Genomic DNA, 230686 nt, shown 5'->3' on the forward strand with positions numbered 1-230686 from the left:
TCAACAACTCCCAGAGTTCATCCATGTTTCTCGATTTAGGATAACGTCCGGACAGACCGATGATCGCAATATCATGCTGATCACGGTCATCGGCGGCGACCTGACTGGCGACAGGTACTGCTTCAATTTGCTTGTTGATCGACGGTGCCGGTGCGGCAGCCGCCTCTTCAGCGACCTGTTTGTCTTTAGAGGGCGTGTCTGTATGAGCTGCGACCTCGACGACAGGCGCTCTGCCCTCCAGGTACAGGCTCTTTAGTTTATCGCTGTATTCATCCATCAGATAATCGGCCACTTCATTGATCGTGAAGTATTCGAAGAACAGCGTTTTTGATAACTGACCGAATTGCCCCTCGAGTTGACGGATCATTTCTACCGCCATAATCGAGTCAAAGCCGTACTCTTCGATTTTCTGATCGCCTCGGATCGTCTTGGCGTCGCGTTCAATGACGATAGCCAACTTGCCCTTCAGATAGTCCTGGGCATATTGAAACAGGGCCTCATTATCGACGTCATCACCGCTCTTCGAGGGATCAGGACTCTCCTGACTGCCCCCCTCAGGCACAACGCTGCGCTGGTTAAGGCCTGCGATGTAAGCGTGGATTTTCTCCTGGTTGCCGTACGTGACGAGGATCGGAAAATCATCGGTGGTGGTCAGCGCATAACGCAACGCGTGCATCGCTTCATGGGTGGGAAGCGGCTCCATGCCGGTTGTTTCATGCACCGATGCTAAAGTGGCGGCGTCCATTTTCATGCCACCTTCTTGCCAAAGCGGCCAATTAATGGCGATCGTCTGCCCGGTCCCCTCCCCCTCGCGCACCCGTTGATTGCGATCAATCGCGAAGGCATCCAAAAAGGCGTTGGCTGCGGCATAGTCACTTTGGCCAGCATTGCCAAACGTGCTCGCCACCGAAGAGAACAGCACGAACTTGCCTAATGGCAGACGCTTGATCGCCTGATCAATAGCCAGCGTCCCATCGAGCTTTGGCGACAGCACTGGCAGCGAATCCTTGACCTCTTTACGCAAGATGAAGTTATCGGCAATGTGGCCAGCGGCATGGAATATGACATCAACGCTGTGATGAGTATGCTTCAGTGCAGCGACAAAATTCTCGACCTCAACGACATCGGTAATATCGAGTGGCTGATAATCGACCTTGCCACCCCGTGCTTGTATTTCACTTTTCAAGGCAGAGAAAACAGCCTGCTGCTCGGCGGCGGTTTTGCGCCCGGTCAAGTAGAGCGTGCACCCCGGAAAATCCGCTGCGAGCTGCCTGGAAATCAGTTGACCAATACCACCCAGCCCGCCGGTTATCCAGAACACCGGCTGTTCATTAAGCACCGGAATTTTTCCCTGAACAGGCCTTACGGGTTGCGCTGTAATCCGTTCTATCCGACGCAGGCCTTGCGCATCATGACGTACGCTAAATGCTCCGTCGGCGATGAGAAACTCACGGGCGATGATCGATCCGGAATCGACCAGCGGTGAGTTTTCTATCGATACAAAGCGGCCCTGGATCCGTGGGTTTTCATTGTGCGCGACCCGCAGCAGCGCAGTCAGGCTGGAGCGGATCACATCCGGCAGTGTCGAGGAGGCGCAGACCAAAAGGTGTTGAATAGTTTTAGGCTTGGTTTCCAGGAGTTTCTTAATGTATGAAAACACGTGGGAGTACGCTTCAATCGTCGGTGCGCTGCTCACTGCCTCAGGGGAAGACAGCGCCATCGACTGGAACGTGCAGGACGTTTGCGCAGACACCTGATTACGATAATTGGCGATCCAGCGATCATCCTGAATCGTACTGCCCACATAAAGGGCAAGCACGTGATTAGCACGATCTGCGGGCGCTGTTGAGCTTATTGGCGGCTGTTGATGGTCTGTACTGTCAACAACCCACTGTTTCGAAAAATAAAGATTCTGGCTACTCGGTTCATTCGAGCCACTGTTATTCTTGCTGGTCATTTGCTCACCCACGGGACTGCGCAATAAGCACATCGTAAAGTTTTTCGCCGACGCTACCTGTTCGCCTTGTTCGGTAAAAATATTCAGGTCAAAGGTCAACGAGGCTTTAGTGCCGGCAAATCGATTTTTCTCACTGATACGAGCCCAGACGGTCGTGGGGCAAATCTGATAGACCGATAAACTGTCGAGTGAAAAAGGAACATAGGGGTAACGTGAGGCGTTATTGGACAACGCCGTCGCAATACCGGCCTGCAATACCGAGTCGAGAATTGCCGGGTGGGCAGAGAATGATTGTTGACTCCCAGCGATTGAAACCTTTACCCAGACTTCATCCACGCCGACATGGATTTGCTCGACACCCTGCAGCCTCGGGCCATGGTAAATACCTGTGCTCTGAAGGTATTGATAGCATTGATCGCGGTGAATTTTCTTGAATGGCGACATGTCCGGCAGGTCAATACGATCGGCTACCGTTGAACCCGGCTGATACTCGCCTTGCACATGAACACGAATTTTATCTTTAGCCTGCCCTTCGATATTTTTGGGATGGGTATAAAAACGAAAGCCTTTGCCTGGCTGCCCAGAGGCAGCGTTTGCATCAGCCTGCTTACTGTCGAAGTCGAGGTAAATCGACTTTCTGATATCGACGTCGTCGTCGGACAGTTCGATGGCAAATGGCGATAACCAAAATACGTTTGAGAAGTCGACATTGATCATTTTATCGGCACGGGGAATCGTCGATAAAATCATTTCCAGATAGTGCACACCCGGCAATATAGATTGGTTATTAACCGTGTGATCTTCCAGGAAGAAGGCTTTACTCGACAGCGTAAATTCGACTGTACCCGGCTGTTTTGGCTTGGCCACATCAGCGTTCTTTTTGGGGAACCAGTAAGCCGTGCGCTCAAATGAATAAAGCGGCAAGCGGACTTTCGCGGGGATCAGGCCAGCGTCGAGATAAAGGTCATTCCAATCGACGGCAACCCCAAAAACCCAGTACTGGGCCAGGCTGAGCATATCGTGATTGGACATCCAGTTTTCAGTCAGTGACGCTCGATTTTCTTCGGCGTAACTCCTAAGTTTCTTGCCTTCTCCGGCATCGTAAGAGTTACCTACAAATGTGTGCTCGGCAGCAGCGCGTGTATCTATAAAGCTCCGAATCGCCAGTTTCAGTTCGTCGATAGACTCAACCACAAAGCACACGCGTTCTGTGAGCGCGTCGCGCTGGCACTGTAATGCATGGGCAATGCCGGGCAGGTTAGGAGGGTTGTCCTCCAGAAACGCCAGCAGGCGCTGGGCATACGCCACCAACGACTCACTTGACTTGGCCGACACAGGGATCGCAAACACGGGATGGTTATCAGCGACTGCACGGGCTGACAACTGCGCGGTTTCAGGAATGAACTCCTGGATCACCGCATGGGCATTGCTGCCACCAAATCCAAATGAACTGATACCGGCGATGCGCCCTGTCGAGCCATCCGCAGGACTCGCCCAAGGCTGATGCTTGTCGACAATATAAAAAGGCGTATCTGTCAGTTCTATCTTGGGGTTGATGCTTTTAAAGTTCAGGTTTCCGGGCAGTTCTTTATTTTTTAACGCGGCTAAAATCTTGATAATCCCGGCAACACCCGCTGCACCTTCCAGGTGTCCAATATTTGTTTTAACCGAGCCAATACCGCAGTAGTTTTTCCTGGACTGCGGGTCATCGACAGCGTGGCTCGCCTGAGCGAAGGCTTTCTTAAGCCCGTGGATCTCGATAGGGTCACCCAACGGCGTGCCGGTGCCATGGGTTTCGATATAGCTAACATCGCGAACATCAATATGACTGCGTCGATAAAGCTCTGCGATCAGGTCCGCTTGCGCCTGAGGGTTGGTCACGGTCAGTGAGCCGGTTTTACCCCCATGGTTGTTGGCAATACCTCGCACCACGGCGTAGATGTTGTCCCCGTCCTCAATGGCCTTGTCCAACGCTTTGAGCAGCAAAAGCCCGCCGCCCTCACCGCGTACATAACCATTGGCGCGGTCATCGAAGGTATAGCTCTTGCCATCTTTAGAGAGCATTCCATTTTTGGTAAAGGCGATAAAATGCTGCGGACTCCAGATTAAATTCACCCCCCCGGCCAAGGCCAGCTCACACTCGCCGGACTTGATGGCATTGACCGCTAACGCCAACGACACCAGCGAGCTTGAACAGGCGGTATCAATGCTGATACTGGGGCCTTTGAGGTCAAAGTAATAAGAGATCCGGTTGGATAAAATCGAGTACGCCGTTCCCGTCGGAAAGTAAGGATCAATCGGCGTGTGATTCAGCGCCAACAGCTCAGCGTAATCCCAGTGACACACCCCCATAAAAACGCCGGTGTTCGTCCCCTTCACGCTGGATGGGCATATCCCTGCGTCTTCAAAGGCATGCCAGGCCATTTCCATGGCAATACGTTGCTGGGGGTCCATGAACTTGCTTTCACGGGGCGAAATCCCGAAGAAATTGGCATCGAAGCACTCGATATCATCGACGAACCCGCCCCAAATACTCGATGTTTTATCGCCGCCGGTTTTAGGATCACCGTAAAGCTCAGCCTTCGACCAACGCTTTTCATTCACCTCACTAATCAGGGACTTTCCAGCTTTAAGCTTGCCCCAGAAGGCATCAATAGAGTCTGCTTCAGGCAGGCGAAGGCCAACCCCGACAATAGCGACCTGGGTGCTATCTAGGTCAGTTTTTGTGCTTGACATAAACGTTGTCCCTTAGGTTTCTAGTGCCTTGCGTCTACGGCTTGCACCAACAACTTATCCACCCGGCAAGGATTGATATAAGCCGCGCCCTGACGTTTGACAAACCATTTATCCAGCTCGATCAAGGACATCAGATAGACAAACGCCTGGTTGTCTCTGACTGTTATGTCTTCACCGCCGGCAAGGGTTCGTTCGACCACTTTTTTGATCAGTGCTTTTGCAAACACCGGATTAATCAGCTCGATGGCGTCCAGCGCATTTGACTCGCAAAGATGATTGAGATAATCGAGGGCGTGTTCGACAAACGGCCCGCTGTCCGGCGCACGATACGGTGTTTTGGCTTTATGAATGATACGACCCGGCAGAATTCCATCGTAGGCCATGCGCAGCATGTACTTTTCAGTAAAGCCATCGTCAAAACGCAAATTGATGGAGGAGGCGAGTTTCTGCACATTGATGTCGAGGAATGGACAGCGGTTTTCAATACCATGAGCAAGGCCCATACGCTCGCCCTGGCTACTGAGGAGATACCCGGAAAGCAAGGTATTGAACTCCAGCCACTGGGCTTTTTGCGTTGGGCTTAACGCGCTGTACACCGGGTCTTTCGCCACCCATGCCTGAATGCCAGCAAATGGATCATTCTTGGTTTTCAGCAACCGACTGGCAAAGCGCCCATTTTGAAAACGTATTTCGTGGGAGAACAACCCAGGGATTTTTTCTTTCGCATAAGCGTTATAGAAACCCATCAAGTTCGAGTCATTGTCTTCACTGAAGCTTTTCATGTAAGGATACAACTTGGCCAGCAAGCGTTTCTTCTCATCGTGATCAGTGGTGTCCCACTGGGAGCGCAACAGAGTCTCTTTAAAGATGTTGTAGCCCAGAAATACTTCATCCGCTCCCTCTCCGCTCAGAATCGCTTTGATACCGGTCGAGCGAACATGCTTGGACAACATGTACATCGGCACGGGCGCGGTACGAAACAACGGCATTTCAGCATGGAAAACCGTCGCCGAGAAATTATCAACAATGTCTTTATGGTTAATAATCAGCCGTTCATGCTTGGTCGAGAACAACGCAGAGACGAGTTGTTGATCACTCGACTCATCCAGGTTCTTATCTTCAAACTCCACAGAAAACGTGCGCAGCGGCTTTTGCTTGATGATCCTTGCCGCAATACTGGTCAACACGGAGGAGTCAACACCACCACTGAGGTACAGCCCCATAGGCACGTCACTGCGCAGTCTGAGCTTGACCGCCTGCTCGAGGGTGTTGCGGATTTCTTCCTTGGCTTCATTTTCAGTGCCATCAAAATCCACAGCGCGAAAATCCAGGGCGTAGTAGGGCCGGATCTCACACTGAGCCCCTCGCAAGGTCATGATGGACCCAGGTGGCAGCTGACGAATGCCCTGAAACGGGGTTTGCGATGGCAGGGGTGTCCAATGGGCGAGGATTGAGGACAAGGACATTTCGTCAAACTTGAACTCAAACCCTGGAAAGCCAAAAAAGCACTTCATCTCTGAAGCAAAAAGATAACCACCGTCGGTTTGCGTATAAAACAGCGGGCGCTTGCCAAAGCGATCGCGCGCTATAAATACTTCATCTTTAACCGTGTCATAAATGGCGAAGGCGAAAGCGCCATTAAATTTTTCCAAGGCCTCATCACCCCACTCCATCCAGCTGCGCAACACCACCTCGGTGTCGGACTCAGTGGAAAAATGGTGTCCCAAGACCTGCAATCGACGCCTTAGCTCGATGTAGTTATACAGTTCACCGTTGTATGAAATCCAATACTGACCTGTGCCATCGCTGAGGGGTTGAATACCTGCCGCAAGGTCAATAATACTTAAACGCATGGTGCCGAGACCCATGGAATTATTGACATAATACCCTGCCTGGTCGGGGCCTCGATGTTCAATCATTGAAAGCATATTTTTTATGACGGTGGTTTCATCGAGATTTTTATTTTTAACACCAAAGAAGCCAGTTATCCCACACATAAAAATAAACCCACCAAAGTTTAAGTTGGCACCCCACACAGAACTGTAGCGCCCTACCGCCTTAGCGAAGGTCGAAAGTCCCAATCACGGCTTGGAGTTTTTTTGCCAAGGCCAACGCGCACGCGCCACAAACACCGAATAATATTACGGAGAAAAGCATCGACAAACTTTAGCTGTCCTGCCTGACTGACAACAGTATCTGATGGACTGGTGGGCCTCTCAACCGCACCTCGGAACTACCGGGTGGCCGTTGCCCGCTTCTCGACAAACTCTACCATATTCTGGATAGAAACCAGCACATTGCCCATCATATCTTCCTGGGTGAACACAATACCAAACTCCTTCTTCAAGAAAGAAATAAGTTGAATATAACCTACCGAATCGATCAAGCCGAGTTTGATGAGATCATCTTGTTCTGTTATATCCTCGTCGAACTCAAATAAGAAATTTTGAGTCAGATAGGATTTGATTTTTTCTTTCATGTATTCACTCTTTCATAGCCATTGCACATTCCACCGCAACGGAGGGACTTTTAAACGCACCCTCAACGAATAGATCAAGCCGACCCGGCCGACTCCAATTCTGCGCGTTCAAAAGGATATGGATGCCAGTCTTCATTATCATGACTGGTCACTGCCAGGCTTTTATCCCGTTCGTAGTAACTGGTAAACTCCGGAATAATAGCTTGAGTCCGACGCATGATCCTGTTGTGGTTCGAGACCAGCGCACCACGCTTGTGCATGGTGCCATTGCAATTCCAGATCAGAAAATCGTCCTGCTTCCAAAAGTGCTCATAAACGTATTGATCTTTAATTTGATGATCAAACAGAAACTTTAAGAGCCTGTAGCTCTCTGACTTACTCAGCCCTTCAACACGCTCCATAGTGTTGTAGTTCAGATAAAGATATTTTTGCCGGGTGATCGGATTGGTTTTAACTAATGGTTGGTTGACCGGTTCAGTACGCTGAGGATCGACAAAGTAGTGAAGCACTCGAAGATTATCAATACGCTTTTTCAGGCTGTCTTCCAAGTCATTATAGGCGGCAACGGTGTCGCAAAATAACGTTGCTCCGCCTTGTGCGGCAGCCAGCTCTGCATATAAGCAATTAATCGTTTCAACGTTTATGGCTTCCGAGTCACCAGTGTGCCAACACGAAGTTCCCTTACCCTTGGTATGATTGTCTTTCTCATCCCATATCGCATGCTCATCCTGAGTTTTGTCGCAAAAATCCGGGCCATTCACAAAATACAAAATCTCCCCATGATTAATGAGCGGCAGCCCATTAGGAATCACCTCGTCATCACCAAAAGTAGTTGTCTCTATCTGCGGCGCCCAAGAGTGTAACTTTAGGTTCGGATTGCCCAGCAGTCGCGTGACTGCGACTTGCTCTCTTCGTGTAAGATTTTGATTCCTGAATAACACAAACCCGCGATATGCCAAGCATTTTTTTATCGCTGCGATTGTGTCAAACGACAGATTTTTGTGTAGTTTTAAATTCTCGATTTCGACGCCAAAACTCTGAGCCGGGTATGATATTTCAAAAGGAACACTTGATAATTTTAAACCCATGACACCCCCCCAGAATTTTAATCTACACTGATTGAGTTAACGCTTATAAATACCTTGAAGCTCGGGTCTGTAAGAATCACCTCACCGCCCTCCTATTCAGATTTCTTTCAGCATGGAGTCAAGAACATCGCCTTGGCCGAACCCAGGGTTTTCGACTGGCTTAACGCTTCAGCAAAAACTATCACTGAATGAAAACACCAAAAAATTATATAAATTCATCCTTGATGTATTTTATTCATTCCGCTTGATCTATTCCTTGATGGCTTCTTGCTCGCCGTTTGCGGGCCACACATAGATAGCCAATCAATATCACTTCATTCAGCTCTTTAATCAGTCCTCTATCCCAGCCATCAATCGTATTCCCCATAGGAAAATCGGCGCCCTTATTGGCACTGTCGGTGGTGCCACCCAAGGGGTCACCTGGGCAATAGCCTTCTAAGGTGACGTCCTGCTCAGAAACCACGATCACCCCACCATCACCCAGTTATCTTGCCGCTGATAGCCTGGAGACGGAGCTTGGACCTCACCCATGCGCCCAGTGTTGGTCGCAGCGGAGAACGGTGCATCGCCCTGAAATAGACAAATTCATCGGCACACTGACCCGCCAGCGAGCACGCAAGGGTGTGTTCATTACCACTTCGGATTTTTACATGGGCGCGAGAGACGGCACTCGGCCTGGATATCAAGGCTGTATTAATCGATGGTGTCGAGCTCGCCCGGCTTATGGCCCGGGCACAACCTGGGCGTGAGCGTTAAGCAGAGAGACGAAATAAAGCAACTCAAAAGCGATTATTTTACTCAGGAGTGACGCGCGGGCTAAAAAGCTAACCACAAGCCGGCTTTTTATTTGTCCGAAGTAATCGTAACGCGTTCGAGAATCCTGCCGGTAGCCTAGCTATTCCGGGGTTTCAGGCATTTCCCTGTCCGATGGTGTTCAATACCATTCGACCTCATCCGACGATGAAGTGGAGGGACAGGTGGGGGGACAAAAGGGTCGACAAGGGAAACCCGCGGCTAAGATAGACCGAGTACCAGAGCGTGAAGTTGCTCGGCATCCAACCGGTAACCACCCCAGTTCGCAGCCCGCAGAACAACGGCATGGCCAAGAGCTTCATGAAGACGATCAAGGGTGGCTGCGTGGCGTAAGCGTCCAAGCCAGATCGAGAAATTGGCTCTGTATAACCTGGCAATGCCTTCGAATACTACAATGAACAGCATCCGCACAGCGCCTTGAACTATCGCTCACCGAGAAAGCTCAGGCGCTTGGAGCCGTATCAATTTGGCAGGGATTGGTGTACGGCTTTACGGGGACAAGTCCACGGCAAGATTGACATACCAAAATAACCGGATAAACACTATAGCCCATGTAGTCGCCCAAACAATGGAGTGCTGGCTAATATGTTTTCAAAAATCCCCTTAACGTCTCTACGATCGTTCGAGTCAGCGGCTCGACTAAGCAGCTTCAAAGCGGCTGCCATTGAACTTTTTGTTACTCCTTCAGCGATTTCACATCAAGTAAAATCACTAGAACACTGGCTCGGCTTATTGCTTTTTGAGCGAGTAGCCAAGGGAGTCACCCTAACGACTGAAGGGCTTGATTTATACAAGAATATCCATCAGCATTTTTCAAGCATAAACCAAAGTCTTAGTCAACTACGCTCACAGACCGACGAGAACGCAATCACCGTCACAACCACCCATGCATTTGCCTCATTGTGGCTCATTCCCAGATTAGGAGATTTCTACCGCCGCCATCCAACGATGCAAGTCAACATCATCACCAGCAAAACACAGGCAGACCTGCACAGAGATGCCAGTATCGACGTGGCTATTAGCAGCGTTTTCAAAGAGGTCCCTGATACCTATCAGCTACATCTAATGGACGAAAGCTTTCTGGCCTATATGCCCTGCAGGACGCCCTTATCTGGAGACACAAGGTCCCCACTCATCAACGTTCGTTGGGAGGCTGATGGCCATAACCCATTCGACTGGACGACTTGGTGCCAAGCGGCGGGACACGACGATTGGCTGGCCAACGCCACGTTCAGGGAGTACGACGATGAACATCATGCTTTGCAAGCTGCAACTTCTGGCTATGGGATGGTGCTCGCCAGCGACGTCTTAGCCGTCGACAGTGTTACCCGAGGCTTTTTAACGCCATACAAGCCCGAGGTTAAACTAACGGGGACCCATTATATCTCGGCCTGTGTACCTGGCAGAGAACGAAATCCGCCCGTCAGGTACTTCCTTGACTGGCTCAGTAAAGAAGCCTCTAAACATCTTGTACTGCAACGCCTCCTCACAGAGTCCATAGACTTTAGCGCACACAAAAATCCATTGAGGAACGACCGGAATCAAAGCATGCTCAAGCTCCAGATATACTAACAATGAGACTGGGAGTTCGATGCTCTGCCCCCCCATCGATGGCAATGGAGACCACGTAGATAGGCATAAATCGCCATTTGCCATCAGGCAGTGACAAGTCACTGAGCTACAGTTGCGACACCGCAAACCATTCAACATCACCTGTACACTAAAACCGCGCAGCCGTACACACACGTTTCTCCAATCGTCGCACACATCAATATCCATCCGTATGCGTCCGACCAAGTCATCTACCCAGCCCCACAAAGCCAGGGCATGGTGTGCACTTAAATTTAAGTGGACACCCGTTCTAGCTTTTTAAGCGGGTATTTCATGCAGCCAACACGCCGCTCCTATTCCAAGCCCTTCAAAGCCCAGGTCATTCAGGAATGTGCCCAACCCGGCGCTTCGATTGCCAGCGTCGCACTCAGCCATAGTCTCAACGCAAACCTCGTCCACAAATGGATTCGGCTGCAAGCGCAGAAAAGCCCGGCGCTCCCACCTGCATTTATTCCGTTAGCCATGCCGCCGGCCGGTGCAAACTCCCATGGAGATGCAGTACATCCACAGATCCCGCTCGTTCATGCAAGTCATCAATGTTTTGAGTGATAACGGAGACGTTATACCCTGATTTGGCCAGTCGGCTCACCGCGAGGTGTGCATCATTGGGAGCTGCTTTAGAGACCTGTTGGCGCCGCCACAGGTACCATCCCCATACCAACGGAGGATTTTCACGAAAGGCCTTGGCTGTTTCCATATTGCGCGGATCGTATGAAGCCCAAGTACCGGTCAATGGATCGTTGTACGTGGGGATGCCACTTTCAGCTGAGATTCCCGCACCCGTGAAAATGACGATCTCGGGGGCTTGGGACAGGGCCTTCGCGGCGCTTCCAAATTCAGGCACAGAACATCCAGTCCATAAGGTTTAACCAGTATTTTGCCCTCTAAGTCCCCCTCGGCTTCACCCGCGCCGTAGCCTCCGCCACCAATGGATCATCCGGCCAATAATGCTTCGGATAGCGCCCCTTCAAATCCTTCTTCACCTCAATGTAGGTCGACCGCCAGAAGTTAGCCAGATCCTGCGTCACCTGTACCGGGCGGCGTGCCGGGGACAGCAAGTGCAGTTTCAGCACCTGCCGCCCATTGGCAATGCGCGGGGTATCGGACAGTCCAAACAATTCCTGTAACCGCACCGACAGAATCGGCGGATGTTCGCTGTAGTCGATACGAATATTCGAGCCAGAGGGCACTTGCAGAGTCTGGGGTGCCTGCGCCTCCAACTGTTGCGGCAATGGCCATGGCAGGAGGTTGCGCAGGATTGATGACAGGTCGAGCTGGCTGAAATGGCTGAGTCGGGTGACTTTGCCCAGGTAGGGCATCAGCCAGTTTTCGAGTGTTGCCAACAGTTGCGCGTCACTCAGATCAGGCCACTCGCTTGCTGAGCTTTTCTCGATATCCAGGCCGCGCAACAGTGCGACACGCGCCTGCCACTGACGCAGTTCCGCCGTCCAGGGCAGCAGTTCCAGGCCTTTGCGACGCACCAACGCCAGCAGCGCGTGACTGCGGGTTGCGTCGTCGAGGCCGGTCAGTGGTTCGCGACTGATGATCAACTCACCGACTTTGCGCTGTCGCTCGGCGCGGAATACGCCTTCGCGTTCGTCCCAGTCGATCTGGTCCACGCTGATGACTTGCTCGGCCAACACCGAATCGAACAGTGCCGGATCAAACTCGGCGGCGAGGTAAATGCGTTCTTCGCGCTGGCCCTGACGACTGCCCAAATCCGCGATGACCAGCCATGGCTGTTTCATCAGCGCATCCGCCTCGGCGAACAGTGCCGCGCGACCATTGGCCAGTCGGTATTCGGCTCCGCCCGCTCGGCGTTGCTGTGCGACGCGATCCGGGTAGGCCAGCGCCAGCAAGGCGCCCAGCCAGCGGGAGTGGTCCGGATCGCTGACCGGGCTGTTCGCTGCGCCGCGCAGATAGCCGCGATATTGCCGCGACAGTTGTCTGGCCCGTTGTATCCCGCCTTGTGCGCCGCGCGCCGCGCGTTCGGTGCCGGCCAGCAGAGTCAGGCGGCTGTGCAAGTCCGCCCCAGCTCCGCGCAAGATATCGCGCTCGCCCAGCAAGGCCGCCACGTCGCACGCCAGTTCTCCCAGCCCAAGCGTATGGCCGCGCAACAGCAGATGGGCGATGCGCGGATGAGCAGGCAGCTCAGCCATCGCCTGACCGTGTGGCGTCAGGGCTGGCGGCTGGCCCGGCTGATTGTTCAACGCCTCCAGACGCACCAGCAAATCCTGCGCCTGTGCATAAGCCGCGGCTGGCGGCACGTCGAGCCAGACAAGTTGCGCAGGCGTAACGCCCCAGCGGGCCAGTTGCAGCGCGAGCCCGGCGAGGTCCGCCTGAAGAATTTCTGCTGCCCCGTAGGCGGCCAGTTGATCGTGCTGCGCTTCAGACCACAGCCGGTAACACACGCCCGGCTCCAGCCGCCCTGCCCGCCCGGCACGCTGGGTGGCGCTGGCACGAGAGATGCGCTGAGTCTCCAGACGCGTCATGCCGCTGCCCGGATCGAAACGCGGCACCCGCGCCAACCCTGCATCGATCACCACACGCACGCCGTCGATGGTCAGGCTGGTTTCCGCAATATTGGTCGCCAGCACCACCTTGCGCGTGCCCTTGGGAGCCGGTTCGATAGCCGCGCGTTGCGCATTCAGATCAAGCTCGCCATGCAAAGGACACAGCAGAATGTCAGCACGCTCGCCCAGTGCTTCCGCCAGTTGCTGGTTGACCCGACGAATCTCGGCCTGCCCTGGCAGAAACACCAGCAGGCTGCCGGACTCGCTGCCCAGCGCATCCAGTACCGTCTGCACGACACGCGGCTCGACAAACTCACCGGGCTGAAAAGGACGCCCCCATTGCATGCTCACCGGAAACATCCGCCCATCGCTGCGCACCACTGGCGCATCGTCCAGCAGCGCCGCCAAGCGCTCGCCTTCCAGGGTGGCCGACATGAGCAGAATCTTCAGCGGTTGATCGTCCCGAAACAGCTCCCGGCCGTTGAGGCTCAGGGCCAGGGCCAGATCGGCATCCAGGCTGCGTTCGTGAAACTCATCGAAAATCAGCAGCCCCACGCCTTCCAGCGCCGGATCGTCCTGCAAACGCCGCGTGAGAATCCCCTCGGTGACCACTTCAATACGCGTCTTCGGGCCGACCCGGCTTTCCAGACGAATCCGATAGCCCACCGTCTCGCCGACCTTCTCGCCCAGCTCGCTGGCCAAGCGCTCCGCCGCCGCCCGTGCTGCAAGGCGACGCGGCTCCAGCATCAGAATGGTCTGCCCAGCCAGCCAGGTTTCCTCAAGTAGCGCGAGCGGCACGCGCGTAGTCTTGCCCGCACCGGGAGGGGCTTCGAGCACGGCTTCATGGCGTGTGGACAAGGCCTGGCGCAGGGCTGGCAGTACGGAATCTATGGGTAACGAGGTCATGGGGGCTCCCGGAGAGATGCGGGAGAGTATACCGGGGTGGGGTTGGGGAATCAGGGAGAGTATTGGCATAACGCTTTAGAAAGCCCTCTCTCTACTCACCCTTCTTAAAAATTTGACACCCCATAACCCTAGACGATTTTCTAGCCTTACATAAACGTCACTAAGCTGCACTTAATGCCACTGACCTTTGTAAATCCTGATACCAGAGCCCGTTGTCATAAGCGATTGTCACCAACGTGGTCTCTGCGTATTCCGGAAGGCAGGCAAGACGCTGAGCGACTGCCAGACATGCCGCTGCGGTATTGCCGACAAAAGTACCGCTCTGAATATAGAATCCGCGTTGCGCTGCCAGCATCTCGCCATGTTCGACTTGATAGCATCTGTTTACCAAGGACCAGTCCAGAAAGGGTGGGCAGACGCCAACCGCCATCCCTTCAAAACGATGGTCTGAAAAAACACCATTCTTGGAGTCGCAACCCGAGGGGTCGACCAAGACAGTAGATACATCGAAACCATTGTCCTTCAAGCCCAAGGTAATACCGGTAAAGCTCGCCCCCGTCCCTGCGCAGCCTATAAACAAAAGCTCTTTGTCGGCCTCAGCTTCTTCTAATTGGCAGGCAAGCTCAAATGCAGTCTGGTAGCGATATGCCTCGATCCCGATTTGGTTATTAAACTGATCGGTATAGTAGTAACACTTGTCCATTTCGACCTGATGCTCCAAATGATGGGCAACGACATCCCTCGGCGATGCGCCTGCGATCAACATATCCTTACCAATCAATTTGGCACCAAAGCATTCCAACAAATCTCTTTTGGTCTGACTAAAACCGAGGCCAACTGCCAGTTCAACCGGAATACCATACGCGTGGCAGGCAGATAACAGACCAAAACCAAAATTGCCACCCGTCTTTTCAATTACAGTAGTTATACCAGGAATAATTTTCCCATTGCGTAGCGCATTTTTTACAATTAAATTAGCTGCGCGATATTTGTGACTACCTCCTGGGTTATTCATTTCCAGCTTGGTTAAAACTCGATCATGAGTTCTGATAAGCACACTCATTTAATGCCTCCCTCCATGGCGTGGCCCGTTTTTTTTGATCCAACAGCGCAACAATTACAGCTAACAAAAAGATGCATAGCCCAATACAAATAGCGTTGGTACCAAACCAGCCTACCGTGCTGAGCAACAGCGAAGGAGTAAACGCACCGATCGTTGCGAAAACAGCGATAGCAAGGTCGTTTTTTCCCTGCATGCGCAAGGCTTGCGAGCTGCTCTGAAGGGCTTGAGCCAACAGAGCTCCGCCTCCCACATAGGTTAGATTCCAGCCTGAGCCAAGGATGATCAGAGCGAAGACCATGGCGCCGTAAGAGCTTGATCCCATGTTTATGGCTGAGCAGCCGGCCAGCATGAGGACGCCCAAGCAGAGGGTGGTTTTGATCCCTAGTTTCTGGATAATTGCCCCCGTAAAAAAAGACGGAGCAAACATCGCTATCACATGCCACTGGATCGCCAAGCGCACATCCGAAAAATCCTCGTGCATGTGCTTCATGTGCATTGAAGCCTGAATCATCAGCACGTTCATGATTGCGTAGCCTATTGCGGCAACAGACATAGCGATCAACATCGTCGACGTCATCACTTGCGGCGGCTTGGTCTCTGGGCTTCCTCTGGAAACTAATGGCATCACCGGATCGTCAGGCAGGCAAACGGTGACCAGAAAAGATAGTACAGCCAGACCGATGAACGAGGCGTAGCACAATGAAAATAGAGAGTAGCCGCCCAAGTCCCTGAGCACCTCAGTCAGTGTCGGTCCCACCACGGCGGCGATAACCCCACCGGCTACAACCAGAGAGATGGCTTTGGGCTTTAACTTTTGATCAAGGTTGTCGGTTGCAGCAAATCGGTTGAAGTTGGCAAAAGCGATATAAACCCCGAGTGCCGAATGGCTAAACATCAGCATCGGAAAATGCTGGTGCTCGACTGCCCAGAAGCCACTCAAGCCGGATGCCACCAGAGGTATGGCGCCAAACATGAAGGCTTTTTTCCGACCGATCCGGCTCATCAGCCTGGAAGCGGGATATGTGGCCAGCATCAGGAACAGGAACTGTAAACCATACGGCACCGTTGAAAAACGGGCTTCAGGTGCCAGTGCGGAGCCGACAATAGCGGCCATGGTCACGGACATTACAGCGGTGGTCAGGTTAATGGATTGCGCGATGAAATACAGATAGGTGCGTCGCGGAAGCGTACTCATCGTAGGGCGCGCTCATGATAGGGGGACAAATCAATTTCAGCGTTGGGAAAGTCACAGATCAGTCGTTCTTTACCTTTACCCAACCTTTTTCGACGTACGTTCAGGCGGCCTATGGCACTAGGATTAACGAGATGAGTGCCACCGCAGGGAATCTCGATGCCTTGGTAACTCCACATGCGCGCATCCTCAACATCAAAGACCGTATAGCTCTTGATCACGTCGTCGTGGGCGATCAACTCATTTGCGAGTCGTTCTATTTCACTGATGTCATCGCTGCTAAAGGACTCTTCAACAAGAAAATCAAAGCGTGCCGAGTTTTCTTTAATGTGACAGCCGATGGTCCACTGCTTTAGTTCCTCGCTCAGGCTGGTGGCAGCGGCATACAGAAAATGGCTAGCGCTGTGAGATAGACTCAATCGTTCGCGACGCAAAATATCAATTCTAATCAGAGCAGCCATGCCTTCACTTATTGAGTCAAGGAGGTGAAGATCCTCAGGATGTATCATATGGAGGATAACTCCGCCTAACTTTCCGCCCTTGAAGCCTTCCAGGTGAATGGGGGTGCCGTAGAGCTTTTTTACCCAGACAAATCGCACGGTACCAATGGGTAATTCTATAGTACCGAAGTCAGCTTCCTGCCCACCTCCCTCGGGGTAGGCAACCGTACAATCAAGCTCAATAGCGTCTGGGTACAACCGCGTCACTTTGGTATTTGTAGACCCCAAGTACCGATCCTTGTAATACAGTTTTTCCGTGTTACGCAACACATCGTGAGTCGTGGCGATCATTGCTCAATTACCACCTGCAGTGATGTTTTCACTTGCACTCGAGCACCCGAGGGAACGTCTTGGGTGATGATACAGCGCGGTCCAATGAATGCATCGTCACCTATGTTCACCGGACCCAATACGCTTGAAAAAGCGCCTATCTGCACGCGACTGCCTACTTTAGGATGACGCGGTATCGAAGGATTACTGCTGATACCTCTGGCTCCCAGTGTTACACCTCCGAGAATATAACAGTCGTCGCCAATTATGGCGGTCTCGCCAATTACAGTACCGAACCCATGATCGATGATAAGTCGAGCACCTATGCTGCAGCGGAAATGGATTTCTGCGCCAGAGAGCATTTTTCCTCGCCTGGAAATGATGGCTGCCAGAGACTGTTCGTGGGAGTTACAGCTTCTTTTTGCATTTTGGTATACACAGTGGGCCAGGCGGTAATGCATTACCGCTGCGAAGGACGTGTAAGTCCTTGCAATGACCAAAGGATCGCCGCAAGAGGCCGGGTCCTTGCGCGCGAACATCAATAGATCCTCGTGCGACTGCTCGGTAACGTACTCAATGAGAAGGGTTTCTTTTAATTCATTGAACTCCTCTACAGAACAGCATTCCAGCAATGCTGCGATGACAAGGTTCTTGACCAGTTGAAACGATTCCTGACCACCTGCGACGGCGAGTCGGGAAGAAGGTACTGATCGTATGTCCATATTTGGCATTATCTCGATATCCAGTCTCTGATTTCAGGGGCTTCTGCGCAGCTGACGCCCTGCTGGCTCAAATGCCAGCAAGCGCATAATCGCACTCACCCACCCCACAAGCGCGCACAGTCGACAAGCTTTACAGTTAACTGTTAGGGTGTTTTTCCTATCAGTTTGCCGGGTGCTTATGAGCGTTGATGCCCTTTATGACTCGCTGAAACAGCGCCTTGAGTCAGGCGAGTGGCTGGCTGGACAACGTATGCCGTCGATAAGGAAGCTGGCCTTGACTGCCGAAGCGAGCTACCACGATGCCGTCTCGGCCTATGCTCGCCTGGTGAGTGAAGGTGTGCTGTCGGCTTCTCCCGGACGCGGTTACTTTGTGAGCAGTCATGTCACCCATGTGGATAACGTGCGGGAAATAGAGTGCATGAGCGCCGACCCACTGTTCAGGCTGCTACAGGCAGGGCCGCACTACACCAAGCTGGGATGTGGCTGGCTGCCACCGGCATGGCGAGATACCGAATTGCTGGCCAAGGCCATTCGACGCACGGCGCGGCTGGAGCAAAGTTCGCTGGCCGAATACGGCGACATTTCCGGCTATCTCCCGATGCGTAAACAGCTTTGCGTTCACCTGAAGCGTCTCACCCGTATCGACATCAGACCCAGTCAGATCCTCACCACCCTGGGAGCAACGCAGGGCCTGGATCTGGTTGCCCGCCTATTGATCAAGCCCGGTGACCATGTATTCGTGGACGAGCCGGGCAATGGCAACCTGATCAGGTTGATTCAGTTGGCGGGCGGACATGTTGTGGGTATAAAGCGGACTCAGGACGGGACGGACATTGCCGAGATGGAGAGTTATCTGGCGAAGCACACGGTCAAAGCGTTCTTCTGCAATAGCACCTTCCACAATCCGACCGGCAGCAACATCAGCCCGCACAATGCTTTCAAGGTTCTGCGTCTTGCTGTAGAGCACGAGTTCTTTGTGGTCGAAGATGATGTCTATGGTGACTTCAGCCCCACTGTCCGCCAGACGTTTGCCGAACTGGATAATCTGGATCGTGTGATCTACGTCGGCAGTTTTTCCAAATGCCTTTCTGCTTCGCTGCGCGTGGGTTATATCGCCTGCTCGCAAGAGCTCATCGAGCCGCCGACACGCTTGAAACTCCTGACATGCGTTGCCGTTCCAGCGTTCTGCGAGCGGTTCGTCAACACCATTCTTGCGGACGGTACTTATGCCCGGCACATGCAGGATGTTCAACAGAGGCTTATCAGCCAGCAGGTCCAGACTCAACGCGCCCTGCGAGCAAGAGGCTGGCAATTCGATATAGCACCGCAGGGCGGCATGTTCATCTGGGCCTATCACTCGGACATCCCTAACCTGGAGCCCTTCATAAAGAAACTTGAACAACACAAGATCCTGCTGATGCCGGGCTCGGCGTTCTCGGTGTCGCGCGACTACCAGCGTTTTGCGCGAATAAACTGCACGCATTTTTCCGAGGCAATAGAAGAACGCTTTTCAGTGTGATCAACGAAGAGCAGCGTTTAGTTATCGGGGCTACTTGCGCGTGGAGCCCACTGCTCAATAACACTGCCGCCAGCACGCCTCACGCCGAAAACTCAGGTCTTGAACTCGTTACCGTTCTCATCAATAAGGCCATTGTCGTATTTCTTGCGCAATTCTGGATCGGACAAAATCCTGAACGCATTTGAAATTTTTTTGAAACGCTCATTCGCCTCGGCCACGTTGCCGGCGTTTTTATCAGGGTGGTACTTCAACGCGGCCTTCTTGTAAGCCTTTTTGACTGCGGAGAGGTCCGCCGTCATGTCCGAGAGGCCCAAGTGCTCGTACAACTGTTTGACGGGTGGTTTGGCGGGGGCGGAATCGTCCACCTTCGCGGACGCGCCAGCGGGGGTTGTGTTGTGGGGCCGCTCTGTTGATGGCCGCTGAGCGCCCGCATCGGGCTGTGCTTTCGGCGGTGGCGGCGCGCTATTGGCTTGGGGGCGAGTGCGTGGAGGCGTTTGTGGGCGTGCTTGCTGTTGAGTACTTTCAGGTCTCCAGGATGGGCCCGGTATGGGTCGTCGCACGCGATCGGTGTTCTGCTGACGAATCTCGTTGATCACCTGGTCAGCGATGTCATTCATCAGTTTGTTGAGCTTCAAGTTGCTGGAGAAGAACGCATAGTTCGCCTCACTGTTGTGCTTGCCATGCTCAGGTTCGGGTTTGACCATCGCCTCGGCCAGCGTCTTGCCCAGAGAGAACAGCAGGTTGCCCTTGCTATCATTGATGCCCAAAAAGCTCATCACGTTGCGCATCGACTGGTCGCGCTCCCAGACAACGCTGGCCACGTCGAAGGCAGCTCGCGCCAGATTGAATCGGCCTCCCCCTTCGTGCGTCTCGACATTAGTCACCGGTTCCTTGCCGAGCAATGCGTCGAGGATCACCTCGAGGCCTTTCTGCTGGCGCTCGTTGAGCCGGCCTTTCTGCTCCAGCAATGAGCTGTTGACCTGCAACGCCACTTTGCCAGCGATATGGCTGACGACGTTCATCGCGCGGTCTATCGTTGGCTTTGTCGAATCGCTGAGCGCCACTCGCGCCAACGAAGATGCAAGGTTGGTGAGGTTGATCATCTGCTTCTCCGGAAACTCATACCGCCTTGGTGGCAAGCAACGAGATCCGGTTCCACGGGATGTGCAACTCTGCACAGGTGCAAAGCGCTGACGCGAGCATCAGTCAGGCGTGTGCATTACGGTCAGCCCGCCCTGGCCGCCATCGCCGTCACTTCCACCCGCATCCCTTCAACCGCCAACGCCGCCACGCCCACCGCTGCGCGCACGGGCCACGGTTTTTTGAAGAAGCGTTTGTACACTTCGTTGAAGGCTGCGCGATCGGCCATGTCGGTGAGGTAGATGGTCAGGTGCATGACCCGGTCCATCGAGCTGCCGGCGCGTTCGAGGGCGTCTTTCAGGGCTCGCAGGGTGCACTCGCTCTGCTCGGTGATGCCGCCCAGTTCCAGGCTGCCGTCGGGGTGGGTGGGGATTTGGGTGCTGACCAGCACGCCGTTGAAGTCGGCGACGTCCGAGGAGATGGACTCCGGGTCGGGATCGGGGGTGAAGGTGATGTCTGCGTTTGCCATGGGTTCTCTGCTTTGCAAAGGATGGAAAACGCCAAGCCTACGCGAGCGAAAGATGGGGGTCGAGCCGTGGGCTTTGGCGTGGAAAGTTGAAATGCGCCGCGTTGCTCTACAGAATCGCGCCCGGACCCGGCCATGCTGTCGGGCGTTTGGGGTGGAAGGGGTTGCCGTTGAACGAACAGAGATTGTCCATGCGCCTTGAGCGTGTGGCGACGCATGTGCCAGCCGGTGCACGACTGGCCGATATCGGCTCGGATCACGGCTATCTGCCGGTGGCGCTGCTGAACCGTGGCGTCATTGCGGCAGCGGTGGCTGGCGAGGTGGCGTTGACGCCGTTCTGCGCAGCCGAGCGTACCGTGCGCGATAACGATCTGCAGGATCAGGTCAGTGTGCGCCTGGCCGATGGTCTGGCGGCGATCGAAGCGGAAGACGCGATCACGGCGATCAGTCTCTGCGGCATGGGCGGCGAGACGATTCGCGACATACTTGAAGCGGGCAAGGCGCGCCTGAGCGGTCAGGAACGCTTGATCCTGCAACCCAACGGCGGCGAGCAACCGTTGCGTGTCTGGCTGATGGAGCATGACTACCGCATCGTCAGCGAAGAGGTGCTGCAGGAAAACCGTTTCGACTACGAAATCATCGTCGCCGAACGCACAGGCCCCGTTAAGTACACGGCTGAGGAGTTGTATTTCGGCCCGCTGCAGATGCAGGCGCGCAGCCCGGCGTTTCTGCTCAAGTGGCAGCGTTTGCTGGGCAAGAAACACAAGACGCTGCACAACTTCGAACGCGCCCAGCAAGCCGTGAACGAAGAGAAGCTGCAGGACGTTGCGCAACAGGTCCGCTGGATTACCGCGTTGCTGGCGTGAAAATCGAACTCATGCCCGAACCGGCTCTCCAACCCGCATGATCCGCAGTTCAGGCTTTAAGGGTGTCTACATCTGGTGCAGCCTGAACCAGGCGTCAACGCTGCAATGTGTGACGCGGAGCGTCACCAACTGCATTCCCACGCGGAGCGTGAGGAACGAGAAGTGTTCGGGAGAACACTTCCAGTGCCTACGCGCAGCGCGCCTTGTGTACAACCTTCGACGGGAGTAAAACGACCATGCATTCAGACGCACTTTCCTGGGGCCACGGGCCTCGTCTGTTCGAAGTCTTCCTTGAGCCGACCTGCCCTTTTTCGGTCAAGGCCTTCTTCAAACTTGATGAGCTGCTGGCTCAGGCCGGAGAAGACAGGGTCACGGTCAAAATCCGCCTGCAATCGCAGCCCTGGCACATGTTTTCGGGTGTCATCGTGCGTTGCATTCTGGCGGCTGCGACCCTTGAAGGCGGCAAGCAAAGCGCCAAGGCGGTCATGACGGCGGTTGCGTCGCACCGTGAAGAATTCGAGTTCGAACACCACGCCAGCGGCCCGAACATGGACGCAACGCCCAACGACATCATCGCGCGCATCGAGCGTTACAGCGGCCTGGCGCTGGCGGAGGCATTCGCCAATCCCGAGCTTGAACAGGCCGTGAAATGGCATGCCAAATACGCTCGCCAGAACGGCATACACGTCTCGCCGACCTTCATGATCGACGGTCTTGTGCAGCCGGGCTTGAGCAGTGGCGACCCGGTATCGAAGTGGGTCGCGGAAATAGGTTGAGCGGCGGGCTCAACCCAGCGCATCGATCCGCTCATTGATCCACTCGCGGCTGCGCGCCAGCGCCTTGCGCGCCAACGTGGTCGGGAAGTGGATGAAGCCGTGCGGCGACTCGGGCATGAGGTGCATTTCGACCTCTGCCGAGTTGGCCCAGCGCTCGGCCATCTGCAGTGTGTCATCCAGCAGCGGGTCGATCTCTCCGACGAACATCAGTGCGGGCGGAAGGCCGGTCAAATCGCCATACAGCGGTGACAATGGCGGCTCGCGGCGTTTATCGTCGCTTCGGTCGGGGGTGAGCGCGCGCATGGCGCCGACCATGCCCGGACCGTCCAGCACCAGCGTCTCGGGCCCTGCGGTACGCACGCTCATGGTGCCCGTCAGGTCGTAGACGCCGTAGTACAGCACCGTACCCACTATGCGCTCGAGCAGATCAGGTCGGTTTTTCAATTTCAGGAGGGTGGCTGCGGCAAGATGCCCGCCAGCGGATTCGCCGACCACGATAACCGGCAGGCCGGCAAACTCTTCGCAGTCTTTGCCCAACAGCCAGCAGGCGGCAGAAAAACAGTCCTCCATCAGGCCCTCGATGGGGGTTGTCACAGCGAGTCGATAATCAACCGAAACAATGGCCACGTCGCAGGCGTTGACCATGGCGACGTTGAGATCATCGTTCATCTGCGCGTTGCCGATCACCCACCCGCCGCCGTGGATGTCGAACACCACGCCTCGGGGTTTGCCTTTGGGGCGGATGATGCGCACGGGCACCGGTACGTTATCCGAGCTGACCGTTCTTTTCTCAATGCGCAGGTCATGCCCTCCCGGTTTCAGGGCGCTGCCGATCTGAGCTGCACGTAACAGCGCCTGAATCAGCCGGGGCGTGACGCGATTGCGAATCTGGAAACGCGGCATCCGCGAGAGGGTTTTATTGAACCGTCGTACTTCTACCAACTCCTGTTCACTGCAAGGCCAAAGCTGTTTTGTGTCCAATTTCTGCTCTCTTGTCAGGCTGACGTATGCGGGGGCGCGTAATTCGGTTTGCCCCCACCTGTAGCTGAGAGGCTTTTAGTCGTAGAACGGTTCAACGGATGCCCGACCGCCCACGAAAAAACTGTCCGCGACCAGCCGCAACGGTTGCAGGTCCAGGTCACTGGCTTTATCGCCGATCAGCTGTTGGAAGTGTCGATACACCGCTGCGTACTCGCCCTCCTCCGAAACAGCCTGGCGCACGCCATCGATACTCAACAGCGCACCGCCGTTGTCCAGGCGCAACGTGCCTTCGGCGCAGCAAATCTCGATGCTCCAGAGTTCGTCGTGACCATGATCGAAATCGAACTCGGCGCGAATATCGAGATGGCGCGTGTCGGACATCTTGATGGACGCGGCGATAGGCGACTGGCAATTGCTCGGCACGCGCAGTTCGGCAGATTCGACGAACAAGGGCAGTGGCAGCAGGTGGGTCACGATCGACAGGGCATTGATGCCCGGATCGAACACGCCCAGGCCACCGGGCTGCCAGATCCACGCCTGACCGGGGTGCCATTTGCGCACGTCTTCTTTCCAGTCGATCTGCACGCTCTGCAGGGTGCGGCTGCACAACCACTCACGCGCCGCTTCGATACCCTGCGCGTAACGCGAATGCCAGGCGAACAGACCGCTGACGCCCTGCTCTTGCACCTGGGCCACCAACGCCATCGCCTCACCCAGGGTCGCGCACGGCGGCTTCTCGACCAGCACGTGTTTGCCGGCCGCCAACGCCTCTTGCACCAGGGCAAAGCGACCTTGCGGGGGCGTACAGAACGCAATCGCGTCAACCTGCAGCCCGCTCGCAAGCAGTTCGCCCAGGGATTTGAAATTCTCTACCCCGGCGCACGGCTGGCCTTGCGTGGCCACGGCCACCAGCTCAAACGCAGGGTTGGCGTGGATCGCAGGGACGTGTTGATCCTGCGCAATCTTGCCGTAGCCCACCAGACCGAGACGAATCGGTTGCATACATGACTCCTGGGTTTTTGTAATTATCGTGCGACACAGTAAACCAGATGTTAATCGTGGTCGGTAAGAGGCATGGCGATGGAACTGTTTTCCTGGCCGGTCTCACATTCGATAATCTTCAGCGCCCGCTCAGGGCCCTGCGATTCTGCAGCTCAGAATGCTCCGCGTCCCATTGGGTTTAACTTCACGAGCGCAGAACCACGCCATCACTCAATAGTCTTAGCCTTGCAGTCATTGCCTTGTATAGTTGCCGTCTTCATCTCAGGAGCTTTCCATGCGCATTCCTTCTCGCTTGATCGGTGGCGTTCTGGTCGCCACGTTGCTGACTCAGATTTCCGCCTGCGGCAGTATTTTCTATCCTGATCGTCGTGGTCAGATCGATGGCAAGGTTGACCCGGCCATTGCGGCGCTGGATGCTTTTGCGCTGCTGTTCTATATCGTTCCGGGCGTGATTGCGTTTGCGGTGGACTTCGCCACTGGCGCGATCTATTACGGGCCCGGCGAGCACGCGCAGATCGATCCGCAGAAGCTGCAAAAAGCGCTCAAGGCTGACGGCAGCGTCGATAACACCAAGCTGCAAGCCATCATTGAAACCGAGCTGGGCCGTTCCCTGCCGTTGAACGATCCACGCCTGATCCAGCATAAAGGCAGCGTGGAACAACTGGCAGCACTGGGCCTGGTCCCTGCCGCCTGATATCGATCCCGTTCAAGGAAGCGTCATGAGCACCACTGCCGAACATTCCCGACTGCTGCGTCTGGCGACACGGGCCTCGCTGGCGGTTGCCACGACGCTGATCCTGGCCAAGGGCGTTGCCTGGTGGCTGAGCGGCTCGGTGAGCCTGCTGGCCGGCCTCACCGACTCGCTGCTCGATGGCGCAGCCTCGTTCCTCAACCTGCTGGCGGTGCACTACGCACTCAGGCCTGCCGATGACGATCATCGCTATGGTCACGGCAAGGCGGAAGCGCTGTCGGGCATGGCGCAGGCGTTGTTCATTACCGTCAGTGGTGTGCTGATTGCCGTTCAGGCGGTCGAGCGCATTCAGAACCCGGAACCGCTGGGCGCGCCGCTGCTGGGCATGGTCGTGATGGTGATTTCCATCGCGCTGACGATCGCACTGCTCACCCTGCAATACCGGGTGATCAAGGCGACCGGCTCGGCAGCGATCCGCGCTGATTCGCTGCACTACCGTTCAGACCTGCTGCTTAACGCCAGCATCCTGGTGGCGCTGACGCTGGCGTATTTCGGCTGGCAGCAGCTGGACGCGTATTTTGGTCTGGGCATCGCGCTGTATATTTTGTGGAGCGCCTTTCAAATCGCCCGCGAAACCATATCGGTGCTCATGGATGCGGAGTTGCCCGCCGATGTCAGCACTCAAATGCTGGCATTGGCATGCGAAGTGCCGGGCGTGCTCGGTGCGCATGATCTGCGTACACGAATCTCCGGCAATCACTGGTTTGTGCAGTTGCACCTGGAGCTGCCGGGCAGCCTGACGCTGTCGGTCGCCCACGCCATTTGTGATCAGGTGGCTGACGCCATTCACAAGCAATTCCCGAAGGCCGAGGTGCTGGTACACGCCGACCCTCAGGAAGTCGTCAAACAGGCCAGTGCCTGACCGATATCAGTTGACGGTGTAGCCCCGCCCCGCCAAGCACGCGCCCATCGAGCGACGATACAGATCGACCACGTCAGGCGGTGGCTGGCTGGTGACATTGGCCGGGTCGAAACCGCTTTGCTCCGCAGCCCAGCGGTAGCACTGATATTTATCCAGCTCAACCTGCTGCGGGCTCTGCCCGTTGGCAGGGTAGGCCACCGGATCGTAGCCATTGCCCTGTTGTTCGGCCGGCGGAGCCTGATACACGGCTTCGTTCTGCGGCGGATTGACCACCACGTAGTCCTGGCTGTCCGGCTGGTAGGCGTAATAGGTCCCGGCAGCCAGAAACAGCAGGCTGCTGCCGATCCATACTTCCTGAGAGTAGGACGGTAGTCTGCTGACACGCACGCCGTAGGGCGGTGTCACCACGACATAACGCGGGCCTTGCGGGCGATACCAGTAGCCACCCGAGTAGTAATAGTCCTGACCACGATAGGGAATACGCGAGTAGCCACCCGGTACGCGATCTATCGCATAGCCAGGCCGATATTGCGGACCTGGCCCCCAGCCATTGCCGTGCCCGTCGGGACGCCCTTCCCAACGGTCATTCGGGCGACCGTTGCCGGCCTGCCAGTTGCGGTTGTTGCCGCGTGGAATGTCTTGGTAATAGCCCTGCCGCGGCGGCTGGGTTTGCCAAGCCTCTTTCGGGCCGCTCTGGATCGGCAGGTTGTCCTGAGCCTGGCGCAACTGCTGACGCTGCTGGTTTTGCTGCTGCTGAATCTGGCGCTGCTGATCGCGCTGTTGCTGCTCGATCTGCTGTTGCTGCTGGCGTTCGATGTTGCGCTGCTGAAGCTGCTGTTGCTGGATCTGCTGCTGTTGCTGACGCTCGACCTGACGCTGCTGATTCTGCTGCTCCTGAATCTGGCGTTGCTGATTGGTCTGCTGCTGGTTGATCTGCTGTTGCTGCTGACGCTCGACCTGGCGCAGCTGGTTTTGCTGCTGTTGGATCTGCCGCTGCTGGTTGTTCTGCTCTTGAGCACGCTGCTGTTGCTGCTGACGCTGCTGCGCGTTTTCACCAGGGCTGCCGTAAAGCGGATTGCGCGGTGGTTCATCACGTTCGTCGGCCAGCGCCTGAGCACCGATGCTCAGACACAACAGACTTACACCCGCAAACTGCCAGATGCCAGATTTCATGCTTTCCTCACTAGAGCGCGGGTTGACGTCATTAAGACTGTTTAAGCGTAGCGCCGTTCTGCACACTTTATCAGCAGACAAAGAAAAGGGGACCAAATGGCCCCCTTGAGATACTTCGTCCTGGCGCAACGCTTTTGACGCTGGCTCACCTCATGCCGTCTTCTGGACAGTATGTAGCCCGGGGGCCTGACACACCCTGTCGGGTGGGAGGCCGCGACTGGCCTGATTCGGCGGGTCGCGCTGGACGCTGTGTCCGGGCAGTGATTCTGTTTAAAAGAATAGGCCTGAGGCTAAGGCAGAAGATTGCTAATATTGCGGATTAAAACATTACTTGCGCAATTTTTGACTTCAGATGAATAATCCAGCGCAATTGAATTGATAATGGGGTGCATCGTGAGCAAGCTCGACAGATACGACCTGAGCATTTTGGCTGAATTGCAACGGGACGCACGCATATCCAACCAGGAATTGGCCGAACGCATTGGTCTGTCGCCGTCACCCTGCTCGCGCCGGGTCAAGCAACTGGAAGACGACGGTTATATCGTGCGCCAGGTCGCCCTGCTGGATCGCAAGAAACTGGGTCTGAACCTGACCGCCTACGTGCTGATCGGCATGGACCGGCACACGCCCGAGCGCTTCGAGAATTTCGAGCAGCAGATCCGCAACCTGCCTCAGGTTCTGGAATGCAGCCTGGTGACCGGCATGGACGCGGACTATCAACTGAAAGTGGTGGTGCCGGACATGGATCACTATCAGAAACTGCTGTTGGGCCATCTGACCCGCATCGAAGGCGTGACCAGCGTCAAATCGAGCTTTGTGCTCAATCAAGTGCTGGCCAGCACCGAAATGCCGCTGACTCACCTGCGCAACTGAGCCAGCACCGGCTTCACAGTTTTGCGGCGACTTCCCTGTACTGGCCCTGATCCAGGCCCTCCAGCGTCCAGTCGCCAATCCTGACCCGCACCAGCCGCAGGGTCGGCAAGCCGACGGCAGCGGTCATGCGCCGCACCTGCCGATTACGCCCTTCCTTGATCACCAGCTCCAGCCAGCTTGTCGGCACGCTCTTGCGAAAGCGCACGGGCGGGTTGCGCGGCCAGAGTTGCGGTCCATCAAGCTGCCGCGCTTCGGCGGGCAAGGTCGGCCCGTCGTTGAGCTGAACACCGTCGCGCAGCTGCTGCAACTGCTCATCGCTCGGCTCGCCTTCGACCTGCACCCAGTAGGTCTTGGCCAGCTTGTGTTTCGGATCGGCAATGCGCGCCTGCAACTGGCCGTCGTTGGTCAGTAACAGCAATCCTTCGCTGCCGCGGTCCAGACGCCCGGCCGGATAGATGCCAGGGATCTTGATGAAGTCCTTGAGCGTGGCCCGCCCTTCCTCATCGCTGAACTGGGTCAGCACGTCGAAAGGCTTGTTGAACAGGATCAGCCTGGGCTCGGCCGGTGGTGCTTTGGCGACACGCCGGGCAGCACCTGCCGGTTTGGAGGCAGGACGGCGGGAAACGGGGCGTTGGGTGCGGGACATGAGAATTCGGCAATCGGCAAACAGAAAGGGCCACTTTAGTGGCCCTTCGTGCAAATACCAATCTATTAACGGCAAGCCATCAACGGAATGGCGGCTCGTCGAAGCTGCGCAATTTGCGTGAGTGCAGCGAGTTCAGCTCGGTGCGCAGCAGGTCCAGCGCAGCGATGCCGATCTTCAAGTGCTGGCTCACCGCACGTTCGTAGAACGCATTCGCCGAACCCGGCAGCTTGATTTCGCTGTGCAACGGCTTGTCGGATACGCACAGCAAGGTGCCGTAAGGCACACGCAGGCGATAACCCTGAGCGGCGATGGTGCCGCTTTCCATGTCGACCGCCACTGCGCGCGACAGGTTGATCAGCGGACGTTCCTGCGCCCAGCGCAGTTCCCAGTTACGGTCGTCATAGGTCAACACCGTGCCGGTGCGCAGGCGCTTCTTGAGCTCTTCGCCGCGTTCGCCGGTAATCTGCGCAGCCGACTCCTGCAGGGCCAGCTGCACTTCGGCCAGGGCCGGAATCGGGATATGCGGCGGCAGCACACGGTCGAGAATCCCGTCGCGACGCATGTAGGCGTGGGCCAGCACGTAATCGCCGATGGTCTGCGACTGACGCAGGCCACCGCAGTGACCGATCATCAGCCAGCAATGCGGACGCAGTACAGCGAGGTGATCGGTGATGTTCTTGGCATTGGACGGGCCGACGCCGATGTTGACCAGCGTCACGCCATGACCGTCTTCGGCGATCAGGTGGTAGGCCGGCATCTGATAGCGGTGCCAGACCACGCTGGCGACGATGGCCTGGGCTTCGTCCTGGCCCATGCTCTTGTCGACTACCACGTTACCCGGCAGGACCATGCGCACGAAACGCGGGTCTTCGCGAAGCTTTTCCAGGCCGTGCAGAATGAACTGGTCGACATAGCGGTGATAGTTGGTCAGCAGAATCCACGGCTGTACGTGGCGCCAGTCGCTGCCGGTGTAATGCACCAGACGGCGCAGCGAGAAATCCACCCGCGCAGCGTCGAACAGCGCCAGTGGCAGCGGGTCGACGTTGGCCCAGTCATACAGGCCGTCGGCAATGCCATCGGTGGCGGCCGACAGGTCGGTACTCGGGAACACCCGCGCCAGCGCCGCAGCGGTGACACCCGTGCCGGCCAGTTCATCGCCCTGCTCGACCACGTAAGGATAAGGAATGCTCTGCTCGCTCATGCCGACTTCGACCGTCACGGTGAAATCGTTCATCAGCGGAACGAGCTGTTCGAGCAGGTACTTTTTGAAGGCTTTGGGCTGCGTGACGGTAACGCTGTAGGTGCCCGGCAGCTGCACCTTGGCGTAGGCACGGGTGGTCACCGGCACTTCGCCCTGGCATTTGTAGATCAGGCGCAGTTCCGGGTAGCTGAATTGCGCGCGCTCTTCGGCGGTGGGTTCGACGCGGTCTTTCAGGTAGCGCTTGAGCGCCTGACTCAACGCACTGGTAGCGCGTTCATGCAGCTCGGCGAGCCGTTCTACAGCCTGCTCGGCGGTGTCGACAACAACAAAGGCTTGGGTCACGATTCATGTCCTGTCTGATCTTGCAGACGTGCATCGTAACGGGTTCGCGTGCTCATGCCACCTGCGGCGAGGACCTTTGCAGCAATGTTTCTACGTCAACGCCCGTGGGCAATGCGCCATACACCCGCCCGCCGGACGCTATCCGACCGGCAATGAAGCCGTCACTGACCGCCGCGTTACCCGCTTCCAGCAGCAGCTTGCCCTGCAAGGCGATGGCGATGTCTTCGGTCAACTGGCGGGCGCGATACTGAATGTCGCCGGTGTCCTGAAACGCGGCCTTGAGCGTGCCGATGTGCGCCGCCAGATGCCGGTCGCCATGCCCGTCGCCCAGCTCGTCGAACAGCGCATCGAGTGCGCCGGGCTCCTTGGACAGGGTTCGCAGCACGTCCAGGCATTGCACGTTGCCGGAGCCTTCCCATGTCGAGTTGACCGGCGCTTCGCGGTACAAGCGGGGCAGAATGCTGTCCTCGACATAACCGGCGCCGCCCAGGCACTCGGCGGCTTCGTTGATCATGGCCGGGGCGCGCTTGCAGACCCAGTATTTGCCCACTGCGGTGACCAGGCGCACAAACCGCTTTTCGTGATCATCATTCAAGTGGTCAAGCGCGCGCCCCACCCGCAGGGTCAGGGCCAGCGCGGCCTCGCTTTCCAGTGCCAGGTCAGCCAGCACGTTCTGCATCAACGGCTGCTCGGCGAGCAACCGGCCACTGACCGCACGGTGCGCGCAATGATGAGTCGCCTGAGTCAGCGCCTGACGCATCAGGGCACTGGAGCCGATCATGCAGTCGAAACGGGTCATGGCGACCATTTCGATGATGGTCGGCACGCCGCGCCCTTCTTCGCCGATCATCCACGCCAGCGCGCCGCGAAACTCAACCTCGCTGGAGGCGTTGGACCAGTTGCCGAGCTTGTTTTTCAGGCGCTGAATGTAGAACTCGTTACGCGTATCGTCAGGCCGGTGGCGTGGCAGCAGAAAACAGCTGAGACCCTTGTCGGTCTGCGCCAGGGTCAGGAAGGCATCGCACATGGGTGCCGAGCAGAACCATTTGTGCCCGACCAGTTCGTAGGCCTGGCCGGGGCCGCCGGCCCCCACCGGGAACGCACGCGTGGTATTGGCCCGCACGTCGGTGCCGCCCTGCTTCTCGGTCATGGCCATGCCGATGGTCGCGCCGTTCTTGTGCGCAATGCCCACATTGCGCGGATCGTACTCAGTCGACAGCACCTTGGGCAGCCAGATTTCAGCCAGATCCGGCTGCAGCCTGAGCGCAGGCACGCTGGCAAAGGTCATGGTCAGCGGACAGCCGCTGCCGGGCTCAGCCTGGGTGTGCAGATAGCTCATGGCCGCACGCGCCACGTGAGCACCGGGCTGCGGCTCGGTCCAGGGCAACGACGGGATGCCATGCGCGATGGCCGTGCTCATCAACTGGTGATACGCCGGGTGGAATTCGACCAGGTCAATGCGATGCCCGTAGCGGTCATGGCTGGCAAACTCGGGCTTGTGCTGGTTGGCCAGAAAGCCCGCCGCCATCAGCGGGCCACCTGCCAGCGCACCATAGGCGTCGATACGCGGCTGCGCCCAGCCCGCACCGAATCGGCTGCTCCACTCCTGAAGCGGCACGTCGATACGGTAAAGGTTTGCCCCGTCCAGCGGCGGCGGTTGATTGGTGACTTCGTGGGTTTCGGCGAATTGATTCAGGTTCATGAGTCATCTCCTGCCTGCATACACACGCAATATGCACACAGTGAATCACGCACCCGGCCCTCGCAAAAGTGCCGTAGCCGCCTAACGGTCGGCGCTTTAAGCTGATGGCGCTATAAGGCCGCTTATATGCCCCATTGAGCCTTGAGTTCAGGCGCCCTGCGCACTGCGCCCGGTACGACCATCAGCATCGGGACACTCAGCGTAAAACAGCTGCCTTTGCCGGGTTCGGAACGATGACTCAGCTCGCCGCCCTGCAACTCGATCAGTTTCCGGCAGATCGCCAGACCGATGCCCAGCCCACCGTACTCACGGGTCATGGAGCCGTCGACCTGAAAGAAATGCTGATACAGCCCGGCTTCGTCAAGGCAGCTCAAACCGATACCGCTGTCCATCACTTCGACCCGCAGGTACAGGCGCTCCAGGTCTTGCGGATGGCCACTGAAACGCACCTGCACTGCGCCTTTTCGGGTGAATTTGATCGCGTTGTCCACCAGGCACTCGATGCACTGGTAGAGCTTGCCCGCGTCGCCACGAAGGCTCGGCGGCAGTTTATCGTCCAGATCAAGTGTCAATATCAGGCCCTTGGACTGAGCCGCACCGCTGAAGCGTTCACGCAGCCTGTCGGCCAGATCCTTGGGCGAAAACGCCTCGCAGTCGGCATACAGCACCCCGGCCTGCAGCTCGGTGAGGGTCAGGATGCCGTTGATCATGCTCATCATGTCGCGTGCCGAACTGGCGGCGGTTTGCTGATACATCTCGACTTCGTCGTCCATGTCGAGCGTCTGCATGACTTCCAGCGACCCGATCACGCCGTTCATCGGCGTGCGCAGCTCATGGGTGAGCGTGGCCAGGAACTCATCCTTAAGCCGGTTGCTGTTGGCCAGTTGCTGGTTGAGACGCTCCAGATCCTGACCGGCAGCCAGTAAGGTTTGCGCCTGCTGCCTGCGGGCGTGGTTGATACGGTCGGCCAACGCCATCGACAGGAACGCCATTTCCAGCACCGTGCCGATGTGCGAGGCGTACATGGTCAGGAAGGTATTAGGCAGATAGCCAAGCAGCATCAAGCCGAAGATCAGTCCGCTGACCATGAACACCGACCAGGCGAGCACAAAATAGCGCCCGACCCGCTCGCCTTTGATGACCGCAACGATACCCGCCAGATAGATCGTCAGGGCGCCTGCCATGACCAGTTGAGCGGCGCCGCGCAAGGCTGGCCCGTAGCTGAGGAACAAGGCCATACCCATGACCAGAACGGCAGCGCCGATGACCGCCAGCAACAGCCGGTCCAGCCAGCGGCTCAGTTGTGCCGTGCCCAGGAAGCTGCGCGAAAACTGGCACGCAAATAACGTCGCCAGCGATATCAGGAAGGGGGTCGACGCATTCGCCCACCACGGGCTGTCAGGCCACAGGTATTCGATCGCAACGCCGTTGATCGACATCTGGTAAAGCCCGAACGAGGCGACGTACAGCAGGTAATACAGGTAATCCACCTCACGAACGCTGAGGTAGATGAACAGGTTGTAGACCAGCATGCCCAGCAGCACGCCGTAGATCAGACCGAAGACGTAAATCTTGGTGGGCTGCGCATCCATATAGGCGTGGGTGGACCAGAGGTAGAGCGGTGCCTGAACAGCGCCTTCGCTGCGAATACGCATGTACAGGGTTCGCGTCTGGCCAGGCGGCAGGTCCAGCTGGAAGAGGTAGTTGTTCTGGGCGAACTGACGGCTGGAGAACGGCAGCATATCGCCGGTATGCCAGGCGCGAGTGGGCTGCCCGTCGGCATCCGGGCCGTAGAAGTCAATGTGGTCCATCGGCGGATAGGCCAGTTCCAGCAGCCAGTCGTTATGGATGCTGGCATCTGTGGGGCGATAGGTCAGCTCGACCTTCAGCCAGAAGGCAGAACGCGAATAGCCGGCGTTGAAGGTTCCGGGAGGCACGGGCTTAAAGGCACTGGCATGAGCGGCAGCGCTGACGCTTTCGATGGTCGCCTCGCCGGTGGGGTCCTCGAATACCTGAATGGCACGGCCCAGCGGCAGAAAACGAGTGTTTTCATCAAACTCGACTGCATGACTCTGCAACGGCAGCCAAAGAGCCAGAATGATCAACAGATAGCGCATTGAAGCCCCAAGGTAGGTCGTCGCGTTCAATCCATCCATTGATTACGACGTCCCGCAAATTTCTATCCTTGAAACAGGCTAATGATTCAAACACACCATTGAACGTGCACATATACCGGCAGACATCAGTAAACACCCGAACCGTCACTCGTCAGCCTTGCCAACCAAGCATAGCCGCTAATAGCTGAAAGACAGTATCGCGATCAAAATCAAGGTAATAGCTCTATATCGGTGACTGCAGAGCAAACATGAGTACTTTTTAAGGTTTTGTCGAGCCTGCCGTCGTCGCCGACTGACCTCGATCCGCAAGAAAAAACCGGCCCCCCGAGCGGCCCGCGAAAGGTTTAGTGATAAGCTCGCGCACCATGAATATCTATAGCTCCCGCCCCGTAGTCCTTTGCCTGTCCGGCCACGACCCTAGTGGCGGTGCCGGCATGCAGGCCGATATAGAAGCCCTGCTCGCCCAAGGCTGCCATGCCGCTCCGGTGATTACCGCGCTTACGGTGCAAGACACCGTCAATGTCAGTGATTTCCGCGTGCTGGATCGCGAATGGGTGATGGCGCAAGCCAATGCAGTCCTCAACGATTCGAGCGTAGCAGCTGTCAAGCTGGGCATGCTCGGCTCACTGGAAATGGTCGATACGGTCGTCGATCTGCTTCTGGCTCACCCGCACTTGCCCATGGTCTGTGATCCGGTGTTACGCGCTGGCGGCGGCGGCAGACTGGGCAAGGACGACGTCGGCTACGCCATGCGCGAACGCCTGTTGCCACTGTCGACCATCGCCACGCCGAACCTTCCGGAAGCCCGCATTCTTGCCGAGCTGCCCGAAGGTACTGCGGATGAGTGCGCTGACAAACTACTGCCGTTTTGTGAATATCTGTTGATCACTGGCGGTCATGGTGATGAACAGCAAATCCATAACCGCCTGTACCTGCGCGGCGGCCAGACCCACACCTTCGTCTGCGAGCGTCTGCCCGGTAGCTATCACGGTTCCGGCTGCACCCTGGCCAGCGCACTGGCCGGGCGGATCGCCCAGGGGCAGGAGCTGGTCAGCGCGGTGAAGTCGGCACTCGACTACACCTGGCGAACGCTGAGGGATGCCGAACAGTTGGGCCGGGGGCAATTCGTGCCACGTCGGCTGCCGCTGGATTTTTGCTCGTAACACATCGCCATGAGGGTCGATTCATGAAACTGCGTGGCCTGTACGCCATCACCGACAGCCAGTTGCTGTCCGGAAAATTTCTGTCGTACGTCGAAGCGGCGCTGGACGGCGGCGTGACGCTGCTGCAATACCGCGACAAGAACAGTGACGAGTCCCGCCGTTTGCGCGAAGCGACCGAACTGCTCAAGCTCTGCGAACGCTACAAGACCCGGCTGATCATCAACGATGACGCTGAACTGGCTGCGCGGCTGGGGGTGGGAGTGCATTTGGGACAGTCCGACGGCTCGCTGCCCGATGCCCGCGCCCTGCTCGGGCACAAGGCGATTGTCGGGGCTACTTGTCATGGCCGCGTGGAACTGGCCGAGCAAGCCAAGGCTGACGGCGCGACGTACGTGGCATTTGGCAGGTTCTTCAACTCCCTGACCAAACCCGGCGCCCCGGCCGTGCCGCTGGACCTGATCGCTCAGGTGCGTGCCAGGGTCCACCTGCCGATTGCGGTGATTGGCGGCATTACCCTGGAGAACGCACCGCAACTGGTCGAACACGGGGCCGACCTGCTCGCCGTGGTGCACGGCCTGTTCGGCGCTGAAAATACTCAGGAAGTGACGCGCCGGGCACGTGCATTCACGGCGCTGCTGTAGAGCGCAATCACTGTGGGCGCGAGCCGGGCGACGCTTCGCTTGCTCGCGAAGGCGATGGTTTAGACGCTATTTTCGGGGCCTGCATTGCCCCCTTCGCGAGCAAGCTCGCTCCCACAAGTCATTCGCAGCCGCGCTTCATTTGATATAGTGCGCGTTCCTGCGCCTTCTCTGGCTCATGCCACCCAATAAAGCAGCCCACCCTGAAGCTGCCCGCCTCGGCTGACCCCAGCGTAGACACGAATTCCCCGCTTCAAAGCAGAGACCCGATCATGTCCCGTTCCGAAACACTGTTCGCCAACGCCCAAAAACACATCCCCGGTGGCGTCAATTCGCCGGTTCGCGCCTTCAAGAGCGTGGGTGGCACGCCGCTGTTCTTCAAGCACGCTGCGGGCGCCTACGTGACCGACGAAGACGACAAGCGTTATGTGGATTACGTCGGCTCCTGGGGCCCGATGATTCTTGGCCATAGCCATCCCGACGTGCTCGACGCCGTGCGCAGCCAGTTGGAACACGGCTTGTCCTACGGCGCACCGACGGCCATGGAAACCGAAATGGCCGACCTGGTCTGCGAACTGGTGCCGTCCATGGAAATGGTGCGCATGGTCAGCTCGGGCACTGAAGCAACCATGAGCGCGATCCGCCTCGCGCGCGGCTTCACCGGCCGCGACAGCATCCTCAAGTTCGAAGGCTGCTACCACGGTCACTCCGACAGCCTGCTGGTCAAGGCCGGCTCCGGCGCACTGACCCTGGGCGTTCCCAGCTCGCCTGGCGTACCTGCAGCATTCGCGAAACACACCCTGACCGTGCCCTTCAACAACCTTGACGCCGTGCGTGACCTGCTGGCCGAAGTGGGTCAGGAAGTAGCGTGCATCATCGTCGAACCCGTGGCCGGCAACATGAACTGTGTGCCGCCCGCGCCTGGCTACCTGCAAGGGCTGCGCGAGCTGTGCGACGAGCACGGCGTGGTGCTGATTTTCGATGAAGTGATGACCGGTTTTCGCGTAGCCCTCGGCGGCGCACAGGCTTATTACGGCGTGACGCCCGACCTGAGCACCTTCGGCAAGATCATCGGTGGCGGCATGCCGGTCGGCTGCTTTGGCGGCAAACGCGAAATCATGTCGCACATCGCACCGCTCGGCCCGGTCTATCAGGCCGGCACCCTGTCGGGCAACCCGCTGGCGATGGCAGCCGGCCTCACCACGCTGCGCCTGATCAGCCGTCCAGGCTTTCACGATGAACTGAGCGACTACACCCGCCGCCTGCTCGAAGGTCTGCAACAGCGCGCCGATGCAGCCGGTATTCCGTTCGTGACGACCCAGGCCGGCGGCATGTTCGGCCTGTATTTCAGCGAAGCCGACGAAATCGTCACGTTTGAAGACGTGATGACCAGTGACTCCGAGCGCTTCAAGCGTTTCTTCCACCTGATGCTGGACGGCGGCGTGTACCTCGCGCCAAGCGCCTTCGAAGCGGGTTTCACCTCAATCGCCCATGGTGATGCCGAGTTGAAACTGACCCTGGATGCCGCAGAAAAGGCATTCGCTGCGCTGAAATAAGCTCCTCAGGCATCACTCGCGCAGGGTGTCAGTGAACCGGCGCGAGTGATGACTGCAAATGAAACTGAACGTTAAGTATGCATTTTGCTTCTACAATGCACTGCGAACGCTGCATATACACGCCGACAACAACCCTGTTTCAGGTAATCCGCCCGTAAAGAAGGGTGTTTTCAGGCCGTGCAGCAGAAAATCCGTAAAGACTTTGTAAGGTTGGCTCTGCTTATTTCATAATGCGCAGCCAGCACGTTTAGCTGGTCGGGCATGCCCGCACCTTTTTCAGAGGTAAGTCGACTCCCATGAACCGCACCGGCCGCACCCTTGTATTGGGCTGCCTGTTGCTTGTCTATCCCCTGCTGGCAACTGCCGGCGGCAACTCGTTGTTAGTACCGGCGATGGGTCGTTGCACCCTCAATACCCAGCCAGAGAACCTGCCTGCAGCGCTCGAAGCCTGCCAGCAGGCCGCCAAGGGTGGGGACGCGCAGGCACAGTACGAGTTGGGTGAGTTCTATTACGAGGGCAAAAATGCACCTCGCGATTTGCCGCAGGCGCTGAATTATTTCGAGCAGGCTTCACTGCAGGGCCATGCCCAGGCGCAGTACCAGCTGGGCTTGATGTTCAGCCGTGGCGAAGGTGTGCAGGCCAACAACATTCAGGCGTACATCGTGCTGAAGATGGCCGCGGTCAACGGTTCGGAAGAGGCGCTGGACGCTGCCGACGAAGTGTCGGCGAAGATGCCGCGTGACGAGCTCGAAGTGGCCACTCAGGTACTGGGGCAGATTTTCCGCAAATACCTGCTTGAACTGCAGACCGCCGAAGGGCGCAGTCCTTTCTCTCCGTTGCCCTGATCAGGAATCTTTCAGGGCAGTCGCGATGCAAACCTGCAACGCTTACTTTTCCGGCATCGGCATGGGGAACGGCATTACATTGCTGGTACCGCGCGCCTCGCTGATCTTCGGCGTGCCCATGCGTTCGACTTCATCGATGCGCACAATCGAGTGCATCGGCACAAAACTGCGCACCACGCCTTCGAACTGGGCCTTGAGCTTCTCTTCGCTGGGGTCCACCACCACGGTCGTGCGCTCGCCGAAGACGAATTCTTCAACTTCCAGAAAGCCCCACAGATCACTTTGGTAGATCTGCTTGGCGTACATCTCGAACACCTGTCCCTGGTTGAGGAAAATCACCTTGTAGATTGGAGCTTCGCGTTTGGTCATAACGGGCGGGTAACGATCAGAGATGAAAAAGGGGCACGGACTATAGCATGTCCGCCCGCCTCGTCGGACAGCCGACGCTAGGAACCCGAGCCCTTCATCCTTATAATGCGCGGTTCACTGACACGGTTGATCATCACGCATGGCCAAAAAGCTTTATATCGAAACCCACGGTTGCCAGATGAACGAGTACGACAGCTCGCGCATGGTCGACCTGCTGGGCGAACATCAGGCCCTGGAAGTCACCGCTCGCGCGGAAGACGCCGACGTGATCCTGCTCAATACCTGCTCGATTCGTGAGCGCGCCCAGGACCGGGTGTATTCCCAGCTCGGCCGCTGGCGCGAGCTGAAGCTGGCCAATCCGGAAATGGTCATCGCCGTCGGTGGCTGCGTGGCCAGCCAGGAAGGCGCAGCCATTCGCGATCGCGCACCCTATGTGGACGTGGTGTTCGGCCCGCAGACCCTGCACCGCCTGCCGGAAATGATCGACGCCGCACGCGTGACCCGCTTGCCGCAGGTCGACGTTTCGTTCCCGGAAATCGAAAAATTCGACCATTTGCCCGAGCCACGCGTCGATGGCCCGAGTGCTTATGTGTCGGTGATGGAAGGCTGCAGCAAATACTGCACCTTCTGCGTGGTGCCCTACACCCGTGGCGAGGAAGTCAGTCGTCCGTTCGACGACGTGCTGAGTGAAGTCATCCACCTGGCCGAAAACGGCGTGCGTGAAGTCACTCTGCTGGGGCAGAACGTCAACGGTTATCGCGGCACCACCCACGACGGCCGCGTTGCAGACCTGGCGGACCTGATCCGCGTGGTCGCCGCCGTCGATGGCATCGACCGCATTCGCTACACCACCTCGCACCCGCTGGAATTTTCCGACAGCCTGATCCAGGCCCACGCGGAAGTGCCGGAGCTGGTCAAACACCTGCATTTGCCTGTGCAATCGGGTTCCGACCGCATCCTGGCGGCGATGAAGCGCAACCACACCACGCTGGAATACAAGTCCCGCTTGCGCAAGCTCAGGGCCGCAGTGCCGGGCATCAGTATCAGTTCCGACTTCATCGTCGGCTTCCCCGGCGAGACCGAAAAGGATTTCGACAACACCATGAAGTTGATCGAGGACGTGGGTTTCGACTTCTCGTTCTCGTTCGTCTACAGCCCGCGTCCGGGCACGCCCGCCGCGGACCTCAAGGACGACACGCCGGAAGCACTGAAAAAAGAGCGACTGGCCGCGCTGCAACATCGTCTGAACCAGCAGGGTTTCGAGATCAGCCGACAGATGGTCGGCAGCATCCAGCGCATTCTGGTAACCGACTACTCGAAGAAAGACCCGGGCGAACTGCAGGGGCGCACCGAGAACAACCGGATTGTCAATTTTCGCTGCGACAACCCCAAATTGATCGGGCAGTTTGCCGATGTACACATCGATGATGCACAGCCTCACTCGTTGCGCGGCTCGCTGCTACAGTAAAGCCTGAGTGTCGGCGCAGAAACGAATCGCCGAATGAATTCGTTTCTGCGCGGTCCCTACCATTGAGCACGGTGAATCCCTGGCGCGGCCTTTAACAAGGCAAAGCTTTCGCACAATCAGCGCTAGGGTTATTCTTCAATACATCTCAATTGCCGCCGGACGGCCATTAAACGACCTTGAACGCACCCATAGAACCTCATCGCTTCACCCTCGAGCCTTTCGAGGCCCATCGTTTCGCCAACTTGTGCGGGCAACTCGACGAGCACTTGCGCCTGATCGAGCAACGCCTGGACATCGAGATCCGCAATCGCGGCAATCAATTCGAGCTCATTGGCGACCCCAAACAAAGTCATTCCGCCGAGAACCTTCTGCGCCGTCTGTACCGGGAAACCAAAGGTACCGAACTGACGCCGGACATGGTCCACCTGTTTCTCCAGGAATCGGGTGTGGACGGCCTCGACAACCACCCTGCCGCCGAAGTCGGCGTCTCGCTGCGCACCAAAAAGGGCATGATTCGCCCGCGCGGCCTGAACCAGCAGCGTTACGTCAAGGAAGTCCTCAGCAACGATATCAACTTCGGCATCGGCCCGGCGGGTACCGGCAAGACCTACCTGGCGGTGGCCTGCGCGGTGGATGCACTGGAGCGCGAGCAGATCCGACGCATCCTGCTGGTGCGCCCGGCGGTCGAGGCTGGCGAGAAGCTGGGCTTCCTGCCCGGCGATCTGGCGCAGAAGATCGACCCGTACCTGCGCCCGCTGTATGACGCGCTTTACGAAATGCTCGGTTTCGAATACGTCGCCAAGCTGATCGAGAAGCAGGTCATTGAAGTGGCACCGCTGGCTTACATGCGCGGACGCACCCTTAATAACAGCTTCATCATTCTCGACGAAAGTCAGAACACCACCGTCGAGCAGATGAAGATGTTCCTGACCCGTATCGGCTTCGGCTCCACGGCCGTGATCACCGGCGACATCACCCAGGTCGACCTGCCCAAAGGCACTCGCTCCGGGCTGACGCATGTCATCGATGTGCTCAAGGACGTGCCGGGCATCAGCTTCACGCACTTCAAACCCAAGGATGTGGTTCGCCACCCGCTGGTACAGCGCATCGTCGAAGCCTACGAGCGTTTCGACGACCGCCTCAGCGATGGTCCGTCGGGCAACAACAGTTACCCACGGGACAAACACCGCGATGCTTGAGCTGGACCTGCAGGTTGCAAGCGAGACAAGCGCCCCTGACGAAGCCCGATTGCGCCTCTGGTGTGAAATGGGCTTGCGTCAGCGCAGTGCCGACTCCGAGCTGACCATCCGCCTGGTTGACGAAACCGAAGGCCGTGAGCTCAATAACACCTGGCGACACAAAAATTACGCAACAAACGTGCTTTCATTCCCGGCGGACGTTCCGGACGACATGCTGGACATCCCGTTGCTGGGCGATCTGGTCATCTGCGTTCCGGTCGTCAACCGTGAAGCCGTTGAACAGGGCAAGTCCGTCGACGCGCACTGGGCGCACATGGTCATTCATGGCTGCCTGCATCTGTTGGGTTACGACCACATCGATGATGAAGAAGCCGAAGAAATGGAAGCACTGGAACGAACGTTGCTTGAGGAGCTGGGCTATCCCGATCCTTACGCCGACGACGAAAGTGCCGACCCTCCCCATTCAGACACACCAAGCAAGGACCACGAGTAAGGGCTATGAGCGAAGACCGATCGAGCAACGGGCAAAAGTCATGGTTGGGTAAACTGACCCAGGCCTTTGTCCATGAGCCGAAAAACCGCCAGGAGCTGCTTGAGCTGCTGCGCGAAGCCCACCAGAACAAACTGCTGGACAGCGAAGCGCTGGCCATCGTCGAGGGCGCCATTCAAGTGGCTGACCTGCAAGTGCGCGACATCATGGTGCCGCGCTCGCAGATGATCAGCATCAAGGCGACCCAGACACCCCGTGAATTTCTGCCGGCGGTCATCGATGCTGCGCACTCGCGCTATCCGGTGATCGGCGAGAGCCACGATGACGTGCTCGGTGTGCTGCTGGCCAAGGATCTGCTGCCGCTGATCCTCAAGGCCGACGGCGACAGTGATGACGTCAAGAAGCTGCTGCGTCCGGCCACCTTCGTGCCCGAATCCAAGCGTCTCAACGTGCTGCTGCGCGAGTTTCGCGCCAACCACAACCACATGGCCATCGTCATTGACGAATACGGCGGCGTGGCAGGTCTGGTGACCATCGAAGACGTGCTGGAACAGATCGTCGGCGATATCGAAGACGAGCATGACGTCGAGGAAGACAGCTACATCAAACCGCTGCCCAGCGGCGACTTCCTGGTCAAGGCCCTTACCCCGGTCGAGAATTTCAACGAATTCTTCGACAGCACGTTCTCGGACGACGAGTTCGACACCGTGGGCGGTCTGGTGATGAATGCCTTCGGCCATCTGCCCAAGCGCAACGAAATCACTGAAATCGGTGCTTATCGTTTCCGCATCCTGAGCGCTGACAGCCGTCGCATTCATTTGCTGCGCGTGACGCCCATTTCACGTCCGTAAACACCTGATGCTGCTTTAAGGAATCTACATGCGCTGGATAACCCGCCCCGGCTGGCCCGGTAACCTGCTGGCCCTGGCGGCTGGCGGGCTCACGACTCTGGCCCTGGCGCCTTTCGACCTCTGGCCTCTGGTGCTGGTGGCAGTGGCGATGTTCTATCTGGGCCTGCGCGACCTGAACCCGCGCCAGGCACTGGCCCGTGGCTGGTGCTACGGCTTCGGTCTGTACGGCGCCGGCACCAGCTGGATCTACGTCAGCATTCACACCTACGGCGGCGCGTCTGTACTGCTGGCCGGGCTGCTGATGCTGCTGTTCATCGCCGCCATTGCCCTGTTCTTTGCCCTGCCCGCCTGGGTCTGGGCGCGCTGGCTGCGTCGCAATGAGGCACCGCTGGCTGATGCGCTGGCCTTCGCAGCCCTGTGGCTGTGGCAGGAAGCGTTTCGCGGCTGGTTTCTCACCGGTTTCCCGTGGCTCTATTCCGGCTACAGTCAGCTCGACGGTCCACTGGCCGGGCTCGCCCCCGTCGGCGGCGTATGGCTGATTTCGTTCTCGCTGGCGATGACTGCTGCACTGTTGTGCAACCTGCACCGCCTGCGTGAACGCAAATCGTTTCTGGCCATGGGCGTGGTGCTGTTGCTGGCCCCGTGGGTGACAGGCCTGGCCCTCAAGGGGCACGCCTGGACATCGCCGTCCGGCGCGCCACTGAAAGTCGCGGCGATGCAGGGCAACGTCGAACAAAGCATGAAGTGGGACCCGCAAAAGCTCAACGATCAGCTGGCCCTGTACCGCGACATGACTTTCCGTTCGCAGCAGGCAGACCTGATCGTCTGGCCGGAAACCGCCGTGCCGGTGCTCAAGGAAAGCGCAGAAGGCTATCTGTCGATGATGGGCAAGTTCGCTTCGGACCGCGGCGCGGCACTGATCACCGGCGTACCGGTGCGCGAACCGACCGGGCGCGGTGAGTACCGCTATTACAACGGCATCACGGTCACAGGTCAGGGTGACGGCACCTACTACAAGCAGAAACTTGTGCCGTTCGGTGAGTACGTGCCGCTGCAGGACCTGCTGCGCGGGCTGATTTCCTTCTTCGATCTGCCAATGTCGGACTTCGCGCGCGGCCCGAACGATCAGGCGTTATTGCAGGCCAAGGGTTATCACATCGCGCCGTTCATCTGCTACGAAGTGGTCTATCCGGAGTTCGCCGCAAGCCTGTCGGCGCAAAGCGACCTGCTGCTGACGGTCAGCAACGACACCTGGTTCGGCACCTCGATAGGCCCTCTGCAACACTTGCAAATGGCCCAGATGCGCGCCCTTGAAGCGGGTCGCTGGATGATCCGCGCCACCAACAACGGCGTGACCGCGCTGATCGACCCGTTCGGCCAAATCACCGAGCAGATTCCGCAGTTCGAACGCGGCGTGCTGTACGGCGAAGTAGTGCCGATGCATGAACTCACGCCCTATCTGCACTGGCGCTCGTGGCCGCTAGCGATTGTCTGCCTGCTGCTGTTTGGCTGGGCATTGATGGCGGCACGGATTTCCAAGACCGTCTGACTGCACGAAGCCGGTTTCATCTGCCTGCAGGCGGAATCGGCTTCAAATGATCACTGCTCCAGATGATCATTGCCCCTTCCGATAGACCCACGGATACACCAGCAAGCCTGCGGCTTCATTGAGCAGCATCCCGCTCTGCGTGAACACGCGACTTTCAGGCAGCCAGCCACCAAAAGGCCGAGCGTTGTCGACCCCCAGAAAGCCGACCGACGCACCCACCACCGTGAAACCCGCCTGCTCGAAGCTCCAGCGTGCCCGCGGCATGTGCCAGGCCTGAGTCACCAATACCACGCGCTTGATGCCTTGCGGCTGCAGAATCGCGGCGCTCATGGTCGCGTTTTCCCACGTGGTGCGACTCAGACCCTCCTGCCAGCGCACCGCCACAGCAAAATCATCCTGCAGCGACTGCGCCATGATCGACGCTTCACTGGGCGGCTGGTCAAAATGCAGGCCGCCAGAGGTCAGTATCGGCAGTCCGGATTCTTTCGCCAATCGAGCCGCCAAACGCAAGCGCTCGAGTCCAAGACCGGTGGGCGTGTCTGTGCCCCAGGTCGGCGAGTTGCGCTCGCGCCCGTTGCCCAGGACCACAATGGCATCCGCCTGCTGCGCCAGCATCGCCCACCGCTGTTGCGGCAAGGGCGGGATCTGCTCCAGTCTACGAGCGGCGAACTCTACGGCGACCGGCAGACTCATCAGCCACAATCCGCCAAGGCCGACCGCAAAGAACGCCGTCGCCAGACGTGGCCGGGAGCGACGCAACCACCAGCCGAGGATCAGCAGGACAAACAGAATGCCGGGCGGCAAAAGGAGGGTTTTGAGCAGGTAACGCAAGGGCATCGGGACATCTCCATGAGTGCCCGCAGCCTAGAATGTTTGCAGGCACGCGACAATGCCTGGAGCAGGAAGCCGATGATAGCCAGGCCATTGGCCTGCGCGCGCAGGCAGGCGTGCAATTGCCTAAGTGTTACGGCCCAGCCGTACTGACGCCTTGGCTCGTCGCCGATCCTTCAGCCACACGATCGTGGCTGACGCTCGGGGCGACCGGCCATGCTCCGCAGCAACCACACCGCTGCCCGTAGACGTGTCCACGACAGCTGCGCCTGCGTCCCCGCTACCTTTTTCGAGATAGGCCTCGATCAACTGGAACTCGGCGCGGCTCAACCCCTTGAGCTCAAGCTCGGCAGGCGACTCGTTTCGGAGCCGGACCGAGGTACTCGCCGTCTCGAGTGCAAGTCCGAGACGGTCGATCAGGCGCCCATACAGCCTGGATAGACTTACAACATGCTGCAACTCTGTCATCCGCTCACCTCATCGAAGATAAATCATCACCCTCGCGTTTGAGCTTAGCGCTGCTGCAAGAACCGGCATGGAACTACGACCAACGGCCAGATAAGGTTGTCGGCCGGGCGTTGAGCCCACACGGGGACGCAATCAGGGTTTCCCTCGATAGACGGCCCTCATGTATGCTACTGCGCTTCCTGTAATTCCACTTCCGCGCTCTTGAGCCCGAACGCACCGCACAGACAGTTGCAATTGTCCGCCACGCGGTGCCGACCTGACTCGGCGAAGCAATGAAGAGGTCAAGGGTCACTAATCCTTAGTAAAAAGTAGCCATGCACGAACTCTATCAGCCCCGTGAAATCGAAGCCGCCGCCCAAACGTTCTGGGATGAGCAAAAGTCTTTTGAAGTCAGTGAACAGCCAGGCAAGGACACCTTCTATTGCCTGTCGATGTTTCCTTACCCGAGCGGCAAGCTGCACATGGGTCATGTGCGCAACTACACCATTGGTGACGTGATCTCCCGCTATCAGCGCATGCTCGGCAAGAATGTTCTGCAGCCACTGGGCTGGGACGCTTTCGGCATGCCGGCTGAAAACGCCGCCATCGACAACAACGTCGCGCCGGCCAAGTGGACCTACGAAAACATCGACTACATGAAGACCCAGCTCAAGAGCCTGGGTCTGGCGGTTGACTGGTCGCGCGAAGTCACCACCTGCAAGCCTGATTACTACCGCTGGGAACAATGGCTGTTCACTCGCCTGTTCGAAAAAGGCGTGATCTACCGCAAGAACGGCACCGTGAACTGGGACCCGATCGACCAGACCGTACTGGCCAACGAGCAGGTCATCGACGGCCGCGGCTGGCGTTCCGGCGCGCTGATCGAAAAGCGCGAAATCCCGATGTACTACTTCAAGATCACCGCGTACGCCGATGAGCTGCTGGAAAGCCTCGACGAACTGCCGGGCTGGCCTGAACAGGTCAAGACCATGCAGCGCAACTGGATCGGCCGTTCGCGCGGCATGGAAGTGCAGTTTCCGTACGACCAGGCGTCGATCGGCGAAGCCGGTGCCCTGAAAGTCTTCACCACCCGCCCTGACACCCTGATGGGGGCGACCTACGTCGCCGTGGCGGCTGAACACCCGCTGGCAACCCTGGCCGCTCAAGGCAACCCCGCCCTGCAGGCGTTCATCGATGAATGCAAGGGCGGCAGCGTTGCCGAAGCCGACGTTGCCACACAGGAAAAGAAAGGCCAGGCGACCTCGTTGTTCGTCGAGCATCCACTGACTGGCGAGAAACTGCCGGTGTGGGTCGCCAACTACGTGCTGATGCACTACGGCGATGGCGCGGTCATGGCCGTACCGGCACACGACGAGCGTGATTTCGAGTTCGCCACCCAGTACGGTCTGCCGATCAAGCCCGTGGTACGCACCAGCGCCGGCGACCAAACGCCGGCCCCATGGCAACCGGCCTACGGTGAGCATGGCGAGCTGATCAACTCCGGCGAGTTCACCGGCCTGACCTTCCAGGACGCGTTTGACGCCATTGAAGCCGCGCTGGTCAAGAAATCCCTGGGCCAGTCCCGTACCCAGTTCCGCCTGCGCGACTGGGGCATCAGCCGCCAGCGCTACTGGGGCTGCCCGATCCCTATCGTGCATTGCGACACCTGCGGCGACGTGCCGGTCCCGGAAGACCAGTTGCCGGTTGTCCTGCCTGAGGATGTCGTGCCCGACGGCGCTGGCTCGCCACTGGCGCGCATGCCCGAGTTCTACGAATGCAGCTGCCCGAAATGCGGCGCACCGGCCAAGCGTGAAACCGACACCATGGACACCTTCGTCGAGTCCTCGTGGTACTACGCGCGCTATGCGTCGCCGCATTACGAGGGCGGCCTGGTCGAGCCGAACGCTGCCAACCACTGGCTGCCGGTGGATCAGTACATCGGCGGTATCGAACACGCGATCCTGCACCTGCTCTACGCCCGCTTCTTCCACAAGCTGATGCGCGACGAAGGCCTGGTAACCTCGAACGAACCGTTCAAGAACCTGCTCACCCAGGGCATGGTCAACGCCGAAACCTACTTCCGCATGGAAACCAGCGGCAAGAAAACCTGGATCAACCCGGCCGACGTGACCCTCGAAAGAGACGCCAAGGCCAAGGTGATCAGCGCCAGACTGACCAGCGACGGCTTGCCGGTGGAAATCGGCGGCACTGAAAAGATGTCGAAGTCGAAGAAAAACGGCATCGACCCACAGACCATGATCGACCAGTACGGTGCCGACACCTGCCGTCTGTTCATGATGTTCGCCTCCCCGCCCGACATGAGCCTGGAATGGTCCGACTCGGGCGTCGAAGGTTCGCATCGTTTCCTGCGCCGCGTATGGCGTCTGGCTCAGGCGCATGTAGCTCAAGGGCCATCGACCGGCCTGGACGTTGCGGCGTTGACCGATGAGCAGAAAGCCATCCGCCGCGCGATTCATCAGGCGATCAGACAGGCGAGCCAGGATATTGGCCAGAACCAGAAATTCAACACCGCTGTCGCGCAAGTGATGACGCTGATGAACGTGCTGGAAAAGGCCCCGCAGGACACACCGCAGGATCGCGCCCTGATGCAGGAAGGCGTGGAAACCGTCGCCCTGCTGCTGGCTCCGATCACACCGCACATCAGCCACGAACTGTGGAAGCAACTGGGCCACAATGAGCCGGTGATCGACGCGGGCTGGCCTGCATTCGATGCAAGCGCGCTGGTACAGGACAGTCTGCAACTGGTGATTCAGGTCAACGGCAAGCTGCGTGGTCACATCGAGATGCCCGCCAGCGCCAGCCGCGAAGAGGTCGAAGCGGCCGCACGCGTCAACGAGAACGTATTGCGCTTCACTGATGGCCTGACCATTCGCAAGGTGATCGTCGTGCCTGGCAAGCTGGTCAACATCGTCGCAAGCTGATTGGATCGGGCGCCCGGCAAATGCAGGGCGCCGAACATATTTCCAGGGCACGCACTGGCGGCCCAAACGGATTCAAGGGGAGCATCAAGATGATCAAACGCAATTTGCTGGTGATGGGCCTGGCTGTTCTGTTGAGTGCCTGTGGCTTCCAGCTGCGTGGCACCGGTACCACCGAGCTGGCGATCAAGGAGCTGGATGTCAGCGCCCGCAACGCCTATGGCGAAACCGTGACGCAACTCACTCGCCTGCTGACCAGCTCTGGCGTCAAGGTCTATACCGGCGCGCCTTACAAGCTGATGCTGACCAACGAAGCCGAGACTCAGCGCGCCATCAGCTACTCGGGCTCGGGTCGCTCGGCTGAATACCAGCTGACCACCACCCTGACCTATGAAGTGCATGGCGACAAGGATCGCTTCCTGCTTGGCGATAAAGTCACCGCAGACCGTTCCTACGTGCACGACGGCAACAACCTGACCGGTTCCGACCAGGAAGCCGCCCAGGTTCGTCAGGAAATGCGCAACGACCTGATCCAGAAAATGATGGCTCGCTTGCAGCAACTGACCCCTTCGCGTCTGGACGAGCTACAGGCCAAGGCCGATGCGGTTGCCAAGGCCGAAGCCGACGCACTGGAGGCTGCCCAGCGAATCCGCGACGAGACGCCTCAGCAGTCGCCTGTCGAAGTTCCAGCCAGATAAGTGTCTGGGGCCGGTTCTCCGGCCCCGACATGCTCTGACTCATGAAACTCGCCCCCGCCCAACTCGGCAAGCACTTGCAAGGCACACTTGCGCCCGTCTATGTGATCAGCGGTGACGATCCGCTGCTCTGCCAGGAAGCAGCTGACGCCATTCGCGCAGCCGCACGCCAGCAAGGCTTCGATGAGCGGCAGGTATTCAGCGCCGACGCCAGCTTCGACTGGGGCACATTGCTCCAGGCGGGTGCCAGCATGTCGCTGTTTGCCGAACGCCGTCTCCTGGAGCTGCGTCTGCCCTCCGGCAAGCCCGGCGACAAGGGTGCTGCGGCACTCATGGAATACTGCGCCAGACCTGCCGAAGACACCCTGCTGCTGATCAGCCTGCCCAAGCTCGATGGCAGTGCGCAGAAAACCAAATGGGGCAAGGCTCTGGTCGAGGGTGCGCAAACCCAGTTCGTGCAAATCTGGCCCGTGGACATCGGCCAGCTGCCGCAATGGATCCGCCAGCGCCTGTCGCAGGCAGGTCTGGCAGCGACTCAGGACGCTGTCGAACTGATCGCGGCCCGAGTCGAAGGCAACCTGTTGGCCGCCGCGCAGGAAATCGAAAAGCTCAAATTGATGGCCGAAGAAGGCCAGATCACCGTCGAGACCGTGCAGGCGGCCGTAGCCGACAGTGCGCGCTTCGACGTATTTGGCCTGACCGATGCAGTGCTCAATGGCGAAGCTGCCCACGCGTTGCGCATGCTCGAAGGACTGCGTGGCGAAGGGGTCGAAACGCCAGTGATTCTCTGGGCATTGACCCGCGAACTGCGCGCCCTGGCCAACATGTCGCAACAGTTCAGCCAGGGCGTACCGCTGGACAAGGTGTTCAGCTCGGCACGCCCGCCGATCTGGGACAAGCGCAAGCCGTTGATGAGCAAAGCCCTGCAACGCCACTCGGCCAAACGCTGGAGCCAGCTGCTCATGGATGCGCAACGCATCGATGCGCAGATCAAAGGCCAGGCAGCAGGCTCGCCCTGGAGCAGCCTGAGCCGGCTGGCACTGCTGATGGCGGGGCAACGATTGGCATTGCCTGCGGAGTAGGCAGGTGTTGTCGACTCTCGTTCCCACGCTCTGCGTGGTAATGCCCTTCAGGACGCTCTGCGTCCTCCTGTGACGCGGAGCGTCACGAACTGCATGCCGACGCAGAGCATCGGCACGATAATCAAAGCGACGGGCCTGCACCGGCCCCTTCGCGAGCAAGCTCGCTCCTACAGGTCTTCATTCACTCGGCCAATTACGCGCTCAGCGCCATAGCATACGACTATTGGACACACGCGCCGCTCTGCCCGATGATTCGCAGCGTTTTACAATACCCATCAGGAGCACCTGCCATGAGCAAGCCAAAGCGGCCGAACAAGGCCAAATCCATCATCGCCCAGCCCTTGTTCCGCAGTCGTCAGGAACAACCGGCCAAAGGCAAAGGCAGCTACCGCCGCGAAGCCTTCCAGTCTAAAAGCTGGGAGGCTTCCTGCTTTATGGCAGCCTGATATCGAGCAACATTTCCGGGGCGCTTTCAACCGCTTAGCCGTGTTATGGTCTGCACCTAACGGTAATACCCTTGGACTCAAGCATGCCTTCTCGTTTTACCCATCGCCCGCAGCTGCGCCAACTCATCGCTGCCTCCAGTCTTGTTGCCCTGGTAGCCTGCGCAGAAAAACCCACTGCAGCCGATGCCACACCTCTTCAATCCAGCAAGGTGCAGACAAACGCTCCTGCCGTAGCGCCTACGCCAGCACTGGTCGTTGATGACAACCTCACGATTCAGCCCGCCGTCAGCTTCAGCGAATGGCAGGCCGGCTTCCGTGCCCAGGCGTTGAAGGCAGGCATTCGCGCGGACGTATTCGATCTGGCATTTGCCGGCGTCACCCCCGACATGAGCGTGGTCAAGGCCGACCGCAGTCAGCCTGAATTCAGCCGCCCGGTCTGGGAATACCTTGACGGTGCCATCTCTGCCGCACGCGTACGCAAGGGTCAGGCGCTGCTGTCGCAGTATGCCGACGACCTGCAGAAGATCGAGCAGCAGTACGGCGTCGATCGTCAGACGCTGGTCGCGGTGTGGGGCATGGAAAGTAATTTCGGGTCGTTACAGGGTACGCAATCCGTCATTCGCTCACTCGCCACACTGGCCTATGAAGGTCGCCGTCCCGGCTTTGCACAGAGCCAGTTGCTCGCCGCGCTGGAAATCATCCAGCATGGCGACATAACCCCGGACAAAATGCTGGGTTCGTGGGCCGGTGCGATGGGCCAGACGCAGTTCATCCCTACCACCTACAACACCCACGCCGTGGATTTTGACGGCGATGGCCGCCGTGATATCTGGAATACCCCGGCCGATGCCCTGGCCTCCACCGCACACTACCTGCAAAGTTCCGGCTGGCAGCGTGGTCAGCCCTGGGGCTTTGAAGTGGTGCTCGGCTCGGGGTTCGATTACTCGCTGGCCGACTCGACGACCCGCAAGAGTCTTGCTGAATGGCAGCAACTGGGTCTGAAACAGCCCGACGGCTCAGCCATTCCGGTCGCCGCCAGCCAGCAGCAAGCCGCCTTGCTGTTGCCAGCCGGTTATCGCGGGCCGGCCTTTCTGGTGCTGGACAACTTCCGCGCGATTCTCAAGTACAACAACTCGACCTCCTACGCGTTGGCGATCAGCCTGCTCTCCGATCGCTTCAAGGGCGCGGGCTATGTCGTGGGCAGCTGGCCACGCGGAGACCTGCCGCTGAGCCGCTCAGAGCGCATTGAGCTGCAAACCCTGCTCTCGGCACGCCAGTACGACGCAGGCGCGCCAGACGGCATTATCGGCGCCAATACACGCAAGGCCATCCGCAGTGCGCAGCAATCGCTCGGCTGGCCAGCCGATGGCTACCCGACGCATGAATTGCTGGAGAACCTGCGCAAGCCTGTCGGGCAGTAATCGGGAGGACGCAGAGCGTCCAGAACGGCATGCCAACGCGGAGCATTGGCACGATAGCGTTCTTACGGACGCCTATCGCTCCTCACGCTCCAGCGTGGGAATGCATTTCCGGACGCTCCGCGTCCAATCTCGACTTACGATGCGGTGAAGAGTGTGACGCAGAGCGTCCAGAACGGCATGCCAACTCGGAGCGTTGGCATGATAGTCCGCAGAGAATCGGCACGATAATCCACCGCAAAAAAGAAGGGCCAGGTATCGCTACCTGGCCCTTCCTGTTTTTGCGGCGTGCTGTCAGAGCATCGCCTTGGCGATCTTGGCCTGCTCGTCGGCGTGGTACGAAGAGCGTACCAGCGGCCCTGAAGCGACGTTCTTGAAGCCCATCTTGTAGCCTTCTTCGGCGAACCAGGCAAAGGTGTCCGGGTGGACAAAGCGCTGCACGGGCAAGTGATTGCGTGAAGGCTGCAGGTATTGACCCAGGGTCAGCATGTCGATGTCGTGTTCGCGCATGCGCTGCATGACTTCGATGACTTCTTCGTCGGTCTCGCCCAGTCCCAGCATCAGCCCGGATTTGGTCGGTACGTGCGGGACCATCTGCTTGAAGCGCTGCAGCAGGGTCAGCGACCACTGGTAGTCCGACCCCGGACGCGCAGCCTTGTACAGACGCGGTACGGTTTCCAGGTTGTGGTTGAACACATCCGGCGGCTCGGCGGCGGTGATTTCCAGCGCCACGTCCATCCGCCCACGGTAATCGGGCACCAGCGTTTCGAGCTGCACGCCCGGCGACAGCAGGCGGATTTCACGGATGCAGTCGGCGAAGTGCTGAGCACCACCGTCACGCAGGTCGTCGCGGTCCACCGAGGTGATCACCACGTACTTCAGGCGCAGGTCGGCAATCGCGATGGCGAGGCTCTTCGGTTCGTTGACGTCGAGCGGCTTCGGACGACCATGGCCCACGTCACAGAACGGGCAGCGACGGGTGCAGATGTCGCCCATGATCATGAACGTTGCAGTACCACCGGAGAAGCATTCGCCCAGGTTGGGGCAGGACGCCTCTTCGCAGACGCTGTGCAGCTTGTGCTTGCGCAGCAATTGCTTGATGCGGTCGACTTCCGGAGAAACCGGGATGCGCACGCGAATCCAGTCGGGTTTCTTCGGCAGGTCTACCGTCGGGATGATCTTGACCGGGATGCGCGCAACCTTTTCCGCTCCGCGCAGCTTGACGCCCGCTTCGACTTTCGGACGGGCCACTCGCTCGGAAACATCCAGCGTCGGGATCAGGGTTTGCACGGTGTCAGTCATAATGGTTTATTCCGCCCGTAAGGGTCGCCTGCTCAGCGTAGTCGAGGTGTTTGACGAGCTGCGCACGCAGTCGGGCACTTACCTCGGAAAATTCTATCTGCCCTGCCTGATCGCTCAGTTGGGTCATGGCCAGCCCGGCGTATCCGCACGGGTTGATGCGGCGGAACGGCTCAAGGTCCATGTCGACGTTCAACGCCAGACCATGAAACGAGCAGCCGTTGCGAATGCGCAGACCGAGCGACGCTATCTTCGCGCCGGCAACGTATACGCCGGGGGCATCAGCCTTGGCTGCTGCCTTGACGCCGTAGTCGGCGAGCAAGGCGATGAGGGTGTTCTCGATCCGGGTGACCAGATCGCGAACGCCGAAACCAAGGCGCCTGACATCCAGCATCAGATAAGCCACCAGTTGGCCCGGACCATGATAAGTCACTTGGCCGCCACGATCGACCTGTACGACAGGAATATTACCCGGCAGCAGCAAATGCTCGGCCTTGCCGGACTGTCCCTGAGTGAAAACCGGCGGATGCTGAACCAGCCAGACCTCATCGGCAGCCTCGCGGCCACGCTCGTCGGTAAAGCGCTTCATGGCGTGCCAGGCGGTTTCGTAATCGATCAGGCCCAGATCACGAAAACCCAGCGTACCCGCCATCAGAGCACCATGTGCACGAAACCCGTAGCGCGCAAGGCACTATTGATATCGCGCAACTGGTCTTCGCCGGTAGCGACAATGTGCAGTTGCACAGTGGTGTATTTGCCGTTGCTGCTCTGACGCTCGGCGAGCGTCTTGAGGTCGACCGTGGCATGCTTTTCAAGCACTTCCATCACGGCCGCCGTAAAGCCCACACTGGTGTCACCGATCACCTTGATCGGGTAGTCATTGCAGGGAAATTCTATTTTGTGCGACTTGATGTCGGTATCAGTCATGGCAGTAAAGGTCTCACAAGCCGTGACGACGGACACGCGGCCCGCTCAGATCATGAGCAGGCCGCGAGAAGGTCGGCATTGGTTACTGGATCAGTTGAACAAGCCGTAGAAGAACAGGCGGATGCTATCCCACACGCGGCGGAAAATACCACCTTCCTCAACCCCATCGAGCGCAATCAGATTGGCGGTGTGAACCACCTGATCGTCTTTCTTGACCTCGACCTTGCCGATCACGTCGCCCTTGGCGATTGGCGCAACCAGTTGCGGGTTCATGGTCATGCTGGCAGACAGCTTCTTCATGTCGCCTTTTGGCATGGTCATGCTCAGATCTTCAGCCAGACCGGCCTTGACCTGACGCTCGGTGCCTTTCCAGACCGTGGCCTGGGCCAGCTCGGTGCCCTTCTGATAGAAGTTCTGGGTTTCGAAGAAACGGAAGCCATAGGTCAGCAGCTTCTGGGTTTCAGCCGCACGGGCCTGTTCGCTGTTGGTGCCGAACACTACGGCGATCAGACGCATGCCGTCACGTACTGCCGAGGACACCATGCAGTAGCCGGCTTCATCGGTGTGACCGGTTTTCAGACCGTCAACGGTCTTGTCTCGCCACAGCAGCAGGTTACGGTTAGGCTGTTTGATGCCGTTCCAGAAGAACTCCTTCTGCGAGTAGATCGCATAGTGGGCCGGGTCCTCGTGAATGATCGCGCGTGCCAGGATCGCCATGTCGTGAGCCGACGAGTAGTGCTCAGGGTTCGGCAGACCGGTCGGGTTCATGAAGTGGCTGTTGGTCATGCCCAGGTCGCCGGCAGTCTTGTTCATCATGTCGGCGAAGGCGTCTTCGCTGCCGGCGATGTGCTCGGAAATCGCGACACTGGCGTCGTTACCCGACTGGATGATGATGCCGTGCAACAGGTCGCTGACCGTGACCTGGCTGCCGACCTTGATGAACATCCGCGAACCGCCCGTGCGCCAGGCGTTTTCACTGATCGTCACCGGATCGTTTTCGCCGATCTGGCCGCGACGGATTTCCAGGGTCGCGATGTAGGCGGTCATCAGCTTGGTCAGGCTGGCAGGAGCCAGACGCTGATCACCATTGTTCTCGACCAGGACGTTGCCACTGGTGGCATCCATCAGCACGTAGGCCTTGGCCGCCAGTTGCGGTGCAGCAGGCGTCATCTGCTCTGCCGCCCACACAGTCGGGGTGATAATCAGTGGAACAAGCAGGCACAAACGTTTTGCAAAGGTGGTGATGTTCATCCGTCTCTCGAGAATCCTAATGGGCAAACATGCCCTTGCGGGCAAAACTGAACAGACCGGCGAAGCGAAAACGCTTCGGTACGGCTCGTGGCGCCAGGCTGTAACCCTGGCTGACAAAGTCGCCTGTTCGACACACGACCTTGTGGGCAGTTACCTGCAACGCTTGCCCTGAAAGCAAATCTGCGCCGCGTGCGACTGCATATCGTCCCCCATTATTGCCGGGGAACGATTGTCGAAGAACTTACTGATCCGATGTCACTACGCTCGGCTGACCCAGATTGGCCGACCTGACGCTGTTTTGCAGCTGCTGGGCTTCACCCTGCGTGTCGATCGGTCCCATCCGCACTCGATAGAGTGTTTGCTGATTGCGCGCTATCGAGCTGACGAACACCGGCGCTCGAACCATCCCGCTCAATTTCGACCTCAGGAGTTCCGCAGCGTCCGGGTTGGCGAAGGCTCCCACCTGGAGAAACAGCCCAGCGGCTTGTCCTGAAGCGTTTTTTTTTGCGTCAACCTGCATCGGCACGACGGGTGCAGCGTGCTGCTGAGGCGGCGGTGTGTACTGCTCGACGGTGCCGGTCGAAGTGGACAGCGCAGGCGGCGTCGCCTGGGCAACGACCTGCGGCTGATTGAGCAACAGCGGCGCCGGACGACCCCGTTGCGCCCACCATTCCTGCGGGTCGATACCCTCGACCTTGACCCGAGCCGTGCCGCTTTCGGCATAGCCGAGCTTTTTGGCGGCCGCGTAGGACAGGTCGATGATGCGGTCGGAATAGAACGGCCCGCGATCGTTGACGCGCAGGATCACCGTGCGATTGTTGTCCAGATTGGTCACTTTGACGTAGCTGGGCAGCGGCAGGGTCTTGTGCGCGGCGCTCATGCCGTACAGGTCATACACTTCGCCGTTGGCAGTGTTCTGGCCATGAAACTTGGTGCCATACCAGGAGGCGGTGCCCGAAGCGACGTAACGCTTGGCATCGCTCATCGGGAAGTAGGTCTTGCCCAGCACGGTGTACGGGTTGGCCTTGTAGGCCCCGGTGTGCAGGGTCGGCGTTGCGTCAGGGATACGCGAGACATCCACATCCCACCACGGCGCGCCGTCCTTGTGGGCTCGGTTGATGTCCAGGCCCGGCATCGAGCGCACGACTGCACCGCCTTTTGGCGGCTGCGACGACGTTGTGCGTGACGGCGACGAGCAACTGGCAACCAGCACTGCCAGGCCGGTCAGCGCCAGAAGCTTGAATGATTGAAGAATCGGCGATGCCCGCATTACTTGACGCCTCGAGCTTGAACCAACGATTCAGACAGCTGATATACGGCCATGGCGTACATCACACTGCGGTTATAACGGGTGATTGCATAAAAATTGTTCAAACCCAGCCAGTATTCAGGACCATTGTCGCCTTCCAGACGAAATGCCGTCACCGGCATATCGTCGCGCAGCGCATCATGACTCGCCCAGCCCAGCTGTCGCAACTCCCCGACCGACATTACCGGATCAAGCGCAGGACTCAAGCCCTCGTCAACCCGTTCGCCGCGGGCCGTGGCGCGACTGACCACCGGCTGACCGGCCACCCAGCCATGGCGTTTGAAATAGCTGGCGACACTGCCGATGGCATCGTCCGGGTCGGTCCAGATATTGATGTGACCGTCACCGTCGAAATCCACCGCGTAGGCGCGGAAGCTGCTCGGCATGAACTGCGGCAGCCCCATCGCCCCGGCGTAAGACCCCTTGAGGGTCAGGGGATCGACCTGTTGCTCGCGCGCCAGCAGCAGAAACTCGCGCAGTTCCTTGCGGAAGAACTGGGCACGTGGCGGGTAATCGAAGCCAAGCGTCGACAGGGCATCGATCACCCGGTAATTACCGGTATTGCGGCCGAAGAAGGTTTCTACACCAATGATCGACACGATAATCTGCGCCGGCACGCCATATTCCTGCTCGGCACGCGCCAAGGCGGCCTCATGCTGACGCCAGAAGTCGACACCGCGAGCGATGCGCGTATCGGTGATGAACATCGGCCGATACTCTTTCCACTGCTTGACCCGTTCGGCCGGGCGGGAAATGGCATCGAGAATGGCCTGCTTGCGCTCGACCTCGCGGAACAGGCTCATCAACTGCTCACCGGCAAAGCCATGATCGCGGGTCAGCTCACCAACGAATTCCGCTACCTGGGGCGACCCTTCATAGTCGCCCGCCAGCGCCTCTTGCACCGAGCCAAGGATGCCCACCAGACCGACCACCGGAGCATATCGAGCCCAGTTACGCATTGCTTGCATTGAATAGTTCACCTTAATCAAACTTGAGCGATCCATTTACGATGTGTATGGATCGACATCAAAACCCCAAACGCTGACAGTAGGGTCACGAGCGAAGTTCCGCCGTAGCTAATGAAGGGCAACGGCACCCCCACCACTGGCAGTAGGCCACTGACCATACCGATGTTGACGAAAACGTAAACAAAAAACGTCATGGTCAACGCGCCGGCCAGCAGTTTGCCGAATAATGTCTGCGCCTGCGCAGTGATCACAAGCCCGCGGCCGATCAGCAGCATATAGATGATCAGCAGCGCACAGATGCCTACCAGGCCGAACTCTTCACCCAATACTGCAATGATGAAGTCGGTATGGCTTTCCGGCAGAAAGTCGAGGTGCGACTGGGTACCGAGCAACCAGCCTTTGCCGAACACGCCGCCCGAACCGATCGCAGCCTTTGACTGAATGATGTTCCAGCCGGTCCCCAGCGGATCGCTTTCGGGGTCCAGAAAGGTCAGTACGCGCTGCTTCTGGTAGTCGTGCATGAAGAAGAACCACATGGCCACCGCGGCCGGTATGGCCGCCGCCAGTACACTGATAATCCAGCGCCAGCGCAAACCGGCCATGAACAGCACGAAGGCACCCGACGCCAGAATCAGCAGTGACGTTCCCAGGTCGGGCTGGCGCACGATCAGAATGAACGGCACACCAATCAGGGCGAGACTGACCGCCACATGCTTCAAATGCGGCGGCAGCGTGCGCTTGGACAGGTACCAGGCGATGGTCGCCGGCATGATGATCTTGAGAAACTCCGAAGGCTGGAAGCGGATCACCCCGGGAATGTTGATCCAGCGCGTTGCGCCCATGGCGTTGTGACCCATGACATCCACCACCACCAGCAGCAGCACGCCGATGACATACAGCACCGGCACCCAGCGCGCCATGAAGCGCGGCTCCAGCTGGGCGATCACCACCATTGCCACCAGACCGATGCCGAACGAACTGGCCTGTTTGATCAGCAGGTCCCAGTTCTTGCCGCTGGCCGAATACAGCACGAACAGGCTGCCCGCCGCCAGCGTCAGCAGCAGGATCAGCAATGGGCCATCGATATGAATGCGCTGCAGAAACGTGGCGCGGCGACGCATCACGTCTTCACTGGACAGGATGCGGTCGAAATTACTCTTCACGGGCCGCAGCCTCCAGATTCAGGGAACCGGCGTACTCGGGTTTGAGATGGCCGTTTTCGTCGAGCAGCCAGGCGTCCAGGACCTGACGCACGACGGGGGCAGCAACGCCGGAACCGGACTCGCCGTTCTCGACCATCACTGCAACAACGATTTTCGGGTTATCAGCCGGGGCGAAGCCGACGAACAAGGCGTGGTCGCGGTGGCGTTCCTGCACCTTGGTGCGGTCGTATTTCTCGCCCTGCTTGATGGCCACCACCTGGGCAGTACCGCTCTTGCCGGCAATCCGGTACTGCGCACCAATGGCGGCCTTGCGCGCCGTACCGCGCGCGCCGTGCATCACTTCCTGCATGCCATGGTTGACGCGTCCCCAGTTGGCCGGGTCGCGCAGCACGATGTCCGGCATCGGATTTTCATCAACAGGCGCCTTGCCTTCGATGGTTCTGGCCAGATGCGGCCGATTCCATACACCCTTGTTGGCCACCAGCGCGGTCGCCTGGGCCAGTTGCAAAGGCGTCGCCTGCATGTAGCCCTGACCAATCCCGAGAATCAGGGTTTCGCCAGGGAACCAGGCCTGACGGCGCGTGGCGCGCTTCCACTCGCGGGACGGCATCAGGCCGGGAGATTCTTCGAACATGTCCAGCGAGACCTTCTGCCCGATACCGAACTTGTTCATGTAGGTAGCCAGTCGATCAATGCCCACCTTGTGTGCCAGATCGTAGAAGTACGTGTCATTTGAACGCATGATCGCCGTATCCAGATCGACCCAGCCATCGCCGGTGCGGTTCCAGTTGCGGTACTTGTGATCATAATTGGGCAGTTGGTAATAGCCCGGATCGAATACCCGCGAGCCAGGCGTCACCGCACCGGTATCCAGCCCGGCAATCGCCACTGCAGGCTTGATGGTCGAGCCCGGCGGGTACAGCCCTCGCAGGATGCGGTTGAACAGCGGCCGGTCGATGGAATCGCGCAGCTCGGCATAGGCCTTGAAGCTGATGCCGGTGACAAACAGATTCGGATCGAAGCTCGGCGCACTGACCATCGCCAGCACTTCCCCGGTGGCCGGGTCCAGCGCGACGACCGCACCACGACGCCCGCCCAGTGCCGCTTCGGCGGCTTCCTGAAGCTTGATGTCCAGGCTCAGGACGATGTCCTTGCCGGGGATCGGGTCGGTGCGCTTGAGCACACGCAATACGCGACCACGGGCGTTGGTCTCGACCTCTTCGTAGCCGACCTGACCATGCAGCTCGGGCTCGTAAAAGCGCTCGATGCCGGTCTTGCCGATATGGTGCGTGCCGCTGTAATTGATCGGGTCGAGGCTCTTGAGCTCTTTCTCGTTGATGCGCCCCATGTAGCCGACCGAGTGGGCGAAGTGCGGCCCTTGCGGGTAATGCCTGACCAGTTGCGCAACCACTTCGACGCCCGGCAGGCGGAACTGGTTGACGGCGATCAGGGCGATCTGTTCCTCGCTCAGCTCGAACAGGATGGGCACCGGCTCGAATGGCCGACGCCCCTGCTTCATGCGCTTTTCGAAGATGATGCGGTCGTCGGGGGTGAGCTGCAGGATCTCGACAATGGTGTCGAGCACGCTGGACCACTCGCCGGCGCGCTCACGGGTCATGCTGAGACTGAAACTGGGCCGGTTATCGGCGACCACAACGCCGTTACGGTCGTAGATCAACCCGCGGCTGGGCGGAATCGGCTGAACGTGAACGCGGTTATTTTCCGAAAGCGTGGAGTGATACTCGTACTGGATGACCTGCAGGTAATACAACCGGGCAATCAGCACGCACACCAGCAACACCACCGCCACAGCACCGAACACGACCCTGCCGCGCACCAGGCGTGCGTCCTTTTCGTGGTCTTTGAGGCGGATCGGTTGAGACATTTAGGCCGTATTCACAGTAAAGACGATGCTACTTGTGATAAGGGTGCCCGGACAGGACCGTCCAGGCGCGATACATCTGCTCGCCGATCAGGATGCGCACCAGCGGGTGCGGCAGGGTCAGCGGCGACAGAGACCAGCGTTGTTCACTGCGGGCACAGACTTCAGGCGCCAGCCCCTCGGGGCCGCCGACCATCAGGTTGACCGTGCGCGCATCGAGACGCCAGCGATCGAGCTCGACCGCCAACTGTTCGGTGCTCCACGGTTTGCCATGCACTTCCAGCGTGACAATCCGCTCGCCCGGCTGCACTTTCGCCAGCATCGCCTCGCCTTCCTGACGGATAAAGCGCGCGACGTCGGCGTTTTTGCCTCGGGTATTGAGCGGGATTTCCACCAGTTCAAGCGCAAGCTCGGAGGGCATCCGCTTGGCATATTCGTGCCAACCTTCTTCCACCCACTTGGGCATGCGCGAACCCACAGCGATCAGACGCAGACGCACATCAAGACCTTATTCGTTGCCCGGTGTGTGGTGCGCAGCGCTGGCAGCACGGCTTTGTTCAGCCCCCTGCCACAAGCGCTCGAGGTCATAGAACTGGCGTGCCGCAGCGGTCATCACATGGACGATCACATCACCCAGGTCCAGCAGGACCCAGTCGCTGTCGCCCTTGCCTTCTTCGCTCAGGGACTTCAGGCCGGCAGCCTTGACCTTGTCACGGACGTTATCGACCAGTGCGTTCAACTGACGGTTGGACGTACCGGTGCAGATCAGCATGTAGTCAGCGATGCTGGTCTTGTCGCGCACGTCGATGGTCAGGATGTCGGCACCCTTGACCTCTTCGAGGGCTGCAATCGCAACATTGATGACTTCTTCACTGCTCATTTTTTGCTTGGTCATATAAAACTCATTCAGCTCGTATGTGTGGGACCGTCCAGACGCTTGTCGATCAAAGCAGTTTCAGGACGACCCATCAGTGTTCGGCGCGCGGTAAAGTCCGCGCGCATCGATATAGGCCAGTACCGCGTCTGGCACCAGAAAACGTACCGACTTACCGCTGGCCAGCAGTTGACGGATCTGGGTGGCAGATACCGATAAAGGCGTCTGCCAGACGAATGTAATCTGTCCACCCGGCCCTTTCAGGGCCTTGGGATCGCTGACTGCGCGGGCCGCCAGCAGATTGCGCATGGCATCCGGCGACTCGCTGTCCGCGTCCGGGCGTTGCAGCACCACGATATGGCAGTGCTCCAGCAGTTCTTCCCATCTGTGCCAGGTCGGCAGCCCGCAAAAGGCATCCCAACCCAGCAACAGGAACAACTGGTCGCGAGGCGCCAGTTCGGCGCGCATCGATTCCAGTGTGTCGAGGGTGTACGACGGTTTGTCACGTTTCAGTTCACGGTCATCCACCGTCAGGGGCGACACACCCGCGACGGCGCTCTGAACCATCGCCAGACGATCCTCGGCGGTGACGCTCGGCATGTCACGATGCGGAGGCCTGGCGCTGGGCGTCAGGCGCAACTCATCGAGTTCCAGCAGTTCGGCCACTTCGAGCGCACCGCGCAAATGACCGATATGAACCGGGTCGAACGTGCCCCCAAGCATGCCGATACGTCTGGGCAGCGCGGTCATGGGGCTATTCAAGTCAGGCTTGTCCGCGCAATTGGCCGTCACCGATCACGATGTACTTCTCGCAGGTCAGCCCTTCAAGACCGACAGGACCGCGGGCGTGCAGCTTATCAGTAGAAATGCCGATCTCGGCACCCAGGCCGTATTCGAACCCGTCAGCGAAGCAGGTCGGCGCGTTGACCATGACTGAACTGGAATCGACCTCGGCCATGAACCGGCGCACCTGACTCTGGTGGTCCGAAACGATGGCATCGCTGTGATGCGAGCCGTAATGGTTGATGTGCTCGATGGCTTCATCCAGCCCGGACACGACGCGAATAGACAGAATCGCGTCCAGGTACTCGGTATGCCAGTCGTCCTCGGTGGCCGGGATCACGTCGATCAGCTCACGGGTACGCTCGCAACCGCGCAACTCGACGCCCTTCTCGCGAAACTGTGCGGCCATCGACGGCAAAAAGTCGGCGGCAATGGTCTGATCGACCAGCAGGGTTTCCATCGCGCCGCAGATCCCGTAACGGTAGGTCTTGGCGTTGAAGGCGATCTTCTGCGCCTTGGCCAGATCGGCGTGGGCACTGACATACACATGGCAGATGCCGTCCAGATGCTTGATGACCGGCACCCGCGCATCGCGGCTGACGCGCTCGATCAGGCCCTTGCCGCCACGCGGAACGATGACGTCCACGTACTCGGGCATGCTGATCAGCGCGCCAACCGCTGCACGGTCGGTGGTTTCAACCACTTGCACGACAGCAGCGGGCAGCCCGGCCTCGGCCAGACCGCGTTCAATGCAGGCCGCGATGGCGCGATTGGAATGAATGGCTTCGGAACCACCGCGCAGGATGGTTGCGTTTCCGGACTTCAGACACAGACTGGCCGCATCGATGGTCACGTTCGGACGTGACTCGTAGATGATTCCGACAACCCCCAGCGGCACGCGCATCTTGCCGACCTGAATACCCGACGGCCGATAGCTCATGTCGCGGATCGCACCGACCGGGTCTGCCAGCGCTGCAACCTGACGCAACCCGACGATCATGCCGTCGATCCGTGCGGGGGTCAGGGCCAGACGCTCGAGCATGGCCGGCTCAAGCCCGTTCGCCTGACCATTGGCCAGGTCCAGCGCATTGGCGGCAGACAGCTCGGCGCGGGCTTCGTCCAGAGCGGCGGCAGTGGCCTGCAGGGCGCGGTTCTTCTGCGCAGTGCTGGCACGACCGATCACTCGCGAAGCTTCGCGGGCGGCGCGACCCAGGCGGGTCATGTAGTCAAGAACGGACTCAGTCATTGGTCTCAGAGGTCTTGGCAAAGAGGAAAGCGGCTGATTATAGCTGTCGTGCCGCCCGAACGACAGCGCAGACAGGCGGATGGTCGATATCAGTGCGCAGATTTTTCGTCACCGTGGCAGGCGTTGCCAGCGGCCATGCACAGGCAGGCATCACGCATGGGCTTAACGGCCTGTCATGATTCGGTCATGTTCAGAAACAACAAAGCGCCTAATCCGGACACATTCAGCTGCAATTAAACTTGCGCTTGTTATTATCGGGCTCTTTCTCAATGTACCCGTCCGATTATGCCCACAGCCCTTCCCGACCACTTCTTTCATCGCGATGCCCAGGTGCTGGCGCGCGACCTGCTGGGCAAAGTCATTCGCCACAAGGCAGGCGACCTGTGGCTGGCCGCGCGGATTATCGAAACCGAAGCGTACTACTGCGCCGAAAAGGGCAGCCATGCCTCGCTGGGCTACACCGAGAAACGCAAGGCGCTGTTTCTCGACGGCGGCCACATCTATATGTACTACGCGCGTGGCGGCGATTCGTTGAATTTCAGCGCCGAAGGGCCGGGCAATGCCGTGCTGATCAAATCGGCGTTTGCCTGGACCGACGCAACCAGCGACGAAAACGCGCTGGCGCAGATGCAACTGAACAACCCCGACGCCAGCGGCGCGATGCGCCCGGCGCAACGGCTTTGCGCTGGCCAGACGCTGCTGTGCAAGGCGCTCGGCCTGAAAGTCCCGGTGTGGGACGCCAAGCGCTTCGACCCGCAGAAATTGCTGGTCGAGGACGTCGGCCAGACACCCGAACGTATCATCCAGACCACCCGACTGGGCATTCCTGCCGGGCGCGATGAGCACCTGATGTACCGCTTCGTGGATGCCGGGTACGCCCGTTTCTGCACACGGAACCCTCTCAGACGCGGTCAGGTCGAAGGCCGCGACTACTTATTTCTCGATCAAGGAAACTGACCGATGGGCGATCTGCTCAATGGAATGACTGGCTGGCTGACCGCAAACCCTTCCTGGGTGGCTGTCGCGATCTTTTTGGTGGCCTTCATTGAATGCGTCGCGATCGTCGGGATCGTCGTGCCGGGCACGGTCATCATGTTTGCCATCGCCGCCCTGGCGGGCAGCGGGATACTGCCGTTGAGTGAAGTGCTGTTGCTGGGTTTTCTCGGTGGGCTGCTGGGTGACGCGGTGTCGTACTTCGTAGGCCGGCGCTTTCATCAGAATATCCGTCAATTGCCCGGCTTGCGCACGCACCCGGAGTGGATGGAAGGTGCGGAAAAATACTTCCACCGTTACGGCATTGCCAGTTTGCTGGTAGGACGCTTCATCGGTCCGTTGCGCCCGATGCTGCCGATGATCGCCGGGATGTGCGACATGCCGCTGCCGCGCTTCGTGGCGGTCAGTGTGCTGGCGGCGGCAGGCTGGTCGATTGCCTACCTGATGCCGGGCTGGGCGGCAGGTGCAGCGATTCGCCTGCCACTGCCGGAAGGCTTCTGGCCCGAGGCGGCCGTGGTCGGCGGCGGCCTGGCCGTCCTGTTCGGGCTGAGCATCCAGAGCAGTATTCGCCAGAAACGCTACGCAACCCGACTGATTTCCGCGCTCAGCCTGACGCTGGTCGCGGCGCTGTTCTTCGGCTTCCCCTTGTTGGCCGACTTCGACAACGGCCTGATGACGCTCATCCAGGAACACCGCAGCGAAGCCACGCAGCACATTGTGGTCTTCGTCACCAGCATCGGCGATTTCAGGGCGCAGTTGCTGGCCGCCAGTCTGCTGATCATCGTGCTGGCGGTTGCCAGGCAATGGCGCCACGCAGCCTTTGCCCTGACCGCCACACTGGGCACCGCGATCGCCAACGGCATCCTGAAAACGTTTTTCGCCCGCGCTCGCCCGGAGGTGCTGTTAGAACCGCTGACCACGTACAGCATGCCCAGCGGGCATAGCTCGGCGGCCTTTGCGCTGTTCATGACCCTGGCAGTGCTGGCCGGACGTGGCCAGCCCGTGCGGCTGCGCGTGACCTGGATGTTCGTCGCCGGTATTCCGGCCCTGGCAATCGCGCTGTCGAGGGTATATCTGGGTGTCCATTGGCCCACCGATATTCTCGCCGGCATGCTTCTGGCGTTCTGTGTCTGCGCCGCCAGCCTGGCGCTCATTCAACGCAAGGACCCTTTGCCGGCCATGTCGGTGCGCGTCTGGTGGCTCGTCGTGCCAGCCATGACCGCGTTGCTGGGTATTTTTGCCGTTCGCGCCCTGTCGCACGGTGTGCTGCGTTACCAGTATTGATCGGCAGAACTGATCGCACCCGCGCGCAACGGGTGCGACACTTCTCAAATCTGGCACCTTGCCAGTGCTCTTTCGAGGCGTTGACTACACTCCCCAGCGACAAATGAGTGTGCGATGGCGTGATCGAAGGAGTGTTGATGTCTGCACTGGATGGTTATACGGCGCTGCCCTCCCGGCAGCGCGGCGCGATCGGCCTGATGGCGGCGCTGACCATGGGTCTGGCGCTGCTGTGCACGCTGACCGTTATCGACAGCGGCAGGCTGTACCTGGAAAAGCGCTCGTTGCAGCGGGTTGCGGACATTGCCGCCCTGGAAGCGGCAGGCCGCAGAGGAACGTGCAGCGGCACGGCGGCCTCGGCGCCCGATTTCGCCAGTCAGAGTGCTACGCGCAACGGTTTCACCCCGAATACCGATGGCCGCACCCTGGTGACTCGCTGCGGAACACTTGCGGTGGACGTCGCGGGACCTCGCGTATTTGTCGCCGACTCGACGCAAGCGCTGGCTATTCAGGTGGTTGCGGCGCATCCGGTGCCGCGCAGCATTGCAGCCGGCATTGGCGCCCTGTTCGAAAAAACGCCCTCCCCACCGAATGTGACGATCAGCGCCACCGCCGTGGCCGCCAGCGCCTCGCCGCTGGCGGCACTGACCATCCGCAGTGCGGCAGTCACTGTGGACAGCACCGGCGCCGCCCTCCTCAACCCGGTGGTCGGCAGCCTGCTGGGCGGTACGCTGAACCTGAGTGTTGCCAACTGGCAAGGCATCGCAGACACCAACCTGAGCCTGCTGAGCTACCTGAACAGGCTGAAAACCGACCTCAGCCTTACGGCGATTGGCTACAACGATGTACTCAACACCTCGGTATCGGTCAGTCAGTTGCTGCAGAGCGCAATCAACGTCATCAGCCCCAACGCGACGCTGGGCGGTGCCGCCGCCATTCAGGGCCTGCAAGCCTTGAAGCTGGCGGCTGGAACGACCACCGTGCTGCTGGGTGATCTGCTCTCAGTGCAGAGCGGCACGGACCTCGCCGCGCTGAACACCAATCTGCGCCTGATGGATCTGGTCCAGGGCCTCGCGCAACTGGCCAACGAAAAGACCGGCGTTCTGACCGCCACCCAGATCAATGTCGCCGGGCTGGCGCAGGTCACCACACGCATTCAGGTGATCGAGCCGCCTCAGCTGTCGGCGATCGGCGACCCGAGCAAAATCGACCCGCTCAACCCGCGAGACGGTGCCAACCGGATTTACGTACGCACGGCACAGATGCGCGCGCTGGTGTCGATCAACCTGCCGGTGCTCGGCACAATCACTTCGCTGGCCAATACCGCAGGTTCGGTGATCGGCAGCCTCACGCCGATCCTCAACAGCGCATTGGGCCTGAACCTCGCCGGGCTGGGGACCTCGGCCTCCTGCGCGCTGGGACTGAGCAGTTGCATGGTGAGCGACTTCAAGTTTCTGACCGACAGCTCATCAAGCGCAGGCCCGAGAATCGACATGAGCCTGTCAATGGCCAGCGCCGACAGCTACGTCACCGGTTTTACCTGTACCAGCAACGCCAGCAAAACCCTCAACGTCAAGACCGACGCAGCACTGCTCAGCGTCAGGATCGGCTCGATCGACAGCTCGTCGGCCTTCCCCGCCAGCACTGATCCGGCGGCCATCACCGCCCTGCCGGTGCCGGTCATCGATATCGGCACCATGACCTGTCAGAAAATCGCCGGGCTGCTGGGTAACTGCACCGCCCGCAAGCCTTTCGGGGGTGGCGGTATCGGCCTTACCTTCGACAACGTCAGCCAGTCGGCACTGGGCAGCTCGACGGTGACCAGCACGACGTTCAGCTCGCCCAACCTGCCGGAGATCAACAGTGCCCCGTTTTACCTGACACGCGTTGCACACACCAAACCGAGCACCTTGCTCAACGGCACGGCTTCAAGCGTGAAAGTGAATGTGTATAAACCGGCGACCAGCAATGTGCTGGGCAACGTCATCACCGGTGCGGCCACCACACTGAACAGCCTGACCCTGGCGCTGGATGCGATTGTCGACGACACCCTGACACGCTTGCTGACGTCGGTCGTCGACCCGTTGTTCGAATCACTGGGTGTGAGCATGGGGGCTACCGATGTCGGCACCAACCTGAGCTGCAACCTGGGTCAGGCGACGCTGGTGATTTAGCTGCCGGGCTGATCGGCGTTGAATATCGGCAGCTCGATCTGGAAGCGAGCGCCCTCGCCGATGTTGGCGACGCTGAGCTGGCCGCCCATCTGGTCGACGATGCCGTAACTGACGGACAAGCCCAGCCCGGTGCCGACACCTACCGGTTTAGTGGTGAAAAACGGCTCGAAAATGCGCTCCAGCAACCGCGGATCAATGCCTCCACCGTTGTCCTGGACCGCCAGGCGGATGATATTTTCATCGCGCTCGGCCTCGACACTGATCCATGGCTCGAAATCCCGGTCCTTTTCCCGGCGCGACAACAAGGCATCCCGGGCGTTGACCATCAGGTTGATCAGCACCTGCTCAAGCTGATCGACATGACCACGAACCCGCACCGCGTCGATCATCCCGCCGACCCGCAGCTGCACGCCCTTGCCTTTCATGCCTTCAGCCAGCATCGAGATCGTGCCTTCGACCGCCTGGGCCGGATCGAACAGCTGCTCTTCTACTTCAGAGCGGCGACCGAATACCCGCATATGATCGACCACCCGGGCGGCGCGCTGCACCTGGGTGTCGATGCGATTGAGCTTTTCAGTGAGGTATTCGATGTCCACATCACCCCGACCCAGACGCTTGAGGACGTTGACCACGGCCATGCGCATGACGTTGAGCGGCTGATTGATCTCGTGGGCCAGACCGGTGGACATCTCGCCAAGCGTTGCCATCTTCGCGCTCTGATTCAACTGCATGCGCGAGCGGCGTACATCGGTGTTGTCACGGCCCACCGCCTGCACTTCGACCAGTTTGCCGTGTTCATCGAATACCCCCCGGTCGGCCCATATCCACCAGGCATACTCGCGTCCCGGCAGCTCGATACAGATTTCTTCGGTACTCACCGGCGCTTCCGGAGTCAGCTGGCCGATACGCTTGATGAATGCCTCGCGCTGCTCGTCCGACAGCCAGTCTCCCAGGTTGATCCCGGTCAGTTGCTCGGGTGTGCACTCCATATACCTGGCCAGCGGCCGGTTGCCGAAACTCAACACCAGGTCCGGCGTGTAGCGGCAGATCATGGCCGGCGAATCCTCGACCAGAATGCGGTAACGCTCCTCGCTACGCCGTATATGCTCGGCGGCCAGGGTGGCCTCGGTCACATCCAGCCACAGACCCACCGCCTCCACCGGCATGCCGAGGTCGTCACGCAGCAGTCGCGCCTCGTCCAGCAGCCAGTGGTATTGGCCGTTCCTGTTGCGCAACCTGAAACGGCGGCTGACGAATCCTTCGCGCAGCAGTTGGCGATTACGCTCGAACCAGATGTCGTGGTCGTCGGGATGGATGTACCCCGCCAGTTGCCCGTCGACGCAATCGGCCAGCGTCCAGCCCAGCAAAGGCGTGAGGCTGTCACTGAAAAAGGTGGGTTCCAGATTGCCGTGATCATAACGCTGCACGTAAATCACGGCGGGCGAACTGGCAATCAGGTTATCCAGCCGGGCATGGGCGGCGGCGGCCTCGGTTTCCTGATTCTTGATATCGCTGACGTCCAGCATGAAGCCCAATACCCGCTGCACCTGCCCCCTGTGCAACGCTTGCCCCTGAATACGAAACCAGAGGGTTTCCTGAGCGGGGTCGTTTTGTGCCAGACGTACACAGAGCAACAGCGGCGTGCCCTTGTCGCGCAACTGGGCGAGGCGACTGGACAGCTCCTGTCGATCGGCGGGATGAATCAGTGCCAGCCAGTCCTGACGCGACAGGCTCTCGACCCGGTCGCCCAGACGCAGACTGCGAGCCAGCTGCGGTGCCAGCAGAACCTCGTCACGATCCGGCAGCAATTCCCACCACCCGGTGCCCAGCAGGTCCTGAAGCACCGCCAGGCGTTCGACATGGTGACGGTTATGTTGCTCGGACATTCGAAAAAGCACCGGCCCGGCCAGCGCCGAGCACAGGTTGAGCCACTCGCGCTCGCCCAGGTCCGGCGCCTGCTGCTGCGCGTTATAAAAACCGAACATCAGCCAGGCCTTGGCAACGTTATCGCGGCTGTGGGGGATGAGAAAACCGTCAGCGTTGCCGAAAACACTTTGCAGCGCTCCCGCATCGACACTGCCGCCAAACCTCAACTGCTGCGTGGCATCGACGTTGAATCGATCCAGCGCAGTGCCCAGCCGCTGCCCGACCTGCCACAACTCGGGCGCCGTATGAGCGCTGTACTGACAATAAACACGCCAGCCGACACCGCCAACCTCCGGCAACACCAGCGCCACACAGGGAATGCGCCACAGCTGCGCGAGTTCCTCCAGTTGCTCGCTCACCACGGCAGTCAGGCGGTCGACATTGCACCCTCGCACACGCTCGGCCATCTGCCCGGCAAACCGCAGGCACTGCTGGCGGCTGCGCGCGGCACTGGCTTCCTCCATCAGGTCGCTGATATCCAGCAATTGCAAGAGCCAGCCCTTGCCATGCGCCTGCACCCAGCCTCGGGCGTGCAAGGTATGTGCATCGTCGCCCTTGAAGTCCAGGTCGAGCATGTGCCCCAGCCAGTCACGCGGCACACCTTCGATAACCAGTGCACTGTTGGGCAGCAGCAGACTCATCAATCGCTGGGCAGCCGGCAGTGGCGCAGCGATGTCCAGACGAGAGAGCAAGTGCGGGCTGATACTTTGTATACGGCCTTCGTCATCCAGCAGCAGATAAAGGTCCGCACCGATCGGACCGGGCTCGCTCGATATCGGCAAGGGCTGCGGCACCTGCGTTGCTTCACCACGGCCCAGCCAACGGCTCAAACGATTCTTTTCAAGGGACAAGTTGCAGACTCGCTTGTGCAGTCAGGTTGCTGGGCAAGCGCGGAACCTCGCCAATGCCTGGAAGAGTCAACAAGGGCAGTACCTGAGCCAGTCGGGTCTTGGGGTACTGGATGGTCACGGTCAAAATGCCTGCGCTATAGGTCACGCTGGTATGGTTGATATTGAATCCCAGCGCAGGGGGTATCCACGACAACTGGTTCATGACCACACTCTGAGCCTGACTCTTTAACAAATCGTTATAGCCGGTAACTGTTGGACTGAGGGCCACACTTCTGCGCACCGCTTCACTGGCGGCGGCATTGAATGACTGAACCATGAGCAACGGCAGGCTATAACTCACCATGCCGTAGAACACCGCAAAGAAAATAACGAACACCGCAGAGAATTCAATAGCGGCGGCCCCCTGTTGACGACGGGGCAAGGTGTGGTGCAGAACAGTTTTCATATCGACGTCTACCCTGACATGTAATGCATCAACACAGCATAGATCTTTCCCGATAACAGGATGTCTTCGGCGTGATGAAATTATTTTTCCTGCTGATCTGGTTTGCAATTTGCGCCGAACAGGATGCGCGTTGCAAGCAGATTTCCAACGGACTGACACTCGGCGCAGCAGCGCTGGCGATTATCTACCTGGCGTTGACCGGTATGACCTGGCTCGGCTCGCCTGCGCTGGAGGCCCTGCTGGCCGTGACCCTGGCATTGGCGCTGACATTGCCCGGTTACGCACTCGGCAAGTTGGGCGCCGCAGACGTCAAACTGATGACGGCGTTGGCGCTGGCCTCGAACAGTGCCTATCTGCTGTGTACGTTTATTGGCGCGGGTGTTGCCATGGCGACCTGGCTTCTCGTCGGAAAGAGTGCCTGGCCGCTTGCACAGCAATGGGTTGCGCAACGCTATCGGTATATGAACCCTGCGGCGCCAGATAAACATCCTTTTTCACCTTTTTTATTCGCCGGTTTACTCCTGAGCACGGCACTGCTCCACTAGTCGAATAACAGCGCGGGAAATTTTAATGCTATGTACATAGTCAGAAAGTACGACTACGGTTAAGTCATGGCCATGACGTACTGTCACCAATACCCACACTGATCGAATAACGCCGAGTCATGTTTTGCTGAATGGATCGGGGCGCCGTCGGCGGCCCCCTAACAGCATGGAGTTGCCTGTGGATAACTACCCGCTCACGAAAGTTCTAGTGGTCGATGACCAGCCCCTTATCGTTGAAGAACTCTGCGAGTTTCTGGAGAGCAGCGGCTATGAGTGTGTGCGTTGCCATTCAAGCCTTGAGGCCATCGAGCATTTCAGCGCCGACAGCACCATCGGCATCGTACTCTGCGATCTGGAAATGCCCGGCATGAACGGCATCGAGATGGTCGAAGCGATGAAGATGGCTGGCGGCAAGACGCACCTGTTCGAGGCCATCATGCTGACCGGCCAGGCCGAGAAAAAAGACGTCATCAAGGCGCTTCGGGCCGGCATCGCCGATTATTATCAGAAGCCGGTCGATCTGGAAGAATTGCTCGAGGCTGTGCAGTTGCAAGTCCAGGCGCTGCACGAGCGGCAGAAAACCCGCCAGCAACTGGGCCTGCTCAACGAAAAGCTCCAGTTTCTGGCCGCCTCCATCGACGATCTTTATCAGAACCTGGACAGCGTCCAGAACAGGCCTCAAACCGAGCGCAAAATGCGTAACCGCCAAGAACGTGATGGGCAGCAACGTGACGGGCAAATGCCGGTGGCACTGGCCAAGTTGTCACCCCGCCAGCTGGATGTGGCGCGCCTGGTCAGCACCGGACTGACCAATTACCAGATCGCCTGCGAACTGGGCATTACTGAAAACACTGTAAAACTCTATGTGTCGCAAGTGCTGCGCCTGACTCACATGCATAACCGCACACAACTGGCATTGGCATTTTCACCGGGCAAATCGGCAGAGCGGCAAAGGCAGAGCGAAAGCCAGGGCTGAACGGAAGTCAGGCTTCGATCCCGTTCAATACGACGTGATAAGGCACATCGACCAGCACCGAATGCACCCGATTGCGGCCGGCGTGCTTGGCGCAGTACAACGCCGTATCCGCCTGGGAGGCAAGGCTCAGGCTGTCGTCATGGGCACCGAGAGAAACCACCCCGGCACTGAAGGTGCAGAACAGATCGGCGGGCTGCGCCGGGTAATGGATCTCTGCAAAGCGATGGCGGATGTCATCCAGCACCCTGTGGGCGCTCTGGATGTCGGTGTCCGGCATGACAATGGCAAATTCCTCACCGCCGTAACGCCCGATGAAGTCGGTTTTGCGCAAGCGTTGCTTGAGAAACAGCGCAAGGCTCTTGATGACGCGGTCCCCCATCGGGTGGCCGTGGCTGTCGTTGACCTTCTTGAAGTGGTCGATATCGAGCATGGCAAAGCACAGCGGCTTGTCCTCACGTCGCGAACGAAAGCTGCAATCTTCCAGCAGTTGCAAAATATGCGTGTGATTGTAAAGCCCGGTCAGGCTGTCGCGGACCATGCGTGCCTTGAGGCTTCGCGCCCTGGCAGCACGGTTGCGCACCGTGGTGATCAGATGACGGGGTTTGATCGGTTTGGTCAGAAAATCGTCGCCGCCTTCGCTCATGGCATCGAGTTGCTTGTCCTGATCGTCTTCGGCCGACAGATAAATGATCGGCACGCTGACATAACGGTCGTTATGGCGAATGACCTTGGCCAGCTCCGTACCGGTACACCCCGGCATGTACATGTCGAGAATGATCAGGTCGGGCTGAAACTCGGCCAGTTCGGACATCGCCTGAATCGGGTCGAGCAACACCCGCGTGACGATTCCGGCGGCGTTGAGAACACGCTCGGTGTGCAGCGCCTGCGCGCGGGAATCGTCGATGATCAGCACTTTATAAGGCTCGTATTGAGCCACGCAGGTCAGCACTTCGATTTTTTCCAGCAGACTCGACGCTTCCAGCGCGCCGGTCAGAAACTCTTCGCCACCGGCCCTGACGGCGGCCAGGCGGGTGGGCGTATCGGTTTCATTGAGGCTGAAAAACAACAGCGGAAGCTTCTGTTCCAGCCCTTCCTGAGCCTGAGAGGCCAGTTCAAGCCCCTTGCCCGGCCCGCTGAAATCGACATCCATGACAATCGCTGCCGGGTGCCGCTGTGCCATCGCCCGCTGAAACTCGGCGACATTGTGCAGCGACAGCGCCGCCAGCCCGAAAAACTCCAGCTGCTTGGCCAGGCGCTCGGCCCGCTCGTGATCCTGAAGCACTATATAGACGGGCTTGCGCAACGGTGGCAGCGCCGTCTGCTCGAAACGATCGCCGTGCCGCAGTCCGGTTCGGGAAAGGCGCTGCATCAGACGATTGAGATCCGTGATGACACGGCTGTTGAGACGACCGCGATTGGCTTTCACCGCATCGAGGGCCTGGCTGATCTCATGCGCCAGAGCGCTGTGTTCTGCCTGCTCGAAACGCTCGGCGAAGCGCGAAAGACGCTGCGTGGACTCCTTGAGCTCGGCCATATCGCCGACCGACCATTCGGCCTTTTGCAGACGCTGCCACGTCTCCAGAATCTGGCGCGCCTGGTGAATGACCCGTTGGGCAAAGTGATGCTTCAGGCGATCTCGGCTAGGGTCTTCGTGGTCGGTCATGGTCAGACTACTGTGGTTTTGCTGAGCGATACGGCTGATGGCGCTATGCTAGCACCTCCGTTACAACAGAACAGCGTCGTAAGTCACTTATTTGACAACAATTTGATGGCGCATAGCCAGTATGCAAAATCAATCGATGCATAGACTGCGCCTATGATCGTTACAGTTCAAATATCAAGATAATGTCTGTCAGCCGCACCTTGAGGTAAGGTTGCGGTCGAACGCCTCGTGAAGCATTCAACTCAAGATCGAAAGGACCCTACCATGCTGGATTGGAAGAACCGCGCAGGCAGCGCGGGTGCGCGCAGCGCTGACACTTCATCGACCAAACGCCGCGGTTACCTGGGTAACCTGTTCTATAGCCGTGCGCTGGGCGCCCTGATCTTGATCTACCTGCTCGTCGCACTGGCAGTCGGCTGGTACTGGAGCAAGGAACCTGCGCTGTTCCCGGTACAACAGAATGCGCAAGCCGCCGCCGAGCGCGAAGGCAAACAGATGGTCATCGGCTACACAACGGTTGAAACGCTCAAGACCGTGGCGGGCACGTTGCTTAACAAGCCCGGTGGATACCTGTCCAACGACCGCATGCCACCAGGCCTGTGGCTGGACAACATCCCGAGCTGGGAATACGGCGTGCTGGTGCAGGTGCGTGATCTGAGTCGTGCGCTGCGCAAGGATTTCGCCCGCTCCCAGTCGCAATCGGCTGAAGATGGCGATCTGGCCCGCGCCGAGCCGTTGTTCAACTTCAACAATCGCAGCTGGTTGCTGCCTTCCAGCGAGTCGCAGTACGCCGAGGGGATCAACTCCCTGAGCCGCTACCAGGCACGCCTGTCCGATCCCAACCAGAAAGGCGCGCTGTTTTATGCCCGCGCCGACAACCTGAACAACTGGCTGGGCGATGTCGGCACCCGCCTGGGTTCGCTGTCGCAACGCCTGTCGGCCAGCGTTGGCCGGGTCAAACTCAACAGCACGCTGAAAACCGAAGCCGCTGTGTCGGTCAAACCCGGTGAAGTACCGCAGGTCGACGAGGAAATCGTCGAAACGCCATGGCTGGAAATCGACAACGTGTTCTACGAAGCACGCGGTCAGGCCTGGGCCCTGTCGCACCTGCTGCGCGCCATCGAGGTTGATTTTGCCGATGTACTGGCGAAGAAGAACGCGACGGTCAGCGTGCGCCAGATCATTCGTGAGCTGGAAGCCTCGCAAGAGCCGATGTGGAGCCCGATGATTCTCAACGGCAGCCCGTTCGGCGTGTTCGCCAACCACTCGCTGGTCATGGCCAACTACATCTCGCGTGCCAACGCTGCGGTCATCGACCTGCGCCAGCTGCTGAATCAGGGCTGATGTCCATACCTGCCAACGAGGCCGCGCACCGCGCCGCCTCGGATGCCGAGCAGATCGCCTGGGTCGACGAACAGGATCGACTGCTCGGTTCGCTGGTCCGCGCTGACCTGCGTGAACGCGGACTGATCGGACGCGGCACTTATATCCTGCTGTTCAACAGTCTCGGTGAGCTGTGCGTGCATCGGCGCACCTTGAGCAAGGCGATTTATCCCGGCTACTGGGACGTAGCCGCAGGCGGGATGGTCCAGGCCGATGAAAGCTACGCAGCCTCTGCCGCGCGCGAGCTGGAAGAAGAGCTAGGCGTCAGTGGCGTACCGCTGCAGGCCCACGAACAGTTTTTCTTCGATCAGCCGGGCAACCGGCTCTGGTGTGCAGTGTTTTCAGCCGTATGGGACGGACCTTTGAAACTGCAACCTGAAGAGGTCCTGGAGGCGCGCTTCATGCCCATCGCCGAAGTTCTGCAACAGGCTGAGCATAATCCCTGGTGCCCCGACTCCCTGGCGGCACTGAAACGCTACCTTAAGCAGATAGAGAACGAGCAGTAAGCGAGTGTTCAGCAATTGGCACATCCAGCCCCTTAGCAACCGGCCGGTTTGCCGTTACACTGCGCGACCTTTTCAAACTGGACCGGCCCTGCCGTTTCAGTAGCGCTGCCCCTGCCAGAGTGGGGCTTCGCGGTCGATGGCTCGTACGAGTCCGACCCATCTTCAGTCCTCAACAAGAGGATGTTTGCGTGGCTAAAAAAGCCGCTTCTCTCGCCGCCCTGGGTGGCCTGGTATTTTCAACCGACGCTGGGCGCCACTGCCCCGATTGTCGTCAACCCGTTGCCGAGTGCACCTGCAAACAGACGGCCATCCCCGAAGGTGACGGCATTGCCCGTGTACGTCGTGAAAGCAAGGGCCGGGGCGGCAAGACCGTCACCACCATTAGCGGCGTCCCGCTGGCCGAAGAACCGCTCAAAGAGTTGGCCAAGGCTCTCAAGCAACGCTGCGGCACAGGCGGATCGCTCAAGGAAGGCGTGATCGAGATTCAGGGCGATCACGTCGAACTGCTGTTGGCAGAGCTGATCAAAAAAGGCTTCAAGGCTAAAAAGTCCGGCGGCTGAACCCGCGAATCAAATCGTCATTTCCACCCATTACAATGCGCGCAGTCAGCTTCAGGCTGGCGCAACGACTTATTTATAGGGGACTTCGATGTCCGTAAGACGCACACGTAAAGACGATGGCAGCCAATGGACCGTTGCGGACAGCCGCAGCGTTTACGGCATTCGCCATTGGGGCGCGGGTTATTTTGCTATCAACGAAGCGGGACGCGTTGAAGTCCGTCCCAACGGGCCGGACAGCTCGCCCATCGATCTTTACGAACAGGTCGACAATTTGCGCAAGAGCGGCCTGTCGCTGCCCTTGCTGGTGCGCTTCCCCGACATTCTGCAGGACCGTGTGCGTCAGCTGACCGGCGCGTTCGACAGCAACATCGCGCGCCTGGAATACCAGAGCAAGTACACCGCGCTGTACCCGATCAAGGTCAACCAGCAGGAAGCGGTGGTGGAAAACATCATCGCCACGCAGAACGTCTCCATCGGCCTGGAAGCGGGCTCCAAGCCTGAGCTGATGGCGGTGCTGGCACTGGCGCCCAAAGGCGGCACCATCGTCTGCAACGGTTACAAGGACCGTGAGTTCATCCGTCTGGCGCTGATGGGCCAGAAGCTGGGCCACAACGTGTTCATCGTCATCGAGAAAGAGTCCGAAGTCGAACTGGTGATCGAAGAAGCCGCCGAGCTGAAGGTCGCCCCACAGGTCGGTCTGCGCGTGCGCCTGTCTTCCCTGGCGTCGAGCAAATGGGCGGATACCGGTGGCGAGAAATCCAAGTTCGGTCTGTCGGCCGCGCAATTGCTGTCGGTGGTCGAGCGTTTCCGCAAGGCCGGCCTGGATCAGGGCATCCGCCTGCTGCACTTCCACATGGGCTCGCAGATCGCCAACCTGGCCGACTATCAGCACGGTTTCAAGGAGGCGATCCGTTACTACGGCGAACTGCGCAAGCTCGGCCTGCCGGTGGATTACATCGATGTCGGGGGTGGTCTGGGGGTCGATTACGACGGTACGCACTCGCGCAACGCCAGCTCGATCAACTACGACATGGACGACTATGCAGGCGTCGTGGTCGGCATGCTCAAGGAATTCTGCGACGCGCAAAGCCTGCCGCACCCGCATATCTTCTCGGAAAGCGGCCGCTCGCTGACCGCCCACCACGCCATGCTGGTGGTGCAGGTGACCGACGTCGAAAAACACAACGACGAAGTGCCGGAAATCGCCGACAAGGCCAGCCTGCCGGAAACCGTGCAATGGCTGGTCGACCTGCTGGGCCCGACCGACATCGAGATGGTCACCGAAACCTACTGGCGCGCCACGCACTACATGAGCGACATCGCGGCACAGTACGCCGATGGCAAGATCAGCCTGTCGGAAAAGGCGCTGGGCGAGCAATGCTACTTCGCCGTCTGCCGTCGCCTGTACAACTCGCTGAAAGCCCGTCAACGCTCGCATCGTCAGGTGCTGGACGAGCTCAACGACAAGCTGGCCGACAAGTACATCTGCAACTTCTCGGTGTTCCAGAGCCTGCCGGACACCTGGGCCATTGGCCAGGTGCTGCCGATTCTGCCCCTGCACCGCCTGAATGAAGAGCCGGTGCGCCGCGCCGTGCTGCAGGACCTGACCTGCGATTCGGACGGCAAGATCAAGCAGTACGTCGACGAGCAGAGCATCGAGACCAGCATGCCGGTGCATTCGCTGAACGAAGGCGAAGACTATCTGCTGGGGATCTTCCTGGTGGGTGCCTACCAGGAAATTCTCGGCGACATGCACAACCTGTTCGGTGATACCGATTCGGTGAACATCTACCAGAACCCGGACGGCAGCGTTTACCACGCAGGCATCGAAACCCACGACACCATCGAAGACATGCTGCGCTACGTGCACCTGTCGCCGGAAGAACTGATGACCCATTACCGGGACAAAGTCGCCAGCGCCAAGATCACCCCACGCGAGCGCACCTACTTCCTCGATGCCTTGCGCCTGGGGCTGACCCGCTCGTCGTACCTGTCGTCCTGATCGTTGCGCGGAGCCAGATCTAACTGCTTATCGTGCCAATGCTGCGCATTGGCATGCAGTTCGTGACGCGGAGCGTGAGGAACGAGAGGTGCCCGTAACCACCGCCCCCCATGCTCCGCACTCATACAGCCCCCACTCGATGTAATCCCCCGCCAACACTTGCTGTAGGCAACGTCCTGTTCTACCTGCAGACCTCTACCCTGCCCGGCTTCTGCGCGAGAATCCGCGGTCGCACTCCCGGTAGAGAAGCCCTCCATGTCCGACCCCGCCAGCGCGCCATTCCTTCATCTGGAGATTGCCCGCCTGCAGCGCCGTTTCAGCGTCGTATCGTTCAGCGCAACCGAAGCGATCAGCCAGCCGTATGCCATCGAGCTGGAAATCCTCGGCGACGGCTTCGATCTGGACCTGACCAGCCTGATGTACAAACCTGCCTGGCTGAGCTGCGGCAGCGAGCCCGGATTTCATGGGCAAGGCTTTCACGGTCAGATTCACGGCGCGACCCGCAAGCATTACCACCCCGGCCCGGCCTGCTACACGCTGCTGATGGGACCTCGACTGGCCTGCCTCGGGCTACGCCACCACTCACGTATCTTTCAGCACATGACCGCCACGCGGATCATCGCCCAGGTGCTGGAAGAACATGGTTTGCAGCACTGCTTCCGCTTTGCCCAGCAGACGCAATGCAGCGAGCGCGAAAGCTGCGTGCAGTACCAGGAATCCGACCTGCAACTGGTCCAGCGGCTGTGCGCAGAAGAAGGCATTCACTACCATTTCGTCCACTCGCGTCGCCGCCACGAGTTGGTCTTTGGTGCCATCCCCCGGGAAGCCGGATTCAAAACACCTGTCCCGGCACCGCGCCCCGCCATTGCGCCACTGCAGCGTGGCTGGATCAGCGGTCGCGACGGCGAACCGGCCAGGACCGATGCGTCAGGCCGGGTGCATGTTCGCCTCGAATGGGAGTGGCAACGCCCCGAGGGCCCCGACGCCGGCTGTTGGCTGCATCTGGCTGCGGGGCTGGACATCGAATGTCGGGGTGGCATGGCAGTGATTGTGAGCTTTTGCGCAGACGATACCCGCCCGCCGCAGATTACCGGCTGTTTGTCAGCGCTGGCAGACAAAGATGGTCGCAGGAATGATCAAGCACGTGCCGATAATGTTGAGATGCACCTCGACTGGCAGGTGATCACCGGGCCAGACCGACAACTGCAACTGGCGGACGGGACCCGCCTGGAACTGGCTGAAGGCAGCACACTGACAGTCGATGCCGGAGCGAGTACGGTACAGATCGACGACAGTGGCCTCACGTTGAGCAGCCCGCGCGTCAGCTTTGCCAGCCCATCGAGTGATCCGCGCAGCAGTGAATGACGTAGCAGCAACTGTGCGGCACTGGGACGAAGCGTGACGGTCTCAGGCATATCCGACTTACCTTCCAGAGCCTCTCCGCTATGATCCGAGTGATTTTCCTGACACTGATGACCGGTGCCGTACTGGCAGTGCTGTCCGGTTGCTCGCCTTTGAAGCTGCTCAATACGTTGAACCCGAGCGGCCCTGTCGATCATGTCTATAACCTGGCGTACGGGCCGGATCCACGTAATACGCTGGATGTCTACACGCCCAAGGCGAAACCGGCCAAGGCACCGGTCGTGGTGTTTTTCTACGGCGGCAGCTGGAACAGCGGCTCGAAGGCCGATTACGCGTTCGTCGGCGAAGCGCTGGCCGCACGAGGTATGGTGGTGGTTATCGCCGACTACAGGCTGTATCCACAGGTACGTTACCCCAGCTTTCTGGAAGACTCGGCCAAGGCGCTGGCCTGGGCGCACAAGCATGCAAACACCTACGGGGGCGACCCGAGCCGCCTGTACGTGATGGGCCACAGCGCCGGGGCCTACAACGCCGCAATGCTCGCGCTCGACCCGCGCTGGCTGGCGCGCGAAGGCTTGTCGCCCTCCATCCTCAGCGGCTGGATCGGGCTGGCCGGGCCTTATGACTTCCTGCCCATCGAGAACCCGGACGTGAAGCCAGTGTTCTTCTTCCCCAATTCCCCGCTGGATTCGCAACCCATCAATCACGTCACGTCCAGCGCGCCACCGGCACTGCTGATGGCCTCGCACACCGACTCGCTGGTCAACCCCAAGCGCAACACCGGCGGCCTGGCCAGGGCGTTGCGTGAAGCTGGCGTGCCGGTGCGCGACCTGTATTTCTCACGCACCAATCACGGCACGCTGGTCGGCGCATTCGCCAGATTGCTGAGCGGTCTGGCCCCTGTGGTCGACGAGGTGGACATGTTCGTCAGGCACACGCCGCAAACGGCATCCGAAAAGAACGCAACCGGGCCAAAGGCTCAGTGAACGAACCAGCCGTCCCTGCGTGTCAGCCGCCAGGCAATGGTCCCCAGGCTCAGGCCGCGCAACAGTGTAAAAGCCAGGAACGTCAGCCATAAGGCGTGGTTGCCGTGGCTGGAAGCCAGATAAGCCAATGGCGCGATGCCCGCTGCGCTGAACAGCATCGCGTTACGCATTTCCCGCGCACGGGTGGCACCGATGAACAGGCCGTCCAGCAGGTAGCTCCACACGGCCAGCAACGGCATCAGCGCGAGATACGGCAGATACGTCATCGCGGTGGCGCGCACTTCCGGAATATCGGTCTGCAGGCTGACGAAGCCCTGCCCGGCCACCAGAAAGAACAGCGCAAACACTACGCTGGAAATCAGTGACCAGCCCCCCGCGACCACCAGAGAGCGTCGCAACGTATCCCGGTCCCGCGCGCCGATGGCATGCCCGCACAGCGCTTCGACCGCATGCGCCAGCCCATCCAGGGCATGGGCAGTCAACAGCAGGCCATTGAGCAGCAAGGCATTGGCGGCAACCGTCGCATCCCCCAGGCGAGCGCCCTGCACGGTGATCAGGAACATCACCGATTGCAGCGCCAGCGTGCGCAGAAAGATGTCCCGGTTGACGGCCAGCAAGGGCCGCCAGTTGCTCCACAGCCGCAAGGCCGACCAGACAATCCGGCCCGGCCAGGCGCGCAAGGTGTTACGTGCCAGCAGCAGACCGAGCACCACGCCGGTCCACTCCGCGAGTACCGAAGCACGCGCCGAGCCGACCACGCCCCAGTCCAGCCCCATGACGAACCACAGATTGAGCACGATGTTGACGGCATTGGTCACCAGCAGAATCGCCAGTGGCGCCCGAGCGTTCTGCGCACCCAGAAACCAGCCGACCAGTGCATAACTGGCCAGCGCCGCAGGCAGGCCGAACAGTCGGGTATGGAAGAAATCCAGGGTCATTTGCTGCAGATCGGCAGACGGCTGCATCATCGTCAGCGCCAGATGGCTGAACGGCAAGGCGATCACACCCAGCAACAACGCCAGCCCGACAGCCAGCAGCAGCCCCTGCAACAGAATCCGCCGCAACGCAGCGCTGTCACTGCGCCCTGCCGCCTGCGCGGCAAACCCGGTGGTGCCCATGCGCAGAAAGCCCATGGCCCAGGCGAGAAAGGTATACAGCGTCGCGCCCACCGCCACGGCGCCCAGCTGATGGGCGTGGGGCAAATGACCGATCACCGCACTGTCGACCAGCGCCACCAGCGGAACGGAAATATTCGACAGAATCATCGGCGTCGCCAGCGCCCAGACACGACGATGGGTTGAGCGATGACGCCAGTCAGTGAGCAACGTAGACATGAGAACTCCCGGCAAGGCGGGCATTGTAGCCAGATCAAACGCGGGGTGTCCCAGCGTTTCGATACGTCCGGAAAGGGTACTCATGCCTCGAAAGCTGCGGCGTTATCGTTGCGCACGCTCCAGCCTGGGAATGCATTTCGTGACGCTCTGCGTCACCCACTGCATGCCAACGCGGAGCATAGGCACGATAGTCAGTCCGTTCGATAGATGACCTTACTGGTCAATCTGACAGTAATACTTGTCATCACGACTGTTATATAGTCGCCCCCTCTCTACCGTTGCCGATGAGTGCCCCCATGCTAAACAAAGGATTGTTTCTGGCTTGCGCGCTTGCGCTGCTGAGCGCCTGTGATTCTTCGTCCACAGATAAACCCGCGCCCGCCACGGCCCCCACGACCCAGGCAACGGTCACCGACACAAAGCCCAAACCCGCAGTCGACCTCGCCGCGCTGAGCAAGCGCTACGCAGGCCGTGAACTGACGGTCATCGATGTCTCGGAAATCCAGGTCGACGGCGCAAGCACGCTGTCGGTAAGCCTCTCGGAACCGCTCGACCCCGAGCAGAAATTCGACGAAAAACTCCATCTGGTGGACAGCAAGAGCGGCAAGGTCGACGGTGCCTGGGAGCTCTCGGACAACCTCATGGAATTGCGCCTGCGCCACCTGGAGCCGCAGCGCAAACTGGTCCTGACCGTCGATGCCGGGTTGCTGGCCGTCAACAAGGCCAAACTCGCCGCCGAATACATCAGCCGCCTGGAAACCCGCGACCTGCAGCCCTCTGTCGGTTTCGCCAGCCGTGGCAGCCTGCTGCCGACCCGTCTGGCCGAGGGCCTGCCGGTGATCGCGCTGAACGTCGACAAGGTGGATGTCGAGTTCTTCCGCATCAAACCCGATTCGATGCCGAACTTCCTCGCCCAGTGGGACGGCGCGTCGAGCCTGTCCAGCTACAGTTCCGAAGAACTGCTGCCCATGGCCGATCTGATCTACAGCGGCCGCTTCGACCTCAAGCCCGCGCGCAACACCCGCGAAACCCTGTTGCTGCCGATTGCCGGTATCAAGCCCCTGCAACAGCCAGGCGTTTATCTGGCGGTGATGCGCGCCTCGGGCACCTACAGCTACTCGCAGCCAGCCACCCTGTTGACGCTCAGTGACATCGGCCTGTCGGTGCACCGTTACAGCAACCGTCTGGACGTCTTCACGCAAGCGCTCGAGGGTGGCAAGGCGCTGAGTGATATCAGCGTCGATGTGTATGACGACAACGGCAAGGTCGTCGCCCAGGGCAAGACCGACAGCGACGGCCACGCGCAACTGCCATTGCCGGCCAAGGCTGCCGTGGTACTGGCGCACAAGGACGAACAGACCAGCATGCTGCGCCTCAACAGCTCGGCGCTGGACCTGGCCGAATTCGATATCTCCGGCCCGCAGGCTCACCCCCTGCAATTCTTCATCTTCGGCCCGCGCGACCTGTATCGCCCCGGCGAAACCGTGCTGCTCAACGGCCTGCTGCGCGACAGCGACGGCAACACCGTCAAGCCGCAGCCCATCACCGTCGAAGTGCGCCGTCCCGATGATCAGGTCAGCCGCAAATTCGTCTGGGAAGCCGACAGCAACGGTTTCTACCAGTATCAATTGCCGCTTGCCGACGAGGCCCCCACCGGACGCTGGCAACTGGTGTTCGACCTGGGCGACGGCAAACCGCAGCTCTACGAGTTCAAGGTCGAGGACTTCCTGCCTGAGCGTCTGGCGCTGGAGCTCAAGGGCAGCAACACGCCGGTGGCGCCTGCTGACAACCCGCAATTCGATATCACTGGCCGCTACCTGTACGGCGCCCCGGCTTCGGGCAATACGCTGACCGGCCAGGTCTATGTCCGCCCGCTGCGCGAGGCGGTGCCGAAGCTGCCGGGCTATCAGTTCGGCTCGATCACCGAGGAAGACCTCAAGCATGATCTGGAGCTTGAACCCGTCACCCTCGATGCCGAAGGTCATTCAACGCTCGCCGTACAGAGCGAGTGGGCGCAGGCCAAATCGCCGCTGCAACTGATTCTGCAAGCCAGCCTGCAAGAGTCCGGCGGGCGGCCGATCACCCGTCGTCTGGTGCAGCCCATCTGGCCGGCCGAACAGCTGCCCGGCGTACGTGCCCTGTTCGGCAGCAGCGCAGGCAATGACGACTACGACGACGAAGCCAAGGGCGAGGCGCAGACCAACGGCGACGGCCCGGCCGATTTTGAAATTGTCATGGCCGACGCGGCGGGCAACAAGCTGGCGGCTGACAACGTGAAAGTCCGGCTGATCCGCGAGCGCCGCGATTACTACTGGAACTACTCGGCCGACGACGGCTGGAGTTACCACTTCAACGAGAAATTCCTCAACCTCAACGAAGAAACCGTCAGCATCACCAAGGACGCCACCGCCAGGGTCAGCTTCCCGGTCGAATGGGGTCCTTACCGTGTCGAGGTGGAAGATCCGTCCACCGGAATGGTCAGCAGCCTGCGCTTTTGGGCCGGTTACCGCTGGCAGGACAACACTGACGGCGGCGCGGTCAGGCCGGATCAGGTCAAGCTGGCGCTGGACAAGCCGGCCTACAACGACGGCGACACCGCGAAAGTCACTGTCACTCCTCCGGCTGCGGGCAAGGGTTATCTGCTGATCGAGTCCAGTGAAGGCCCGCTGTGGTGGCAGGAAATCGACGTGCCTGCCGAAGGCAAATCGTATGACATCCCGCTGGACAAAAAATGGGCGCGCCACGACCTGTACGTCACCGCTCTGGTGATACGCCCCGGTGAACGCAAGGCCAATGTCACACCCAAGCGCGCCGTGGGTGTGCTGCACCTGCCGCTGGACCGGGCGCAGCGCAAGCTGGCGCTGACGCTCACCGCGCCGGAGAAAATGCGCCCCAGACAACCGCTGACCCTCAAGGTCGCCGCCAAAAATGCTGACGGCAGCGTACCCAAACAGGTCCATGTGCTGGTGTCGGCGGTGGACGTCGGCATCCTCAATATCACCAGCTACGCGACGCCCGATCCGTTTGCCAGCCTGTTTGGCCGCAAGCAGTACGGCGCAGACCAACTGGACATCTACGGTCAGTTGATCGAAGCCGGTCAGGGGCGCCTGGCAAGCATGGCGTTCGGTGGCGATGCACTGGCGAAGGGCGGCAAACGTCCGGACACCAGCGTCACCATCGTGGCGCTGCAAAGTGCGCCGGTGACGCTCAATGACGCCGGTGAAGGTGAAGTCAGCGTCGATATCCCGGACTTCAACGGCGAGCTGCGCGTCATGGCTCAAGCCTGGACCGACGACCGCTACGGCATGGCCGAGGCGAAAACCGTGGTTGCTGCGCCGATCATCGCCGAACTGTCGACGCCGCGCTTTCTTGCCGGCGGCGACCAGACCAGCGTGGCGCTGGACGTCTCCAACCTGTCGGGCAAGGCACAGAAGCTGGACGTGAACATCAGCGCTGAGGGCCAGTTGAGCCTTCCGGGCGGCGAGCAGAGCAAGCCCCTGCAGCTCAAGGACGGCCAGCGCGTCACCCTGAAGATTCCGGTGCTGGCGCAGGGCGGCCTGGGTCAGGGCAAGATCAAGGTACTGGTCGAAGGTCTGGAACTGCCGGGCGAAAACCTGCCGGCCTTCACCCGCGAATGGACCGTCGGTGTGCGCCCGGCCTACCCGGCGATGCTCAAGCATTACCGCGCCACCCTCAATGATCAGCCCTGGAGCCTGCCGGAGGGCGCGCTGGAAGCGTTCGAACCGGCCGGTCGTGAGGCGCTGCTGTCGTTGTCGAGCCGTCCGCCCTTGAACCTCGGCGAACAGATTCGCGCATTGAAAGCCTACCCCTACGGCTGCCTGGAACAGACCGCCAGTGGCCTGTACCCGTCGCTGTATGCCGATGCTGCAACCCTCAAGCGCCTGGGCCTGACCGGCGAAACGGATGCCGAACGCAAGCGCAAGGTCGAGATTGGCATCGAGCGGCTGCTGGGCATGCAACGTTACAACGGCAGTTTTGGCCTGTGGGGCTCGGACAGCGATGAGGAATACTGGCTGACGGCGTATGTCACCGATTTTCTGCTGCGCGCCCGCGATCAGGGCTTTGCCGTGCCGCCGGATGCGCTGAAGAAAGCCAGTGAACGCCTACTGCGTTATCTGCAGGATGCCGGCCAGATTCAGGTCAATTACAGCCAGAACGCCGAACATACGCGCTTCGCTGTGCAAGCCTATGCCGGGCAGGTGCTGTCACGCAGTCAGCAGGCACCGCTCGCGGCCTTGCGCAGCCTGTTCGACCGCCGCAGTGACGCACGCTCCGGCCTGCCGCTGGTGCAACTGGCAGTCGCGCTGGAAAAAATGGGCGACAAACCCCGCGCCGACCAGGCCCTGCTGGCGGGCCTGGCCGCCAGCCGCAAGAATGAATGGCTGGCTGACTACGGCAGTTCGCTGCGTGATCAGGCGCTGATACTGGCATTGCTGGAAGAAAACGACCTCGGCAAAGACAAGCGTGATGAGCGCCTGTTTGCCTTGGCCGATGAGGTGGCCGCCAATCGTTACCTGTCCACGCAGGAAAGCAATTCACTGTTCATGGCTGGCCGCAACCTGCTGGGCAAAGCGGAAAAGGACTGGACCGCCAGCATCGCCAGCGGCACTCAAACCCGCGAGCTGAGCAACCGGCAGCCGGGCCTCAAGCTGGACGGTTCGCTGCTGGCCTCGCCGCTTTCGGTACACAACCAGAGCAGCGAAGCGCTTTACCAGCAACTGACCGTCTCCGGTTATCCCACCCAGGCGCCTGCGGCGGGTGGCGAAAACCTGAGCATTCGCCGCGAGTACCTGAACCTGAGCGGCGCACCACTGAACATTGGCGCCTTGAAAACCGGGCAACTGGTGCTGGTGCACCTGGAGATCGGTGCCAAACAGCGCGTGCCGGATGCGTTGGCGGTGGACCTGCTGCCTGCGGGCCTGGAGCTGGAAAACCAGAACCTGGCGCAAAGCGCGGCCAGCCTGGAAGACGCCAGCGAGGAGGTGAAAACCATCCGTGAGTCGATGGAAAACGCCGGGATCAAGCATCAGGAATATCGCGGCGATCGTTACGTGGCAGCCCTGGACATCGACGGCAGCAGCACCGTGCACCTGCTCTACCTTGCGCGAGCCGTCACCCCGGGCACCTACCGCGTACCGCCGCCACAGGTCGAATCCATGTACCGCCCGAACTGGCAAGCCCTGGGCGAAGCGCCAGCGCAGATGGTGGTGAAGGGGAAATGATCGATTACTGACTGGAAGGCGTGACAGTTAGGGCAAGCTCGCTCGCAAATGGCCCGACACACCACAGCTCCAGTAGGAGCGACCGGGGCGGCGATCCGCATTGTTCGCGAAAGGGCCGGTACATCCGCTGAAGATGTATCGCCCGTACCAGAGCCTTCGCGAACAAGTTCGCTCCTACAAAAGTAAAAAGTGTCTCAGATGTGCGCCACAGAAACGATCGAGGCACCATACACAACTGCCCCGACACACCGCAGATCCAGTGGGAGCGAGCTTGCTCGCGAAGGCGTCGCCCCGTTCACCCGCCATGGCGGCGGGTTAGCCTTCAACGCATCAATGAATGATCCAGCTCAGCAACCAGAGGCCCAGCGCCAGCCAGATGATGCCAAGGATGATCGAAGCGCGCATGAAGGCGCGAACCGCCGAGTACAGCAGCATCAGGCCGATGACCAGTGCGATGATGCTGATCAGCGAGGTGTCCATGCCCAGCGTGCGAGACAAGCCATCGACAAAATTTCCCCCGGCATGGGTAAACCCGTTGAACAACCACGCCAGACCGTCGACAAAGAAGCGAATGATCGCGCCGATGGCCTGCCCGAGCCATTCAAAAAAGCCTTCTACCTGCATATGTACGTCCTGATTGGGGTCGTGAAGAAAATGGTCTGTCCGCTTTGGCTGTCGCAATGCGTGTCAGGTTCCGTGGATCATAAAGGCTCTTTGCGTTGAAACCTGAATTTCTTCTGCGCCTGCCACGAACATTCAAGTGGCTGGCGGGCGCGATCATGCTGCTGATCGCCCTCCTCTGGCTGGCCGACCGACTCTGGCCGCTGCCACTGCCCAGGGACGATCTGGCTCGCGTCGTCCTGGCCGAGGACGGCACGCCACTGTGGCGCTTTGCCGACGCCAATGGCGTGTGGCGCTACCCGGTCAGCAACGAGCAGGTCTCGCCCTACTACCTCGAAGCCCTGCTGACCTACGAAGACCGCTGGTTCTACAGCCATCCCGGGGTGAATCCGCTGGCGCTGTTACGCGCCACCTGGCAAAACCTCAGCGGTGCCCGTGTAGTCTCGGGCGGCAGCACACTGTCGATGCAAGTGGCGCGGTTGCTCGATCCGCATTCACGCACACTATCCGGCAAGTTCCGCCAGCTGTGGCGCACGCTGCAACTTGAGTGGCACCTGTCCAAGGATCAGATCCTCAGTCTGTACCTCAATCGCGCCCCGTTCGGCGGCACACTGCAAGGCGTCGCAGCCGCCAGTTGGGCCTATCTGGGCAAGTCGCCGCAAAACCTGACCCGCGCCGAGGCGGCATTGCTGGCGGTGCTGCCACAGGCGCCAAGCCGCCTGCGTCCTGATCGTCACCCGCAGCGCGCGCAACAGGCCCGCGACAAGGTGCTGAGGCGTCTGGCAGAGTTTCAGGTGTGGCCGCAAGCAAGCGTGAACGAAGCACTGGAAGAGCCATTGTGGCTGGCACCGCGACAGGAACCGAGCCTGGCGCCGCTGCTGGCCCGACGCCTGAATCGCCCCAACAGCCCGCCACTGATCCGCACCACGCTGGACGCGTCACTGCAACGGCGCATGGAAGACCTGCTGATGGGCTGGCGCGCACGCCTCCCGGAGCGAACGTCGGCAGCGATTCTGGTGGTCGAGGCTGAGAACATGGCCGTGCGCGCGTACGTCGGCTCGGTGGACATCAATGACGCCAAGCGTTTCGGCCATGTGGACATGGTCACCGCCTTGCGTTCGCCGGGCTCGACGCTCAAGCCGTTCCTGTACGGCATGGCCATGGACGCCGGGCTGATCCACTCCGAATCCCTGATGCAGGACGTGCCGCGGCGCTATGGCGACTATCGACCGGGCAACTTTTCGAGCGGCTTCGGCGGACCGGTGGCAGCCAGTTCGGCGCTGTCGATGTCCCTCAACCTGCCTGCCGTGCAATTGCTGGAAGTCTACGGGCCGAAGCGCTTCGCCGCCGAACTGCGCAATGGCGGCGTCCCCCTGAGCCTGCCGCCGCTGGCCGAGCCCAGTCTGGCACTGATTCTTGGTGGCGCGAGCAGTCGGTTAGAGGACTTGGTGACAGGCTACAGCGCCTTCGCGCGCGGCGGGCGCAGTGCCGATGTTCGACTGCAACCGCAGGACCGACTGCGCGAGCGGCGCATGATGTCACCGGGCGCTGCGTGGATCATTCGCCGCATTCTCAGTGGTCAGTCGCGACCGGACATCGACCCGCGCGCCGAGCTGGTACAGCGCCCGCAGCTGGCCTGGAAAACCGGCACCAGCTATGGCTTCCGCGATGCCTGGGCGATTGGCGTCGGGCCGCGTTTCCTGGTCGGTGTCTGGATCGGCCGGCCGGATGGCACACCGGTGCCAGGGCAGTTCGGGCTGGCTTCGGCGGCGCCGCTGATGCTTCAGGTGCACGATGTGCTGGTCAATCGCGACAGCCAGCGCGGGATCGCCGCACCGGTGCAACCCGTGCCGCAGAACGTCGGTGTGGCTGCCATCTGCTGGCCGCTGGGTCAACCGATGAGCAAAAGCGACCCCAATTGCCGGCGCCAACGCTTCGCCTGGACGCTGGACGGCACCGCGCCGCCCACCCTGCAAGCGGCCGACCAACCGCTCGGGTTGGGTTTGCAGGAGCGCGTCTGGATCAATGCCAGGGGGTTGCGCGTCGCGGCCAATTGCCCGGACGCCCGAGCGCAGGACATCGCGCTGTGGCCTGCGCCTCTGGAGCCCTGGCTGCCCAAGGCAGAGCGGCGTGATGCACGCCTGCCACCCGCTGACCCGGATTGCCCGCCACAGAACCTGAACCTGGCGCCCCCGCTGAGCATTGTCGGTGTGCGCGAAGGCGACAACCTGCGCCTGCCTGCCGCCAGTCGTCAGGCTTTACGCCTCACGCTCTCGGCACTCGGCGGCAGCGGCCATCGCTGGTGGTTTATCGATGGCAAACCTCTGTCAGACACCGACACCCGGCAAGACTTCACCCCCACCCTGAGCAAACCGGGGCGTTATCAGTTAAGCGTGCTGGACGAGAGCGGCCAGACGGCGCGGGTTGAATTCAGCGTGGTGGAGTGAACGCAGACGGGTGTCGCAGAGCGTTACGAAAGGCATTCCCACTGGAGCGTGAGGAACGACAGGCCTTTGACTTCGTGCCCATACTCCGGCGTGAGCATGCTGCTGGGCGCGAGCCTGCCGTCACTGAACCTGAAAAACCTTCGGCTCGGGAAACAGGTTGTTGAGGGTTTCCAGCAAACGGACGTGATAGATCGGCTTGCGAAACAGGTCAAGCACGTGCAAACGCAGCAGGTCGCTGACGTCATCCATGTCGGCATGGCCGGAGGTGACGATAACGGGCAAATGCTGACGTGAGGTGTGATCGCGCAGGTGACGAATCAACTGGATGCCGCTTTCCTCCGGCATCCGCAGGTCAGTGATCACCAACGCGATATCCGGATGGAGGGTCAACTGGTGCAAGGCCATCTTGACGGAAGACGCCGTGAAACAGCAGAACCCCTCACCTTCGAGCAGTTCTGCCAATTCCTCGTTTGCGTCCTCTTCGTCATCAACCAGAAGCAGTTGTTGGCGGATGGGGTGGACAGCCATGTGGTTCTCTCAACAGGGTGAACTCATGTCGCAATCATAGACTACCCCGCAGCAGGTGTGGAGGCCCCTGTCGTAGTACCCGTCAAGGCAGTCTGAATCTTTGTGAAAATCGCCCCCACACTTGCGCTGATCGTTGGAACAAAAGCAATCAACGCCACGGCAACCATCGCCGCTACCAAAGCGTATTCAATACCTGACGCCGCCTCACGATCCCTCAAAAAACAACTGATCCGGGTATAAGCGCCTACATAAATCTTGGTCAGGAACATCTCATTTCTCCTTGCGCCTCCGAGACGCGAACATGCATGACACATGCGAAACTGTGTGCCCCTCCAGCATTGTCTGCAATCCATAAACCCACAATCGCAACAAAGTATTAACCGGAAAGTTATAGTCCCTACACTCCCCAAAAAAACAAAGGACTCAAACGGCGTCTCGTCAGTAAAAAACCCTTATATACCAAAGCACAATGGCGCTTTTGAATGAATGCGCTAATGTCATTAAAAGCCGTTATGCCGTTCACCGTTGCTGTGTTTAAAGTTGATGCACCGGTTCGAGAATATCCTGCGATGACAAAGGGAAACTTGCCATGAGCAGTCGTGTCACCATGGTGCTCGCTGTACTGTTTTTGCTGGGTGCGTTAATCGCTGGATATCTGGGAATTGTTGTCGGCAGACCAACTGAGGTGCCTGTTGAACCCCCACCATCGGCGCCACCTGTAACCACCGAACAAACCATCCCGCCTGCGCCGACTCCTCCCGTCGAGGACGCTCTGCGTCACAACGTCGTGGTGTTGGCCAGGGATATCCCTGCCTACACCGCAATCACGGCCGATGACCTGACCATCGAGCGCCTCAAGGTCGCCCCACCCGGGAGCTTTGAAGCGATCGACAAGATCGTCGGGCGCAGCAGCTGGCGCACGCTGACCGCCGGAAGCTGGCTCACCGAGAGCAACTTCGAAGCAGGCGGCACCTTGGCGCGAATGATTCGGCCACACGAGCGGGCCCTGGCGTTACAGGTCGATGAAGTGACGGGCGCCTCCGGGCAACTCAGCCCCGGCGACTACGTGGATGTGCTGCTTTACCTGCCTGAGGACGTGAGCAATCCGAATCGGTCGAGCCAGGTCGTGGTGCCTGCCCTGCGCATTCTCGGCGTTGGCGCGCTGCTCGGTCCGGACCGCAACGGCAAACCGGTGCAGGACCTCAACGCTGACGAACGCCTCAAACAGGAGCAGCAGCGAATCAACGCGCGAACCGTCACGGTCGCGGTGCCGCAGGCCCTGGTGGCGCGCCTGATGCTGGCGTCGCAAACCGGTGTCCTGCGTCTGGCCGTGCGCAGCGCCGACGAGGGCAACCTGCAGGATTACTGGGCCAACGAAGCCAGCGGCCCTGACGCTGCCGAGCGACTCGATTCAGCCAACCGCCAACTGGTCAGCTTCAGACAACTGAGCCTGGGGCCGGCCAGCGCGCCAACAGCAGGCGCAACCCCGCGTACGTCTCGCGCTGTCGAGGTCATACGCGGTAACCAGATCACGCAACAAACTCCCTGATTGAGCAAGGATTGCATTTGATGAGCTGTTGTTCCGTGCCAGTTATAAAACCCCGTTTGCTGGCGTTAGCCATCGCGACATTGTGCGCGCCAGGCGCGTGGGCCGCTTCGGGCAGTTGTGCCGGCCTTGCCGCGATGCCGGCGGCCGTGGAAATCGACCAGGGCATTCAACAGGAGGTCCGCTCTGCGGTACCCATCACCCGCATCGCCGTGGGTGATCCGAAAATCGCCGACGTGCACGTCAACGGCACCGACGGTTTTCTGTTGACCGGCGTCGCACAGGGGACGACCAGTCTGATGGTCTGGACGGCCTGCGCAAGCGCGCCGCGCCAGAGCATGGTCTTCGTGCGTGGCCGGGCGACGACCGCCATGGTCGAGAGTGTCACCGCGCCGTCTGCCGATGCGCAGTTACCCAGCCAGGTGCAGACCGACATCCGTTTTATCGAAGTCAGCCGCACCAAGCTCAAGGAAGCCAGTACCTCGATCTTCGGCAAGGGCTCGAGCAACTTTCTGTTCGGCGCGCCCGGCACGGTACCGGGCGTCAACGTCACACCTGGCGCTGTGGGCGGCATAACGCCGAGCATTCCGCTGAACAACAGCAATTTCAATATCGTCTGGGGCGGTGGCAGCAGCAAGGTGCTGGGCATGATCAACGCCATGGAAAACAGCGGCTACGCCTACACCCTGGCACGCCCCAGCCTGGTCGCCCTCAACGGGCAAAGCGCGAGCTTTCTGGCCGGCGGCGAATTCCCGGTGCCGGTGCCCAATGGTGAAGGCAACGGTATCTCCATCGAGTACAAGGAGTTTGGCGTGCGCCTGACCCTGACCCCGACTGTCGTGGGCCGGGATCGGATTCTGCTGAAGGTCGCGCCGGAAGTCAGCGAGCTGGACTTCTCGGCCGGTATCACCATCGCCGGGACCACCGTGCCAGCACTCAACATCCGCCGTACCGATACCAGCATTGCGCTTGCCGACGGCGAGAGCTTCGTGGTCAGCGGCCTGATCAGTTCCAGCAACAGCGGTTCGGTGGACAAGTTTCCCGGCCTCGGCGACATCCCGATTCTCGGTGCCTTTTTCCGCAGCTCGCAAATCCAGCGCGACGAGCGCGAACTGCTGATGATCGTCACTCCGCATCTGGTCCAGCCACTGGCCGCCAACGCCCGGCTGCCGTCGCTGCCGGGTGAGGCACTGCGCACCTATGACCCGAGCTTCCCGCGCCTGTATTTTCTGGAAAACGGCGATTTCGACCGCCGCGACGGGTTATCCAAATGAGCCAGAGCCTGAGCCAGACCTTCCTGGCAATCACCCGTAACAATACCGACCTGGAGTGGCTGCAAAGTGCCCTGGGTTCGTTGGGCCAGGTGGTCAGTGCCGGTACGGGCAGCCTCGACGACCTGCTGGCGCTGGTGGACGTGACGTTCGCCAGCGTGGTGTTCGTCGGCCTGGACCGTGAGCATTTGATGACCCAGAGCGCCCTGATCGAAAGTGCGCTGGAAGCCAAACCGATGCTGGCCATCGTTGCGCTCGGCGATGGCATGGATAACCAGCTGGTGCTCAATGCCATGCGCGCAGGGGCAAGGGACTTCGTTGCCTATGGCTCTCGCTCCAGTGAGGTCGCCGGTCTGGTCAGACGCCTGAGCAAGCGCCTGCCCGCCGTGACGCCCAACCCGAACATGAGCGGCCTGTCGGTGCTGTACGGCGTACAAAGCGATGACGACGGGGCCTTGATCGCGACGCACCTGGCGATGGTCGTGCACAAGAGCGGGCAGCGTACGCTGCTGCTGGACCTCGGCCTGCCACGCGGCGACAGCCTGTTGATGCTCGGTCTTGAGTCGACCTTCAGCTTCGGTGACGCCCTGCGCCACTTGCGCAGGCTCGATGCAACGCTGATCGACAGTGCTTTCACCACCAGCGAAAGCGGCCTGCGCATTCTGGCTTACAGCGAAGCCGACGATCATCTGGAACAGTCCAGTGCCGCCGAGCTTTATATGCTGCTCAGCGCGCTGCGCCAGCATTTTCAGCATGTGGTGGTGAACCTGGTAGGTCAGCCGGACAGCGAGGCCTTGCGCTCGCTGGTCAGCCATTGCGATCAGTTGCTGTGGTACACCGACCAGAGCGTGCTGGGCTGTCGACGCAACCTGACGGTACTCAACAACTGGCGCGAAAAAGGCATGAAAATGCAGCACGCCGGCCTGCTGGTCGATCGTTATCAGCGCTCGGTCGCGCCCAATTCCGAAACCGTGAGCAAAACCTTCGGCCTGCCGGTGCTGGCGGTACTGCCGCTTGCGCCGGAGTTGCGCCTGAACGCCAAGAATCAGGGCGTGACACTGTTCGAACTGGCGTCACGCGACGCGCTGTGCTCCGGGCTGCGGCGGCTTGGCGAGCATCTGGCACGGCATACCGAGGCTCGCGAGAAAGCCGATCAGGGCTGGCTCGCTCGACTGTGGGGGAACCGGTAATGGCGGAGAAACTGTTTGGCGTCTCATCGCGTACGCAAGGCAAGCCTGACGACGGGCAAGGCCTGAAACTGGTGCTGCACCGTTACATCATCGACGGCATGGAAGAAAGCGGCAAAAGCCTGCTCGAAGGCTCACGACCGGCCCTGGCGCAGTTCGTCATCGACAAGGTGGCCGAATACGTCGCACGGCTGCGGCTGGCCATCTCACGTTACGAAATGGAGCGCCTCGCTGAAGAACTGGTCGACGAACTGACCGGCTTCGGCCCGCTGGAAGTGCTGCTGCGCGACACCTCGGTGACGGAAATTCTGGTCAACGGGCCAGGCAAGGTCTTTGTCGAGCGCGATGGCGTGCTGCACCACACCGACCTGCGCTTTATCGATTCGCACCACGTCGAGCGCGTGATGCAACGCATCCTGGCACCCCTTGGGCGGCGTCTGGACGAGTCTTCACCGATGGTCGACGCACGCCTGCCCGATGGCAGCCGGGTCAACGCCATCATTCCGCCCATTGCGCTGGACGGCCCTTGCCTGTCGATCCGGAAATTCCGCAAGGACATGCTCAAGAGCGCCGACCTGGTGGCCATGCAGACCATCGATCAGTCGATTTTCGAGTTCTTCCAGGAGGCCGTTGGCAAACGCTGCAACATTCTGGTCAGCGGCGGCACCGGCACGGGCAAGACCACCATGCTCAACGTGCTGAGCCAGTTGATCGACAGCCATCAGCGTCTGGTGACCATCGAGGACGTCGCCGAGCTGCAGCTCAGCCACCCGCATGTGGTGCGCCTGGAAACCCGCCCGCCCAACGCCGAAGGGCATGGCGAGGTGCGCGCCAGCGACCTGATCCGCAACTCGCTGCGGATGCGCCCGGACCGCATCATCCTCGGTGAGATTCGCGGCGTCGAAGTGCTGGACGTATTGACGGCGATGAACACCGGCCACGACGGCTCGATGAGTACCGTGCACGCCAACAATGCACAGGATGCCCTGCTGCGTCTGGAAACGCTGGTGGGCCTGACCGGGCGGCTGATCCCGGAAAAGACCCTGCGCCAGATGGTCTGCGCGGCACTGGATGTGATTATCCAGCTGACGCGCCTGCCTGACGGGCGCCGCTGTGTCAGTGAAGTGGTGGAAGTGGTCGGCATCCGCGATGACATCTATGTCACCAATACCCTGTTTCGCGTTGATCGCCGCACCGGGGTCGGTTTCATGCGCGAAGCGGCCCACGCTGCTGGCGACAAGCTGCGGCCTGGCTACTGACATGCTCAAGGAGTCGGCATGAGTGCGTCTCTGGTACTGGGCCTGATCTCCTTGCTGCTGTTTATTGCGTCCATTCGCATGTTCTACCTGGCGCTCAATCAGGGAGCCAGTGAACGGGTCCGGCAGCGGCTGATGGCCGGACAAGTGCAGCCCGTGGCTGAAAAGACCGGTTGGAGCTACCTGGATCGGGCCTTTTTGCGCGCCGGGCTGGGACAGCCGACCAAACGCATGGGCCTGACCTTGTCGCTGTATGCGCTGCTGATACTGATCGGCTACGCAACGACCGGCGTCGTCGGTGCGCTCAGCGTGCTGCTGGCGGTACCTCTGACACTGCGAGTGTTCGTGTCGTGGCGCTATGAGGTGCGCGTGCGCCGCATGATCCAGCAACTGCCGCAATTGCTCGACCATACCGTGCGCAGCCTCAAGTCCGGCAGAACCCTGGCCGACGCAGTGCTGCACGGCATCGACGCCACCGACCAGCCGCTCAAGGACGGCATGAGCCGGATCGAGCGTAACGTACAACTGGGGGTCAGCCTGCCGGATGCGGCAAGGGACTTTGCCGAACTGTATGAGCGCGATGAGTTTCACCTGTTCGCCATCGGCTTGCGGGTCAATCACCGCTACGGCGGCAATGCCAGCGAGCTGATGGAAAACCTGATCAAGCTGATTCGTGATCGGGAACAGGCCGGTCGCCAATTGCGCGCCATGACCGGCGAAACCCGAATGACTGCCGTGGTGCTGGCGCTGCTGCCGATCAGCATGGCCGGTTACTTTCTGGCGGTGAACCCCAGCTATCTGCTGCATATGTGGGACGACGAAAGCGGCAAGATCATGCTGAGCGTGGCCTTCGCCCTGCAGGTCACGGGGTGCGTGGTGTTGTGGCGCATGTTGAGGAGCATTTGAGATGGAACTGTTATTCGCCGCCATGATGCTTGCCGCTGCCGCATTTTTGCTGTTGTCAGGCATAGCCCGTCAACGTAGCAATGAACGCCTGGTGGCCAGACGCTTGAGGGGCCAGGTGATCCGCGAGAGCCGCATCGGCAGCCTGTTGCGGTTGCTCGGCGATACGCGCATTGGGCAGCGCAGTATCAGCCTGGATTCGGAAACCCAGATACTGCTCAACCGCATCGGCTGGCGGCGCGCCAGCAAACGCTCGTTGTTCGCAGCCTGCCAGGTCGGCGTTCCGGTCGGCCTGATGGTCGTGGCCATCCTCGGCCAGATGCTGTTTTTCAAAGGCGTCCAGCAACCGCTCATCGCGCCTATCTTTGCCCTGGGCGCCGGCTATCTGCTGCCCAAGCGGATTCTGGCGAGCGTGGCTCGGCGCCGTCAGAAACAAGTGGTGGTGGAAATCTCTACCTTTATCCCGTTGCTGCGCATCCTGTTCGAGTCCGGCATGGCGGTCGAGCAGGCGCTTCGGGTGCTCAGCAACGAAGGTAAAGACCTGTTGCCGGTACTGTCCGAGGAAATCCGCGTGGTGCTGACGCGCGTCGATTCCGGTCTGGAACTGGGTGAAGAACTGAGAAAAACCGCCGCTGTACTGGACGTCGACGAGTTGAGCGACACCTGTGTGATCCTCAATCAACTGATTCATCAGGGCGGTGGCGCATTGAAGTCCCTGCTCACGCTCAAGCAACTGATCGACGACCGACGCCTGACCCGCCTGCAGGAATACATTTCCAAACTCTCGGCAAAAATGTCGGTGGTCATGATGGTGTTTCTGTTCCCCGCCCTGCTGATTGTGCTGGCCGGGCCCGGATTTATGGCAATAAGCCGCGCACTGGGCAGTTGACCCGGTATTATCTGTGCACGAAAGGACGCATTGCAATGAAACCAGTGATCGTACTACTCGGGCTGCTGTTGCTGGGCGGATGCGCCAGTGATGGTCGCCCCCTCTGGACGCAGACCACGGCTCAGGCGGGTCAGTGCCCCAAGCTGACCTCGGATCAGGAGTTCTCCCTGAATCTGGCTCAGAACATGGCCGATGAAGGCCGGCTGCATGCCAGCCTTGCCAACCTGGAAGGCTTGCCCGACAGCCTGGGCGAAGTCCGCTTGCGCAAGGCCCGGGTGTTGCGGCTATTAGGCAGCAACGAGGCAGAGCCTCTGTACCGCAGCCTGCTGGGCACCTGCCGGGCAGCCGAGGGTGAGCATGGCCTCGGGCAACTGGCTGCGGCGCGTGGTGACAACGCGCTGGCACAGCAACACCTGCTGATGGCCAGCAAGCTGCAACCGACCGATGAAAAGATCCGTAATGACCTGGGCGTCGTCTACCTCAATCAGCTGAAACTGGAACAGGCACGCTTTCAGTTCCTGACGGCCATGGAGCTCAAACAATCGGACTCGCTGGCAGCGGTGAACCTTGCCACGCTGCTGATCTATCAGAACAACTGGACGCAGGCCGCCGAACTGGCGTCGCGGGCCGGGCTGACGCCTGAACAGGTGACCGATGCCCAGGCGCGCGCCGAGCAATTGAGAAAGCCCCTTGCCGCTCCGCGAGCATCTGCACGGCCCATTGCGAGCCTGACAGGGGAAAATGATCGTCAGCCCCAGGAGGTACGACCATGAAGCGCATGATACTCACCGGGTGTGTACTGCTGTTGAGCGCAGGAGATGCCTGGGCGGACAACCATGAAACTTCGCCTTCTGAAACCCGGCAGACCGAGACCTGGCTGCAGCTTCAGGCCAGCGGCAAGGCGGCTTCGCCGACGCCGCAGGTCAATACCGCTGCAGAACGCGACCTCAGTCTGCAACGCTGGCTGGACACCTATAAGTACAAGATCCCGGATTTTTACGATCAGGAGGCTGGCGGCAGCTTTTCCTCGGGCAAGAAATAATTCCGAACCGATAGTGGGCCTGCTGACACCCACTCTTACAACCTGCGCTCGGCAGGCCGCCGGGCACTCCGTTATCATGCGCGGACTTTCGATCTTCGAGACTGCCATGCGCCGTTTGTTATGCCTGCTGCTATTGATCCTGGCCCTGCCCGCCTCCGGCGCCGGTCTGCTGGACAGCCGTCCCTCATCCACCCTGGGCGGTGGCTCGCTGGATAACAGCAAGGACTTCCTGCCTGTGCGTCAGGCCTTTCAGTTGAGCCTGATCGAGACGACGCCGGAGTCGATCAAACTGAGGCTGGTCGCTACCGACGGCTACTACCTGTATCGCCACCGCTTCCAGTTCCGCACCGAGCCTGCCGACATCGGCCTTGGCCAAGCGCAACTGCCCAAGGGCGAGCAGAAACACGACGAGTACTTTGGTGATGTCGAGGTCTATCATGGCATTCTCGATATCGACCTGCCACGCAAACCCGGTGAACAGCGCCCCTTCACCCTCGCCGTCACGTACCAGGGCTGCGCCGACAAGGGCTTGTGCTATCCACCTGAAACCGAGCGCTTGAGCATTGGTGATGTGGCCGCCAGCCCGGCCGAGCAAGCCTCTGCCACCCCACCCGCCGCCACAGCAGCCTGGAGCTGGAAAGAACTGGCGCTGTTTTTTCTCGCCGGCGTAGGCCTGACCTTTACCCCGTGTGTACTGCCGATGCTGCCGATTCTGTCCGGCGTGGTACTGCGCGGTCAGGTAGGCGGATTGCGCGGGCTGAGCCTGTCTCTCGCTTATGTACTGCCGATGGCGGCGTGCTTTGCCCTGCTGGGCGCGCTGATGGGCGTGTTCGGTGCAGGCCTTAACCTGCAGGCGCGCTTGCAATCGGCCTGGGTACTGGTGCCGTTCTCGGCATTCTTCGTGATCTTCGCCATTGCCATGTTCGGCGCTTTCGAACTGCGCCTGCCGCAGTCCATCAGCTCTCGCCTGGACCGTATCGCCGGCAAGACCCAGGGCGGTTCCTTGTGGGGGGCAGCGGTCTTGGGCGTGGTCTCCAGCCTGTTGGTGTCACCTTGCGTATCGGCGCCTCTGGCCGGTGCGCTGTTGTACATCAGCGCCAGCGGCGATGCGCTCGGCGGCGCTCTGAAACTGTTTGCGCTGGGGCTGGGCATGGGCGCGCCGCTGTTGCTGATCGCAACCGGTGGTGCCACATGGCTGCCGAAAAGCGGCCCTTGGCTGGTGACGGTCAAAAATGCCATCGGTGTGCTGCTGCTGGGACTGGCAATCGGCCTGCTGAGCCGCGTGCTGCCAGGACAGGTCACGTTGTTGCTGGTGGGTCTGCTGTCGGCCGGTGTCGCGCTGTTTCTCGGTGCGCTGGAATTCAACATCAAAACCACACGGCAAAAACTCGCCCAGTTGCTGGGGCTGGCGCTGCTGGTCTATGCGCTGGCGTGCTGGTACGGCGCGCTGTCCGGGCAGACCGACCCCATGCGCCCGCTGGGTCGCGAATACGTCACGGCAAATAACGGGGCAGCAGCTCCGGTCGCGTCACAGTGGCAGACGATCACCACCTCCGCCGAACTGGACCGTGTGATGCAGGAAGCCCAGCGCGAGGGCAAACCGCTGGTGCTGGACTGGTATGCCGACTGGTGCATCAGTTGCAAGGTCATCGAACACGAAGTCCTGCCTGACCCGGGTGTGGTCGCCCGCTTGTCGGGTTACAAACAGGTGCGTTTCGACATGACCGACAGCAACGCAGAGCAACGCGCTCTGCTCGACCGGTACAAGCTGTTTGGCCCGCCAGCGCTGCTTTTCTTCGATAAAAACGGCGAAGAACGGCAAACTGTGCGGGTTATCGGCGAAATCGACGCAGCAGGCCTGATTGAGCGTCTGAACAGCACCAATGACCAAAACTGACACCTGAGTCACAAACTTTGCGCGAATATCGCTCATTGTGCTGGCTACTGTTGTTAACTGGACAGTCCATTGCCCTTCCGGCATAGTCGCCGGGCGTAAACCGCTCGCAGACAATAAAAGGAACACGCAATGGCGACCATCCTGGTCCTTCACGGACCCAACCTGAACCTGCTGGGCACTCGGGAACCCGGGGTCTACGGCACTATCACCCTGCCTCAGATCAATCAGGACCTGGAGCAGCGCGCTCGCGATGCCGGTCACCATCTGATGTATCTGCAAAGCAACGCCGAGTACGAACTGATCGACCGCATTCACGCTGCCCGCGGCGAGGGTGTGGATTTTATTTTGATCAATCCGGCCGCTTTTACGCACACCAGCGTTGCAATACGTGACGCGCTGATGGGAGTGAGCATCCCATTCATCGAAGTGCATTTATCAAACGTGCACAAACGCGAACCTTTCCGCCATCACTCCTACTTTTCAGATGTCGCTGTAGGAGTGATCTGTGGCCTGGGTGCCAGTGGATACCGACTGGCCCTGGAAGCCGCCCTGGAACAACTGGCCGCCAGTGCCAAGCCATGACGAGTCCAGCCTGAAGCTGACCATATGGCTTGAGCCGGCCGACACATTGCCCTTACAGAACCTTGGGAGTTGATTAATGGATATTCGCAAAGTCAAGAAACTGATCGAATTGCTGGAAGAGTCCGGCATCGACGAGCTGGAAATCCGTGAAGGCGAAGAATCCGTACGGATCAGCCGTCACAGCAAGACGCCGGCACAGCCTTACTACGCACCGGCTCCGGTTGCTGCGCCTGCAGCGGCTCCGGCTCCTGCAGCAGCACCGGTTGCGGCCGCTCCAGAAGCGCCATCGGCTCCGAAACTGAACGGCTTTGTGGTCCAGTCGCCAATGGTCGGTACGTTCTACCGTACCCCGGCGCCTACTTCGCCTGCATTCGTCGAAGTCGGCCAGACCGTCAAGCAAGGCGACACCATCTGCATCGTCGAAGCGATGAAAATGATGAACCACATCACGGCAGAAACCAGCGGTGTGATCGAATCCATCCTGGTAGAAAACGGTCAGCCGGTTGAGTTTGACCAGCCGCTGTTCACAATCGTTTGACCCGGGGAGAGCCTGCGATGTTGGAAAAAGTTCTGATCGCCAACCGCGGCGAAATTGCCTTGCGCATCTTGCGTGCCTGTAAAGAACTGGGCATCAAGACCGTCGCTGTACACTCCACCGCAGATCGCGAGCTGATGCACCTGGGCCTGGCAGACGAAACCGTCTGCATCGGTCCGGCACCGGCCAATCTGTCCTACCTGAACATTCCGGCGATCATTTCGGCTGCCGAAGTGACCGGCGCCACCGCGATCCACCCGGGTTACGGGTTTCTCGCCGAGAACGCCGACTTCGCCGAACAGGTCGAAAAATCCGGCTTTGCCTTCATCGGTCCAAAAGCAGACACCATTCGCCTGATGGGTGACAAGGTTTCCGCCAAGGACGCCATGAAGCTGGCCAACGTGCCGACCGTTCCCGGTTCCGACGGCCCGCTGCCGGAAGACGAAGCCACCGCTCTGCGCATTGGTCGTGAAGTCGGTTACCCGGTGATCATCAAGGCCGCCGGTGGCGGTGGTGGTCGCGGCATGCGTGTGGTTCATCGCGAAGAAGACCTGATCGAAGCCGCTTCCCAGACCCGCGCCGAAGCAGCCGCCTGGTTCAGCAACCCGATGGTCTACCTGGAAAAATACCTGACCAACCCACGTCACGTGGAAGTTCAGGTGATTTCCGACGGTCAGGGCCAGGCCATCCACCTGGGCGATCGTGACTGCTCGCTGCAGCGCCGCCATCAGAAGGTTCTGGAAGAAGCGCCGGCACCGTTCATCGATGAAAAGGCGCGCGAGGATGTTCTGGCTGCCTGCGTCAAGGCGTGTATCGATATCGGCTATCGCGGTGCGGGTACGTTCGAGTTCCTGTACGAGAACGGTCGTTTCTACTTCATCGAAATGAACACCCGTGTTCAGGTGGAGCATCCGGTTTCGGAAATGGTCACCGGCATCGACATCGTCAAGGAGATGCTCAGCATCGCCGCCGGCAACAAACTGTCGTATACCCAGGATGACGTGGTCATCAAGGGCCATGCGCTGGAATGCCGGATCAACGCCGAAGACCCGAAGACCTTCGTGCCAAGCCCAGGTCTGGTCAAGCATTTCCACGCACCGGGCGGCAACGGTGTACGGGTCGATTCGCACCTGTACAGCGGCTACAAGGTACCGTCCAACTATGACTCGCTGATCGGTAAAGTGATCACCTGGGGCGCGACCCGCGAAGAAGCCATGGCACGCATGCGCAATGCCCTGGACGAAATCGTGGTCGACGGGATCAAGACCAACATCCCGCTGCACCGCGACCTGACCCGCGATGAAGGCTTCTGCGAAGGCGGAGTCAACATCCACTACCTGGAGCACAAACTGGCCAATCAATAAGCCAGTCTGCTTCACAACGACAAAGCCGCAGTGATGCGGCTTTGTTGTTTGCAGCGCATAGCAGTAAACTTGCCCGCTTCCTGCGGCCGCACTGGCCTTACTAGCCACACTTATTTCCAAATCGAAGGTAATCCGCCATGCCTTGGCTGCAAGTCCGTCTCGCCATCAGCCCGGAACAAGCCGAAACCTACGAAGACGCCCTTCTTGAAGTCGGCGCCGTGTCCGTGACATTCATGGACGCCGAAGACCAGCCGATTTTCGAGCCCGAACTCAATACCACGCCGCTGTGGGCACACACCCACCTGCTGGCGCTGTTCGAAGCCGACACCAATGCCGAGATGGCCCTGGCGCACCTGAGCCTGCTGACCGGCGAAGAATTGCCCGAGCACAGCGCCGAAGTCATCGAAGATCAGGACTGGGAACGCAGCTGGATGGATAACTTCCAGCCGATGTGTTTCGGCAAGCGCCTGTGGATCGTGCCGAGCTGGCATGCCGCACCGCAACCGGACGCCGTGAACCTGCTGCTCGATCCGGGCCTGGCGTTCGGCACCGGGACCCACCCGACCACCGCGCTGTGCCTCGAGTGGCTGGATGGCCAGGACCTCGACGGCTGCAACGTGCTGGATTTCGGCTGCGGCTCGGGCATTCTGGCCATCGCCGCACTGCTGCTGGGTGCCGAACAGGCTGTCGGCACCGATATCGACGTACAGGCACTGGAAGCGTCTCGTGACAATGCCGGACGCAACAATATCGCGGCCGAACGCTTCCCACTGTACCTGCCCGAGGATCTGCCACACCAGCAGGCCGACGTGCTGGTCGCCAACATTCTGGCTGGCCCGCTGGTTTCCCTGGCGCCGCAACTGGCGACCCTGATCAGGACCGGCGGACGCCTGGCGCTGTCAGGCATCCTCGCCGAACAGGGTGAGGAAGTCGCGGCAGCCTATGCTGACAGTTTTGAGCTGGACCCGATCGCAAACCGAGATGGCTGGGTACGCATCACGGGTCGCCGCCGTTAACCGCCGCTTCAACCGGACAGCCGCATGACCGACAGTTTCGTCACCCAGTGCCCGCACTGCCAGACCAGTTTCAGAGTCAGTCACGCTCAACTGAGCGTGGCCCGTGGCGTGGTGCGTTGCGGAGCCTGCCTGCAGGTGTTCAACGCAGCACGGCAGTTGCTCGAGCAACGCGCCAGCGATGACGCCGAGAAAGAGGCCCTGCCCGCCTCGCCGGTGGTCGCAGCCCTGCCCGAACCGGAGTTTCTGCCGACGCCAGTTCCCGAGCCCGAGCTGAAGCCTCAGCCGGAGCCGGAAAAGGCGCCCGAAGAGGACGACCCCTGGCAGGTCAGCGAACTGGATCTGGACAATCTCAATCTGGACGAAGAACTGGCTCGCCTCGAACAACGCGAGACCCGCAGGCCTGACACCTTTGCCCGCCCCGTCAGCGATATCGGCAACGACGATGTGAGCCTGACTGCGAAGCGTGACAGTCGTCAGAGCGACGAAGCGGCATGGGTCGATACGCTGCATAACGATGATGTCGAGCAACTGCCCGAGCTGCATGCCGAGGTTATCGCGGATACCGACCCTGCAGAAGCTGCGGAGCCGCCGGAGGACGACAAACGCACCGAGCCGTCGCTGTCACTGGACAAGGATCTGGACGATGACGAGCCGCCGATGCCGGTCATCATTCAGCGCAAAGCCCCGCCTGCCGAGAAGGTCGAGCGCTGGTCAGCGGTGGATGACGATGATGAAGACCACGACCATGAGCCGGAGCCTGAAACCCGGGGCAAGCGCAGCCGCAACGAACCGGCAGTGCGCGACCAGACACTTCTTGATCTGACCGACGATCCTTTACAGCTGGACTGGCAACGGCCCAAACCACGCTGGGGCAGACGCCTGGCCTGGGGCCTGTTGATCGTACTGGCGCTGGCGGGCCTGGCAGGACAGTACGTCTGGTACCACTTCGATCAGTTGGCACGCCAGGATCAATATCGCCCGTTGTTTCAGCAGATTTGCCCGCAGGTTGGCTGCAAGGTGCCGAGCAAGGTCGACATTTCCCAGCTCAAGAGCAGCAACCTGGTCGTGCGCAGCCACCCGGAGTTTCAGGGGGCGCTGGTGGTCGATGCGATCATCTACAACCGCGCCTCGTTTTCCCAGCCGTTTCCGCTGCTGGAGCTGCGCTTTTCCGATACCGGCGGTCAGTTGATTGCCAGTCGTCGGTTCAAGCCCAGCGAATACCTGAGCGGCGAAATGGCCGGCAAGGAAGAGATGCCACCCCAGACGCCGATCCATATTGCGCTGGATATCCTTGATCCTGGCGCCAAGGCCGTGAACTACAGCCTGAACTTCCGCTCGCCGGAATGACACACCCGACGCCCAGGCGTCGGTCAAGACTGCATCTTTACACGCTGTTTTCAGCAAATAACACTGCACGATCGCAGAAATTTCGCTACAAAACACCCTCTGACCAGCCTCGTCGAGCACGGGTACGAGCTGTTCAGATTTTATCCAATTCAGCCTTTATCCAGTCATCGAGAGCGGGTATCATGCCAACCCTTTTTCAAACTCTCGGTTCGTTCTGACGGTGGCGCATGCGGCTGGCGGGATGAGCCGTTGCAGACCGGGTGAAACGGTTTTTACACGGCCTGCAGATGATTTGGCCTCCACAACAGGTAAGGCTATGTCGGCAGTACGCATCGGCCCATATACAGTGCAAAACGGCTTGATCCTCGCCCCGATGGCGGGCGTCACCGACCAGCCTTTCCGTCAGCTGTGCCGAAGACTCGGTGCCGGCCTGGTGGTTTCGGAGATGGTCACCAGTGACATGAGCCTGTGGAACAGCCGCAAATCGCGTCTGCGCATGATCCACGAAGGTGATCCCGAGCCGCGCTCGGTACAGATCGCCGGTGGTGATCCGCAAATGCTGGCAGACGCAGCACGTGCCAATGTCGAACTGGGTGCCCAGATCATCGACATCAACATGGGTTGCCCGGCCAAGAAAGTCTGTAACAAGGCGGCTGGCTCGGCGCTGTTGAAAGACGAACAATTGGTCAACGACATCCTGCAGGCCGTCGTGGCTGCGGTCGATGTACCGGTCACGCTGAAGATCCGCACCGGATGGGATCGCGACAACCGAAATGGCCTGACAGTGGCGAAAATCGCCGAGCAGGCAGGTATTCAGGCACTGGCGGTACACGGGCGAACCCGTGCCGACCTGTACACCGGCGAGGCCGAGTACGACACCATCGCCCAGATCAAACAGGCCGTGTCGATACCGGTCTTTGCCAATGGCGACATCGATTCACCGGAAAAGGCCCGGCACGTGCTGAAGGCTACCGGTGCAGACGGATTACTGATTGGCAGGGCCGCACAGGGGCGTCCCTGGATTTTTCGCGAGATAGAACACTTCCTGCGCACCGGAGAAACACTCCCGGCGCCGCAGTCGAGTGAAGTGGAACGCATTCTGCTTGAGCATCTGGCAGCGCTCCACGTTTTCTATGGAGACGTGATGGGCGTGCGCATTGCACGCAAACACGTCAGTTGGTATCTCGCAACGCTGCCGGGCGCCAGAGAGTTTCGCGCCCACTTCAATCGTTTGGAAGATACGGAAGCACAGTGCGCCAACGTCCGGGAGTTCTTCAGCCAAGGCTGCAAGGGCCCGGATAACGAGAATGATAAAGAGGTGGCCGCATGACGATGATGACCGAGACTTTAGTGAGTGGAACAACACCCGTGAGCGACAACGTCAATTTGAAACAGCACCTCAACACGCCGAGCGAAGAGGGTCAGACCCTGCGCGGAAGTGTCGAGAAGGCGCTGCACAATTATTTCGCCCACCTCGAAGGCGCATCCGTCACTGACGTCTACAACCTGGTGTTGTCGGAAGTCGAGGCTCCGCTTCTGGAAAGCGTGATGAACTACGTCAAGGGCAACCAGACGAAGGCCTCCGAGCTGCTGGGGCTCAATCGCGGCACGCTGCGCAAGAAACTCAAACAGTACGATCTGCTTTAAAGCATTCAAAACAGAAAAGGCGACCTTGCACCGCGGTCGCTTTTTTTTGCTGACTTCTTTTGCTTTTGATGGAAATCGAGATGACCGACCAGACTACCCGCCTGCCGATCCGCCGCGCTCTGATCAGCGTATCCGACAAGACAGGAATCCTTGAGTTTGCCCGCGAGCTTGAAGCGCTGGGCGTCGAGATTCTTTCCACTGGCGGTACGTTCAAGCTGCTCAAGGACAACGGCGTCGCGGCAGTCGAAGTGGCCGACTACACCGGCTTCGCCGAAATGATGGACGGCCGGGTCAAGACCCTGCACCCCATGATCCATGGCGGGATTCTGGGTCGTCGCGGCATAGACGACGCCATCATGACCGAGCACGGCATCAAGCCGATCGATCTGGTTGCGGTCAATCTGTACCCGTTTGAAGCCACTGTCTCCAAGCCGGGCTGCGACCTGCCCACCGCTATCGAAAACATCGACATCGGCGGCCCGACCATGGTCCGCTCCGCGGCGAAGAACCACAAGGACGTCGCCATCGTGGTCAATGCCGGCGATTACGGCCAGGTCCTGGAAAGCCTCAAGGCCGGTGGCCTGACCTACGCCCAGCGCTTCGACCTGATGCTCAAGGCGTTCGAGCATACCGCCGCCTACGACGGCATGATCGCCAACTACCTGGGCGGCGTCGACCAGACCGCCGAAACCCTGAGTACCGAAGGCCGCAGCCAGTTCCCGCGCACCTTCAACACCCAGTTCGTCAAGGCTCAGGAAATGCGCTACGGCGAGAACCCGCACCAGAGTGCCGCGTTCTACGTCGAAGCCAAACCTGCCGAGGTCGGCATCGCCACCGCCACCCAGTTGCAAGGCAAGGAGCTGTCGTTCAACAACGTAGCCGATACCGATGCCGCACTGGAATGCGTCAAGAGCTTCGTCAAACCGGCCTGCGTGATCGTCAAGCACGCCAACCCCTGCGGTGTGGCGGTCTGCCCGGATGATGAAGGCGGCATTCGTCAGGCTTACGAACTGGCCTACGCCACCGACTCCGAGTCGGCATTTGGCGGCATCATCGCCTTCAACCGCGAGCTGGACGCTGCAACCGCCAAGGCCATCGTCGAGCGTCAGTTCGTCGAAGTGATCATCGCACCGAGCGTCAGCGCCGAAGCCCGCGCCATCGTCGCCAGCAAAGCCAACGTACGCCTGCTGACCAGCGGCCAGTGGAGCGAGCGCCTGCCTGCGTGGGACTACAAGCGTGTCAATGGCGGCCTGCTGGTACAGAGCCGTGACATCGGCATGATCACCGAAGCCGACCTCAAGGTCGTCACCCGGCGTGCGCCGACCGAACAGGAAATGCATGACCTGATCTTCGCCTGGAAAGTCGCCAAGTACGTCAAGTCCAACGCCATCGTCTACGCCCGCAACCGCCAGACCGTCGGCGTCGGTGCAGGCCAGATGAGCCGCGTGAACTCGGCACGTATCGCTGCCATCAAGGCTGAACACGCCGGGCTGCAGGTTCAGGGCGCGGTCATGGCCTCCGATGCCTTCTTCCCGTTCCGTGACGGCATCGACAACGCGGCCAAGGTCGGCATCACCGCTGTCATACAGCCAGGCGGCTCGATGCGTGACAATGAAGTGATCGCTGCGGCCGACGAAGCCGGCATCGCGATGGTGTTTACCGGCATGCGCCATTTCAGGCACTAAAGGCAGCTTCAAGCTTCAAGCTTCAAGCTAAAGCCTAGCGTATTAACCATTCAAAGCCATGAGCTGCAAGCAAGCTGACCACCCGCGTTTACTTGCAGCTTGTAGCTAACAGCTTGTAGCTACTCCAAAGGAGTCTGTTTTTGAATATTTTGATCATTGGCAGCGGCGGTCGTGAACACGCCCTGGCATGGAAAGTCGCCCAGGACCCGCGCGTGCAGAAGGTGTTTGTCGCACCGGGCAATGCGGGCACGGCGATCGAGGCCAAATGCGAGAACGTGGCCATCGACGTTCTGGCACTGGAACAACTGGCGGATTTCGCTGAAAAGAACGTTGCGCTGACCATCGTCGGCCCTGAAGTACCGCTGGTTGCAGGCGTCGTCGACCTGTTCCGCAGCCGTGGCCTGGACTGCTTCGGCCCGACTGCCGGCGCTGCGCAGCTCGAAGGTTCCAAGGCGTTTACCAAGGACTTCCTGGCGCGCCACAAGATTCCTACTGCCGACTATCAGAACTTCACCGAGATCGAGCCTGCCCTGGCCTATCTGCGTGAAAAGGGCGCGCCTATTGTCATCAAGGCCGACGGCCTGGCCGCAGGCAAGGGCGTGATCGTCGCCATGACCCTGGCAGAAGCCGAAGACGCCGTACGTGACATGCTGGCTGGCAACGCCTTTGGCGACGCCGGTTCGCGCGTTGTCATCGAAGAGTTTCTCGATGGCGAAGAAGCCAGTTTCATTGTCATGGTCGACGGCAAGAATGTATTGCCCATGGCCACCAGCCAGGACCACAAGCGCGTCGGCGACGGCGACAGCGGGCCGAACACCGGCGGCATGGGTGCCTACTCCCCTGCCCCGGTGGTCACCGCCGAGGTTCATCAACGTGTCATGGACCTGGTTATCTGGCCGACCGTCAGGGGCATGGCCGATGAAGGCAACGTTTACACCGGCTTCCTCTATGCTGGTCTGATGATCGATAAAGCGGGTAACCCGAAAGTCATCGAGTTCAATTGCCGCTTCGGCGACCCGGAAACCCAGCCGGTCATGCTGCGTCTGCAATCGAGCCTGGTACTGCTGGTCGAAGCTGCACTGGCGCAGGCGCTGGACAAGATCGAAGCACAGTGGGACCCGCGCCCGAGTCTGGGTATCGTGCTGGCCGCCGGGGGTTATCCTGGCGACTACGCCAAAGGCGCGGTCATCGAAGGTCTGGACGCAGCGGCACAGCTCGAAGGCAAGATCTTCCATGCAGGCACAGCCTTGCAGGATGAGCGTGTCGTGACCAGCGGTGGTCGTGTACTGTGTGCCACAGCACTGGGTGACAGCGTGGGCAACGCGCAGGAAAATGCCTACGCGCTGGCCGCAAAAGTCGACTGGCAAGGGTGTTTCTACCGCAAGGACATTGGCTACCGAGCCATTGCCCGTGAGCGTGGCGAAGACCAGGAATAATCGATCGGACCAGCCTCTTCAAACAGAGGCTGGCCGGTTGCTCCGGTATTCGCGGTTTTTACCAGGCATTCACTCACGAAGGGATTTCATTGTGCGCTGGCTCAGGATTGCCATAGCCTCAACCGTCGGACTGCTGACTCTGCTGTTCATGCTTTCGGCACAGGCCGAGCATGGTGCAGGCTGGTCGACGCTGCTCGACGAAAAGGCCCACCTGACGCTGGATGAAATCCGCTCGGCGCGCTATCAGAATCAATTCAGCCCCATCGAGCTGGAACGTGTCACGGCTGCGGATCGCGACAGCGCATTATGGCTGCACTACCGCCTGCAACCGACCCAGCACGAGCAATTGCTGCGCATCTTCGCCCCGGATCTTTCCAGCGCCGACATGTATGTCATGGACGGCGATCGACAGATTGATCATGTACGCACGGGCAATGACGTACCGATTGAAGATCAGCGACTGCCGTCCAACGACTTCCTGCTGCCGGTTCCGCAAAGCTCGGCCCCGCTGGATATCTACCTGAGGCTGGTCTCCGCGCAGAAAATGCGCCCCAGCATTACCCTTGAACCGGCCATCGCAAGCGCCGCCAATGAGACTCAGCCATTGCTGTTCGGGCTGCTGTTTGGCGCACTGTCCATGCTGATCGTGCAGAACCTGACGCGTTACGGGCACACCCGGTCGCGCAGCAATCTGTGGCTGGCCGCCTGCGAATCGTTACTCGGGCTCAGTGCCCTGTTGCTCCTCAACCTGCTGCGCCCGATCGACCCGTGGAATATCGCGCAAACCCCGAGCGCGCACCTGGCACTGTTGCTGGCCGCTGTCGCAGGCCTGATCTACACCTACTGTTTCTTCGTCCACCGCAATGCCCGCAAGCTCGATCGCCTGTTGCTGGGCAACGCGGTGCTCATGGGGATCGGCGCCCTGCTGGTGCTGTTCGACGAAAAGCTGCCGATCAATTTCCTGACGTTCGGCCTGGTCTCGTTGACGACATTGAGCATTCTGGCGGTGTCGATGTGGCACTGGCAGAAGGGCTATCGCTCGGCGCGCCTGTTTGTCCTGGGGATGATCACCTTCAATATCGGCTACATGGTGGTCCTGCCCGGCCTGCTGTGGCTGAGCCTGGTGCCGCCGCAATGGCTGATACTGGCGCTGCTCAGCGTGTTCTGCATCAGCGGTGTGCTGATGAGCCTGGCGCTCAGCGAGCGCCATCGCAGCATCACCGAAGACCGTTTCAGCATCAGCCGCGATCAGGCGGCCAGCACCGCCGAAATCAACGCCAAAGCCGAGTTTCTGGCCAAGATCAGCCACGAGATTCGCACCCCGATGAATGGCGTGCTGGGCATGACCGAGCTGCTGCTCGGCACCCCGCTGTCGGTCAAGCAGCGCGATTACGTGCAGACCATCCACAGTGCCGGTAACGAACTGCTGACGCTGATCAACGAGATTCTCGACATCACCAAGCTCGAGTCAGGGCAGATCGAACTGGACGACGTGCAGTTCGACATCGGCGCGCTGGTCGAGGACTGCCTGAATATCTTCCGCGCCAAGGCCGAGCAGCAACAGGTCGAACTGATCAGCCAGATCCAGCCGCAGGTGCCACGTGTCATCAATGGTGATCCGACTCGCCTGCGCCAGACATTGCTGAGCCTGCTGGAAAATGCCCTGAAGAAGACCGACGAAGGGGAAATTCTGCTGGCCGTATCCCTTGAGTCATCGAAAAGCGGCAATACGCGGCTGCGTATTTCGGTGCAGGACAGCGGCGAATCGCTTTCCGACGAAGAGCGTGAAGAGCTGCTGCACGCCGAACTGCACAGCCGTAACTTCCTGGCCAGCAGCCGGCTCGGCGGCCACCTCGGGCTGGTGATCGCTCGTCAGTTGATCGTACTGATGGATGGCGAGTTCGGCATTCAGAACACGGGTGCGCAAGGTAATACGCTGTGGCTGAACCTGCCGCTGGACGCAAAGCTGCTTGAACAGCCGACCATCGATCTGGACAGCCCGCTCAAAGACGCCAGGGTGCTGGTGGTCGACGACAACGACACGTGCCGCAAAGTGCTGGTCCAGCAATGCAGCGCCTGGGGCCTGAATGTCAGCGCAGTGGCGTCCGGCAAGGAGGCACTGGCCCTGCTCAGAACCAAGGCGCACCTGCGCGACTATTTCGATGTGGTCCTGCTCGATCAGAACATGCCAGGCATGACCGGCATGCAACTGGCCGCCAAGATCAAGGAAGATCCAAGCCTGAATCACGACATTCTGTTGATCATGCTGACCGGCATCAGCAATGCGCCCAGCAAGATCATCGCGCGCAACTCCGGCATCAAGCGCATTCTGGCCAAACCGGTGGCAGGCTACACGCTCAAGACCACGCTGGCCGATGAACTGACTCAGTTGAACAAGGGTGTCGTGTCGAACAAGCCTGGCCCGGTCGTGACTCCGCCGGTCAACGTCCCTGGCGACTTCCGGATTCTGGTGGCCGAAGACAACAGCATTTCGACCAAGGTCATCCGCGGCATGCTCGGCAAGCTCAACCTCAACCCCGATACCGCGAGTAATGGCGAAGAGGCGTTACGTGCCATGAAGGCGCAGCGTTATGACCTGGTGTTGATGGACTGCGAGATGCCGATACTCGACGGCTTCTCGGCCACCGAGCAATTGCGCGCCTGGGAAGTCGGCAATCAGCGTGTACGTACCCCGGTCGTTGCACTGACCGCGCATATTCTCACCGAGCACAAGGACCGCGCGCGCCAGGCCGGCATGGACGGCCACATGGCCAAGCCCATCGAATTGTCCCAGTTGCGCGAGCTGGTGGAGCACTGGGTGGCGCACCGTGACAAGGCCCGCGGGCTGACGTCGGACGGCGAGCACTATCGGCAAAACTGACAGCGACGGGAAAGGCCTGTGGCCTGATAGACTGGCGATGCCATCCACCTGCTGCTGTGAGTCGAAGCCATGCTTCACGTGTTGTTCAGCGTCTATCTGAAAATGCTGGTGCTTTACAGCCCGTTTTTCGTTCTTTCCTGCTTCATCAGCCTCACGCGTGGTCACTCGCGCAAGGAACAGCGACGCCTGGCCTGGAAGGTGGCACTGGCGACACTGGTTTCCAGCGTATTGCTCTATCTGTTCGGACGCGTGATTTTCGATGTATTCGGCATCACCGTGGATGCGTTCCGGATTGGTGCCGGCAGCGTGCTGTTCATATCGGCACTGGGCATGGCCCAGGGCAAGTCGGCGGTGCAGACCGACAATATCCAGCAGGATGTGACCATCGTTCCTTTGACCATCCCGCTTACCGTCGGCCCCGGCACGATCGGTGCGCTGCTGGTCATGGGCGTCAGTCAGCCCCACTGGGACGACAAACTCACCGCCATCCTGAGTATTGCGCTGGCCAGCCTGACCGTAGGCGTCGTGCTTTACCTCTCCAACCGTATCGAACGAATCCTCGGCGATCAGGGTTTGCAGATTGTCAGCCGCTTGATGGGGTTGTTCGTCTGTGCGCTGGCCGCGCAAATCATCTTCACCGGCATCCGGGGCTACCTGCTGCCCTGACCGGATTCAGATACTTGCAGCGCGCACCAGCCCCTGCGCCCTGCCGTCCAGATAATCCATCACCTCGTCACGGTGTGCTGCATACGCCTTACTGTCAAACGTGTAACTGCCACCTTTGAAGTGAAACAGCAGCCGTCGGCTACCTGCCGCATACTCGTCCACGCTGAGATGCAGACTGCACAACAACAGAAGGACTCGATCAGGTTCATACTTTTCGCAGGGCACGACCTGAAAACTGCCCAGACGTCCCTGATCGAAGCCGTTTTGAAAGTACGACTCTGCTGCCTGATTCACTCCCAACGCTGCGACAGCGCGCTGCACCAGGCCGCCAAGACGTTTGCGGTCCGCAGGATGGCTGACCTTGAACGTCGCGTCCAACAAATCGTCGGCACTGCTCACCACCAGTGAGTCACCCAGGACCACACCCTTTTGCTGTATACCGCGCGCCTTGAGGCGGCTGCGGTAGTAATGCATCCAGCTGCCCCATTGGGCCTTGAAATCAAACTGCCTGTCTGCGAACAACTGGGCGTCCAGAAGCACGTTCTGAATATCCGTGCGCTCCTCGCTCGCAAGCCCGGGCAGGAACGCCACCATACTGGGGATAGTGCCCAGATAGGCCGCATTGCCTGTGTCTGCACTCATTTGCGTTACTCCCTTCCATGGGCTTGTCCAGATTGCTAAAGACTGATGATTTCGGCTGCGGCACGATCAGCCAGGGTGTCCTGCACAACCTGGCGAAAAGGCTCGAAGCTCTGGCGACTGAAGCGGAATGCAGTACCAACGACATGCACCTGCATTTCTCCGCCAAGAACCTGCCAAAAATAAAGCGCGGGTCTCAACGCTATGGTCGTCATCTGCAGGCTGCACAACAGGATCGTTACCTCGTCTTCGCTGTGCATTGAACACGGTATGAGTTGAAAGCTTTCAGAACGTCCGGACGTAAACCAACTGCTGAAAAACGTCTTCGCATGATCACTGCTCAGTAGCCTGTCGAGCGAACTGCGATATAGCTGGCGAAGCTCGCCAGCATTATCGAACACTGGAAGCTGCAAGCTGCCAATGTCACTGAAACTGTGAATCTTCAAACGCGCATCGTTGATCCCGGCGCCATGCGAACCGCCCGTGGCGGCAATCGAGCGCTGGTAAACATCCAGCCATGCACGCCAGTTTCCCCTGAAAGAATGGCGATCATCTGCGACCAGTTTGGCATGGTGCAGACAATCGATTATGTCCTGGCGCAAATCAGGTTCGACATTGTCGGCGAAGGACAGCAGGCTGGCACCGGTCAACAGGGCTTCATTCGGATCAGACATCAGGACTGCCCCCAAGCGACATGATCAGACCAGCGCGCTTGCTCGACAGCGCGGTATCGATGCCATCGCGAAACTGTGAATAGACCTGTTCGAACAGTTGCATCGCATAGACGGTCACAGCGATGTTGCCGTAGATATTCTTTGGCTCGATGACCTCGAAAAGAAAAGCGGATGGCAACGGCTGACGCGTGGCGAACTGAAACTGCGCCAGCTTCAGGTTCTGCCGGGTGTCGACGAACGCCATTTGCAGAACCACGCTGACCTGCAATCTTCCTGCGTGATTCAAACCGCTCTGTACGGTCTGACTGCGCAGCAGATCAAGCGCTTCGCTGCCGACGGACTGATTGCCCACCCTGCGCATGAACGACTCTGCCTGCAGCAGAGTGTCGGCTGACACGAAGGGTGCAAGCGCGCGCGCCATGCAACTCCATACCGTTTCGGCAGACTCTGCCGGCAAAGGCTGGCTGACATGTTCGTTGGCACTCGGCAACCAGCCGAAACGCTGCGCTGCGGCGAGACGGGTTTCATTCCATTTTTCGGGTTCGGCAAACTTTGAGTGTTGCTTCGATGCGGCCAACTGCACGTACAGCATCGAGTCCAGCACATCGTTTTTCAGGGAGACCGGCTGCGGCTCGGGGAAAAACATCAAACAACCCGCATTGACGACTACGGCATCCAATTCCTGCTTCATGGGAAAATTCCTTTTATCCCGGAAGCGGAGGTAGCACGTACCTCCGCCAACACTCCGATCAGATGTCGAACTCTGCGATCGCACGACTGGCGTTATCATCCAGCCGTTGCTCGATCAGGTCGCGATGGCGCGCATACAGAGCCGTGTTGAGCAACAGGCTGTCCTCGCCTTTCCAGGTCTGGACACTGGTGTCCTGCCACTCCCAGAACAGCACGTTGGTGACGTCGCTGTCAGCCTGAAAACTGACTGCTGCCATAGCCAGACTCACAATGTTGTCCTCGGATTCGATACAGGAGGCGATACGGAAGCTGCCGCCACGGTGTGACTTGGTCTGGTTCTCGAACAGGCGCAGGGGTTCTTTTTTGGCTTTCAACGCGGCGATGGCATCTGCAGCCACCTTGAGCATCAGCAGCGATGCAGGTCCGGGCAACGCGGCAGCTGTAATGGCCGAACCGAGGATTTCCAGACCGACTTCGTCCATGGTGAAACGCTGCTGGGTAGCACGATAGCGCGCATAGCTCCACTGGGTGGAAAGCCAGCCCACCTTCGAGAGCACTTCGTTGAATTTGTCATACCACTGATCGCCCTGGGTTTCAGAGCTGAACGCCTTGTTGGCCACGAGGGTGGCGAACAGAAAGGAATTCATGACGTCCTGCTTGCTCTGCGCCGAGATACCGCTGGCAAATGCCAGCAGACTGCCTGCGACCACCGCGCCTTCATTGCCGGAGTTTGCGTCAGTGACGTCACGTGCCTCAAGTAACCCGGGGGTTGCTGCGGCCGCATAGGCGGCCAACAAAGGAGGGCATTCAGCCAGCTCGCAGGCGGCGATGTAATCGAGGTTGTCAGTGCTGTTCATGGTTTTTTCCTGTGTCATTTCATTAGTCCTTTAATTCATGAGTCCTGATGGACTGAATCGAGACTAACGAAATAACTCAGGCCGTTTTTTCGGCGCTTTCCGGTTGTCCTCTGATGGCTTCCAGGCACCTGGCGGTTGCGCTCGATACGCAGAACAAAATTCGACCCGCCGCCTGCCTCCCGGTATACCGCAGGTGAGCGAACATTCCCGGGAGGTTTCTGGAATCGGACTACGGCCGACGCAGGTTGGAGAGCGCCGATTCGCTCAGGCCTGTGAGCCGATACACAGGCCCACAGGCTTGAAGTGACATCGACACTTCAGCACTTTCCCGCGATAGAGAGCTGCAGGTATGACACGCGGGCGCGGTCACGCTGTAGGCTTGTTGCCGTACCAACGCGGCGTATAGACCCAGTTGCCGCCTTCGTGGCGAGGAAAGGTGCACGTCAGGGAAGAGCCGATCAACACCATGGTGCGCATGTCCACCTGTTCCGGGGTCAATTCGCCCAGCGTGATAACCCTCAATGTCTGCCCGGGACGGCCGATATCGCGCCCCAGCGTCACGGGGGTTTCAGGGATGCGATGCTGGCGGACAATCTCCAGCGCACGCCCCAGTTGCCAGGGCCGGGAGCGGGATATCGGGTTGTAGAATGCCAACGCCAGATCGGCCTGGCAGGCAAGGTCCAGACGCTTTTCGATGATGTCCCAGGGCTTGAGGTTGTCGGACAGCGACAGCACACAGAAATCATGCCCCAACGGCGCACCGGCCTGGGCTGCGGTGGCCAGAGAGGCCGAGACACCGGGCAGAATTTCCAGCTCGACCGCATGCCAGTGAGGATTATCCGACGCATGCAACGCTTCAAGCACCGCTGAAGCCATAGCGAAAACCCCCGGATCACCGGACGACACCACGACCACCGAGCGGCCTTGAGCAGCCAGTTCGAAGGCATGTCGGGCACGCTGCATTTCTTCACGATTGTCAGTGCAGTGCAGTACCTGATCAGAGTGAAACGGCCCCGCCATGCGCACGTAGGTTTCATAGCCCAGCACATCATTGGCACGTGCCAGTTCGGCCTTGACCGCAGGCACCATCAGGTCTGCTGCGCCAGGACCCAGGCCAATGACTGCGAGTCGGCCACGCCCGCGGCCGATGCTCGGCACATCCAGCGGATGCGCTGCGACAGCGATCGCTGTGTGGGCATCGACGCAGAGCGGTGGCAACAGCTGAGGGACTGCATTGAGGGCCATCTCGCTGGCCGGCGCGGCACTGACAAATCGCACCGCAACGTCCAGCTCGGCGGCAGCCTTGTGCAGGTGCGGATTGGCCATCTGCTCCTCGGCAGCCAACAGGCACGCCAGAGACTGCCCGGCGATACGAGCCTCACGCAGGGCCGAGCGCACGTGCTCAGCCAGTTCGTCGGTGAGCTCAGTCACCGCCACCAGCACGTTACGTGGGTAGATCAGCAATTCATGGGGCGAAGGATCGCGCAGGGCACTGCCGACATGAATGGCCAGCGCCGCCTGTGGATCTTCGGGCAGTTGCGCCTGAGCCAGCCAGGGGGCTTCACCCTCGATGCGCACGGGTTCGCCGGACAGCAGGTCGGAAACGAAACGCTTGCCCAGCTCCAGATCGCCCAGTGCATAGCCGCTTGGCGGGTTGAGCAGGCAGGTGCCGAAACGCAGCTCGCCGCTGGTGGTGATCGCCGGCGCAACGCCAAGCCCGCTGGCGATGCTGCGCGCCAGGACATTCACCCCGCCCAGACCGCCAAGCAGCGGCACCACCGCGCTGCCGTCTTCGGCCACGGCGAGCACCGGCGGTTCGGCGCCCTTCTCCAGCAGCACGGCGGCCAGGGTGCGGATAACGATACCGGCTGCGCAAAGGGCGATGATCGGCGTGTTCTGTTGATACAACTGGCGCAGCGTCGCGCCGAAGTCGCTGTAAGTGCGGTCGGCCCCCTGCACGCGCTCGGCCAGGCCATGAATCAGCGCATCGGGAAACAGTTGTTGAATACGCCGCGCGGTAGCAAAGCTGCCATTGCCGAGAATGACGATGGCCGGAGTCATGGAGGTCATCAGCCTTGCCACCTGTCGCCCGGGACGATAATCAGCGAAAAATACGGCGAAGACATCGGGTCGACCTGATCCAGCGGGACGATTTTCTGGTTGCTCATCGTGGCGCGCTCGACATACAGCGCGCGCCCGGCCATCCCCAGTTCGGTCAGCACCTCGCGGACCTTGTGGAAGTTGCGCCCCAGTTTCATGATCACCGCCGCGTCGGCATCGGCCAGCTTGCGTTTCAGGTCATCGTGGGGCAGCACACCGGACAGCACCGACAGGCTCTGATTGCGATACACCAGCGGTGCGCCCAGCACCGAAGCACCGCCAAGCATCGAGCACACGCCCGGAATCACTTCAGCGTCGTAGTGCTCGGCCAGACGATCGTGCAGGTACATGTAGGAGCCATAGAAAAACGGATCGCCTTCGCAGATCACCGCCACATCACGTCCGGCGTCCAGGTGTGCGGCGATGTGCCGGCTGGATTCGTCGTAGAAGTCGCTAATGAGCTTTTCGTAGGACAGTGTCGCCGGCAATGCCTCGGTGGTGACCGGGTAGACCAGCGGCATCAGGGTCTGAACGTCCTGCAGATGCGCTTCGATGATGCCGAATGCGTTGCCCTTTTTACCCTTGGCCACGAAGTACGCCACCACCGGCGACTCGCGCAGCAGGCGCAGGGCCTTGACAGTGATCAGCTCCGGGTCGCCGGGACCGACGCCCAGGCCAATCAATCGACCGCGTGCCTGCATCATTCGATCTCCGTGGCCAGTGCGTTGACAGCGGCCACGGCCATGGCGCTGCCGCCACGACGGCCATGCATGATCACGAACGGCACGCCGCGGCTATCGGCGGCGAGCATCGCCTTGGACTCGGCGGCGCCGACAAAGCCGACCGGAAAGCCGAGAATCAGTGCAGGTTTGGGCGCACCGGCATCGAGCATTTCCAACAGATAGAACAGCGCGGTCGGCGCGTTGCCGATGACCACCACGCTGCCTTCCAGGTGCGGACGCCACAGCTCAAGCGCCACCGCAGAACGCGTATTGCCCAGCTCCAGGGCCATTTCCCGCACGCCTTCGTCATGCAGGGTGCAGATGATCGGGTTATTGGCGGGCAGCCGGGTGCGGGTGATGCCTTCGGAAACCATGCGCGCATCACACAGGATCGGCGCTCCGGCGGCCAGAGCGTTGCGCCCGGCGGTACCGGCACCCGGCGAGAAGCGCAGGTCTTCGATGACTTCGACCATCCCGCAGGCATGGATCACGCGCACGGCGAGTTTTTCCAAGTCGGCAGGGATCGTGTCAAGACGCGCTTCGGCGCGAATGATCGAGAAAGAGTTGCGATATATCTCCTGACCATCGCGGATGTAATCAATCATGCATGTTGCTCCGTGAGCCGGCGTTCAACTGCGCGCCGACTGCTTCAATAGTAAGGTTGCGCGCGCGCAGCACGCCGAAACCGGCATGCGCTGCATCGCGAAAATAAAGATCGTAACGGCCCGGCGCGACAGCCAGCAAGGTCACTGGCGCTACGTGGGCGGCGGCGCAGGAACGCGTGCAGCCGCTCAAGTGCACAGCCTGGCCGGTAGCCAGTCCGGCAGCCAGTTGCAGGGCGTCGGCCTTGGTGTCGGCCAGCCCCTTGGCGCATCCGGCAGAACCGGTACAGGCGAGCATCTGCGCCAGCGGTTGCTCGGCAGAACCTGCGAAGCCGGATGCCTGCAACTCGTCCAGCACCGCTGCCGCGCGCTCGACCGGCACGTTGGGCAGCAACAGGCTTTGCCAGGGCGTCAGGCGCAGCGTGCCGTCGCCCTGATCCGCCGCCAGTTGCGCCACGCTGCAAAGCATCGCCGCATCGAGACGCCCCAACGGTACTGCAGCGCCCACCGCCACCTGATTCGACTGGGCCTGTGGATAAATACCGATATGCCGAGTGCCTTGAATGGCCGGACGCTGCCAATCGGTGATCGCCTTATCGGTCCGCACTGTGCAGCCGGACCGGGTCGACAGCTCGCGCAGCATATCGTCGGTCGATACCTCGGCCAGCACGTGCCGCATCCGGGTGTGCTCGGGACGGGCCAGGTCGAGAAACAGCTCCAGCAGTGCGACAACCAGCATCTTCCCTTCGGCTAGAGGGACAGCGGCCAGCGGTCGGTCATGGGCCGGGCAGCCGGCCAGGCCGAACGCCAGCAGCACTTCGTCGTCGCGTTTCAGCGCCGACAGCCACACGTCGTGCGGGTGTTCGAGCATGACCAGCGCTTCACCAGCATCCAGCGACAAGGCGAACTTGGGGGACAGCTCATGAAAACGCGGGTGATATTCCAGCGCGTCGAGAATCTGCGCCGCCAGCGGCCGGGCATCGAAGAGCATCTGCGGGTCCAGCCCGGCCGTCGGGCTGAGCATCAGGTTGCGCACATCGTCGCTGGCCGGGTTGGCGGGGCCGAGCCCTGCCGCCATCAAGGCGCCGATCAACCCGTCATGATCGGCACCAATGCCGCGAATCTGCAGGTTGGCGCGGTTGGTGGCTTCGATAATGCCCTGTGCATAAGTGCGCGCGGCCTCGGCAACGGCCATGGCCTGCACACTGCTGATCACCCCGCCCGCCAGCTTGATCCGGCAGATCCCGCCGTCCAGTGCCGGGACGATACGCAGCAACCCCGGACAGGCCGAGGGGCGTAGCGTTGCAGAGGATGTGCGAGCGGACTGCTGCTCGTTCAATGGGTCACCCGATGTGAACTGGCTGGAAACGGACGTTGATTAGAGCACTTGTACCCCGTCGGGCGCGGTATTATGCCTGCTTTGTCCGCAGCCATGAAAAGGCGCTCTGTCGGAAGTTCGGATTGAGGTAGGTACATGTCGCCGTGGCTGACAGTCGTGGGAATCGGAGAAGACGGTTACAAGGGGCTCGGCAAGAACGCCAGACACGCGCTGCTGCATGCTGATCAGGTGTTCGGCGGCCCGCGCCAACTGGCGTTGCTGCCGCCGTGCATTCGCGCCGAGCGACGTGCGTGGCCCAGCCCTTTCTCGTTGAACCCTGTGCTCGAGCAGCGCGGTGCCGAGATCTGCGTGCTGGCCAGTGGCGACCCGATGATGTTCGGCGTCGGCGCCAGTCTTGCACGCGTGGTCAGCATTGACGAAATGCGTATTCTGCCTGCGCCCTCCTCTTATTCTCTGGCCGCCGCCCGCCTCGGCTGGCCCCTGCAGGACGTCGTCACCCTGTCGGTGGTTGCCCGGCCGGTGGCCGCGCTGAACGCGCATTTCCACCATGGCATGCGCCTGCTGGTGTTGAGCAACGACGGCAGCAGCCCCGCCGTGATTGCCGGCTTGTTGCGCGAGCGCGGCTTTGGTCCAAGCCGCATGACCGTTCTGGAGCATCTGGGTGGCGAAGCCGAACGGCGCGTCGAAGGGCTGGCCAGCGAGTGGGGCAACCCCGAGATCGCCGCGCTGAACCTGGTTGCCATCGATTGTCGCGCCGATGCCAGCGCCATCCGTCTGAGCCCCGTTTCAGGTCTGCCGGACAGCGCCTTCGAACATGACGGCCAGCTCACCAAGCGCGACGTACGCGCCATCACCCTCGCCCGCCTTGCACCGCTGCCGGGCGAACTGTTGTGGGATGTCGGCGCGGGCTGCGGCTCCATCGGCATCGAATGGATGCGCGCGCACCCGACCTGTCGGGCGATGGCCATCGAAGCCGACGAAGGCCGCCAGCAACTGATCGAATTCAACCGCGACGCACTCGGCGTGCCCGGCCTGCAACTGGTGCGGGGCAGTGCGCCTCAGGCATTGAGCGGTCTGGAGCGCCCGGATGCGATTTTCATCGGCGGTGGCGTGACGCGTATCGGCGTGCTGGAAACCTGCTGGGAACAACTGCGTCCGGGTGGCCGACTGGTCGCCAATGCGGTCACCCTGCAAAGCGAAACGGCCTTGATGGCCTGGCGCGAACGGCATGGCGGCGAACTGACCCGTATCCACGTCGCCCACGCGCAGCCCCTTGGCGAATTCGACACGTGGCGTCAGGCGTTGCCGATCACCCTGCTGGACGTAGTCAAACCCTGATGCGCGAAGAAACCGCCGAACAGCCTGCGCCACTACGCAGTGGCCTGACCACTGGCAGCTGTGCGACCGCGACCAGCCTCGCGGCGGCGCGGTTGTTGCTCTGCGGGCAAGTCAGCGATGCGGTGGACATCGTCCTGCCCAAGGGTAAGCAGGTGCAGATGCGTCTGGAGTTCTGCCGGCTTGTGGATAACTTCGCGGAAGCCGCCACCCTCAAGGATGCCGGCGACGATCCGGATGTCACCCACGGCGCGCTGGTGTTTGCCCGCGTCAGGCTGCAAGCGGCAGCGGGCGTACGCTTCGTGGCGGGCGCAGGTGTCGGCACCGTGACCCGCCCCGGGCTAGTGCTGGCAGTGGGTGAGCCGGCCATCAACCCGGTACCCCGGCGCATGATGACCGAGCATTTGCTGCAGTTGGCCGAAGAACAAGGCTACAGCGGCGGATTCGAAGTAACGATCGGCGTCGAGGGCGGCGAGGCGCTGGCGCTCAAGACCATGAACCCGCGCCTGGGCATTCTCGGCGGACTGTCGATTCTCGGCACCAGCGGGATTGTCCGGCCGTTCTCCTGCGCGGCTTATATCGCCTCGATCCACCAAGGTATCGATGTTGCTACCACCAACGGCTATCGGCATATCGCCGCCTGCACCGGCAATGCCAGCGAAGACACCATGCGCCGCGTGTACAAAATCCCCGATATCGCCCTGATCGAGATGGGCGACTTCGTCGGTGCCGTGCTCAAGCACTTGCGCAAGGTGTCTGTGGATAAGTTGAGCGTGTGCGGCGGCTTCGGCAAGATCAGCAAGCTGGCCGCCGGCCATATGGACCTGCACAGCCGCCATTCCAGCATCGACCTGCCACAGCTGGCGCACTGGGCTGCGGATGTCGGCGCGGATGCAGGTCTGCAACAGCAGATCCTTGCAGCCAACACCAGTCAGCAAGCGCTGGCGATGAGTGCTGCGGCGGGTGTGCCACTGGGTGACGAAGTGTGTCGCCACGCGCTGAATTTCGCGCGCAGCATCGTGCCTGCGAGCGTTCAGGTGGAGGTTTTCGCAATTGATCGTCAAGGCGGGCTGGTGGGTCAGGCTGGCGTTGACTCACAGAGAGAAATCACATGAAACGCATCCTGCTGCTGGGCGGCATTACCGAGGCGCTGGCCATTGCGCGAAGGCTCGGGCCTGAGCACATCTACAGCCTGGCGGGCATGGGCCGGGTGCCATCGGATCTGGCCTGCCAATTGAAGGTCGGCGGTTATGGCGGCGCCGAGGGCATGGCGCAGTACATGGGCGAACAGGGCGTCGACCTGCTGCTGGACGCCACCCATCCCTACGCCGCGCAGATCAGCCACAACGCAGCGCGTGCGGCCAGGCTGGCGGGCATTCCCTGCTGGGCCTTGCGCCGCACCGCGTGGCAGGCAGGTCCAGAGGACGACTGGCGCGAAGTGGCTGACTGGTCAGAACTGGCCTCTGCCTTGCTCCCCTTCAAGCGCCCGCTGTTCACGCTGGGTCGTGAGCCCTTGCAGCACCTGAACGAAATCCCCCCGCACCAGTTCTGGACACTCCGGGCACTGGACGACTACCCCGGCAACGAACGCTGCGAAGTGATCGGCGCACGCGGCCCCTTCATGCTGGAAGACGAACGCCAGTTGTTCGAACAGCGCCGCATCGACGTACTGATCAGCAAAAACAGCGGCAGCAGCTCCACCGAACCCAAACTGGATGTCGCCCGCGAACGCGGCCTGCCCGTCCTGATCCTCAAACGCCCGCAGTTGCCTGACGTCGACCGGCTGTTCTGGGGCGTGGATGAGGTGCTGGAGGCCTTGGGGCTGGATTAATGAGCCGTCAGTCCTCATGAAAATTCTGAAAACACCCCGCCCCTGTGGGAGTGAGCTTGCTCACGAAGAGGCCGGGACAGTCGCTGAAAATCTATATATCCGTGACTACGCCTTCGCGAGCAAGCTCGCTCCCACAAGATCAGCGCTGCTGCAGAACATTTACGTGGCTCGAAAACACCACCGACCTGCGGGAGTGATCAACATGGCTTGAAACACCCCGGCCCTGTGGGAGTGAGCTTGCTCACGAAGAGGCCGGGGCAGTCGCTGAAAATCTATATATCCGTGACTCCCCCTTCGCGAGCAAGCTCGCTCCCACAAGATCAGCGCTGCTGCAGAACATTTACGTGGCTCGAAAACACCACCGACCTGCGGGAGTGACCCACAGGGCTTGAAAACACGCCGGACCTGTGGGAGTGAGCTTGCTCATGAAAAGGCCGGTGCAGTCGCTGAAAATCTGTTGATCTGCTAATCCGCCTTCGCGAGCAAGCTCCCACAAGATCAACGCTGCTGCAGAACATTTACGTGGCTCGAAAACACCCCCGACCTGCGGGAGTGATCCACAGGGCTTGAAAACACGCCGGACCTGTGGGAGTGAGCTTGCTCACGAAGAGGCCGGGGCAGTCGCTGAAAATCTATATATCCGTGACTACGCCTTCGTGAGCAAGCTCGCTCCCACAAGGTCAGCGATGCCGCATGAACATCTACATGACTTGAAACACACCAGCCCTGTGGGAGTTATCCACATTCCTCGAAAAAACTCTGGACCTGTGGGAGTGAGCTTGCTCACGAAGAGGCCGGGGCAGTCGCTGAAAATCTATATATCCGTGACTACGCCTTCGCGAGCAAGCTCGCTCCCACAAGATCAGCGCTGCTGCAGAACATTTACGTGGCTCGAAAACACCACCGACCTGCGGGAGTGATCCACAGGGCTTGAAAACACGCCGGACCTGTGGGAGTGAGCTTGCTCACGAAGAGGCCGGGGCAGTCGCTGAAAATCTATATATCCGTGACTACGCCTTCGCGAGCAAGCTCGCTCCCACAAGATCAGCGCTGCTGCAGAACATCTACGTGGCTCGAAAACACCACCGACCTGCGGGAGTGATCCACAGGGCTTGAAAACACGCCGGACCTGTGGGAGTGAGCTTGCTCACGAAGAGGCCGGGGCAGTCGCTGAAAATCTATATATCCGTGACTACGCCTTCGCGAGCAAGCTCGCTCCCAAAAGATCAGCGCTGCTGCAGAACATCTACGTGGCTCGAAAACACCACCGACCTGCGGGAGTGATCCACAGGGCTTGAAACACCCCGGCCCTGTGGGAGTGAGCTTGCTCACGAAGAGGCCGGGGCAGTCGCTGAAAATCTGTTGATCTGCTAATCCGCCTTCGCGAGCAAGCTCGCTCCCACAAGGTCAGCGATGCCGCATGAACATCTACATGACTTGAAACACACCAGCCCTGTGGGAGTTATCCACATTCCTCGAAAAAACTCTGGACCTGTGGGAGTGAGCTTGCTCACGAAGAGGCCGGTTTTTCACAGCCAAATTGCGTCCCATAAGGGATAATCGCGTACGCTTTTGACCAGGTTGGCTCGAACAGGATTGGCAACGATATAACGGGCAAAATCCAAAAGGCTTTCTTCAGTGCGGATGCTGACGTCGTGGAATCCGCTTTGCCAAAAAGGTCCACTGCAGCCTCTGGCTCTGTTGATGGCGATCGCGCTTTTCGATTTAACGCGCTGTACAACGCTGGATAATGAGTGGCTATTCAACTGCAGTAGCCAGTGAATGTGGTCGGGCATTACAACCCAGGCTAATGAATCGGCCAGTTGCTGCGCCTGAACATGTCGAAGCTCATCCACCAACAGACGCCCCATGCGCCAATCGGAAAAGACAGGAGTTCTCTGGAATGTTTTTGCGGTGACCAAATAAATCTGGCCGGTACCGGAGAATCGCCCCAAGCGTAAACGATGTGATTGTGATCTCTGATTCATCCTCATCACCTTATGGCTGCGTGCCGGGGAACGACTCTACGAAACGGGCTCACTCAGCGGCGCTCAAAGGTTTGCCCAAGTGTTTCGGACTTCCAGTTGAGCTACCTTTCACTCCTTCATCGAATCCCCCGGAGAATCCCCCATGCTCAAACAAGCACTGCTGCTGGCCGCACTGCTGCTGCCAGCCGGCCTCGTCCACGCCCATGAGTACAAGGCAGGGTCATTGCTGATCGGCCATCCATGGTCAATGGAGCTACCGCCCAATGCACCAACCGTGGCGGCCTATTTCACCCTCGAGAACAAGGGTGACAGCGCCGACCGCTTGATCGGCGTCGACACGCCCATCGCCGGACAGGCGCAGTTGCATGAGCATGTACACGCCGACGGGCTGATGAAGATGCAGCACGTGCAGGCGGTCGACATACCGCCTGGCGCGAAGGTGGTTTTCGCACCCATGGCCTGGCACGTGATGCTGCTGGACATCAAGGACCGTTCGAAGCTGGTGGTCGGCCAGCGCTTCCCGATGACCCTGCATTTCGAAAAGGCGGGGGATATCGAGGTGCAGGTCGTGGTACAAAAGCAGGCTTCGGAGCACCAGCACTGAGTAGCCTTCCCGAGTGAGCAGCGCATGCCGTCGCGACAGATCAGCCCCTCGTAATAACCGGGGAGCCTGGCTGAGTCTGTTTGCCATGTTGATGATCTTTATCGGTCCACTGGTTTCCCAGTCGATGCCGATGGATCATCACGCCGGCATGTCGATGTCCATGCCAGCCGGGATGGACATGCCGGCCGATGGTCACGCCCAGCATGGCAGCGAGCATGCGATGCCTGCCGACGCAGGCATGAGCGATCACGCGCTGTGGGCAAAATGTGGCTATTGCACACTGCTGTTCAGTTGCCCGGCATTGCCCCATGTCCTTCAACTGGTCGCCGCCCCGCCACCCGGACCCGCTGACTTTTTCGCCCTGCTGCCCTTGCCGGGGCATGCCCGCAACGCCATCTTCCCCAATGCTCGAAGCCGGGCACCGCCAGCGCTCATCACCGCATAAGCCGAAAAAAAGATTTCACGAGGGCGCGCGGCTCACTGCTGCGCGCCGTTCGTGCTGTGTTGTCCCTATTGGGGAGCGTTTGACGTGTCCAAACCTGATGTCTCTTTTTACAACCTTGCCTGGCGATGGCATTTCTACGCGGGACTGTTCGTCGCGCCGTTCATGATCCTGTTGTCGCTGACCGGCATCATTTACCTGTTCAAGCCGCAACTGGATAACCTGATGTACAGCGATCTGCTGAACGTCGCGCCGGCCGAGCACCGCCTGACTGCCGACGTGTTGCAACAGCGCGTGCTGAGTACTTATCCACACGCCACGGTCGGCAAGTATTTCCCGCCGACCAGCACCGAGGGCAGTGCGCAGTTTGTCGTCAGCGAGCAGGGACGGGAGCTGAATGTCTTCATCGACCCCTATCGCGGCGACATTCTTGGCACCCAGGACGCCACAAAGAACCTGCAGGCGGTTGCCCGCGCACTGCACGGCGAGCTGATGATCGGCACGCTGGGCGACCGGCTTGTCGAGCTGGCGGCAGGCTGGGGCGTTGTGCTGGTGATTTCCGGCCTTTATCTATGGTGGCCACGCGGTCGCTCCGCGGCTGGGGTTTTCTGGCCGCGCCTGACGGCCAAAGGGCGCGTGCTGTGGCGTGATCTGCACGCGGTTACCGGCTTCTGGGGCGCTTTGCTGTTGCTGTTCATGCTGTTGAGCGGCATGACCTGGACCGGTCTGTGGGGCAAGCAATACGCGGCGGTGTGGAACACCTTCCCGGCCGCCATGTGGACCGACGTCCCCAAGTCCGACAGGCAGGCTGGCGAGCTGAACAATGCCAGCGTGCAGACCGTGCCGTGGGCAATGGAGAACACACCGATGCCGGTTTCGACCGGCGAACACGCCGAGCACATGGACCACATGCACATGTCCAGCGCACCGGCAGCGCCAACAGTGTCCTTGCAGAAAGTGGTCGACATCGCGCGGGCCAGAGACATCGTGCCGGGCTACAGCATCACCCGGCCCAAGACAGCTGACGGCGTGTTTACCGTGTCGGTGTTCGCCGACGACCCCCGTGATGATGCGACGCTGCATATCGACCAATACACCGGCAAGGTGCTGGCTGATGTGCGCTACGTCGATTACAGCACGGTGTCCAAGGCTACCGAGTTGGGCGTCATGCTGCATGAGGGCAAGTTTTTCGGCTGGATCAACCAGCTGCTTATCTTGCTGGTTTGCCTGATGGTGTTGCTCAGTTCGGTCAGCGGCCTGGTGATCTGGTGGAAACGTCGACCTCAGCGCGGGCTCGGTGTACCGCCCTTGCGCCACGACCTGCCACGCTGGAAAACAGCGACAGTGGTGATGATTGCCTTGGGCGCAGTGTTCCCTCTGGTGGGCATTTCGATGCTCATTGTCTGGGTGCTTGATCGAATAGTGCTTTCGCGCTTTGCCAAACAGGCGACAACAGCTTAGATTGCTCCCTGCGGGGCCTGAAACCACTGAGTGGCGTTGTGATGAATTCCTCCTCATACCCGGTTTCAGGCCTCGCCCTGCCTGAATTGCTCTTGCTCCCCCCTATACGTCCTACCCACCGGATAGCCGATGCCGCAGCCATCGACCATCGCTGGCTGATATCCCCGCAGCACCGACCGTGACTACATGACATGAACCGCCAGGCCATTGCCTCGAGCGGATCATCCATCATGCAGACGAATCGGCACCATGAACTTACCGCTCACGACATCACCCCCACCTCTACCCGCCTCGCTTGCCAGCGATAGCTATCCACCCGGTTTCAGCAAGACGACGCAAGAGCTCGCCCGTAGCCTGCTGCACCCGCTCAAACCCGACCTGGATGTCGAGACCACATGGCTGACCTACCGCGACAGCAAGGTCGCAGCGGACGACGGCGCCAACATACACAGCGTTCCGTTGATCTCCAGCCTGGTCGAGCATTTCACCGGCCTTTTGAACTGGACCGACAATGATGTGCAGGGTCTTTACCCGACCCCGTCGTCCACTTCGCAGACACCGGCCATCCAGCCGCTGGGTCGAGCGGCTATCGTGGATTTCTACACTCGGGTCAGCCAGCAGCTGGAGCAATTCTATAGCCAGAAACTTGCAGACTATTGGGCCATCGCAACGCCGGACGGTGAAACCCGGAGCAACCGGTATCTGGCCGAGCAGATCGAGTGTCTGAAATCCGAATGCGCGGTGCTGATCGCCTCGGGAAAAATGGCGACCGGGCACTACAGTCTGCTATCGGCAGCACTGGGGCCATGTGCCACACGCCCGGCCGGAAACATCGCGCAAATTCAACCCCACAGCATTTTCAGCCTCTCGACCCGTATCGGTGATGGCCCTGCAATTGCGATCTCCGGTGCGTTTGCCATCGCTCGACGTCTTCGTAAAGAACCGCTGTTACAGCTTGACGAAGAGGAGCTTGAGGACGTCCTGCTGTTCACTCCTTATGACGGGCTGGAGGCATTTGCATCCCTGACACACATGAATGAGCGCCTTGCTCAACGCGCAACAGAGCCTGACTACAGGCGACGCCTGGGGATTGAGCCTGCGGCTGAACAGGCAAGCCAGGCCGCCTCCGGTTTCATCGCGCTGCAATGGCAGTACACCTTGCTGGAAGGCAATTTTCTGAGCCTGTTGCACACCCGCCAGATCGCCCGACAGCAATCAATGTTCGCTCAGGCCGTACAGCTTGCTCGTGCTCAACGGATGGACGAGGTTTGTTTCGAGCAATTGATAACGCATTTGCTGAAGCCAGAGCTTTACTTTGACAACCATTGGCGCCTGGACAGGCTCGATAACGACCTGGTTCAGAGCCAGATGCCTGACTGGTGGAAAACCATGCAGGCGTCGCAACGCGAGGAATGGCTTGCGCAGGCACAACAGTTTGGTGAGTCGGTTGTCAGCATCCGGCAAGTCAGCAAGGCTAACTTCGACCCGCCGGACAATGATAGCCGTACCTATCTCACGCGCTATATCGACAAGCATCTGGATGAAGTATTGAAACAGGCATCTGTCGAAATAGCCGCGCAGCAGATTACCGTTTCGATTAATTACAGGCTTGGCACCGAAGTGCTGGAGATCCCCGGCGCACCTGTGCTGCCGACAACCGAAACTGAAAACATTTCGCTCTGGCAACTGGCGCATACCCATGCCCACCGTGCCAGGGCCGCAGATGCAGTGCTGATCCACGCTGTCGATGAGGCAGGCGCCGTCATCCAGAAACTGGACATGGCCACTATAAAGAGGCTGGTCACAGCCATAGAGAACCCTCAGCACCTTAGCGACTACCTCGATCTCAATCTGAAGACATCAGCGTATGCGCGACAACTCAAGCAGTTGCAGAAAGCCATGCTGGAAGCCCGGATGAAGATGGCCCTGCTGGAGATCGAACAGCAGGCTTTTGCACCGGCCGGTCTTGAGTGGATCGAGGCAGTGCTTGATTCGCCGGCACCGCAAGGGCGTCGGACCATCAAAGGGGAAGCCATCGAGGTCCGGTTTTTCAGCGTCAATCAATTCATGATGACCAATGTCATGCTGATTGCTCCAGCCGACAAATTCGAGCGGGGGCCACTGGTGCTGTGCACGCTGGATGCTGCCGACGGCGTCGTTTTCCGCTGGTTCAACAGCATGTATCACCTGACCACCGGTTTTTTGGAAAAAGCGCCATTCCAGCAGTATCTGATTGAGCAAATACCGGTTTCCAGGCGCCTGGAAACGTTGCGTGCCATGCAGTACGAAAAGCAGGCCAGGCACTGGCGCATGCCAGAGGTTTTTACCCAACTGTCGCTGATACCGATCCCGGCGAGGCTGCTGCACCCGGTGGTATTTGTCAGCCAAAGCAAAGACCTTTATGTGGAAATCCACGAGACCAGGATCAATCAGTTGATCAGCGAAGCCAAACGGCAAATGAGCCTGGCCAACGGCATGGGGCGATCAGGCCGAACCTTCGATCTGATCGCCAACATCGGAATTCTGTTTTTGCCTGACCCGATCATGATGCCTGTCGCACTGGGCGTGGGCCTGTACAAGACCTGGAGCGCCTTCTCGAAACTCGACGAAGGCGACCTCGAAGGTGCAGCCGAGGAATTTCTGAGCGCCGTAGGCTATCTTGCTACCGCTTTCATTGGCCGCCTGGCGCTCGCCCTGAAGCCGGCAATGCATGCCTCGAAGGTGGTAAGACGCCCGCACCTGATCCGCAGGGTCGGCCGCGACGGGCAGATCCAGATCGGCTACCTCCTGTCGCACTCCAGAGCCCCCCGCTTTGCAGACCCCAAATTGATCGTCGCTATGGACTCCCAACGGTTCATCGCCATCGATATAGAGGGCCAGACCTTTTTCGTAAGCCGACGTACCAATATGTTTGGTCACTCGCGCCTTTATCGGCGATCCCCGACTGACGCAACGCTACTGGTGCATGAGCAGGAATACGCATTGCGCACCACCAGCGGGGCCTGGAAAACCGTGGGCAAACAGATACCACGCATCAGTCAGTCCGCCATCCGTAATGCCCGATCACAACTGGCCAGCCTGACCACTGCCTGGCCTGTGTCCCTGGAAGAGACAGGTAGCGCCGAACGCTTGAAGTTCGAGGCCGACTACCTCGCCCTGGGCGCAGCGTCCAACGCCGAAAACCTTTCCGAAATAGCGGCTTATGCGGAAGGTGGCTCGACGGACATCAACCCTCTGTTACGAAGCGGTGTGCGCAATGCCACAACACGCAACTTTCTAAGCCAGTTCTATCAGCTCAAAGCATGGGATGGCACTGCTTTTCGCTCGACGTACGTATCAAGCGAAGGGATGGCCTGTCTGGAGCACGAAGCAGGTGCGGTGTTTACCGACAGTGGCGTGCAGTCCGCCTCGATATCGCGAGCCAATGCCTTCCTGTGGAGCCGGGATGGATTTGTGAGCAGTAACGCCAATGCAGAAAATCACCCGGTCTTTTTCATCTTTGCCCCGGGCATACCGAAAAAAAACATGTTTACCGGCTTCCTCGGTGATCACGTCGCCATCGCACCGGGCACGCGCATGCAACTGGGGGCGACAACGCGAATCAACGGTCAGCTGTTTGCGTGGTTCGACGCTCCCGAGCAACTCACTGATCAGACGTTTGACCTGTACACCGGAGCAAAGGAGCTATGGGTCTGAAACACCTGGAAAATTGACCGCTCGCTAGCCTGAACACCCCTTTCGCACCATCGCAGAGCTTCATACGCACCAACGGCAGAACGTTGTTCCACCTTGGTGCGACTCCTCGACTCAACGCGACAAAATCATTCCGTTTCGCGACGTTGCTGCGTTGGCCCAGACCTTGCTAAAGCTTGAAAGAGCAACGAAATGCACCGCCGCCAAACCTCAAACAATGTACTAAGGGAGCCAGTCAATGAAGCGTCGCAGCCTGATCAAAGCCTTTACCCTGTCCGCATCCATCGCCGCCATGGGGCTGACCTGGACCGTTCAGGCTGCCGAGACCATCAAGGTCGGCATTCTGCATTCGTTGTCCGGCACCATGGCCATCTCCGAGACGTCGCTCAAGGACATGGCCTTGATGACCATCGACGAGATCAACGCCAAAGGCGGCGTCAACGGCAAGATGCTGGAGCCGGTCGTTGTGGACCCGGCGTCCAACTGGCCGCTGTTCGCGGAAAAAGGCCGTCAGTTGCTGACCCAGGACAAGGTCGCCGTGGTGTTCGGCTGCTGGACATCGGTGTCGCGCAAATCGGTACTGCCGGTCTTCGAAGAACTCAACGGCCTGCTGTTCTACCCGGTGCAGTACGAAGGCGAAGAAATGTCGCCCAATGTTTTCTACACCGGCGCCGCGCCTAACCAGCAGGCTATCCCGGCCGTCGACTATGTCATGAGTGAAGATGGCGGCGCTGCCAAGCGCTTCTTCCTGCTTGGCACCGACTATGTCTACCCGCGCACCACCAACAAGATTCTGCGCGCGTTCCTGCATTCCAAAGGCGTGAAAGACACCGATATCGAAGAGGTCTACACCCCGTTCGGTCACTCCGATTATCAAACCATCGTGGCCAACATCAAGAAGTTCTCCGCGGGTGGCAAGACGGCCGTTATCTCCACCGTCAACGGCGACTCCAACGTGCCGTTCTACAAGGAACTGGCCAACCAGGGCCTGAACGCTACCGACGTACCGGTTGTGGCCTTCTCGGTAGGCGAAGAAGAACTGCGCGGCATCGACACCAAGCCACTGGTAGGCCATCTGGCCGCCTGGAACTACTTCCAGTCGGTGGAAAACCCGGTCAACAAGAAGTTCGTGGCTGACTGGAAAGCCTACGCCAAAAAGAAAAACCTGCCAGGCGCTGACAAGGCCGTGACCAACGACCCGATGGAAGCCACCTACGTCGGCATTCACATGTGGGCGCAGGCGGTCGAGAAAGCCAAATCCACCGACGTGGACAAGGTCCGTGAAGCCATGGCCGGACAGACGTTCGCAGCGCCGTCGGGCTTTACCCTGACCATGGACAAGACCAACCATCACTTGCACAAGCCAGTGATGATCGGCGAAATCCAGGACGACGGTCAGTTCAACGTCGTCTGGCAGACCAAAGAGCCGATCCGCGCCCAGCCATGGAGCCCGTACATCCCTGGCAACGACAAGAAGCCGGACGCCCCGGCGAAGAGCAACTGACGGATCAACGCTGCTTGATCGTTCCCACGCTCCAGCGCCAAGCGTTATAGACAGGTCCTGAAGCCCGCGAAGTCCGGGGTTTCAAAGCTTCTGCCCACAGGGCGTAGGAGCGACCGGGGCGGCGATCCGCCTTGTTCGCGAAGACGGTAGTTCGAACGATACATTTTCGGAGAATGTACCGGCCCTTTCGCGAACAAGTTCGCTCCTACGGCCTTCGGCCAGAATCAAAAACAGCCCCCGCATGTGACGCTTGGCGAAGGGCGTGAAGGACCGTCTCAAGAGTAGACGACGCCATACTGAATCAAGGCCATATTGATATGCCTTCTTATTTTTACCGTTTGATCCTCGCCATCTGCCTGCTGCTGCCTTTGGCTGCCCAGGCCGGTGATGCCAGCGACTTTGTCGCAGCCAGTTCTTCGCAACAGGCAGAACTGCTGGAGGCCTGGGCCGCCAAGCCTGTGCCGGAACGCGTCGAGCTGCTTGAAGCCTTACGCGATGGCCGTGTGGGTGCCGACAGCAGCAAGCGCGCCTGGATCGAAAACAACGATCAATACGTGGCCGTCGATGCACAGGCACCAGCCGCCGCCGATGCGCCAACGCCTGACGAACCGCGTAAATTGCGCTTGAACAACCGGCTGCGCGGCCTGGTTGAAACCGCGCTGGCCAGCCACCAGTTGCTGGCAGCCGATACACGACTGCGCATGGCCGCCGCTCTGCAATTGCAAAAAAGCGCCCGCCCTGCACAACTGGAGTTGCTGACCGAACGCGTGGCCGGCGAAACAGATTCCAGCGTCAAAAGCGCACTGACCCTGGCGCTGGCCAACCTGCAAATGGTCGATTCCAGCCCGACAGTACGCCTGGCTGCCGTGCGACTGCTGGGCGAAACCGGTGATCCGCTGGCGCGTACCCGTCTTGAATCATTGCTGGCGCCCGGCGTGGAAACCGACGCTTCGGTACGCGTGGCGGCTGAAACCAGCCTGGCGCAGGTCAAGCGCAAGCTGATGATCGGGGAGATCCTCGGCCAGGCGTTCAGCGGCATGTCGCTGGGCTCTATCCTGTTGCTGGCGGCGCTGGGTCTGGCGATCACCTTCGGCCTGCTGGGCGTGATCAACATGGCCCATGGCGAGATGCTGATGCTGGGGGCCTACTCCACCTACGTCGTGCAACTGATGCTGCAGCGCTACGCACCGGGGGCCATCGAGTACTACCCGCTGATCGCGTTGCCGGTGGCGTTCTTTGTCACCGCCGCGATCGGCATGGCCCTGGAGCGTACGGTCATTCGTCATCTGTATGGCCGCCCACTGGAAACCCTGCTGGCGACCTGGGGCATCAGCCTGATGCTGATTCAGGCCGTGCGTCTGGCCTTCGGCGCGCAGAACGTCGAAGTCGCCAACCCGCAATGGCTGTCTGGCGGCATCCAGGTGCTGCCTAATCTGGTGCTGCCTTACAACCGCATCGTGATCATCGCGTTCGCGCTGTTCGTGGTGGTGCTGACCTGGCTGCTGCTGAACAAGACCCGCCTGGGCCTGAACGTGCGCGCCGTCACCCAGAACCGCAACATGGCCGCCTGCTGCGGCGTACCGACCGGGCGCATCGACATGATGGCCTTCGGTCTGGGCTCAGGTATCGCTGGTCTGGGGGGTGTTGCCCTGAGCCAGATCGGCAACGTGGGCCCTGATCTTGGCCAAAGCTACATCATCGATTCGTTCCTGGTGGTCGTGCTCGGCGGTGTCGGGCAACTGGCCGGTAGCGTCATGGCGGCCTTCGGGCTGGGCATCGCCAACAAGATTCTCGAACCGCAAATCGGCGCCGTGTTGGGCAAGATCCTGATCCTGGCGCTGATCATTCTGTTTATCCAGAAACGTCCGCAAGGCCTCTTCGCATTGAAAGGACGGGTGATCGACTGATGAGCCAGCCATTGATAGTAACTGCCGCGCAAAAAGTCGGGCCCAGAGGCACGCTGACCGCAGGCTGCGTAATCCTTGCAGTGCTGCTGGCACTGCCGCTGCTGTCGCTGCTGCCTGCCGATAACAGCTTTCAGGTCTCGGCCTACACCCTGACCCTGGTGGGCAAGATCCTCTGCTACGCCATTGTCGCGCTGGCGCTGGACCTGGTCTGGGGCTACGCCGGGTTGCTGTCGCTGGGCCACGGCCTGTTCTTCGCCCTAGGCGGTTATGCCATGGGCATGTACCTGATGCGCCAGGCCGCTGGGGATGGGTTGCCGGCCTTCATGACCTTCCTGTCGTGGACCGAGCTGCCATGGTACTGGGCGGGCACCGACCATTTCCTCTGGGCGATGTGCCTGGTGGTATTGGCACCGGGACTGCTGGCGCTGATCTTCGGCTTCTTCGCCTTCCGCTCGCGGATCAAGGGCGTGTACTTCTCGATCATGACCCAGGCGCTGACCTTCGCCGGCATGCTGCTGTTCTTTCGCAACGAGACCGGCTTTGGCGGCAACAACGGCTTCACCAACTTCCGCAGCATTCTGGGCTTCAGCATCAGTGCACAAGGGACCAGAGCCGCGCTGTTTCTGGCCACGGTCGCACTGCTGGTGGCCAGTCTGTACATCGGCTGGCGCCTGGCGCAGAGCAAGTTCGGCCGCGTGCTGACCGCGCTGCGCGATGCGGAAAACCGCCTGATGTTCTGCGGTTACGATCCGCGCGGCTTCAAACTGTTCGTCTGGGTGCTGAGCGCCGTGCTGTGCGGTCTGGCTGGCGCCTTGTATGTGCCGCAGGTCGGCATTATCAACCCCAGCGAAATGTCGCCGACCAACTCCATTGAAGCCGCTGTCTGGGTAGCCCTGGGTGGCCGTGGCACGCTGATCGGCCCGCTGCTGGGCGCAGGTCTGGTGAACGGCATGAAAAGCTGGTTCACCATGGCCTTCCCGGAATACTGGCTGTTCTTTCTCGGCGCGCTGTTCATCATCGTCACGCTGTATCTGCCCAAGGGCGTGATCGGCATGCTGAAGAAAAGGAGCGAGCAATGAAAACCACTCCGACCCCGTCTTTCATGCTCGAACCGATTCTGGCCCCGAACTCCGACGCAGGCACCAGCCGCGACGCGGTGGGGCTCGGCAAGAGCGCAGGCAAAGGCCTCAATACTCGCCACGGCACGATCCTGACGCTGGAAGACATCAGCGTCAGCTTCGACGGCTTCAAGGCCCTGAACGATCTGAATCTGTACATCGGCGTAGGCGAACTGCGCTGCATCATCGGCCCCAACGGCGCGGGCAAGACCACGCTGATGGACGTCATCACCGGCAAGACCCGCCCCAGCCACGGCAAGGCCTGGTTCGGTGAAACGCTGGACCTGACGAAGCTGACCGAAGTGCAGATCGCTCAGGCCGGCATCGGCCGCAAGTTCCAGAAACCCACGGTATTCGAGGCCTTGAGCGTGTTCGAAAACCTCGAGCTGGCACAGAAGACCGACAAATCGGTGTGGGCCAGTCTGCGTGCGCGGTTGAGCGGCGAGCAACAGGACCGGATCGCTGAGGTGCTGGAAACGATCCGCCTGACCAGCTCGATGCACCGTCCTGCGGGCTTGCTGTCCCACGGCCAGAAGCAGTTTCTGGAGATCGGCATGCTGCTGGTTCAGGACCCGCAATTACTGCTGCTCGACGAGCCCGTCGCGGGCATGACCGATGCCGAAACCGAATTCACCGCCGAGCTGTTCAAAAGCCTGGCCGGCAAGCATTCGCTGATGGTGGTTGAACACGACATGGGTTTCGTCGGCTCGATTGCCGACCATGTCACCGTGCTGCACCAGGGCAGCGTGCTGGCTGAAGGCTCGCTGAACGACGTACAGGCCGACGAACGCGTGATCGAAGTTTACTTGGGGCGCTAGCGCGACCAGCTGCAAGCTTTTAGCTGCAAGCTGCAAGCTGCAAGCTGCAAGCTAGAAGCAAAAACAACGTGCTGCTCTTTACTTGCAGCTTGAAGCTTGAAGCTTATAACTCATGAGGCCCTCATGCTCACTGTTAGCCAGCTCCACCAATATTACGGCGGCAGCCACATTCTTCGCGGTCTGTCGTTTGATGTGAAGGTCGGAGAGGTCACCTGCCTGCTGGGCCGCAACGGCGTGGGCAAGACCACGCTCCTGCGTGTACTGATGGGCCTGCTGCCATCGAAGGAAGGTTCGGTGCAATGGGAAGGCAAGGCCATCACCCAGTTCAAGACACACCAACGGGTACATGCCGGGATTGCTTACGTGCCGCAGGGCCGGGAAATATTCGGCCGGCTGACGGTCGAGGAAAATCTGCTCATGGGCCTGTCGCGTTTTCCGGGCTCCGAGGCCAAGGAAGTGCCGGCCTTCATCTACGAGTTGTTCCCGGTGCTGCTGCAAATGAAGCACCGTCGCGGCGGCGATCTGTCCGGTGGTCAGCAGCAGCAACTGGCGATAGGCCGGGCGCTGGCGAGCCGTCCACGCCTGCTGATTCTCGACGAGCCCACCGAAGGTATTCAGCCCTCGGTGATCAAGGAAATCGGCGCGGTCATCAAAAAGCTCGCCGAGCGTGGCGACATGGCGATTCTGCTGGTCGAGCAGTTCTACGACTTCGCCGCGGAACTGGCCGATCAGTACCTGGTGATGTCGCGGGGCGAGATCGTCCAGCAGGGCCGTGGCGAGAACATGGAGAGCGACGGCGTTCGTGGTCTGGTGACCATTTGATGCGTCAATCCGTTATCGTGCAGCACTCGACAAGCCAATGAAGACATCATGAACCTGCCTGCCAACACCGCCCTCTTCACCCCCAGCTGGCACGCCGAGCTGGAATTGGGTTACGGCCGTTTTGATGACAGCACACGCCCGACACTGCGGCGCCACAAAGGACCGCTGCGCGTGCAAAAGCATCTGTACGCCGAAGGCCCGGAGGTGTGCCAGCACATCATCGTTCATCCACCGGGCGGTATCGCCGGGGGAGACCGGCTGGATATCTCGGCCACCGTGGGTGCCGATGCCTGGGCACAGTTGACCAGCCCCGGCGCGGCCAAATGGTATCGCGCCGCCAGCCCGGCCTTTCAGCAACTGGAACTGCACGTCCAGCCCGGCGCGACACTGGAATGGCTGCCGCAGGAAAGCATCGTCTTCAGCAACGCCCAGGCAGAACTGAGCACCCGCATAGAGCTGCACGGTGATGCGAAGCTATGCTACTGGGATGTGGTGGCGCTGGGCCGGCCGGCCAGTGGCGAGCGGTTCGAGCACGGGCAGTTTCAATCGCATCTGGATATCCGTCGCGACGGCACATTGCTCTGGCATGAGCGACAACGCATTATCGGTGGCGACGGGCTGCTGGACTCGCCCATCGGCCTGGACGGCAGAACGGTGTTCGCCACCCTGCTGATGACCGGCGAAGTCGACAGCGAGCTGCTCGAGGCCTGCCGTTCGCTGTCGATGCCCAACCCGGTACGCGGCGATCTGACGCAACTGCCCGGCCTGCTGGTCGCTCGCTGCCTGGCAGACGAAGCACTGCACGCACGGGCCTGGCTGATACAAATCTGGAAATACCTGCGCCCTGCCCTGCTGGGACGCGAGGCGGTAACGCCAAGAATCTGGAACACCTGATTGATGACTGGACGCTCTGCATTCCATGCTACACCCTCGGCGCTGATGCACTCAGCGTGATACATAAGTCCTGAAAAGCCCGAAAATCGGGGCTTTTAGCGCTTCTGCCCGCAGGGCGTGGGAGCGAACCTGTTCGCGAAGACAATGTTTTAGGCGCTGCATTTTCGGCGACTACACCGGCCCCTTCGCGAACAAGTTCGCTCCCACGGCCTTCGGCCAGAACCCAAAACAGACTTATACATAACGATGAGGGCTCAAGCCTGGGAACGATCAACCAACGAATTTGAACAAACGGAAGCCCCATGGACCTGACACCACGCGAAAAAGACAAGCTGCTGATCTTCACCGCCGGACTGGTCGCCGAACGGCGTCTGGCGCGCGGCGTGAAGCTCAACTACCCGGAAGCCATGGCCTATATTTCTGCGGCGCTGCTCGAAGGTGCGCGTGACGGGCAGACCGTCGCTGAGCTCATGCATTACGGCACGACCCTGCTGAGCCGCGATCAGGTCATGGAAGGTATCGCGGAAATGATCCCGGAGATCCAGGTGGAAGCCACCTTCCCGGACGGCACCAAACTCGTCACCGTGCATCAGCCGATTGCCTGAAGGAGTGATCATGCAGGACGTGATTCGCGATGCCCTGCCGGACGATCTGCCGGGCATTCTGGACATCTACAACGATGCAGTGCTCAACACCACGGCTATCTGGAACGAGCAGCCGGTTGATCTGGCCAACCGCCAGGCCTGGTACGCAGCTCGCCAGAGTCAGGGTTATCCGATTCTGGTGGCGGTCGACAACGCCGGCGAAGTGCTCGGCTATTCGTCGTTTGGCGACTGGCGGCCGTTCGAAGGCTTTCGCCATACGGTCGAGCATTCGGTCTACGTGCGCGCCGACCAGCGCGGCAAAGGCCTGGGCCCGCGGCTGATGGCCGCGTTGATTGAGCGCGCCCGCGACTGTGACAAGCACATGATGGTCGCGGCCATCGAAAGCGGTAACGCTGCGTCCATCGCCCTGCATGATCGCCTGGGCTTCAAGATTACCGGGCAAATGCCGCAGGTCGGCACCAAGTTCGGCCGCTGGCTGGACCTGACGTTCATGCAGCTCGACCTGTCGCCCGGTGCGCCTGCGCCCGCTTCACAGGCACCCAAGCCCCTCTCACCCAAGCCCCTCTAGAGAGCACGCCATGAACCATGCACAACTGCGACGTGTTACCGCTGAAAGCTTCGCGCATTATCGCCATGGCCTGGCGCAACTGCTGTTCGACACGGTTCACGGCGGCGCATCGGTCGGGTTCATGGCGGATCTGGATATGCAGCAGGCGTATGCCTGGTGCGATAGCCTGAAGGCCGATATCGCCGCAGGCGATCTGCTGCTGTGGGTGGTGGCCGAGGACAGTCATGTGCTGGCCAGCGCGCAGTTGTCGCTGTGTCAGAAGCCCAACGGCCTGAACCGCGCCGAAGTGCAAAAACTGATGGTACTGCCGCAAGCCCGAGGTCGCGGCCTGGGCAGGCAACTGATGGAGGAGATCGAACAGACTGCGGTGAAACACAAGCGTGGGCTGCTGCACCTGGACACCGAAGCAGGCTCGACGGCTGAAGCCTTCTACAGCGCGCTGGCCTACAACCGTGTCGGTGAGCTGCCGGATTATTGCGCGACACCGGACGGTCGCTATCGGCCGACCGCCATTTATTTCAAAACCTTGGGGCAACCGACATGATCCCTGGTCAATACCAGATCCAGCCCGGCGACATCGAACTCAACGCCGGACGCCGCACCCTCAGCCTGACCGTCGCCAACAGCGGCGACCGGCCGATTCAGGTGGGCTCGCATTTCCACTTTTTCGAAACCAACGACGCACTGACCTTCGACCGCGCCGCCAGCCGGGGCATGCGCCTGAACATTCCGGCAGGCACCGCCGTGCGCTTCGAACCGGGCCAGTCCCGCGAAGTCGAGCTGGTCGACCTGGCCGGCTTGCGCAAGGTTTACGGGTTTGCCGGGCGAGTGATGGGGGAGCTTTAGCTTCAAGCTTCAAGCTTCAAGCTTCAAGAGAAAAGCATGTGACGACTAAAGACTTGCAGCTTGCATCTTTCAGCTTGTCGCTTTGAACACATTACAGTGTGCGGCCTGCAGCTTGCCGCTCTGAATCCGAGGTACGAGAGATGAAGATAAGCCGACAGGCCTACGCAGACATGTTCGGCCCCACCGTCGGCGACAAGGTTCGCCTGGCCGACACCGAGCTGTGGATCGAGGTCGAGAAGGACTTCACCACCTATGGCGAAGAAGTGAAGTTCGGCGGTGGCAAGGTCATTCGTGACGGCATGGGCCAGGGCCAGCTGCTGGCCGCCGAGGTGGTCGACACGCTGATCACCAATGCCCTGATCATCGATCACTGGGGCATCGTCAAGGCCGACGTCGGCATCAAGAACGGGCGTATCGCGGCCATTGGCAAGGCGGGCAACCCGGACATCCAGCCGGACGTGACCATTGCCGTCGGCGCTGCCACCGAGGTCATTGCCGGCGAAGGCATGATCCTCACCGCGGGTGGCGTCGACACGCACATCCACTTCATCTGCCCGCAACAGATCGAAGAGGCCCTGATGAGCGGCGTGACAACGATGATCGGCGGCGGCACCGGCCCGGCCACGGGCACCAACGCCACCACCGTCACACCCGGCCCGTGGCACATGGCGCGCATGCTCCAGGCCTCGGACTCGTTCCCGATGAACATCGGCTTCACCGGCAAGGGCAACGTCAGCCTGCCCGGCCCGCTGATCGAACAGGTCAAGGCGGGGGCCATCGGTCTGAAGCTGCACGAAGACTGGGGTACCACGCCTGCGGCCATCGACAATTGCCTGAGCGTGGCCGACGAATACGACGTGCAGGTCGCGATCCACACCGACACCCTCAACGAGTCGGGTTTTGTCGAGACCACCCTGGCCGCGTTCAAGAACCGCACGATTCACACTTATCACACCGAAGGTGCCGGTGGCGGTCATGCGCCAGACATCATCAAGGCCTGTGGTTCGCCGAACGTGCTGCCGAGCTCGACCAACCCGACGCGCCCGTTCACCCGCAACACCATCGACGAGCACCTGGACATGCTCATGGTCTGCCACCACCTGGACCCGAGCATCGCCGAAGACGTGGCTTTCGCGGAAAGCCGCATCCGCCGCGAGACCATCGCCGCCGAGGATATCCTTCACGACCTGGGCGCCTTTTCCATGCTCAGTTCCGACAGCCAGGCCATGGGCCGGGTTGGCGAAGTGATCATGCGCACCTGGCAAACCGCCGACAAGATGAAGAAACAGCGCGGCCCACTGCCGCAGGACGGCCCGGGCAACGACAACTTCCGCGCCAAGCGTTACATCGCCAAATACACCATCAATCCGGCGATCACCCACGGCATCAGCCATGAAGTGGGCTCCATCGAAGTCGGTAAATGGGCAGACCTGGTGCTGTGGCGGCCGGCGTTCTTTGGCGTCAAACCGACCCTGATCCTCAAGGGCGGGGCCATCGCTGCCAGCCTGATGGGCGACGCCAATGCTTCAATCCCGACCCCGCAACCGGTTCATTACCGCCCGATGTTCGCAAGCTTCGGCAGTTCACTGCACGCCACCAGCCTGACGTTCATCAGCCAGGCAGCGTTCGACGCCGGCGTACCGGAGTCACTGGGCCTGAAAAAGCAGATCGGTGTCGTCAAAGGCTGCCGTACCGTGCAGAAAAAAGACCTGATCCACAACGATTACCTGCCGGACATCGAAGTCGACCCGCAGACCTATCAGGTCAAGGCCGACGGCGTGCTGCTATGGTGCGAACCTGCCGATGTGCTGCCGATGGCGCAGCGGTATTTTCTGTTTTGAATCAGCAAGGGCCTTCGCTTTCAGAAGGCCCTTCAATATTTATTGCTCGGTTTATTCTTTGAGGCTAAGCAACTCGTTGAGTTTGGCTCTGAACCAGGACTTCAGATGAAAATCAGCGGTTTCCTCAATCTTTTTACCGCTCTTGAAAAAGATGACGGTTGGTGTAACGGTGACATTGTAGTTTTGGGCGGTCGCTGGGCTAGTGTCCACAGGCACACGAAGCATGACGACCCTCCCGGCAAACTCAGGCGCTAGCTCATCGAGAATTGCCCCAGTCCGTGTACTGTTGTTCGCTTCACCGTGGTCATTAACGCCGGGGTTGCTGAATTCCAACACCACCAACGGGCTGATTGCAGTCCATTGGGAACTGAAGTCCGCATCGTTCTTGACGACCCGGACCCGGGCTGCTTTGTTCTGGTAATTCAGAAGTGTTTCTTTAGATTCCAATATTTTCAGCGACTGCAGCGTATCGTTGATAGCGTCCAGTACCCCCAGATCCTTGGGGGTGCCGGTGCCCTGCAATGCTCGCTGCAATGGGAGAAAAACGCTCAGTTTTCCTGTCGCTACGTCGTCGAGCTTGCTGACTTTTCCATCGGCCAGTGTCTGCTGGGCACGCGTTACACGCTCTTCGACAAAAGCTGTGAGTTCTGTGTTCGACATGGTCATTCTCCCATTACGAAGCGGGTAGCAATTCATCCAGGATTTGCGTCATCCGTTCTTTGGTTTGCTGGCCGACAAGGTCTTCCCTTGCTCTTGCGCCAGCCTTGAAGAAAACCATCGTCGGACCATGATTTATCTGATATTGAGTCGAAGTCACCGGGTTGAGATGCGAATCCAGTTCGATCTCGACCCTGACCAAGCTGACCTTTCCGGCATATTTCTCTTCCAGCGCATTAAAAATGGTATCCATTCTGGCGCTGGCGTTATCCTCGCCTCGCTTGTTTACCTTCACTTTCGTCGAGAATTCCACCACCACGAGCTTTTGGTTGCTCGCCTCAATGACATCCTTCTGAAAGGTCGAATCAGTAACTGTCATGACACTCATGCTCAGGGCCTCCATTCGATTAACCTGCCGAATGAACATAGGCCCCATAGAAATCAGCGTCTACTGACAGAAATGACAGTAAACACTCTGTTTGTCGTGCTCTGTAAAGGCGATAATATGCGCCATCTTTCGTCACGCCTCTCCAGCAAGGTACTCGGCCATGCGCCTTTCCGAATTCATCGCTATTCATGTGGATCGCATCGTCGATGAATGGGAAGCCTTCGCCAGAACCCTGAAACCTGCGGCAGAAACGATGACCAAGGCCGAGTTGCGGGATCATGCCAGGTCGATTTTGCTCGCCGCCGCGCGGGACATGAAGACCGCGCAGAGCAAAAGCGAAGAAATTGCCAAGGCCAGGGGCGAAGAGCTGAACAAGACGCCAAGCCTGGACGAAGCAGCCAGCAGCCATGGCGAGTTGCGCCATGAGGTCGGTTTTGATCTGGTGCAGATGACGTCGGAGTTTCGCCATCTGCGCGCCAGCGTCATCCGCCTCTGGGTAGAAAGCCTGGCAGCGCCGCAACTGGCTGATTTTCAGGACGTGATTCGCTTCAACGAAGCCATCGACGAGGCGCTTGCCGAATCCACCGCGGCCTATGCGGAACGGGTTGGCCGCTCACGGGATATCTTTCTTGCCATTCTCGGTCACGATCTGCGCGCACCGCTGCAGGCCGTCAGCATGTCCACCGAGTTGCTGGCACGCAAAATAACGCTGGACGAAAAAACCCAGTCCTATGTTTCACGTATCCAGACCAGCACCCGCCATATGGGCTCGATGGTCAGCGATCTGCTGGAGTTCGTACGCAGTCGTCTGGGCGCCGGGCTGCCGGTGGAACGCAAATACATGGACCTGGCCAGCGCCTGCCGCGAGGCGATCGAAGAAGCCTGTGCAGGGCGACCGGACTCTGCTCCGGTGCTGAACGTAGAAGGCAACACCAAGGGCCACTGGGACGCCGGGCGGATCAGCCAGATGCTGCAAAACCTGATCGGCAATGCCCTGCAGCATGGTGCGGCCAGCCACGAGATAACGGTGACAGTCACGGGCGCCGAGAAAGCCGTGATATTGGTGGTACACAACGAAGGCAAACCGATTGCCGAAGACGCTATCGGGACGATTTTCGATCCGCTGGTGCGCAGCACCGAGGAAAACAGCGAAACACGCGGCACGTCGACCAGCCTGGGCCTGGGCCTGTTCATCGTCAAGGAAGTGGTCAACGCCCACGGCGGCAGCATCACTGTGACCTCGACCATTGGTGAGGGCACGACCTTCAATGTGGTGCTGCCGAAAAACTGACCGGGGCTGACTGCCCGCAGATACGGGTGCCGCATCAGCCCAGGCAGAAAAGACCGAGTCGCAAGACTGCTCCGCTCAACCCTTCCACTGCGCACGGGGATCGAACGAAGAACTGTCGGCCAGTTTCTGCCAGAGCGCCCGCGTAGCCTCGTCGGTGTGCTTGGGCACGACGATTTTCAACTGCGCATAAAGATCGCCGCGTTCGCCACTCTTGTTCATCAAGCCGTTACCCTTGATCCGCAGACGCTGACCGTTCTGACTGTCCGGGCGGATGGTCAGGTTGAGCCTGCTGGTCAGCGTCGGCACGGCGACCTTGGTGCCCAGCACGGCTTCCCAGGGAGCCAGCGGCACGGTGATGACCAGATCATGGCCTTCGACCTCGAACAGCGGGTGCGGGGCCAGGCGAATGATCAGGTACAAATCGCCATTGGCACCACCGCCTACGCCCGGCGCGCCCTGCCCCTTCAGGCGAATACGCTCGCCATCGACGACGCCCGCCGGAATCTTCACGTTCAGGGTCTTGGTGATATCACTCATGCGCTGCCCGTTGGGGCTGTGCTGCGGCACCTTGAAGCTGACCTGCTTGGATTCCCCCGACAGGGTTTCTTCGAGAAACACCGCCAGTTCCATCTCCACGTCCTGCCCGGTACGCCCCGCGTTGCGGGTACGCCCGCCCTGCTGTGGCCGGCCACCGAAAATGGAGCTGAAAAACTCCGAGAAGTCTGCCGTTTCCTCGAACCCGCCTGCCCCGGCACCTGCGCGGCTTTGCCAGCCCGGCGGAGTCTGGAACGGGCGGCCCTGACGACCGTATTTGCGCAGCTCATCATACTCGGCGCGCTTTTCAGGGCTGCTGAGTACCTCATAGGCTTCGGAAGCTTCCTTGAACTTGTCTTCGGCGCCTGCCTCCTTGCTGACGTCCGGGTGATACTTGCGCGCGAGTTTGCGATAGGCGGTCTTGATCGCCTTGTCGTCCGCAGTCGGCTCCACGGCAAGTATCTTGTAGTAGTCTTTGAAATCCATGTAACGATCACCCATCCGAATTATCCGGCAAAGCCAGATACGCTGGCGTCACGCGCCCAGCTCCCTCTGTCACGAGGCATCTGGATTACCTAACGTCGAAAAATATACAGATAGACCAGCCGCCTTTGCCGGCGGGTCGATAGCTCGACAACATAGTGTCCGACAACAGGGTCTACCGGGAATCCCTACAAGATTGGGGGTAACGGGTCTCAGTTCAAGCCTTGGCCGCAAATACAGCCAGGTAAATATAAGCGACGTGTCGCGCTACGCAATTTGCCCGCGCTGACATAAACTGCGCGGCCGTTTTTTGACTGGAACGTAAAAGACATGAATGACCAATCCCCGGCCCGTGCCTGCGGTATCGATTTCGGCACGTCCAACTCCACTGTCGGCTGGCAACGACCCGGCATGGAATCGTTGATCGCGCTGGAGGACGACAAGATTACCCTGCCTTCGGTGGTGTTCTTCAATATGGAAGAGCGCCGCCCGGTGTATGGCCGCCTGGCGCTGCACGAGTATCTGGAAGGCTATGAAGGCCGCCTGATGCGCTCGCTCAAAAGCCTGCTGGGCTCCAAGCTGATCAAGCATGACACCAGCGTGCTGGGCACAGCGATGCCGTTCAAGGATTTGCTGGCCCTGTTTATCGGCGAGCTGAAAAAGCGCGCGGAGCAAACGGCCGGCCGCGAATTCGAGCAGGTCGTGCTGGGCCGTCCGGTGCATTTTGTCGATGACGACGCACAGGCCGATCAGGAAGCCGAAGACACGCTGGCTGAAGTGGCGCGCAAGATCGGCTTCAAGGACGTGTCCTTCCAGTTCGAGCCCATCGCGGCGGCCTTCGACTACGAGTCCACCATCCAGGACGAAGAACTGGTGCTGATCGTCGACATTGGCGGCGGTACCTCGGACTTTTCGCTGGTGCGTCTGTCGCCCGAGCGACGCCAGCACGATGATCGCCAGCAGGACATCCTCGCCACCGGTGGCGTGCACATCGGCGGGACCGACTTCGACAAGCAGTTGAGCCTGCAAGGCGTGATGCCGCTGTTCGGTTATGGCAGCCGCATGAAAAGCGGTGCGTACATGCCGACCAGCCACCATATGAACCTGGCGACCTGGCACACCATCAACGCCGTGTACTCGCAAAAGTCGCAACTGGCCCTGGGCAGCATGCGCTACGACATCGAAGACACCGGCGGCATCGATCGCCTGTTCAAACTGATCGAACAGCGCGCCGGGCACTGGCTGGCCATGGAAGTGGAAGAAACCAAGATCCAGCTGACCCACGCCGACAGCCGTCACCTGCTCATGGATCGAGTGGAAGCCGGACTGAGCGTGGACCTTAGCCGGGTGATGTTCGAAGCAGCGATCGACGCCCAGCTTGAGCGCGTGCGCAACAGCGTGACGAACTTGCTGAACGATGCGGGAGTGAGTGTCGAACAGGTCAGCACGGTGTTCTTCACCGGCGGTTCAAGCGGCATCCCGGCCCTGCGCAACAGCGTCTCGGACATGCTGCCCAACGCACGCCACGTCGAAGGCAACATCTTCGGCAGCATCGGCAGCGGCCTGGCCATCGAAGCGAAGAAGCGTTACGGCTAGTCATGTGCCTATCGTGGGAATGCCCTTCGTGATGCTCCGCGTCACAGATCGCTGATCTTGTGGGAGCGAGCTTGCTCGCGAAGACGGATTACCTGATCAATGGATGTCCAGCGGCTGCACGGGCCTCTTCGTGAGCAAGCTCACTCCCACGGGCGGGAGTGTTTCGAGCCATGTGGATGCTCTGCAGCACCGCAGACGTAGAGCGTCCAGAAATGCATGCCAACACGGTGAACTGGCACGATAGGCGTTCTTTCGGACGCCTATCTATGCAAGCGCCCTAGACCAACCCTTCCTTCTGCAACTCGCTCTTCAGGTACGCATAGTAAATCGGCCCTGCGACCACACCCGGCAGGCCGAATGCGGCTTCGAACAGCAGCATCGCCAGCAGCAACTCCCACGACTTGGCATTGATCTGCCCGCCCACGATGCGCGCATTGAGGAAGTACTCGACCTTGTGGATCACGATCAGGTAGCCCAGCGCAGCCAGTGCGACCCAGATCGAGATGGACATGCCGACGATGAAGATCAGGGTGTTGGACATCAGGTTACCCACCACCGGCAACAGTCCGAGCAGGAAGGTCATGATGATCAGGGTCTTGGTCAGCGGCAGGTGAATCCCGCACAGCGGCAGCACGACGGCCAGAAATACCGACGTAAACGCGGTGTTGAGCAGGGAAATCTTGATCTGGGCGAAAACGATGTTGCGAAACGCCCGGCTGACCAGGTACAGCCGATCGAACAGCGCGGCTGCCAGCGGCTTGCGCGCATGCACATCGGAGATACGCTGCAAGGCAATGATCGCGCCCAGCACCATGCCGATCAGCATGGTGACGAACATGTGCGCCGCGCCCTTGCCGATCAATTGCAACTCGCCGACGTGTTTCTGCAGCCACTGCCCGAGCGAAACCTGAAACTCCGCGGCGCTGGCAGGCAGATAGGCATCGATGAACGGTGGCAACTGACCACGCGCGCGATCGACCAAGGTCATGAACTTGTCGAGCGAGGCTCCGGGGTTTTCGGCTTCATGCAGCACAAAACTGATGGCCCCGGCAAAAATCAGCGTCAGCAGGCTGACCACCAGCGTGCCCAGCAGCGCGACAGCCAGCCAGCGCGCCCGTTCGCCGGAGATCAGACGTTGCAGCTTGGGGGTCAACATGTTGACCAGCTCGAACACCAACAGTCCGGCCAGCAGGCTGGGCAATAACTTGAATGGCAACACCAATAACAGACCGCCAAATACAAGAATCCAGCTGGCTATTAACACCTGACGCGCAGAAAACGTTGGCATAGACCCTCAACGGGCAACACAAGGAAGGTGGGCAGTCTGCCAGCCTTCGCAGCCCAGAACCAGTGATCCGAAAGCGCTAAAAAACAAGCCGCAACCATCTGCCCGATGATCGGCTCGAGAACGGCGCGAAAGTGCAGTGTTTACTGCACCCGCGCCGGTTACCTGCAGCAAGGAGGCCGACTGAAAAATTATTTCTTCTTGAGACAATCGCTCATGAAACTCTTGCGCGCGTCACCCTTGAGCGCCTGAGTGCTGGCGGTCGCGTTGCAGGTTTTCATCTTCTCCTGCTGGGTGGCCGCCGGCGGCGGTGCCGCTTTCAGGCAAGTGCTCATGAACGTCTTGCGCTCATCACCCTTCAGCGACTTCGCGCTGGCGTCGGCATTGCAGGTGGTCATTTTGTTCTGCTGCGCGGTCGCAGCGAAACCCTGGGCAGACAACATCAAGCCTACGAGCAACACAGGAATACCGAGCTTGTTCATCGATCCACTCTCCAGATCCACTGCACCGGGCGGCACAGGCTGAGAGTCAGTGTAGTCAGCGTCTGCGCTCTGTGACGGGACACCGGACATCGCCGCTGGCATTCTCGACAAACAGGCGGATAATTACGCCTCGCTTTAACGATGATCCCCTCATGCAATACGCTTTCCCGCTGATTACCGTCCTTATCTGGGCGATCAACACAGCTGTCACCAAGGCGTCTGCCGGGGTGATCTTTCCGGCTGAAATAGGCTTTTATCGCTGGGCGCTGGCCGGCTTGCTGTTCACGCCGTTCATGCTCGGGCCGGTGTGGGCGAACCGCGCGGCGATCAAACCGGTACTGGGCAAGATCTTCATTCTGGCCGTGCTTGGCACAGCGCTGTATCAGAGCCTGGCGTACTTCGCGGCCAGCCTGACGACGGCCACCAACATGGGGATCATTCAGTCGATGGTGCCGATGATGGCGCTGGGGCTGTCGATAGCCTGCCTCGGCACTCGCCTGACCTCGGGCGCGCTGCTGGGGGCAGTGCTGTCATTCACGGGGGTGCTGGTTGTGGTCTCGGCGGGCAATCCGGCCGGTCTGATCGAGCAGGGTGTCAATCGGGGCGATGCGATGGTGCTGGTGGCCGCCGCGTCGTATGCGGTCTATAGCACGCTGCTGAAGAAGTGGCAGTTGCGCCTGCCGCCCCTGCAGCTGCTTTACGTACAGATCCTGCTGGCGATTATGGTTTTGCTGCCGCCGTTCATGCTGTCGGCGAAAACCGGCCTGAATGCGAGCAACCTCCCGATGGTGCTGTATGCAGCGATTCCAACGTCGATGCTCGCGCCGTGGTTGTGGATGACCTCGATCATGCGCCTGGGTCCCAGCCGCACAACATTGTTCTTCAACCTGATGCCCATCGCCACGGCCTTGATTGCCGCGGCGACACTGGGCGAGCAACTGGCGCTCTATCACCTGTTCGGCGGAGCGCTGACCCTGTGCGGCGTCATCCTCGCGGAACGCTGGACGACGCCGCTGCGGTCAGGTGCGGATTAGACAGTCGCGCTGCCTTCGCTGCCCTCCAGGCTGTGAATCGACACGTCGGTGATGCCGGCGGCAAGCGGCAGGCCGGCTTCACCCATTGGAAGCTCGTCCAGTTCTACGTGATGCTTGAGCGCCAGTTCGTGCACCACTTCAATGATAGGCACGTCCAGATTCTCGATAATGTCTACGTGGTGCTCGCCGAGCAGGGTGTACTCGATCTCATACAGTTCTTTATCGCTCATCGCATCTTCCTGGCCGTCACAGAGGAGCGGCTGATTAACGAACTACGGTCCGACAACCGATGACCGAGCCCAAGGCTGAGCAAAACGCTCAACCATGCCATCAGATTGACCTCGGCCTTTGGGGAACGTGCGAGGAATATTCAAAGCGCTTTTCATGCCCGAGCGTCATGGCGTTCGGGCGTTCAGCAGCGGCATCAGGGTGGATGCAAGGTACTGCCTCATCGCCATCTTTTTTTCGAACTCTTGGACCCCTCCCGGCTCCAAGGCATACCGGGCCAAAACCGGCTCTGACATGTGGAGCAACAACGATGTACAAAAAACTCTTCGCGGCGACCTTTGTATTGGCGACGATGGCTGGCTGCAGCAACACAACCGTGCAGAACCCGGTGGACTACGTCACTTATCGCAACGAGCCGCTGGTCAAGCAGGTCGAGAACGGCATGACGCGCCAGCAGGTCCTGACCATCGGCGGTGAACCGTCGAGCACCATCGAGCGCAAGGTCAACCCGGGCACTTGCAACAACTACGTCATGAACAAGGACGGCCACAAACAGGTTTACCACGTCAGCTTCAACAGCGACGGGCGTGTGACCAACAAAGGTTTCATGACTTGCGAACAACGCGAGAAGAACGAAAAAGCGATGTAATCAAAACGCAGGCACAAACAAAAAGCCCGAGGCATGAATGCCTCGGGCTTTTTGTTGAATGCTTTTTTAGGATCTGTACGAAAAGTGGCTGCGCTCGGTGATGCTTCGTTAAAAACAGGCTCGGAATGCTCATTTACAACACGTAGACTCCGCTTCCTCGCCTGTTTTTGCCTCGCCTGACCTTCGCTCGCCGACTTTTCGTACAGAGCCTAGAAAACCAGCTTGAACAGGGCGATAACCACGACCAGGCCGATCAGAAAGATGATGCCAACGGTGCTTCCCAGGAACTTGAGCATTGTGTATCTCCACGATTTATTTGGGTCTCAAGGTTGGGACCGCGAGGCTCAGCACTCGTTTCTTATATTTTTACATTCAGTCACAACCTTGCGCACCTGCGAAAATCCGATAAAACTTTTTCCCTTCTCCAGCACTCACAACCCTTGCTGATCCTGCCGGGCAATACACAGAGCGAGACAGCAAAACCTGATGAGTCCTGGAGATAAACGATGAATTCTGCACCGCAATCACAGCTTTCCGATGTAAATACTCTGCGCCAGCGCGCACGCCAGAACGTTGAGGATGGTGCTGTGACTCAAGGCTACAGCGCTGACCGCGAAACGGTCCTGCGCCTGCTCAATGAATCGCTGGCTACCGAGCTGGTCTGTGTGCTGCGCTACAAGCGCCACTACTACATGGCGTCGGGCCTCAAAGCGAGCGTCGCGGCAGCCGAGTTTCTGGAGCACGCAGAACAGGAAGCGCAGCACGCTGACAAACTGGCCGAGCGTATCGTGCAACTGGGCGGTGAACCGGAGTTCAACCCGGACACGCTGTCGAAAAACTCCCACGCGCAGTACGTGGCTGGCAACACGCTGAAGGAAATGGTCTACGAAGATCTGGTTGCCGAGCGCATCGCCGTCGACAGCTACCGCGAAATCATTCAATACCTCGGCGACAACGATCCGACAACCCGCCGCATCTTCGAAGAAATCCTTGCTCAGGAAGAAGAGCACGCCGATGACATGGCAGACATTCTGAACGATCTGTAACGCGCGGCAGCAAATGAAAAGCCAGGACCTGTGTCCTGGCTTTTTTGTGGGAGATATTGTCTCAAGCCAGATGCGTGAACATCGTTGCGCACGCTCCAGCATGGAAATGCATTTCTGGACGCTCTGCGTCCCACTAAGTGCGCGCCAACGCGGAGCGCTGGCACGAAAGATGGAGGGTTACTTCACCGTCTTCGGCGCCTTGCCGGTGCGCATCTGCTCCAGCAGCGGGCCACACTGATTGGGCTCGCTGTCACCAGTGGCGACCAGCGCCAGCAAACCGGCAACAGGACCTACGGTTGCACCGAGCAGGACCATGCCGGCTCCGCGCAGCAATAACGGGCCAGACTGCACGCCTGCGTTGGGCTTGGCGAACGGGCCGTTGACGTACAGCGGCGAACGCAGCGAGAACACGCGAAAGCCCTTGGATTCCGGATTGATCTGCAGGTCCAGTTGCTCGGTCCTCAGGTTCGCGGTGCCATTGATGTAGATAATGGCGTTCTCGGTATCGAAGACAAACAGCCGGCTGGTCGCCAGCCCGTCCTTGATGCCGAAGTTCGAGGCCGCGCAATTGATCTTCACGTCCTTGTCGCCGAACAGCTTGCCGACCACGTAATTGCCCACGTTGAGCCCGGCAATTTCCATCAGGCCGCGACTGATCGCGCCGTCGTTCACCAGCATCTTCATTTCGCCGTTGGCAGTCCCCAGCAAGGCTGCGACCGAGTTGCCGCGCCCACTGATGTCGGCATCGCCGTTCAGCTCACCGAAGCTGGTTTTCATCGGTTCGAAGGTCGGGAACAGCTGCTTGAGCTTGAAATTGCGCGCCGACAGTTTTGCCCGGCCCTGCATAGGTTTGTTTTGCCCGTTCAGGCGAATATCCGCGTCCAGCTTGCCGCCTGCCACACCAAAACGCAGCGGCTCGAGGCTCAACTGACCATCGTCGAGAACCAGATGGGTGTAGAGGTCGGTGAACGGCAGGTCCGGGCTCTGCACGATGCGCTTGCCGGTGAACTCCACGTCGGCGTCCATCGCCCGCCAGCGATCAGTCTGAAACTCTTCTACCGGCAGAACCTTGCCCGAAGGCTGCTTGCTCTCGCCACCGCGCTTTTTCTGCGCAGCATTGGAGTCCGCACCGATCAACGGCGCGAGGTCACTGAACAGCAATTGGTTGGAGACCAGCACGCCACTCAGCTTGGGCCGGGGCTGACTGGCGACGAAGCCCAGGTCGCCGTGGATATCGCTGTTGCCGATCTTGCCGTTGAAGCCTTCGTAACGAAAGTTGGCACCGGCCGCATCGTGCAGTTTGGCGATCAGGCGGCCATCGGTGGAGTACGCCGGAGAATCCGGCAGGGTCACACCCGTCAGCGGGTACAGATTGCTCAGGCTCGCGCCGGAAAGCTTGAGGCGTAGATCCAGCGCGCCCAGGTTCTGTGGATCGGTCAGGGTCCCGGCGATCACCGCATGGGTGTCACCGACTTTCACGTCAGCCTGTACCGGAAACGGCTGACTGGCGTCCTTGAGCGCGAGCAGACCGCCCACCTTGCCGGTGCCGCTCAGTTTCTGACCGTGGTACTGGCCCGTGACCGCCAGACCGAATGCGTAGTCCTGCGGCACTGCGCCCTTTTCCTGAGCCTTTTGCGCTTCCTTGCTGCCGACGATTTCACTGAACGGGACCGGCTTGCCGAGCAGGTCGATCACGACGTCCAGATTGGCGTTGAGTTTCTGGTCGTTGAAGCTCACCAGCCCCTTGTCGAACTTGATCGCACCGATGTCCATCACCCATTTGGAGGGCTCGGCATTCGGGTCGGACTTGGGCAGTTCGAACACCCAGTTGGCGCGACCATCGGCCAGGCGCTCCAGCCGGGCCTCGGGGCCGGTCAGGTCGATGCGCGGGATAACCACTTGCTGCGCCAGCAGCGGCAGCAGCGAGAGACGAAATTCGACGTGCTTGAGGGTCACCATCTGCGGGGTCTTCGACCACTCGGGGTTACCCAGGCTCAGGTCGTCGGCGACAAAATGCGGCGACGGCACCCAGGCGCGCCAGCCACCGAGTTCGGGCTCGCGCGTCCAGCGCACATCCAGATCACCATTGATGGCGAACGGACGATGCAGCGCTTCGCTGACTTTCGCGTTGAGGGTGGGTTTGATGCGGTTCCAGTCGAAAGTGACAATCACAATGACCAATATAGCCAGCACCACCAGCAACGTGGCACCTGTCCAGGCGAAAATCTTGCGGCTGCGCGTCATGCGTGACTCTCCAGAAAACAGCGCCCCGACCCTGGCGCGCTGAATACGACATGAATATTCGACTGACAAACGCGCCGAGGGTTTGATTTGAATACGAAAATGCATCGAAGGCCAGCACTCATGCACTATTACTGGTCAAGGAGCCTGACTGAAAACCCTTTCGACGCAGGTAAAGCGCATTTGCTAAAGTGCATCCCAGCCTAATCCAAGAATCGTTTGAGCCATGCTGCCCCGCGCCGAACAGAAACAACAGACCCGAAGAGCCCTGCTCGATGCTGCCCATCAACTGATGGAGAGCGGGCGCGGCTTCGGCAGCCTGAGCCTGCGCGAAGTGGCGCGCACGGCGGGCATCGTGCCGACCGGGTTCTACCGGCACTTTGAAGACATGGACCAGCTGGGGCTGGCGCTGGTCAGCGAGGTCGGCCAGACCTTTCGCGAGACCATCCGGCTGGTGCGCCACAACGAATTCGCCATGGGCGGGCTGATTCGTGCATCGGTGAAGATATTCCTCGAACGCGTGGCAGCCAACCGCTCGCAGTTCCTGTTTCTGGCGCGCGAACAATACGGCGGCTCCTTGAAGGTGCGTCAGGCGCTCGGAGCACTGCGCGAAGGCATCAGCGCCGACCTTACGGCCGATCTGGCAAAGATGCCCAAATGGCAGCACCTGAATGCCGATGCACTGTCGATCATCGCCGACCTGGTGGTGAAAAGCGTGTTTGCGATGCTGCCGGAACTGATCGACCCGCCCCCCGCCTCACTTGCCCCGCACCTGACACCTCAGGCGAAGATCACCCAGCAACTGCGCTTCATCTTCATCGGCGCACGGCACTGGCGGGGCCTGGGCAGTCATGATTGAGCGTCAGCACGCTGAACTCCGTCCTGCGGCGTTAACCGTCTCACTATTAACGTTATCTTGACCACCACACTACGCACCAACTTAAAGCACGAACTTGATTGCGCACCATAAAAGATCACTGATAAGCCCGCCAATGCTCGCATCACCTGCCTCTGTCAGCCTTTTCCCTACAAGCTGCACTGTTGGCAAGCCCCTTGCTCTGATTTGAAGCATCGCAATTGGCTGGAAGCTATCTGATGCTGGTGATTCACGACCGAATCGAACCTCAGGCCGAATGGGCCGCCGAGCTGCATTTGAATTTCGAGGCACGCAGCAAAAGTCGACTGCGCTGCTTCAGTGCGGAAAACGAAGACGTTGGCCTGTTTCTGCAACGCGGCCAGTCGCCCCTGCGCGATGGCGAGTTTCTGCAGGCCAAGGACGGCCGTGTCGTGCGTGTCTGCGCACGTCCTGAAAAACTCATTCATGTCACGTGCAGCAGCACCTTCGAACTGACCCGCGCGGCCTATCACCTTGGCAATCGTCACGTGGCCCTGCAAGTCGGCGACGGCTGGTTGCGCCTGCTCGACGATTACGTGCTCAAGGCGATGCTCGACCAACTGGGCGCTACTGTCGACACCATCGAAGCGCCGTTCCAGCCGGAACATGGCGCCTACGGCGGCGGGCATCATCACTCGCGTGCAGGCGAGGAGGATTTCAACTATCCGCCGCGCATGCACCAGTTCGGCGTGCGCAAGTGAACAGCGCCTGGGCGCTGTTGCGCCTGGCCAGTCCGCAGTTGCCTATCGGTGGCTACAGCTATTCGCAAGGGCTGGAAATGGCAGTGGAGCAATCCATTGTGGTGGACCCGCAGACTGCGGGCCGCTGGATCGGCGATCAACTGCTGCTCAACCTCGCGCGTTTCGAGGCCCCGCTGCTGCTGGCTCATTGCGATGCAGCGGCAGCCGGTGACTGGGGCCAGTTGCTGCAAGTCAGCGAGCAGCATCGCGCCAGCCGCGAGACTCGCGAGCTGCATCTGGAAAGCCGGCAGATGGGCTACTCGCTGAAGCAGTTGCTCAATGGCCTGCCTGAACTGGATCGTGATGCACGGCATTTTCTGCAGCAGACTGCCGAGCCGCACCTGGCCCTTGGCTGGGCGCTGGCCGCACGCGCCTGGCAGATCAGCCCGCAGGATGCGCTGGCCGCCTGGCTATGGAGCTGGCTTGAAAACCAGCTGGCCGTGCTGATGAAAACCCTGCCGCTGGGCCAGCAAGCCGCCCAGCGCCTGACCAGCGAGCTGTTGCCGTTATTGCAGCAGGCGCAGGTCAGTGCCAGCGCACAAGATCCCTGCCATGCCGGCAGCGCAGCCTTCGGTCTGTCCCTGGCGAGCATGGCGCACGAACGTCAATACAGCCGGTTATTCCGGTCCTGATCAGTCCTTATGGAGAACTCAATGAACAGCCAACCTCTGCGTGTCGGAATCGGTGGCCCGGTCGGATCCGGCAAGACGGCGCTGACCCTGGCGCTGTGCCTGGCATTGCGCGACCGCTATAACCTGGCCGTCGTGACCAACGATATCTATACCCGTGAAGACGCCGATTTTCTGGTGCGTAACGAGGCACTGGCACCAGAGCGCATCATCGGCGTTGAAACCGGCGGCTGCCCGCATACCGCCATTCGTGAGGATGCTTCGATCAACCTGGAAGCGGTCGACCAACTCAATCGCCGCTTCGAAGGCCTGGACCTGATCATCGTCGAGTCCGGTGGCGACAACCTTTCCGCGACCTTCAGCCCGGAGCTTTCCGACCTGACCATCTACGTAATCGACGTGTCGGCCGGCGACAAGCTGCCGCGCAAGGGCGGTCCGGGCATCTGCAAGTCCGACCTGCTGGTGATCAACAAGATCGACCTCGCCCCTTTGGTGGGCGCGTCACTGGAGATGATGGACAGCGACACGCGCAGGATGCGTGGCGAAAAGCCGTTCGTGTTCAGCAATCAGAAAACCGGTCAGGGTCTGGAACAGATCATTGCCTTCATTGAGCGCCAGGGCCTGCTGACTGCGGCCGCCTGAATTCACAACCAAAAGGAACCCGTCGATGAATTACAAAAAAGCCCTTGGCGCCCTCGCGCTGTTGCTGGTCCCGACTCTGGCGCTGGCTCACCCCGGTCATGGCGATAACGGCCTGATCGCCGGTATCAGCCACCCGATCGGCGGGCTGGATCATTTGCTGGCAATGCTTGCCGTCGGCTTGTGGGCTGCGCAGCAACAAGGTTCGGCACGCTGGGCGCTGCCGTGCACCTTCGTCGGCACCATGCTGATCGGCGGCATGCTGGGCTTTGAAGGTCTGAACCTGCCAGCGCTGGAAAGCGGCATTGCCGCATCGGTACTGGCTCTGGGCCTGGCCGTGGCATTGGCAGTACGTCCGCCACTGGCATTGGCGGTAGCCGCAACAGCCCTGTTCGCCTTGTTCCACGGCGTGGCGCATGGCCTTGAACTGCCGGAAATGTCCAGCCCATGGGCCTACGCAGCAGGTTTCGTTGCAGCGACCGCGGCCTTGCATGCGCTGGGTTATGCAGTGGTTCGCGTGTTGCCGCAGGCGGCAGCACCGCTGGTGCGTATCGCCGGTGCAGCTTCTGCGGCAGCGGGAGTATGGTTGCTGGCAGCCTGAGGGAGTTTCGCGCTGCTCGTGTCCGCTTCAGCTGGGCATGATCAGCGTGAAAGCACAGGAATGCGGTACAGGTAGAGCAGCACTGCGCTGGCAAACGCCAGCAGGCAGACCGGCAACGGATGCAGACCGAACAGCACCGCGATGGCGGCGATCCAGGCAGGCAACCCGGCGGCCAGAAAGGCCAGGCGGCGGATGGCAGCGAGTTTCAGCCATGCTGCCGGCTCCTCGGGGGTATCGAGTGCAGCCTGGGTGACGGCCAACGCGCGCTTGTACGCGCCGAAGGGTTTCAGGCTGACGAACATCGAGCCTATCCCGGCGATGAACAGCGGGAGCGCCAACACCGGAATGAGCGGCTCGCTGGCACCGAAAAAGACACAGACCACCAGCAATGGCGCCAGGGTCAGGCCCAGTTGACGCCACCATTGCATCTCCAGCTTTTGACGAACCTCGCTGCGTGTCACGCGGGACCGACCTCGCTTTGATGTTCGTTACCCATCATGTGCCCCAGCTTGCCCGCCTTGGTCGCCAGATAAAGGCGGTTGTGCGGGTTTTGCCCGGTGTGCAGAGGCACGCGCTCAGCGACCCTGATGCCCATCTCGGTCAAGGCTTTGACCTTGCGCGGGTTGTTGGTCATAAGCCGTAGCGACTGCACGCCCAGATGCTGAAGCATCGGCAGGCAGATCGCGTAGTCACGCTGATCGGCAGCAAAGCCCAGACGCTCGTTGGCTTCAACCGTATCGGCACCGCCATCCTGCAGCTCGTAGGCGCGGATCTTGTTCATCAGACCAATACCGCGCCCTTCCTGGCGCAAATACAACAGTACGCCCCGCCCTTCGGTGGCGATGGCGCGCAGGGCAGCCTCCAGTTGAGAGCCGCAATCGCAACGCTGACTGAACAGGGCGTCGCCGGTCAGGCATTCGGAATGTACGCGACCCAGAACCGGCTCACCGTCCGCCACATCGCCCAGACTCAGGACGACATGTTCACGGCCGGTTGCCGACTCGATAAAGCCGTGCATGGCAAACTCTGCAAAGGGAGTGGGCAGTTTGGAAGCGGCGACAAAGACGACGGGCACCGTGTGCTCCTGATCAGTATGAAGACTGGAAATTCGCAAGATTTGCATTGTAACAGCAGGTTCCTGCAGACGCTCAGGGTGAATTCTCGGGCATTTAGATCATAAAGTTCGATAGATAGAAGTGCTCATCCGCTCACTGCTCACCGCCAAAATGCTGGTAGCCACGCGTGTCGGGTGTGACGTCTTGCCCGGTGTCGTCGACAAGCACGACGCCTTGCCCCTGCTCTACCCGGCCAATGACGTGCACCGGCCAGCCTTCTTTCAGCAACGCCGACAAGTGTTCGGAAGGCAGGGTGAAGGCCAGGATGTAATCATCACCACCGCTCAGCGCGGCCTGTCGGGCTGAGGGCAGATCGAACAAGGCCAGCAATGGGTCGGACATCGGCAGGCGGTCCCGCTCGACAACCAGACGCACACCCGACGCACGGGCGATGTGTCCGCAGTCGGCCAGCAGCCCGTCGGAGATGTCCAGCGCCGACGTCGCCCTGCCGCGCAAGGCCTGGCCCAGCGCCAGTTGCGGTTGCGGCGACCAGTAGCGGGCCAGCAATGCTTCGGCGATCGAGGGTTCGGCGCTGCGCTGCTTCAATACCAGCGGTAACGCACCTGCGCCATCACCCAGCGTACCGCCGACACACAGCAGGTCACCCGCCTGGGCACCCGCGCGGGTCAGGGCTGATCCGGCCGGCACAGCGCCGAACACTGTCAGGGTCAGGCTCAAGGGACCGCGCGTGGTATCACCACCGATCAGACGCAGCGAACAACCCTGCGCCATCTGGTTCAGGCCGCTAGCGAAGGTCTCCAGCCAGTCGGCATCGACCTGCGGCAGGGTCAGGGCAAGGGTGAACGCGACAGGCCTGGCGCCCATGGCCGCCAGGTCACTGGCAGACACTGCCAGCGCACGCTGGCCAAGCAGAAAGGGGTCGCAGACATCAGGAAAATGCACCCCGGCAACCAGGGTGTCGGTCGAGATCGCCAACTGCTCGCCGGGCGTCAACGCCAGCAGCGCGCAGTCATCGCCGATCCCCAGGGCAACTTCCTCGCCCGCCTGCGCACAGGGCGCGGCGGCGAAGTAATTGCGGATCAGCTCGAACTCTCCCATGAAGGTCAGGCGCGAATCAGCGCTTGTGGGCCTTCACTTCGACTTCACGCAGGCGCGGCGCCAGCTTGTCCAGCACGCCATTGACGAACTTGTGGCCGTCAGTGGAGCCGTAGACTTTCGCCAGCTCGATGCCTTCGTTGATCACCACGCGATAAGGCACGTCGATGCGCTTGAGCAGTTCGAAGGTGGACAGGCGCAATATCGCCAGCTCAATCGGATCGAGTTCTTCGATGGTCAGGTCAAGGCAAGGCTTCAGAGCGGTGTCGATCTCGGTCTGGTTGGTTGCCACGCCGTGTAACAACTCACGGAAGTAGGTGCCGTCAACGTTACTGAAGTCATTATCGACACGGAACTGGGCTTCGATTTCGTTCAGCGCGTGGCCAGCCATGTGCCGTTGGTACAGGGCCTGAGTTGCCATCTGACGCGCTTCGCGACGTTTGGCGCTCTTGCCCTTGGCGATTTCCGGCGATTTGGCGTCGCGCGGGTTGAACTGGTCGGTATCGTCGGAAATCACTTGGCCTCCAGCTGCGACAGCAGGCTGACCATTTCGATGGCGGACAGGGCAGCTTCAGCGCCCTTGTTGCCGGCCTTGGTGCCGGAGCGCTCGATGGCCTGCTCGATGGAATCGACAGTCAATACGCCGAAAGCGACCGGCACGCCGAACTCCATGGACACCTGGGACAAGCCCTTGACGCACTCGCCTGCCACGTATTCGAAGTGCGGAGTACCGCCACGGATCACTGCACCCAGTGCGACGATGGCCGCGAACTCGCTGCGCTGGGCAACTTTCTGCACAACCAGTGGAATCTCGAACGCACCCGGCGCACGGATGATGGTGATGTCGCTTTCACTCACACCATGGCGTACCAGCGCATCAATGGCACCGCTAACCAGGCTTTCCACGACGAAGCTGTTGAAACGGCCAACTACCAAGGCATAGCGGCCTTGGGGGGCGATGAAGGTACCTTCGATGGTCTTCAAGGTCATTCGGTGAGTCTCGTATTAAAGAGCAAGCCCGCCTTGGGGCGGACTTTGAGGGATATTAGGCCACGAATCATGCCTGTCAGGCCAAAACCTGCGAAAAACCATCTTTCACACGCCCCGACCTGCCAGTATTTATTCGGAGGGCACGTATTCTACAACTTCCAGATCGAAACCGGATATCGCATTGAACTTCATCGGCGAACTCATCAGGCGCATTTTGCGCACGCCAAGGTCACGAAGGATCTGCGAACCGGCACCGACCGTGCTGTACGTAGTCGGCGTCTTGATCGGTTGCTGACCGGCGGTTTCGCGAATATGAGCCAGCAAGACATCGCCATCCAGCGGGTGACCGAGCAGCAGCACCACACCGCTGCCCGCCTCGTTAACCGCGCGCATGGCGGCGCGCAGGCTCCAGCGGCCGGGCTGGTTGACCATCAACAGGTCACGCAGCGGGTCCATGTTATGCACGCGAACCAGCGTGGGCTCTTCGGCACAGATGGTGCCCAGGGTCAGCGCCAGATGCACGTCGCCCTCGACCGAATCGCGGTAGGTCACCAGGTTGAAACTGCCCAGTTCGCTGTCCATCGGCTGCTCGGCAATCCGCTGAACGGTACGTTCGTGGATCATCCGGTAGTGAATCAGGTCGGCGATGGTGCCGATCTTGATGTCATGTTGCAGGGCAAATGCTTCGAGTTCGGCGCGACGCGACATGGTGCCGTCGTCGTTCATGACTTCGCAGATCAGGCCCGTCGGCTCGAAACCGGCCATGCGCGCCAGGTCGCAGGCCGCTTCGGTATGACCGGCGCGCGCCAGGGTGCCGCCCGCCTGAGCCATGAGCGGGAAGATATGCCCAGGGCTGACGATGTCTTCGGCCTTGGCGTCCTTGGCAGCGGCGGCCTGCACCGTGCGTGCACGGTCGGCTGCCGAGATGCCGGTGGTCACGCCTTCGGCGGCTTCGATGGAAACGGTGAACTTGGTGCCGAAACCCGAGCCGTTGCGCGCTGCCATCAGCGGCAGCTTGAGGGTTTCGCAGCGCTCGCGAGTCATCGGCATGCAGATCAGACCACGGGCGAAACGCGCCATGAAGTTGATGTGCTCGGGCTTCACGCATTCGGCGGCCATAATCAGGTCGCCTTCGTTTTCGCGGTCTTCGTCATCCATGAGGATGACCATCTTGCCCTGGCGAATGTCTTCGACCAGTTCTTCGATACTGTTGAGCGCCACGCGGCACCCCCTTCAATCAATTCAGGATTTGAGGTAGCCGTTCTCGGCCAGGAAGCTTTCGGTGATCGTGCCGTGGCCCGGCTCGGCGGCCTTGTCACCCAGCAGCAGGCGCTCCAGATAACGCGCCAGCAGATCGACTTCCAGGTTGACCTTACGGCCGGGCTGGTAGTCGGCCATGATCGTTTCGCTCCAGGTATGAGGCACGATGGTCAGTTCAAACTCCGCGCCGTTGACCGAATTGACGGTCAGGCTGGTGCCGTCGACCGTGATCGAGCCTTTGTGGGCGATGTATTTGGCCAGTTCACGTGGCGCACGCACCGTGAACTGAATGGCACGGGCGTTATCCGCGCGGGCAACGATTTCGCCGACGCCGTCGACATGGCCGCTGACCAGATGGCCGCCCAGACGCGTGGTCGGGGTCAGGGCCTTTTCCAGGTTGACCCGGCTGCCGCTCTTCAGGTCGACAAAGGCGGTGACGGTCAGGGTCTCCCGGCTGACGTCAGCCCAGAAGCCATCACCGGGCAATTCGACGGCGGTCAGGCATACGCCATTCACGGCAATGCTGTCGCCGAGTTTGACGTCGGTCAGGTCAAGCTTGCCGGTTTCCACGTAAACGCGGACGTCGCCGCCTTTGGGAGTCAGGGCGCGGATGCTGCCAATGGATTCGATAATGCCGGTAAACATGGGTCCTCCGGGAGAACAAGGGCTGCGCGCAAGGCGAAAGCCGGGAATTATACGCCGGGTGTGCGCACAGGGAGAGCGATGACTCGCCAGTCATTACCGACAGCACGCATTTCCACAATGTTCAGTTCCAGTGCCTCGCTCATCTGCGCCAGTGGCAGATCGAGCAGCGGACGGGCCGATGAGCCGAGGAACTTGCCGGCAATGAAGAGCTGAAACTCGTCGACCAGCCCGAGCCGCGCAAAAGCCCCCGCCAGTCGCGGACCGGCCTCGACCAGCACTTCATTGACGCCCCGCGCTGCGAGTTCGCCCATCAACCTGCGCAGGTCCACATGACCGGCGCTGTCGGCCAGCGCGAGCATTTCGTGGCCCTCCTCCTGATAGCGGCCTCGCGCCGACGCAGCAGCGCAGGTCACGACCAGCGCACTGCCTGCCTGGAAGAACGGTGCATCGAGCGGCACACGCAAACGGCCGTCGATCAACACGCGCAACGGCGCGCGTGCCGCGGCCAGCGCGGTCAATTCGGCATCGAGCCCCAGTTCATCAGGGCGTACGGTGAGACGAGCCTTGTCGGCCAGCACCGTGTCGGCACCGCTGAGCACCACGCTCGACTGGGCGCGCAGGCGCTGTACGGCAGAGCGCGCCTCGGGGCCGGTGATCCACTGGCTTTCCCCGCCGGCCATCGCCGTTCGGCCATCCAGGCTCATGGCCATTTTGACCCGCACATACGGCAGGCCGGTCTCCATGCGCTTGAGAAAGCCTTTGTTCAGCGCTCGCGCTTCGCTTTCCAGCACACCACACTGAACGCCGATGCCGGCATTCATGAGGCGCAACAGGCCGCGACCGGAAACGTCGGGGTTGGGGTCCTGCATCGCTGCGACAACCCGCGTCAGCCCGGCTTCGATCAGTGCATCGGCACAGGGCGGTGTGCGCCCCTGGTGACTGCACGGCTCGAGGGTGACGTAGGCGGTCGCGCCTCTGGCCAGCTCGCCGGCCTGGCGCAAGGCATGCACTTCGGCATGCGGCTCACCGGCGCGCGCATGCCAGCCTTCGCCAACGATCCGGCCTTCACGCACGATCACGCAGCCGACTCGCGGGTTGGGATGCGTGGAGTACAGCCCCTTGCGCGCCAGCTCGAGTGCTCGCGCCATGTAATGAACGTCGAGAGCCGCCTGTTCAGTCAGCAATGCATTTATTCCTTGCCCGGCTCGCGGGCCAGACGATCGATTTCTTCACGGAATTCGTTGAGGTCCTGAAAGCGGCGGTACACCGAAGCGAAGCGGATATAGGCCACTTCGTCGAGCTTCTGCAGCTCGGTCATCACCAGCTCACCCACCACCAGCGATTTGACTTCGCGTTCGCCGGTTGCGCGCAGCTTGTGTTTGATGTGAACCAGGGCCGCTTCCAGGCGCTCGACACTCACCGGACGCTTTTCGAGCGCCCGCTGCATACCGGCGCGCAGTTTTTCTTCATCGAAAGGCTGGCGGCTGCCGTCCTGCTTGATCAGACGCGGCAAGACCAGCTCGGCCGTTTCGAACGTGGTGAAGCGCTCGCCGCAGGCCAGGCACTCGCGTCGGCGGCGTACTTGCTCGCCTTCGGCGACGAGGCGGGAGTCGATGACTTTGGTGTCATTGGCACCGCAGAAGGGACAGTGCATGGTGGCTGGCAACAAAAGAATGAGGAGCGCCATGTTAGCGCATCCTGCTGGCAAGACAAGGCTGAGGGTTTACGGTATATAGACGCACATTAAAGCGGTGTGAAATTGTCCGGGCTCGGTAATACTGCACGCTTGGCGTCCCCCAGCCTTTCGAATTTTGTCTTGTGGAGCTTTTGATGACGTTACGCCCCGCTTTTCTACTCTGCTTCATCGGCTTGCTGGCCGCGTGCAGCAGTAATGACGCGCCGAAACCGGCTGCGCCGCCACCGGTCGCACCTTCGATCAAGCTGCCCGCCGGGCCGGGGCCACTGCAACCGTACCAACGTGAACTCAGCGGGCAATTGCTGGGCGTGCCGGCCGGCGCCGAGGTCGAGCTGGCAATGCTGGTCATCGACGAGCGCGGGCGTCCACAGAAGCTGCTGACCAACACCCTGCTCAAGGGCAACGGTCAATCATTGCCGTTCCAGCTGCGCTTCAACCCGGAAGCCTTTCCGGTCGGCGGACGTGTCGAGTTGCGTGGCCGCGCCAGCAAGTCCGGGCAATTGATCCTGCACCTGCCATCAATGCGTATCGATCAGCCGGTGACTCAGGCCCTGGGGCAGTTGCAGTTCGTCAAGGCGCCATGATCGCTCCGCAGCATCTGCAACATGCGCTGAGCGAACTGCTTGGCGACGCCCGGTTGGTAGTCACTGCGCTGCCGGGCACCGAGCTGAAGCTGTGGCTGATCGACGATGTCAACATGGACCGCGCCTTCAGCCCGGAGGAAACGCGGCGCATTCTGGAAGAACCACCGTACTGGAGCTTCTGCTGGGCGAGCGGCCTGGCCCTGGCGCGTTTTCTGGCTGAAAACCCGCACTGGGTGGCCGGCAAGCGGGTACTGGACTTCGGTGCGGGCTCGGGTGTAGCGGGCATTGCCGCGCTCAGGGCCGGGGCGCTTGAGGTGGTGGCCTGTGATCTCGATCCACTGGCGCTCGCTGCCTGCCGGGCCAATGCCGAACTCAATCAGGTGTCATTGCGTTACTCGACGGATTTCTTTGCCGAGGCGGACCGCTTCGATCTGATTCTGGTCGCCGACGTGCTCTACGACCGCGCCAACCTGCCGTTGCTTGATCAGTTTCTCTCCCGGGGCCGCGAGGCACTGGTGGCGGATTCCCGCGTGCGCGACTTCAAACACGCTGCCTACCAGCGTCTGACGATGCTGCATGCCCACACCCTGCCGGACCTGGCCGAACCGCACGAGTTTCGCGACGTGAGCCTCTATCACGCGGCGCGGTGAGCGCTAAATAACAGTCCGGGATTGCTCAGCTAAACGGCTTTTGTAGGAGCGAACTTGTTCGCGAAGACGGTCGTTCAAACGATAAATTTCCAGAGAGCTTTCCACCCCTTTCGCGAACAAGCGAAGCGTCGCCCGGTTCGCTCCCACGGCCTTCGGCCAGCATCAATAGCAATGAGTGTGGGCACGATCATGTCCAATAGACGACACCGCTTTCAGCATTGCCCTGCGGGCTTTATAGTTGGCAGCATTCAGATTCTTCGAGACGTGCAATGAGCCAGGAAACTGCTTACATCTTCGACGCAACCGCCGCGAACTTCGATCAACTGGTGATCGACAAGTCCTTCGACCAGCCGGTGCTGGTGGATTTCTGGGCCGAGTGGTGTGCGCCCTGCAAGGTCTTGATGCCCCTGCTGCAGCAAATTACCGAGAGTTATCAGGGCGAGCTGCTGCTGGCCAAGGTCAATTGCGACATCGAGCAGGACATCGTGGCGCGCTTCGGCATTCGCAGCCTGCCGACCGTGGTGCTGTTCAAGGACGGCCAGCCGGTAGATGGCTTTGCCGGTGCCCAGCCCGAGTCGGAAATCCGCAAGATTCTCGACCAGCACGTGGTCATGCCGCCACCGCCAGCCGCCGACCCGCTCAAGCAGGCACAGGCGCTGTTTGCGGAAAATCGTTTCGCCGAAGCCGAAGCACAGCTCAAGGTGCTGCTGGGCGAAGACAACACCAATGGCGCCGCGCTGATTCTGTATGCGCGCTGCCTGGCCGAACGTGGCGAACTGAGCGAGGCCAAGGCTGTGCTGGATGCGGTCACCGGTGATGCGCACAAGGCCGAACTCGCCGGCGCCAAGGCCCAGCTGACGTTCCTCGCGCAAGCCGCGACCCTGCCGGACGCCGCCGAACTGAAAAGCCGTCTTGCGCAAAACCCGCAGGACGATGAAGCGGCGCTGCAACTGGCGATTCAGCAGTTGTCGCGTCAACAGTACGAAGCGGCGCTCGAGGGCTTGCTCAAGCTGTTCATCCGCAATCGCAATTACGCCGAGGGCCTGCCGCACAAGACCCTGCTGCAAGTATTCGACCTGCTGGGCAACGATCATCCGCTGGTCACGGCGTACCGTCGCAAGCTGTTTGCCGCGCTGTACTAATGTACAAAGCAACAGGCACCGCTCGGGTGCCTGTTGTTATTGAAAGCCGTCAGGTCACGTCGCTTCGACCCAGCTGTACAGCGGCGCATCCCCGCCGCTCTCGACTTTCACGTTCGCCGAGTGACGCAAGCGCACCAGCAGATGCTTGCCCGCAGCGGTACTGCCCGCCAACCCTTCCAGTTGCCCCAACAGATCCGGCCCACTCATCTGCCCGGCCTTGCGCAGCAATTCCTGAGCGACTTGCCAGAGCCTGTCGTCCTGGTTGAGCGGCGTGCTCTCGGCCACGGCGGCTGGCGCCTCCGGGGCCACGCCCTTGAGCTGCGCGCCCAGTTGTGCCCAGTCTCCTTCGTCCAGTTCTAGGGTCAAATCCACCGGCCACTGGCCTACGGTTCCACGAATACGCAACATGATGTGCACCTGCTGACAGTCAGGCGTACATGCTCCCACAGGCTGGCGCGCATTCCCATGATCAACCGTAACGCCACTGATTGAGGAGCGGTTCCTTGCCGTTCATGAAATTGCCAAGCGCCCGCACGTCGTAGACGTTTTCCCAGTACTCGATAATTCGGCCATCGCGAAACCGCCACAGGCCGCAAAACGGCATGATGATTTTCCGGCCCTCGCAACTGGCGCGCATCTCGCCCAGCACCGAGCCGAAGTGATCGTTGGCGACGATGTCGTGGACATCCATGTACAGGGTCTGATGCGTGCGTCTGATCAGATTGATCTGGTGGGAAAGCACGGCCTCCTTGCCAACGGCTATGGACAAGCCACCGCCAGCGCCTTGATCCGCCTTGTGCAGCACGATGTCAGCGTCGGCGAATTCGGTGATGCGTGTCATATCCTTGTACACCGCACGCAGGACTTCTCTGTTCGAATGGAGCTTGTTCATGAGTATCTTCCCTGATGTCGCGCTCGGCCCAGGTCGAGCGCAGGTCCCGGCTGGCGATGAAAATCTTTCCTGCGCATCCGGCGCAGGTGTAGCGATTTTCATCTTCCAGAGTAGGACTTGATAACGCGAAGTGTGAGACTACTTAGGCATAAGCACTGCACGGGGTATTCCCGATAAACTCGTCGATGGTGCTTTGCTGCAGCCCGGTCACCCGGCGCCTGGATAAAAACACGTCCACGCAGAACGCTACTTGTTATAAGATCACATAACAGTTTTTCTCGATTATTGTTCTGGAGCCCGCTATGCGCCGTCTGCTACTCGCCCTGCCTTTCGCCCTGTTGCCACTCGTTGCTGCGCACGCGGCTGAAGAACACGACCACGATCATGGCGATGAACATGGCAGCCTGGGCGCGCACGAGCATGGCGTAGGGCGTCTCGATGTGGTGCTGGAAGGCAAGACGCTGGAATTCGAATTCGACAGTCCGGCCATGAACATCGTCGGCTTCGAACACGTTGCGACCTCGGATGAAGACAAGGCCAAAGTCGCCAAGGCCCGCGAATTGCTGCTCAAGCCCAACGCGTTGTTCAGCATTGCCGATGCCGCCAATTGCTCGGCCACTTCGGTGAAGCTGGAAAGCCCGCTGTTTGGTGACAAGGATGACGATCACGACGCGCATGCCGACGCTGGCGATGCCGAGCATCACGAGCACAGTGAAATCCACGGTCACTACAAGTTCGTCTGTGACGCACCGGCCATTCTGAAGAAGCTCGACCTGTCGCAAATCTTCAAAACCTTTCCCGACACCAAGAAGCTTCAGGTACAACTGATTTCGCCAGGCGGCCAGTCGGGCGCAGAAGTGATCGCAGCCAACCCGACGCTGAAATTCTGATCGCACCCTGCGGCACAACGACCGGGCCTGGCCCGGTCTTTTAATTTCCAACCGAGCGTGAGTCAGCCCATGACCCAAGCACTGATCGAACTGTCGGACCTGCGCTTCAACTGGCCCGGCCACCCGCAACTGCTGGACATCCCCGAGTTCCGCCTGCAAAGCGGTGAAACCCTGTTCCTCAAAGGCCCGAGTGGCAGCGGTAAAACCACGCTACTGGGCCTGCTGGGCGGTGTGCAAAAACCGGTCAGCGGCAGCATTCGCCTGTTGAATCAGGACCTGTCGGCCCTCTCTTCGGCCGCGCGTGATCGCTTTCGCGTCGATCACACCGGCTACATCTTCCAGCAGTTCAACCTGCTGCCGTTTTTGTCGGTGCGGGAAAACATCGAACTGCCCTGCCACTTTTCCAGCGTGCGTGCCGAGCGTGCCAGGCAACGCCACGGCAGCGTCGAGAAAGCGACCACCACCCTGCTCGCCCACCTGGGTCTGGAAGATCCGGCGATGCTGACACGCCGCGCCGACTCGCTGTCCATCGGCCAACAACAGCGAGTCGCTGCCGCCCGCGCGCTGATCGGTCAACCGGAACTGGTGATTGCCGACGAGCCTACGTCTGCGCTGGACGCGGACTCGCGCGAGGCGTTCATTCGCCTGTTGTTCGCCGAGTGCCGCGAGGCCGGGGCCAGCCTGCTGTTTGTCAGTCATGACCAGAGCCTGGCACCGCTGTTTGATCGCAATCTGTCGCTGAGCGACCTGAATCGCGCCGCCGTCGCCGTGGAGATTTGAGATGTATCTGTTTCGTCTGGCCATGGCCAGCCTGGCCAACCGCCGTTTCACTGCATTCCTCACTGCCTTCGCCATTGCGCTGTCGGTTTGCCTGTTACTGGCCGTCGAACGGGTGCGCACCGAAGCGCGTTCCAGTTTCGCCAGCACCATCAGCGGCACCGACCTGATCGTCGGTGCACGCTCGGGCTCGATCAACCTGTTGCTGTACTCGGTGTTCCGCATCGGCAATGCCACCAACAACATTCGCTGGGACAGCTTCGAGCATTTCGCCAACAGCAAGCAGGTCAAGTGGGCGATCCCGGTTTCGCTGGGCGACTCCCATCGTGGCTATCGGGTGATGGGCACCAATGAGGCGTATTTCGAGCATTACCAGTTCGGTCGCCAGCAGCACCTGGAAATGGCCGAAGGACGCGAGTTCAAGACCGACCCCTTTGAAGTGGTGCTGGGTTCGGAGGTCGCCAAGGCGCTGCATTACAAGCTGGGCGACAAGCTGGTGCTGGCGCACGGTGTAGCGGTGATCAGCCTGGTCAAGCATGACGACAAACCGTTCACCGTGGTCGGCATCCTCAAGCCGACCGGGACGCCGGTGGACCGCACGCTGCATATCAGCCTGGGCGGCATGGAAGCCATTCATATCGACTGGCACAACGGCGCCCCGGCACGCGGCAGCGAGCGCATTTCAGCCGATCAGGCGCGCAATATGGACCTGACGCCGACTGCGATCACCGCGTTCATGCTGGGCTTGAACAGCAAGATTTCCACCTTCAGCCTGCAACGCGAGATCAACGAATACCGTGGCGAACCCATGCTGGCGATTCTGCCCGGCGTGGCACTGCAGGAGCTGTGGAGCCTGATGGGCACGGCGGAAAAGGCGCTGTTCGTGATTTCGCTGTTCGTGGTGCTGACCGGGCTGATCGGCATGCTGACCGCGATTCTCACCAGCCTCAATGAACGGCGCCGGGAAATGGCCATCCTGCGCTCGGTCGGCGCGCGCCCTTGGCATATCGCAAGCCTGCTTATACTCGAAGCCTTCGCCCTGGCGCTGGCGGGTGTCATCAGCGGCCTTGCGCTGCTCTATATCGGCATCTTCGTGGCCCGCGACTACGTGCTCGACAACTACGGTCTGTACCTGTCGTCTATGCCACCTGGCCAATATGAATGGACATTACTCGGTGCCATTCTCGGCTGCGCGCTGTTGATGGGAACCGTGCCAGCCTGGCGAGCCTACAGGCAGTCACTGGCCGATGGACTGTCGATTCGTTTATGAGGACCTTCATGATGCGGCGCATGCTACTCACTCTGCTGTTCTCGGTTACCACTCAAGTCTGGGCCGCCGAGCCGCGTGAGCTGACCTGGAATGACATGATTCCACCCGATGCACCTGTGGTGAAGCCGGTAACGGCTCCGCTCCACGATATGTCCAAGCTGTCCGATGCACTGGCCATGGAGGCAGCGCCTGCGGCCCACCAACTGGCGCCGCATGCGCCGGTGGTCAAGGCACTGGATGGCAAACTGGTGCGTTTACCGGGCTACATCGTGCCGCTCGAGGTCAGTGAGGAAGGCCGGGTGACGGAGTTTTTGCTGGTGCCGTATTTCGGCGCCTGCATCCATGTGCCGCCGCCACCGGCGAACCAGATCGTGCACGTCACGAGCGAGCTGGGTGTGAAGGTCGATGAGCTGTATCAGCCGTACTGGATCGAAGGACCGATGCAGGCCAAGTCGTCTTCCAGCGAACTGGCAGAAGCGGGCTATCAGATGCAGGCAGACAAGATTCTTGTCTACGAGTTGCCGGATTCATAAGGATGACGAGGTTCCCAGCGATTTCATTGAGCTGAGTCAAAGTCGCCGCTCGACAGCGCTTTAACATTACGCCCATAAATTTTGACTGATCTCTGGAGCCTCCATGCACAAGCATCTGCTACGCACGTCCCTTGTCGCGCTTGCCCTCACCGCCCCGGTCGCGGCACACGCCTACCAGCCTGGCGACTTCATCGTTCGCGCCGGTGTCGCGCACGTTCAACCCAATGAAGACAGCGGCGAAGTGCGCCTCGACGGTGCCAAGGTTTCCGGCACCAAAGCGACTGTCGACGGCGAAAACCAGCTGGGCCTGACCTTCGCCTACATGCTGACCCAGCACGTCGGTATCGAGCTGCTGGCCGCCACACCGTTCAGCCATACCGTGTCGGTCAAAGGCCTCGGGCCTGGCCTGGATGGCAAGCTGGCCGATATCAAACAACTGCCGCCGACGCTGTCGTTGCAGTACTACCCGATGGAACCATCGTCGAAGTTCCAGTCGTATGCCGGCGTGGGCATCAACTACACCACGTTCTTCGATACCGATTTGACCGGCAACCGCAAGGATCAGGGTTTCAGCAACCTCAAGCTCAAAGACTCGGTCGGCCTGGCCGCACAGCTGGGCATGGATTACATGATCACCGACAACGTGCTGCTCAACGCCTCGGTCTGGTACGTCGACATCGACACCAAAGCAACCGTGGACGGCCCGTCAGCCCTGGCCGTCGGCAAGACCAAGGTCGACGTGGACATCGACCCGTGGGTGTACATGGTGGGCGTGGGTTACAAGTTCTGACCTGAACGTCTCAAGCGCCACACACACAAAGGCACCCTCAGCGGGTGCCTTTGTGTTTTGTAGACCTGATGATCTCGTACCAACTCCATGACGAAGTAATGCCGCGCTTTTTGCAGGAGCGGGCTGGTCCGAAGGCAGTTACATTCGATGCACTTTCTGCGCCTGCAATATCGTCTTCGCGAACAAGTTCGCTCCTACAGGTGCTCACAGGCTTTTGCAGGAGCGAACTTGTTCGCGAATAGGTAGTTACACTCGATATGCTTTCTGCGCCTGCAATATCGGCTTCGCGAACAAGTTCGCTCCTACAGGTGCTCACAGGCTTTTGCAGGAGCGAACTTGTTCGCGAATAGGTAGTTACACTCGATGTAATTTCTGCGCCTGCAATATCGTCTTCGCGAACAAGTTCGCTCCTACAGGTGCTCACAGGCTTTTGTAGGAGCGAACTTGTTCGCGAATAGGCAGTTACATTCGATGTACTTTCTGCGCCTGCAATATCGGCTTCGCGAACAAGTTCGCTCCTACAGGTGCTCACAGGCTTTTGTAGGAGCGAACTTGTTCGCGAATAGGTAGTTACACTCGATGTAATTTCTGCGTCTGCAATATCGGCTTCGCGAACAAGTTCGCTCCTACAGGTGCTCACAGGCTTTTGTAGGAGCGAACTTGTTCGCGAATAGGCAGTTACATTCGATGTAATTTCTGCGCCTGCAATATCGTCTTCGCGAACAAGTTCGCTCCTACAGGTGCTCACAGGCTTTTGTAGGAGCGAACTTGTTCGCGAATGGGCAGTTACACTCGATGTAATTTCTGCGTCTGCAATATCGGCTTCGCGAACAAGTTCGCTCCTACAGATGCTCACAGGCTTTTGTAGGAGCGAACTTGTTCGCGAATAGGCAGTTACATTCGATGCACTTTCTGCGCCTGCAATATCGTCTTCGCGAACAAGTTCGCTTCTACAGGTGCTCACAGGCTTTTGTAGGAGCGAACTTGTTCGCGAATAGGTAGTTACACTCGATGTAATTTCTGCGCCTGCAATATCGTCTTCGCGAACAAGTTCGCTCCTACAGGTGCTCACAGGCTTTTGTAGGAGCGAACTTGTTCGCGAATAGGTAGTTACACTCGATGTAATTTCTGCGTCTGCAATATCGGCTTCGCGAACAAGTTCGCGCCTACAGGTGCTCACAGGCTTTTGTAGGAGCGAACTTGTTCGCGAATGGGCAGTTACATTCGATGTAGGACTCACTGCCCCATCAGCAACTCCAGCCCACGCACCAGCGGCGTTGGCTCGTCGAGGGTGAAGTGTTCCAGCAGGCGCTGGTTGCTGGCGCGGGAATGTTTGATATCGCCCGAGCGCGGCGCCTGGTAGGTGACTTCCGGCTGCTTGCCGACCACCTGCGCAAGCGCAGCCAGCAGTTCGTTGAGCGACGTGGTCTTGTTCAGGCCGACGTTGATCGCACCTTCGATGGCGCTTTCCCGTGACAAGGCCTGCAGCAGCAGCTTGAGCAGATCCCCGACATAGTAGAAATCCCGCGTCTGCTCGCCGTCGCCAAACACGCTGATCGGCAGGCCTTTGCGGATACGCTCGGCAAAGATGCTGATCACGCCGGAGTACGGCGACGATGGGTCCTGGCGTGGCCCGAAAATGTTGAAGAAGCGAAAGATCACCGGTTCCAGGCCATGCTGGCGACGGTAGAAATCCAGGTAATACTCGCTGGCCAGCTTGTCCGAAGCGTAAGGGGTCAGCGGTGCCTTGGTGGTGTCCTCGGTGATCGCTTCGCCCTCACCGTTGTTGCCATACACCGCCGCACTTGATGCGAAGATCACGCGCTTGATGCCCGCTTCGCGCATGGCCTCGCAGACATTCAACGTGCCGATGAAGTTGCTCTGGTGGGTGCGCACCGGGTCGTCTACCGACGCCTGCACCGAAGCCACTGCCGCCAGGTGCACGACCGCTTTGCAGCCCTGCGCCGCGCGCTTGACCAGGTCGGCATCGGCCACGTCCCCTTCGATCAGCTCGACCCGCGGATTGTCGAGCGGCAAATTGCTGCGCTTGCCTGCCGAGAGGTTGTCGAGGATACGCACGGCCTGCCCGCTGGCAAGCAATGCGTCGGTCAGGTGCGAGCCGATGAAACCCGCACCTCCAGTGATCAGAACAGGAGCGTCAGACATGTCGATAATACCGATCCAGCAGGTTTGGCAGACCGGCCCGCCAGGCGCGAGGCTTGATGCCGAAGGTGTGGAGAATTTTCTTGCAGGCCAATACCGCGTGCTGCGGTTCTTCGGCTGCATCGGGACGCGCGGCATGAGCTTGCGCAGTGGGCGATTCGATAGCCAGCGCGTGCAGCAGACGCGCTTCGGTGAGCACTGCCTGCCCCAGCGCCAGCGGCGTGGTCGCCTCGTGTCCGGCGTAGTGGTAGGTGCCCCATAGCGGCGCTTCGCAGTCGAGTTGCTTGATGACCGAAATGATCACCCGCGCCGCATCATCGACCGGCGTCGGGTTGCCGCGACGATCATCGGCGAGCAGCAGTTCTCCGGGTTCTTTGGCACGCGAGAGGAAGCGGCCCAGCACGCCATCGGTGCTGTCATCCAGCAGCCAGCCGAAACGCACCAGTACATGTTGCGGGCAGGTCGCGCGGACGCTCTGCTCGATACGCCACAGGGCCTGACCGCGCAGGCCCAGCGGTACAGGCTCGTCTTTTTCGCTGTAGGCCGTCGCGCGGGAACCATCGAACACACGATAGCTGGACGGCTGAACCAGCGTGATGTTGTGGTGCTGACAGAGTTCGGCAAGACGCTCGACAGAGCGCTCCTGATGGGTCAGGCGCGCTTCACTCACGGTCTCCGCCTGAAACCAGTCGAAGTAGTAAGCAAGGTTGATCAGGGCATCGGGACGGGTGTCATCAAGCAGTTGCGTAAGGCTCGCCACGTCCCAGCCGTCTTGCGGTGGACGTGGTGCGAGGAAACCAATGTCTTCCTCGGCACCCAGACGAATCAGCGCCTGCCCGAGGGCATTCCCGCCGCCCAACAGCATAAGGCGCATTCGCATAGAGTCAGCAGGCTCGGTATCAGGTAATCAAACGAACAATTGAAAAACGCCTGCAAACATAACACGTTGCCTGCCAACCCCCAACAGTTGCGCAGCCTGGCGGGTTGATGACGCCGCGACAAAGCGTTGCAGCGTCCTGGCGTGCCGGTTGAGTTATTGAGCTGCCGGGCCCGGCGTGCTGTTGCCCTTGGATAGACCGGGCGGCGCAGGTACAGGTGCAGAAGGTGTCGCCGCAGCAGGATCCGAAGGCGCGGGTGGGCCTTCGGCTTCGACGCCAGCCTGCGGATTGTTGAAGCCCGGCCCCATGACCATCTGTGGATAAGTCTGCGCGAAACGCACATTCGGATTTTTATCCACAAGCCGCTTGAGACGCTCGTTGAAAGCGCGCCCTACCGCGTACTGCCCGCCCGAAGAGGTACGAAACTGCGCGGTCAGCACCATGCCGTTGAGGTCCATGCTATCGACGCCGAACACTTCCAGCGGCCCCTGAAGGTTGTGCTTGAGCAGAATGTCTTCACTGATCGACTGGCCGGTTTCGCGAATCAGCGCCAGCGCATCATCAATGTCGGAGTCGTAGGTGAAGCGCACCGAGAAGAACGCGTAAGCGAATTGCCGTGACTGGTTGGTGACCGCCTTGATCTGGCCGAACGGCACCGAGTGGACGAAGCCCTTGCCGTCGCGCAGGCGCACGGTACGGATGGTCAGGCTTTCAACCGTACCGGAATGGCCCGTGCTAAGCACCACCCAGTCGCCCACCGAAAAGGTGTCCTCGATGATGATGAACAGGCCGGTGATCACGTCCTGCACCAGTTGCTGCGAACCGAAACCGATGGCCAGACCGACCACCCCGGCACCCGCCAGCAGTGGTGCCACGTTGATGCCCAGATTGGCCATGGTGGTGATCGCACAGATCACCACCAGAATGATTTTCACCGCATTGCGCAACAGCGGCAGAATGGTTTTGATCCGAGTGCTCGGCTGACGACCGCTGCGATGATTGACCGGCGGTTTGAGGGCTTCCTGAATGGCGGTGTCGAGTACCACCCACAACAGCCAGGTGACGACGAAGATCAGACCGATACTGCTCAACGAATCACTGATCACCCGGCCAAGGGTGTTGCGCTGGGCAAACTCGAACATCGAGAAGCCCCAGATGCGGCCGAGTATCTCGATGAAGCCGATGGCCAGTGCGATACGCAACACCGCGTACACCAGGCTCAACAGGCGCGCCTTATACACGTGCCCGCCGCGCCCGAGGGTTTCCGTCGGTTTGAACAGGTGCTGGAACACGGTGCTGAGGAACACCGTGGCAATCAGCAGAATAGTGGTGAACAACGCGCAACGCAGCGCTTCCTGACTGTCTTCACCGGCGCCGATGAGGTTGATCGCCGAGACCAGAATCATCAGCAGGATCGGCAGGTGCCACAGCTTGGAGAATATCTTCAACGACTGTTGCAGCGCGGGCCGTTGCAGGCGACTGCTCAATGAGCGGTTACGGATCAGGTGGGCCACCGGACGACGCACCTTGATGATCAGCATGCAAAACACTACCGAGGCGAACAGCCCGGTAAACACCGCAACACTGGTGGTGACGTTACTGCCGAGCTGACGGGCGATCTGCGGACTGGTCAACGCATCGCTCAGCGCCGCCAGAAAGCCGACCACGAACAGTGGCCTTGGCGCGTAGCGGCGAATCATGTGCACGGCGGCACGCTTGTGCCCGAAGTTGAACATCACGATCACGCAGAGCAACACCGAGGTCGAAACGATGCCGCTGCTGGTTGCATACGCGAAACACAGCGCCAGCGCACGGCCTACCGAAGACGGCATGAAGTGGCTGACGTAAAGGGTCAACGGCAGGCAGACGATGGCTGGCAGGGTAAACGGCAACACGTACTTGAGCAGCGCCTGACTGCGCGCGCGCACCCGCATGAACGGTGTACGGCACAAGCGTACTGCCAGAAAACGACCCAGCGTGGTCAGAATCGCAAACGATGCGATCCATACAAAAGACAGGGCGAGGAAGTCCCCGGCGACACTCCATGGAGAACGTGTAGTGCGTTTGTTGACCAGCTTTTCGAGCTCATCGGCGGCGCGGTCGGCGCGCAGTTGCCAGACGTCGAACAGGTTGTCGTCCAGATTGAGCTTTTCCTGGACGTCATCGATGCTGGTACTGATGGCGCCGAGCAATCCGCCCTGCACCAGCAGCTCGGGAGCCTCGGCCGCAGGCTCTGCGCCATCGGCCGGTTTCGCATCCGTCTGGTCCTTGTCCGCTGCCTTGTCGTCCGCTTTCGCAGCGGGTTTGTCAGCAGCCTTGGAGTCGGCTTTGGGGTCAGCCTTTTCAGCCGCCTTGTCGTCTGCCGGCACCGCCGCGCCCATCGGTAATGCAGGTACATCGGCCGCCTGGAGATTGAAACTGCCTGCGAATAGCAGCAGACCCGAAAGGATCAAGATTTTCAGCTGAGACGCCACGCAGTTCTCTCCTTCAATGGGCAAGTCAAACCATGGACAGGGCAAGGCAAGCCTCGACCCCAATGAACTGATTCCCGTATGCGCGACAAGTTCGGTTTCGGCAGGGAAATACGATGAGTCAATGTTTCAGAAAAATCGCGCCAGGGCAGTACGCTCAGTCTTCTCGACTGAACTATGCAAAACGCTCACTGCCGGACTTATCGGGGGCTGCCGAAGGTGTACAGCCGTTTGCGCACCACGGCGTTCGCCCTGTAAACCCGACATCGACAACCCGACATCGAGAGGAATCTGCATGAGCACGTTCAACACCAAAGATGGCACCGAGATCTATTACAAGGATTGGGGCACGGGCAAACCGGTCCTGTTCAGCCACGGCTGGCCGCTGGATGCGGACATGTGGGAATACCAGATGCAATACCTGAGCAGCCGGGGCTATCGCACCATCGCCTTCGACCGCCGCGGGTTCGGTCGTTCCGATCAGCCGTGGACCGGCTATGACTATGACACCTTCGCTGACGACATCGCCGAACTGATCGAACACCTCGATCTGCGCGAGGTGACGCTGGTGGGCTTCTCCATGGGCGGCGGCGACGTCACCCGCTACATCGCCAAATATGGCAGCGAGCGGGTGGCCAAACTGGCGTTGCTGGGCTCGGTTACGCCGTTTTTCCTCAAGACCGGTGACAACCCGGAAGGCGTCGATCAGTCGGTATTCGATGGCATCACGGCAGGCCTGCTCAAGGACCGTGCTCAATTCATCAGCGACTTTGCCAGCACGTTCTACGGCATCAACCACGGCCAGAAAGTCTCCGAAGGCGTACAGACGCAGACACTGAACATTGCGCTGCTCGCTTCACTCAAGGGCACGCTGGATTGCGTAACAGCGTTCTCCGCAACCGACTTCCGCCCGGACATGGCAAAAATCGATGTGCCGACCCTGGTGATTCATGGTGACGACGATCAGGTGGTGCCGTTCGAAGCCTCGGGCAAGCGTGCTGCAGCGATGATCAAGGGTGCCGAACTGAAGGTCTACCCAGGCGCACCGCACGGGTTTGCAGTGACCCATGCAGAGACGCTCAACAAAGACCTGCTGACGTTTGTGCAGGGCTGATCGTTTGTGTGACAGGGAGCCGATTGCCGACTCCCTGTCGGGAGCGGATCAGTCGGCCTGTACGGTCAATTGATTCTGCTCGCCCAGCCCCGCGATCCCCAGACGTATGCGTTGCCCCGCACGCAGGAAGACAGGTTGTGGCTTCACGCCCTGCCCCACACCCGGTGGCGTCCCCGTCGAGATGACATCGCCTGGTTGCAGGCTCATGCACCGGCTCAGGTAGGCGATCAGTTGCGGCACGCTGAAAATCAACGTGCGCGTATTGCCATTCTGATAACGATGGCCATCCACTTCCAGCCACAGGTCGAGCGAGTGAGGGTCGGCAACTTCATCGCGGGTCACCAGCCACGGACCGAGCGGGCCGAAGGTATCGAAGCCTTTACCCTTGTCCCAGGTCCCGCCGCGCTCGAGCTGCCATTCGCGCTCGGACACATCGTTGATCACGCAATACCCGGCCACATGCTCCATGGCATCGGCTTCGTCGATGTAGCGCCCGCCCTTGCCGATGATCACGCCCAGCTCGACCTCCCAGTCAGTCTTGAGCGAACCACGGGGGATCTGGACATCATCATTGGGGCCGCAAATTGCGCTGGTCCACTTGTTGAAGATGATCGGCTCCTTCGGCACTTCCATCTGCGACTCGGCTGCGTGGTCGGCGTAGTTCAAGCCTATGCAGATGAACTTGCCGACCTGCCCGACACACGGCCCGATGCGTGGCTGGCCCGGAACCAGAGGCAGGCTCTCGGGATTCAGCGCAGCGAGGCTTGCAAGACCTGCAGGGCTCAGCACATCGCCAGCGATATCCTTGACGTGTGCGGACAGGTCACGGATCTGGTTGGCAGCATCAAGCACGCCTGGCTTCTCCAGACCCTTCTCACCGTAACGTAGCAATTTCATCGAATTCTCCCGTTTCTGTCCAAGGTGTGAACCGCGGATCAAGAGGGTGACGCCCTGTTGCCCAGCCTGCGCGGCGATACGTTTTCGTATAAGTCCGAACCTGACAAGTCTGGACAGATAGCATTGCAGCCGATGCCTCGCCTAATGAAATTTACGAACAATTGCGCGGCAAGCCGGTTCACGTTTAACCACAGAAACCAGGATCAAACAGCGGCGGTCATAATTAATACACACAACGAGTATTAATATCAGCTCCAGTTGAAACGAGCCTTTCGCCAACACGACGGGCTCGTATTCTTTCACGAGTGAGCTGAACTCATGTCAACGCTGATACTGTCCCGCCGATTACCGCCGCGTCAGCTACGCCACTGGCCAGATCAGCCTGTGGGTAACTGCAACGTTGCCCCATCGTCACTTGTCGTCCAGCACAGCGACAACACGCCACGCACATGGCCGCACGGCGCATTGGCGATTGCACTGGCGATCGGGTTGCATGCCGCGCTGGCAGCGTGGCTGATGGCCGATCACCCGCAAGCGCCCGAGCCGACCCCGCCGATGCCGATCACCGTGCAGTGGGTACCGCCGCCCGTTGCGCCTCCGGTAGCCCAGCCGACGCCGCCCGAGCCAACGCCTCAGCCAGCAGCGGAGCCGCCTGCGCCAGCTCCCAAGCCCGCGCCGCCTGAGCCCAAACCTGACGAGCTACCCAAGCCCAAGGCGCAGCCCAGAACCGCGCCGAGCAAACCTGTCGCCAAACCTGTTGCGCCGGCGCCTTCCGTCGCGGCGCCCACACCGGCGCCTGCTGCAGCGCCAGCGCCAAGACCTGCGCCAGCGGCGCCACAGACCACCACCGCGCCCATAGGCCGGGCCGGTTACCTGAACAATCCGCCGCCGGTCTACCCACCCGCCGCCGCGCGCCGCCATCAGGAAGGCACGACGATGCTGCGTGTGCATGTGCTGCCCAACGGACGTACCGACCAGGTGCAAGTGCTGCAAAGCAGCGGCGTCCCGGCGCTGGATGAAGCCGCGCAGGTCGCCGTCCGGCAATGGACCTTTATTCCCGCCAAACGCGGCGACACCCCGGTAGAAGGCTGGGTCAACGTCCCCATAGCCTTCAAACTCGCACCCTGAGGCTCACGTCATGAACACCGCTTACTCCGTACTCATTACCCAATCCTCAATGGCCCTGCTGGTGATTTTCTCGCTGGTGACCTGGGCACTACTGCTCGGCAAAACCTTCCAGCACTGGCGACTGACCCGGCAGAACCGACGCTACGCCACGCAGTTCTGGGCCGCCCGCGACCTGAAAAATGCGCTGCACCTGCCGCACAGTGAAGGCAGCCTGGCGCGCCTGACCGATGCCGGCGCGCAGGCCCTCGCCGCGCCCCACGACTCACCGGACCTGGGCCACAGCTGGAACCGCCAGGACTTGCTCGAGCGCAGCCTGCGTCAACAGATCCACAAGGAACGTCGTCGCCTGGAAAGCGGCATGATCCTGCTGGCATCGATCGGCAGCACCGCGCCCTTCATCGGCCTGTTCGGTACGGTGTTCGGCATCATCCATGCGCTCAGCGCGATCAGCCAGGCCAAGTCGGCGAGCATTGCGGTGGTCGCCGGCCCCATTGGCGAAGCGCTGGTGGCGACCGGCGTCGGCATCGCCGTCGCGGTGCCTGCGGTGCTGGCCTACAACTTTTTCGGGCGGCGTCTGAAGCTGGTGATCGCGGACCTTGAGGAGTTCGCCGTGGATTTCCTCAACCTCTCGCAACGCAACGCCTTCCGGCTGCAACCCGACCATCGCGACAAGACGGCCCCGAGCCTGAAAGGAGTGAGCTGACATGTCCTTCTCCACGTCCAATGATGACGATGCAATCAGCGACATCAACATCACGCCGTTGGTGGATGTGATGCTGGTACTGCTGGTGACCTTCATCGTCACCGCACCGCTGCTCAATAACGCCATACCGCTGGACCTGCCGCAGACCGTCGCCACCACCTCACTGGATCAGGCCGACCCGGTGGTGGTGAGTGTCGATGCCAGCGGCGGCGTGTTCATCGACAGCGAAGCTGTAGCGCTGGAGCAACTTCCGGAGGCGCTGCAAACCCTGCACAGCAAAGACCCGGACGTCGCCGTCAGCCTGCGCGCCGATCAGGCGACGGGTTACGGCCGCGTGGCCCAGGTGCTGGCCGATGTGCAGAAAGCCGGCATCAGTCGCCTGTCGGTGATTACCGAAAGCCCCTGAAACAAAGACCTGTCGTTCACCACATGACCCGCCGCAAGCGCGGCGCCCTGACGCCTCCAGGAAAACCTTTCCATGAACAATCGATCGATACCGCGTGCACCTCGATTCCCGGTAACGCGCCTTGCGCTACTGGTTTCATTGAACTCACTGTGCCTGATCAGCCCGTTCATTCAGGCCGATGACGACGTGCCCACCTCGGTAAAAGCGCCCGCCAGCGACGACAGCGCCGCCATGACGCTGGGCACGGTGTCAGTGATTGGTCAGGGCGAGACCCGCCAGGTGCAGCGCGTGACGCAAAAGGATGTGAAAGCTTATTCGGCAGGCACCAGCCCGATGAAGGTTCTGCAACGCCTGCCTGGGGTCAACTTCCAGTCCGGCGACCCGCTGGGCCGTGAGGAAGGCAGCCAGCGCATCAGCCTGCGCGGCTTCGATATGCACCACCTGGGTTACACGCTGGACGGCGTCACCCTCGGCAACATGAGCTTTGGCAACTTCAACGGCCTGAGCATTACCCGCGCGATCATCGCGGAAAACATCGCCTCCAGCGAAGTGGCACCCGGCATCGGCTCACTGGGCACGGCATCCAACAGTGACCTGGGCGGCACCATCCAGTTCACCACTTCCAACCCCGATAAAGAATTCGGTGCGCGCCTGTCGCAAACCCTGGGCAGCTACGACACTTCGCGCACCTTCATGCGCGTCGACACCGGCGAATACAACGGACTTTCAGCGTACGTGTCGGGCGAAAAGTACGACGCCGACGCCTGGAAAGGCCACGACAACCCGCAAAAGTCCGACGCGCTGAACGCCAAGGTCAACTACAACTTCGGCGACAACCGGGTGAGCTTCTTCCACAGCACCTCGTCCCATGACGAAGCCAACCTGCCGAACCTGTCGAAGAGCATCATCCAGCGCTTGGGCTACAACTGGAGCTACTACACCCCGGACTGGACCCGCGCGGTCAATGCGGCCAACGGCATTTACAGCGGCGGGGTAACCAGCGCAAACGATGCGACCTACAACGCCAGCAGCCTGCGCGACGACGAACTGGACATCCTCAACGGCAACTTCTCGCTGACCGATGATCTGGTCCTGGACGCCACCGTCTATCACCACCATGACTCGGGCCGCGGCAACTCGTATTACCCGTTCGTCTACACCAGCGGCTCGACGACAGTGCCGAGCAATTCGATTCGCAGCACAAAATACGGCATCGATCGAACCGGTTTCCAGAGTTCGCTGACCTACTACCTGGGCCAGCATGAAATTCAGGGCGGGTTCTGGATTCAGTCCAACAAGAACGATATCTCGCGCTACCTGTTCGATACCACCAATGCGACGCCGCAGAACCACATCGTCAAAACCGATGGCCTGCCCTTGGCGGCCACCGTTCTGGACCAGAGTTACAACGACCTGACCCGGCAGTTCTACCTGCGCGACACCTACACATTGCTCGATGACCGCCTCAAACTTGAGTTCGGCGCGAAAAATACCGTGACCACCTCGACAGCCGAGGGCAAAGGTGGCGGTTATGCCAGTGGTTCGCTGCAAGCGCGGGACAGGTTTCTGCCGCAAGCAGGTGCGACCTACAAACTCGACGAGGACGACGAAGTCTTCACCTCTTACTCGGAAAACATGGCCGCATTCCCGAGTGGCGGTTACAGCCCGTTCTTCACGACGCAGAGCGCCGTCGATGCGCAGAACGGCTTCAAGGACCTGAAGCCGGAAACCTCGAAAACCGTGGAACTGGGCGTGCGCCGCAGCACCAGGCTGTATTCGGCCTCGGCGGCGATCTACAACACCAAATTCGATAACCGCCTGGTCGCCATCACCAATTGCACGGGCATCGTCATCTGCCAGAACGGCGTCGCCAACGTCGGTTCGGTCACCAGTCGAGGCCTGGAACTGTCGTTCGGCCTGACGCCCAATGAGAACTGGCGCTGGTCCAACTCCATGTCCTATAACCACAGCACTTACGACGATGACTACGCCAGCGGCGGCAACACCGTTCATGTAAAAGGCAAGACCGTCGTCGATACACCGAAACTGATGTATTCAAGCAACCTGGACTGGAATTGGGAACACTGGAACGCCGGCTTGCAAGGCAGCTACATCAGCAAGCGCTATTACACCTACACCAATGACTCCAGTGTCAGCGGCTACTGGCTGGCGAACGCCAACCTCGGCTATGACTTCGGCAAACTCGGCGCCCTCAAGGACACCACGCTGTCGCTGAACATGGTCAACCTGTTCGACAAACGCTACATCTCCACGCTCAACACCGACGCCAGCGCAGCCACCGACCCGGCGGGCAACTTGCAGATTCTTCAAGTGGGCACACCGCGCAGCGCATTCGTAACACTGGGCGTGAAACTCTGATCGTTGCTGACTGAAGACGGGCGAAGGATCGCCCCACCCGCCACCTGCATTGAATGACGCTACGCGGTTTGCTGCTGGAGACAGGATCCTTTGGGAGCAAGCACGCTTCTGGAGACCGGCTCTGTGGGAGCGAGCTTGCTCGCGAAGGCAATCCGCCAGTCGCTGCATAATACGTGTCGGTTGCCAGCCCCACGGCGACGAACAGCGCACTGTGCTGCATACTTCCCCCCTCTCTAGCGCCTGACCTCCATGTGGACACCCCATGACACCCAACGCAGAACTCTATAACCCCTCCACCGAATATGCCGACAAACTGATCTCGCGCATTGGCCAAACCCCTTCGTGGATCGCCAAGCGTATCGGTGTGACCGACAAACGCATTCGCTACATCCTCGATGGCGAGCGGACCGTCAAGGGCGAGACTACGCCGATTCAGATGACCTATACCGAGCAATTTGCGCTGGAGTGCCTTGTGGCAGAGGCTATAGCCCTGAGGATGTAGGCCCGCAGGCTATCAAGCATTGCCCTTGAATCTGAGGTTCCTGATAATCACGCCCCCCAATAACTCAGGCAAGGAAATGCAGTGAAAGGAAATCTACTGTTGGTTGCGGTGCTTGCACTGTTGATGCAAGGCTGTGGCGTGACCATGACGCGTTACGAGCCCAGCTTCGATAACGTCCAGAAGCTCAAGCAGACGCCTCCCCTTCTACCGATCCGTCAGGCCCAGGTCAGCGCCGCGGCAGGTCAGGATTCATTGCAGGTGCGGGGTAATCCTGTCACATCCCCTAGCGGCAGCATCACGCAACATATTCAGGATGCCCTGACGGGTGAACTGGACCGCGCAGGTCTCATCGACCCACAATCGCCGCGCCAGCTGAATGTGCTGGTTACCCATAATGAACTGACCGCTGGAATGGGTACCGGCACCGGCACAATCGCCGCGCGCTTCACCCTGCTTGACGGCGAGAAAGTTGAATATGACGCCACCAAGCAGGTCAGCAGTCAATGGAACAGCAGCTTTCTGGGTGCGGTCGCTATCCCCAATGCGGCAAACGCTTACAACCCGCTGGTGCGTGATTTGCTCAAGGCTTTATACAGCGACCCGTTGTTTACCCAGGCGCTGAACCACAAATAAAAAAAGAGCCCACATGGGCTCTTTTTTTGGGCGGTCAGTTCATTACGCCTGCGGAACACTAACATTCAGCATTGAATACTTCAGACTCTGGCTATCCACCAACTGCTTGAGCAGTGAATTGACCTGGCGCGTAAATGTATCGGTAACAGCCTTCTGCGGGGTATTGGCCATCATCGGCACAAACCAGATACCTATCCAGGTATTGATTGCATCATGGTTACCGACTGTTCTCAGCACCTTACCCTGAGAATCCTGCGCGTCCAGGCTCATGCTGTACTGATCGGTGGCCATCGAAGGAATAATAGTCAGGGTCAGGCCACTGACAAACGCCATTACCATTTGGCCACCGCTCGGCGGATGGTTATACACCTTGAGGTGCAGGCTGTAGTCGCCTGGCTGTTTCTTGAACTCATCAAGGGTCACTCGGCCAAACAGCCCTGAGTCAGTCAGCACTTTTTGCAGTTGAGGCTTGAGTGCATCCCGAGCTTGCGGTACTTCTACTGCGCCGGCGGTACCGGGTGTGCCCTGGTAGAAATCGAAGGCAACAAACACGTTGGGTTTGTTCGTGTAGCTGGCCATGGAGGGCATGGTGACTGGCGCTACTTCATCCTTGGTAAAGCTGGCGCAACCGCTCAATACCAGCATTGCCGCAAGACCCAGCGTCTTCAAGCGTTTCATTTACGATTTCCTTAGTCAATAACAGAACGTCTGTCCGAATCCATTCAAGAATTGCGGCCTTACCGCTACCTCATACGGCAGCGATAGAGGCCACTATTGTGCCACCAACTAAAGCTTCGTCAATAATCTTTAAACTGGCGCAGGCCTACAGGCGAATGATCCGGGAAATAATTGGCCACAGCCGCAAAGAATTTCATGCGCCGGATCGTCTCGCGCTATTTCATACCCCACGGCTTATTTTCGCGCTGCTCCTAGTAAGCGATGCAACAGAAGCCCAGTAGTTCTTGAACTAACTACCTGCGGACCTGGGATGGCTGTTGACGCTACCTTTAAAGCCAAACGGCGCCACCAGGCACAACGCAGGCGCCACCCTGCCTGAGCGGGCCCTGCACATGCGCGAATACCGTCAACGGTCAGGCAATGACCGCAATCGCGACCGGCAGCATCAGGTCACGGTGACTGACAGCGCACGTTCACAGCAAAAAATAAAGATTGAATCCTCACAAAAAATGTTATTTAAATAACACAAATAAAAGCCGTCGAGGCTTCCATCGGCGCTGGTGAGGTCAACATAACAATGAGCAAGATTGCAGTCATCGGCAGCAACATGGTCGACCTGATCACTTACATCGAACGCATGCCCGCCCAGGGCGAAACGCTCGAGGCACCGCGTTTTGCCATGGGGTGCGGCGGCAAGGGCGCCAATCAGGCCGCCGCTGCGGCGCTGCTGGGCGCCGACGTGCTGATGCTCAGCAAGGTCGGCGACGATGCGTTCGCCGATACCACCCTGGCCAATTTTCAGCGACTGGGCATTGATACGCGCTTCGTCGAACGGGTACCGGGCGTGTCGAGCGGCGTGGCTCCGATCTTCGTCCAGGAGAACTCCCATAACAGTATCCTTATCGTCAAAGGCGCCAATGCCCACCTGAGCCCGGCCGATATCGACCGCGCCGAGGCGCAACTGCGCGATTGCGCTTTGATTGTGCTGCAACTGGAAGTCGAGCTGGCGACCGTCTACCACGCCATCGCCTTCGCTCACCGGCACGCAATCCCGGTGCTGCTCAATCCGGCCCCAGCCTTGGCCGGCCTGAGCCGCGAGCACCTCGCGCAGCTGGATTTCCTGATCCCCAACGAGAGCGAGCTGGCACTGATCAGCGGCCAGCCGGTGACGTGCGCCGAGGAAGCGGCTCAGGCTGCACGCCAATTGGTCGCGCTGGGCGTACGCCACGTCATCGTCACCCTCGGCGAACAAGGGGCGCTTTACGTCGGCGCCGAAGGCGAGTGGCAGGTGCCAGGGGTCAAGGTTCAGGCGCGTGACACCACCGGTGCCGGTGACGCCTTCATTGGCTGCTTCGCCCGGCACTGGAGCCAGGACGGCAATATTCGCCAAGCCATGCATCAGGCGGTGGCCTACTCCGCCTGCTCGGTCACCGGCCTCGGCACGCAATCTTCTTACCCCGATGCGCCCACGTTTGCACGATTCCTCGATGCATCGGCCAACTGACACTCACCAGCATCTCGCGGAGAACAATAATGAATAAGCCTGCGCTGCAACAAACTCCGGACGGGTTCTACCTGAACCGCACGCCGTGGTTCGCCTTTCTCCTGCTCTGCAGCATCTTTGCCCTGTGGGCGGCGGCCGCGAGCATGAACGACGTGCTGATCGCGCACTTCAAGAAGGCCTTCCTGCTCAGCGACTTCCAGACCGCTTTCGTGCAGTCGGCGTTTTACCTGGGTTACTTCTTCGTCGCCATTCCGGCGGCACTGGTGGTGCGCCGCTTCAGCTACAAGACCACCATCCTCATCGGCCTGATGCTGTACCTGTTCGGCTGCGCCCTGTTCTTTCCGGCGGCGTCGACTGCCAAGTACGGCATGTTCCTGATGGCGCTGTTCGTCATCGCCGCCGGCCTGTCGTTTCTCGAGACCGCGTGCAACACCTACTCGACACTGATGGGGCCGCGGGAAACCGGCACGCGGCGCCTGAACATCTCGCAGACCTTCCACCCATTCGGCGCCATGACCGGGGTATACGTCGGCAGCTTCGTGATGTTCAAGGACACCGACGCCACGCGCGAACAGTTGACCCAGATGAGCGCCAGCGAGGCAGCAGCGCAGCAATTGCAAATGATCCAGTCGACCCTGCTGCCGTACAAATGGATGATCGCGGTACTCATATTGATGTTCATTCTGATCGCCATCACGCGCTTCCCCGCATGCAAGGGCAACGGCACCGTCAGCGAACCGCGGGCGAGCATCGGCCAGAGCCTCGGCCGCCTGCGGCGCAATCCGCGCTTTTGCTTCGGTGTGCTGGCGCAGTTCCTCTACGTCGGCGCGCAGGTCGGGGTATGGAGTTTCACTATTCGCCTGGCCATGCAAATGGGCGGCATGAACGAGCGCAGTGCCTCGTGGTTCCTGCTGACCACCTTTGCCGCCTATTTTATCGGCAAGATGATCGCCAATCTGCTGATGCGCAAAATGCACCCGGCCAAAGTCCTCGCGGTGTATGGCGTGCTGTGCATCGTGCTGCTGGCCTACACCATCCTGGCGCCGAACATCAGCGCGGTGTATGCCGCCGTGGGAGTCAGTGTGTTTCTCGGGCCTTGCTGGCCGACCATCTATGGTCTGACCATTGATGGGCTCGGCGAGGACACCGGTGTCGGCGGCTCGTTGCTGGTGATGAGCATCGTCGGCGGTGGCGTGATGCCGATCTTCCAGGGCCTGCTCAGCGACGCCAATGGCGGCAACATGCAGATTGCCTACAGCGTGCCGCTGCTGTGTTTCGTGGCCATCGTTATGTACGCAGTGTACTGCATGCGTCAGCCGCAACCGGTGCTGGGTGACTCGGCCACGGCGGTGGCGCAATGAGTAACGAAGCGTGGCGCCTGCCGCTCTACCCACAGCTCTGGGACCAGGCCAGCCGGCTGCTGCTCGAATCAGCCAGTTTCAGCGTGCGTGCCTGGACCTACCCCAGCGGGGTCAAGGCGCTGTCACTGGAAAACAGCCGAGGCAAACTGGTGATCCTGCCCTGGCAGGGGCAGATGATCTGGTCGGCCGAATTCGACGGCGTTGATTTGACCATGCTCAATATGTTCACCCAGCCGCGGCCCAGTGCCAGCGTGATCGGCACCTACGGCTGTTTCATGTTTCACAGCGGCCTGCTGCGCAACGGTTGCCCGGGTCCCGAGGATGATCATGCGCTGCACGGCGAAATGCCCTGCGCGCCGATGGACGATGCCTGGCTGCAGGCAGGCGAAGACGAGCACGGCGCTTATCTGCGCCTCGGCGGTACCTACGAATACGTGCAGGGCTTCGGCGACCATTACCGGGCCAGCCCGAGCGTGACCCTGCGCCCGGCCAGCGGGCTGTTCGAGATCGGCATGCAGGTGGTCAATCTGGCCGGCAAGCCCATGGACCTGATGTACATGGCGCACATGAACTACGCCTACGTCGACGGCGCCCGCCTCACCCAGCCCCTGGGCTGCGAGCGCACACGGGTGCGCGCCAGCGTGCCGGCCCATGTGCGGCCGACGCCGACCTGGAGCGCCTATATCGCAGAACTGAGCCAGGACCCGACCCGCCTCAAGGTGCTCGACTCGCCCGCGCTGTATGACCCGGAGATCGTCTGCTTCTTCGATGACGTGCGCAGCGACGCTCAGGGACAGGCGCACTTCTTCCTTGATCACCCCGACGGCGCGGCGTTCTACACCCGCTACAGCCCCCGGCAATTTGAACATGCCGCGCGCTGGATCCTGCATAACACCGATCAGCAGGTGGCGGCCTTCATCTTGCCGGCCACCTGTGAACCGGAGGGCTACCGCGCCGAACTCGCCAAAGGCAACGTGCGCAGCCTGGCGCCCGGTGCCCGCGCCGGGTTCAGCGTGACCACCGGTTACCTCAACGCACCCGAACGCCGGGCGCTGCAACCGTGATGCATCTAGAGCACAAGCTGCGCGCCGCCGGTCTCGATGGCCTCGCGGTAGCTGCGCGGGATTTTCTTGTCGCTGACCACGCAATGGAAATCGCTCAAGGCACCGAAGTGCGCAGTGCGTACGGCGTCGAATTTGGAGTGATCGGCCAGCAGCAGGCTTTGCCGGGCCTGGCGCATGACCTTCTGCTTGACCTCAACCTCGTGGAGATTGAAGCAGGTGACACCGCAGTTCAGGCTGACCCCGGCCGCCGAGACAAAGGCCCAGGTCAGGCGCACGCCATCGAGGATGCTGGTTTCGGCATGGCTCTCGAACACCTGGTTCTTGCGGTGGAACATGCCGCCGCACAGGACGATGCTGCAGTTGGGTTTCTGCTGCAGCTTGAGCAGCACGTTGAGCGAGTTGCACACCGCGGTGAACTCCAGCTCGTCGGGGATGAAGTCGACCACGAAGGGGATCGTCGTGCCACAGTCGAAAAATACCGTATCGCCGGGCTGGATGAAGGTGGCGGCCAGCTTGCCGATGCGGCGCTTCTCCTCGACATGGCGGGTGCCCTGCTCGCTGACCCGGTAATCCCCCGGTTCAGGATCATCGTGGGCACGGGTGATGTAGCCGCCCAGCAGTCGTAACCGCTCGGGGTGCCGGCTGAGGTCGCGGCGCAAGGTCATTTCGGACACATCGAGCAGCGCCGCCATCTCCCGCAGATGGATCGCTTTCTGATCTTGCAGGGCCTGTTGAATCTGTTTGATGCGGTCGGTTTTCTTGACGTCCACGGGCATCCCGGCAATCCGTTGGTGGGGTCACTAGAGTAACACCAAGTGTTAATTTTATAACTTACGGGTATCCACCCAAGTATTTTTACCGATGACAGGAATCCCTTGATGAATTCGCTCGAACCCGCTGCACTGGCCCAGGCCATCGATCACACCTTGTTGGCGGCGGATGCCAGCCGAGAGCAGATTGCCACGCTTTGCGCAGAAGCCCGGGAACACGGCTTCTACTCGGTGTGCGTGAACTCCAGCCAGGTGCCTTTTGCCGCCCGACAACTGGCCGGGTCTGCCGTGAAGGTCTGTGCGGTGGTGGGCTTTCCACTGGGCGCCGGGCTGAGTGCCAGCAAGGCGTCGGAAGCAGCCCTGACGATCGCCGCCGGGGCTCAGGAAATCGACATGGTGCTGAACATCGGCTGGCTCAAGGACGGTCTGTTCGATGAGGTCCGCGACGATATCGCCGCGGTGCTGCAAGCCTGTGGCAAGGTGCCGCTCAAGGTGATCCTGGAAACCTGCCTGCTCGATGAGGCGCAGAAGGTGCGCGCCTGCGAGATTTGCCGCGAGCTGGGCGTGGCATTCGTCAAGACCTCCACTGGCTTCAGCCGCAGCGGCGCGACGCTCGAGGATGTGGCGCTGATGCGCCGTGTGGTAGGCCCTGACATCGGCGTCAAGGCGTCTGGCGGGGTGCGTGACGTGGCGACGGCCAGAGCGATGATCGAAGCTGGCGCAACGCGCCTGGGCACCAGTTCCGGGATTGCGATCGTGACCGGCGCAGGTACGGGGGCGGGTTATTGAGTCTGCGGGCTTTGACACCAAAGCCCGCTGCACTTAGCTCAGGTCGATCACACCGGTCATGGCCGTGAAATGGCTTTGCTTGTGCTGGACCTTGTCGAGAATCTGCGCAGGGGTCGACTCGCGGAAGACCACCATGTGCCCGACGCCCTTGCCGCCCTCGGTCACGCGTTCGATATCGTTGATCATCCAGGTGGTCAGCTCTTCGGCAGTAATGCCCAGTTCGGCCGCTACTCGCTGGTGAAGGCGCTCGGCGTCGTATTGATTGAGTTGATCGCTGTTCATGGGGCTGGCTCCTTCAAGGGGGGTTAAGTTCAGTCCCCGCGAGGGCTCCATAGTTCAGTCGCGTTCGAGCGGGCTGCGAATGCCCGGTCATAACTGCATGACGGCTCTCGCAGACGCTATCACTACTGCCTCACGCAACACCACTTTCAGAAAAGCCTATCTCCAGACTACGTGACGATTTAATCATGGCAGCACACTCATCACTGATGACAGGCTTACTAAAAAGATAACCCTGCATTTGATCGCAGCCATACGTCACGAGCAGTTCCAACTGGTCGACTGTTTCGACGCCTTCTGCAATCACGTTAAGACCCAATTCGTGCGCCAATACGATGACCGCCCTGGTGATCGCGGCGTCCTCATGATTGCTGGTTATATCCTTGATGAACGCCCTGTCGATTTTGAGCGCATCAAGAGGAAATCGCTTCAAATAGGCCAAACTGGAATAGCCCGTTCCGAAATCATCGACCGAAAGGCTGATGCCATACGACTTTATATCTCGAAGTATTTCAACCGCCGACTCGGGGTCGATCATCAGCATCGACTCGGTCAGTTCGAACTCTAAAAGAGCGGGGTTGATACCGTACGCTTCAACGATATGCTTGACGGTCTCAGCCAGGCCTTTTACCTGAAGCTGCCTGACGGACAGATTGATGGCGATCGGCACCAGCCTGATATGATTCTCTTCCCAGCGCTTCAGGGTTTCGCAGACTTTCCGGATGACCCACACGCCGACAGGAATGATCAGGCCCGTGTCCTCAAGAATAGGGATGAAATCAGCCGGAGAAACCATGCCTTGCTCAGGGTGATTCCAGCGCAATAAAGCCTCCAGACCACTTATCCTGCCATCGGTAAGGCTGACCTTGGGCTGAAAGTGCAGAATAAACTCATCGCGCTCGAGCGCGCCGCGCAACAGCGTTTCAGTTTGCAAGCGCCTGGTTAAACTTTCGTTCATCCTGGCGTTGTAAAACTTGAAATTATTACGGCCACTTTTCTTCGCCTGGTACATGGCGGTATCCGCATTCTTCAAGATCACACCAGTGTCACGCCCGTCAAACGGATAATTAGCGATGCCGACACTCGCCGAAACGAATATATCCTGGCCGCCAAGGTTGAACGGTTTCCCCAACGCCTCAACAACATGGGTCGCAAGCGATTTGATGAGGCTCTCGGAATAAACAGAGTGTGTGACGACGATCGAAAATTCATCGCCTCCCAGCCGCGCAACCACACTGTTCTCACCTATGCAGTCTTTCAAGCGTCGACCCGCCTGAATAAGCAATTGATCGCCCACTGAATGCCCCATGGTGTCATTAACGGCCTTGAATCTGTCCAAATCAATGAATATGACGCTTACCGCATCTGGCACTGACGTTTTCCGACTGATTATCTCGCGCAGATAATTGCTGAGGAACCAGCGATTAGGCAGATGGGTGAGCGAATCATTTTCGGCCAGATAGGTGAGCTTTTTCTTTGCGTCATACCGTTCAAGCGCGGCGGCCAAGAGGTTGGCAAGTGTTTGAAGGTAGCTGACATCTTCACGTGTAAAGGGGTGGTCCGTGCTGGCATACACCCCAAGCACGCCCTTGAAAACCTCCGTGCAGGATATATCAACCTCCAGGCTACTTCTAATCGTGTAAGCGTCCACTGTTTCAGCAGGAAGCAGCGTGTAGCGATTATCAGGCGCATCAGAATTAATCACAAACCCCGCAGAAGGAGCAGTACCGTTCAGAAATTCATCATGATGACCGCTGCGGATTTCAAATCGGGTCAAGCCAACCCCCGCATGGAGGACGGTCCCATGGCTCACTCGATCAACGACCAATAAAGCGGCCTTGCTCAATTTCAGTCCTTGCGCCGCAGTCAGTGCTGCCCGTTCACCTAGCACACTGACGTTTTCTTCTGTCAATGCCTGCTGGCCAAACAAGGCGATAAGGTTTTGCCTTCTGGAGTTATCCAGAATCGCCACTTCAAATTCTTTTCGATCTGTAATATCGATATCGATGCAGATGTATTTTTCAACGCCGCCCAAGTCATCGAGAATAGGTATGACAGTGCGTTGATGCCAAGCCTCCTTACCGGTACGACCAGAAAGCCTCACCTCACCGTTCCACACCTTGTTTTCAGGTGCCCATAGCCACGGTTCGTTGGCTGAAGACATGCCGGTCCAGACTTCATCGATCGTCAACTCTAAAAGCTCGGCTCGCGAATGCTGTGAGCTGGTGACGAATCGCTCGTTAACGTAGGTGATACGTCCGGAGGCCGACACTTCGCAAACGATGGACACCTCATCCAGCGCATTTTTATGCTGCACCAAGGTATTCATCAACGATTCGATACGCAGGCCAAAGTGATTGCGCATACTCGCAGCAGTACGGTTTACGGCTTTTATAGCCTCCTGTATTTCCATGGGAGCATCAGCGACCAACATCGCTTCTGCTGCCACTGCGCCTGAAGCGATTTCTGCCTCATAAGAATGAAGCTTGCCCAGGTGGGCAAGCGAACGCTTGATCATGAACCCCATTAGCATCAAGCTGATCAGCAAGAAAAATCCCGCAAAGAGTGTCGCCTGGATCACCAGACTGTAGAGTTCGGCAGCAATTCTCTCGGCGTTGAAAGACAGACGCATCACGCCGTAGTCTTTCCCGCCAATAGTGATCGGACGATTGACATCGAATAATCGTGCAGCGACTTCAGACTCTATCCACGCAGGTGCTCTGCCAAGTGGCGCACTGGCGGCCTCAAGGCGAATGACGCCACCCGACAGGTCAATAAACATGGCCGATTTGAACGGCGAGCGGGCCAGGGTTTTTTCGAGGGTTCTTTTGATGGTGTCGTAATCGCCGATGACGACACTTTCCTCTACCGCTTGCGCGGCAACCTCGATCAGCATGTTGGCGGTGTCTTGTATCTCTTCAATATGCTGAAGCAGCTGATTTTTATAAAACAGAACCAGACCCGTCGTCAGAAAGGTCAGTATCAGAATGGATAACATCGCCAGTATTCGCGACGTCAGTGATTTGGGCAGCAGGCTTTTAAAGAAATTCATTAACAGCCTCTCCAGCTAACGTTGAAATTATTTACTTAAGGTTTGCCGGCAAACTTTTATAAAAATCTCGATAGGAAGCATAATCCGCTTCCGTCGCAGGAATGAACGTAATCGGTGCCGGTGCATGGACGAGCTCGGTTGCCTCACGCAGAATCCTGCTACCGTCGGCGTCATGTTGCATATTCAGAAATGCGTTGGCGACCGCATCACGTTCTTTTTTAGAAACCCGCGGGGATGCCATCAGGGCTAAATCATTGAACGAGGCCGAACTCCACAGTACGCGGAACGACTTCCCTTCCCTCTCCGTGTAGCCGCTTACAAGCTGTGAGTTGGCCCCCATCGCTTGAGCCTTACCACTCAGGAGTTGGCTGAACGCACCGTCCATGTTTCCTGCAAACACCGTAGATGTATTGATGCCTTGCTTGACCAATTCCGAGCTGGTGACTTTATAAGCAATAAACGCTTCGGGTCCCGGGTAAACAACTTCTTTGCCCGCTAGCTCCGAAAGGCTATGAATTGGCGAGTCGACAGGCACCACGATTTGTCCTTCGAGGGCAGGCGCGTCACGGCGACCAAACACCGTCCAGCCCATCTTGTCGCGTTCGGGGCTAAATAGATGGTTGGTGAACGCGAAATCAACTTCTTGCGCGAGCACATAACTGGTTGTGTCCGAGGAGGTTCGCCCTAATTTCAGCGTGAGGTTCACGCCGCTTTTTTCGGACACGTACTTTATGATGGGATTCCAAAAACTGGCTGAAAGATTAAGATTGTATTGATTGACAGGCGAAAAATTGTACACTTTAAGCTCTTCAGAAGTCGCCACATTCGACAAGGCAACAGACAGGGCGATCATGATAGCTTTGCAGCTTAGGCGTAACTTCACTTGTTCACTCCACCTACATAAGAACTTATTAGCCAACGAGGATGAGCACTAACTTAAGCTCAGCCATCTCATATAATCGGCCGAGGCGCTTGAATCTTAAGTATCGACTGCATGAATAAATGTTAATCGGCCAGCCCACACACCTGCCGGCCCCGCCACAGGCAGCTGTCTGCCCAAAACAGTCGCTTAGTACAGTACAAACGGCTGACTTCACCCCGGCGAAGAAGAATAATTGAGATCTCTTGTCGGGCTGTCGATCCGCTCACCATTCCAGGGAAGCCAATGCTCATTTCACTCTTGTCAAATGGTCAGCCACACACGCCAGAGCGATTGGAACTGATCGCCCCCTGGTGGAGTTTTACGAAAACGGTCCTGGCTGCGACAGCCCTGTCGTTGGTGCGTGACGGACTGATCGGATTGGACGACCCCATTCCCGACCAGCCTTTCACCTTGCGCCAGCTACTGCGGCACGAGGCAGGCCTGGCTGATTACGGAGAACTTGCGCAGTATCACACCGCCGTTGCCAGCGGTGACCCCGCCTGGCCGGCAGATGAAATGATGCGACGTCTTGACGGTACTCGACTTCGATACAGTCCCGGAACCGGCTGGCGTTACTCGAATCTCGGCTACTTGTTCATCGGCAGGCTAATTGAACGGCTGACTGATCTGACGCTTGATGCTGCGGTGATTCAACGTGCTCTTTCGCCTCTGGGCATCTCGAACGTTCGCTTTGCTAAAACACGAGCCGATTTACAAACGACCCATCAGGGAAGTACCTCGAATTATGACCCCGCCTGGGTTTACCACGGTTTGTTGATCGGCCCGATTTCGCAAGCAGCGCTCTTTCTGGATCGACTTCTCTGCGCAGACCTCCTCTCCACGGGCCTGCTTCAGGAAATGCAGACAGCACGAACACTAGGCTCTGTACGAAAAGTCGGCGAGCGAAGGTCAGGCGAGGCAAAAACAGGCGAGGAAGCGGAGTCTACGTGTTGTAAATGAGCATTCCGAGCCTGTTTTTAACGAAGCATCACCGAGCGCAGCCACTTTTCGTACAGAGCCTAGGCGGCCCGATTCCCGGGCGCCCATGGATCACGCCGGGCTATGGCCTGGGCTTGATGCAAGGTTCGATTGACGGTGGGTATTCTCTATCCGGGCACACAGGCTGCGGGCCAGGCAGCGTCATTGCTGTCTACCGCATCTGCGACGGCGACGCATCGGCTTGCTGCGCTGCTTTTGAGGCGAATGCCAGTGAAGGTGCTGTTGAAGCCATCGTTGTCGGGCAACTTATGCAACGTGTGCGGCAGGGGGCTGAGGGCATCAAAGTCCGTTAGCCGTAGGCCTTATGGTTGGCCGGATGACCGCTTATGCGGTCACGCCTGTTGGCGACCATGCAATCGTCACAAACTGCTTACTTGATAATTCTTCTCTGTCACGTATCTGTCACTCGTCACTCCTATATTCCTCCGACACGCGTTACGAGGTGCCTGTACCGGCCTCGGACCCAACTTTCGCAGGGAATGCGCCCGATGTGCCCGGCCTACCGGCCTGGAGGAAATCAATCGTGGATGCGACGCTGACACCCCTGCTGCACCTTCAGCCATTGCCTGCCGGCAGCGCCTCGCGATTGCTGCGCCGAGGATGCGCGATAACGCTGGTGGTGGCCGTGCATATTTTGGCATTGAGCATGGTGACCGGGTCATCGACCCCTGCGCTTGCGCCGCAGGCGACTCGTACTATTTACGCCTCGGTCATCAATGAACCGACTCCGGCGCCAGCCGCAAGTGCCGCGCCCACGCCACCGCCTCCCGTTGCCCCGGTCGTACCGGCACCCACGTCTGTGGCCGTTCAGCCGGTGGCCCGGCACAAGCCCGCGGCCAAACCGCAGGTGATGCAACGCCCCGTTGTGGCCGCCGCAACGTCTGCCCCCGCGACCATCAGCACTGCGGCTGCCGCACCGGTAGTTGCGCAAACTCCCGCACCACCGCCGCAGCCCAAGACCCTCACCCGTGGCGTCGAATACGTGCATGAACCACAACCCGACTATCCCGACAGTGCGCGTGAAGAGGGCCACGAGGGCACCGTGATCCTGCGGGTGCTGGTGGACGAGCACGGCAAGCCCGGCGCGGTGGACATCGTACGCTCCTCGGGCTTTGGCAACCTCGACGAGGCGGGCAGGACGGCTGTGCGCGGCGCACTGTTCAAGCCTCATCTGGAGGAGGGTCATGCGGTGTCGGTGTACGTGATCGTGCCGTTGCGATTCCAGCTCGACAGTTAGCACTCACGCAGGCGTAACCCACCATCTTTTATCGACGGGCCTCCCGGTCAGGGCAGTGCTCACCTCAAAGAAAGGAAATACATATGGACACCGGAACACTGGGTTTGAATGTTTTGTGGCAACAGGCCGACGTTGTCACCCGTGGCGTGGCCTTGACGTTGCTGGTGATGTCGATTGCGTCCTGGTACGTGATGGTCGACAAGCTGGTGCGCCTGGCACTGCATCGCCTGCGTTCACCGAAGTTGCTGGAGGCGTTCTGGAACGCACCGACGCTCAAGGATGGCGTGCAACAACTGGGACATCATAGTGCCTACGCCGAACTGACCCAGGCCGGCGTCAGCGCCGCACGCCAGCACCGTGATGCGCTGAATGGCGACATGCACCCGCCGGCCTTCAGCGAATGGCTGACCCGCGCCTTGCGCCAAGCCACCCTGACCGTGGGCGGACAGTTACAGGGCGGCATGGCGATTTTGGCCACCGTGGGTTCCAGCGCCCCGTTTGTCGGTTTGCTCGGCACCGTGTGGGGCATCTATCACGCCTTGATGAAGATCGGCCTGACCGGCGACGCGAGCATCGACAAGGTCGCAGGCCCCGTCGGCGAAACGCTGATCATGACCGCTCTGGGACTGGCCGTGGCCATTCCGGCCACCCTGGGCTACAACCTGCTGGTGCGCAGTAACAAGCAGACCCTCGCTGAACTGGGCAAGTTTGCCTTCGAACTGCACGACCTGCTGGTGATCGGCGCCCGTGCGACCCCTCGCGGCGGGCAGCCTGCGCGCAGCACGTTCAACGCCCAGGCGGAGTTCGTCTGATGGCCAGTGGATTGCTGGGCGAGGATGAACTGGAAGAGGACGGCTTCAACCCCGAGATCAATACCACGCCACTGGTGGACGTGATGCTGGTGCTGTTGGTGATCTTCATCATCACCGTGCCGGCCATCCAGCACACGGTGAAGATTGACCTGCCCAAGGCCGCCGCGCAGCAGGACAACAAACCGCCGCCGTCCGTGGATCTGGCACTGGACAACGAAGGCCACCTGCATTGGGACGACCGCGACATCGGCGACAGCGACTTGCCGGCACTGATCGCCGAGGCCGCCGCGCGTCAGCCGGTACCGGAGTTGCACCTGCGCGCCGAACGCAACACCCCGTATGAAAAGGTGGTGCAGGTAATGGCCGCGGCGCAGTCCGGTGGCCTGGACAAGATCGGCTTCGTGACCAAGGCCGTTACGCCTTAACAACCGCGCCGCCTTCCTTCACCCCCCTTGGCCGGCTGTTACAGCCGGCCACGGCGAAGTGCGCGCGACAGAAATCAACCAGGCCGTGAACGGCCGTTTTCGAAGGTGCAGTCATGTTTCGCAAATCCTCGTTGTATGTGCGTGCAGGTCTCGGTTTCGCAGCGTTCTCCCTGGCCTTGCCATCGTTTGCTGCCGATGTACCACCGGCCATCGACGACAGTACATTGGCCACGTTGCCTCAAGTCACGGTAAAGGCCACCAAGCGCAAGCCGGCGCTGCACCAGCAGACCAACAGCGGCGCCTTGGGCAGCCACGCGGTGATCGACACACCGTTTTCGTTCAAGAGCGTAGGCAGCGACGAAATCCAGGCCCGTCAGGCGGGCATCCTGTCTGAGGCTGTCAAGTATGATGCCTCGGTCACCTCCATCAGTTCGAGCTATGGCACCCACCCCGCCACACTGGCCGTGCGCGGCCTCCCCCTCGATGACCTGAACGGCTACAAAGTCGACGGCATGGCCAACATCAACCGCGGCGTGGAAATGCCTCTTGAGATGTTCGAGCGGGTCGATGTGCTTAAAGGCCTGTCGGGCTTCATGTATGGCTTCGGCAGCCCGGGCGGCATCGTCAACTACGTAACCAAGCGGCCTACCGACAAGACCACCCTCAGCGTTGATGCCGGCTACCAGTCCGACAACGTCTATAAGGAACATCTGGATGCCGGAGGGCGTCTGGATGACCCGCGTTTCGGCTACCGGGTCAACGTGGTGCACGAGGAAGGCGATGCCGCTTCGGGTGACGCCAAGGTCAACCGCACGGCAGTCGGCGTGGCTTTGAACGCGCAGCTCAGTGATGACTTGAGCGTTGACTTCGACACTCTGTACCAGAAACGCAATACCAGCGGTGGCACCGACATCATCGTCAACACCAAGAACGCCCTGCCCAGCCCTATTGACGGCAGCAAGCGCCTGTACAGCAATGGCTCCTACACCGATGTCGACTACAGCCTGTCGACCGTGAGCGCCACCTACAAGTTTTCTCCCGACTGGACCGGCAAGCTGGCCTACCGCTACTCCGATTCGACACGCCGTTATGTGAAGGACCAATACCAGATTTCCAGCGACGCCGGCGCGTACACCGACAAGGTGACGTCCGAGTACCACGCCTACGACTACAACGACACCATGGGCACCCTGGAAGGTAAATTCACCACGGGATGGTTCACTCACGACGTGGTACTGGGCGCCAGCTATTCCCAACTGAACTCGGACAAATCCGTGGTCACCCCAAAGACCACCGTGGGCAAGGGCAACCTGTACAACCCGACGATCTTCTCGGTGTACAACATCGACTACAGCGGCGGTACCTACGGTGACGACAACGTCAAGGAAAGCGCGGTGTTCGCCAGCGACACCATCGGCCTGGGCGAACACTGGTCGTTGCTGGCTGGCCTGCGCAACGAAAACTACCGTGAGCAAACCCACGACTCCGCCACCTCCGCTGTGACGCCGTACAAGGCCCGGCCGGCCACCCCAACCGTTGCATTGATGTACAAGCCGACCCAGGACGTGACGCTGTATGCCAGTTACGTCGAATCTCTGGAAAGCGGCGGCACCGCACCCAGCAGCGCAGTCAACTCCGACCAGACCCTGAGCCCGCTGCTCAGCAAGCAATACGAAGTGGGCGTGAAAGCCCAGCAGCGTAACTGGAGTGCCACCGCCGCAGCGTTTCGCATCGACCGTGGCGCCGAGTACACCAACGACGCCAACGTCTACGTGCAAAGCGGCACCATCCGCTATCAGGGCCTGGAGCTGAACGCCAGCGTCGATGCCACGCCGGACCTGACAGTGGAAGGTAGCGTCATGTCACTGGACTCGGCCTACCACGATGCGGGAGACGGTGTGGACGGAAACCGCGCAGCCGGTGCGGCGCACTATCAGGCCGCAACCCAGGTTACCTATCGTGTGCCCGTGGTGCCCGGGATGTTCCTGCACACCGGCGCCCAGCGTATCGGCGAAATGGCGGTGGATTCGGGCAACGTGCATACCCTCCCGGCCTACAGCCTGTTCGATGCCGGAGGCGGCTATCGTCTGCGTCTGGGCGATGGCCATGCGCTGACCCTGGGTGCCAACGTCACCAACCTGGCCAACAAAAAGTACTGGACCTACTATCAGGAAAACTATCTGCAACCGGGTTCGCCACGTACGTTAAGCCTCAATACCCGCTATGACTTCTAGGCCCGTGATGATGAAATCGACTTTGTTGAAGTATGCGGGGTTGGCGCTGGGCGTGTGCCTGGCGCTTCCATCGGTGGCCGCGCCTCTGGACACCACCGGCCTGCGCCTGGACAAGGTGGTACTGGTGATGCGCCACGGTATCCGCCCGGCTACCGACACCGCCAAGTTGCAACGCTGGTCGGCCAGGACCTGGCCAGCGTTTGGTGCCCGCGACGGTCAGTTGACCGAGCATGGCCGCGCTGCCACCGTGCTGCTGGGCCAATGGCAACGCCACACGCTGGATTCGCTCGGCCTGTTCAAGGCGGGGCAGTGCCCGCAGGCGGGGGATGCCTACGTGTGGTCCAGCCCGGTAGCGCGAACCCAGGCCACCAGTGCGGCGCTGGTAAAGGGGATGTTCCCGGGCTGCAACATAGCAGTACACCATGGGCGTGAGAGTGAAGACCGGCTGTTCCACGGCGGCGAAAATGGCCTGGCACCGCTGGACCCGGCGCGCACCCAGGCGGCGATGCTGGCAGCCATGGGTGGCAGCGTCGACGCAGCTCGCGAGCGCTTTGCCGCGCCGTTGCTGGCCATGCAGCAATTGGCAGGCGTGCCGACGAACTGCGGGAAAAAGACCTGTGCCTTGAGCAAGCAACCCTGGGCACTGAAAGAGAAGGCAGGCGTCACCAGGCTCAGCGGACCGTTGAGCGTGGGCGCGGCCATGAGCGAAACCTTCCGCATGCAATACGCCGAAGGCTTGCCACTGGACCAGGTGGCGTTTGGCGAAGGGCGCACCGCTGCAGACGTATCGCGCTTGATGGCCTTGCGTTCGGGCAAATACGCGCTGAGCAATCACGTACCTTACATCGCCCAGCGGGGTGCTTCGCAATTGCTCGGACAAATCCTCCTGGCTCTGCAACCGACATCCGTGGGCAGCCCGCCGGGTAGCAAATGGTTGGCGTACGTAGGCCACGACAGCAACATCGCGCAGTTGCGAACGCTGCTGGGTTTTGACTGGAAAATCGCCGAATACCCCGAGAATGACGCAGCACCAGGCGGCACTATCGTGTTTGAACGCTGGGCGAACGACCGCACGGGCGCGCAGTTTGTCAGCGTTGCCTATGTGGCGCAGAGCCTGGACCAGTTACGCAATTTGTCCGGTGAACCGCCGTATCAGGTGCAGTACCCGGGGTATGCAGGAGAGCAATTGATGCCATTGAACGGGTTTGTTGCCGATATGGAAAAGCGCATCGATCGGTCTGCGACTGAGGTACAGCACTACGACAACCCTTGAAACACCAGCTTTGGCCCAACAACAGTCAACAGCACCACCCAAAAACCGCCAATACCTGTCCACCCAACGCCCAACGAATCAAACAAAAAACCGCTCCTTCAACGGCACCAGCGCTGCCCCCAGAACCGCCGCGTCCCCATTCGTTTCGCTCAGCAATAACTGGGGCCGAGGCGGCGGGGAGTTGTAGCGATGGGTGCCCCAGAAGGTCGTCGCGGCGATCAGGCGTTTTCCCAATTCGGGCGGTAATTGCCCGCCAAACACCACGGCCTGCGGATCGAACAGGCCCGCCAGTGCGTTGATCAGGCGATCCAGTGTGAGCTTGACGCGCGTCAGCCAGGTATCCACACCGGGCCAGTCGGGGTCGAAGCGCAGGCGCAGGTCTTCGATCGAGTCGACCTGCACACCGTTCTGATGCAAGTCTTCCAGCAAGTAGCGCAAGGCCGGGCGGTTTATCGATTCTTCGTCGTTGTAGAGGGTGATCTCGCCTGCATTGCCGTGGCTGCCGAAATACGGTTTGCCGTTGATGACAACGCCTGCGCCGAAACCGAAGTTGAAGGACAGGTAGATGAAGTTGCTGGCCCAGGCGCCCACGCCGACCAGGCTTTCGCCGATGGCCGCGGTGGTGGCGTTGTTTTCCAGCCAGACCGGCATGCCGAAACGTTCTTCCAGCACCGGTTGCAGATCCATCAATGACCAGTCGCGCAGCGGTTCCGGTGCATTGATCTGGCGGTTTTCAAGAAAAAAGCCGGCAATCGCGAAACCCATGCCGACGACGCGTTGCGCTTCAATGCCGTTGCGCTGAAGCATGCGTTCGATGGTCTTTTCCAGTGAATCCAGGGTGCTGTTGCGGCTTAACGGCGGCGTGCGCAGGGTGACCTGTTCCAGCACATTGCAGCCCAGGTCGGCGACGCAGACCACCGCCGAGTCGGTGTTGATCGATACACCGATGGCATACACCGCTTCATTGACCAGTTCGATGCGCGGGCTGGGCTGACCGCGGCCGTTCTTGACGCGCTCACCACTGCGCAGCAGGCCACGACTGATCAGTTCTTCGATGAGCCGGTGCACTGACTGCTGAGCCAGGTCCATCTCGGTCGAAACCGTAGCACGGGTGATCGCACCTCGACGACGAAGGATGTCCAGCAACTTGCGTTCATTGAGGCTCAACGGTTGATGCGAATCAAGTGGCGTGTCGAGGTCGAGAGGCATGGAGTCTTCAAATCAGATGAGAATTAAAACAGTCGGCGTGTGGAGCAGTGTATCGCCCACCATCCACTGCACGCTTCAATCATGAAAATTTAATAAAAGTCGCGCAGGTCACAAATACTACACACAACCTGTATTAAATGGCATTGAGTTCTTGTGAGCGTCCTCATGCCTTCTATCCGTAAGATGTTTTCCGTGCTGGCCCTGCTGTCGCTCGCTGCAAACGCCTTCGCCGCGGCACCGGCCGAGTTCTGGTACAGCCACAGTGGCGCGGCCGGGAGTGCCATCGCGGATCTGTGCAGAAGCTTCAATGCGCCACGCGAGGAAGGTGATCGTCTGCACTGTGTCCGCCAGGGCAGTTATGAGCAGACGCTGCAGAAAACCGTAGCGGCTTACCGGGCGGGCATAGGCCCGGCACTGGTGGAGATTTACGACGTTGCCACGCCTGACATGCTGCTGGGCAGTGCCACCCGACCTGTCGAGGCGATCATGGCCGATCATCACAGGGCCTATCCCGACGATACCTTTCTGCCAGCCTTGCGGCGCTATTACGCCGACGACCACGGCACGCTCGCGGCGCAGCCTTTTGCGGCGTCCACAGCCGTGCTTTATACACACCGGAAGGCACTGGCCGCTGCCGGGATCAGCGAGCCACCCGCCACCTGGGAAGCCTTTGCGGATGCCTTGCGGGCCCTGAAGAAAAACGGTCAGCAATGCCCGCTCGTCAGCGCCTTTGCCCCCTGGATCTGGCTTGAGCAAACCAGCGCAGCGCAAGGCACCGACGTTGCGATTCGCTCCGCAGGCGGTGACCGCTATCAGTTCGACGAAGGCCCCCATCTGCGCCTCATGAAAGACCTCGCGCAATGGACCTCCGAAGGATTGGTGGTGCATGAGGATGCTACCCGCAGCGGGCAGCAGGCGCTGGCGTTCGCCACCGACGATTGCGCCATGCTGCTCGACTCCACCGGGGCGTGGAATGTTGTACACAGCACGCTCAAATCCGATATCCAGGTCACGGCACTGCCGATTTACGCGGCCACCCAGCGACGTGCCAACGTTCCCGGAGGTTCCTCGCTGTGGGTCATGCGCGGGCATTCCGTCAGGGATTACCGGCTGGTCTCGGAATTTCTGGCGTTCGTGCTGCAACCGGACAACCAGTTGATATTCAGCGCCCGAACGGGCTACCTGCCCGTTACCCAGGCCGCCGCTGCACGTTTGCAATCCGCAGCCAGCGAGCCATCGGCAATCACGGTCGGACTGACAGCGCTGGACGATATCGACGGTCAGCCTTCCGCGCCTTTGCGCTGCGGCTTTATCACGCTGATGCGCCTGATCTGGTCGCAGGAAATGGAGAACGCGCTCGCGGGTCGCCAGAGCATCGATCCGGCCCTGCGCCAGACGACGCTACGGGCCAACGAGCTGCTGGGTCTGTTTCAACAGATGCACCGCGCCCAGGCCAGCAACGAGTCGAGCGAGGCCACGCCATGAAACCCCGTGCTCATTTCCCACAGCCACGTCTGGCGCTGCTGTTTGCCCTGCCGCAACTGCTGGCGCTCGGCCTGTTCTTTTATTGGCCTGCGGTCCAGGCCATCTGGTGGTCGTTTCATCTGGTGCCGCCCTTCGGCGGTAATGAAATCTTCGTTGGCCTGAGCAATTACTGGCGGGTGCTGAGGGACCCAGGCGTGCTGGCGTCGCTGGGCTCGACACTGGTGTTCAGCTTGTCGAGCGTCGTGCTTTCGATCCTTATCGCACTGGTGCTTGCGCTGTGCCTGGAACTGAAACTGCGCGGCAACGCCGTGTTTCGCAACCTGCTGATCTGGCCCTACGCGGTATCGGGCGCCACCATCGGTATCGTCTTTCATGTGCTGGCCAATCCGGTGATGGGCATCTTCGCCTGGTTCAACGCGATTGCACCCGGCACCTGGGCGCCCTACGCCAGCCCGATACAGAGCATGCTGTTGTTGATCGTGGCGTATGCCTGGTGCCTGGTGCCGTTCAACTTCGTGATGCTGGTCGCCAGCCTGAAATCGGTGCCCGACGACTACCTCGCCGCTGCTGCACTGGATGGAGCAGGTCCCTTGCGGCGCATGCTCGACATACAACTGCCCCTGATCGCGCCTTATCTGCTGTTCGTGTTTGTCATCGACCTGCTGGAAAGCCTGTCGAACAGTTTCGGCCTGGTCGACACCCTCACCCAAGGCGGACCTGGCGACACCACCAATGTGCTGGCCTACAAGATTTACACCGACGGTTTCATGGGGCTGGATCTGGCAGGCTCATCGACCCTGTCAGTGCTCATGCTGCTGGCAGTGGTGGCGCTGAGCGTCGCCCAATTCACACTCCTGTCGCGCTTCCAGCGTCGTGGGGTGAAAGCATGATCGAGCATAACCGGCTGTTCAACGCAGGCGCTTACCTGCTGCTGACCCTTGGCCTGGTGTTCGCGTTGGGGCCGCTGTACATAGCGGTCTGCTCGGCGACCGTCAGTAACCCGCAATTGTTCGCCCACGGTCTTGCGGTGATCCCCGGCGACCAACTGCTGGAGAATCTGCAGCAGGTCAGCCGGCGTCTGGATCTGCTGCGCCTGCTGGGCAACAGCCTGCTGGTCGCCACGCTGGTGGTGATTGGCAAGCTGACGCTCTCGGCGCTGACGGCCTTTGCCGTGGTGTACTTTCGCAGCCGCTACAGTTCGGTGATTTTCTTCGCCGTGCTGGGGGCGCTGCTGCTGCCGCTGGAAGTACGGATCATCCCCACGTATGCAGTGGCCAGCGATCTGCTCGGCCCCGTGCGCAGCCTGTTGCACTGGCTGGGCATTCAGTGGCTGCCACTGCCGACCATCAATTTGCTCGACAGCTACCCCGGCCTCGCCCTGCCGCTGATTGCCTCGGCGACCGGCACCTTTCTGTTTCGGCAGTTCTACCAGACGCTGCCTGCCGAGCTGGTCGAGGCCGCACGCATGGACGGTGCAGGGCCCTGGCGGTTTTTCATCGACATCCTGCTGCCACTGTCGAAGACCAACTTTGCTGCGCTCGGCACGCTGGTGTTCATCGGCGCCTGGAAGGACTACCTGTGGCCGCTGGTGGCAACCAATCGCGAGGACATGCGCACGCTGGTGCTGGGCGTGGCCAGCTTTCTGCCGACCGATGCAACCCAGGTCCCCGAGTGGAACCTGCTGATGGCCGCTGCTGTGGTCAGCATGCTGCCGCCCATCCTCGTCATTGCGCTCATGCAGCGCTGGTTTGTCAAAGGCCTGATTGGAGTCGGTAAATGAACGCGCTCACCCCTATTACCTGCGCGCCGGATATTATCCTCACGGACCTGCACAAAACCTACGGCACCGAGCCCATCCTTCACGGGCTCGACCTGGTTTTCAAGGCGGGCGAGCTTAACGTGATCCTCGGCCCGTCCGGGTGTGGCAAGTCCACGCTGCTGCGCATGGTGGCCGGGCTGGAAGAGGTCAGCCAAGGGCAGATCCTCATGGGTGGCCGTGACGTCACGCGCCTGCCGCCCAAGGAGCGCGGCTGCGCCATGGTGTTTCAGAACTACGCGCTCTACCCGCACATGAGCGTGGCCGACAATATCGGCTACGCGCTCAAGCTGGCGCGGGTTGCACGCAAGGAACGCGAGCAGCGCATCCGCGAGTGCGCCGCTTCGCTGGGTCTGGAAGAGCTACTGCAACGCAAGCCCGGAGAGCTTTCCGGCGGCCAGCGCCAGCGCGTCGCCATCGGTCGGGCGTTGATCCGCAAACCGCCGGTGCTGCTGTTCGATGAGCCGCTGTGCAACCTGGACAGCGCGCTGCGTCATGAAATGCGTCTGTTGATTCGCAGCCTGCACCGGCAGACCGGCGCGACGATCCTGTATGTCACCCACGATCAGACCGAAGCCATGACCCTCGCCGAGCGCGTGGTGATTCTCGACAAAGGCCGTGTCGAGCAGATCGGCACGCCTGCGCAGATCTACGATCAACCCGCCAGCACATTCGTCGCCAGCTTCATCGGCACGCCGCCCATGAACCTGCTACCGGTGCACTGCCTGGACGACAAGCTCTTAATGCTCGCCGATGGTCAACGCCTGCCCATCAAGCTCGGCATTGCCAGCAACCGGACCGGCAAATGGCTGATGGGCCTGCGCCCCGAGACCTTCATGCTCGATCAACAAGGCGTGACTGCCACAGTGGAGTCTTCAGAGAATCTGGGCAGCCACACGCTGCTGTATTGCCAACTGGCTGGAACGCGCTGCGTTGTCAGCCTCGCCGGACGGCAACACCAGATACCCGGCACCCAGGTTCGACTGGCGATCAATTCCACGCCCTTGCTGTTCGATATCGAGACCGGCCAGCGCCAGCTCGTGACCTTTTCCCACACCACCAAGTGACCCGCCATGCTCAAACCTGCTCCCCTCGTCCGCTCGCCCCTGATTGCCCATCGCGGTGCCAAGGCTTACGTGCCGGAAAACACTCTGCTGGCCCTGGAAAAAGCTGCCGAATGCGGCGCCGAGTGGGTCGAGATCGACGTGAAGCTGACCCGCGATGGCCAGCCTGTCGTGATTCATGACGACTTTCTGGACCGCACCACCAACGGGCGCGGCGCCGTCGTGCTGCATGATCTGAAAGCTATCCGCACACTGGACGCGGGCAGCTGGTTCGCGCCTGAATTCGCCGGCTTGCAGGTCCCGACCTTTGAAGAGATCGTGGCCTGTGCGCTGCGCCTCAACCTGGGTCTGCAGGTCGAACTCAAGCCGACCATTGGCGACGATGTCGAGACGGCGGAAGTGGTGATGCCGATCCTCAAAAACCTGTGGCCCGCCGACAACGACCGGTTGTTCGTCTCCAGCTTTTCGGTGCGCTCGCTAACGGCCGCCCGACGCTTATGGAACGACGTACCACTGGCTATTGCCTCGGTGGTGGCGCCTGCCGACCCGGTCGCGCTATTGGCCGAATATGACTGCCGAATACTTCACGTACTTGACGATATGCTCGATGACCATCACCTTGTTCGCCTGAAAAGCAGCGGCGTCGAATTCGCCGTGGCTACCATCAACAGCCCGAAACGTGCGCGCTACCTGCTGGAACATGGCGCACAGTCGATTCTCAGTGATTACCCGGACTTGTTGAACCTGCCGAACGGAGGCTGTCTGCAATGAACAACCGACTCAGCGTCGCCATGCACGCCGTAGAACAGGCCACTGGCCTGGCCATGGCGTATTTTAACGACCGCCACACCCTCGACATCACCACCAAAAGCGCGCAAGACCTCGTCTCCCGCGCCGACTTTGAAGTGGAACAACTGCTGCGTGCAGAACTGAGCAAACACTTCCCCGACGATACAATCCTCGGCGAAGAAATGGGCGGCGAGTTCATCACCGATGGCTGGGTCATCGATCCCATCGACGGCACCGGCAACTACCTGCGGGGCACCCCATTGTGGGGAATCGCGGTGGCGTACATGTCGGCAGGCGAGCCCGAAATCGGCGTCGTCGCCTACCCGGCACTGGGCTACACCCTGGCAGCCCGCACGGGCGATGGCTTGCTGCGCAACGGCGTCCCCTTTGTCCGCCCGCAACCACCCGAGCACCTGCGCATCGCTGGCGTCGGTGAAAACACCCGCTGGGATGCCGAAGAGATGGGCAAACTGCACCTGAGCCTGCGCCGACAGGGCTGGGGCCTTGCCGGTTATCGCTGCGCCACCATCGGCCTGGCGTTCGCCGCTTTGGGGCAAACGGACGGCTACATGGAGAAATTCACCAGCCTGTGGGACATCGCAGCAGGTGCAGTGATTTGCCGGGAAGCCGGATTGTTGTGCACGATTGAAGGCGAACAGAAACAAGGCTCGATGACGGTGATGGTAGGCCGTGAGGAGCTGATGGGGATTTTTGGTGCGTAATGCGCCGTGCTAGTCGACGCAGTTTTCTGACTGCGTTTGTCCGCCTGCTGGCGTGCCTGCCCTTTGTGAACAGCAGGCTGCTGGCGGCAGAAACCTTGACCGCGTTGCGCCAGCCTGCAGCCGAGAAAGGCATACGGTTCGGCTTTGCGGTTGATCCGGCAAAGCTGAATGACGACGCGGCCTACCGGGAACTGGTCGCCCGTCAGGCCAGCATCGTAGTGCCAGAGAACGCCTTGAAGTGGCAGACCGTCCACCCCGAACCGGAGCGTTACAACTTCGCGCCCGCCGACGCGATCGCGGTGTTTGCCAAAGCGCATGACCAGCGTATGCGCGGGCACACCTTCTGCTGGCATCGTTCTTTACCCGACTGGGTTCACCGTACCGTCACGCCGACGAACGCCGAGGCGGTGCTGACTGCGCACATCAGTACCGTCGCCAGCCATTATCGTGGCCTCATCAGCGCATGGGACGTCGTCAACGAAGCCATCCAGCTGGAGGACGGCCAGCCTGACGGGCTGCGCAATTCGTTCTGGTATCAGATGCTCGGGCCTCGCTACCTGGACATAGCCTTCAACGCTGCGCACAAGGCCGACCCGGACGCCCTGCTCTGCTACAACGATTACGGCCTGGAAAAGGATACCCATTACGGCGAAAGCCGACGTACTGCCGTGCTCGCCCTGCTGCGCGGTCTCAAGCAGCGACGCATTCCGATACACGGCCTCGGCATTCAGTCCCACCTGCGTGCAGGCGACACCTTTGGTTCGGGCCTGTCTCGCTTTATTCTGGCAGTGCGGGATATGGGGTTGTCGATCCACATCACGGAACTGGACATCGATGACAGCCATTTGACGGGGTCCATCGCAGAACACGATGGATCAGTTGCAGCGACTTATAAGCGGTATCTCGACGTGGTGCTTGCCACGCGCTCGGTGTCTACCGTTATTACGTGGGGCGTTTGGGACAGCCCGCATGTTGCCGGCGCCACGGCCAGCAACGGACCGTTGGCACAACGGGCATTGGCGTTTGGCCCACGAGGTGAGGTGAAGCCGGCGAGCTGGGTGATCGCACATTGTTTCGAAAACGCGCAAACACAGAAGGATGCGCGGTTTTAGATGCTCCGCGGCTTTCACGGCAGCAGTACAACCAGAGTGGTTCAGCGCTTTGTGACGCCTGAAAACGACGAAGCCCCCGATAAACGGGGGCTCCGGCTCTGGACCTGAACAACAGGTTCCAGCTGTATGCGCTAGAACGGAATATCATCATCAAAGCTATCAAAGTCAGCAGCTGGCTGCGGCGCTTGTTGTTGCGGCGCTGGACGCGAGTCGCGTTGTGGCGGCTGCTGATTGTAGTTCTGCTGCGGCGCCGACTGTTGTGGGCGCGACTGCTGTGGACGAGGCGCGGACTGGTTGTAGTTGCCACCACCGCCTTGACCTTGTTGAGCGTCACCCTGTGGACGGCCGCCCAGCAGTTGCATGGTGCCCTGCATGTCGACGACGATTTCAGTGGTGTAGCGCTTGATGCCGTCTTTTTCCCACTCGCGGGTCTGCAGCTTGCCTTCGATGTAGACCTGCGAACCCTTGCGCAGGTATTCGCCGGCGATTTCCGCGACCTTGCCGAACATCGAAACACGGTGCCATTCGGTTTTTTCTTTTTTCTCGCCGCTCTGCTTGTCAGTCCATTGTTCGCTGGTGGCCAGACTCAGGTTGGTCACGGCGTTACCGTTAGGCAAGTAGCGAACTTCGGGATCCTGGCCGCATGTACCGACCAATATGACTTTGTTAACCCCACGGGCCATAACGTTCTCCTAGGCTTCGCACGCTTCTGATGCTGGATTGACCAGCTTTTCGAGAGAGGCACGATCCAATAATTTTGTGTCGAGTTTTATGTAGATGGCTGCCTCTTCCGCAACCACCACTGCATCTGTCACGCCTGCTACGGACATCAAACGCTCTGCCAGGCCTGCTTCACGCTGCGCCTGCGGCGACAACGGCAGACGTAGGCTGGTCACGTAAGGCGGTTCTCGCATGGTCACTGCGAAGGCGAGCCAGACGGCGGCCATGGCTGCACCACCCAGGAACACCACATCGAGCCCACCGTGCTGGAACAACCAGCCGCCCAGTATCCCACCTGCGGCCGATCCAAGAAACTGGCTGGTGGAATAAACTCCCATTGCCGTGCCTTTTCCGCCGGCCGGTGAAACCTTGCTGATCAACGACGGCAAGGATGCTTCCAGCAGGTTGAACGCGGTGAAGAATACCACTGTCCCGATGACCAGTGCCCGCAACGTGTCCCCGTAGGCCCAGAAGAATAGCTCAGCCAGCATCAAAACTGTGACGGCGCCCAGCAGAACGCGCTTCATTTGACGTTTCTTCTCGCCATAGATGATGAACGGGATCATCGCGAAGAAGGAAACCAGCAAGGCAGTCAGGTAGACCCACCAGTGTTCTTCCTTGGGCAGACCGGCTTTTTCGACCAGCGCCAGTGGCAAGGCCACGAAGCTGGACATGAGCATCGCATGCAACACGAAGATACCCAAATCCAGGCGCGCCAGGTCCGGATGACGCAACGTCGCCCCCAGCGCCTGTTTGGCGACGCCGGACTCACGATGCATTAATGCCCCGCTGGCCTTGGGCACCACGTAGGCGACGATGAGAACGCCTATCAAGGCCATGCCGCCGGTGGCCAGGAACAATCCGGAAAGCCCGAACATGCCGGTGATCACCGGGCCGACAACCATGGCGATGGCGAACGACAGACCAATGGTCATGCCGATCATGGCCATGGCCTTGGTGCGGTGCTGTTCGCGGGTCAGGTCGGAGAGCAGCGCCATGACTGCCGCGGAAATGGCGCCAGCCCCCTGCAGGATCCGTCCGGCAATGATTCCCCAGATCGAATCCGCGTTCGCCGCCACCACGCTGCCGATCGCAAAGATGATCAGGCCGAAATATATGACCGGTCGCCGGCCGATACGGTCGGAAATGATCCCGAACGGTATCTGCAACACCGCCTGGGTCAGGCCGTAGGCGCCAATCGCCAGACCGATCAGTGCAGGGCTCGCGCCTGCCAGGTCCATGCCGTAGGTTGCCAGAACCGGCAAGACCATGAACATGCCAAGCATGCGGAACGCGAACACCAGGGCCAGACCGCCTGCTGCGCGGGTCTCGCCGCTACTCATACGCTCGCTGTGGGTATCGTGCATGGAATAACCTCGTGTGAACCGGCGGCGATTCTACCAGTCCCATCGTTGTACAGCACATACGCGACGCTTTGCCGCGTGATGGCTCGGAGCCGTATACTCCGTCGTTTATGCCCGCCAAGCGAGGCCGCAGTGGACAAGATCCTGATACGTGGGGCACGAACCCACAACCTGAAAAATATTGACCTGACACTTCCCCGCGACAAACTGATCGTTATCACCGGGCTCTCCGGCTCAGGCAAGTCTTCGCTGGCTTTCGATACGCTGTACGCCGAAGGGCAACGCCGCTATGTCGAATCGCTGTCGGCCTATGCCCGCCAGTTTCTGTCGATGATGGAAAAACCGGACGTCGATACGATCGAAGGTCTGTCGCCGGCGATCTCCATCGAGCAGAAGTCTACTTCACATAACCCGCGCTCGACCGTGGGTACGATTACCGAAATTTACGACTACCTGCGTCTTTTGTATGCGCGCGTCGGCCAGCCTCGCTGCCCCGACCACGATATTCCGCTGGAAGCCCAGACTGTCAGCCAGATGGTCGACCTGGTGCTGACCCAGCCGGAGGGCAGCAAATTGATGCTGCTTGCGCCGGTTATCCGCGAGCGCAAGGGTGAGCATCTTTCGGTTTTTGAAGAGCTGCGCGCGCAAGGCTTTGTCCGGGCGCGAGTCAACGGCAAGCTGTGCGAGCTGGATGAGCTGCCGAAGCTGGACAAGCAGAAGAAGCACTCGATCGATGTGGTCGTGGACCGTTTCAAGGTCCGCGCCGATCTGCAGCAGCGTCTGGCCGAGTCCTTCGAGACCGCCCTGAAGCTGGCCGACGGTATCGCCCTGGTGGCGCCGATGGACGACGAGCCAGGCGAGGAAGTGATCTTCTCTGCCCGCTTCGCCTGCCCTATCTGTGGCCATGCGATCAGCGAGCTGGAACCGAAGCTGTTCTCCTTCAACAACCCGGCTGGCGCCTGCCCGACCTGCGACGGTCTGGGCGTGAAGCAGTTCTTCGATATCAAGCGGCTGGTGAATGCCGAACTGACGCTTGCCGAAGGCGCGATACGAGGCTGGGACAGGCGTAATGTCTATTACTTCCAGATGCTCGGCTCGCTCTCCAAGCACTATGGCTTCAGCCTGGAAATGCCATTCAAGCAGATCCCCGCCGACATGCAGAAGATTCTGCTCAACGGCAGTGGCTCGCAGAGTGTCGATTTCCGCTACCTCAATGACCGTGGCGATATCGTCAAGCGTGCGCACCCGTTCGAAGGCATCGTGCCGAATCTGGAGCGTCGTTATCGGGAAACCGAATCGGCTACGGTCCGCGAAGAGCTGGCCAAGTTCCTGGGCACACAGCCCTGCCCTGACTGCCGAGGCACTCGCCTGCGTCGCGAAGCGCGCCATGTGTGGGTGGGTGAAAAGACTCTGCCTGCAGTCACCAGTCTGCCGATTGGCGACGCGACGCATTACTTTGAAACGCTCAAGCTGACCGGACGACGTGGCGAGATCGCCGACAAGATTCTCAAGGAAATCCGTGAGCGTCTGCAGTTTCTGGTCAACGTGGGCCTGGACTACCTGACCCTGGACCGTAGCGCAGACACCCTGTCCGGCGGCGAAGCACAGCGTATCCGTCTGGCCAGCCAGATCGGTGCGGGGCTGGTCGGGGTGATGTACATCCTCGATGAGCCGTCCATCGGTCTGCACCAGCGCGACAACGATCGTTTGCTGGGCACACTCAAGCACCTGCGCGACATCGGCAATACGGTGATTGTGGTCGAGCACGATGAAGATGCGATTCGCCTGGCCGACTACGTGGTCGACATCGGCCCGGGGGCCGGCGTGCATGGTGGTCATATTGTCGCCGAAGGTACGCCGGACGAGGTGATGTCGCATCCCGACTCGCTGACCGGCAAATACCTGTCAGGGCGCGTGAAGATTGCCGTTCCCGCCAAGCGCACCCCGCGTAACAAGAAGCTCTCGCTGACCCTCAAGGGCGCGCGTGGCAACAACCTGCAAAACGTCAATCTCGACATCCCGATCGGCCTGCTGACCTGCGTGACGGGTGTTTCCGGATCGGGCAAGTCGACGCTGATCAACAACACGCTGTTCCCGCTGAGCGCTACGGCGCTGAACGGCGCCACGACGCTGGAAGCGGCTACGCACGACAGCATCAACGGCCTGCAGCATCTGGACAAGGTGGTGGACATCGACCAGAGCCCTATCGGTCGTACGCCGCGCTCCAACCCGGCGACCTACACCGGGCTGTTCACGCCGATTCGCGAGCTGTTCGCCGGGGTTCCGGAATCACGCTCGCGGGGCTATGGTCCGGGGCGGTTCTCGTTCAACGTCAAGGGCGGCCGCTGCGAGGCGTGCCAGGGCGACGGGCTGATCAAGGTCGAGATGCACTTTTTGCCAGACATCTACGTGCCCTGCGACGTGTGCAAGAGCAAGCGTTACAACCGCGAAACGCTTGAGGTCAAGTACAAGGGCAAGAACGTCCACGAAGTGCTGGAAATGACCATCGAGGAAGCGCGTGAGTTCTTCGACGCCGTTCCGGCACTGGCGCGCAAGCTGCAAACCCTTATGGATGTAGGACTTTCCTATATCAAGCTAGGGCAATCGGCGACGACCTTGTCAGGCGGTGAAGCGCAGCGGGTCAAGCTGTCGCGTGAGCTGTCCAAGCGCGACACCGGCAAGACGCTGTACATCCTCGACGAGCCGACCACAGGCCTGCACTTCGCGGATATTCAGCAGCTGCTGGATGTATTGCATCGCCTGCGCGACCACGGCAATACCGTGGTGGTGATCGAGCACAACCTGGATGTGATCAAGACGGCCGACTGGCTGGTGGACCTGGGTCCGGAAGGCGGTTCGCGAGGTGGGCAGATCATTGCGACGGGCACACCTGAACAGGTCGCCGAGATGGAACAGTCCTACACCGGTCATTACCTGAAACCTCTGTTGACCAGAGACAAAGCCTGACGAGTGTGACGAAAACGGGTTCGGCGTCAGTCGAACCCGGATATAAAAAAGCTCCTGTCACGCAAGTGCAGGAGCTTTTTTATGAGCGGTCGAATCAGAACTGCGATTGCAGGTAGTTCTGCAGGCCGATGGACTTGATCAGCCCCATCTGCTGTTCGAGCCAGTAGGTATGGTCTTCTTCGGTATCAGCCAGCTGCACGCGCAGGATTTCTCGGGTCACGTAGTCGCTGTGCAGCTCACAGAGCTCGATACCCTTGCACAGGGCAGCACGTACCTTGTATTCGAGACGCAGATCGCTGGCGAGCATCTCAGGCACTGTGGTGCCGACGTCGAGGTCGTCCGGGCGCATGCGCGGCGTGCCTTCCAGCATCAGGATACGACGCATCAACGCATCAGCGTGTTGCGCCTCTTCTTCCATCTCATGATTGATACGCTCGTAGAGCTTCGAAAAGCCCCAGTCTTCGTACATGCGTGAGTGAACGAAATATTGGTCACGAGCTGCCAGTTCGCCCGTGAGCAACGTGTTGAGATAATCGATTACTTCGGGGTGGCCTTGCATCGCACCAGACTCCTGCTTCAAAGACGATAGTTTGAACCAAGCGCCGCGCGAGGTCACTTAGAAAAACGCAATAAACCGACGAAAAGTGGCGAAATTACGCCGTTAAGAAGCGAAAAACCGCCCAAATGAGGGCGGTTCTGTTTCTCACTTCGACTCAGCCCAGTTTTACGTCCAATGCGCGGGCAATGCCTTCGCCGTAAGCAGGGTCAGCTTTGTAGAAATGCTGCAACTGACGTTGCACGACATCACTGGAAACGCCTGCCATTGCGCCGGCAATATTGCCAATCAACAGGGCTTGCTGATCAGCGCTCATCAGGTTGAACAACTTGCCTGCCTGACTGTAGTAATCGCCGTCTACTCGATGATCATGACGATCTGCTGCACCGTTCAGAGACAGCGCAGGCTCCGCGTAGCGCGGATTCTCTTTCGGCGCATCCGAGTAGCTGTTCGGTTCATAGTTTGGCGTCGCACCGCCATTGGTGCCGAAGGCCATCGCCCCGTCACGCTGATAGCTGTGCACCGGACTCTTGGGCGCATTGATCGGCAACTGCTGGTGGTTGGTACCTACGCGATAGCGATGCGCATCAGCATAGGCAAATACGCGCCCTTGCAACATGCGGTCTGGCGAAAGGCCAACGCCTGGCACCATGTTGCTTGGGCCAAACGCGGCCTGCTCGACTTCGGCAAAGTAGTTGAGCGGGTTACGGTTCAACTCCAGCTCGCCCACCTCGATCAGCGGGTATTCTTTCTGCGACCAGGTCTTGGTCACGTCGAACGGGTTTTCATGATGATTCGCCGCCTGAGCTTCGGTCATCAACTGGATGCACACCTGCCACTTGGGGAAGTCGCCCTTCTCGATGGCAGTGAACAGATCGCGCTGAGCGTAATCAGGATCAGTACCGGCAATGCGCGCAGCCTCTGCGGGCGTCAGATTCTTGATCCCCTGGCGGGTCTTGTAATGCCACTTCACCCAATGACGCTCACCTGCTGCACTGATGAGGCTATAGGTGTGGCTGCCGAAGCCGTGCATGTGACGGTAGCCGTCCGGAATGCCACGATCGGAGAACAGAATAGTGACCTGGTGCAGCGCTTCAGGCGAGTGCGACCAGAAATCCCACATCATCTGAGGGCTCTTCAGATTGGTCTGCGGCAGGCGCTTCTGAGTGTGAATGAAATCAGGGAATTTCAGGGGGTCACGGATAAAAAACACCGGCGTGTTGTTACCGACGATGTCCCAGTTACCTTCCTCGGTGTAAAACTTGATCGCAAAGCCACGAGGGTCACGCTCGGTATCAGCCGAACCACGCTCGCCGCCTACGGTGGAGAAGCGCAGGAAAATCGGCGTCTGCTTGCCAACCGTGTCGAACAGCCTGGCGCTGGTATATTGGCTGATGTCGCGGGTCACGGTGAACGTACCATGAGCACCCGACCCCTTGGCGTGCACGCGACGCTCCGGGATGTTTTCACGGTTGAAGTGGGCAAGCTTTTCGATCAGATGGAAATCATCGAGCAATAGAGGACCACGTGGGCCTGCCGAACGGGAGTTCTGATTGTCTGCGACGGGGGCACCGCTGGCGGTCGTAAGGGTCTTCTGGCTCATCTACATCTTCCTCTGGTGTGTATAGCCGGCTGATCGGCTTGAGAAGAAGTATTGTCGAAAGCTATTGCAGCGTCGAATTCATTAAATCATGACTATCGATAGCAATTCTTAATTCCGGAAAACAAAAAACCGGGCACTGGGCCCGGTTTTATGTTCAAACTGATGTCTTATTCAGCAGCTTCTACAGAGCCACCGATAGGACGATCAACCAGCTCGACGTACGCCATTGGCGCGTTGTCGCCAGCGCGGAAACCGCACTTGAGGATGCGCAGGTAGCCGCCCTGACGGGTTGCATAGCGCTTGCCCAGATCGTTGAACAGTTTGCCGACGATTTCTTTCGAACGAGTACGGTCGAAAGCCAGACGACGGTTGGCAACGCTGTCTTCCTTGGCCAGGGTGATCAGCGGCTCGGCAACGCGGCGCAGTTCCTTGGCTTTCGGCAGGGTAGTTTTGATCAGCTCGTGCTCGAACAGCGACACCGCCATGTTTTGGAACATGGCTTTGCGGTGAGAGCTGGTACGGCTCAGGTGACGTCCACTTTTACGATGACGCATGGTTCATTCCTTACCAAACTCGCGTTCGGTGATTACGACGATCAGGCCGTAGCCTTGTCGTCCTTCTTAAGACTTGCCGGCGGCCAGTTGTCGAGGCGCATGCCGAGGGAGAGACCACGAGAAGCCAGAACGTCCTTGATCTCGGTCAAGGATTTCTTGCCCAGGTTCGGAGTCTTCAACAGCTCTACTTCGGTGCGCTGAATCAGATCGCCGATGTAGTAGATGTTCTCCGCCTTAAGGCAGTTGGCCGAACGCACGGTCAGTTCCAAATCGTCAACCGGACGAAGCAGGATCGGATCGATCTCGTCTTCCTGTTCGATTACCACTGGTTCGCTGTCGCCTTTGAGGTCGACGAACGCAGCCAACTGCTGTTGCAGAATGGTTGCAGCGCGACGGATAGCCTCTTCAGGGTCCAGAGTACCGTTGGTTTCCAGATCAATAACCAGCTTGTCCAGGTTAGTACGCTGTTCGACACGGGCGTTTTCCACCACGTATGCGATACGGCGAACCGGGCTGAACGAAGAGTCAAGCTGCAAGCGACCAATGCTGCGGCTTTCGTCTTCATCGCTTTGACGCGAGTCTGCCGGCTCATAACCACGACCACGAGCTACGGTGAGCTTCATGTTCAAGACGCCGTTAGACGCCAGGTTAGCGATTACGTGATCGGGGTTAACGATCTCGACATCATGATCCAGCTGAATATCGGCAGCGGTAACCACCCCCGAACCCTTCTTCGACAAGGTCAGCGTAACTTCGTCTCGACCGTGCAGCTTGATAGCCAGACCTTTAAGGTTCAACAGGATTTCAATGACGTCTTCCTGTACACCTTCGATGGCGCTGTACTCATGGAGTACACCGTCAATCTCGGCCTCGACTACTGCACAGCCGGGCATGGAGGACAACAAAATGCGGCGAAGCGCGTTGCCCAGGGTATGGCCGAAACCACGCTCGAGAGGCTCGAGAGTGATTTTGGCGCGGGTTGGACTGACAACCTGCACATCAATGTGGCGGGGTGTCAGGAACTCATTTACCGAAATCTGCATGGATGCACCTATTTTCTAGCCCTTACTTGGAGTAGAGCTCGACAATCAGGCTTTCGTTGATGTCGGCGGATAGATCACTGCGAGCTGGAACGTTCTTGAAAACGCCCGATTTCTTCTCAGTGTCTACTTCTACCCATTCTACGCGGCCACGTTGGGCACACAGATCGAGAGCCTGGACAATACGCAGCTGATTCTTAGCTTTTTCGCGGATAGCAACAACGTCGCCAGCACGAACCTGATAAGAAGGAACGTTAACGGTTTTGCCGTTTACGCTGACCGACTTGTGCGAAACCAATTGACGGGATTCGGCACGCGTCGAGCCGAAGCCCATGCGGTATACAACGTTGTCCAGACGGCATTCGAGCAGTTGCAGCAGGTTCTCGCCTGTTGCACCTTTCTTGCCGGCGGCTTCTTTGTAGTAGCCGCTGAACTGACGCTCGAGAACGCCGTAGATACGACGGACTTTTTGCTTTTCACGCAGCTGAGTACCGTAATCGGACTGGCGACCACGACGTTGGCCGTGGATACCTGGAGCTGCTTCGATGTTGCACTTGGATTCGATAGCGCGAACGCCGCTCTTCAGAAAGAGATCGGTGCCTTCACGACGAGCAAGTTTGCATTTTGGACCAATGTAACGAGCCATTTCTTACAGTCTCCTGGATTACACGCGGCGCTTCTTCGGCGGACGGCACCCGTTGTGCGGGATTGGCGTCACGTCGGTGATGCTGGCGATCTTATAGCCACAGCCGTTCAATGCACGGACAGCGGATTCACGACCTGGGCCTGGACCCTTGACATTGACGTCGAGGTTCTTCAGACCGTACTCCAGCGCAGCTTGACCAGCACGTTCAGCAGCTACTTGAGCAGCGAACGGGGTGGACTTGCGCGAACCACGGAAACCCGAACCGCCGGAGGTAGCCCACGAAAGAGCGTTACCTTGACGATCGGTAATGGTGACGATTGTGTTGTTAAACGACGCGTGGATGTGGGCGATGCCATCAACCACTGTCTTTTTAACTTTTTTACGAGGACGAGCAGCAGGTTTTGCCATGACTAAATTCCTGTCGTTGCGCTGGTGCGATTACTTGCGGATCGGCTTACGCGGACCTTTGCGAGTACGCGCGTTGGTCTTGGTACGCTGACCGCGCACTGGAAGACCACGACGATGACGCAGACCGCGGTAGCAGCCCAGGTCCATCAAGCGCTTGATTTTCATGTTGATTTCGCGACGCAGGTCACCTTCAGTGGTGAACTTCGCCACTTCGCCACGCAGCTGTTCAATCTGCTCGTCGCTCAGATCTTTGATTTTCACCGCCGGATTTACGCCGGTGGTTGCACAAATTTTCTGTGCGGTGGTGCGACCAACACCATAGATGTAGGTCAACGAGATAACAGTATGCTTGTTATCTGGAATGTTAACGCCTGCAATACGGGCCATTCAGTGGGACTCCAATTGACAGCTACCTACGCCCCGGAAGCCAAGAAATAGGGCGCGAGATAATATCGCTGTAGTAACAAATAATCAACCCAGCAGCGCACTAGCTGCTGGGCTTAAGCACAAATCACAATCAGCCTTGGCGCTGCTTATGACGTGGTTCCGCGCTGCAAATTACTCGAACCACACCTTCGCGGCGGATAATCTTGCAGTTACGGCACAGCTTTTTCACCGATGCACGAACTTTCATCACCAACTCCTCGAACCTTAGGGGTGCTTCAGCGCAGCATACCGCCGCTGCCACCGTAGCCCTTCAGGTTGGCTTTCTTCATCAGGGATTCATACTGGTGCGAAACGAGGTGAGATTGCACTTGCGACATAAAGTCCATCACAACCACGACCACGATCAGCAACGAGGTCCCGCCAAGGTAGAACGGTACGTTTGCCGCGACCACCAGAAACTGGGGAAGCAGACACACGGCCGTCATATATAGAGCACCGAACATGGTCAAGCGAGTCAAAACGCCATCAATGTAGCGCGCCGACTGCTCGCCTGGACGAATACCCGGAATAAAGGCACCGGACTTCTTCAGGTTTTCCGCTACGTCTTTCGGATTGAACATCAACGCCGTATAGAAGAAGCAGAAGAAAATAATCCCTGCACTAAACAGCAGAATATTCAACGGCTGACCAGGAGCGATCGACTGCGAGATGTCCTGCAACCAGCCCAGACCTTCAGACTGACCGAACCAGGACCCCAACGAAGCCGGGAACAGCAAAATGCTGCTCGCGAAAATGGCCGGTATCACACCAGCCATGTTCACTTTCAGCGGCAAGTGGCTTGTCTGCGCAGCGAAGACCTTGCGGCCCTGCTGACGCTTGGCGTAGTGAACGGCGATTCGACGCTGACCACGCTCAATGAACACCACAAAACCGATGATCGCTACCGCCAGCAAACCGATTGCAACCAGAGCGAAGATATTGATATCACCCTGACGTGCAGACTCGAAAGACTGCCCTATTGCTCTCGGAAGACCGGCGACGATACCTGCGAAAATCAACATCGAGATACCGTTGCCGACACCGCGCTCGGTGATCTGCTCGCCCAGCCACATCATGAACATCGCACCTGCCACGAAGGTAGTTACGGCCACAAAGTGGAAACCCAGGTCCCCAGAAAACGCGACGCCCTGACTCGCCAGACCAACGGACATGCCGATAGCTTGGACCAGAGCCAGGACAACGGTGCCATAGCGGGTGTACTGGCTTATCTTGCGACGGCCAGCTTCACCTTCCTTCTTCAACTGCTCCAGCTGCGGGCTGACGGCGGTCATCAACTGCATGATGATCGATGCCGAAATGTACGGCATGATCCCCAATGCAAAGATGCTCATCCGTTCCAGCGCGCCACCGGAAAACATGTTGAACAAGCTAAGAATGGTCCCCTCATTCTGTCGAAACAGTTCTGCGAGTCGATCCGGGTTGATACCTGGAACCGGGATGTGTGCGCCTATTCGGTAGACGATAATCGCCAGGAACAGAAAACGCAGACGAGCCCAGAGTTCAGACATACCGCCTTTGCCGAGCGCTGAGAGAGCACCTTGCTTAGCCATTTATTCCTCGAACTTGCCGCCAGCTGCTTCGATAGCCGCACGCGCACCTTTGGTGGCGGCGATACCCTTGATAGTGACAGCGCGAGTAACTTCGCCCGACAGCATGATTTTCACACGCTGAACGTTCTGGTTAATCACGTTGGCATCTTTCAGGGACTGCACAGTTACGATGTCGCCTTCCACTTTAGCCAGCTCGGACAAACGCACTTCTGCGCGATCCATGGCCTTCAGGGAAACGAAACCGAATTTTGGCAGGCGACGATGCAGCGGCTGTTGGCCGCCCTCAAAGCCCGGAGCAATGGTGCCACCGGAGCGGGAGCTTTGACCTTTGTGGCCACGGCCACCGGTCTTGCCCAAACCGCTACCGATACCACGGCCCGGACGATGCTTTTCGCGACGGGAACCCGGCGCTGGACTCAGATCATTGAGTTTCATCGATTAACCCTCGACTCGCAGCATGTAGTAAGCCTTGTTGATCATCCCGCGATTTTCGGGAGTATCCAGGACTTCTACAGTGTGACCGATGCGACGCAGACCCAAACCCTTAATGCACAATCTGTGATTAGGGATGCGGCCGGTCATGCTTTTGATCAGCGTTACTTTAACGGTAGCCATGATCAGATGATCTCCTCAACACGCTTGCCACGTTTGGCAGCGATCGACTCAGGAGACTGCATGCCCTTCAAACCCTTGAACGTAGCGTGAACCACGTTTACCGGGTTAGTCGAACCGTAGCACTTGGCCAATACGTTCTGGACACCAGCAACTTCCAGCACTGCGCGCATTGCGCCGCCAGCGATGATACCGGTACCTTCAGAAGCAGGCTGCATGTACACCTTGGAGGCGCCATGGGCAGACTTCATCGCGTACTGCAGGGTAGTGCCGTTCAGATCAACCTGAATCATGTTGCGACGAGCAGCTTCCATCGCTTTCTGGATTGCAGCAGGCACTTCACGTGACTTGCCACGGCCGAAGCCAACGCGCCCTTTACCATCACCCACTACGGTCAACGCAGTGAAAGTGAAGATACGGCCGCCTTTTACGGTTTTGGCCACGCGGTTAACTTGAACCAGCTTCTCGATGTAGCCTTCGTCGCGTTTTTGGTCGTGATTTGACATAACTTAGAACTCCAGCCCGCCTTCACGAGCAGCATCAGCCAGCGCTTTGACACGGCCGTGGTACTTGAAGCCAGAACGGTCGAAAGCGACTTGCGATACACCCGCGGCTTTCGCGCGCTCGGCGACCAGCTTGCCAACCTTAGTGGCCGCGTCGATGTTGCCAGTGGCGCCATCACGCAGTTCTTTGTCCAAAGTCGAGGCGCTTGCCAGGACTTTGCTGCCGTCGGCCGAGATGACCTGGGCATAAATGTGCTGCGAAGAGCGGTGCACGCAGAGACGCACGACTTCCAGCTCGTGCATTTTCAGGCGTGCTTTGCGAGCGCGACGCAGTCGGGTAACTTTTTTGACGGTCATTTGCTATGCCCTACTTCTTCTTGGCTTCTTTACGGCGGACGACTTCGTCTGCGTAACGCACACCTTTGCCTTTGTAAGGCTCAGGACGGCGGAAGTCGCGGATCTCAGCGGCCACTTGACCAACCAACTGCTTATCGATACCGCGAATCAGGATATCGGTCTGGCTGGGGGTCTCAGCGGTGATGCCATTCGGCAATTCGTAGTCCACTGGGTGCGAGAAGCCAAGTGCAAGGTTCAGTACCGTGCCTTTTGCTTGCGCCTTGTAACCAACACCGACCAGCTGGAGCTTGCGCTCGAAGCCTTGGCTTACGCCTTGGACCATGTTGTTTACCAGTGCACGAGTGGTGCCTGCCATTGCGCGGGTTTGTTGATCGCCATTGCGAGCAGCGAAACGCAGCTCACCAGCTTCTTCAACAATCTCAACGGACGAATGGATGTTCAGTTCTAGAGTGCCCTTGGCACCCTTCACCGAAAGCAGCTGGCCGACGAGTTTGACTTCGACGCCGGATGGCAGCTTAACGGGGTTCTTAGCGACGCGTGACATGCTTACCCCCCCTTAGAACACAGTGCAAAGCACTTCGCCACCGACACCGGCAGCGCGCGCAGCACGATCCGTCATCACACCTTTACTGGTGGAGACGATAGACACACCAAGACCGCCACGAACTTTCGGCAGGTCATCGGAGGACTTGTACTGACGCAAGCCTGGGCGGCTGACGCGCTTAACCTCTTCGATGACCGGACGGCCTTCGAAGTACTTAAGCTCGATGGACAGCGAGGATTTAACTTCGCTGCTGATCTGATAACCCGCAATGTAGCCTTCGTCCTTCAGGACTTTTGCTACAGCAACCTTCAACGTGGAAGATGGCATGCTTACGACGGGCTTTTCAGCCATCTGGGCATTACGGATACGAGTTAGCATGTCCGCTAACGGGTCCTGCATACTCATGGGCTAGACGCTCCTAAACAAAATAATTAGCCTTGCGGCTACAGCTTGATCGCCGAGAACTTCCGGGCAAGTAAAAACACGGGCTCAGGCGAGCCGGCAATTCTAGTCCTACGCCGGAAATGAATCAAGCCCCAAAAGGGGCTTGATTCAAATTCAGGCTCCATCCCGACCGGTGACTTGCGTAACCGGCAGGAGGGCGCGAGAGGTGTCGCCTTACCAGCTGGCTTTGACCAGACCTGGTACGTCGCCACGCATGGCTGCTTCACGCAGCTTGTTACGGCCGAGGCCGAACTTGCGGTAGACGCCGTGTGGACGACCAGTGATGCGGCAACGGTTACGCATGCGCGCAGCGCTTGCGTCACGTGGTTGCTTCTGCAGGGCTACGGTAGCTTCCCAACGCGCTTCTGGACTTGCGTTCAGATCGACGATGATAGCTTTCAGCTCTGCACGCTTCTTGGCGTACTTGGCAACAGTGAGCTGACGCTTCAGCTCACGGTTTTTCATGCTCATCTTGGCCATTGTCCTACTCCAATCAGTTGCGGAACGGGAATTTGAAAGCACGCAGCAATGCGCGACCTTCATCATCGTTCTTGGCAGTGGTGGTCAGGGTGATGTCCAGACCGCGAAGAGCATCGATCTTGTCGTAGTCAATTTCCGGGAAAATGATCTGCTCTTTGACGCCCATGCTGTAGTTACCACGACCATCGAAGGACTTGGCATTCAGGCCGCGGAAGTCGCGAACCCGAGGCAGGGAGATCGACAGCAGACGATCCAGGAATTCGTACATACGATCGCGGCGCAGAGTCACTTTGACACCGATCGGCCAACCTTCACGGACTTTAAAGCCAGCGATGGATTTCCGAGCGTAAGTCACAACGACTTTTTGACCGGTGATCTTTTCCAGGTCAGCAACAGCGTGCTCGATGACTTTCTTGTCGCCGATCGCTTCGCCCAGACCCATGTTCAGGGTGATTTTGGTAACGCGCGGAACTTCCATCACGTTCGAAAGCTTAAGTTCTTCCTTAAGTTTCGGAGCGATTTCCTTCCGGTAAATCTCTTTTAGTCGTGCCATGGTCTTCTACCTAGCAGTGTTCAAGCATCAACCGCTTTTTGGGTCGACTTGAAGACACGAATTTTCTTGCCGTCTTCAACTTTGAAACCAACGCGGTCAGCCTTGTTGGTTGCGCCGTTGAAAATGGCGACGTTGGAAGCGTGCATTGGCGCTTCTTTCTCGACGATACCGCCCTGTACGCCCGACATCGGGTTTGGCTTGGTATGACGCTTCACCAAGTTGATCCCACCAACGACCAAACGGTCGTCAGCGAGAACCTTGAGCACCTTACCGCGCTTACCTTTGTCTTTGCCGGCGATCACGATGATCTCGTCGTCACGACGAATCTTTTGCATGTCGGATCTCCTTAGAGCACTTCTGGGGCGAGCGAGACGATCTTCATGAACTTCTCAGTACGAAGTTCACGGGTCACTGGCCCAAAGATACGGGTACCGATCGGCTCTTGCTTGTTGTTCAACAGAACAGCAGCGTTGCCATCGAAGCGGATGATGGAGCCGTCTGCACGACGAACACCGTGGCGAGTGCGGACTACAACTGCAGTCATCACCTGGCCTTTCTTCACCTTGCCGCGAGGAATTGCTTCCTTGACGGTTACTTTGATGATGTCACCGATACCAGCGTAACGACGATGGGAGCCACCCAGCACCTTGATGCACATAACGCGGCGTGCGCCGCTGTTATCGGCCACATCGAGCATGGATTGAGTCTGAATCATATAATTTCTCCGACCCCTAGCCCTTAGACTTCCACAGCGCGTTCGAGGATATCAACCAACGCCCAAGACTTGGTCTTGGCTACCGGACGAGTTTCACGAATAGTGACCTTGTCGCCGATATGGCATTGATTGGTTTCGTCGTGCGCGTGCAGCTTAGTCGAACGCTTAACGTATTTACCGTAGATCGGGTGCTTTACGCGACGCTCGATCAGAACGGTGATGGTCTTGTCCATCTTGTCGCTGACAACACGGCCAGTCAGCGTACGGACAGTTTTTTCGGCTTCAGCCATGATTACTTACCTGCCTGCTGGTTGAGCACAGTTTTCACGCGAGCGATGTCACGCTTAACTTGCGAGAGCAGATGAGACTGCCCCAACTGGCCAGTTGCCTTCTGCATACGCAGATTGAACTGGTCGCGCAGCAGGCCGAGCAGTTGCTCGTTCAGCTGCTGTGCTGATTTTTCACGAAGTTCATTCGCTTTCATCACATCACCGTCCGCTTAACAAAGGAGGTGGCGAGCGGCAGCTTTGCAGCAGCCAGGGCGAAAGCCTCACGCGCCAGCTCTTCAGTAACACCCTCGATTTCATACAGGACTTTGCCTGGCTGAATCTGGGCAACCCAGTACTCCACGTTACCCTTACCTTTACCCATCCGAACTTCGAGTGGCTTTTTGGTTACAGGCTTGTCCGGGAACACACGGATCCAGATCTTGCCGCCACGTTTAACGTGACGGGTCAGAGCACGACGCGCTGACTCGATCTGACGAGCGGTGAGACGACCACGAGCTACAGACTTCAGCGCGAACTCGCCGAAGCTGACTTTGCTACCGCGCAGTGCCAGACCACGGTTGTGGCCGGTCATCTGCTTGCGGAACTTCGTACGCTTTGGTTGCAACATTTGGCGTACCCCTTACTTAGCAGCTTTTTTACGAGGCGCTGGTGCTTGTGGTTTCAGTTCTTCTTGGCGACCACCAATTACTTCGCCTTTGAAGATCCAAACCTTTACACCGATCACACCGTAAGTGGTGTGAGCTTCGTAGTTGGCATAGTCGATGTCGGCACGCAGGGTGTGCAGTGGCACACGACCTTCGCGATACCATTCAGTACGTGCGATTTCAGCACCGCCGAGACGACCGCTCACTTGGATTTTGATGCCTTTGGCACCAATGCGCATGGCGTTCTGAACAGCGCGCTTCATAGCGCGACGGAACATTA

General features: G+C 59.6%; 220 protein-coding genes and 3 pseudogenes (2 of these 223 only partly in view). 119 read left to right on the plus strand and 104 right to left on the minus strand.

Annotation, left to right across the window (positions count from 1 at the left end):
• The 5 genes from KBY08_RS12800 to KBY08_RS12820 all read right to left on the minus strand — a co-directional run.
• Positions 1 to 4693, minus strand: partial view of an SDR family NAD(P)-dependent oxidoreductase gene (locus KBY08_RS12800; RefSeq protein WP_111522204.1) — the 5' end (the start) only. Its footprint begins 5003 nt before the window's first position; 4693 of the gene's 9696 nt are visible here — the first part of the coding sequence; it begins with the start codon at positions 4691 to 4693; the stop codon falls past the left edge of the window.
• Positions 4694 to 4713: 20 nt separating this feature from the next.
• A complete protein-coding gene (asnB, locus tag KBY08_RS12805; RefSeq protein ID WP_164920513.1) occupies positions 4714 to 6729 on the minus strand; it encodes an asparagine synthase (glutamine-hydrolyzing) in 2016 nt (671 codons plus the stop codon).
• Positions 6730 to 6926: 197 nt separating this feature from the next.
• The gene (locus KBY08_RS12810) at positions 6927 to 7172 is read right to left on the minus strand and encodes an acyl carrier protein (RefSeq protein ID WP_003399878.1); all 246 of its coding nucleotides are present in this window, start codon (positions 7170 to 7172) and stop codon (positions 6927 to 6929) included.
• A gap of 74 nt (positions 7173 to 7246) precedes the next feature.
• Positions 7247 to 8260, minus strand: coding sequence for a TauD/TfdA dioxygenase family protein (locus KBY08_RS12815; protein WP_024640792.1), 1014 nt, complete (start codon positions 8258 to 8260; stop codon positions 7247 to 7249).
• A 235-nt stretch (positions 8261 to 8495) separates the two neighbouring features.
• Positions 8496 to 8723: a hypothetical protein gene (locus KBY08_RS12820; RefSeq protein WP_138947792.1), complete on the minus strand. Its 228-nt coding sequence runs from the start codon at positions 8721 to 8723 to the stop codon at positions 8496 to 8498.
• Positions 8724 to 8820: 97 nt separating this feature from the next.
• Between KBY08_RS12820 and KBY08_RS12825 the strand changes: the two genes are divergently transcribed.
• The 4 genes and pseudogenes from KBY08_RS12825 to tnpA all read left to right on the plus strand — a co-directional run bounded on the left by KBY08_RS12825 (position 8821) and on the right by tnpA (position 11233).
• Complete coding sequence (locus KBY08_RS12825; RefSeq protein WP_236120975.1) at positions 8821 to 9009, plus strand: restriction endonuclease; 189 nt, start codon at positions 8821 to 8823, stop codon at positions 9007 to 9009.
• Between the two features lie 298 nt (positions 9010 to 9307).
• Positions 9308 to 9604 (plus strand): annotated as a pseudogene (locus tag KBY08_RS12830) (integrase core domain-containing protein); the annotation flags it as partial.
• Positions 9605 to 9658: 54 nt separating this feature from the next.
• A complete protein-coding gene (locus KBY08_RS12835; RefSeq protein ID WP_024640791.1) occupies positions 9659 to 10645 on the plus strand; it encodes a LysR family transcriptional regulator in 987 nt (328 codons plus the stop codon).
• Positions 10646 to 10957: 312 nt separating this feature from the next.
• Positions 10958 to 11233, plus strand: coding sequence for an IS66-like element accessory protein TnpA (gene tnpA / locus KBY08_RS12840; RefSeq protein WP_096103843.1), 276 nt, complete (start codon positions 10958 to 10960; stop codon positions 11231 to 11233).
• Here tnpA and KBY08_RS12845 read toward each other — a convergent pair.
• The 6 genes and pseudogenes from KBY08_RS12845 to KBY08_RS12870 all read right to left on the minus strand — a co-directional run.
• A pseudogene (locus KBY08_RS12845) lies at positions 11154 to 11528 on the minus strand (SIR2 family NAD-dependent protein deacylase); the annotation flags it as partial. The gene tnpA and the pseudogene KBY08_RS12845 sit on opposite strands and share 80 nt — an antisense overlap.
• Before the next feature lie 40 nt (positions 11529 to 11568).
• A complete protein-coding gene (hrpB, locus tag KBY08_RS12850) occupies positions 11569 to 14103 on the minus strand; it encodes an ATP-dependent helicase HrpB (protein WP_111522205.1) in 2535 nt (844 codons plus the stop codon).
• 160 nt (positions 14104 to 14263) lie between these two features.
• Positions 14264 to 15166, minus strand: a complete 903-nt coding sequence (locus tag KBY08_RS12855; RefSeq protein ID WP_003399869.1) for a pyridoxal-phosphate dependent enzyme — start codon at positions 15164 to 15166, stop codon at positions 14264 to 14266.
• Complete coding sequence (locus tag KBY08_RS12860) at positions 15141 to 16361, minus strand: MFS transporter (RefSeq protein ID WP_103359837.1); 1221 nt, start codon at positions 16359 to 16361, stop codon at positions 15141 to 15143. The genes KBY08_RS12855 and KBY08_RS12860 overlap by 26 nt, the downstream gene beginning before the upstream one ends.
• Positions 16358 to 17149, minus strand: a complete 792-nt coding sequence (locus KBY08_RS12865; protein ID WP_003399853.1) for an alanyl-tRNA editing protein — start codon at positions 17147 to 17149, stop codon at positions 16358 to 16360. Before KBY08_RS12865 ends, KBY08_RS12860 begins: the two co-directional genes overlap by 4 nt.
• The gene (locus KBY08_RS12870; RefSeq protein WP_057457729.1) at positions 17146 to 17859 is read right to left on the minus strand and encodes a serine O-acetyltransferase; all 714 of its coding nucleotides are present in this window, start codon (positions 17857 to 17859) and stop codon (positions 17146 to 17148) included. The genes KBY08_RS12865 and KBY08_RS12870 overlap by 4 nt, the downstream gene beginning before the upstream one ends.
• Before the next feature lie 169 nt (positions 17860 to 18028).
• Here KBY08_RS12870 and KBY08_RS12875 point away from each other — a divergent pair, with 169 nt between their 5' ends.
• Positions 18029 to 19369: a PLP-dependent aminotransferase family protein gene (locus KBY08_RS12875; RefSeq protein WP_225651157.1), complete on the plus strand. Its 1341-nt coding sequence runs from the start codon at positions 18029 to 18031 to the stop codon at positions 19367 to 19369.
• Positions 19370 to 19461: 92 nt separating this feature from the next.
• On the opposite strand, the gene KBY08_RS12880 is transcribed toward KBY08_RS12875, so the two are convergent.
• A complete protein-coding gene (locus KBY08_RS12880; RefSeq protein ID WP_225651158.1) occupies positions 19462 to 20472 on the minus strand; it encodes a J domain-containing protein in 1011 nt (336 codons plus the stop codon).
• Positions 20473 to 20594: 122 nt separating this feature from the next.
• Positions 20595 to 20978, minus strand: coding sequence for a RidA family protein (locus KBY08_RS12885; RefSeq protein WP_011268968.1), 384 nt, complete (start codon positions 20976 to 20978; stop codon positions 20595 to 20597).
• 167 nt (positions 20979 to 21145) lie between these two features.
• Between KBY08_RS12885 and KBY08_RS12890 the strand changes: the two genes are divergently transcribed.
• A complete protein-coding gene (locus tag KBY08_RS12890) occupies positions 21146 to 21841 on the plus strand; it encodes a tRNA (adenine(22)-N(1))-methyltransferase (RefSeq protein ID WP_318654641.1) in 696 nt (231 codons plus the stop codon).
• 236 nt (positions 21842 to 22077) lie between these two features.
• A complete protein-coding gene (locus tag KBY08_RS12895) occupies positions 22078 to 22617 on the plus strand; it encodes a DsbA family protein (RefSeq protein ID WP_011268970.1) in 540 nt (179 codons plus the stop codon).
• 9 nt (positions 22618 to 22626) lie between these two features.
• Here KBY08_RS12895 and KBY08_RS12900 read toward each other — a convergent pair whose 3' ends face one another.
• Entirely contained in the window at positions 22627 to 23598 is a 972-nt protein-coding gene (locus KBY08_RS12900) for an alpha/beta hydrolase (RefSeq protein WP_058822773.1), read from the minus strand.
• Positions 23599 to 23673: 75 nt separating this feature from the next.
• A complete protein-coding gene (locus tag KBY08_RS12905) occupies positions 23674 to 24600 on the minus strand; it encodes a Gfo/Idh/MocA family protein (RefSeq protein ID WP_024639399.1) in 927 nt (308 codons plus the stop codon).
• Positions 24601 to 24874: 274 nt separating this feature from the next.
• Here KBY08_RS12905 and KBY08_RS12910 point away from each other — a divergent pair, with 274 nt between their 5' ends.
• Both KBY08_RS12910 and KBY08_RS12915 read left to right on the plus strand, forming a co-directional pair.
• Positions 24875 to 25294, plus strand: a complete 420-nt coding sequence (locus KBY08_RS12910) for a hypothetical protein (protein WP_003340868.1) — start codon at positions 24875 to 24877, stop codon at positions 25292 to 25294.
• A 25-nt stretch (positions 25295 to 25319) separates the two neighbouring features.
• Entirely contained in the window at positions 25320 to 26213 is an 894-nt protein-coding gene (locus tag KBY08_RS12915) for a cation diffusion facilitator family transporter (protein WP_003399832.1), read from the plus strand.
• A gap of 6 nt (positions 26214 to 26219) precedes the next feature.
• On the opposite strand, the gene KBY08_RS12920 is transcribed toward KBY08_RS12915, so the two are convergent.
• Positions 26220 to 26939 carry a DUF6515 family protein gene (locus KBY08_RS12920; RefSeq protein WP_003399830.1) on the minus strand — a complete coding sequence of 240 codons (720 nt, stop codon included), beginning with the start codon at positions 26937 to 26939 and terminating at the stop codon, positions 26220 to 26222.
• Between KBY08_RS12920 and KBY08_RS12925 the strand changes: the two genes are divergently transcribed.
• Both KBY08_RS12925 and KBY08_RS12930 read left to right on the plus strand, forming a co-directional pair.
• Complete coding sequence (locus KBY08_RS12925; RefSeq protein ID WP_370661156.1) at positions 26883 to 27431, plus strand: hypothetical protein; 549 nt, start codon at positions 26883 to 26885, stop codon at positions 27429 to 27431. The two genes, KBY08_RS12920 and KBY08_RS12925, sit on opposite strands and share 57 nt — an antisense overlap.
• A gap of 336 nt (positions 27432 to 27767) precedes the next feature.
• Positions 27768 to 28259, plus strand: coding sequence for an Lrp/AsnC family transcriptional regulator (locus KBY08_RS12930; protein ID WP_003419292.1), 492 nt, complete (start codon positions 27768 to 27770; stop codon positions 28257 to 28259).
• A gap of 13 nt (positions 28260 to 28272) precedes the next feature.
• Here KBY08_RS12930 and KBY08_RS12935 read toward each other — a convergent pair whose 3' ends face one another.
• From KBY08_RS12935 to KBY08_RS12950, 4 genes are all read right to left on the minus strand, one after another.
• On the minus strand, positions 28273 to 28905 hold the full coding sequence (locus KBY08_RS12935; RefSeq protein ID WP_225651160.1) for a pseudouridine synthase: 633 nt from the start codon (positions 28903 to 28905) through the stop codon (positions 28273 to 28275).
• 79 nt (positions 28906 to 28984) lie between these two features.
• The gene (gene amn, locus KBY08_RS12940; RefSeq protein WP_003399822.1) at positions 28985 to 30448 is read right to left on the minus strand and encodes an AMP nucleosidase; all 1464 of its coding nucleotides are present in this window, start codon (positions 30446 to 30448) and stop codon (positions 28985 to 28987) included.
• 52 nt (positions 30449 to 30500) lie between these two features.
• Positions 30501 to 32150 carry an acyl-CoA dehydrogenase family protein gene (locus KBY08_RS12945; RefSeq protein ID WP_111522206.1) on the minus strand — a complete coding sequence of 550 codons (1650 nt, stop codon included), beginning with the start codon at positions 32148 to 32150 and terminating at the stop codon, positions 30501 to 30503.
• 122 nt (positions 32151 to 32272) lie between these two features.
• Positions 32273 to 34267 carry a 7TM diverse intracellular signaling domain-containing protein gene (locus KBY08_RS12950; protein ID WP_024639404.1) on the minus strand — a complete coding sequence of 665 codons (1995 nt, stop codon included), beginning with the start codon at positions 34265 to 34267 and terminating at the stop codon, positions 32273 to 32275.
• A 365-nt stretch (positions 34268 to 34632) separates the two neighbouring features.
• On the opposite strand from KBY08_RS12950, the gene KBY08_RS12955 reads away from it, so the two are divergent.
• The 4 genes from KBY08_RS12955 to KBY08_RS12970 all read left to right on the plus strand — a co-directional run bounded on the left by KBY08_RS12955 (position 34633) and on the right by KBY08_RS12970 (position 38469).
• Positions 34633 to 35430: a hydroxymethylpyrimidine/phosphomethylpyrimidine kinase gene (locus tag KBY08_RS12955; RefSeq protein WP_111522207.1), complete on the plus strand. Its 798-nt coding sequence runs from the start codon at positions 34633 to 34635 to the stop codon at positions 35428 to 35430.
• Between the two features lie 23 nt (positions 35431 to 35453).
• Positions 35454 to 36071 (plus strand): thiamine phosphate synthase, encoded by a 618-nt coding sequence (gene thiE / locus KBY08_RS12960; RefSeq protein WP_010427218.1) that lies wholly within the window; start codon positions 35454 to 35456, stop codon positions 36069 to 36071.
• A gap of 269 nt (positions 36072 to 36340) precedes the next feature.
• A complete protein-coding gene (hemL, locus tag KBY08_RS12965; protein ID WP_003399812.1) occupies positions 36341 to 37624 on the plus strand; it encodes a glutamate-1-semialdehyde 2,1-aminomutase in 1284 nt (427 codons plus the stop codon).
• A 296-nt stretch (positions 37625 to 37920) separates the two neighbouring features.
• A complete protein-coding gene (locus KBY08_RS12970; protein WP_003399809.1) occupies positions 37921 to 38469 on the plus strand; it encodes a tetratricopeptide repeat protein in 549 nt (182 codons plus the stop codon).
• A gap of 42 nt (positions 38470 to 38511) precedes the next feature.
• Here KBY08_RS12970 and KBY08_RS12975 read toward each other — a convergent pair whose 3' ends face one another.
• Complete coding sequence (locus KBY08_RS12975) at positions 38512 to 38838, minus strand: DUF1820 family protein (RefSeq protein WP_003313868.1); 327 nt, start codon at positions 38836 to 38838, stop codon at positions 38512 to 38514.
• 139 nt (positions 38839 to 38977) lie between these two features.
• Between KBY08_RS12975 and miaB the strand changes: the two genes are divergently transcribed.
• The 5 genes from miaB (at position 38978) to lnt (ending at position 44395) form a co-directional block, all read left to right on the plus strand.
• The gene (gene miaB, locus KBY08_RS12980) at positions 38978 to 40306 is read left to right on the plus strand and encodes a tRNA (N6-isopentenyl adenosine(37)-C2)-methylthiotransferase MiaB (RefSeq protein ID WP_003368786.1); all 1329 of its coding nucleotides are present in this window, start codon (positions 38978 to 38980) and stop codon (positions 40304 to 40306) included.
• A gap of 176 nt (positions 40307 to 40482) precedes the next feature.
• Positions 40483 to 41505, plus strand: coding sequence for a PhoH family protein (locus KBY08_RS12985; protein WP_003399802.1), 1023 nt, complete (start codon positions 40483 to 40485; stop codon positions 41503 to 41505).
• Entirely contained in the window at positions 41498 to 41998 is a 501-nt protein-coding gene (gene ybeY / locus KBY08_RS12990; protein WP_003399800.1) for an rRNA maturation RNase YbeY, read from the plus strand. Before KBY08_RS12985 ends, ybeY begins: the two co-directional genes overlap by 8 nt.
• 5 nt (positions 41999 to 42003) lie before the next feature.
• On the plus strand, positions 42004 to 42846 hold the full coding sequence (locus tag KBY08_RS12995) for an HlyC/CorC family transporter (RefSeq protein WP_003368790.1): 843 nt from the start codon (positions 42004 to 42006) through the stop codon (positions 42844 to 42846).
• A gap of 28 nt (positions 42847 to 42874) precedes the next feature.
• A complete protein-coding gene (lnt, locus tag KBY08_RS13000; protein ID WP_024643052.1) occupies positions 42875 to 44395 on the plus strand; it encodes an apolipoprotein N-acyltransferase in 1521 nt (506 codons plus the stop codon).
• 66 nt (positions 44396 to 44461) lie between these two features.
• On the opposite strand, the gene KBY08_RS13005 is transcribed toward lnt, so the two are convergent.
• Together KBY08_RS13005 and KBY08_RS13010 are read right to left on the minus strand one after the other, a co-directional pair.
• The gene (locus tag KBY08_RS13005) at positions 44462 to 45232 is read right to left on the minus strand and encodes a YdcF family protein (RefSeq protein ID WP_111522208.1); all 771 of its coding nucleotides are present in this window, start codon (positions 45230 to 45232) and stop codon (positions 44462 to 44464) included.
• 120 nt (positions 45233 to 45352) lie between these two features.
• Positions 45353 to 45694 carry a hypothetical protein gene (locus KBY08_RS13010; protein WP_111522209.1) on the minus strand — a complete coding sequence of 114 codons (342 nt, stop codon included), beginning with the start codon at positions 45692 to 45694 and terminating at the stop codon, positions 45353 to 45355.
• A 314-nt stretch (positions 45695 to 46008) separates the two neighbouring features.
• Between KBY08_RS13010 and leuS the strand changes: the two genes are divergently transcribed.
• The 5 genes from leuS (at position 46009) to KBY08_RS13035 (ending at position 52256) form a co-directional block, all read left to right on the plus strand.
• Entirely contained in the window at positions 46009 to 48615 is a 2607-nt protein-coding gene (leuS, locus tag KBY08_RS13015; protein WP_058822767.1) for a leucine--tRNA ligase, read from the plus strand.
• An 89-nt stretch (positions 48616 to 48704) separates the two neighbouring features.
• Complete coding sequence (gene lptE / locus KBY08_RS13020) at positions 48705 to 49310, plus strand: LPS assembly lipoprotein LptE (protein ID WP_024639412.1); 606 nt, start codon at positions 48705 to 48707, stop codon at positions 49308 to 49310.
• Between the two features lie 41 nt (positions 49311 to 49351).
• Entirely contained in the window at positions 49352 to 50389 is a 1038-nt protein-coding gene (gene holA, locus KBY08_RS13025) for a DNA polymerase III subunit delta (protein WP_003368796.1), read from the plus strand.
• A 290-nt stretch (positions 50390 to 50679) separates the two neighbouring features.
• The gene (gene arfA, locus KBY08_RS13030; RefSeq protein WP_002555325.1) at positions 50680 to 50835 is read left to right on the plus strand and encodes an alternative ribosome rescue factor ArfA; all 156 of its coding nucleotides are present in this window, start codon (positions 50680 to 50682) and stop codon (positions 50833 to 50835) included.
• An 83-nt stretch (positions 50836 to 50918) separates the two neighbouring features.
• Positions 50919 to 52256 carry a lytic murein transglycosylase gene (locus KBY08_RS13035; protein ID WP_024639414.1) on the plus strand — a complete coding sequence of 446 codons (1338 nt, stop codon included), beginning with the start codon at positions 50919 to 50921 and terminating at the stop codon, positions 52254 to 52256.
• A 291-nt stretch (positions 52257 to 52547) separates the two neighbouring features.
• On the opposite strand, the gene lipA is transcribed toward KBY08_RS13035, so the two are convergent.
• The 12 genes from lipA to KBY08_RS13095 all read right to left on the minus strand — a co-directional run bounded on the left by lipA (position 52548) and on the right by KBY08_RS13095 (position 63955).
• On the minus strand, positions 52548 to 53555 hold the full coding sequence (gene lipA / locus KBY08_RS13040; RefSeq protein ID WP_002555327.1) for a lipoyl synthase: 1008 nt from the start codon (positions 53553 to 53555) through the stop codon (positions 52548 to 52550).
• The gene (gene lipB / locus KBY08_RS13045) at positions 53548 to 54204 is read right to left on the minus strand and encodes a lipoyl(octanoyl) transferase LipB (RefSeq protein WP_103754493.1); all 657 of its coding nucleotides are present in this window, start codon (positions 54202 to 54204) and stop codon (positions 53548 to 53550) included. The genes lipA and lipB overlap by 8 nt, the downstream gene beginning before the upstream one ends.
• Positions 54204 to 54479 carry a DUF493 domain-containing protein gene (locus KBY08_RS13050; protein ID WP_003340907.1) on the minus strand — a complete coding sequence of 92 codons (276 nt, stop codon included), beginning with the start codon at positions 54477 to 54479 and terminating at the stop codon, positions 54204 to 54206. Before KBY08_RS13050 ends, lipB begins: the two co-directional genes overlap by 1 nt.
• A 90-nt stretch (positions 54480 to 54569) precedes the next feature.
• A complete protein-coding gene (locus KBY08_RS13055) occupies positions 54570 to 55730 on the minus strand; it encodes a D-alanyl-D-alanine carboxypeptidase family protein (RefSeq protein ID WP_003399777.1) in 1161 nt (386 codons plus the stop codon).
• 241 nt (positions 55731 to 55971) lie between these two features.
• A complete protein-coding gene (locus KBY08_RS13060) occupies positions 55972 to 57000 on the minus strand; it encodes a septal ring lytic transglycosylase RlpA family protein (protein ID WP_011268986.1) in 1029 nt (342 codons plus the stop codon).
• A complete protein-coding gene (gene mltB / locus KBY08_RS13065; RefSeq protein ID WP_104684574.1) occupies positions 57000 to 58007 on the minus strand; it encodes a lytic murein transglycosylase B in 1008 nt (335 codons plus the stop codon). Before mltB ends, KBY08_RS13060 begins: the two co-directional genes overlap by 1 nt.
• Positions 58008 to 58024: 17 nt before the next feature.
• A complete protein-coding gene (gene rodA, locus KBY08_RS13070) occupies positions 58025 to 59128 on the minus strand; it encodes a rod shape-determining protein RodA (protein ID WP_003399772.1) in 1104 nt (367 codons plus the stop codon).
• Positions 59129 to 59159: 31 nt separating this feature from the next.
• Positions 59160 to 61055 carry a penicillin-binding protein 2 gene (mrdA, locus tag KBY08_RS13075; protein WP_003399770.1) on the minus strand — a complete coding sequence of 632 codons (1896 nt, stop codon included), beginning with the start codon at positions 61053 to 61055 and terminating at the stop codon, positions 59160 to 59162.
• A 28-nt stretch (positions 61056 to 61083) separates the two neighbouring features.
• Positions 61084 to 61551, minus strand: coding sequence for a 23S rRNA (pseudouridine(1915)-N(3))-methyltransferase RlmH (gene rlmH, locus KBY08_RS13080; protein WP_002555336.1), 468 nt, complete (start codon positions 61549 to 61551; stop codon positions 61084 to 61086).
• Positions 61552 to 61560: 9 nt separating this feature from the next.
• A complete protein-coding gene (rsfS, locus tag KBY08_RS13085) occupies positions 61561 to 61947 on the minus strand; it encodes a ribosome silencing factor (RefSeq protein ID WP_002555337.1) in 387 nt (128 codons plus the stop codon).
• A gap of 60 nt (positions 61948 to 62007) precedes the next feature.
• Positions 62008 to 62667, minus strand: coding sequence for a nicotinate-nucleotide adenylyltransferase (gene nadD, locus KBY08_RS13090; protein WP_161420682.1), 660 nt, complete (start codon positions 62665 to 62667; stop codon positions 62008 to 62010).
• Positions 62668 to 62689: 22 nt separating this feature from the next.
• Complete coding sequence (locus KBY08_RS13095) at positions 62690 to 63955, minus strand: glutamate-5-semialdehyde dehydrogenase (protein ID WP_024651248.1); 1266 nt, start codon at positions 63953 to 63955, stop codon at positions 62690 to 62692.
• Between the two features lie 285 nt (positions 63956 to 64240).
• Between KBY08_RS13095 and KBY08_RS13100 the strand changes: the two genes are divergently transcribed.
• From KBY08_RS13100 to KBY08_RS13110, 3 genes are all read left to right on the plus strand, one after another.
• Positions 64241 to 64912 (plus strand): DNA-3-methyladenine glycosylase, encoded by a 672-nt coding sequence (locus KBY08_RS13100; RefSeq protein ID WP_011268989.1) that lies wholly within the window; start codon positions 64241 to 64243, stop codon positions 64910 to 64912.
• Between the two features lie 3 nt (positions 64913 to 64915).
• Complete coding sequence (locus KBY08_RS13105; RefSeq protein ID WP_024639421.1) at positions 64916 to 66232, plus strand: bifunctional DedA family/phosphatase PAP2 family protein; 1317 nt, start codon at positions 64916 to 64918, stop codon at positions 66230 to 66232.
• 137 nt (positions 66233 to 66369) lie between these two features.
• On the plus strand, positions 66370 to 68403 hold the full coding sequence (locus tag KBY08_RS13110) for a TadG family pilus assembly protein (protein ID WP_111522210.1): 2034 nt from the start codon (positions 66370 to 66372) through the stop codon (positions 68401 to 68403).
• Here KBY08_RS13110 and KBY08_RS13115 read toward each other — a convergent pair.
• The gene (locus KBY08_RS13115; RefSeq protein WP_024660921.1) at positions 68400 to 71180 is read right to left on the minus strand and encodes a PAS domain-containing sensor histidine kinase; all 2781 of its coding nucleotides are present in this window, start codon (positions 71178 to 71180) and stop codon (positions 68400 to 68402) included. The two genes, KBY08_RS13110 and KBY08_RS13115, sit on opposite strands and share 4 nt — an antisense overlap.
• Positions 71170 to 71625 carry a TadE/TadG family type IV pilus assembly protein gene (locus KBY08_RS13120; RefSeq protein WP_003399758.1) on the minus strand — a complete coding sequence of 152 codons (456 nt, stop codon included), beginning with the start codon at positions 71623 to 71625 and terminating at the stop codon, positions 71170 to 71172. Before KBY08_RS13120 ends, KBY08_RS13115 begins: the two co-directional genes overlap by 11 nt.
• A 74-nt stretch (positions 71626 to 71699) precedes the next feature.
• Between KBY08_RS13120 and KBY08_RS13125 the strand changes: the two genes are divergently transcribed.
• Positions 71700 to 72170, plus strand: coding sequence for an A24 family peptidase (locus KBY08_RS13125; RefSeq protein WP_003399757.1), 471 nt, complete (start codon positions 71700 to 71702; stop codon positions 72168 to 72170).
• Positions 72171 to 72336: 166 nt separating this feature from the next.
• Positions 72337 to 73146 (plus strand): response regulator transcription factor, encoded by an 810-nt coding sequence (locus KBY08_RS13130; protein ID WP_161632406.1) that lies wholly within the window; start codon positions 72337 to 72339, stop codon positions 73144 to 73146.
• Between the two features lie 7 nt (positions 73147 to 73153).
• Here the strand turns inward: KBY08_RS13130 and KBY08_RS13135 are convergent, their stop codons facing one another.
• Positions 73154 to 74809 carry a response regulator gene (locus tag KBY08_RS13135; RefSeq protein ID WP_111522211.1) on the minus strand — a complete coding sequence of 552 codons (1656 nt, stop codon included), beginning with the start codon at positions 74807 to 74809 and terminating at the stop codon, positions 73154 to 73156.
• 264 nt (positions 74810 to 75073) lie between these two features.
• Here KBY08_RS13135 and KBY08_RS13140 point away from each other — a divergent pair, with 264 nt between their 5' ends.
• The 6 genes from KBY08_RS13140 (at position 75074) to KBY08_RS13165 (ending at position 81608) form a co-directional block, all read left to right on the plus strand.
• A complete protein-coding gene (locus KBY08_RS13140; RefSeq protein WP_011268997.1) occupies positions 75074 to 76153 on the plus strand; it encodes a DUF2333 family protein in 1080 nt (359 codons plus the stop codon).
• Positions 76153 to 76698, plus strand: a complete 546-nt coding sequence (locus KBY08_RS13145) for an NUDIX hydrolase (RefSeq protein ID WP_003399749.1) — start codon at positions 76153 to 76155, stop codon at positions 76696 to 76698. The genes KBY08_RS13140 and KBY08_RS13145 overlap by 1 nt, the downstream gene beginning before the upstream one ends.
• A gap of 188 nt (positions 76699 to 76886) precedes the next feature.
• Positions 76887 to 77258, plus strand: a complete 372-nt coding sequence (locus tag KBY08_RS13150) for a translation initiation factor Sui1 (RefSeq protein ID WP_003313912.1) — start codon at positions 76887 to 76889, stop codon at positions 77256 to 77258.
• Between the two features lie 88 nt (positions 77259 to 77346).
• A complete protein-coding gene (gene speA / locus KBY08_RS13155) occupies positions 77347 to 79260 on the plus strand; it encodes an arginine decarboxylase (RefSeq protein WP_003399746.1) in 1914 nt (637 codons plus the stop codon).
• A 255-nt stretch (positions 79261 to 79515) separates the two neighbouring features.
• Positions 79516 to 80625, plus strand: coding sequence for a contractile injection system protein, VgrG/Pvc8 family (locus KBY08_RS13160; RefSeq protein WP_054092236.1), 1110 nt, complete (start codon positions 79516 to 79518; stop codon positions 80623 to 80625).
• An 80-nt stretch (positions 80626 to 80705) separates the two neighbouring features.
• On the plus strand, positions 80706 to 81608 hold the full coding sequence (locus tag KBY08_RS13165; RefSeq protein ID WP_060409436.1) for an alpha/beta hydrolase: 903 nt from the start codon (positions 80706 to 80708) through the stop codon (positions 81606 to 81608).
• Here KBY08_RS13165 and KBY08_RS13170 read toward each other — a convergent pair.
• Positions 81602 to 82942, minus strand: coding sequence for an MATE family efflux transporter (locus KBY08_RS13170; protein ID WP_054092238.1), 1341 nt, complete (start codon positions 82940 to 82942; stop codon positions 81602 to 81604). The genes KBY08_RS13165 and KBY08_RS13170 overlap by 7 nt on opposite strands.
• Positions 82943 to 83238: 296 nt before the next feature.
• Between KBY08_RS13170 and KBY08_RS13175 the strand changes: the two genes are divergently transcribed.
• Positions 83239 to 88185: an alpha-2-macroglobulin family protein gene (locus KBY08_RS13175; RefSeq protein ID WP_225651161.1), complete on the plus strand. Its 4947-nt coding sequence runs from the start codon at positions 83239 to 83241 to the stop codon at positions 88183 to 88185.
• Positions 88186 to 88515: 330 nt separating this feature from the next.
• Here the strand turns inward: KBY08_RS13175 and KBY08_RS13180 are convergent, their stop codons facing one another.
• Positions 88516 to 88809 carry a hypothetical protein gene (locus KBY08_RS13180; RefSeq protein WP_003307908.1) on the minus strand — a complete coding sequence of 98 codons (294 nt, stop codon included), beginning with the start codon at positions 88807 to 88809 and terminating at the stop codon, positions 88516 to 88518.
• Positions 88810 to 88904: 95 nt separating this feature from the next.
• Here KBY08_RS13180 and pbpC point away from each other — a divergent pair, with 95 nt between their 5' ends.
• Positions 88905 to 91253, plus strand: coding sequence for a peptidoglycan glycosyltransferase PbpC (gene pbpC, locus KBY08_RS13185; RefSeq protein WP_058822758.1), 2349 nt, complete (start codon positions 88905 to 88907; stop codon positions 91251 to 91253).
• 120 nt (positions 91254 to 91373) lie between these two features.
• On the opposite strand, the gene KBY08_RS13190 is transcribed toward pbpC, so the two are convergent.
• Together KBY08_RS13190 and KBY08_RS13195 are read right to left on the minus strand one after the other, a co-directional pair.
• Complete coding sequence (locus KBY08_RS13190; RefSeq protein WP_003340978.1) at positions 91374 to 91781, minus strand: response regulator; 408 nt, start codon at positions 91779 to 91781, stop codon at positions 91374 to 91376.
• A 41-nt stretch (positions 91782 to 91822) separates the two neighbouring features.
• Positions 91823 to 92050 (minus strand): Flp family type IVb pilin, encoded by a 228-nt coding sequence (locus tag KBY08_RS13195; RefSeq protein WP_058398697.1) that lies wholly within the window; start codon positions 92048 to 92050, stop codon positions 91823 to 91825.
• Positions 92051 to 92370: 320 nt separating this feature from the next.
• Between KBY08_RS13195 and cpaB the strand changes: the two genes are divergently transcribed.
• From cpaB to KBY08_RS13295, 20 genes are all read left to right on the plus strand, one after another.
• Positions 92371 to 93330 (plus strand): Flp pilus assembly protein CpaB, encoded by a 960-nt coding sequence (gene cpaB, locus KBY08_RS13200; protein WP_058398698.1) that lies wholly within the window; start codon positions 92371 to 92373, stop codon positions 93328 to 93330.
• Between the two features lie 20 nt (positions 93331 to 93350).
• Positions 93351 to 94601: a type II and III secretion system protein family protein gene (locus KBY08_RS13205; protein WP_111522216.1), complete on the plus strand. Its 1251-nt coding sequence runs from the start codon at positions 93351 to 93353 to the stop codon at positions 94599 to 94601.
• Positions 94598 to 95788 (plus strand): AAA family ATPase, encoded by a 1191-nt coding sequence (locus tag KBY08_RS13210; protein WP_003399727.1) that lies wholly within the window; start codon positions 94598 to 94600, stop codon positions 95786 to 95788. The genes KBY08_RS13205 and KBY08_RS13210 overlap by 4 nt, the downstream gene beginning before the upstream one ends.
• Positions 95788 to 97044, plus strand: coding sequence for a CpaF family protein (locus tag KBY08_RS13215; protein WP_003399726.1), 1257 nt, complete (start codon positions 95788 to 95790; stop codon positions 97042 to 97044). The genes KBY08_RS13210 and KBY08_RS13215 overlap by 1 nt, the downstream gene beginning before the upstream one ends.
• 18 nt (positions 97045 to 97062) lie before the next feature.
• Positions 97063 to 97947 (plus strand): type II secretion system F family protein, encoded by an 885-nt coding sequence (locus KBY08_RS13220; protein WP_111522217.1) that lies wholly within the window; start codon positions 97063 to 97065, stop codon positions 97945 to 97947.
• A 1-nt stretch (position 97948) separates the two neighbouring features.
• Positions 97949 to 98833: a type II secretion system F family protein gene (locus tag KBY08_RS13225; RefSeq protein WP_104723102.1), complete on the plus strand. Its 885-nt coding sequence runs from the start codon at positions 97949 to 97951 to the stop codon at positions 98831 to 98833.
• A gap of 35 nt (positions 98834 to 98868) precedes the next feature.
• Positions 98869 to 99606: a hypothetical protein gene (locus KBY08_RS13230; protein ID WP_103359821.1), complete on the plus strand. Its 738-nt coding sequence runs from the start codon at positions 98869 to 98871 to the stop codon at positions 99604 to 99606.
• Positions 99603 to 99875 (plus strand): DUF3613 domain-containing protein, encoded by a 273-nt coding sequence (locus KBY08_RS13235; RefSeq protein ID WP_003399719.1) that lies wholly within the window; start codon positions 99603 to 99605, stop codon positions 99873 to 99875. The genes KBY08_RS13230 and KBY08_RS13235 overlap by 4 nt, the downstream gene beginning before the upstream one ends.
• 106 nt (positions 99876 to 99981) lie before the next feature.
• Positions 99982 to 101772 (plus strand): protein-disulfide reductase DsbD, encoded by a 1791-nt coding sequence (locus tag KBY08_RS13240; protein ID WP_263870080.1) that lies wholly within the window; start codon positions 99982 to 99984, stop codon positions 101770 to 101772.
• A 129-nt stretch (positions 101773 to 101901) separates the two neighbouring features.
• Entirely contained in the window at positions 101902 to 102354 is a 453-nt protein-coding gene (aroQ, locus tag KBY08_RS13245; protein ID WP_002555369.1) for a type II 3-dehydroquinate dehydratase, read from the plus strand.
• Positions 102355 to 102430: 76 nt separating this feature from the next.
• Complete coding sequence (gene accB / locus KBY08_RS13250) at positions 102431 to 102892, plus strand: acetyl-CoA carboxylase biotin carboxyl carrier protein (RefSeq protein ID WP_011269006.1); 462 nt, start codon at positions 102431 to 102433, stop codon at positions 102890 to 102892.
• Between the two features lie 17 nt (positions 102893 to 102909).
• The gene (gene accC, locus KBY08_RS13255; protein WP_003399697.1) at positions 102910 to 104253 is read left to right on the plus strand and encodes an acetyl-CoA carboxylase biotin carboxylase subunit; all 1344 of its coding nucleotides are present in this window, start codon (positions 102910 to 102912) and stop codon (positions 104251 to 104253) included.
• A 137-nt stretch (positions 104254 to 104390) separates the two neighbouring features.
• Positions 104391 to 105269 (plus strand): 50S ribosomal protein L11 methyltransferase, encoded by an 879-nt coding sequence (gene prmA / locus KBY08_RS13260; RefSeq protein ID WP_024652317.1) that lies wholly within the window; start codon positions 104391 to 104393, stop codon positions 105267 to 105269.
• A gap of 24 nt (positions 105270 to 105293) precedes the next feature.
• Positions 105294 to 106616 carry a DUF3426 domain-containing protein gene (locus KBY08_RS13265; RefSeq protein WP_024652316.1) on the plus strand — a complete coding sequence of 441 codons (1323 nt, stop codon included), beginning with the start codon at positions 105294 to 105296 and terminating at the stop codon, positions 106614 to 106616.
• 316 nt (positions 106617 to 106932) lie between these two features.
• Positions 106933 to 107946, plus strand: coding sequence for a tRNA dihydrouridine synthase DusB (gene dusB / locus KBY08_RS13270; RefSeq protein ID WP_003368840.1), 1014 nt, complete (start codon positions 106933 to 106935; stop codon positions 107944 to 107946).
• Positions 107943 to 108263: a DNA-binding transcriptional regulator Fis gene (fis, locus tag KBY08_RS13275; protein ID WP_002555375.1), complete on the plus strand. Its 321-nt coding sequence runs from the start codon at positions 107943 to 107945 to the stop codon at positions 108261 to 108263. Before dusB ends, fis begins: the two co-directional genes overlap by 4 nt.
• A gap of 80 nt (positions 108264 to 108343) precedes the next feature.
• The gene (gene purH / locus KBY08_RS13280) at positions 108344 to 109948 is read left to right on the plus strand and encodes a bifunctional phosphoribosylaminoimidazolecarboxamide formyltransferase/IMP cyclohydrolase (RefSeq protein WP_004412006.1); all 1605 of its coding nucleotides are present in this window, start codon (positions 108344 to 108346) and stop codon (positions 109946 to 109948) included.
• 140 nt (positions 109949 to 110088) lie between these two features.
• Complete coding sequence (gene purD, locus KBY08_RS13285) at positions 110089 to 111384, plus strand: phosphoribosylamine--glycine ligase (protein ID WP_003399692.1); 1296 nt, start codon at positions 110089 to 110091, stop codon at positions 111382 to 111384.
• 91 nt (positions 111385 to 111475) lie between these two features.
• On the plus strand, positions 111476 to 114265 hold the full coding sequence (gene retS / locus KBY08_RS13290; protein WP_003399691.1) for a hybrid sensor histidine kinase/response regulator RetS: 2790 nt from the start codon (positions 111476 to 111478) through the stop codon (positions 114263 to 114265).
• Positions 114266 to 114334: 69 nt separating this feature from the next.
• Positions 114335 to 114931 (plus strand): MarC family protein, encoded by a 597-nt coding sequence (locus KBY08_RS13295; protein ID WP_003313945.1) that lies wholly within the window; start codon positions 114335 to 114337, stop codon positions 114929 to 114931.
• A gap of 6 nt (positions 114932 to 114937) precedes the next feature.
• On the opposite strand, the gene KBY08_RS13300 is transcribed toward KBY08_RS13295, so the two are convergent.
• The 8 genes from KBY08_RS13300 to cobG form a co-directional block, all read right to left on the minus strand.
• Complete coding sequence (locus KBY08_RS13300; protein WP_024652315.1) at positions 114938 to 115573, minus strand: hypothetical protein; 636 nt, start codon at positions 115571 to 115573, stop codon at positions 114938 to 114940.
• A 35-nt stretch (positions 115574 to 115608) separates the two neighbouring features.
• Complete coding sequence (locus KBY08_RS13305; protein ID WP_011269011.1) at positions 115609 to 116244, minus strand: hypothetical protein; 636 nt, start codon at positions 116242 to 116244, stop codon at positions 115609 to 115611.
• Positions 116237 to 116935, minus strand: a complete 699-nt coding sequence (locus KBY08_RS13310; protein ID WP_024642383.1) for a hypothetical protein — start codon at positions 116933 to 116935, stop codon at positions 116237 to 116239. The genes KBY08_RS13305 and KBY08_RS13310 overlap by 8 nt, the downstream gene beginning before the upstream one ends.
• Positions 116936 to 116993: 58 nt before the next feature.
• Positions 116994 to 117809 carry a hypothetical protein gene (locus KBY08_RS13315; protein WP_032654269.1) on the minus strand — a complete coding sequence of 272 codons (816 nt, stop codon included), beginning with the start codon at positions 117807 to 117809 and terminating at the stop codon, positions 116994 to 116996.
• 348 nt (positions 117810 to 118157) lie between these two features.
• Complete coding sequence (gene cobJ, locus KBY08_RS13320; protein WP_111522220.1) at positions 118158 to 119861, minus strand: precorrin-3B C(17)-methyltransferase; 1704 nt, start codon at positions 119859 to 119861, stop codon at positions 118158 to 118160.
• On the minus strand, positions 119861 to 120592 hold the full coding sequence (locus KBY08_RS13325) for a precorrin-2 C(20)-methyltransferase (RefSeq protein ID WP_003399679.1): 732 nt from the start codon (positions 120590 to 120592) through the stop codon (positions 119861 to 119863). Before KBY08_RS13325 ends, cobJ begins: the two co-directional genes overlap by 1 nt.
• Positions 120592 to 121218, minus strand: a complete 627-nt coding sequence (locus tag KBY08_RS13330) for a precorrin-8X methylmutase (protein WP_024642386.1) — start codon at positions 121216 to 121218, stop codon at positions 120592 to 120594. Before KBY08_RS13330 ends, KBY08_RS13325 begins: the two co-directional genes overlap by 1 nt.
• A complete protein-coding gene (gene cobG / locus KBY08_RS13335) occupies positions 121211 to 122554 on the minus strand; it encodes a precorrin-3B synthase (RefSeq protein WP_111522221.1) in 1344 nt (447 codons plus the stop codon). Before cobG ends, KBY08_RS13330 begins: the two co-directional genes overlap by 8 nt.
• Positions 122555 to 122689: 135 nt before the next feature.
• Here cobG and KBY08_RS13340 point away from each other — a divergent pair, with 135 nt between their 5' ends.
• The 3 genes from KBY08_RS13340 to KBY08_RS13350 are packed head-to-tail and all read left to right on the plus strand — an operon-like array spanning position 122690 to position 125720.
• Positions 122690 to 123892, plus strand: coding sequence for a bifunctional cobalt-precorrin-7 (C(5))-methyltransferase/cobalt-precorrin-6B (C(15))-methyltransferase (locus tag KBY08_RS13340; protein WP_003399675.1), 1203 nt, complete (start codon positions 122690 to 122692; stop codon positions 123890 to 123892).
• Positions 123892 to 125004, plus strand: a complete 1113-nt coding sequence (locus tag KBY08_RS13345) for a cobalt-precorrin-5B (C(1))-methyltransferase (protein ID WP_003399674.1) — start codon at positions 123892 to 123894, stop codon at positions 125002 to 125004. Before KBY08_RS13340 ends, KBY08_RS13345 begins: the two co-directional genes overlap by 1 nt.
• Positions 125001 to 125720: a cobalt-precorrin-6A reductase gene (locus KBY08_RS13350; RefSeq protein ID WP_111522222.1), complete on the plus strand. Its 720-nt coding sequence runs from the start codon at positions 125001 to 125003 to the stop codon at positions 125718 to 125720. Before KBY08_RS13345 ends, KBY08_RS13350 begins: the two co-directional genes overlap by 4 nt.
• Positions 125721 to 127249: 1529 nt before the next feature.
• Here KBY08_RS13350 and KBY08_RS13355 read toward each other — a convergent pair.
• Complete coding sequence (locus tag KBY08_RS13355; protein ID WP_003400255.1) at positions 127250 to 127708, minus strand: REP-associated tyrosine transposase; 459 nt, start codon at positions 127706 to 127708, stop codon at positions 127250 to 127252.
• 142 nt (positions 127709 to 127850) lie between these two features.
• Between KBY08_RS13355 and KBY08_RS13360 the strand changes: the two genes are divergently transcribed.
• The 15 genes from KBY08_RS13360 (at position 127851) to ureC (ending at position 144831) form a co-directional block, all read left to right on the plus strand.
• Entirely contained in the window at positions 127851 to 128312 is a 462-nt protein-coding gene (locus tag KBY08_RS13360; protein WP_024651859.1) for a copper chaperone PCu(A)C, read from the plus strand.
• 70 nt (positions 128313 to 128382) lie between these two features.
• Positions 128383 to 128757 (plus strand): DUF2946 domain-containing protein, encoded by a 375-nt coding sequence (locus KBY08_RS13365; RefSeq protein WP_218961543.1) that lies wholly within the window; start codon positions 128383 to 128385, stop codon positions 128755 to 128757.
• An 84-nt stretch (positions 128758 to 128841) separates the two neighbouring features.
• Entirely contained in the window at positions 128842 to 130215 is a 1374-nt protein-coding gene (locus KBY08_RS13370; protein WP_103713569.1) for a PepSY-associated TM helix domain-containing protein, read from the plus strand.
• A 249-nt stretch (positions 130216 to 130464) separates the two neighbouring features.
• Positions 130465 to 133911 (plus strand): dermonecrotic toxin domain-containing protein, encoded by a 3447-nt coding sequence (locus KBY08_RS13375; protein WP_111522223.1) that lies wholly within the window; start codon positions 130465 to 130467, stop codon positions 133909 to 133911.
• A gap of 235 nt (positions 133912 to 134146) precedes the next feature.
• On the plus strand, positions 134147 to 135412 hold the full coding sequence (gene urtA / locus KBY08_RS13380; protein WP_011269025.1) for an urea ABC transporter substrate-binding protein: 1266 nt from the start codon (positions 134147 to 134149) through the stop codon (positions 135410 to 135412).
• A 317-nt stretch (positions 135413 to 135729) separates the two neighbouring features.
• On the plus strand, positions 135730 to 137319 hold the full coding sequence (gene urtB / locus KBY08_RS13385) for an urea ABC transporter permease subunit UrtB (RefSeq protein WP_011269026.1): 1590 nt from the start codon (positions 135730 to 135732) through the stop codon (positions 137317 to 137319).
• Complete coding sequence (gene urtC / locus KBY08_RS13390) at positions 137319 to 138398, plus strand: urea ABC transporter permease subunit UrtC (protein WP_011269027.1); 1080 nt, start codon at positions 137319 to 137321, stop codon at positions 138396 to 138398. The genes urtB and urtC overlap by 1 nt, the downstream gene beginning before the upstream one ends.
• The gene (urtD, locus tag KBY08_RS13395; protein WP_111522224.1) at positions 138395 to 139255 is read left to right on the plus strand and encodes an urea ABC transporter ATP-binding protein UrtD; all 861 of its coding nucleotides are present in this window, start codon (positions 138395 to 138397) and stop codon (positions 139253 to 139255) included. Before urtC ends, urtD begins: the two co-directional genes overlap by 4 nt.
• 123 nt (positions 139256 to 139378) lie before the next feature.
• Positions 139379 to 140077 (plus strand): urea ABC transporter ATP-binding subunit UrtE, encoded by a 699-nt coding sequence (gene urtE / locus KBY08_RS13400; RefSeq protein WP_024642115.1) that lies wholly within the window; start codon positions 139379 to 139381, stop codon positions 140075 to 140077.
• Between the two features lie 48 nt (positions 140078 to 140125).
• A complete protein-coding gene (locus tag KBY08_RS13405; RefSeq protein ID WP_003400270.1) occupies positions 140126 to 140971 on the plus strand; it encodes an urease accessory protein UreD in 846 nt (281 codons plus the stop codon).
• Between the two features lie 302 nt (positions 140972 to 141273).
• Positions 141274 to 141576 (plus strand): urease subunit gamma, encoded by a 303-nt coding sequence (gene ureA, locus KBY08_RS13410; RefSeq protein WP_003317023.1) that lies wholly within the window; start codon positions 141274 to 141276, stop codon positions 141574 to 141576.
• A gap of 10 nt (positions 141577 to 141586) precedes the next feature.
• Positions 141587 to 142144: a GNAT family N-acetyltransferase gene (locus KBY08_RS13415; protein ID WP_011269031.1), complete on the plus strand. Its 558-nt coding sequence runs from the start codon at positions 141587 to 141589 to the stop codon at positions 142142 to 142144.
• Between the two features lie 10 nt (positions 142145 to 142154).
• The gene (locus KBY08_RS13420) at positions 142155 to 142688 is read left to right on the plus strand and encodes a GNAT family N-acetyltransferase (RefSeq protein WP_024638227.1); all 534 of its coding nucleotides are present in this window, start codon (positions 142155 to 142157) and stop codon (positions 142686 to 142688) included.
• Positions 142685 to 142990, plus strand: coding sequence for an urease subunit beta (locus tag KBY08_RS13425; RefSeq protein ID WP_003391866.1), 306 nt, complete (start codon positions 142685 to 142687; stop codon positions 142988 to 142990). Before KBY08_RS13420 ends, KBY08_RS13425 begins: the two co-directional genes overlap by 4 nt.
• Positions 142991 to 143130: 140 nt before the next feature.
• Positions 143131 to 144831 (plus strand): urease subunit alpha, encoded by a 1701-nt coding sequence (ureC, locus tag KBY08_RS13430; RefSeq protein WP_011269033.1) that lies wholly within the window; start codon positions 143131 to 143133, stop codon positions 144829 to 144831.
• 51 nt (positions 144832 to 144882) lie between these two features.
• On the opposite strand, the gene KBY08_RS26785 is transcribed toward ureC, so the two are convergent.
• Together KBY08_RS26785 and KBY08_RS13440 are read right to left on the minus strand one after the other, a co-directional pair.
• Positions 144883 to 145491: a thioredoxin family protein gene (locus tag KBY08_RS26785; RefSeq protein WP_111522236.1), complete on the minus strand. Its 609-nt coding sequence runs from the start codon at positions 145489 to 145491 to the stop codon at positions 144883 to 144885.
• Between the two features lie 13 nt (positions 145492 to 145504).
• Positions 145505 to 145876, minus strand: coding sequence for a thioredoxin family protein (locus KBY08_RS13440; RefSeq protein ID WP_024651866.1), 372 nt, complete (start codon positions 145874 to 145876; stop codon positions 145505 to 145507).
• A 160-nt stretch (positions 145877 to 146036) separates the two neighbouring features.
• On the opposite strand from KBY08_RS13440, the gene KBY08_RS13445 reads away from it, so the two are divergent.
• The gene (locus tag KBY08_RS13445; protein ID WP_111522225.1) at positions 146037 to 147167 is read left to right on the plus strand and encodes a sensor histidine kinase; all 1131 of its coding nucleotides are present in this window, start codon (positions 146037 to 146039) and stop codon (positions 147165 to 147167) included.
• A gap of 75 nt (positions 147168 to 147242) precedes the next feature.
• On the opposite strand, the gene cbpA is transcribed toward KBY08_RS13445, so the two are convergent.
• Positions 147243 to 148187 (minus strand): curved DNA-binding protein, encoded by a 945-nt coding sequence (gene cbpA, locus KBY08_RS13450; RefSeq protein ID WP_111522237.1) that lies wholly within the window; start codon positions 148185 to 148187, stop codon positions 147243 to 147245.
• Between the two features lie 327 nt (positions 148188 to 148514).
• Between cbpA and KBY08_RS13455 the strand changes: the two genes are divergently transcribed.
• Positions 148515 to 149780 carry an Hsp70 family protein gene (locus tag KBY08_RS13455; RefSeq protein WP_003400303.1) on the plus strand — a complete coding sequence of 422 codons (1266 nt, stop codon included), beginning with the start codon at positions 148515 to 148517 and terminating at the stop codon, positions 149778 to 149780.
• A gap of 277 nt (positions 149781 to 150057) precedes the next feature.
• Here KBY08_RS13455 and KBY08_RS13460 read toward each other — a convergent pair whose 3' ends face one another.
• Positions 150058 to 151068 (minus strand): AI-2E family transporter, encoded by a 1011-nt coding sequence (locus tag KBY08_RS13460; RefSeq protein WP_003419507.1) that lies wholly within the window; start codon positions 151066 to 151068, stop codon positions 150058 to 150060.
• A gap of 188 nt (positions 151069 to 151256) precedes the next feature.
• Positions 151257 to 151547, minus strand: a complete 291-nt coding sequence (locus KBY08_RS13465) for a PsiF family protein (RefSeq protein ID WP_003368898.1) — start codon at positions 151545 to 151547, stop codon at positions 151257 to 151259.
• 152 nt (positions 151548 to 151699) lie between these two features.
• On the opposite strand from KBY08_RS13465, the gene KBY08_RS13470 reads away from it, so the two are divergent.
• Positions 151700 to 152581, plus strand: a complete 882-nt coding sequence (locus tag KBY08_RS13470) for a DMT family transporter (protein WP_011269039.1) — start codon at positions 151700 to 151702, stop codon at positions 152579 to 152581.
• Here the strand turns inward: KBY08_RS13470 and KBY08_RS13475 are convergent.
• Positions 152578 to 152811, minus strand: coding sequence for a hypothetical protein (locus KBY08_RS13475; protein ID WP_003317034.1), 234 nt, complete (start codon positions 152809 to 152811; stop codon positions 152578 to 152580). The two genes, KBY08_RS13470 and KBY08_RS13475, sit on opposite strands and share 4 nt — an antisense overlap.
• Positions 152812 to 153119: 308 nt before the next feature.
• Here KBY08_RS13475 and osmE point away from each other — a divergent pair, with 308 nt between their 5' ends.
• Together osmE and KBY08_RS13485 are read left to right on the plus strand one after the other, a co-directional pair.
• Complete coding sequence (gene osmE, locus KBY08_RS13480) at positions 153120 to 153458, plus strand: osmotically-inducible lipoprotein OsmE (protein WP_003431761.1); 339 nt, start codon at positions 153120 to 153122, stop codon at positions 153456 to 153458.
• Positions 153459 to 153964: 506 nt separating this feature from the next.
• The gene (locus tag KBY08_RS13485; protein ID WP_003400308.1) at positions 153965 to 154504 is read left to right on the plus strand and encodes a ferritin-like domain-containing protein; all 540 of its coding nucleotides are present in this window, start codon (positions 153965 to 153967) and stop codon (positions 154502 to 154504) included.
• A 177-nt stretch (positions 154505 to 154681) separates the two neighbouring features.
• On the opposite strand, the gene KBY08_RS13490 is transcribed toward KBY08_RS13485, so the two are convergent.
• The gene (locus tag KBY08_RS13490) at positions 154682 to 156748 is read right to left on the minus strand and encodes an AsmA family protein (protein WP_111522226.1); all 2067 of its coding nucleotides are present in this window, start codon (positions 156746 to 156748) and stop codon (positions 154682 to 154684) included.
• A 223-nt stretch (positions 156749 to 156971) separates the two neighbouring features.
• On the opposite strand from KBY08_RS13490, the gene KBY08_RS13495 reads away from it, so the two are divergent.
• The 5 genes from KBY08_RS13495 to KBY08_RS13515 all read left to right on the plus strand — a co-directional run bounded on the left by KBY08_RS13495 (position 156972) and on the right by KBY08_RS13515 (position 160249).
• Positions 156972 to 157604, plus strand: a complete 633-nt coding sequence (locus KBY08_RS13495; RefSeq protein WP_002555418.1) for a TetR family transcriptional regulator — start codon at positions 156972 to 156974, stop codon at positions 157602 to 157604.
• 236 nt (positions 157605 to 157840) lie between these two features.
• Positions 157841 to 158341: an urease accessory protein UreE gene (gene ureE, locus KBY08_RS13500; RefSeq protein ID WP_111522227.1), complete on the plus strand. Its 501-nt coding sequence runs from the start codon at positions 157841 to 157843 to the stop codon at positions 158339 to 158341.
• Positions 158338 to 159012, plus strand: coding sequence for an urease accessory protein UreF (locus KBY08_RS13505; RefSeq protein ID WP_011269042.1), 675 nt, complete (start codon positions 158338 to 158340; stop codon positions 159010 to 159012). Before ureE ends, KBY08_RS13505 begins: the two co-directional genes overlap by 4 nt.
• Positions 159013 to 159033: 21 nt before the next feature.
• Complete coding sequence (gene ureG / locus KBY08_RS13510; protein ID WP_003368915.1) at positions 159034 to 159651, plus strand: urease accessory protein UreG; 618 nt, start codon at positions 159034 to 159036, stop codon at positions 159649 to 159651.
• Positions 159652 to 159676: 25 nt separating this feature from the next.
• Positions 159677 to 160249, plus strand: coding sequence for a HupE/UreJ family protein (locus KBY08_RS13515; protein WP_003368916.1), 573 nt, complete (start codon positions 159677 to 159679; stop codon positions 160247 to 160249).
• A gap of 41 nt (positions 160250 to 160290) precedes the next feature.
• Here KBY08_RS13515 and KBY08_RS13520 read toward each other — a convergent pair whose 3' ends face one another.
• The 9 genes from KBY08_RS13520 to nrdR form a co-directional block, all read right to left on the minus strand.
• Entirely contained in the window at positions 160291 to 160710 is a 420-nt protein-coding gene (locus KBY08_RS13520; RefSeq protein ID WP_024640907.1) for a hypothetical protein, read from the minus strand.
• On the minus strand, positions 160707 to 161324 hold the full coding sequence (gene ribA / locus KBY08_RS13525) for a GTP cyclohydrolase II (RefSeq protein WP_003419520.1): 618 nt from the start codon (positions 161322 to 161324) through the stop codon (positions 160707 to 160709). The genes KBY08_RS13520 and ribA overlap by 4 nt, the downstream gene beginning before the upstream one ends.
• A 133-nt stretch (positions 161325 to 161457) precedes the next feature.
• Positions 161458 to 162423: a thiamine-phosphate kinase gene (gene thiL / locus KBY08_RS13530; protein WP_024659641.1), complete on the minus strand. Its 966-nt coding sequence runs from the start codon at positions 162421 to 162423 to the stop codon at positions 161458 to 161460.
• Positions 162424 to 162439: 16 nt separating this feature from the next.
• Positions 162440 to 162937, minus strand: a complete 498-nt coding sequence (gene nusB, locus KBY08_RS13535; RefSeq protein ID WP_011269045.1) for a transcription antitermination factor NusB — start codon at positions 162935 to 162937, stop codon at positions 162440 to 162442.
• Positions 162934 to 163410, minus strand: coding sequence for a 6,7-dimethyl-8-ribityllumazine synthase (gene ribE, locus KBY08_RS13540; RefSeq protein WP_058399417.1), 477 nt, complete (start codon positions 163408 to 163410; stop codon positions 162934 to 162936). The genes nusB and ribE overlap by 4 nt, the downstream gene beginning before the upstream one ends.
• A gap of 129 nt (positions 163411 to 163539) precedes the next feature.
• Entirely contained in the window at positions 163540 to 164631 is a 1092-nt protein-coding gene (gene ribBA / locus KBY08_RS13545) for a bifunctional 3,4-dihydroxy-2-butanone-4-phosphate synthase/GTP cyclohydrolase II (protein WP_003400327.1), read from the minus strand.
• Between the two features lie 21 nt (positions 164632 to 164652).
• Positions 164653 to 165315 (minus strand): riboflavin synthase, encoded by a 663-nt coding sequence (locus KBY08_RS13550; protein ID WP_003317049.1) that lies wholly within the window; start codon positions 165313 to 165315, stop codon positions 164653 to 164655.
• A 47-nt stretch (positions 165316 to 165362) separates the two neighbouring features.
• A complete protein-coding gene (gene ribD / locus KBY08_RS13555; RefSeq protein ID WP_162496877.1) occupies positions 165363 to 166463 on the minus strand; it encodes a bifunctional diaminohydroxyphosphoribosylaminopyrimidine deaminase/5-amino-6-(5-phosphoribosylamino)uracil reductase RibD in 1101 nt (366 codons plus the stop codon).
• A gap of 41 nt (positions 166464 to 166504) precedes the next feature.
• Positions 166505 to 166969 (minus strand): transcriptional regulator NrdR, encoded by a 465-nt coding sequence (gene nrdR, locus KBY08_RS13560; protein WP_003317051.1) that lies wholly within the window; start codon positions 166967 to 166969, stop codon positions 166505 to 166507.
• A 176-nt stretch (positions 166970 to 167145) separates the two neighbouring features.
• Between nrdR and KBY08_RS13565 the strand changes: the two genes are divergently transcribed.
• The 3 genes from KBY08_RS13565 (at position 167146) to trxA (ending at position 169387) form a co-directional block, all read left to right on the plus strand.
• Positions 167146 to 167595 carry a lipoprotein gene (locus tag KBY08_RS13565; protein ID WP_003419544.1) on the plus strand — a complete coding sequence of 150 codons (450 nt, stop codon included), beginning with the start codon at positions 167146 to 167148 and terminating at the stop codon, positions 167593 to 167595.
• A complete protein-coding gene (locus KBY08_RS13570) occupies positions 167592 to 168245 on the plus strand; it encodes a class I SAM-dependent methyltransferase (protein WP_032654137.1) in 654 nt (217 codons plus the stop codon). The genes KBY08_RS13565 and KBY08_RS13570 overlap by 4 nt, the downstream gene beginning before the upstream one ends.
• 269 nt (positions 168246 to 168514) lie before the next feature.
• The gene (gene trxA, locus KBY08_RS13575; RefSeq protein ID WP_111522228.1) at positions 168515 to 169387 is read left to right on the plus strand and encodes a thioredoxin; all 873 of its coding nucleotides are present in this window, start codon (positions 168515 to 168517) and stop codon (positions 169385 to 169387) included.
• Positions 169388 to 169441: 54 nt separating this feature from the next.
• On the opposite strand, the gene KBY08_RS13580 is transcribed toward trxA, so the two are convergent.
• Both KBY08_RS13580 and KBY08_RS13585 read right to left on the minus strand, forming a co-directional pair.
• Entirely contained in the window at positions 169442 to 169795 is a 354-nt protein-coding gene (locus KBY08_RS13580; RefSeq protein WP_058399419.1) for a hypothetical protein, read from the minus strand.
• A gap of 61 nt (positions 169796 to 169856) precedes the next feature.
• A complete protein-coding gene (locus KBY08_RS13585) occupies positions 169857 to 170279 on the minus strand; it encodes a nuclear transport factor 2 family protein (RefSeq protein WP_024638219.1) in 423 nt (140 codons plus the stop codon).
• A 302-nt stretch (positions 170280 to 170581) separates the two neighbouring features.
• Between KBY08_RS13585 and KBY08_RS13590 the strand changes: the two genes are divergently transcribed.
• The 5 genes from KBY08_RS13590 to KBY08_RS13610 all read left to right on the plus strand — a co-directional run bounded on the left by KBY08_RS13590 (position 170582) and on the right by KBY08_RS13610 (position 174539).
• Positions 170582 to 171169: a DUF2796 domain-containing protein gene (locus tag KBY08_RS13590; RefSeq protein WP_003400340.1), complete on the plus strand. Its 588-nt coding sequence runs from the start codon at positions 170582 to 170584 to the stop codon at positions 171167 to 171169.
• A 69-nt stretch (positions 171170 to 171238) separates the two neighbouring features.
• Positions 171239 to 171949, plus strand: coding sequence for an ABC transporter ATP-binding protein (locus KBY08_RS13595; protein ID WP_058399420.1), 711 nt, complete (start codon positions 171239 to 171241; stop codon positions 171947 to 171949).
• A 1-nt stretch (position 171950) separates the two neighbouring features.
• Entirely contained in the window at positions 171951 to 173216 is a 1266-nt protein-coding gene (locus KBY08_RS13600; protein WP_058399421.1) for an ABC transporter permease, read from the plus strand.
• Positions 173217 to 173224: 8 nt separating this feature from the next.
• On the plus strand, positions 173225 to 173749 hold the full coding sequence (locus tag KBY08_RS13605; protein ID WP_004412093.1) for a DUF3299 domain-containing protein: 525 nt from the start codon (positions 173225 to 173227) through the stop codon (positions 173747 to 173749).
• Between the two features lie 103 nt (positions 173750 to 173852).
• Entirely contained in the window at positions 173853 to 174539 is a 687-nt protein-coding gene (locus KBY08_RS13610) for an OmpW/AlkL family protein (RefSeq protein WP_225651162.1), read from the plus strand.
• Positions 174540 to 175775: 1236 nt separating this feature from the next.
• On the opposite strand, the gene KBY08_RS13615 is transcribed toward KBY08_RS13610, so the two are convergent.
• The 3 genes from KBY08_RS13615 to KBY08_RS13625 all read right to left on the minus strand — a co-directional run bounded on the left by KBY08_RS13615 (position 175776) and on the right by KBY08_RS13625 (position 180054).
• Positions 175776 to 176705, minus strand: coding sequence for an NAD-dependent epimerase/dehydratase family protein (locus tag KBY08_RS13615; RefSeq protein WP_003400349.1), 930 nt, complete (start codon positions 176703 to 176705; stop codon positions 175776 to 175778).
• Entirely contained in the window at positions 176698 to 177582 is an 885-nt protein-coding gene (locus KBY08_RS13620) for a sugar nucleotide-binding protein (RefSeq protein ID WP_011269054.1), read from the minus strand. Before KBY08_RS13620 ends, KBY08_RS13615 begins: the two co-directional genes overlap by 8 nt.
• Before the next feature lie 153 nt (positions 177583 to 177735).
• On the minus strand, positions 177736 to 180054 hold the full coding sequence (locus KBY08_RS13625; protein WP_011269055.1) for a mechanosensitive ion channel family protein: 2319 nt from the start codon (positions 180052 to 180054) through the stop codon (positions 177736 to 177738).
• A 292-nt stretch (positions 180055 to 180346) separates the two neighbouring features.
• Here KBY08_RS13625 and KBY08_RS13630 point away from each other — a divergent pair, with 292 nt between their 5' ends.
• A complete protein-coding gene (locus KBY08_RS13630; RefSeq protein ID WP_011269056.1) occupies positions 180347 to 181165 on the plus strand; it encodes an alpha/beta fold hydrolase in 819 nt (272 codons plus the stop codon).
• 48 nt (positions 181166 to 181213) lie between these two features.
• Here the strand turns inward: KBY08_RS13630 and KBY08_RS13635 are convergent, their stop codons facing one another.
• The gene (locus KBY08_RS13635) at positions 181214 to 182062 is read right to left on the minus strand and encodes an ureidoglycolate lyase (protein ID WP_054091754.1); all 849 of its coding nucleotides are present in this window, start codon (positions 182060 to 182062) and stop codon (positions 181214 to 181216) included.
• A 318-nt stretch (positions 182063 to 182380) separates the two neighbouring features.
• Here KBY08_RS13635 and KBY08_RS13640 point away from each other — a divergent pair, with 318 nt between their 5' ends.
• The 6 genes from KBY08_RS13640 (at position 182381) to KBY08_RS13665 (ending at position 187813) form a co-directional block, all read left to right on the plus strand.
• Positions 182381 to 183190, plus strand: a complete 810-nt coding sequence (locus KBY08_RS13640; RefSeq protein WP_096135190.1) for an energy transducer TonB — start codon at positions 182381 to 182383, stop codon at positions 183188 to 183190.
• A 10-nt stretch (positions 183191 to 183200) separates the two neighbouring features.
• Positions 183201 to 183893, plus strand: coding sequence for a MotA/TolQ/ExbB proton channel family protein (locus tag KBY08_RS13645; RefSeq protein ID WP_011269059.1), 693 nt, complete (start codon positions 183201 to 183203; stop codon positions 183891 to 183893).
• Between the two features lies 1 nt (position 183894).
• Positions 183895 to 184299 carry an ExbD/TolR family protein gene (locus KBY08_RS13650; protein ID WP_111522229.1) on the plus strand — a complete coding sequence of 135 codons (405 nt, stop codon included), beginning with the start codon at positions 183895 to 183897 and terminating at the stop codon, positions 184297 to 184299.
• 72 nt (positions 184300 to 184371) lie between these two features.
• Positions 184372 to 186678, plus strand: coding sequence for a TonB-dependent receptor (locus tag KBY08_RS13655; protein ID WP_111522230.1), 2307 nt, complete (start codon positions 184372 to 184374; stop codon positions 186676 to 186678).
• Positions 186679 to 186940: 262 nt separating this feature from the next.
• Positions 186941 to 187180: a hypothetical protein gene (locus KBY08_RS13660; protein ID WP_003317071.1), complete on the plus strand. Its 240-nt coding sequence runs from the start codon at positions 186941 to 186943 to the stop codon at positions 187178 to 187180.
• 81 nt (positions 187181 to 187261) lie between these two features.
• Positions 187262 to 187813: a hypothetical protein gene (locus KBY08_RS13665; RefSeq protein WP_011269061.1), complete on the plus strand. Its 552-nt coding sequence runs from the start codon at positions 187262 to 187264 to the stop codon at positions 187811 to 187813.
• A gap of 42 nt (positions 187814 to 187855) precedes the next feature.
• Here KBY08_RS13665 and KBY08_RS13670 read toward each other — a convergent pair whose 3' ends face one another.
• Entirely contained in the window at positions 187856 to 188491 is a 636-nt protein-coding gene (locus KBY08_RS13670; RefSeq protein ID WP_060405910.1) for a hypothetical protein, read from the minus strand.
• Positions 188492 to 189068: 577 nt separating this feature from the next.
• Between KBY08_RS13670 and rbsK the strand changes: the two genes are divergently transcribed.
• From rbsK to KBY08_RS13685, 3 genes are read left to right on the plus strand one after another with little or no spacing between them, the layout of a single operon-like run.
• On the plus strand, positions 189069 to 189995 hold the full coding sequence (rbsK, locus tag KBY08_RS13675) for a ribokinase (protein WP_003436637.1): 927 nt from the start codon (positions 189069 to 189071) through the stop codon (positions 189993 to 189995).
• A gap of 29 nt (positions 189996 to 190024) precedes the next feature.
• Positions 190025 to 191356, plus strand: a complete 1332-nt coding sequence (fucP, locus tag KBY08_RS13680) for an L-fucose:H+ symporter permease (protein WP_111522231.1) — start codon at positions 190025 to 190027, stop codon at positions 191354 to 191356.
• Positions 191353 to 192420, plus strand: coding sequence for an aldose 1-epimerase family protein (locus KBY08_RS13685; protein ID WP_003400379.1), 1068 nt, complete (start codon positions 191353 to 191355; stop codon positions 192418 to 192420). The genes fucP and KBY08_RS13685 overlap by 4 nt, the downstream gene beginning before the upstream one ends.
• Positions 192421 to 192425: 5 nt before the next feature.
• On the opposite strand, the gene deoR is transcribed toward KBY08_RS13685, so the two are convergent.
• Positions 192426 to 193196 (minus strand): DNA-binding transcriptional repressor DeoR, encoded by a 771-nt coding sequence (gene deoR / locus KBY08_RS13690; RefSeq protein ID WP_177410930.1) that lies wholly within the window; start codon positions 193194 to 193196, stop codon positions 192426 to 192428.
• A 102-nt stretch (positions 193197 to 193298) separates the two neighbouring features.
• Here deoR and deoC point away from each other — a divergent pair, with 102 nt between their 5' ends.
• Positions 193299 to 193979, plus strand: a complete 681-nt coding sequence (gene deoC, locus KBY08_RS13695) for a deoxyribose-phosphate aldolase (protein WP_003436656.1) — start codon at positions 193299 to 193301, stop codon at positions 193977 to 193979.
• A 33-nt stretch (positions 193980 to 194012) separates the two neighbouring features.
• Here the strand turns inward: deoC and KBY08_RS13700 are convergent, their stop codons facing one another.
• The 3 genes from KBY08_RS13700 to KBY08_RS13710 form a co-directional block, all read right to left on the minus strand.
• Entirely contained in the window at positions 194013 to 194261 is a 249-nt protein-coding gene (locus KBY08_RS13700; RefSeq protein WP_111522233.1) for a hypothetical protein, read from the minus strand.
• Between the two features lie 130 nt (positions 194262 to 194391).
• Positions 194392 to 197310, minus strand: coding sequence for a putative bifunctional diguanylate cyclase/phosphodiesterase (locus KBY08_RS13705; protein ID WP_111522234.1), 2919 nt, complete (start codon positions 197308 to 197310; stop codon positions 194392 to 194394).
• A 31-nt stretch (positions 197311 to 197341) separates the two neighbouring features.
• Positions 197342 to 198163: a phosphate/phosphite/phosphonate ABC transporter substrate-binding protein gene (locus KBY08_RS13710; RefSeq protein WP_003400389.1), complete on the minus strand. Its 822-nt coding sequence runs from the start codon at positions 198161 to 198163 to the stop codon at positions 197342 to 197344.
• A gap of 312 nt (positions 198164 to 198475) precedes the next feature.
• Here KBY08_RS13710 and KBY08_RS26790 point away from each other — a divergent pair.
• The 6 genes and pseudogenes from KBY08_RS26790 (at position 198476) to KBY08_RS13745 (ending at position 205212) form a co-directional block, all read left to right on the plus strand.
• Positions 198476 to 199524 (plus strand): annotated as a pseudogene (locus KBY08_RS26790) (serine hydrolase domain-containing protein).
• A 230-nt stretch (positions 199525 to 199754) separates the two neighbouring features.
• Entirely contained in the window at positions 199755 to 200468 is a 714-nt protein-coding gene (locus tag KBY08_RS13725) for an energy transducer TonB (RefSeq protein ID WP_024659938.1), read from the plus strand.
• 83 nt (positions 200469 to 200551) lie between these two features.
• Positions 200552 to 201280 carry a MotA/TolQ/ExbB proton channel family protein gene (locus KBY08_RS13730; protein WP_011269071.1) on the plus strand — a complete coding sequence of 243 codons (729 nt, stop codon included), beginning with the start codon at positions 200552 to 200554 and terminating at the stop codon, positions 201278 to 201280.
• Positions 201280 to 201705: an ExbD/TolR family protein gene (locus KBY08_RS13735; RefSeq protein WP_011269072.1), complete on the plus strand. Its 426-nt coding sequence runs from the start codon at positions 201280 to 201282 to the stop codon at positions 201703 to 201705. The genes KBY08_RS13730 and KBY08_RS13735 overlap by 1 nt, the downstream gene beginning before the upstream one ends.
• Positions 201706 to 201818: 113 nt before the next feature.
• The gene (locus tag KBY08_RS13740) at positions 201819 to 203939 is read left to right on the plus strand and encodes a TonB-dependent receptor (RefSeq protein WP_024642442.1); all 2121 of its coding nucleotides are present in this window, start codon (positions 201819 to 201821) and stop codon (positions 203937 to 203939) included.
• 7 nt (positions 203940 to 203946) lie between these two features.
• Complete coding sequence (locus KBY08_RS13745; RefSeq protein WP_024659937.1) at positions 203947 to 205212, plus strand: histidine-type phosphatase; 1266 nt, start codon at positions 203947 to 203949, stop codon at positions 205210 to 205212.
• 78 nt (positions 205213 to 205290) lie between these two features.
• Here the strand turns inward: KBY08_RS13745 and KBY08_RS13750 are convergent, their stop codons facing one another.
• A complete protein-coding gene (locus tag KBY08_RS13750; RefSeq protein ID WP_024642444.1) occupies positions 205291 to 206421 on the minus strand; it encodes an ROK family transcriptional regulator in 1131 nt (376 codons plus the stop codon).
• 165 nt (positions 206422 to 206586) lie between these two features.
• Here KBY08_RS13750 and KBY08_RS13755 point away from each other — a divergent pair, with 165 nt between their 5' ends.
• The 7 genes from KBY08_RS13755 to KBY08_RS13785 are packed head-to-tail and all read left to right on the plus strand — an operon-like array spanning position 206587 to position 213409.
• Positions 206587 to 207906 carry an extracellular solute-binding protein gene (locus tag KBY08_RS13755; RefSeq protein ID WP_024659936.1) on the plus strand — a complete coding sequence of 440 codons (1320 nt, stop codon included), beginning with the start codon at positions 206587 to 206589 and terminating at the stop codon, positions 207904 to 207906.
• Complete coding sequence (locus tag KBY08_RS13760) at positions 207903 to 208796, plus strand: carbohydrate ABC transporter permease (RefSeq protein ID WP_024659935.1); 894 nt, start codon at positions 207903 to 207905, stop codon at positions 208794 to 208796. The genes KBY08_RS13755 and KBY08_RS13760 overlap by 4 nt, the downstream gene beginning before the upstream one ends.
• The gene (locus KBY08_RS13765) at positions 208793 to 209686 is read left to right on the plus strand and encodes an ABC transporter permease subunit (RefSeq protein ID WP_003400407.1); all 894 of its coding nucleotides are present in this window, start codon (positions 208793 to 208795) and stop codon (positions 209684 to 209686) included. Before KBY08_RS13760 ends, KBY08_RS13765 begins: the two co-directional genes overlap by 4 nt.
• Positions 209683 to 210789: an ABC transporter ATP-binding protein gene (locus KBY08_RS13770; RefSeq protein WP_024642448.1), complete on the plus strand. Its 1107-nt coding sequence runs from the start codon at positions 209683 to 209685 to the stop codon at positions 210787 to 210789. Before KBY08_RS13765 ends, KBY08_RS13770 begins: the two co-directional genes overlap by 4 nt.
• Before the next feature lie 6 nt (positions 210790 to 210795).
• A complete protein-coding gene (locus KBY08_RS13775) occupies positions 210796 to 211557 on the plus strand; it encodes a glycerophosphoryl diester phosphodiesterase (RefSeq protein ID WP_024642449.1) in 762 nt (253 codons plus the stop codon).
• Entirely contained in the window at positions 211554 to 212297 is a 744-nt protein-coding gene (locus KBY08_RS13780) for an inositol monophosphatase family protein (RefSeq protein WP_003400414.1), read from the plus strand. Before KBY08_RS13775 ends, KBY08_RS13780 begins: the two co-directional genes overlap by 4 nt.
• A complete protein-coding gene (locus KBY08_RS13785; RefSeq protein WP_024659934.1) occupies positions 212297 to 213409 on the plus strand; it encodes an endo-1,4-beta-xylanase in 1113 nt (370 codons plus the stop codon). The genes KBY08_RS13780 and KBY08_RS13785 overlap by 1 nt, the downstream gene beginning before the upstream one ends.
• A gap of 131 nt (positions 213410 to 213540) precedes the next feature.
• Here KBY08_RS13785 and KBY08_RS13790 read toward each other — a convergent pair whose 3' ends face one another.
• Both KBY08_RS13790 and KBY08_RS13795 read right to left on the minus strand, forming a co-directional pair.
• Positions 213541 to 214092 carry a single-stranded DNA-binding protein gene (locus KBY08_RS13790; RefSeq protein ID WP_024659933.1) on the minus strand — a complete coding sequence of 184 codons (552 nt, stop codon included), beginning with the start codon at positions 214090 to 214092 and terminating at the stop codon, positions 213541 to 213543.
• 9 nt (positions 214093 to 214101) lie between these two features.
• Entirely contained in the window at positions 214102 to 215496 is a 1395-nt protein-coding gene (locus tag KBY08_RS13795) for an MFS transporter (RefSeq protein ID WP_024659932.1), read from the minus strand.
• 129 nt (positions 215497 to 215625) lie between these two features.
• Here KBY08_RS13795 and uvrA point away from each other — a divergent pair, with 129 nt between their 5' ends.
• Positions 215626 to 218460, plus strand: coding sequence for an excinuclease ABC subunit UvrA (uvrA, locus tag KBY08_RS13800; RefSeq protein WP_024659931.1), 2835 nt, complete (start codon positions 215626 to 215628; stop codon positions 218458 to 218460).
• A 94-nt stretch (positions 218461 to 218554) separates the two neighbouring features.
• Here the strand turns inward: uvrA and bfr are convergent, their stop codons facing one another.
• The 23 genes from bfr to rpsC all read right to left on the minus strand — a co-directional run.
• Positions 218555 to 219019, minus strand: a complete 465-nt coding sequence (gene bfr / locus KBY08_RS13805) for a bacterioferritin (RefSeq protein WP_003317095.1) — start codon at positions 219017 to 219019, stop codon at positions 218555 to 218557.
• A gap of 154 nt (positions 219020 to 219173) precedes the next feature.
• The gene (locus KBY08_RS13810; RefSeq protein WP_011269092.1) at positions 219174 to 220619 is read right to left on the minus strand and encodes a catalase; all 1446 of its coding nucleotides are present in this window, start codon (positions 220617 to 220619) and stop codon (positions 219174 to 219176) included.
• A 167-nt stretch (positions 220620 to 220786) separates the two neighbouring features.
• Positions 220787 to 221173 carry a 50S ribosomal protein L17 gene (gene rplQ, locus KBY08_RS13815; protein WP_003317096.1) on the minus strand — a complete coding sequence of 129 codons (387 nt, stop codon included), beginning with the start codon at positions 221171 to 221173 and terminating at the stop codon, positions 220787 to 220789.
• 41 nt (positions 221174 to 221214) lie between these two features.
• The gene (locus tag KBY08_RS13820) at positions 221215 to 222216 is read right to left on the minus strand and encodes a DNA-directed RNA polymerase subunit alpha (protein WP_002555464.1); all 1002 of its coding nucleotides are present in this window, start codon (positions 222214 to 222216) and stop codon (positions 221215 to 221217) included.
• A 22-nt stretch (positions 222217 to 222238) separates the two neighbouring features.
• A complete protein-coding gene (gene rpsD / locus KBY08_RS13825) occupies positions 222239 to 222859 on the minus strand; it encodes a 30S ribosomal protein S4 (protein WP_002555465.1) in 621 nt (206 codons plus the stop codon).
• A gap of 18 nt (positions 222860 to 222877) precedes the next feature.
• Complete coding sequence (rpsK, locus tag KBY08_RS13830) at positions 222878 to 223267, minus strand: 30S ribosomal protein S11 (RefSeq protein ID WP_002555466.1); 390 nt, start codon at positions 223265 to 223267, stop codon at positions 222878 to 222880.
• A 30-nt stretch (positions 223268 to 223297) separates the two neighbouring features.
• Complete coding sequence (rpsM, locus tag KBY08_RS13835; RefSeq protein WP_002555467.1) at positions 223298 to 223654, minus strand: 30S ribosomal protein S13; 357 nt, start codon at positions 223652 to 223654, stop codon at positions 223298 to 223300.
• Positions 223655 to 223784: 130 nt separating this feature from the next.
• Positions 223785 to 223901 carry a 50S ribosomal protein L36 gene (gene rpmJ, locus KBY08_RS13840; RefSeq protein ID WP_002555468.1) on the minus strand — a complete coding sequence of 39 codons (117 nt, stop codon included), beginning with the start codon at positions 223899 to 223901 and terminating at the stop codon, positions 223785 to 223787.
• Between the two features lie 28 nt (positions 223902 to 223929).
• The gene (gene secY, locus KBY08_RS13845) at positions 223930 to 225264 is read right to left on the minus strand and encodes a preprotein translocase subunit SecY (RefSeq protein WP_002555469.1); all 1335 of its coding nucleotides are present in this window, start codon (positions 225262 to 225264) and stop codon (positions 223930 to 223932) included.
• The gene (gene rplO, locus KBY08_RS13850) at positions 225265 to 225699 is read right to left on the minus strand and encodes a 50S ribosomal protein L15 (protein WP_002555470.1); all 435 of its coding nucleotides are present in this window, start codon (positions 225697 to 225699) and stop codon (positions 225265 to 225267) included.
• A 3-nt stretch (positions 225700 to 225702) separates the two neighbouring features.
• On the minus strand, positions 225703 to 225879 hold the full coding sequence (gene rpmD / locus KBY08_RS13855; protein ID WP_002555471.1) for a 50S ribosomal protein L30: 177 nt from the start codon (positions 225877 to 225879) through the stop codon (positions 225703 to 225705).
• A gap of 2 nt (positions 225880 to 225881) precedes the next feature.
• Positions 225882 to 226382, minus strand: a complete 501-nt coding sequence (rpsE, locus tag KBY08_RS13860; RefSeq protein WP_003317099.1) for a 30S ribosomal protein S5 — start codon at positions 226380 to 226382, stop codon at positions 225882 to 225884.
• Between the two features lie 3 nt (positions 226383 to 226385).
• Positions 226386 to 226736 (minus strand): 50S ribosomal protein L18, encoded by a 351-nt coding sequence (rplR, locus tag KBY08_RS13865; protein WP_002555473.1) that lies wholly within the window; start codon positions 226734 to 226736, stop codon positions 226386 to 226388.
• A 10-nt stretch (positions 226737 to 226746) separates the two neighbouring features.
• Positions 226747 to 227280 (minus strand): 50S ribosomal protein L6, encoded by a 534-nt coding sequence (rplF, locus tag KBY08_RS13870; RefSeq protein ID WP_002555474.1) that lies wholly within the window; start codon positions 227278 to 227280, stop codon positions 226747 to 226749.
• Between the two features lie 12 nt (positions 227281 to 227292).
• Positions 227293 to 227685 carry a 30S ribosomal protein S8 gene (gene rpsH / locus KBY08_RS13875; RefSeq protein WP_002555475.1) on the minus strand — a complete coding sequence of 131 codons (393 nt, stop codon included), beginning with the start codon at positions 227683 to 227685 and terminating at the stop codon, positions 227293 to 227295.
• A gap of 213 nt (positions 227686 to 227898) precedes the next feature.
• Positions 227899 to 228204: a 30S ribosomal protein S14 gene (gene rpsN, locus KBY08_RS13880; protein WP_003400428.1), complete on the minus strand. Its 306-nt coding sequence runs from the start codon at positions 228202 to 228204 to the stop codon at positions 227899 to 227901.
• 13 nt (positions 228205 to 228217) lie between these two features.
• Entirely contained in the window at positions 228218 to 228757 is a 540-nt protein-coding gene (rplE, locus tag KBY08_RS13885) for a 50S ribosomal protein L5 (RefSeq protein WP_002555477.1), read from the minus strand.
• A gap of 20 nt (positions 228758 to 228777) precedes the next feature.
• Positions 228778 to 229092 (minus strand): 50S ribosomal protein L24, encoded by a 315-nt coding sequence (gene rplX, locus KBY08_RS13890; protein ID WP_003317102.1) that lies wholly within the window; start codon positions 229090 to 229092, stop codon positions 228778 to 228780.
• An 11-nt stretch (positions 229093 to 229103) separates the two neighbouring features.
• Positions 229104 to 229472, minus strand: coding sequence for a 50S ribosomal protein L14 (gene rplN, locus KBY08_RS13895; RefSeq protein ID WP_002555479.1), 369 nt, complete (start codon positions 229470 to 229472; stop codon positions 229104 to 229106).
• 23 nt (positions 229473 to 229495) lie between these two features.
• The gene (gene rpsQ, locus KBY08_RS13900) at positions 229496 to 229762 is read right to left on the minus strand and encodes a 30S ribosomal protein S17 (RefSeq protein WP_002555480.1); all 267 of its coding nucleotides are present in this window, start codon (positions 229760 to 229762) and stop codon (positions 229496 to 229498) included.
• A 2-nt stretch (positions 229763 to 229764) separates the two neighbouring features.
• A complete protein-coding gene (gene rpmC / locus KBY08_RS13905) occupies positions 229765 to 229956 on the minus strand; it encodes a 50S ribosomal protein L29 (RefSeq protein ID WP_002555481.1) in 192 nt (63 codons plus the stop codon).
• Positions 229956 to 230369: a 50S ribosomal protein L16 gene (gene rplP, locus KBY08_RS13910; RefSeq protein WP_002555482.1), complete on the minus strand. Its 414-nt coding sequence runs from the start codon at positions 230367 to 230369 to the stop codon at positions 229956 to 229958. The genes rpmC and rplP overlap by 1 nt, the downstream gene beginning before the upstream one ends.
• A gap of 12 nt (positions 230370 to 230381) precedes the next feature.
• Positions 230382 to 230686 carry the final stretch of a 30S ribosomal protein S3 gene (rpsC, locus tag KBY08_RS13915; RefSeq protein ID WP_003176422.1) on the minus strand. It continues 382 nt past the right edge of the window, so only the last 305 of its 687 coding nucleotides appear in the window; its start codon lies off the right edge, out of view; the stop codon is at positions 230382 to 230384.

This window comes from Pseudomonas sp. P135 (assembly GCF_020312125.1).
GTDB lineage: Bacteria > Pseudomonadota > Gammaproteobacteria > Pseudomonadales > Pseudomonadaceae > Aquipseudomonas > Aquipseudomonas fragariae.

Bases quoted from the DNA above. Each gene is read 5' to 3' on its own strand.
- KBY08_RS12810 (WP_003399878.1), bottom strand. From the start codon at position 7,172: ATGAAAGAAAAAATCAAATCCTATCTGACTCAAAATTTCTTATTTGAG.
- KBY08_RS12815 (WP_024640792.1), bottom strand. From the start codon at position 8,260: ATGGGTTTAAAATTATCAAGTGTTCCTTTTGAAATATCATACCCGGCT.
- KBY08_RS12835 (WP_024640791.1), top strand. From the start codon at position 9,659: ATGTTTTCAAAAATCCCCTTAACGTCTCTACGATCGTTCGAGTCAGCG.
- tnpA (WP_096103843.1), top strand. From the start codon at position 10,958: ATGCAGCCAACACGCCGCTCCTATTCCAAGCCCTTCAAAGCCCAGGTC.
- hrpB (WP_111522205.1), bottom strand. From the start codon at position 14,103: ATGACCTCGTTACCCATAGATTCCGTACTGCCAGCCCTGCGCCAGGCC.
- KBY08_RS12855 (WP_003399869.1), bottom strand. From the start codon at position 15,166: ATGAGTGTGCTTATCAGAACTCATGATCGAGTTTTAACCAAGCTGGAA.
- KBY08_RS12860 (WP_103359837.1), bottom strand. From the start codon at position 16,361: ATGAGTACGCTTCCGCGACGCACCTATCTGTATTTCATCGCGCAATCC.
- KBY08_RS12865 (WP_003399853.1), bottom strand. From the start codon at position 17,149: ATGATCGCCACGACTCACGATGTGTTGCGTAACACGGAAAAACTGTAT.
- KBY08_RS12870 (WP_057457729.1), bottom strand. From the start codon at position 17,859: ATGCCAAATATGGACATACGATCAGTACCTTCTTCCCGACTCGCCGTC.
- KBY08_RS12875 (WP_225651157.1), top strand. From the start codon at position 18,029: ATGAGCGTTGATGCCCTTTATGACTCGCTGAAACAGCGCCTTGAGTCA.
- KBY08_RS12880 (WP_225651158.1), bottom strand. From the start codon at position 20,472: ATGATCAACCTCACCAACCTTGCATCTTCGTTGGCGCGAGTGGCGCTC.
- KBY08_RS12885 (WP_011268968.1), bottom strand. From the start codon at position 20,978: ATGGCAAACGCAGACATCACCTTCACCCCCGATCCCGACCCGGAGTCC.
- KBY08_RS12895 (WP_011268970.1), top strand. From the start codon at position 22,078: ATGCATTCAGACGCACTTTCCTGGGGCCACGGGCCTCGTCTGTTCGAA.
- KBY08_RS12905 (WP_024639399.1), bottom strand. From the start codon at position 24,600: ATGCAACCGATTCGTCTCGGTCTGGTGGGCTACGGCAAGATTGCGCAG.
- KBY08_RS12910 (WP_003340868.1), top strand. From the start codon at position 24,875: ATGCGCATTCCTTCTCGCTTGATCGGTGGCGTTCTGGTCGCCACGTTG.
- KBY08_RS12915 (WP_003399832.1), top strand. From the start codon at position 25,320: ATGAGCACCACTGCCGAACATTCCCGACTGCTGCGTCTGGCGACACGG.
- KBY08_RS12930 (WP_003419292.1), top strand. From the start codon at position 27,768: ATGGGGTGCATCGTGAGCAAGCTCGACAGATACGACCTGAGCATTTTG.
- KBY08_RS12935 (WP_225651160.1), bottom strand. From the start codon at position 28,905: ATGTCCCGCACCCAACGCCCCGTTTCCCGCCGTCCTGCCTCCAAACCG.
- KBY08_RS12945 (WP_111522206.1), bottom strand. From the start codon at position 32,150: ATGAACCTGAATCAATTCGCCGAAACCCACGAAGTCACCAATCAACCG.
- KBY08_RS12950 (WP_024639404.1), bottom strand. From the start codon at position 34,267: ATGCGCTATCTGTTGATCATTCTGGCTCTTTGGCTGCCGTTGCAGAGT.
- KBY08_RS12955 (WP_111522207.1), top strand. From the start codon at position 34,633: ATGAATATCTATAGCTCCCGCCCCGTAGTCCTTTGCCTGTCCGGCCAC.
- thiE (WP_010427218.1), top strand. From the start codon at position 35,454: ATGAAACTGCGTGGCCTGTACGCCATCACCGACAGCCAGTTGCTGTCC.
- hemL (WP_003399812.1), top strand. From the start codon at position 36,341: ATGTCCCGTTCCGAAACACTGTTCGCCAACGCCCAAAAACACATCCCC.
- KBY08_RS12970 (WP_003399809.1), top strand. From the start codon at position 37,921: ATGAACCGCACCGGCCGCACCCTTGTATTGGGCTGCCTGTTGCTTGTC.
- KBY08_RS12975 (WP_003313868.1), bottom strand. From the start codon at position 38,838: ATGACCAAACGCGAAGCTCCAATCTACAAGGTGATTTTCCTCAACCAG.
- miaB (WP_003368786.1), top strand. From the start codon at position 38,978: ATGGCCAAAAAGCTTTATATCGAAACCCACGGTTGCCAGATGAACGAG.
- ybeY (WP_003399800.1), top strand. From the start codon at position 41,498: ATGCTTGAGCTGGACCTGCAGGTTGCAAGCGAGACAAGCGCCCCTGAC.
- KBY08_RS12995 (WP_003368790.1), top strand. From the start codon at position 42,004: ATGAGCGAAGACCGATCGAGCAACGGGCAAAAGTCATGGTTGGGTAAA.
- lnt (WP_024643052.1), top strand. From the start codon at position 42,875: ATGCGCTGGATAACCCGCCCCGGCTGGCCCGGTAACCTGCTGGCCCTG.
- KBY08_RS13005 (WP_111522208.1), bottom strand. From the start codon at position 45,232: ATGCCCTTGCGTTACCTGCTCAAAACCCTCCTTTTGCCGCCCGGCATT.
- KBY08_RS13010 (WP_111522209.1), bottom strand. From the start codon at position 45,694: ATGACAGAGTTGCAGCATGTTGTAAGTCTATCCAGGCTGTATGGGCGC.
- leuS (WP_058822767.1), top strand. From the start codon at position 46,009: ATGCACGAACTCTATCAGCCCCGTGAAATCGAAGCCGCCGCCCAAACG.
- lptE (WP_024639412.1), top strand. From the start codon at position 48,705: ATGATCAAACGCAATTTGCTGGTGATGGGCCTGGCTGTTCTGTTGAGT.
- holA (WP_003368796.1), top strand. From the start codon at position 49,352: ATGAAACTCGCCCCCGCCCAACTCGGCAAGCACTTGCAAGGCACACTT.
- arfA (WP_002555325.1), top strand. From the start codon at position 50,680: ATGAGCAAGCCAAAGCGGCCGAACAAGGCCAAATCCATCATCGCCCAG.
- KBY08_RS13035 (WP_024639414.1), top strand. From the start codon at position 50,919: ATGCCTTCTCGTTTTACCCATCGCCCGCAGCTGCGCCAACTCATCGCT.
- lipA (WP_002555327.1), bottom strand. From the start codon at position 53,555: ATGACTGACACCGTGCAAACCCTGATCCCGACGCTGGATGTTTCCGAG.
- lipB (WP_103754493.1), bottom strand. From the start codon at position 54,204: ATGGCGGGTACGCTGGGTTTTCGTGATCTGGGCCTGATCGATTACGAA.
- KBY08_RS13050 (WP_003340907.1), bottom strand. From the start codon at position 54,479: ATGACTGATACCGACATCAAGTCGCACAAAATAGAATTTCCCTGCAAT.
- KBY08_RS13055 (WP_003399777.1), bottom strand. From the start codon at position 55,730: ATGAACATCACCACCTTTGCAAAACGTTTGTGCCTGCTTGTTCCACTG.
- KBY08_RS13060 (WP_011268986.1), bottom strand. From the start codon at position 57,000: ATGCGGGCATCGCCGATTCTTCAATCATTCAAGCTTCTGGCGCTGACC.
- mltB (WP_104684574.1), bottom strand. From the start codon at position 58,007: ATGCAAGCAATGCGTAACTGGGCTCGATATGCTCCGGTGGTCGGTCTG.
- rodA (WP_003399772.1), bottom strand. From the start codon at position 59,128: ATGCGTCGCCGCGCCACGTTTCTGCAGCGCATTCATATCGATGGCCCA.
- mrdA (WP_003399770.1), bottom strand. From the start codon at position 61,055: ATGTCTCAACCGATCCGCCTCAAAGACCACGAAAAGGACGCACGCCTG.
- rsfS (WP_002555337.1), bottom strand. From the start codon at position 61,947: ATGACCAAGCAAAAAATGAGCAGTGAAGAAGTCATCAATGTTGCGATT.
- KBY08_RS13095 (WP_024651248.1), bottom strand. From the start codon at position 63,955: ATGACTGAGTCCGTTCTTGACTACATGACCCGCCTGGGTCGCGCCGCC.
- KBY08_RS13100 (WP_011268989.1), top strand. From the start codon at position 64,241: ATGCCCACAGCCCTTCCCGACCACTTCTTTCATCGCGATGCCCAGGTG.
- KBY08_RS13105 (WP_024639421.1), top strand. From the start codon at position 64,916: ATGGGCGATCTGCTCAATGGAATGACTGGCTGGCTGACCGCAAACCCT.
- KBY08_RS13110 (WP_111522210.1), top strand. From the start codon at position 66,370: ATGTCTGCACTGGATGGTTATACGGCGCTGCCCTCCCGGCAGCGCGGC.
- KBY08_RS13120 (WP_003399758.1), bottom strand. From the start codon at position 71,625: ATGAAAACTGTTCTGCACCACACCTTGCCCCGTCGTCAACAGGGGGCC.
- KBY08_RS13125 (WP_003399757.1), top strand. From the start codon at position 71,700: ATGAAATTATTTTTCCTGCTGATCTGGTTTGCAATTTGCGCCGAACAG.
- KBY08_RS13130 (WP_161632406.1), top strand. From the start codon at position 72,337: ATGGAGTTGCCTGTGGATAACTACCCGCTCACGAAAGTTCTAGTGGTC.
- KBY08_RS13135 (WP_111522211.1), bottom strand. From the start codon at position 74,809: ATGACCGACCACGAAGACCCTAGCCGAGATCGCCTGAAGCATCACTTT.
- KBY08_RS13140 (WP_011268997.1), top strand. From the start codon at position 75,074: ATGCTGGATTGGAAGAACCGCGCAGGCAGCGCGGGTGCGCGCAGCGCT.
- KBY08_RS13145 (WP_003399749.1), top strand. From the start codon at position 76,153: ATGTCCATACCTGCCAACGAGGCCGCGCACCGCGCCGCCTCGGATGCC.
- speA (WP_003399746.1), top strand. From the start codon at position 77,347: ATGTCCGTAAGACGCACACGTAAAGACGATGGCAGCCAATGGACCGTT.
- KBY08_RS13160 (WP_054092236.1), top strand. From the start codon at position 79,516: ATGTCCGACCCCGCCAGCGCGCCATTCCTTCATCTGGAGATTGCCCGC.
- KBY08_RS13165 (WP_060409436.1), top strand. From the start codon at position 80,706: ATGATCCGAGTGATTTTCCTGACACTGATGACCGGTGCCGTACTGGCA.
- KBY08_RS13170 (WP_054092238.1), bottom strand. From the start codon at position 82,942: ATGTCTACGTTGCTCACTGACTGGCGTCATCGCTCAACCCATCGTCGT.
- KBY08_RS13175 (WP_225651161.1), top strand. From the start codon at position 83,239: ATGCTAAACAAAGGATTGTTTCTGGCTTGCGCGCTTGCGCTGCTGAGC.
- KBY08_RS13180 (WP_003307908.1), bottom strand. From the start codon at position 88,809: ATGCAGGTAGAAGGCTTTTTTGAATGGCTCGGGCAGGCCATCGGCGCG.
- KBY08_RS13190 (WP_003340978.1), bottom strand. From the start codon at position 91,781: ATGGCTGTCCACCCCATCCGCCAACAACTGCTTCTGGTTGATGACGAA.
- KBY08_RS13195 (WP_058398697.1), bottom strand. From the start codon at position 92,050: ATGTTCCTGACCAAGATTTATGTAGGCGCTTATACCCGGATCAGTTGT.
- cpaB (WP_058398698.1), top strand. From the start codon at position 92,371: ATGAGCAGTCGTGTCACCATGGTGCTCGCTGTACTGTTTTTGCTGGGT.
- KBY08_RS13205 (WP_111522216.1), top strand. From the start codon at position 93,351: ATGAGCTGTTGTTCCGTGCCAGTTATAAAACCCCGTTTGCTGGCGTTA.
- KBY08_RS13210 (WP_003399727.1), top strand. From the start codon at position 94,598: ATGAGCCAGAGCCTGAGCCAGACCTTCCTGGCAATCACCCGTAACAAT.
- KBY08_RS13215 (WP_003399726.1), top strand. From the start codon at position 95,788: ATGGCGGAGAAACTGTTTGGCGTCTCATCGCGTACGCAAGGCAAGCCT.
- KBY08_RS13220 (WP_111522217.1), top strand. From the start codon at position 97,063: ATGAGTGCGTCTCTGGTACTGGGCCTGATCTCCTTGCTGCTGTTTATT.
- KBY08_RS13225 (WP_104723102.1), top strand. From the start codon at position 97,949: ATGGAACTGTTATTCGCCGCCATGATGCTTGCCGCTGCCGCATTTTTG.
- KBY08_RS13230 (WP_103359821.1), top strand. From the start codon at position 98,869: ATGAAACCAGTGATCGTACTACTCGGGCTGCTGTTGCTGGGCGGATGC.
- KBY08_RS13235 (WP_003399719.1), top strand. From the start codon at position 99,603: ATGAAGCGCATGATACTCACCGGGTGTGTACTGCTGTTGAGCGCAGGA.
- KBY08_RS13240 (WP_263870080.1), top strand. From the start codon at position 99,982: ATGCGCCGTTTGTTATGCCTGCTGCTATTGATCCTGGCCCTGCCCGCC.
- aroQ (WP_002555369.1), top strand. From the start codon at position 101,902: ATGGCGACCATCCTGGTCCTTCACGGACCCAACCTGAACCTGCTGGGC.
- accB (WP_011269006.1), top strand. From the start codon at position 102,431: ATGGATATTCGCAAAGTCAAGAAACTGATCGAATTGCTGGAAGAGTCC.
- accC (WP_003399697.1), top strand. From the start codon at position 102,910: ATGTTGGAAAAAGTTCTGATCGCCAACCGCGGCGAAATTGCCTTGCGC.
- prmA (WP_024652317.1), top strand. From the start codon at position 104,391: ATGCCTTGGCTGCAAGTCCGTCTCGCCATCAGCCCGGAACAAGCCGAA.
- KBY08_RS13265 (WP_024652316.1), top strand. From the start codon at position 105,294: ATGACCGACAGTTTCGTCACCCAGTGCCCGCACTGCCAGACCAGTTTC.
- dusB (WP_003368840.1), top strand. From the start codon at position 106,933: ATGTCGGCAGTACGCATCGGCCCATATACAGTGCAAAACGGCTTGATC.
- fis (WP_002555375.1), top strand. From the start codon at position 107,943: ATGACGATGATGACCGAGACTTTAGTGAGTGGAACAACACCCGTGAGC.
- purH (WP_004412006.1), top strand. From the start codon at position 108,344: ATGACCGACCAGACTACCCGCCTGCCGATCCGCCGCGCTCTGATCAGC.
- KBY08_RS13295 (WP_003313945.1), top strand. From the start codon at position 114,335: ATGCTTCACGTGTTGTTCAGCGTCTATCTGAAAATGCTGGTGCTTTAC.
- KBY08_RS13300 (WP_024652315.1), bottom strand. From the start codon at position 115,573: ATGAGTGCAGACACAGGCAATGCGGCCTATCTGGGCACTATCCCCAGT.
- KBY08_RS13305 (WP_011269011.1), bottom strand. From the start codon at position 116,244: ATGTCTGATCCGAATGAAGCCCTGTTGACCGGTGCCAGCCTGCTGTCC.
- KBY08_RS13310 (WP_024642383.1), bottom strand. From the start codon at position 116,935: ATGAAGCAGGAATTGGATGCCGTAGTCGTCAATGCGGGTTGTTTGATG.
- KBY08_RS13315 (WP_032654269.1), bottom strand. From the start codon at position 117,809: ATGACACAGGAAAAAACCATGAACAGCACTGACAACCTCGATTACATC.
- cobJ (WP_111522220.1), bottom strand. From the start codon at position 119,861: ATGACCTCCATGACTCCGGCCATCGTCATTCTCGGCAATGGCAGCTTT.
- KBY08_RS13325 (WP_003399679.1), bottom strand. From the start codon at position 120,592: ATGCAGGCACGCGGTCGATTGATTGGCCTGGGCGTCGGTCCCGGCGAC.
- KBY08_RS13330 (WP_024642386.1), bottom strand. From the start codon at position 121,218: ATGATTGATTACATCCGCGATGGTCAGGAGATATATCGCAACTCTTTC.
- KBY08_RS13340 (WP_003399675.1), top strand. From the start codon at position 122,690: ATGTCGCCGTGGCTGACAGTCGTGGGAATCGGAGAAGACGGTTACAAG.
- KBY08_RS13345 (WP_003399674.1), top strand. From the start codon at position 123,892: ATGCGCGAAGAAACCGCCGAACAGCCTGCGCCACTACGCAGTGGCCTG.
- KBY08_RS13350 (WP_111522222.1), top strand. From the start codon at position 125,001: ATGAAACGCATCCTGCTGCTGGGCGGCATTACCGAGGCGCTGGCCATT.
- KBY08_RS13355 (WP_003400255.1), bottom strand. From the start codon at position 127,708: ATGAATCAGAGATCACAATCACATCGTTTACGCTTGGGGCGATTCTCC.
- KBY08_RS13360 (WP_024651859.1), top strand. From the start codon at position 127,851: ATGCTCAAACAAGCACTGCTGCTGGCCGCACTGCTGCTGCCAGCCGGC.
- KBY08_RS13375 (WP_111522223.1), top strand. From the start codon at position 130,465: ATGAACTTACCGCTCACGACATCACCCCCACCTCTACCCGCCTCGCTT.
- urtA (WP_011269025.1), top strand. From the start codon at position 134,147: ATGAAGCGTCGCAGCCTGATCAAAGCCTTTACCCTGTCCGCATCCATC.
- urtB (WP_011269026.1), top strand. From the start codon at position 135,730: ATGCCTTCTTATTTTTACCGTTTGATCCTCGCCATCTGCCTGCTGCTG.
- urtC (WP_011269027.1), top strand. From the start codon at position 137,319: ATGAGCCAGCCATTGATAGTAACTGCCGCGCAAAAAGTCGGGCCCAGA.
- urtD (WP_111522224.1), top strand. From the start codon at position 138,395: ATGAAAACCACTCCGACCCCGTCTTTCATGCTCGAACCGATTCTGGCC.
- urtE (WP_024642115.1), top strand. From the start codon at position 139,379: ATGCTCACTGTTAGCCAGCTCCACCAATATTACGGCGGCAGCCACATT.
- KBY08_RS13405 (WP_003400270.1), top strand. From the start codon at position 140,126: ATGAACCTGCCTGCCAACACCGCCCTCTTCACCCCCAGCTGGCACGCC.
- ureA (WP_003317023.1), top strand. From the start codon at position 141,274: ATGGACCTGACACCACGCGAAAAAGACAAGCTGCTGATCTTCACCGCC.
- KBY08_RS13415 (WP_011269031.1), top strand. From the start codon at position 141,587: ATGCAGGACGTGATTCGCGATGCCCTGCCGGACGATCTGCCGGGCATT.
- KBY08_RS13420 (WP_024638227.1), top strand. From the start codon at position 142,155: ATGAACCATGCACAACTGCGACGTGTTACCGCTGAAAGCTTCGCGCAT.
- KBY08_RS13425 (WP_003391866.1), top strand. From the start codon at position 142,685: ATGATCCCTGGTCAATACCAGATCCAGCCCGGCGACATCGAACTCAAC.
- ureC (WP_011269033.1), top strand. From the start codon at position 143,131: ATGAAGATAAGCCGACAGGCCTACGCAGACATGTTCGGCCCCACCGTC.
- KBY08_RS26785 (WP_111522236.1), bottom strand. From the start codon at position 145,491: ATGTCGAACACAGAACTCACAGCTTTTGTCGAAGAGCGTGTAACGCGT.
- KBY08_RS13440 (WP_024651866.1), bottom strand. From the start codon at position 145,876: ATGAGTGTCATGACAGTTACTGATTCGACCTTTCAGAAGGATGTCATT.
- KBY08_RS13445 (WP_111522225.1), top strand. From the start codon at position 146,037: ATGCGCCTTTCCGAATTCATCGCTATTCATGTGGATCGCATCGTCGAT.
- cbpA (WP_111522237.1), bottom strand. From the start codon at position 148,187: ATGGATTTCAAAGACTACTACAAGATACTTGCCGTGGAGCCGACTGCG.
- KBY08_RS13455 (WP_003400303.1), top strand. From the start codon at position 148,515: ATGAATGACCAATCCCCGGCCCGTGCCTGCGGTATCGATTTCGGCACG.
- KBY08_RS13460 (WP_003419507.1), bottom strand. From the start codon at position 151,068: ATGCCAACGTTTTCTGCGCGTCAGGTGTTAATAGCCAGCTGGATTCTT.
- KBY08_RS13465 (WP_003368898.1), bottom strand. From the start codon at position 151,547: ATGAACAAGCTCGGTATTCCTGTGTTGCTCGTAGGCTTGATGTTGTCT.
- KBY08_RS13470 (WP_011269039.1), top strand. From the start codon at position 151,700: ATGCAATACGCTTTCCCGCTGATTACCGTCCTTATCTGGGCGATCAAC.
- KBY08_RS13475 (WP_003317034.1), bottom strand. From the start codon at position 152,811: ATGAGCGATAAAGAACTGTATGAGATCGAGTACACCCTGCTCGGCGAG.
- osmE (WP_003431761.1), top strand. From the start codon at position 153,120: ATGTACAAAAAACTCTTCGCGGCGACCTTTGTATTGGCGACGATGGCT.
- KBY08_RS13485 (WP_003400308.1), top strand. From the start codon at position 153,965: ATGAATTCTGCACCGCAATCACAGCTTTCCGATGTAAATACTCTGCGC.
- KBY08_RS13490 (WP_111522226.1), bottom strand. From the start codon at position 156,748: ATGACGCGCAGCCGCAAGATTTTCGCCTGGACAGGTGCCACGTTGCTG.
- KBY08_RS13495 (WP_002555418.1), top strand. From the start codon at position 156,972: ATGCTGCCCCGCGCCGAACAGAAACAACAGACCCGAAGAGCCCTGCTC.
- ureE (WP_111522227.1), top strand. From the start codon at position 157,841: ATGCTGGTGATTCACGACCGAATCGAACCTCAGGCCGAATGGGCCGCC.
- ureG (WP_003368915.1), top strand. From the start codon at position 159,034: ATGAACAGCCAACCTCTGCGTGTCGGAATCGGTGGCCCGGTCGGATCC.
- KBY08_RS13515 (WP_003368916.1), top strand. From the start codon at position 159,677: ATGAATTACAAAAAAGCCCTTGGCGCCCTCGCGCTGTTGCTGGTCCCG.
- thiL (WP_024659641.1), bottom strand. From the start codon at position 162,423: ATGGGAGAGTTCGAGCTGATCCGCAATTACTTCGCCGCCGCGCCCTGT.
- ribE (WP_058399417.1), bottom strand. From the start codon at position 163,410: ATGACCTTGAAGACCATCGAAGGTACCTTCATCGCCCCCCAAGGCCGC.
- KBY08_RS13550 (WP_003317049.1), bottom strand. From the start codon at position 165,315: ATGTTTACCGGCATTATCGAATCCATTGGCAGCATCCGCGCCCTGACT.
- ribD (WP_162496877.1), bottom strand. From the start codon at position 166,463: ATGGCGCGAGCACTCGAGCTGGCGCGCAAGGGGCTGTACTCCACGCAT.
- nrdR (WP_003317051.1), bottom strand. From the start codon at position 166,969: ATGCACTGTCCCTTCTGCGGTGCCAATGACACCAAAGTCATCGACTCC.
- KBY08_RS13565 (WP_003419544.1), top strand. From the start codon at position 167,146: ATGACGTTACGCCCCGCTTTTCTACTCTGCTTCATCGGCTTGCTGGCC.
- KBY08_RS13570 (WP_032654137.1), top strand. From the start codon at position 167,592: ATGATCGCTCCGCAGCATCTGCAACATGCGCTGAGCGAACTGCTTGGC.
- trxA (WP_111522228.1), top strand. From the start codon at position 168,515: ATGAGCCAGGAAACTGCTTACATCTTCGACGCAACCGCCGCGAACTTC.
- KBY08_RS13580 (WP_058399419.1), bottom strand. From the start codon at position 169,795: ATGTTGCGTATTCGTGGAACCGTAGGCCAGTGGCCGGTGGATTTGACC.
- KBY08_RS13585 (WP_024638219.1), bottom strand. From the start codon at position 170,279: ATGAACAAGCTCCATTCGAACAGAGAAGTCCTGCGTGCGGTGTACAAG.
- KBY08_RS13590 (WP_003400340.1), top strand. From the start codon at position 170,582: ATGCGCCGTCTGCTACTCGCCCTGCCTTTCGCCCTGTTGCCACTCGTT.
- KBY08_RS13595 (WP_058399420.1), top strand. From the start codon at position 171,239: ATGACCCAAGCACTGATCGAACTGTCGGACCTGCGCTTCAACTGGCCC.
- KBY08_RS13600 (WP_058399421.1), top strand. From the start codon at position 171,951: ATGTATCTGTTTCGTCTGGCCATGGCCAGCCTGGCCAACCGCCGTTTC.
- KBY08_RS13605 (WP_004412093.1), top strand. From the start codon at position 173,225: ATGATGCGGCGCATGCTACTCACTCTGCTGTTCTCGGTTACCACTCAA.
- KBY08_RS13610 (WP_225651162.1), top strand. From the start codon at position 173,853: ATGCACAAGCATCTGCTACGCACGTCCCTTGTCGCGCTTGCCCTCACC.
- KBY08_RS13615 (WP_003400349.1), bottom strand. From the start codon at position 176,705: ATGTCTGACGCTCCTGTTCTGATCACTGGAGGTGCGGGTTTCATCGGC.
- KBY08_RS13620 (WP_011269054.1), bottom strand. From the start codon at position 177,582: ATGCGAATGCGCCTTATGCTGTTGGGCGGCGGGAATGCCCTCGGGCAG.
- KBY08_RS13630 (WP_011269056.1), top strand. From the start codon at position 180,347: ATGAGCACGTTCAACACCAAAGATGGCACCGAGATCTATTACAAGGAT.
- KBY08_RS13635 (WP_054091754.1), bottom strand. From the start codon at position 182,062: ATGAAATTGCTACGTTACGGTGAGAAGGGTCTGGAGAAGCCAGGCGTG.
- KBY08_RS13640 (WP_096135190.1), top strand. From the start codon at position 182,381: ATGTCAACGCTGATACTGTCCCGCCGATTACCGCCGCGTCAGCTACGC.
- KBY08_RS13645 (WP_011269059.1), top strand. From the start codon at position 183,201: ATGAACACCGCTTACTCCGTACTCATTACCCAATCCTCAATGGCCCTG.
- KBY08_RS13650 (WP_111522229.1), top strand. From the start codon at position 183,895: ATGTCCTTCTCCACGTCCAATGATGACGATGCAATCAGCGACATCAAC.
- KBY08_RS13655 (WP_111522230.1), top strand. From the start codon at position 184,372: ATGAACAATCGATCGATACCGCGTGCACCTCGATTCCCGGTAACGCGC.
- KBY08_RS13660 (WP_003317071.1), top strand. From the start codon at position 186,941: ATGACACCCAACGCAGAACTCTATAACCCCTCCACCGAATATGCCGAC.
- KBY08_RS13670 (WP_060405910.1), bottom strand. From the start codon at position 188,491: ATGAAACGCTTGAAGACGCTGGGTCTTGCGGCAATGCTGGTATTGAGC.
- rbsK (WP_003436637.1), top strand. From the start codon at position 189,069: ATGAGCAAGATTGCAGTCATCGGCAGCAACATGGTCGACCTGATCACT.
- fucP (WP_111522231.1), top strand. From the start codon at position 190,025: ATGAATAAGCCTGCGCTGCAACAAACTCCGGACGGGTTCTACCTGAAC.
- KBY08_RS13685 (WP_003400379.1), top strand. From the start codon at position 191,353: ATGAGTAACGAAGCGTGGCGCCTGCCGCTCTACCCACAGCTCTGGGAC.
- deoR (WP_177410930.1), bottom strand. From the start codon at position 193,196: ATGCCCGTGGACGTCAAGAAAACCGACCGCATCAAACAGATTCAACAG.
- deoC (WP_003436656.1), top strand. From the start codon at position 193,299: ATGAATTCGCTCGAACCCGCTGCACTGGCCCAGGCCATCGATCACACC.
- KBY08_RS13700 (WP_111522233.1), bottom strand. From the start codon at position 194,261: ATGAACAGCGATCAACTCAATCAATACGACGCCGAGCGCCTTCACCAG.
- KBY08_RS13705 (WP_111522234.1), bottom strand. From the start codon at position 197,310: ATGAATTTCTTTAAAAGCCTGCTGCCCAAATCACTGACGTCGCGAATA.
- KBY08_RS13710 (WP_003400389.1), bottom strand. From the start codon at position 198,163: ATGATCGCCCTGTCTGTTGCCTTGTCGAATGTGGCGACTTCTGAAGAG.
- KBY08_RS13730 (WP_011269071.1), top strand. From the start codon at position 200,552: ATGGACACCGGAACACTGGGTTTGAATGTTTTGTGGCAACAGGCCGAC.
- KBY08_RS13735 (WP_011269072.1), top strand. From the start codon at position 201,280: ATGGCCAGTGGATTGCTGGGCGAGGATGAACTGGAAGAGGACGGCTTC.
- KBY08_RS13740 (WP_024642442.1), top strand. From the start codon at position 201,819: ATGTTTCGCAAATCCTCGTTGTATGTGCGTGCAGGTCTCGGTTTCGCA.
- KBY08_RS13745 (WP_024659937.1), top strand. From the start codon at position 203,947: ATGATGAAATCGACTTTGTTGAAGTATGCGGGGTTGGCGCTGGGCGTG.
- KBY08_RS13750 (WP_024642444.1), bottom strand. From the start codon at position 206,421: ATGCCTCTCGACCTCGACACGCCACTTGATTCGCATCAACCGTTGAGC.
- KBY08_RS13755 (WP_024659936.1), top strand. From the start codon at position 206,587: ATGCCTTCTATCCGTAAGATGTTTTCCGTGCTGGCCCTGCTGTCGCTC.
- KBY08_RS13760 (WP_024659935.1), top strand. From the start codon at position 207,903: ATGAAACCCCGTGCTCATTTCCCACAGCCACGTCTGGCGCTGCTGTTT.
- KBY08_RS13765 (WP_003400407.1), top strand. From the start codon at position 208,793: ATGATCGAGCATAACCGGCTGTTCAACGCAGGCGCTTACCTGCTGCTG.
- KBY08_RS13770 (WP_024642448.1), top strand. From the start codon at position 209,683: ATGAACGCGCTCACCCCTATTACCTGCGCGCCGGATATTATCCTCACG.
- KBY08_RS13775 (WP_024642449.1), top strand. From the start codon at position 210,796: ATGCTCAAACCTGCTCCCCTCGTCCGCTCGCCCCTGATTGCCCATCGC.
- KBY08_RS13780 (WP_003400414.1), top strand. From the start codon at position 211,554: ATGAACAACCGACTCAGCGTCGCCATGCACGCCGTAGAACAGGCCACT.
- KBY08_RS13785 (WP_024659934.1), top strand. From the start codon at position 212,297: ATGCGCCGTGCTAGTCGACGCAGTTTTCTGACTGCGTTTGTCCGCCTG.
- KBY08_RS13790 (WP_024659933.1), bottom strand. From the start codon at position 214,092: ATGGCCCGTGGGGTTAACAAAGTCATATTGGTCGGTACATGCGGCCAG.
- KBY08_RS13795 (WP_024659932.1), bottom strand. From the start codon at position 215,496: ATGCACGATACCCACAGCGAGCGTATGAGTAGCGGCGAGACCCGCGCA.
- bfr (WP_003317095.1), bottom strand. From the start codon at position 219,019: ATGCAAGGCCACCCCGAAGTAATCGATTATCTCAACACGTTGCTCACG.
- KBY08_RS13810 (WP_011269092.1), bottom strand. From the start codon at position 220,619: ATGAGCCAGAAGACCCTTACGACCGCCAGCGGTGCCCCCGTCGCAGAC.
- rplQ (WP_003317096.1), bottom strand. From the start codon at position 221,173: ATGCGTCATCGTAAAAGTGGACGTCACCTGAGCCGTACCAGCTCTCAC.
- KBY08_RS13820 (WP_002555464.1), bottom strand. From the start codon at position 222,216: ATGCAGATTTCGGTAAATGAGTTCCTGACACCCCGCCACATTGATGTG.
- rpsD (WP_002555465.1), bottom strand. From the start codon at position 222,859: ATGGCTCGTTACATTGGTCCAAAATGCAAACTTGCTCGTCGTGAAGGC.
- rpsK (WP_002555466.1), bottom strand. From the start codon at position 223,267: ATGGCAAAACCTGCTGCTCGTCCTCGTAAAAAAGTTAAAAAGACAGTG.
- rpsM (WP_002555467.1), bottom strand. From the start codon at position 223,654: ATGGCCCGTATTGCAGGCGTTAACATTCCAGATAACAAGCATACTGTT.
- rpmJ (WP_002555468.1), bottom strand. From the start codon at position 223,901: ATGAAAGTTCGTGCATCGGTGAAAAAGCTGTGCCGTAACTGCAAGATT.
- secY (WP_002555469.1), bottom strand. From the start codon at position 225,264: ATGGCTAAGCAAGGTGCTCTCTCAGCGCTCGGCAAAGGCGGTATGTCT.
- rplO (WP_002555470.1), bottom strand. From the start codon at position 225,699: ATGAAACTCAATGATCTGAGTCCAGCGCCGGGTTCCCGTCGCGAAAAG.
- rpmD (WP_002555471.1), bottom strand. From the start codon at position 225,879: ATGGCTACCGTTAAAGTAACGCTGATCAAAAGCATGACCGGCCGCATC.
- rpsE (WP_003317099.1), bottom strand. From the start codon at position 226,382: ATGTCAAATCACGACCAAAAACGCGACGAAGGCTACATCGAGAAGCTG.
- rplR (WP_002555473.1), bottom strand. From the start codon at position 226,736: ATGACCGTCAAAAAAGTTACCCGACTGCGTCGCGCTCGCAAAGCACGC.
- rplF (WP_002555474.1), bottom strand. From the start codon at position 227,280: ATGTCACGCGTCGCTAAGAACCCCGTTAAGCTGCCATCCGGCGTCGAA.
- rpsH (WP_002555475.1), bottom strand. From the start codon at position 227,685: ATGAGTATGCAGGACCCGTTAGCGGACATGCTAACTCGTATCCGTAAT.
- rpsN (WP_003400428.1), bottom strand. From the start codon at position 228,204: ATGGCCAAGATGAGCATGAAAAACCGTGAGCTGAAGCGTCAGCTCACT.
- rplE (WP_002555477.1), bottom strand. From the start codon at position 228,757: ATGGCACGACTAAAAGAGATTTACCGGAAGGAAATCGCTCCGAAACTT.
- rplX (WP_003317102.1), bottom strand. From the start codon at position 229,092: ATGCAAAAGATTCGTCGTGACGACGAGATCATCGTGATCGCCGGCAAA.
- rplN (WP_002555479.1), bottom strand. From the start codon at position 229,472: ATGATTCAGACTCAATCCATGCTCGATGTGGCCGATAACAGCGGCGCA.
- rpsQ (WP_002555480.1), bottom strand. From the start codon at position 229,762: ATGGCTGAAGCCGAAAAAACTGTCCGTACGCTGACTGGCCGTGTTGTC.
- rpmC (WP_002555481.1), bottom strand. From the start codon at position 229,956: ATGAAAGCGAATGAACTTCGTGAAAAATCAGCACAGCAGCTGAACGAG.
- rplP (WP_002555482.1), bottom strand. From the start codon at position 230,369: ATGTTGCAACCAAAGCGTACGAAGTTCCGCAAGCAGATGACCGGCCAC.